Source organism: Tunturibacter psychrotolerans (assembly GCF_040359615.1).
Taxonomy (GTDB): Bacteria; Acidobacteriota; Terriglobia; order Terriglobales; family Acidobacteriaceae; genus Edaphobacter; species Edaphobacter psychrotolerans.
Genome location: NZ_CP132942.1, coordinates 1,440,676 through 1,671,361, shown reverse-complemented (window position 1 = coordinate 1,671,361; position 230,686 = coordinate 1,440,676). Strand labels below are relative to the sequence as shown.

The window sequence follows — 230,686 nt, the reverse complement described above, 5'->3', positions numbered from 1 at the left end:
TCGGGCGGGACGAGATCAGGACGCAGGCGGAGGAGATCGGCGTCGAAAGCTACTTGTTGAAACCAGTAAACCAGTCGCTACTCTACGACACTCTGGTGGACCTGTTTGGCGTCGCGGGCGCGGATGACCACCGTTCCCATAAGAGAAAGGACAGCGCGGCCGTCCATGACGCCACAGGGATACGCGTCCTTCTTGTCGAAGACAACGAGATGAATCAGCAGGTTGCGACAGAGCTTCTGGAAAGCGCGGGAGCGATCGTAACTGTTGCCAACCATGGCGGTGAAGCAGTAAAGATCTTAACCGCTGGAGACCAGCCTCCTAAGTTCGATGTAGTGTTCATGGACCTGCAGATGCCCGAGATGGATGGGTTCACGGCAACCAGGCTCCTGCGAAGCGATCTACGATTGCGAAAGTTCCCAATCATTGCGATGACAGCGCATGCTCTCGTTGAAGAACGCCAGCGTTGCCTCGATGCCGGCATGAACGATCATGTGTCCAAGCCGATTGACCCCGACAATCTGTTTGTGACGCTGCTGCGATGGGCAAAGCCGAGGCCCAAACAGGCAGTCGGACCCCAAACACCTGTCGCCAATATAAAAGCGTCTGATGACGTATCTCTGCCAGACATCTCAGGGATCAAAGTCATGGATGGACTAAACCGTGTCGCCGGCAACAGGCAACTGTATCGCGATCTACTCAGGCAATTTGCCGTCAAGCAAATCGACGCAGCTGACCAGGTTTCGGCTGCTTTCAAAAGCGGCGACTTGCAATTGGCTGAACGCATTGCCCATACCGTCAAGGGTGTTGCGGGCAATCTTGGAATCGAGGCGGTTCAGTTGGTAGCCCAGAAACTGGAGAAGGCACTACGCGGCGGAGAAGAAGGTCTGTCGGCACCACTCGCTGAATTTGCGAATGTGATGGGAACTCAGATTCAGGCGATCAATAAAGCGCTAAGCGAATCGGCGAGCGCTCATCCCAAAGCGGTACAGATTTCGCCCTTCGATGGGAAGGCGGTGACTGCTGCGATTGATCGGCTTAAGACTTTGCTCGAGGCGAGTGACGGCGGCGCCGAGGAGTCATTTCGGAGTTTGCAGGACGCAGTGGCTGGTGTTGTCGAGAAGCCCTATCTGGATGGTCTCAGCGTGTCGATCAACGACTTCGATTTTGACGCTGCGCTGGTAAAACTGGATGGCATCGCCGAACTTTGTGCACGAATTGAGGGCAGCAAATGACTCAGGTCAATCAGAAGACAGTGCTGGTGGTGGATGATGCTCCCGCCAACATTCAAATCGTGAATTCGATTTTGAAGGATTTATACAAAATTCGCATTGCAACCAATGGCTCAAAGGCATTAGAGCTCGTCAAGGTTATGCCTCTACCTGACCTGATTCTTCTGGATGTTGTCATGCCCGAGATGGATGGATACGAAGTATGTACGAGGTTGAAACTGGATCCGGAGACGCGCGACATACCAGTCATATTTCTTACCGGACAGACGGAGGTCGAGGATGAGACGAAGGGTTTCGAGGTCGGTGCGGTGGACTACATCCACAAGCCATTCTCCCCTGCGGTTGTAAAGGCGCGTGTGCAAACCCACCTCGCGCTTCGCGGCATCCGCGAACAGCTCGCACAGCAGTTGCGCGATATCCAGAAAGAATTGGAAACAGCGCGGCAGATCCAATTATCGATTCTTCCATCCACCGTCCCGAAAATCGCCAGTCTAGATATCGCAGCACGTTACGTCCCCATGACGTCGGTGGCCGGCGATTTCTACGATTTCATCGTAGTGGATGAGGAGCATCTCGGCGTTCTTGTGGCCGATGTATCGGGACACGACAATCGTGGCAATCCATGTCGCCCCCCATTCGTGACTGCACCAGACAAATCCGATAATGTTGCACCGACTCGAATCTAGCGAATAATCCTGAAGAAGTTTGTGCTGGGTCTGCCACACTCATCCAAGCCCAGGGAGAGACTCAACCGTGCGCAGTAGCGCCTCTACTACCCTGAGTGTCTCCTTGGATGACGACGACGTGGACAAATGGGTTCGACATGGGCTCCACGCTTTAATTCGGGGACATCCCCAATCAGAGTGCGATGGGAGCCCTGCTACCTGGCTGGCTGTTCCCTCTGCGGTGGAAATGCATGTCCGGCTCGACCGGGATACGATCCGTGGCGCTCAGATCATCGAGCGATATTCGGCGCGCGCCGAGTGACCACCGGTAGGCAGATATCGTTCTGCCTCTTCACAGACCTTGAATCGGCAAGCGTTGGAATGACCGAGAAGGTATCGTCGCGGACAACTCGAAAGGTTTTTACACATCTGGAACTAAACGGTTCATAATAATGAGTACCTATTTCTTCGTTTTAGTGCGAAGAGGTATCAGCATTGCGGGTAGCGCTGTGAAGGCATCATCCAGGAGGAAGAGGATCAAGGTATGGCTCGTCCTAGAAATTTCAGCCGTCAAGGGGTTCTTGAAAAAGCCCTTCCCGTTTTCTGGGAACATGGCTTCGCAGATACGACTCTTCAGGATCTTGAGGCGGCCACGGGGGTCAACAAGTCGGGTCTTTATGCAGAGTTTCGAGATAAGGACGATCTCTTTCTTGAGACCCTGCGTTACTACATCGAGACAAGCAAGATCAAGGACACGCTCACGACCGAACCACTTGGCTGGGATAATGTTCGCAGCTACCTTAGTGTGGCACTCGGATGTGTCGAGGGGCAAAAGGGGTGCTTCTCCACAAATTCAATGAGGGAGTTCGCGATTCTCCCGACGGAAGCTCATAGTATCGTGCAGAACAGCCTCAAGCCCCTGCGACAACTACTCGTCAAGAACATCGAGGCGGAGCGACCGCGCATGCCGGCGGGCTCGCTTGCTGATATCGTGATGACCTTTTTTGTTGGCACCAGCCTTGAACAGAACCTCGCTACCACCAAGACGGCAGGAGCGCGAAAGATCGAGGGCTTCATGCAGATATTGCGAAGCCTTTGACACTTTTCGCTCATCTGAAAGGACTCGACAGTTGGCTAGCCCACTGCGAGACCAGCTCCGCAGAAGCCCCCGTCACGGCATCGCGCTTGCCTTCTAACACCGCAAGTTGCACCGCGAAGTTTCCCAGCGTTGCACTCTCCGTCGATCCCCGAAACAGCTCCAACCCCGTTGCCTCCTGGGTTAGTTTATTCAGAAAATCATTTTGGCTCGCACCCCCAACAACAAACAGCCGGCGCAACTTCTTTCCACTGTGAAATGCTACCCGCTCCAGCACACTCGCGTACCGAGCCGCAAGACTATGGAAGATGAGACTCGCAAATTCAGGAGCATTTGCTGGGCTTTCGTCTAAAGGAACGAACCCCTTCCGCGCTCGCTGGGCATTGATACGTTGCGGCATCTGCCCAGCCAGCAGCAGGTCAGCATCATCCACATCTAGCAGGCCATCTGGCGTGGCTGCGTCCTCAGCTGCAGCCACTATCTCAGGAACTGTCCAAACGCGGCCATCGTCAGCCCATTTTTCGATGCACTGACGAATTAACCACATCCCATTCACATTCTTATGGAAGCAGATTCGATCGCCCACGGCCCCAAGGTTCGTAAAATTCTCTTCGCGGGCCGCCGCATCGTTCTTCGGCTCCTCCAGCAGCGTTCCCACTAACGACCATGTACCCGAGCTAATGTACGCCCAATCATCTCCGGCCGCGGGAATCCCGGCAATCGCCGAAGCGGTATCGTGGCAGGCTGGCGCAATCAGGACGGTATCCCGAAAGGCTGGGACCCCTGCAAGTGGCCCAGTCAGTCGACCAACTCCGGTTCCTGGGGGGACCAACTGCGGTGCACACGCAAGATCCAGACCAGCAGCCTGGAAAATCTCTCGACACCACTGCCGACGATCTAACTCCATCATCTGTGTATGAGTCGCATTTGTATGCTCGGCCACACGCGCCCCCCCCAACCGCGACAAAATATACTCTGGTAGATTCAGCCACTGCAGTTCACTCGGCTGTCTTTGCAAAGCATCTGCATGAAGTTGATACAGGGTGTTGATTCGCATCAACTGAATGCCGGTCAATTCCCGCAATCTCCGGGGGCTGATCTTTCGATGCAGAGACCACTCCGCATCTACGGTTCGCTGATCGCGGTAACAGAAAGGGTCGGCCAACGCCTTACTATCCGTATCCACCCACACGTAGTCCACTGCCCAACCATCAACCGCAATCGAACGCACACCTTCGCCTGCGATCTCCGCACACTTCCGGAGGCCATCGTCGAGCCCTGCCTCGATCATCGTCAGGTCCCAGCGAAGTTCGCCGTCCACATCACGCGGAGCATTCGCAAAACGATGCACCAGCGTAATCACCGCCTTCCGGTCCAGCCAGCGGAGCAGCGAAACGCGGCAACTCTCGGCACCCAAGTCCACCGCAACCAAAGCCCGCTGATCTACAGGCAAAAGCAGCATGTCAGGCATCCGCCTTCATCGCAGATAGGCCTCGGTTAAGCCCCCATCTACGGGAATCAAATGCCCCGTCGTGCATCGGGCCTGGGGCCCTGCAAGAAACAGAATCGCCCGCGCGCAATCCTTGGGATCAATGGGCTGATGAGTCAGCGTCCGCGTTGCATAAAACTGGGCCAGCATATTTCGCAGTTCATCGTCCGAATTCTTGTCATCGAAAGGCAACTTATATTTCTTCAACGAAGCTACTACTCGATCTCGCGGAAACATCGTTGAGCCTTTCACGACGGTAGCGGGGCTTATGCCATTAACCCGCACATGAGGGGAAAGCGTAACCGCCAGTTCCCGCACCAGATGACTCAGAGCCGCCTTGCTAACGTCGTAGGCTTCGCTCCCTCGCTTCGCCACAACCGCATTCGCCGAGCTGGTTAAGACAACGCTGGCGTCGATTCCCTGCTGTGAAAATATCTTCGCAGCCTCGTCTGTCAGCAGATAGTTAGCCGTAACATTTACTTCCAACGTCAATGCCCATTGAGCGTCGCTGATAACCCCATCCGGCGAGGACGGAAACAGTGCCGCAGTATTGATTAGAATATCGATGCCACCAAACTGTTTGATCGTCGCGTCCAACGCAGCTTTGATCGCCTTTCGTTCCCGAATGTCGATGCTCGTCGAGTCTACGGCTTCCTTGCCTGAGATTGCCGCGGTCTCAAGTGCAACGGCTTCCGCACCTTTCACGTCGCGGTCCGCTACCATCACATGCGCACCATGCTCAGCCGCCATTAACGCAACCTCGCGACCGATCCCGCTACCTCCGCCAACAATAAGAACAATCCGCCGGCTCAACTCTCTCTCCGGTGGTTGGCGTCGAATCTTTGCCTCCTCTAGCTTCCAGTACTCAATCCGAAAGGCCTCGCTGGGAGGCAGCGCCACGTAATTCTCATAAACCGTGAACTGATCGGCTGTCGCGGCTGGACCGGCTTGCGGGATCTCCTTGCAATCCCCTCCAGTCCCAAGAGCACCAGCGCTCTTCATCACACCAATCGCGTTGATGTAGAACTCGCCCGTGATGCGCGATTCAGCTTTATTCTTTCCGAAGCTAAACATGCCCAGACCCGGCACCAGCACTACGGTTGGGTTGGAATCCCGAACTGCGGGCGACTCCTTCACCGCATAACGGCTGTAATACTGCGCATACTCCGCACGGTACGTCTCAAGGGCGGTGTCGATCAACTCTTCTAACTCGGTTGGCTCACCCTCTGGATTCCACTTGATAAACATTGGACGAATCTTAGTGCGGATGAAGTGATCCGGACAGCTTGTTCCGAGATGAGCCAGCCTCTCGGCCTGAGCAGAGTTCACAAACTCCAAAACCTCTGATGCATCGCTGAAGTTCGCTATCCATCGCTGCTTTCGCGAAACAACTCCTCGCAGATACGGCATGATACGCAGCGCAATCTCTGCGCGATCCTCGCGACTCTTTACCTGAGAACCAGCGAAGTGTTTGTGTCCGGCGACCGACGCATGCCGCTCAATAAACTGCCCTATTTGATCGATGATCGTAATCGTATTCAGATAGCTTTCGCGTTGCGTATACCCCCATGTAAATAGCCCATGGCCACCCAGCACAACTCCATCGCAACCGGGGTTGGCTTCGACGATTCTCCGCATCATCATCCCTAACTCGAAGCCTGGTCGCTGCCATGGCAACCAGACCAACTTATGGCCGAATTCCCTGTTGAACTCCTCCATTTTGATCTTCCCGTTCGCGGACGCGGCCAGCGCAATCCCCCAATCCGGATGTAAATGGTCCACATGTGCAAAGGGCAGAAACGCATGGAGAGGAGTATCAATGGATGCGGCTACAGGATTATTCCCAAACGTACACAAGGGGTACAAATCAACCATCTCATCTTCCAACTCGACGCCGCGGTACACCCTCTCCAATGACAATAGCTTCTCCATGTAAAGAGTCGCGAAGCCAGTGCGCTTGATGCTCCCGAGATCGCCGCCACTCCCCTTCACCCAGAGAACCTGCTTTGCCTTCGAATCCAGCGGGTCGGCCTGATCCAGCTTCGAGCTTGTATTGCCTCCGCCAAAGTTCGTGATTCGCAGGTCCGACCCCAACAGATTCGACCGGTATCTCAAAAGCTCTGGTCCATCCAGAGTTCCCGCAACCGCCTCATCCCAACGATCTGCAAGAAAGCGAAGACCCTTCTGTACTGGCATACATTCCCCCGTCGTACCGGCCGCTCAAACGCCAGGATCATCATTCCACACCAAACACCAATACGGCAACTATTTCCAATGAGAAAATCGATCAAAAACAAACCCGAGAGGCAACCGGCGACTGTAGTAACAGACTCTTTTCAAGGGCACGCATGATCCGCAGAACTTGTAACGTCCAAGCGCCGCTTGTTGCACCGCGCTGTTTGCGATCACGCCTTCCTCCAGCTGCGGATGTCAGTCGAGCAGTTCCCGTGTCACCATCTTGTGAGCGACATAGTTATACGGAGCCACCGTCTGGCCGCGCAGCAGCGACAGTCCGAGATGCATCAGACTCGGTCCATACGACGCAGCTTCGTGCGACACCGAACCAATCAGTGGCGAGCGATCTCTCCGCATCTCCGCAACCGCCTCCGCAATGCAGTCCTGTCCCACAATCACCACATGCTTATCGCGCTTGTTTTCTCGTACTGCATCGACCGCGCCTAACGCGCTTGAATCTGTCGCGGCGGCGATCAAGATGTGCTTGTCCTTGGGATGTCGCTGCAGAAAATCAGATACCAGCATTTTGCTTCGGTCCCGCATGCCACGCCCGTCAATCCTCACATACGACTCCACCGGTAGATCGGGAATCCCGCTGCGAACCCCCTCGAACGCCCCCACAATCCTGCTCTGCACCAGTTGCCCTGCCTCGGGCAGATCGAGTCCAATCACCCAATTCACCCTGCCGCCCCAGTTCGCCGTCGCGTACGCCGCAAGCGTCTCGCCGGCCTCAATTCCCACGCGGTAGTTATCCACTCCAAAGTAGGTGGCATGAGGGTGCGGGATATCAATTGCGATCAACGGAATATTTGCCTCGGCGATCTTGTCCGCAATGATCGGAGCAACCTCTTGCTCCACCTGGAATTCAATGATCAGGTCAACCTTACTTCGAACGAACTCCTCCGCATTCTTTAGCGCAGTGGCTGCGTCGTACCGATTGTCAAGGATCAGCAGATCGACTCCAACTGAGGCCGCTGCATCTTTTAGACTCTCTGTTACTTCGTTGGAAAAGGGCATCTCTGCGCTCTGCCCCGCAAATCCAAACCGTAGCTTCTTCTGCCGTGTCACCTGCCGATAGAGCCCATCTGGAGACTGCGAAAGATACCCGCGGTGCACAAACGTCTTCAAAACCCGATAGACCGTGGTCTTTGAGATGCGTGTCTGCCGATGGACCGACTCAAGCGTCATTGGCTGGTTTTCCGCCTGTACAAGTTCGAGAATATCCAGGGCCTTGGACAGGACAGGAATCAAATAAAGTCGCTTCGTCGTTTTACGTGCCGCCATAGTCTCCTGCTGAAGAACAATCAGTCAGCCGTTCCATTATGTGGCAAGGCAGCCGCGTTTCGTTAATGAAATAAACAATCTATGAAAGCAGAGAGTCTGCAACTCGACTCTCTCTCTCACGCATAACGGAATTCGCTGCGGGCATTTTGACTGTTCCGTTCCTGTGTGATCTTCTCCACATATCCGCTCTCCCTAAGAGCTTTCAAGGGCTCTGGAGGAAGCCCGCGTGCCTCCCGCCACTCCCGCACTATCGGACGAACGTCCTGCCAGAAGGCTCCGCGGAAGCACTCCTCCGCCTCCACCAGCCGACACTCCTGTTGCAATTCAGCCAGCCGAGCCCTGTCCACAAGCGCCGCCTTGGCATAAAGTTCCTGCGCAGTCACCACCGTCTGCACCATCGCTTCGACCTTACCCTTCAAGTTATGACTTTGATCGATCATGAACGCAATCTGGGCCTGATCGTCTTTTCCGACGCTCAAAATCTCATGAAAGATTCGGAACACCTGGTAAGGATCAATAGATCCTAGCGTCAAATCGTCATCTGCATACTTCCGGTCGTTGAAGTGAAATCCTCCAAGCGCCCCCAGATGCAGGAGCCATGCAACAATCTGTTCGATATTCGTGCCTTGATAATGATGCCCGGTATCCACCAGCACCTTTGCTTTCGGTCCCGCCCGTCGAGCCAACTCCAGCGCCATTCCCCAGTCAGCAATATCTGTATGATAAAAAGCCGGCTCAAACGGCTTATACTCCACCAGCATCCGTTGCCCTTCACCCAGAGCCGCGTGGGTCGCGCCCAGTACCTCCTCCATCCATCCAATACGCTTCCGAATACTCTGTGTGCCCGGATAATTTGACCCATCCGCAATCCACATCGAAACATCCTGCGAGCCCAGCGCCCGCCCGATCTCGACCGAATCCAGCAGATGCGCCAGCGCATTGCCGCGAATCTCTGCGCTCGGATTGGCAATTGAACCGTACTTATATTCCGCATCCTGAAAGAGGTTGGGATTAATCGATCCCGAATTCACACCATACTTCTTCTCGAGCGCCTGAATCGCTGGAACATCTGCTTTCCCACCCGGAAGGTCCCACAAAACATGCAGCGCCACCGTAGGACTCGCTCCGGTCAAGGCATTTACCTGCGCAGCATCCGCAAACTTTTCTTCAATTGTCGTTGCAGCGCCACCCTGGACAAACTTGCCAAAACGGGTCCCTGTATTCGCGAAACCCCACGACGGCACCTCGATGCGAAAACCATCCAGCGCCATCCATACCCGATCACGTACTGAGTTCGTTTCGATCCCCAAGTCCATTTGAAGGCTCATTTTCTCTAAATAGAAATATACTCTCTATTGAAACACTCAAAAGGTTGCACCATTTCAAGAGGATTTGTCAAAGAGTGTTCTCTCTCAAATCCCTGATCCGACCAAAACTACATCCAGATATCGCGGCCCATGTACCCCCTTGATCCGCGTCATTTCAATATCCGCCGTAGCCGATGGTCCCGAGAAAAAAGTTGTCGGCAGCTCAGCCGTCTCCTGCAGTCGAGCCATCGCCTCCGGCACAGTCTCCACAACATCTTCCTCGCACACCACACACAGCTGATAATCCGGCACTAAGGTCACCGCCCGTCTTCCCTGCCCCGGAACACTCTGCAATATCACTGTTCCGGTCTGTGCAATCGCCATGGTCGATCCGGTCATCACGCCATCAAATCTGTCCAACTCTGCCGCAGACAAACCCTCGTCCACTACAAACTCAACCACTACCGGCAACCACTCGTTTGGAATCCCGGGAGGCACAACCATGCGCGTCTTTCCCCGCTCAGAAAGCATCTTCGCTACGATCGCCGACACCCTGTCTCGTCCAGTACGAACAACGTTTGCGTCATAGTCCCGCAGCCGATCTTCCAGCAACTCCAGCACAGCCTCCCTCTCACGGGTAGCCGCTCGCCGATACTCGCGGGGCAGACGAGTCCACCCAGCCCTGGCGACCTCTGTATTCGAAACCCCGCCCGTAGCCGCACGAATCCGCTGAAGAATCTCTGCCCTGGCTGAACCCAAAGGTGCAGCACCTGTATCAACTCCCATGCGTCCCCCGTTTCTTCCACCAATCACGAAACGTCTCCTGCGGCATCTCCTGCAGATCCCTCACCTTCGTCCATCCACCTAGCATCCCCGGCAGCCATCCAATCCAGCCCTCGCCCTTCTCATCCCTCCGCACCAGCGGAGCCTCGGCCATGCGTCCCATACGCTGCGCTGCCCGAAACCGATGCTCGCTGAGAAAAATCATCCCCATCATCTTCATCGCGAACGCCTCAACATTCAGCGGCCCGTTCTGCTTCACAACCTTATTCCGCAGATGAATCAGCACCTCCGGAATATTGATCTTCACTGGACAAACCTCATAGCAGGCTCCACAAAGCGACGAGGCATAAGGCAGCGACTGCGCATGATGCATCTCCTGCAACTGCGGCGTCAGAATCGCTCCAATTGGCCCCGCATACACGCTCCCGTAAGCATGCCCACCGGTCTGCCGATACACCGGACAAGCGTTCTGACACGCTCCGCACCGTATGCAGTTCAGCGTCTGCCGTCCCTCCGCATCTGCCAAAATCTCCGTGCGTGCATTGTCCATCAGCACCACATGAAACGCTCGCGGGCCATCCGCGGCGTTTACGCCAGTCCAAATCGAGTTATAAGGGTTCATCCTCTCGCCGGTGGCCGAACGAGGCAACAACTGGAACAAAACTTCCAGGTCCGCAAACCGCGGCACTACCTTATCAATCCCTGCCACCGCAATCAGTGTCTCTGGCAACGTCAAACACATGCGTCCGTTGCCCTCGCTCTCCACGATGCAAACACCGCCAGTCTCTGCAATCAGAAAATTCGCTCCACTCACTCCCGTCTTCACCCGCAGAAACTTCTCCCGCAAGAATATCCGTGCCGCATCGGCCAAATCCTCAGGCCGCTCGCCGAGTTTCGGCAGATTCATCTCTCGCTGAAAGATCTCCCTGATTTGCTGTCGATTCTTGTGCAGCGCCGGCACCACAATATGCGAAGGCTGGTCGTGCCCCAACTGAATAATCAGCTCTGCCAGATCGGTCTCGTAGGGATGAATCCCCGCAGCCTCCAGCGCCGAGTTCAACTGAATCTCTTCAGTTGTCATCGACTTGATCTTAATCACCTCGTCCGACCCCGAAGCCTTCACCAACCCGACGATAATCTGTCGAGCCTCCGCTGCATCCCGAGCCCAATGCACCACTCCACCAGCCCGGGTGCAATTCGCTTCAAACTCCTCCAAATAGAAATCCAGATTCTCCATTGTGTGCTGACGAATCTGCTTCCCGGCCTCGCGTAGCTCCTGCCAATCCGGCATCTCGGCCACCACGCGAGCCCGCTTGGCCTGAATGACATCCGTAGCATGGCGAACATTCCTTCGCAGCTGCCCATCTTTCATCGCAGTCCTGGCAGCGATCGGAAAGACCGGAGCGGTCTTCGGATCCAAGGCGCTCCCGCTCACAGTTCCGCCCCTTCCTGTGCAGCCAATATCTCCGCAAGATGGAGCGTCTTCACACCAGTCTTCTGTCTGTGCAAAGCCCCCTGAATATGCATCAAGCAACTGTTATCGCAAGCCGTACACACCCTCGCGCCAGTCGCTAAAACAGCACCAGTCTTTTCCTCAAGCATCGCACTCGAAACATCCGCATTCTTCACCGCAAACGTTCCGCCAAACCCGCAGCACTGCTCCAGCGCATTCAATTCAACCAGATCAATTCCCCGCACCGCCTTTAGCAAACGCACCGGACCATCGCCCAGTCCAAGATTTCGTAGCCCATGACAACTAGCGTGATACGTCACCCGATGAGGATAGGAGGCCCCCACATCCTCCACTCCCAGCCGCTTTATCAGGAACTCCGAGAACTCAAACACGCGAGGCAGCAACTGCGAAACTTCGGCGATCAATGCAGCATCCCCAATCTCGGCCGCCATCTTCGGATAGTGGTCCCGCATCATCGCAACACAAGAAGACGAAGGCACCACCACAGCCTCGGCCCCGCGAAACTGCTCCACAAAGCGCTTCACCAGCGGCAACGCCTCAGACTGGTACCCTGTATTCCAATGCATCTGCCCACAACAAGTCTGTCCGGCGGGAAATTCTACGGTATGTCCCAGCCGCTCCAGCACCCGAACCACGGCCTTACCCGTATCAGGAAACAGCGTGTCGTTATAACAGGTAATAAATAGCGCAACTCGCAGGACACCCTCCATTCTCACCATTTAAATTCAATAGGGACTATATTTCCCAATGTAACTTTCGTCAGGTACGATAGTACGCGCTCGGCAACCAACGTGAATCACGGAACGAGGTATCGTGGGAACTAACCCGTTTATAGGCGTCATCTTTCACTGGATCGGCGGTTTCGCCTCCGCCACAAATTTCATTCCTTTCCGCGGCATTAAGCGCTGGTCCTGGGAGGTCTACTGGCTTGTCCAGGGCTTCGCAGCATGGATCGTCACCCCTATCGTACTTGCCTATCTCTTCGTTCCCAACGTCTTCGGCATTCTTAGACAGGTCCATGCCGATCCTACTAGCCACGCCATTGGCTACGCATTTCTCTGGGGAGCGCTCTGGGGCATGGGCGGCCTCACCTTCGGCCTCGCCATCCGATATCTCGGCATTGCTCTCGGCTATGCCATCGCTCTCGGCCTCTGCACTGCCTTCGGAACCCTCATACCGCCCATCTACGATGGCTCCATTCACACCATCCTGCACGAAACCTCTGGCCAAATCATCCTCTTCGGCGTCCTCGTCTGCGTGGTTGCCGTAGCCATCAATGGCGCCGCGGGTCTCTCCAAAGATCGTGAGATCACCCCAGAAGAAAAAGCCGAAGCCGGAGAGTCGGATTACAACTTTGGCAAAGGCATTGCCGTCGCCATCTTCGCTGGCATTATGAGCAGCTTCTTCGCTTTCGGACTTAAGGCAGGCAAGCCCATCGGCGACATCGCCAAAACTCAACTCCTCGCCAACCATCGCCTCGACCTCTGGCAGAATCTGCCTATTCTGATCGTTGTTCTTTGGGGAGGTTTCCTAACCAACTTCATCTGGTCCGCGATACTTATCCTAAAAAATCGCTCCATCAAGCAGTTCGCGGGTGAACCGGGCTACAACCCCATGCGCGCCTCTCACTCCTCAGGCGACACGCTCGTCGACTTTGACCCGCTCGATGCCTCCACCTATGACCGTCTGGCCCCCAAGACCCTCGCGGCTAACTACGTCTTCGCTGCCATCGCTGGAATCATCTGGTATTTTCAGTTTTTCTTCTACTCGATGGGCCAGACCAAGATGGGCAAATACGACTTCTCAAGTTGGACCCTCCACATGGCCAGCATCATTATCTTCGCCACTCTGTGGGGTCTCATCTTCAAGGAATGGCACGGCACGAGCCGCCGCACCAAACTCCTCGTCTCCTCCGGCCTCATTCTGCTTGTCGGCTCCACTCTGATAGTCGGCTACGGAAACTACCTAAAAGCCAACTAGGACTTTCCAAAAATCATCTCCCCAAAGATTGGCTCATTCGGGATTCAGATCGCCGAGATACTCGTGCTTCGATAAGTGCGTCCTATGATGCTTTCGCTGTTCTCTTAGTAGAGCGGCGAATCTTTTACCGTTCCACGAGTAGTCTCGGTTGCTTTGCGCAAAGAGAGACTCACCTAAATCGTTTGTATTAGATGTAAGTGCCGGGTTGTCTGCGCGCTTTAAGGCTTGTTGAAGCGACACACCCGGATACGTCACAGCGAGCCACTTCAGAAGCCAGACATAGGACTCCGACGCGTTGTTCCGGGCACATGCGCGTTGAAGGTTGCGGAAGTAGGTAGTTTCGGAGTGTTGTCGACGCTCCCGCCGAGCCCGCAATCCGCGCCGGATGCGCGGCAAATTGCGCCAAATCATCATAAGTAGAACGGTTCCCGCAATGCCGGATAAAGCTGTGATCAGGATGCGCGATCGATATTGTTTCCATAAACTCCTATGTCTTATGGGAGCTATCGGCGCAGGTTCTGATTCCGGCGGAAGCTCGGTGACATAATCTGTGTTAGCTGCAGCCGTGAAGTGAACAGCGGGCAAGGTGGCCGTCACCAGGCGATGAGCCGAGAGGTTCCACCACTTCAATTCGATCGGAGGAAGTGTGTAGTCTCCCTCTTTCTGGACAACGTATTTCGCCGTCTGAGCGCGACGGCCGTATACGAAATCGCCTCGATCGGTCTTTTGATCATGGACGATGGGCTCCTCCGGGTAAACGCGAATACCATTAGGCGCATCGAATTGAAGTGGTGGAATCAACATCGATTGCATCTTCGTCGCTGTTACCGTAACGGTGCGCTCAATCGTGCCGCCGACGCGAAGGTTTTTCATGGGCGATGACCACTTCTGCTGCATGGTGAGTGCCGTAGTCGGAAGGAAGTAGTCAAGGTCTCTTGCCGCGGCTGGTAGGTCGGCGTGAAATACGAGTGTAGGCAGTGGGACGTGTGCGATTGTGCTCTTTGGCGGCGCGAGCGCATAGGGGACGGCGACCTGCTCCCGAGGGATGTGAAAGTAGCCAGCCTGTTGCGGATAGATGACGTAGGTTTCAGTGATGCCGGCGTACCTGACTCCACCTATCTGCGTATTGGAGTTCGTCGGGCGGTCCTGTGGCAAAACGACGATCGCGTTTTCAATCTCAAATTCCGGAAAGTCAGGACTTCCGGTGAAGTAATTGGGGACGTAGACCGTTACGACCATGCGTATCGGCTGGCCAACCAAGATGTCATGGGAGGGTTCGAGCCGGGCTTGAACGATAGGACTTTGGGCTGCTGCAGCGAGCGTGATGAATGCGGCGAAGATGGTGAGGAGAACGCGCTTCATGGATGACGCTCCTCGGCCGCCTGAACAGCGAAGCGTCGGCGCAGAAAATCGGCGGGGGTCGTCTGGATATTACGCATCCATATGTCCGCCATCTTCTTGGGATCGACCTGCACCTGTACTTTCTTCCCATTCTTCACATCTTTGTCGAGCTTCAATTGATCGGGTGGAAGATCTGGTGGAATCTCCTGCTGCTCTTTGTCCTCGTCTTTGTCGTTCTTCTTGGGGATGAGCGATTGAACGAGAGTTAGATTCTCCTGCGCCCCGGGCCACGGATGCCTCCGCGCGAGTGCCTGCTGGTACGCCGCTACTGCCTCGGGATATTTGCCGAGATGGGCCAGTGCGTCGCCCTGGTTGTACCAGGCCTCGGCGGAGTCGCTGAGGGCGAAGGCGTTCAGGGCATCGTCATACTCTCCCAGGCGAGCAAAAGCGAGTCCACGCCAGAGCGGGTCATCGAACGCGTCGGAGGCTCTCTGGTAGTCGCCCTTCTGAAAGTAGTAGCGACCTTGCTGATCGTGCGTCAGCCAGAGGTCGAGCCATGAGAAGCCTGAATGAACGTTGGTGGGAGGAACAACGAAGATGATAGCGAGTGCAGCGGAGGACCAGCGCACCGTCCAGCCTTTGCGGAACCAGAAGACGGCGATAGCGGCGATGGGAAAAGTGAGCCAGTAGCCTTCATCGATCCAGCGCGTCTTCGAGTTTTTCTGCTGCAGGGTTTCGAGGTGGTGTTGCACGCGGCGCTGGATCCAATGGATGTCATCGTCGTTGAGAGTAAGCGTAGTGGCGGGGATGTCGATGCGGCTGAGAGAGCGAAGAGCGTTTACGTCGAGCTTTGAATAGACTCGTCGACCGGTTCGATCACTGAGAAAGCCGTTGCCGGTCGTGCGCACAGGACCTCCGTTGGAGGTTCCTACACCTAAGACGAGAATGTCGTTCTGGTTGTCCGGCGCGGTAGCGAACTGGCGGAATTCGGGCAGAGCCTTAGACTCGATTCCGTCCGTGACAAAGAGGATGGTTCCAGGTACGGGCTCGTCCTTGAGAAAGTCTTCGACTGCGTGAAGCGCTTTGGCCGTGTCCTTTCCCTGGCTTGGCATCAGAGAGGTGGAGAGCGAGCTGAGGTAGAGATCGAAGAGAGAGTTGTCGGTGGTAAAAGGAAGCACCATGTGGGCGGTGTTCGCGTACACGAAGAGTGCGGTGCGCCCTCCGTTTCGGACCTTGAGGAGCTCACGAAGTTTGAGCTTCACTCGCTCGAGCCGTGTGGGGTCGAGGTCGATTGCGTTCATCGTCTCAGAGAGATCGAATGCGATCACGAGCGGCGCTCTATCCTCTGTGAAAGGAGGCTGTTCGCGCTTCCAGCTAGGGCCAGCCATCGCGACGGCTCCGATAAGGATGAGCAGCGAGATCATGTGGACGGGACGCAAACGCCAACGCCGCTTGCGCGACACAATGAGATGTTCCAGCAGGGCGGGGTCTATATAACGCTTCCAACGAGAGCGCACGTCGTCACGAAAGCGAAGTGAAAGGTAGATCACAGGCGCGGCGAGCAGTAACCAGAGCCACTGCGGACGAAGAAAATGCACCGCTGCCCACCACTCGCTCATACATGCACCTTGAAGACGCCCGAGGTCGTAGCTTCCTCCGGTTTTTCCCGTCGACGCGAGAAAAGCCTGATCATGAGACTCGCCAACAGCATCAGCAACTGACACCCAACAAACAGAAGAACTGCCGCACCGAGTGGAAACATGAAGAGTTCTCGCCGCGGCTGATAGCTCAAAGTTTTGAAGTTCTGTGGCGTAATCTTATCGAGGGTTGCGTACGCCTTTTCGAGCTCAACACGGTTCTCTCCGTGGAAGACTTGGCCGCCGGTTGCTTTAGCAATGTCATTGAGCGCGTTGTAGTCGACCTTGTCTTCTCCGGTGGCGCGAGGATCGCCAAGTCCCACAACGTGGATGGTGATGCCATTCTGACTGGCGATCTCGGCGGCCTTGCGTGGCGGCATGCGGCTGCCGGTGTCGTTGCCGTCGGTCAGGAGAATCAATACGCGCTGCTTGGCCTCGCTGTTATTGAACTGTTTGATCGCAAGTCCAATAGCGTCGCCGATCATCGTCTGAGGACCGGCCATACCTGCGTCGGTCTGGTCGAGAATCTGCAAGCCAGCATCGTGGTCGAGCGTGAAGGGTGTCACGGGATAAGCGGCCTGGCCAAAGACAATCAGACCGATGCGGTCGTTTTTGCGCTTGCGGATGAATTCACCAACAACCTGCTTGACTGCATCGACGCGACGCAGGCGCTTGCCGTCAGAAGTACGAAAGTCCGGAGTCTCCATTGACTGCGAAATATCGAGGGCCAGCATTAGATCGCGTCCGGGCTGAATCTTCTGGATGGGAGGCTCGATCCGCTGGGGCCGTGCCAGCGCGAGAACGATGAGGCCCCAACAGAGCGGCGCCAGTAACTTCTGCAACCAGTTTGTCCGCGGGACGACTGCGCCGGGCTGCGGTTTGAGCCCGAGGCTGGAGCTGATGTAATCGAAGAACGTCAGTCGTAGAGAATCCTGTTCTTCCTTATAAGCAGGCAACAGCCAGTAGACAAGAAGAGGCAGCGGCAGCAGGGCGAGCAGCCACGGATACTCGAGCTTATACATGATGCCTCCTGATCCAGGTCGCTACTGCCTCTCTCAACGCGTGTTCGTCCTCGTTCGAAAGCGTGACGGGTTGAAGCGCCATCTCTTCGATCCGATCAGCAGGCGGGGAGTGAAACGTCTCGTCGCCAGCGGCCTCATTCAGAAATTTGAGCCATTCTGCACCGTTAAGCGAGGCGACTCTTTCGCGTGGCCACGCCGCAAGCGCCGTACGCTTGAGAAGCGCAGAAAACTCATTTGCAGGTAGAAGATCAAGCTGTCGCAATGCTGCGCGGCGATAGCGATTAGCAAACCATTTCCTCATCTGATGAACAGCCATCCAAAGGACGAGGATTCCCACAATGACGAACAGAACGTACCAGCCGACGGTCTGGGGAGTCCACGCGGGCGTAGGCGGCTGATAAAAATCGTGCAGCTTGTCGAGAGGGGCGCTCATATTTGCCTTCTCCTATCTGCGGCACGACTCAGCAGATGACGCACCTGTCCGGGAACATCTTCAGCCGTGCTGAGCGGAAGCACCGGCACGCCGAGCTCATGCTGCCATGACAGAATTGCGCTCATTCTCTTGCCGGACGCCTCAAGAATGCTCTCGCGCACCTTCTCCTGCCCCAGTTGAAGCTCTACCTGCAGTTTGCCATCGCTGACTACGAGTTGTTCGGCAGGAGGGAGTCGAACAGCAAGGGGATCGAAAGCAAGACAGCATATGACATCGTTCAGGCGCGAGAGATGCAGCAGCAGATCGCGCGTAGTGTCATCGGCGCCGTCGAAGTCGCTCGCAATGAGAATGAGGGCGTCATGGTGGCAGACGCGAGCGACAGAGGCGAGCACTTCATTGAGGCGTTTAGGGCGGGGCGGCAAAGACCTGTCGCTGCGTAGCAAATGGTTTTGATGCGCGATGCGGTCGAGAATACGCAGAACCGTCGAGCGACTTCGATGCATGCGGATCTCTTCGGTCTTATCATCGTTGAAGACAAATGCGCCGACACGATCTCCCTGATGGAAGACCCTCCACGCAGCCAGGGCAGCGACCTCTGCTGCAACTACCGACTTCATCGATACCCTACTGCCGAAGAACATGTTGATGCGCTGGTCGACCACCAGCATCGTGGGACGGTCGCGTTCTTCTGAATAGACACGGACATACGGCTTCCGCATCCGTGCAGTCACTCGCCAGTCGATGCTGCGCACGTCGTCTCCGGCGACGTAACTGCGGAGTTCCTCAAAATCGAGGCCACGCCCGCGAACATGCGATGCGCGCCGACCAAAGAGCAGGCTATGAACGGGTTGGTTGTGCTTCAGGGAGAAGCCGGCCGCCTTGAACTGCAGTGCGATCAGCGAATCGAGTTCGGCATAGGCTCCCATGGCAAGAGGTCCTGTTTATGCAACGGCGACGAGTTCCACTACCTTCTTGATCACCTGGTCTGGCTTGACTCCTTCAGCCTGCGCGTCGTAGCTGAGCAGGATGCGATGACGGAGAACATCGTGGACCACCGCCTGCACGTCGTCTGGGCGTACATAGTCGCGGCCCTTGAGCCACGCGTACGCTCGCGAACACTTGTCGAGGCCTATGGTGCCGCGGGGACTCGCTCCAATCTGAATCCATTTGCGCAGGTCCTTATCGTGTCGCTCGGGATAGCGAGTAGCTTCAATCACGGCAACGATGTATTGTTCTACCGCCTCAGCCATATGCACCGCATGAATCTCTTTGCGCGCCGTAAAGATAACCTCTTGTGACACGGGTGGTTCGTGCGCGGCCACGCTCTCAGTATCGGCAGACTCGGCCTCTTCGCCACGCACCAACAACATGATGTCACGCTCGGACTTCTCTTCCGGGTAATCCACGTAAACGTGCATTAGGAACCGGTCCAGTTGCGCCTCTGGAAGCGGATAAGTTCCTTCCTGCTCGATCGGGTTTTGAGTCGCCATGACGAGAAACAGCTTAGGCAACGTGTGGGTCTTACCGGCGACAGTAACCTGCCGCTCCTCCATTGCTTCGAGAAGCGCAGCCTGAACCTTTGCAGGTGCACGGTTTATCTCGTCGGCCAGTACAAGGTTATTAAAGACCGGACCCGGCTGAAACCGGAATTCGCCTTTGTCCGCCGTCGTGTAATAGATCTCCGATCCTGTGATATCCGAAGGCAGCAGATCGGGCGTAAATTGAATGCGGGACAGGCCGGCGTCCAGAAATTTACTCAGTTTTTTGATCGCCCTTGTCTTGGCCAGCCCGGGCAGACCCTCTACCAGGAGATTTCCATTGGCGAGCAGGCCAATTAGAAGACGCTCGATCATTGCCTGTTGCCCTAAAACCGTCCGTTCCACACGTTTTTGCAGATCGAGAATAGAGTCGAGAGTGGCCACGGACGCTCCGCCAAGTTCAGTCTGGGTATGTGAAGAACAGGGACATGGTATTTGTTTTCTTGACTTGGTGATAGGTGTGATGCAGAATGATCCCGTTCGCTTGCAATACCTTGCGGTATTTTAGAGTGAAACCCCAGGGCCCCCATTTAAAAATCTGTTTCGTTCATAGGCTCCTCTCGACTGGAAGGCCCTCGCACGATCCAATGAGAGACCGCGACCTACGGCAAAGAAGCAGCGGTCGCTAGACTGTGTGATCTGCCGCTCTCAGCTTGCTCCACCGACATTCAGTACGCGAAAGGAGCTGTCCATGCTTTCCATCTTTAGCAGGATTTGTGCTCGGTCCGGAACGTTTCGCCCAGCCATCCTCATCTGCCTCGTGCTGACGGGCGCCATATTCGGTGCTCAGAATTCCAGGGCCGACGATAAGAAGCCAAATATCCTGGTCATCTTCGGCGATGATATCGGCCAAAGCAACATCAGTCGCTACACGCATGGTTTGATGGGGATGAAGACCCCGAACATCGACAGCATCGGCGAACATGGAATGACGTTCACCGATTACTACGCTGAAAATAGCTGCACGGCGGGGCGGGCGACATTCATCACCGGACAGGTTGCGGTGAGAACGGGAATGACCAAAGTAGGCGTTCCAGGCGCGCCCGTGGGGATTCAGAAGCGCGATATCACGATCGCGGAGGCAATCAAGCCTCTGGGCTATGCAACCGGACAGTTCGGCAAAAACCATCTCGGAGACCGTGATGAGTATCTGCCGACAAATCACGGCTTCGACGAGTTCTTCGGCAATCTGTACCACCTGAACGCGGAACAAGAGCCGGAGATGCCGTATTGGCCTAAGGACGATCCGATCTTTTTGAAGGTGTATAACCCGCGCGGTGTTATTCATTCCTTCGCAGATGGAAAGATCGAAGACACGGGGCCGCTGAACATAAAGCGCATGGAAACCATCGATGATGAGACCTCCAACGCGTGCATGGACTTCATGGATAAGCAAGTGAAGTCGAACAAGCCATTCTTTGTTTGGATGAACTTTACAAGGATGCATGTCTTTACCCATGTGCGGCCGGAGTTTCACGAAAAGAGCGGGATGCCCGGTAACGATTATGCGGATGGAATGTGGGAACACGACCAGGATGTAGGGAAGTTGCTGAAGAAAGTAGACGATCTTGGAATCGCAAATAATACGATCGTTCTCTATACGACGGACAACGGTCCCAATATGTTCTCCTGGCCCGATGCGGCGATGACTCCGTTCCGGAACGAGAAGAACTCGAACTGGGAGGGTGCGTACCGCGTGCCTGCGATGATTCGTTGGCCTGGACATATCAAAGAAAATGTCTGGTCAAATGAAATCGTCTCTGGACTGGATTGGTTCCCGACGTTTATGGCGGCGGCAGGGAATCCCAACATCACTGAACAGCTTCTGAAGGGTACCGGCCCCGGAGGCATGGCGCACAAGGTTCATCTGGATGGTTACAACATTCTTCCTTACCTAACCGGGAAGGAAGAACATTCGCCTCGGACTCAGTTCTATTACTTCAATGATGATGGGCTCTTAGTTGCCATGAGAAATGGGAACTGGAAGTTTGTCTTCTGCGAACAGCGAGAGATCGGGGGCTATAAGGTATGGTCGAATCCCTTCGTCTGTACTCGGCTGCCGTTGATAGAGAATTTACGTATGGATCCCTATGAAAAAGCGCCCCTCATTTCAGATCAATATGACGATTGGCAGGTCCATAATGTGTACTTGGCAATTCAGGGGCAAATCGCTGCCCAACAGTTTGTCCGGTCATTCAAGGAGTATCCACCAAGTCAGGCTCCGGCAAGCTTCACGATCGACCCGGAGAGCTTTGTGAACATGGCCCCGAAGCCCAAAGAGTGAAGACGGGATGGAGTTGAGTCCTAATTGATTGAAAGAAGAACTAACGACAAGCAGAAAAGGAACCGGGTTCATCCTTCACAATGAACCCGGTTTGTTTGATTCAAGGGGCCTGAATGCCAGCCGTGAACCCTGCCTCATCTTCCGCGAAGAAACTGAATAACAACCGTGGTGGAATCAAGAAGCCTGCTCAAGAGATGGAGCAGCCAAACGCCATCGGCTTCGATGGAAGAATGGCACTGTTTACGCTCCTGCTCTTCTTCTCCGGCACCGCGGCACTCATCTATCAGGTTCTCTGGATCAGGCAGCTCTCGCTGGTAGTCGGAGTTGAAGTGTATTCCATTACGGTTGCGGTAAGTGCCTTCTTCGCGGGGCTAGCTGCCGGAGGCGCGCTACTCGGCCGAATGGCGGATCGATGGAAGCGGCCGCTCCTGCTCTATGCTCTGCTTGAAGCGGGAGTTGCGCTGGCCGGATTTGTTGTAACGGTCGCATTGGCTCATACAGCAGGCCCGTTTGTCGCCATTCAATCTCGCGCCGGCGTTCTTGCCTGGGCGCTTCCCTTTCTACTGGTCGGAGCACCTGCATTTCTGATGGGTGGCACCCTGCCTGCGGCGGTACGTTCGCTGGCCGCAGGGACGTCGCGCGTGGCAAAGGTGGGCGGTTGGGTCTACGCAGCCAATACAGCCGGAGGCATCGCCGGGGCGTTACTCAGCTCTTTCCTGCTTTTGCCCTGGCTCGGCGTGCGAGGTAGCGCGATGGCCGCAGCTCTCCTCAATTTGGTCGCAGCGGGCATGGCACTGGGTCTCGATCGGCAATCACACGCAGAACAGATCACAGGAAAAGACATAGAAGCTCTTATCGCACAGCCTGCAGGTTCAGGCACGGCGCTCGTGCTCTATGCGATTGCGGGGGGTATCGCTCTTGGCTACGAGGTAGTGTGGTCGCAAGCCATGGCACAATTTCTGAGCACGAGGGTATTTGCGTTTTCAGTTGTGCTTGCGACATACCTCACCGGGCTTGTCGTCGGAAGCGCGCTGTATGCCCGTTTTTCCAACCAGGTTCGTGACGCGTGGGGGGTATTTGGACTCCTCATCTCCGCGGCCGGATTTGTGGCCCTGCTGGAGGTCGCCGGGTTGAGCTTGTGGCAGCTGCGCATTCAGTCTGAGGTCGGCAATCTTGTCCTCTCTCTCACCGGCAGCGAATTTGCCCACATGTGCGCACAATTTCTCATCGCTGCGGTCGGCGTCGTCTTTGTGCCGACAGTTCTGCTTGGCGCGGCGTTTCCTGCGGTGCTGCAATTGACCGTCGGGCCCGAGCGCACAGGCCGGGATGTGGGTGCTGTCCTCGCACTCAACACCGCAGGAGGAATCGCGGGAACCCTGCTGACGGGCTTTCTACTGGTGCCAGCGCTGGGACTCGTCCACACGCTAGGCGTGTTGGCGGTCGCTGCAGCAACCGTCGGCGCTCTGGCGGTCCTGCTAGGCAGAGGCGTGAGTCTGAAGATGCGGTGGGTGGTCTTCAGCGTCGGACTGGTGGCCGCCACAGTGGGCATCCTGAGCCCGCCGGATCGTCTCGCCCGACTTCTCCTGACGACACGCGGAGGAGGCGCTCTGGTTTTCTATCAGGAGACCCGTGGCGCCACCGTCGCGGTCGCACAACAGCGATCTGGCGACAACGTCTTCCGGCGGCTCTACATTCAGGGCGTCTCCAACTCTGGCGACGCGCTGCCGTCTCTGCGTTATATGCGCCTGCAGGCGATGCTACCCCTGCTTATTCATCGTGGCGAATCGAAGTCCGCGCTCGTGATCGGATTTGGTACAGGCATCACTGCTGGGGCGGTCTTGCACTATCCGCGATTAGAACGAAGGGTTTGCGTCGAGTTGCTTCCGGCAGTCGTGCAAGCGGGTCACCTCTTCCCGGAGAACTACAACGCTGGCTCCGATCCGCGCATGCAGATTCGTATTAGTGACGGACGGCACGAGCTACTACGCACATCAGAACGTTACGATCTGATCACGTTGGAGCCGCCGCCGCCTTCCGCCGAGGGAGTTGTAAATCTCTATTCGACAGACTTCTATCAACTCGCCGGAAAGCGGCTGGAGCCCAACGGTCTCTTCGCGCAGTGGCTTCCTCTCAGCACACAGAATGGCCAGGATACCCGCTCACTGGTGCGCAGCTTTCTCGATGCCTTTCCCTATGCGACTCTCTGGAGTACGGAGATGCACGAGATGCTGCTGATCGGGTCTCATCAGCCCATCGAGTTGAACGCGAATCAGATAGCCAGCCGCTTCTCACAGGGTGAAGTCAGCACTTCACTACGGGCTGTCGGCATCTCTTCTCCGGCCGCATTGCTCGCCACATGGGTTACCGGAAGAGTGGGGCTCGAGCGCTACACAGCAAATGCGCGTCCCGTAACGGACAATGACCCGCGCATCGAGTATTCGCCGTGGGTACGGCCAAAGGAAATCATCCACGTTCTCCCGGAGCTGATTGCTCTCCGTACAGATCCTCCGCTCATCGACGCAGATGACGCTCTACGCAGAGAAGTCATACGGCAGCGCCAAGACCTTCTGGATTTCTACGCAGCTGGTATCGCAGCGTATAGGGGAGATAGAGAAGCGTGGATACACGCAATGCAGCGTGTCGTTGCTTCGGATGACAACAATCCCTACTATCAATGGGTCGCAGGCGAGCGCAGATAACCTCGACCCTTACTTAGCCCACCCGCTTCGGACGGAGAGGCGCGAGAAGCGAGTCTAAGTCCTCGGGGCGCCCGCTGAAGGAGCGTCAGGTCGAAGACGAACAGTGGGAGCTTCAGCACCGAGGACTTTGAGCTTGGGCTCTAGTCCTATCGCCCGTAGAAGCTCGCGGTTTACATGATCATCGATTGCGGCGGCATTCTTTGAATTCACTGGATAGCGGATAAACACCTCAAGGGCGGTCGACTTGAGCACAAGACGGACTTTTGGTTCCAGGGGTCCGACTGAGACCAGAATCAATTTTTCTTCCATCTGCCGGCGTAGATGGTCAAAGCCCTCCTTGTACTCTCCAAAGGCAGTGCTGACTGCGACCAACATCCGTCGCTCCACATCCAGGTAGTCGCTATCTGGCGCAAGGGTGACGCTGGTTTCGTGCCATAGGAAATCGGTGCCGGGGATCTGCCGGAAAAGCGCGGCGGTGGGTTGAAAGACAATTGCATTAGAAAACGCAACGACTCGCCCTGAAGGCTGGACGTCCGATCCGACACCGATCAGCTCCATAACGTGGAAACGAATCAAGCCAATTTCGATGACTTCTCCATTAATTCCAGATACCTGCACACGGTCGCTGATTCGGATGCCAAATTTCCCTATAAGCAAGAAGTAACCCACAATAGCAATGATTACATTCTGGAGCGCTAGTGCAACCCCTGCGGTCATTAGCCCCGCAAATGTTGCCACTGACCCCAGGCGGCTCACAAACCCGAGTGTGACCACCAGGCCGATGAAGAACCAGAGCACGATCCGTCGCAATAGTAGATACGGATAGCGCCGGTGAGAATCCGGAACATAGCGAAAAATCGCCCGTTTCCAAAGCCTGAATACGCCAAAAACGATGGCAAGAAGCGCGGCAAGAACGATAAGGCGAATCAACAGCGATTTTCTTGTATCGGAGTATTCCCTCTTTGTAGCAACCCTCCAGTCCTGAAGGTTCTTCTGATAAGTCTCCAATAGAATTGTTTGTTTGCTTAGCGGGATGAGGGGTGCAGCAACAAGATTAAATTCCGCGGTGAGCGCGTCCAGTGCGATTCGTTGTTGAAGGAGCACCGCTGGATCAGACGAATCCGACCGGTCCGCGATAGTGTCGCCGCGAAGGCTCAAGGCTTTGATCCGGTCATGGAGAGGGATCTGCAGTTTGTGTGCACTCTGCTCGAGATTCTTCGTGTTACTGATCGCATCATCGATCATCTTAGTTTTTCGCGAGAGACCATAGACCGCAGCGAGTTTGCTCCAGATGCCAAGGGGTTCGGAGGTGCGGGCCGTTGCCTGCTGTTTCGCGGTCGCGGCTGATCGAGTCGCAGAGGTACTTCCCCCTATCGAAACAGAATGTTCTAGAACCTCAATGTGAGATAACAAGCCGCTTGGCTGGGGCGCACTTTCCATGAACTGCGACAAGCTGTTCATGGCATCGCGTCGGGCCTTGAGCAACGCCAGCTTACTCTCAGTCTCAGCGATCGCAGAAAGAATATCCTTTTGCTTCCTGATTGGCGCGGACTTCAGCTTTTGATGCAGCGAATCTAGTTGCGATTGAGTCTGCTCTAATTGAACGTCATTCTTGGATGCGGATGCCGCCAGAGATTGATAGCGGGAATCACGAGAAGTGGATGAAGTTGCTCCAGAAGTGGTTTGACCTAAGAGTTGAGCTCCAGCATGACCGAAATCAAACGAAAGCTTGACGACTTGGTCCGCCAGGGGAACGTTGCTCGCAGCAAAGAGAATGTCATTCGGGGACGGGGCCTCCGGTTGCTCAACTGCGATCTGCTGATACCAATTGATGGTCTCGTTCAAAAAGTCAGTTATCTGTGTCTGATCGATGGGGCTGGTCGCAATTCCAGCCGACAGACCCCGATTGGAAACGAGTACCACCAGCAGGATCACGAGGCATCGTTGGGTCTTCTGTTTTGGCATGGCTCCTCGATAAATGCGAATCGCTGATACCGGGCTACCAGATCCCATCCATCCTAAACCTAATGAAACGACCACCCTACGGTTGAGGTCGCGCCAAGATTATTTGACGGCGCACCCACAACCGGACGGTTATCGTAGTTGTCGTAAAAGCTGACACGGACATAAAAGTCACCTAAAAATTTGTGGTAGATGTCCTGATTCAAGGTCATCCGCACACGGCCAGCCGATGTAATGCTCGGATAGAGCCAGACAGTAGTATTAAAAGTCGTCGAATCGAATCGAAATGTTGAGAACTGCGCTGCGAAGGCAGAGTCCAAAGCCTTGGTCCGCGCGGTGCTTACGGCACCTTCAGCGTCCCGCTCAACCGTGAAGGCGAGTCCAGCCATAGCTGTCAGATTAGTGCGGTTCGTGAATATGAGACGATTCGCTACTCCGCCTCCGAGAGTGGAGCGAAGCGCGATCTGTTGCTCCGTACTTGATAGAAAATTCGTCAACCCACCGCCATACCAATTCGATTTGCGCAGTTGCTGGAAGATGGCAATCTTGGCCGTAGTCTCGTTGGTGTCAGAGGTTTCTTTCTGGCTCGAGAACTGAGAGCTTGTATCCAGGGAGAACAGATGCTCTTTCGATTGGTAGCCCAAATCTCCTTGAACGGTCAGGTTCTTCTGTCCGTTCGATTTCGCGAAACTCGAGCCCACGTCGAAGTCCCCGCGCATGCGTTTCAGAAAGGTCTCTCCAAGCTCGTTTATCTGGATTACCGAATCAAGTGGCAATGTTACTGTGTTGCCTTTGTCGATCGACAGAGTGCGGTCTCCTGCGCCCTTGCCAAGGGCCCCGGTGTATAACTTCCCCTCAGGATCGGCAATAACAAAGTCCTGCGTACTTTCCAGATGATCCACCTCAGACCAGTCGATGACGAAAGCGGTACTTGTATATTTGGGCTTGACGCTCAGCTGCCCCTGCGCAAGAGACTGGATTTCGCCTGTAATTTTATCGCCGTTGCGCATGTAGACGGTGTCCGTCTTGGTGCGGCTGCTCGCCATCGCGACACATGGCGCGAGAAGGAACAAAGCCATCCATCTTTGGAAAACCCTGCGCGCGTTGCGGTCGAACCGCTGTATCTCGGTTATCCGAGAGAAATATTTTATGCGATAGGTCATAGAGGTCCTCTGCTGCGCCAGCTTAGTCCGTGCCTACTTACGGAATCGAGATGCGAAGAGCCGATTCTATGCCTAACTTTGGGGAACGAGATGCTTGTTCCCGGATGTCAGGTTGCCCTTCGATTTCAGGTTCTTCAGAACCGTGCGTCAACTAACAGTCGGCTGCATAAGAGACTAGTGGAGCTTGTTTCTGCAGCAGGCAGTTTGAGTTATCTAGCTTGCCAATAGAAAAGGCTTTGTATACGATAAATTTCGCCTTTGTACGCGGCGGATCATATCACTGCGCTCCTGTTTGATGGCCAGTCGGTCTTCCAGGCAAATATATCCAGACTCGAAGATTCTTTCAGCAAGTCGATCCGACCCGGGCGTTTGCGCTGATTCTTAAAAGAAGTCTTTTGCTTGTGTGGAGGTGCATCCTGAAGCACAATGTACGATCGAATCCTGATTGCACCTCGGCTTGGACTTTGCTATGAGCGACAGGTCGGCGTGGAGGCCAAGACACAGGGCGACGACGCTTTTCAACGGGCATGACCAAGTGTGGTCCAGAAGTAAGTTAGAGGTTACACATGAAGACGCGAGTGGCCTCGACCAAAAAGAGGCAGGTAGAAGAGAGATCGGCCAGGGCGTTTTGGATCTCGGGCTTGGTTATTGCGTTGGCAGTTAGCGCATGTATTGCGGTTTATAAACACTCAGGGAGCTTTCAGGTAAAGCTTCCTGTCTCTGCTGCGACATCGCCCGACACGAACGAAGTTGCAGCATCGGCAGCGAGCACGGCAGCAACTCCGCCCCAGAAGTCCTCTGCTCCTGCAATGAACGTGGTCGCCTTCGGGCCCACTACCCCAAACACCACATCTCCCCCCGCGAAAGCTCCACAAGGCATGGCATGGATTTCTGGCGGAGAGTTCTCCATGGGCGCACAGAATCCGCCGGACATGGACGATGTGGGGATGAAGGCCACACTTGATTCCCGTCCGGTCCATCGCGTCTACGTTGACGGATTCTTCATGGATAAGACCGATGTCACGAATGCTCAATTTGAAGCGTTCGTGAAAGCAACCGGCTACGTCACAGTCGCGGAGAGAAAGCCACGCGCGGAAGATTTTCCCGGTGCCCCGCCGGAGAACCTGGTGGCAGGATCAGTAATCTTTGCTCCGCCAGATCACCCCGTCCCCCTCAACGACTACTTTCAGTGGTGGACCTATGTACCCGGCGCAAATTGGCGTCATCCCCTCGGTCCGAAGACCAGCATCATCGGTAAAGCGAACTACCCCGCTGTCCACATCGCCTATGAGGATGCTCTTGCCTACGCGAAATGGGCAGGTAAGCGTCTTCCCACGGAAGCTGAATGGGAGTTCGCCGCTCGCGGCGGCCTTGCAGGTAAGCCTTATGTCTGGGGTAATGAGTTCCGTCCCAAAGGCAAATGGATGGCCAATACTCATGAGGGTCATTTTCCTGATAAAGACACAGGAGAGGATGGATACTCTGGAATCGCTCCTGTCGCGAAGTTTCCTCCAAATAGATACGGTCTCTTCGACATGGCAGGAAATGTATGGCAGTGGACCAGCGATTGGTATCGCCCCGACTACTATCAAAAGCTCGAAGCTGACGGCGTCGCGCGCAATCCGCAGGGACCCGACTCCGCCTACGATCCTTCGGAGCCTGGCCATTCAAAGAAGGCGCAGCGCGGAGGCTCCTTTCTCTGCACTGACCAATACTGTTCGCGCTACATCGTAGGCACACGCGGCAAAGGCGACGTCGATACGGGTACCAATCATTTAGGGTTTCGTTGCGTGATGTCGGTTCAACAGTGGGAGACGGCACAAAAAGAGCCGGAGAATCATGCGCCACACAGAAACTAACTGCAATGCCACACGCTTTGCAGATCACCAGGTAAATGGCCTTCGTTCGCCAATCGTGAGTCAAGCGGTTTGTAAATTTCCAGTTGGCGAAGTTAGGCTTGGCACTCATCGACCACAAGTAAGGACATAATTGGTGTTATAACCTGGTGTTCCGGTCATGGCACACACATATACATGTCGGGCCGTTCTCAACATCAGAAGCCCATTCTTGTTGATGGCCGTTCTGCTACTCGGGTGGGGACAGATTCTACAACCTCAAACTCCTGCACCGAATCATTCCATCGTTGCCGGCTCATCATCGTCTCCTGAGAAGAGCAATGACGATCTAAAAGGTGACATGGACAGCTGTCGCGTTCATCGAGTGACAAGCCTCCCAGGAAGTCACCAGTTTGCTAGTGATTTTATCGAAGCTATTGCCAGCGATCCTGATCCCTACGCTGAAGACCCTGACGTTATATGGGGTCTCACAGCGGATCTTAGCGGTGAGGTTCCGCCACATGATCGAGCCATGTACATATCACAATCAACCAATGGGGGCGCGACATGGACTCAAGTCGCAAGGGTAGGTCCCCAATATTTCGACGCAAAGATAGGAGAGGGACTGCGCAACGGTTTCAGCGTGTCTCCCGGTGGAACCTACTTTGTGATCACGACTCAACGGGGTGCCTTTCAGGTCTTTCCCCAGTCAGGAACGTCTGATACTTTCGTGAAAGCTATTACGGGTCCGCGGGTTTCTCCTTTACCCCCCAAGGTTCCGATTCCGAAGAGGGCCGGCGACCCCGTGAGAGCAAACGCCGTTGAGATGACGGCAGACGGAAGGCGTCTCATCGTTGGCTATGGCTACTTTGACCTCGACCCACAGATCTTTAGCTACCACAAAGATGTGGATGGTTCATGGATCGAAGATGGACTCCTCCCCCGTCTTCCAACCGACATGGACATCCTCTCCATGCAATTCGATGATTCAAGGAAAGTAGAACCAGGCTTCCTCTACGTGGGAACCGGCGATCAGGTGTACCTTCTCAATCTGCACACGAACAAATGGAGCCGCATCGAGGGAGTAGGCCCAGACTCTGCGATCCATGGAATGACTGTCGTGGGAGGTCTTCATCTGGCAGCCTGTTGGGGGGTCTATAACCCGACAGGCCCCGGCACCGTGAGAAGAGTGACCAACGCGAGCTTTCTTTTGCATAGAACGACAGATGAGGCAGGTTCCAACCTTCGCGCTTACAGCATCGAGGTAGACCCGTCAAAGCCCACCCGCGAGGTCGTCACCTCGCTCACAGGCGTATACACAAGCGAAGACAGTGGCCAGAGGTGGAGAAGGCTCAATGATCTTCCAGAGGAAGAGTTTCGCCTCGCCCATTTCAACTCCGACGGAACAATCCTTGTCTCTGGAATCGCAGGTACGTTCCTGGTCAATCCATTTTCAGACGCTTGTTCGCCTCACCTAAAAGGTCGCGATAAATAGCTCTATCCGGAGTGAGCGCTGCCTATCTGCTTCTCGCAATTCGCTGGACAGACTTTCGCTTAGTCGCTTTAGTAAGCCGTGCTTCATATGCCAACTGAATCTTGTGCGCTGCAACAATAGCCCCAATCAAGCCCGGAAAGCGTTTATCGATCTCCGCACAACGAGAGGTGTTGTGCATCTCTACACCGTGACGTTCTCCCCGAATCAGACCTGCTTCACGAAGGATTTTGAAGTGTTGCGAAAGCGTTGATTTCGGTATCGGCGTTTCGCTGATATTCGAAAACGCAACACAGTTGTGCGTGCAATCCTGTCCTACGATATCGGCATAGATCGCCACACGCACTGGATCAGACAAGGCATGAAGGATCGCTTCAACCGTAACGTCCTGAACCGAGGGGTGAAATAGCGGTCTCACGAACACCAGGATAGTCTTCTTCAGCAATTAGTTCAATAGTACATAAATTCGGAACTAATGAATCAATCTGCCATCAACTGTAATCTATTCCCCAGCAGCCGAAACCTGCGGACAGCAAGCAGCTCGAAAGAATTTAATCCAAGAGGAAAACAGTAATGAGCAAGCTAAAAGGTAAAGTAGCAGTCGTCACAGGCGCATCCAAGGGTATCGGAGCCGCAATCGCCAAATCGCTCGCCGCTGAAGGCGCATCCGTCGTCGTCAACTACGCCTCCAGCAAGTCTGGTGCGGACACGGTTGTTGCCGCGATCACCGCTGCAGGCGGTAAAGCAGTAGCCGTCGGTGGAGACGTCTCGAAATCTGTGGAGGCGCAGGGTATCATCGACGCGGCGATCAAGAACTACGGTCGTCTCGACATTCTCGTCAATAACTCCGGCGTATACGAGTTCTCCGCTATCGAAGATGTTACAGAAGAGCAGTTCCACAAAATCTTCAACATCAACGTGCTCGGCGTTCTTCTCACCACCCGGGCGGCCGTCAAGCATTTCGGTGAAGGAGCTAGCGTCATCAACATAGGGTCTGGCGTTAGCAGCCTCACCCCTCCCAACAGCGCAGTGTACACCGGCACCAAAGGTGCGCTCGATGCCATAACCGGCGTCCTCGCCAAGGAACTCGGCGCGAGGAAGATCCGCGTCAACTCCGTCAACCCGGGCATCGTTGATACCGAAGGTACGCAAACCGCAGGCTTTATAGGTTCCGACTTCGAGAAAGCTCTCGTCGCGCAAACTCCCCTGGGCCGCGCTGGCCGCGTAGACGATATCGCCTCTGTCGTTACCTTCTTTGCGTCCGACGACGCGAAGTGGATCACCGGCGAACGCGTCATCACTGGCGGCGGTCTCCGCTAACCCCCGCAAGGTTCCTCTCACATTCCAGCCAATACCAATTCGATTCACTAACAGGAAGGATAAACGACATGGGTAAGTTAGATGGAAAAGTAGCAGTCATCACAGCGGCTACGTCAGGCATGGCGTTAGCCACGGCAAAACTCTTCGTCAAAGAGGGCGCATATGTCTTCATCACCGGCCGCCGCCAGGACAAGCTCGATGAAGCAGTCAAGGCAATCGGCAAGAACGTGACTGGTGTCCAGGGCGACGCAGCAAACCTTGCCGACCTCGACCGCCTGTACGAGACGGTCAAGACGGAGAAAGGAAAGATCGACGTACTCTTCGCGAGCGCAGGCCAGGGAGAGTTCGCCAAGATCGGCGAAGTCACTGAAGAGCACTTCGATAAGACCTTCGATCTAAACGTGCGTGGCACACTCTTCACTGTGCAGAAGGCTCTTCCGCTGTTTACCGATGGCGGTTCCATCTTCTTGAACGGCTCTATCGCCAGCATCAAGGGCATCCCGGCCTTCGGCGTCTACAGCGCCAGCAAAGCCGCGGTACGCTCTTTCGCTCGAACCTGGCTCAATGACCTCAAGGATCGTAAGATTCGCGTCAACGTCCTCAGCCCAGGGACGATCGACACTCCAATCCTCGATCCTCTTGGGCCCGACGCGAAAGAGTACTTTAAGACGCTCGTCCCACGCGGTGAAATCGGTCGCCCGGAAGAGATCGCCACCGTAGCGCTCTTTCTTGCTTCTGACGATTCAAGTTTCGTCAACGGCATCGAACTGTTCGTAGATGGCGGAACAGCACAGATCTGATCAGTGAGGGTGTTACTCGAGTGGCGACTGTTTCAGACGTGAAGGTGTCGCGGAGAGGCGGGTCACTTTCACGCTCTTCGCCAGCCCAACCAAGGACAGCAGTTTGATACCCCAGTAGTTGAAATCCAACTCCCACCAGGCCATCCCGTGGTTCGCAGATACGGGATGAGCGTGGTGATTGTTGTGCCAACCTTCGCCCCCTGTCAACAACGCAACCCACCAGCTATTGGTTGAGTCGTCGCGCGTCTTGAAGCGGCGTGAACCCCAAAGATGAGTTGCTGAATTGACCAGCCACGTCGTGTGGAAGCCGATGGTAATCCTCAAAAACACGCCCCAGAGCAGCCACGAGACCCCCATTCTCCACCCGCCGAGAGTCGTGCCCACACTGAGCAAAGCGATGCCGGTCAGGGTGATCGGAATCCAGTGCCACACAGCCAGCCAGCGATAGAAACGGTCGCGTTCCAGATCTGGAGCGTATTGGGAAAGCCTGGTCGTTTCGCTATGAATTGAACCGCGAAGGATCCAACCCATATGGGACCACCACTTACCATCGCGGGGAGAATGCGGATCGCCAGGCTTGTCAGTGTACTGATGATGCATGCGATGCACGGCGACCCAGTAGGTAGGACTGCCCTGCAGCGCCATGGTTCCACAGATCGCCATGGCATACTCCAACCATTTAGGCGTGGTGAAACTGCGATGCGTGAGCTGGCGGTGATAGCTGATTGCAATCCCCACGTTCTGACCGAGCAGCCACATCCCGAGGAATATGGCGACCGAAGACCAACGGAAGAAAAACAACGCCGCCAGAGCCCCCAGGTGAAACGCTGCGATAACAGCAAAAAATACCCAGTTGAACTCGTTCGACTCAGCCTGGACCACGACGAGTTCGGGTGTATCAGTTTTTTGTAGTCTTGCTGCAACAGTCGCCATGCATGCTTGCCTCTCGTTCGAGGCTAACGCCCGGCATGACGTGTGGCTAGGGTGCGCAAGTAAGAGTTCGGTAATACTTCAGGCAGGACGCTGCGCGGTTCTGTATTCTGATCACCATCCTGCGAATCATGCACTTTCACATGGACCGGATTCTCATATAGCGGGAGATGTCGGGAGCAATCAAAATCATCACCACGATTGCTCCGATTCCCGCAGCAGCAGCTATAAGTTTCATCATGTCGATCACCTCGTCATACTGTTTGCTTCGATGCATTTCAGCGTACTGACGTCTACGCGGGGGTCTTTTGTAGACTTCGCTCCCGCGCCTGCGCAAGGAATTGCAAGAATCCGTCCATTCCCTCATTCGTCTTCGCCGAGACTTTGAAGATATTCATCCCGGGGCGTACCGCCTGGATGTTTGCGTTCGCCGCCAGTTCGTCGAACTCGACTGCGGTTGCCAGGTCGACCTTAGTGATCACCGCTGCATCAGCGCTATTGAAGATGGTTGGGTATTTAAGCGGCTTGTCCTCGCCTTCCGTTACGGAAAGTAGCACAAGGCGGAGATCTTCCCCCAGGTCATAGGATGCGGGGCAAACCAGGTTGCCCACGTTTTCTATGAAGAGAAGATCGAGTTGGCCAAGACGCCAGTCCTCCAACGCATGTTCGACCATGGCCGCCTCTAGGTGGCAGAGCGTTCCGGTCGTGATTTGCCTAACCGGCGCCCCACTGCGCGCCAGCCGCAGCGCATCATTCTCCGTCGCCAGGTCTCCGACCAGAGCAGCTACACGACAATGCGGCTTGAGCAGTGTCAAAGTCTTTTCGAGAAAGGTAGTCTTGCCCGCGCCGGGACTTGAGACGAGACTCACGACAAATGTTCCTTGGGCACGAAATCTGTCTCGCAGGGCGCGCGCAACTATGTCATTTTGTTTAAGAACGTTCTTCCGAACTTCTAGCAGACGCGGTTCAGAATTCATTGTTTGAGCTCCAGAGCAGTGATAACAAGCTCTTTCCCATGAATTACTTCAGGTGTTTGCGTGCCGCAGTCAGGACAACAAAACCACTGCATCGAGGCCAGTATCCTTGGCACTTTGCACACCGGACAGTAAACCTCTATAGGCACATCCTTCACCACAAGGCGCGAGCCCTCAAGCGGTGTTCCATCGCAAGCTACTTTGTAAGAGAACAAAAGGGCCTCTTTCACCACGCCCGAAAGAGCTCCGAGCTCGAGATGGACAGCACCGATATGAACCTTTCGCCGCTCTGCCTCTTCCTGCGCCATATCCACAATGCTCATCGCAATCGAAAGTTCATGCATGGGCGACTCCTTCAGAGATGTTTCGCTCAGCATCATTGAAGTTGCCGAATGCGGCCAGTGCGGCCTGCCCAAGACTGATTCCTCCGTCATTAGGAGGCACGTCATGGTTGGTCCAGATCTCAAGATGGAGAGGTTCGAGGAGCGATTGTAGGTCTTCCAGTAGCAATTCGTTCTGGAAGACTCCTCCCGAGAGCACGACAGTATCAATCGAACGGCTATGGCAAAGCCGCACAACGACCTCGGCCGTTCCTTCGGCGACGCCATGTTGAAAGGCGCGCGCGACTTCGGGTACCGTGCGGCCGCGCAGTCGATCACGCACAACCGCATTCAGAAGGGGTCGGAAATCAAGGCCGTCGTCAGTCAGCGGAAAAGGGTAGGCGTCCAGATTCGAGGAGTCACGCGCCAGTTGTTCCAGCCAAATGGCAGCCTGACCTTCAAACGTGCTCTCCCTCACGAAACCCAACAGCGCAGCCGCAGCATCGAAGAGCCTGCCGACCGACGTCGTCGAAAAGGTGCGTACCTCGCGTCGGATCAGTTGCATCGCATCCTCGTAGCGCGAAGTAAAGTTGAAGGGCGGACGCGTGAGATCGGGCAGGTCTCCGATCTGCGCAAGAAAGCCGGATGCTGCCTGCATTGGATATTGCGCGGCGCCATCGCCCCCTGGGAGAGCCGCGCTGCGCAAATGGCTCGTGCGTTCAAAACCTCCTTCAAGACTCCCTACGAATATCTCGCCGCCCCAGATACTTCCATCATCACCGAAGCCGGTTCCATCGAAGCTGACCCCAACAATACTCTTTTCCCACTCGCCGCGTTCTGCGAGAACGGAAGCTAAATGGGCGCGATGATGCTGTATCGCCCGTGTTTCATAGGCCGGCAGCGCAGCGGCATGCTTAGTCGAAGCATATTGAGGGTGGCAATCGTGCGCCAAAAGCAGATCGCTGGTGTCGATATCGTACATCGAGATAAGGTCTTCAATCGTCTTCGTGAAGGCCTGGAAGGCCTGATAGTGCGAGAGGTCACCAATGTGCTGGCTTACAAACGCGTTACCGTCCACGACAAGCGTAATCGTGTTCTTGAGGTCCGCTCCCAAAGCCAACACGGGGCGCTTTGTTGGAAGTTTCGCCACTCTACCGGGTGCATATCCACGCGACCGGCGAAGAACCAACAGACCGAATGCTCCTACGCGAGCTATTGAGTCGTCCACCCGACGCGCAATTGGGCGTTCTCCGATTAGAAATGCATCTGCGATTCCAGAGAGCCGCTTCAATGCGTCCGCATCCTCATAGGCAATTGGCTCGTTCGAGCGATTGGCACTCGTCATGACAAGCGCCTCTGGCGCGCCAGCGGCAAAGAGCAGATGGTGAAGGGGTGTCGAGGGCAGCATCACACCCAGGTCTCGATTGTTGGGTGCAACGCCTTCGAGCTCAAGCCGAGCCTGTGCCAGCAAAATTGGACGAGCTAAGGAAGTAAGAACAATCTCGGACTCAGAGGTGAGAAGAACCAACCTGCTCGCTACCTCGACGTCTCTCACCATCAGGGCGAACGGCTTTTCCTTACGGAACTTCCTAGTGCGAAGCGCGACAGTCGCCATGGGGTTCCGCGCATCGCAGGCCAGATGATATCCGCCTAGTCCCTTTATAGCGACGATACTCCCCTCCCAGAGAAGCTCAGCCGTCTTCCGGATTGCATCCCAGCCATCCGCCGCGTCGACTCCATTCAGGCGGAGTATGAAATTCGGCCCACAAGCTGAACACGCCACTGGCTGCGCGTGAAATCTTCTATTGAGCGGGTCGCGGTACTCCGAGTCGCAGTATGCGTCCATCGGCCAGTCTGTCATTGTCGTATTTGCCCGGTCATACGGCAGCGCGAGAATGACACTATAGCGCGGGCCACAATTGGTGCAGTTGATGTATGGGTATCTGTAACGCGGATCGGATGGGTTAAAACATTCCTTCAGGCAGTCTTCGCAGACAGGCAAATCGGAGGAGATTTGAACAGTAAGGGCAGCGATGTGATGGCTTTCTCGAATGGTGAATTCGTTCAACCCTTCAGATAGCGCCGGCGTGACCTCGACTTCGGAGATCGTCGACGCGGATGGACGTTTGCTCTGCATTTGCTCAACAAACGCCTCCATGTCATCTTCAGCGCCTTCGAGATGAATCTCCACCCCCTGGTCGCCATTGAGCACCCACCCGGTTAGTGTGTTGGCGCGCGCGAGACGATACACAAAGGGGCGAAAGCCGACTCCCTGCACCACGCCGCGCACACGAATTGAGCAGGCATTCGCCATGTCTAGTCTGACCCCACGACGCAGCCTCTGCCTTGCCACCCCACCTGTATCACTTTGCCGTCTTCCACCAGCACAGGGACCGTACGTACACTGCCGCCGAGAGCATTCATCCGAGCCCTCGCCTCAGGATCGGCATCCACGTCGTACTCTATGAAGTCTCGCCTGGTCCACTCCAGCCACTCTCGCAACTCCTGAGTGTAGGGACACCGAGCACTTCCATAAAGTTCAAGAGTCGCCATGGTTTAACGCCTCCAATGTCTCGCGCAGCACATGATATGCGGACGCCTGCACCTCTTGTATGCGCGGAATATAGTCGCTCCGAACAATGATGGGATGATCTGCAAGGTTCCGACGATAAACCTCTCCACCGTCGTTGCCCAAAAGAGCGACTGTCAGCAGGCCTCGCTTTCGCGCTTCTTCCAAAGCCATCACAATGTTGCGGGAACCGCCGCTAGTGGAGATTCCGATCGCCACATCTTGCGGCTTCGCATGCGCAAGAAGTTGCCGCAAGAAGATAACCTCAACGCCCACATCGTTGGCCAGCGCAGTTATGTTAGCTGGCTCCATGGAAAGGGAGATTGCCGGGACAGTCTGGTACCCGGCAGGAGGAAGGACACAATCCATCGCCCAATCGTTGGCATCGGTTGCAGAACCGCCGTTACCGAAGAGAATCAACTTGCCTCCACGAGACAGGCGCCCTCGTATGGCTAAGGCCGCCGCGCCAATCTGTTCGGATTCTTCTCTGGCAAGGCGAGTCCGCAACAAGGTGTCATCGTGCACCTTCATTTTTATCGAAGCAGCGACATCCTCCACGATGGCGCTTGTTTCCTGTTTTTTCTGACCGAGAAAAGGATAGAGGAACTCCGCTTGACCCACATCCTGACCGAGTTCGCGGTGTTCCAAAAAGACGTGCACCGTCTCCCATAGCGTGTGATAGAAGATCTCGACAAGCTCCTGATGAATAAAAGGATCTTCAGTCACCGTCTCAAGCGCGTAGGTCCCGCTTGGCCCTGGCAGCGCGAAGGTCATCGCCCCTCGTGAATGAGCCGATTCCAAAGCCGCCCACACCTCAGGATCACCTTCCGGCGGACCAAATCCCATCACAATATCTTCAGCGTGAAGAATGGAATCCATCCACGGACGTATGAGCGCCGACAGATCGAGCGCAGGAAGAGCGCGTTTGCCAACGATCACCGGATGCACGAACTCCACGGAGACGTGCTGGGCGTCGGTCGAATACGGACCACGTCCAAAGGCAAGCAACCGCCCACCACTTAAGAAGCGCTCCGACATCTCGCGGCAGGCCACAGCAAGGACACGGGCTTGCTGAGAGAAGAAGCTCTCCAGTATTTCGTTGCGCAGCAGTAAGCGCTCTTCAATCTGCGTGGCGAGAGTGTAGGCAGTTTGCATACCGTGTCCTAACAAATCCGGGGCAGAGGATCACCGACCAGCATGTCTACGATTCGGCTACCACCGTAGCGGGTGGTAACTAGCACAGCGTTGGCCGGCTCGATACAGACCTGTCCAACGATCCGGGATTCTTCGCCACCTGCCGTCTGCTGCAGCGCGCTAACAGCCATGTCAGCATACTCCGGGGAGACGACGGCCAGGAATTGGCCCTCGTTCGCGATGTGCAGGGGATCCAATCCAAGCAACTCGCAGGCCCCGCGAACCGCGTCATGCATGGGAATCTCCTCTTCGAACAACTCAATTCCCAGACCGCTATCGCGTGCCAGTTCATTTAGCGCCGTGGCTACACCTCCTCGTGTCGGATCGCGCATCCAGCGAATGCCTGGCCCGCACTCCATAGCCAACGCCTCAACAAGCGGAAAAACCGAACGGGTATCAGAAGACAAGTCTGCTTCGAAGTCGAGTTCACCCCGCGCCAGAAGGATGGTGATTCCGTGATCGCCGATCGGACCAGATAACAGAATTCTGTCCCCCGGACGCACGGAGCGCGCATCGACTTTAACGCCGTTCAATGGGGTGCCGATCCCGGCGGTCGTGATGTACATGCCGTCGGCTTTGCCACGTTCGACAACCTTGGTATCTCCACCAGTCATCACAACGCCGGCTCGTTTAAGAGCTTCAGACATAGCGCGAACTTCAGCTTCGAGAACTGCTGCGGCAAGGCCCTCTTCGAGAACGAATGTGACGACCATGGCACGGCCTTGAGCACCGGAGACAGCCAGATCGTTCATTGTACCGTTGACGGCTAGTTCGCCAATTGAGCCACCGGGAAATCGCAAAGGCTTGACGACGAAACTATCGGTCGTAAATGCAATTCGCGCACCTCCTATATCAAGATGTGCCGCGTCGTTGAGCGGCTCTTGAGAGCCCGGATAGAGGAGAGGCGCGAACAATCCCTCCACAAGTCTCCGGCTGGCCTTTCCACCAGCTCCGTGCGCCATCTCGATCTGCGGATCGCGAAAGCGAATCGCAACCGGGGAACCTTCGGCCGAAGGTTCAACATTCAGGCCACTGAGCTGACTCTCGCCACCATCGATTTGCGGTACTCGTAGTTGTAATATGCTGCGCATGAGCCCTCTGAAGAAACCATAAGCGCACCAATCGGATGTTCAGGAGTGCATTCTTTCCCGAACAACTTACACTGTGCCGGCTTCAAAACACCTTTTAGAACTTCTCCGCACTGCGCCGCCTTTGGATCTGTCACGCGCGTCTCAGGAACAACATAGCGTCGCTCAGAGTCCCACGCAGCGTACTTCTCGTGAATGCGCAATGCCGACTGCGAGATAAACCCAAGTCCGCGCCACTCGAAGTAGGGGCGTAGTTCGAAGACCTCGGCCATCGCTTTCAGAGCCGCGCTGTTGCCCTCCCATGGCACGACTCTCTTATATTGATTCTCGACCTTGGCCTCACCTGCTTGCAGCTGGCGCAGAAGCATCACGATGGACTGCAGAAGATCCAATGGCTCGAAGCCCGAAGTTACTACCGGCTTGCCTTCGTTTCTGGCGATCCACTCGTACGGCCTGCAACCGATCACGGTTGAAACATGCCCCGGTCCAATAAACCCATCAAGACGCATATCGGGCGAATCGAGGATAGCGCGAATAGCGGGAACGATGGTGACGTGATTACAGAAGACAGAAAAATTGCCGATGCCCTGAGCCTTGGCAGCCATCAGCGTAAGTGCGGTGGAGGGCGCGGTCGTCTCAAATCCGATTGCGAAGAAGATAACTTCTTTCTTGGGATATTTTCTAGCTAGCTCCAGCGCGTCCGCAGGAGAGTACACGATACGAACATCGGTCCCGCGGGCCTTGTGTTCGAGTGGACTACCATGCGCGCCCGGCACGCGCATCATGTCGCCAAACGCCGCGAAGATGACGTTCGGATCCTGAGCGATCGATAATCCGTCGTCGATCCTTCCCATCGGCAAAACGCACACCGGGCAACCCGGGCCATGAATCAGTTCAATATTAGAAGGAAGGATATCTTTCAGCCCAAAGCGATAGATGGCATGCGTGTGGCCACCACATACTTCCATGATGCGGTAGTGCCGAGCAGGATCAGCGAGACGACGAATCTCATTGGAGGCTTTCGTGATCAGATCGGGGTCGCGGAATTCGTCCACATATTGCATCTTCGATCTCCCTCAGGCGTAGCGTTTTCCATTCAACTCGACGGGGCCGGCACGGTCAGCGCTGTTTTCCAAACCATATCCACGGACCTCCTCCATTGCCTGTTCCACTTCGCCTAACGCTGTAAGCAGACGCATCTGCTCCTCTGCATCCCGCTCACTGATTTTGGACATTGCAAATCCGACGTGGATCAGAACCCAATCACCGACTTTCGGCATATCGTCCTCGAGAAGACCCAACTGGACTTTGCGTCGCACCCCGGTTACCTCCACGATGCCCACTTGATTCTGGCCGTCAATGAGCTCGACGATCTTGCCTGGTATCGCTAGGCACATTGGATAGCTCCCTTCCCGGACGCACGATTCTGCAAGATGAAGCACATATTTGTCACTCCTGTTCTCGCGCGACCATCTCGAAGGAGAACTTGAGCTCATCCTTGAGTTTGAGTGCACCCCCAGCTATCGAGATCAGCTTGATCTCATAGTCGGTTTGCTCGAGCGTGAAATTACCCGAGGCTCGCAGCATCGTCCCAAATACTGCGATGCGTGCGGCCACCGGCTGTTTGCGCGTTACGCCGTGAAACGTCAAATTTCCGTCGAGAACGGCAGAGTACAAAGATTCTCCCATTCTGGTGATCGACAAAACGGGCGCCTCGTACACAGTCTCCGGATACTTTGTCGTCTCCAGAATCTGTTCGTTCAGCAGCCGCTCAATTTCGCGGCGATCTTTATCGGAGATGTCGTCTTGAACACTCAACGAAGTCGTCTTAATGCTCAATCTGAATCCGCTCCCCTGGAGCGCTTCCTGACTGAAGCTGACTTCGCCACTAAAGTCTCGGACGCCGATCGTTGGATTATGTCCCACTGCGGACAACAGCCCGGTCGCAAAAGCCTGCACCGTAAACCTGCTGGCCCTGGGATCGAGAACATAGTGAACGAGTGTGGCTTTTGCAGCTTCCATTGAGTTTGTCACATCCTGCAGACTCCATCCTGTTGCGTCCCTGGAGACATTCCTGCCGTCCGTCCGACCATTTACATGGCCCGCATCTTTAGATAGCGCTGAACATCCGGCATCGCGACCTGAGCGAGATTGCCTATTCCGATCTGGGACATGTATCGGCGCACGAAGGGGTTGGAGAGAATCAGTCCAGCACCAAACACGATGAGGGCTACGCCTCCTAACATGTAAAGAGTCTCTTTGTCGCTTCCTATTCCATCTGTTACAGATCCTTCCAATTCCATTGCCATATCATCCTCCTCTTGCCGTTATTGACTTTGGTGACTGCCTGGGATCGACTCGCCTTCCAGAATTCTTTTCACCAACGCCTCAGTCGCGTTCACCGCTTCGGCAACCGCAGCCTCAACTGGCTCACTCAAACCCATGCAACCTTCGTCGCCACCCAGCGTGGCCGGCTCGCATCCAACCAATAGCACTCGCTTTAGAGGACCGTGCATCGAACGTGCCATACGCAGGACGTTCATCGGATGCATGTTGTGTGGCTCGAGAACGTTACCAGTCGAATCGGCAGCTTCGTTTGCGTCGAGTTCTACAACAGAAACCGTCCCAGGCGTTTGTCCGTGGGGGTAGGCGTCGATGAGGATGGCCGTCTCATAGCCGTACTGTAACGCGTAGACCAGGTCCAAACCACGAATACCAAAATCAACGATCCGCACGGAGTCTGGCGAAATACGGTCGGCCAACTGACGCACAACCTCCACTCCAAAACCATCGTCTCCGAGGAAGATATTACCGATGCCGGCAATCAAAATGCTTGGCGGCAGCGCCTTCTTTCTCTCATGCTGTTCCTCTTCCGGAAGCGGCTCAATCTCGGTCAACTTGAAAAAGAAGCGGTGACCAGGCTGGCGCATCATTCCCAGGTCGCGCCCGGGATCGTCTTCGAGAACCACACAAATATGTTGCTGGCCTTCATAATCCTGTTCGATGCTCTCGACGGTTGCGATCTGACCGCGTAGCGCAAGGTCGAATATGTCCCCTCCCTCATGCGGATGTAGACGGACGCGACTGCCTTTCCTGACCTCTGCCTCACCAATCACCACATAGTCCACTTGCTCTTTCTCTTCGAGGACGTTCCATTCCCATTGGTTCATCGCGCCTCCTCCTTGAGCGGAGTCAGACCGCGCAACACACCATGAAGTTTCATAAATTGCTCTTCTGGCATGTTCTCGGTGCGCTCCAGAATCTCACGCGCCCGCTCGTCGGATTGCCGCATCTCACGTTTCTCATCATCCGTCAGGGTGAGAATGCGTAGGGACAGGATCTCGTCAATCTCAGTTGAGTCAAAGAGATTGCCTGCGCTCTCCGGAGCGATCTGCGGACGGTCGTACAGGATAATGGGCGACGACAAAACAGTCTCAGCCTCATCTCCAACAAGAACCGGCCAGGTGCCGACGTTGTGGCACAGAGCCGGAAGGTCTTTGAGATCTGCAGGAGGATCAAGCAGGGAGACGAACTCTCCATGCGCGACCCCCAGGATGGTATGGGCAGACACAAGCGAAAATCCAAGAGCATCTTCACGGTCGATCGTTGTAATCGGTCCAAACTCGGAGAGATTGCTGACACGCACCGTGACTCTGAAGACTCCATCATCGCAACGTGTCGAATCGCACTGAACCAACGCAGTCAGACTCTCCCACTCCCGCACAATCACCCCGACTGCCCTTCCCTGTTCATCGCGCAGATACTCGCACTGTCTCCCCGCCGGGAACGGAAGATGTAAGGAAGCAAGAGACGAAAGCGATGCAGGATCTAACAGGGCGGACGTAAATTCACGTTCAACCGCCTCCTGCCATGGATGATAGACTCGCCCGCCCACTTCGAGACGGTCAACAAAATCAATCTCCGATTCCACACCTTCGGGCGTCTCTTGTTCCGGAGTACGAAGTTTGCCGACTGAGCGTCGAACAATCTGCAAAAAACGAACCTTCACAACCAGGCGAGTCGATGGGTTTGCGTTGACGAGGCACTCCGTCTGCATCATCCATGCATCAGATCCCTGTTGTTGTTCACTATAAGACCGTGGGCAGAGCACTCCGAAGTTCCAGCGCCGCTGATTTTTCACCGAAGAGGGCCGATACGGATACAGCATGTATCCCTCGTAGAGCACAGCGTCGGCAATCTTTTCCACCTGGTCAAAATTCACGATTTCACCGCCACTTCCATGGGGAGCACCTCTTCCAAAGCCTGCTCCCAGGTCGGAATGCCGTGCTGCATCTTATAGCGATGGAGGCGATCGAAGACATCACGGCGCAAGCTAATGCAAACACTGTTGGGATAGTAGGAGTCCATCATCTCGCGCCACACCTTCACCGGAAGCTTGAACTTCGCCTCCTGCTCCCAGGAGATCGGCGCGACTTGCAGGCCGCAATCCGGCGGTGCATAGAAGACAGTGCCGCTAAACAGAATGTTGAGAGGAATTTCCCCCTCCGTGAGGCCATCAAAGTATTTCGTAGCAGCAACATTAAAATCGAAGGTGCATGGAACATGGAGATCAGCTACCGTGCTTGCGCCCGCAAAGGCAGGAATGACCATATTGAGATTCGTCCAGAGCAGGCTTCGCAGCGTCTGACTCCATCTATCAGGCGTTCCGAAGAGGTCGAGCATACCTTCCTGCTCCTCCGGCGTGTAGCGGCGGCGTGTGACCTCGATCTGAATCTGACACCGCAGCGCGATGGTATGGATAGTCTCATTGGCCAAGGCATTGCTGACCTTGAGCCTGAAAGCCAGCGTCGGCGTGGCAGCGAATGGAAGCACGCTCGCCCCTTCGATCTGGAAACTAAGATCAGGCATTCGCTTCTCCACTGACCACGTACGCCTTCAATCGCAGGTCGGAAAAAAATCGCCCTATCTCTGTCCAAACCTCAGATCCTCCAGAAAGTCCCCTCCAGTTGGAACGGATCAGTCCAACGAGCTTGTAGCATTCATCAATAGGCGCAATGTAATACTCGGCCCGCGCGATTCCATGGGCATGGCCGACCCGATTGACCAGCAGCGCTTCTACATCAGGCAAGAGGCGGCTCAACGCTCGATTGCTTTCTGCAATCTCATTCCAAGCCTCGAGCGGAAGCAGCGACTCAACTGCGCCCGCCGGACTGGGATATAGCGCAATCACTGTGCCTTCGATGCTCGAACGATAGAAGAACGCCATGTTGATCGGAATCAACAGATTCTCCCATTGGCCATCCGTCATCTCGAAGTCAGGAAGGTACTGAGCCTGCCTCGAGACGCGCTTGTACTTTGATCTCTCCATTCCATCGAAGAGCATGGCGCATGCGTCGCACGCACACAAGATCTGCCGAGAGGTTATCTCCACCAGGTGCGGGTGCTCCTGCGCCAGCCCGGCACTGCACAACTCGCAATGTTCCGTCGCACGCGATGTTGGTCGCCGCGCCCGGGTGAACTGACGTAATGCTCCGAAGGCCTGCTCGAAGGCTGGTAGAGTCTCTTCATTCATCGTGGGCCCCTTCCGTGATTGTCGGGATCCCGACCGTTACGAGCCGTTGCCCCAACAGACTCTCCAGTGGGACAAAGCCCGCAGGTGCTGTCTCCTCCAACCCGGCAAGCTCGAGTGATGTCACATCCGGCGCGAACTCATACATCCCGTCTTCCACGATCGACCGAATATCTCCAGCAGAAGATCCGCAGCTATGGCCCGAAGTTGTCAGTCGCACACGCACACTGCTCTCGTGCAGGTGCTCAAGCTCGATAGTGCAGGAGAGTTTGCGCAGACGAGGACGCATACGCTCAATGGCTTTGTTCACGCGGGTTTCCAACTCATCTGGATGAAGGGAATAGAGCAGCAACAAGTTCCCGACGATTGGGTCCTGCCCCAGCTTATCGATGATGACGGGAGCAGAATCCCCAGCATCAAAGACGATCTCCATCGCCCGTTCCAGGCCTCTTCCATGGACATCCATCAAAAGCTGCACTAACTCCCTGCTCGCAGACTTCGCAGCACTATCCGGCAGGTCGTCGAATTGTGCGACTAACTTACCGAGTTGCCGGATCTGTTCCTGAAATTCTTCGTCGTTAGCCACACGCCTCCTTCAACCGTCGATCAGTCAACAAACTAAAGCTGAACACCGAACATCGGCGAGTGGGACGTCTCAAGCACTTTTCCGTTCCCAAGGTACATGTGCACACCGCATGGCAGACACGGATCGAAGCTGCGTACAGCGCGCATGATATCAATGCCCTTGAAGTTATCGGGGCCATTCTCCTCGAAGATCGGCGTATTTTGCACCGCATCTTCATAGGGCCCCGGCGTCCCGTACATATCTCGCGGGTTTGCATTCCACGGAGTCGGCGGATAAGGATGATAGTTGGCGATCTTGTGATTACGGATCACAACGTGGTGCGACAAAACCCCTCGGACCGCTTCGTGGAAACCGCAACCAATTGCTTCTTCTGGAACTTTGAAATCGTTCCACGTCCTTGTGCGCCCAGCGTGCAACTCCGCCAACGCCTGCTCTGCGAAGTGAAGCGCAGCAGCAGCGGCATAAGCCTGGAAGTAAGTGCGTGCCCGATCCCGTTCAATCGCATTGCTCCACTTGGGGATCTTCCATTCAAGCTCCACTTCTGGAAGCGATACCGTCTTAGGCAAATAAATCTTGACGCTGTGTCCAGTAGCCTTCACGTAACCAATGTCCACCAAGCCAGCCAGTGCCGTAGCCCAGAAGCGCGCGATCGGACCGCCCCCGGTATCGAGTGCAAGGTAGTCTTTGGTCCGTGCGTCATACCAGCGCGGAGACATCACCCAGGTGTATTTATCCTTGAAGTCGCGCTTTTGTGGCTTAGGGAACGTACTCTGGTTCCACGGATGACGTTGATCGACAGGGTTTCCCAGTGGATCCTTCCGAACGAAGGTCTCAGAGTTCTGCCAGTCATCATAGTAAGAACTACCCAGCAGAATACGGATGTTCAGATTGATGTCCACGAGATCCGTCGTCACCAGTTTGCCGTCGACAACAACGCCCGGCGTCACAAACATTCCGCGGCCCCAATCTGTCATCTTCTCGTAGGTATAGTCGCAGACATCAGGATTGTTAAACGACCCCCAACACCCAAGAAGAATCCGCCTGCGGCCTACTTCTTCGTAACCGGGGAGCGCTTCATAGAAGAAATCAAATAGATCGTCATGCAGCGGTACGACTTTCTTCATGAACTCCACATACTTCATCAGCCGGACAATGTAGTCCGTAAAAAGTTGCACAGTGGGCACTGTGCCAACTCCGCCGGGATACAAAGTGGACGGATGAACGTGACGACCTTCCATCAGGCAGAACATCTCGCGTGTGTACCGACTCACCTGCAAAGTCTCAAGATAGAACGACCCCGTAAAAGGATTGAGTGCCGTCATGATGTCGCCGATGGTGCGGAAGCCATGCAACTCCGCGTGCGGCGCAGCAGTCTTCGTTGCCTTCTCCCAAACGCCCGGATTGGTCTCCTTCACCATCTTTTCGCAGAAGTCCACGCCCACCAGGTTGTCCTGAAAAATGTTGTGGTCGAACATGTACTCCGCGGCCTCGCCGAGGTTTACGATCCACTCGGCAATGGCCGGTGGGCGGACGCCAAAGGCCATGTTCTGCGCATAGGTCGCACACGTCGCATGGTTATCACCGCAGATACCGCATATGCGGCTGGTGATAAAGTGCGCGTCCCTTGGATCCTTGCCCTTCATGAAGATGCTGTAACCACGAAAAATTGAAGAGGTGCTGTGGCACTCCGCAACTTTGCGTTTACCAAAGTCGATCTTTGTAAAGATGCCGAGACTGCCGACGATCCGTGTGATCGGATCCCAATTCATCTCTACTAACTGGCTCTTTTCGGCGGCATCCTCTGTACGTACAGCGGTAATCGTGCCCATCGTGGTGTCTCCTTTAGGTCGCTAGTAGGAATTGGGGTGGTAGCCGGTGGTCAGTTCGGCGCGAGGATGCCGCCACTTCGGCTCTTTGTTCACCGTGTCATTAGTCAATTTGCGGAGAGCACGAATGGCTTTGCCATAGACTCCGACCGCAGTACTCGACAGCTTGCCGCCGGGAGGCTCGTCCATAAACGGCATGAACTTGTCGGGGAATCCCGGCATCGTGCAGCCAATACAGATCCCGCCCACATTAGGGCAGCCACCGATGCCTGCCATCCAGCCACGCTTAGGAACGTTGCAATTGACGACCGGCCCCCAGCATCCCAGTTTGACGATGCACTTCGGCGAGCCATAGGACGTGGCGAAATCACCTTGCTCGTAATATCCCGCCCGATCGCAGCCCTCATGAACTGTTTTGCCGAAGAGCCACGTTGGCCGGAGCTGATCGTCCAGAGGAATCATTGGTGCCAATCCAGCTACCTGATAGAGAAGATAGAGAACGGTCTCCATAAAATTGTCCGGCTGCACGGGACATCCGGGAACATTCACGATAGGAAGGCCAGCTTTGGACTTCCAATCCCAGCCCAGGTAGTCCGCTAGCCCCATCGCACCTGTCGGGTTACCTTCCATCGCGTGAATACCGCCATAAGTAGCGCAAGTGCCACACGCCACCACCGCAAGCGCGCGCGGCGTCAAGCGATCAATCCACTCATTTGTTGTAATCGGCTGCCCGGTATGCGGATCCGTTCCGAGTCCGGCCCAATAGCCTTCCTTCTTGATCTTCTCGTTCGGGATAGAGCCTTCCACCACAAGCACGAAGGGTTCAAGCTCTCCCTTCTCGGCCATGTAAAAGTGCTTCATAAAATCATCGCCCACTTCGTACGCGAGCACTGGATTGTGCAGGTGCACCTTGGGTAGTCCGGGAATCGCTCCCAGAAGCACGTCCTCGATGCTTGGCTGTGTGGCCGCCGTGATGGACACTGAATCTCCGTCACATCCCAGACCGGCGGTGATCCACAGAATATGTAGTTCGGCCACAGCGGGTTTCTTCTGAGTGACTCGGCCGTAAGGAACTGTTTCTTGAGCCATAACCTGGTTCTCCTCTTCGGAATACTGGCTTGTCTTGCTTGGAGCTTGCGGGCAGCGCCCCGAGGACGCAAACCTGACGTGCAAATCGTCTCTTTGACACTCTTCGACGATCAGCGAACCGTAGCCAGTAAAGTGGTTGGTGTATTCAACCCGCAAGCGGGACGCACCCTATTCTTTTCTCGTACTTAATACTCTGACGACGTAGGGGATTCCCCGATCTCGCATTAAGCAGAATCAGGTTTTTTGCGCGTTAGGTTTTGGGTCTAACCAATTGAAGAAGGCCCCTTAAGCGCATGCGCCCGGGACAGGTGCAATTCAGAAAACGCTTTGATATGAAAACATGGGGACGGACGGCGGAACATCAACCGGAGCTTCAGTTACCGATCCCTCCACATATCATCCCGCCTTCTCGTCGATCTTCCACTGAATCGCATGTTGAATCAGCTCACGCCCGCTGTGCAGGAAGAGCTTTTCTTTGATGTGGGCCTGGTAGGTTTCGACAGTCTTAACGCTGAGGTGCAGTTCCTCGGCAATCTCACGTGTACCTCGACCCTCGCCGATCAGACAAAAGACCTCTAACTCACGATCAGAGAGCGATGAAATGCGAGATTGAAGCGCAGCCGGAGAGCCGCCAATGTACTGTTGAAGCATCTTGTTGGCCATGCGATCGCTAAGATACACCTCGCCACCAAGAATGCGGCGCACCGCAACCAGCACTTTCTCCGTCGCCTCCTGCTTCATGATGTAGCCGTTCGCGCGAGCACGCAGGGCGCGTTCCGCATAGATGGCCTCATCATGCATCGAGAGAATGAGGACTGGCAGGTCGGGATACGATCCTCGAATGGCCTTGAGCAGGTCCAATCCGTCCGGACCGTTCAGTGAGATATCTACAATCAGGATGTCAGGTTTCTTTCGTGCGATGGCCCGCATAGCAGCCTGCGCCTCTTCGGCCTCGCCGCAAACTTCCAGATCCTGCTGCTGGTTGATCAACAAAGCCAGCCCCTGACGCAGGAGCGGATGGTCGTCGACTACGAAGACGGTTCTTTTGCCTGCGCGACGAAGTTGCTCCTGAGCGTTGGTCGCGGCCATAGTTACCTCCCAGGTTTGACAGTGAACATACAGGTAACAATCGTTCCCTGGAGCGGGCTCGGTGCAACCTCAAGCGTTCCACCGATCATGCCCGCTCGATAGTTCATTATGTGGAGCCCCATGCCATGACTACTTCCATGGTTTTCGGGGATGCCAGCGCCGTCATCGCTAATCACCAACAAACCGCGACCATTCTCAGCCGTCAACCTGATCACTATTTTGCGCGCATGGCCATGCTTCAGCGCATTATTTACTGACTCCTGAGCGATATGGTAAAGATGGGTCGCCATCGCGTCGTCGTAGATCAAAACGGCGGGTTCGCAGTCGAAGTGACACGATATTCCAAAGATATCTTCCACCTCCGCAGCCCAGAGTTGCAGTGCTGACATCAGTCCCTGCGCGTCGGAGACGACTGGCAGCAGACCTCTGGCCAGCTCTCGCGTCTTGTAAATTGCTTCGTTCACCAGCCGCACAATCTTCGCTGCATCGTTAGCCTCCGCCAGACGCTTCTCCGTCAACTTCGCCTCGTGCACTTTGGCCATGAAGGCAATGCCCGTGAGATGTTGCCCAAGACCATCGTGCAGGTCTTGCCCAATACGTCGCTGCTCTCTGGAACTAATGTTCAGGAGCGCTTTCTCCAATTGTTCTCGTTCAGTGATGTCGATGCCGGTTGCGATGATATAGTTCGGCGTCCCGTTACTACCCGGCAGCATGGTGCTTGACCACGCAATGAGTCGCTTGGTCCCATGCCGTGTCACCCAATAGCTTTGGTAATCTTCGGGCAGCAAATCTGCGCTTAGCTGCATAAAGATCGACTTAAAGCGTTCCACCTCTTCGGGCACAAGAAAAAAATCCCAGATGCGTTTGCCGCGAACCTCCTCCAGCGAATATCCGGTGGTCAGTTCACAGGCCCGATTGAATCGCGTGATGCGACCCTCGGGATCGAGAACCACCACCAACGCTCCCACCGTATCGAGAATCGCGGAGACAACGTTGCGCTCTTGATGGAGTGCTTCCTCAGTATGCTTCAGATCGGAGATATCAAAGGCGACGCCGTGAATGAACCAGGGATGGCCATCCGGTCGGCGCATCATCTTCGCGTCGCAGTGGAACCAGATCACGTGTCCATCACGCGCGATGACACGATAAGACGATCGCAGGGGCGTGCCCGACAGAAACATGCCCGCGGCCTCCAGGCTCCACCGTTGCTTATCATCCGGATGAATGTGTTCATACCAGCGAATAGGATCTTCCAGCCATTCCTCGCGCGAGAATCCAAGCGCTGCTTCGATCTGTGGGCTCACATACGCCTCGCTGATGCCGCGATCCAGATACACCATGAAGACCACAGCAGGAATCTGCTCCAGCAACGCACGGTATTTAGCTTCGAGGTTTGACGTCTGAGCTTCAGAAGTCTGCGCCGATTGGCCGCTCGCTGGCTTGTCACTGTCCGGAGATGATGGCGAGATCATGCCGCTGAACATGCTTGCCAACTCGATCAGGACAGCTTCTGCCTCGCCGACGTCCAGAAGCTGCGCGATATCTTCTGCCTCGGGCCTTCGATCTTCCCGGTCGGCTTGGGCGACTGAAGCCATCCTCGCTCCCTTCGAGAGGCGCTCTCCTGTCAGCGTTGTTGGCCCGGTGAAATACTTTGCTGCCGCCAGCTCGGCACTTTGTTGAGCGATGCCTGAGTAAATTTGCGCAGCGCGTGAATCGCTCGCCCATACGTCTGAACCGCAGCTGAAGACAAGAGCGATCCGGGCGGCTGGTCCATGAACGGCATAAACTTATCCGGGAATCCCGGCATCGTGCAACCGATGCAGATGCCGCCTACATTGGGACAACCGCCGATCCCGCCCATCCATCCACGCTTGCCAACATTGCACTGCACTACTGGACCCCAGCAACCAAGCTTCACAATGCACAGCGGAGATCCATACTGTTCCGCGAACTGCGCCTGCTCATAGTAGCCGCCACGATCGCAGCCCTCGTGAACGGTGCTTCCAAAGAGCCATTTAGGGCGCAACGCCTCGTCGAGGGGAATTATAGGTGCACGGCCCGTAGCCATGTAAAGCAGATACAGCAGAGTCTCCATAAAATTGTCCGGCTGAACAGGACAACCTGGAACACAAACGATAGGGATTGCAGCCTTGGACTTCCACTGCCAACCCAGATAGTCCGGAAGGCCCATGCAACCCGTTGGATTACCAACCATTGCGTGAATTCCGCCATAGGTCGCGCAGGTTCCCACCGCGATCACCGCCCACGCATGCGGGGCCAGCCGGTCGATCCACTCGCATGTCGTAATTGGCTGCCCAGTCGCCAGATCTGTTCCCAACGAGGCCCAGTACCCCTCCGACTTATTTTTCTCATTCGGGATAGAGCCCTCAACTACAAGAATGAACGGTTCCAGCTTACCCTCCTCCGCAAGGTTGAAAGGACGCAGGAAGTCGTCACCAACCTCAGAAGCGAGAAAAGGATTATGAAAGTTCACCTTCGGAGTCCAGGGAATTCCACCGAGGACAATGTCTTCAATGCTTGGCTGTGTTGCGGCTGTCATCGCGATCGTGTCTCCATCGCAACTCAGCCCCGCAGCAATCCAAAGCACATCGATCTCCGCAATCGGCGGCGCATGTCGATCCCAAGCCTCCACGAGACCCCCTTCGGATTGCTTCCCGGCGACACTTTCAGTACATGAACATCTTGTGCCTGAAAATGCAGTTAGGCAAGGTCTTCCATCGGGGACCGTGTTGGCTCGTCCTGGCCGCAATCCACCAGGACGTGGTCCTCAAGCAGTCAGGCTCGCCCGGCAAACTCTCGAGTCTCTGTGTTCACCTTAATTTTCTCCCCCTCTTTAATAAACGAGGGCACACGGATTTCGACACCTGTCTCCAGCTTGGCTGGTTTGGTCACGCCCCCGCTGGCAGTATCGCCGCGAACTGCCGGTTCTGTTTGTGCGACGGAGAGTTCCACGTGGATTGGCAGCTGCAGCCCAATGGGATTGCCGTTGTATTTATCAATTTGAATCAGGATTCCCTCAACGAGAAAGTCTACTGCGTCCCCGACCATCTCATTGCTAAGAACGAGAGTCTCAAAACTCTCCTGATCCATAAAATAAGAACCGTCTCCATCGCTGTAGAGGTACGACGCCCCAACCGTCTGGAGATCCGGCTCCTTGAACTTGTCGCTCGCCTTGAATGTCTTATCGAAGACAGCGCGCGTAAGCATATTCCGCATCCGCAAACGAACCAGTGTCTGTCCGCCTCTGGCCGTAGGGGTGGAGATCTCCGCTTCCAGACAGCAGAACGGAACGTTTTCATACTCAAAAGACATCTTGCGCTTTACGTCGATGGCGTCGATCAATGCAGCCATGGACCTCCTCAAATACTTCGTTAACGCGGGTTGAAAGTGGTGATTCCACCAAAGAGCTTAGTCGCCTCATTGTCGGTTGAGGCCCGGATGACCATAGAATAACAGCGCGCTGAGCCGATTCATGGCTCCCACGATCCAGGAGTGAAGTTGGAAATTGGCGTAACCCAAATAGGCCGATAGTCTTAGCCGCTTCCCCCGCGCGTTGGCCTGTCCCCGTTCCTCGAAGTGAGTTGCCAGCCCGTCACCCGTTCATTCCGACAGCAGTAAAAGATCGAAGCTGAAGATCTGACCCGGGCGAGTTCTCACCGGTAAGCTAAAATCGCCGCCCGACCTGAAGTTCGTCGACGTCATCATCGTCTTCGTCGTCATCCTCATCATCTTCTTCTTCGTCGTCATCCTCGTACTCATCATCTTCGTCATCATCTTCATCTACTTCTTCGTCGTCCTCGTACTCATCCTCATCGTCATCCTCGTCCTCCTCTTCGTCGTCATCATCCTCGAACTCATCATCGTCGTCTTCGACTGCTTTCTTCGCGACGCTGAGTGATTCAGACGTGGCGTAACCTGCAGGGGAGTCAAGCGAGCTGTATTCAAAGGCGGCAATGAAATCCGGACCCAAGGGGAAAAAGGTTGCGTTGAAGTCGAAGGTTAGGGTCTCAAGTGCCATAAAAATCTCCTGTTGAAAATGTGTACTGGAATAGGATGCAGCAGATTGAAAAAAGTGAGTGTGAAAATTCACTTTTCCTCGAATTGAACGATTAGCGGAATCTGACGCTTTTCCTGATACATGCGTTGATCAGCGAGACGGCGCAGAAATACCTCATCGGTCGTGTCGTCCGGATAGACGGCGACGCCGATGCTTCCGCTCACGGTCACCGCGTTGCCGTTGATCTGCACTGGCTTGCGGAGCGCCCCGGAGAGTCGCCCAACGCAGTTGTCCGCGATATGGTCTACCGGTCCGTCGACAGGCAGATCCGTAACAATCACGATAAATTCGTCTCCCCCGAGGCGGGCAAGGGTGTCCGGAGCTCGGATCGCGGCCCGAAGGTTATGCGCAACCCGTTGCAGCAACTCATCGCCCGCGTCATGCCCGTAGGAATCGTTAATCTGCTTGAATCCGTTGAGATCGAGCATCAGCAATGCGGTACGCGTATGGTTACGCTCCGACCGCCTCAGCGCCTCCACCAGGAGGTCCTCAAAGCGCCGCCGATTTGGCAGGCCCGTCAAATGGTCATGGAACGCGTACCATTCGTTGCTCGAGACCTGGTGTTCCAACATCACCAGCAGCATGCCGATCGTAACCAAAAACTTCTGCATGTCCCATATCTGCGACGCAATATCGATGTACTGCGGGTGGTTGGTAACCCATGAATGTAGTAGAAAGACCAAAGCCCACAGGGTAAAACCGAGAACGACCGCAACCTTGCCGAGGCTCCGGCTGGGCAGGCTGAGCTGAAAGACGATGGCCGTCGCGAGGTAGACGGCGAAGAGCGGGATATATGCCGTGTCGCGATACATGCCGTTCGAGGCGAAAAACCAGGCCGAGCCCCAGACACAGATCTGTGCCGCAACAATCCACCAGGCACCCCCCAACTTCCAGGTGCGGGCAAGCAAAAACGGGCTGACTGCTCCGACCAGAAGACCGCAGACAATGAAGACCCGGTAGATCGCCGCCGTCCGGACATCAAGGCCATACGTCGTAAGAACAGCAAAGAGGGGTAGAGCATTCAGGAACAGATAATAAAGCGTCTGTTTGCGCGGAAAGAGAGCCTTTGAGGCAGCCCACAGAAAGATACCTCCAGCTGCAAGGTACGCATCCAGCGCCACGACGTGCGAACTAACGTGCCATGGCCCCTTAGGCGAATAAAAGGCGTGAGCAATGGCCTCAAGAAAGATGAACAGCAGGCCACTGATCCAAAGATCGACCCTCTCCTGCGGATGGCGTTTGCGCAGAAAGTACAGGATCGTGAGAAGCGTTGCCATTGCGGCCAGGTCAGGAGTCAGTCGGTAGTTCATCTATCTTTCATGCGACTTTGTCGCCGCTATCAGTCCAAAGAATTGCGCGTCAGCTGGGAGTAAGTAGTTCAGTATGGAACACTACCGTTAATAAGGCACAAAAGGTAGCCTTATCAAGCTTCGGAAAATGGCTTGAGCTGCTTCTCCGTGGGCGGGGTGGTCAACAGGCTGACAATCACCAGACACAGCAACGACGCCAGCAGCGCCGGAAGAATAGCGTCGCGTTCGCCGATGATCGCCGGAAGATGGGAGTGGACCAATCCCGTATCCCAGAAGACCGTCACGAAGGTGCCGACCGCAATGCTGGCCACAGCCCCCGCGGCCGTCGCGCGCCTCCAGTAAAACGTGGCAAGGATAACTGGCGTCAAGGCAGCACCGTAAATCGTGTAAGCGTAAAGCGACTTCTTCAACACTGATTCGATATGGAGCGACTGATAGAGCGCCCACAGCCCAAGCAGAACGACCATAAGACGAGAGACGGCAAGGGTCTTCTTATTGGACGCCTCCGGATTGATATAGCGGAGGTAGATGTCGTTGACAAGATTGGTCGATGGAGAGAACAGCCAGTTGTTCGCCGTTGAAATAATCTTCGCGAAGATAGCGCCCATCAGCAGCGCGCCCAACAGACGAAGCGGGCCCGAACCAGAAAAACCGTGCAACCCAAGGTAAGCAAGAATCTCGCGAGGACGTGCTTCGACCTCTCCACTAGGAAACAGACTCGACCCCGTGACCGCGAGCGCCACAATAACGGTCTCGAGAATAACCGTGCCGATGATCCATCCAACCACCGCGCGCGTGGCGTCCTTTTCGGACTTCGCCGAGAAAAACTTCTGATACATCGACTGATTCCCAAGCAGCAACAAGCAGGTCGGAAGAAAGAGCTCCAGACATCGAATGTGCGACAAGTCACCGAAGACCTCAAAGTGGGTAGCAGGAAGGCTCGCATGAATCGCAGACCACCCTCCCGCATGGTGAGTAAGAATTGGCAAAGCGATAATCATCGTGAAAGTAGCGAGCAGTCCAATCGCCACATCCATATAGGCGACGGAGGCCATCCCGGCGATGGCGGTAAAGACAATGACAAACGCCGCAATAATATATTTGCCGAAGTCAGGGGTAATAACGTCCGGAAAGATCAGGTGGAGAATATCGCCGCCACCAACAAATTGGTAGCTCGTCACAGCGGTATAGCAGAAGAGAATCGCGATGACACCAAGGATGCGGGCAGCCTGGTTATAACGAACCTCCAACAGATCCGGAATAGTGAACTGCGCGAACTTTCTCGCCCGTGGCGCAATGAAATAGATCAGCAGGAGTCCGGCCCAGCCGCCGCCGCCCTGCCATAGCGCCGCAAAGCCGTGCCTGTACGCATTCTCTGCGCCGCCAAGCAGCGACCCCGAGCCAATCCAACTCGACAGCAACGTGAAGACCAGAACAAAGGCGGGCAGCGAGCGGCCGGCCACAAGATAATCGGCCTTGGTCTTCACCTTGCCAAGACGGGTCAGCGATACCGTTAGCAGGGTGACAACAATAGCCGAAAGAACAATCGCGTAAAGATTCATTTGGTAGGGTCAAGTGTACTGTCTAGAAGCTGATTACAACACCGCCCGCCCCGCATCAAAAAAAATCGCGGAGCCACTGGTACTCGAAACGGGAGCACTCCCCTACCAGACTTTGCACGTCGGAGCATGCACCATCGGCTGGCCTGCCTTGCAACTAAACGCCTTCTGAAACTCAGGCAGATTCGAAACCACGCCATTGATGCGCGCATAACCTGGTGAGTGAGGATCCGTTATCGCCCGAACCCGCAGCACCTCTGGACGCTGGTTCTCGCAAGCCCATTGTGCCATCCCAACGAAAAATCGTTGGTCAGGCGTAAACCCGTCCACACTCTCTAGCTGCTGCCCTGCAGTCTGCTTCTTCCACGCAATATATGCGAGCAGCGTCCCACCCAGATCGGCCACGTCTTCGCCGCTGGTCAGCTTCGAGTTGATATGAATATCGTCCACAACAACATATTGCGCATACTGATCGCGAACGCAGTTGATACGGTTCTCGAAGCCCTTTGCATCGGCGGCCGTCCACCAGTCGCGAAGGTTCCCCTTGTCATCAAACTGCCGTCCTTCATCATCGAAGGCGTGCGTCAGTTCATGGCCGATCGTCGCTCCCGTGTTGCCATAGTTCGGCGCATCGTCCAGCTTCGTATCGTAGAGCGGCGGCTGTAGAACGCCCGCAGGAAAGTTGATATCGTTCATCTGCGAATTGAAGTAGGCGTTCACCGTTGGCGGCGTCATGCCCCACTCGTTCCGGTCGACTGGCTTTCCCAGCTTGTGCCACTGGCGTGCGTCCTCGAAGCGGTAAGACCGCGTCACATTGCCAATGTAGTCGTCGGGCCTGATCTCGAGAGCCGTATAGTCGCGCCACTGATCCGGGTAGCCAATCTTATTGCGAATCACCTTCAGCTTGCGCAGTGCCTCTTGCTTCGTTGCAGGACTCATCCAATCGAGATTCTCAATCTCATGCTGCATGGCAGCTTCTACCTGTTCGGTCATCTGCTGCGTCTTGGCCTTCGTGTCGGCAGAAAAAGTGCGCTTCACAAACTCCTGCCCCAGTGCTTCTCCCAGGTCGCCATCAACTCCACGCGTGCAAGTCTTCCAGCGCGGAGGCATCGCTGGAACCCCGCGCAGTGTCGTCGAATAAAAATCGAAGTCGGCCTGCTGCAGCGGGTGCGCCAGATACGGTGCCGCAGATGTAAGCAAGTGGAACCGCAGATAGCCACGAAGTGCGTCAATCGACTCAGTCGTAAGCTCCGCCTGAACTGCCTTGATAAACTCCAGCTGCGCTACATTCACCTTCGCTACGCCCGGCGCACCCTGCGTTGCGAAATAGCGTGGCCAATCGAAGGAAGGGGCAATCTTGCCAAGCTCTTCGATCGTCATCATGTGGTACGTATTATGCGGATCCCGCCGCTCCACCCGCGTGAGAGATGCTTTCGCGAGAGCGGTCTCGACGCGTAGAGTCGCATCAGCATCAGACTTCGCCTGGGCCGCCGATTCACCACCAAGCATCATCAGCTTTTGAATGTATGCAACGTACTGCTCGCGCAGCTTCACACTTTTGTCATCCGTCTTCAGGTAGTAGTCACGGTCAGGAAGACCAAGTCCGCCCGCCTCAACCTCCACGATCACCAGCGAGGAGTCGAGCGCATCTTGGTCAGTGCTGGAGCCGAAGAAAAAGCTGCCCTCATACTCATGATGCAGCGAGGCTATCCCCTGAATAAGCTCCGGCCGCGTCTTCAATGCGTCGATCCGCGCAAGTCCTGGCTGCACCGGCTTTACACCCAATGCATCAATCGCTGTCGTGTTCATGCAGGCCGCAAAGTAATCGCCCACCTTCTGCTGAACCGCGGTACGATCGGTCGCCTTCGCATCTGCCTCGAGAATTCCCCACAAAAATTGCTCATTATCATTACCCAGCTTGGCGTAGACGCTCCAACTGGCCCGGTCGGAGGGAATCGGATTCTTCTTCTGCCAGCCCCCACACGTGAACTTATAAAAATCGACACACGGGTCCACGGAGCGGTCCAGGCTCGAAAGATCAAGCGACGGCGAATAAGGCATCGATTGAAGTGGCTGAGCTGCTTCTTGCGCGGGAAGGCGCATCACGACGAGGCAGAGTGCAGTGGCCGCCAGGGCGACCGGTAGCTTCGAGAGCATGAGTTCTCCTGTGTGCACCATCCTATCCGTAAAAACGCCTGCAAAGCACGCCGATCCATTCCAAAGGTCAGTCGGCCAAGGTTAGACTGGTTGCGGTTCAACATAGCAAGCGGAAGGCGGAACAATGGCTGGTTTTTGGAAGAAGTGTGCCGGAGTAGCTCTGGCAACAACCGTAGGCGGTTTGATGGCAGGGGCGCAGACTGCGCCAATCACCCTCAGTGTCGATCTCACTGATGCTCCCCGCAAGATACTCCACGCAATCGAGGTCATGCCGGTGTCAGCCGGCCCCCTCACCCTCGTCTACCCCAAGTGGATCCCCGGAGAGCATGGGCCAACAGGGCCCATCGATAACATGGCCGGCTTCTTCATCACGGCAAACGGTCAGCCGATCAGATGGGAGCGCGACAAGGTGGATATGTTCGCCTACCACATCACCGTTCCACAGGGCGTCACGCAGTTAGAGATGAAAATTGACTTCCTCGCAACCGCCGGCACCTCTGGATACTCTGCAGGTGGATCGACCAGCGAAAACCTCGCTCTTCTCAGCTGGAACACGCTTTTGGTATACCCCGCCGATACCGACGCCACCAGTGTCATGTTCACCCCCTCTGTGAAGTTGCCGGTTGGGTGGAATCTCGGAACAGCATTGGACAAAGATGGCGGATCCGGCCAAACATCAACCTTCAAAACCCTAAGCCTCGAGCAATTAGTCGACTCCCCCGTCCTCGCCGGTCGATACTTCCGCGAGATTCCCCTCGCTCCTGAGATTTCGCCGAAGCATTATCTCGACATGGCAGCCGACGGCCCCGAGCAACTGGATCTGTCCAAAGAACACATCGCCGACTTCGACAAACTCGTGCGCGAGACCGGCGCCCTCTATAAGTCGCGCCACTACGGCTCCTACCACTTCCTCGTCACGCTCAGCGACGAGGTCGCGCACTTCGGCCTTGAGCATCATCAGTCCAGCGACGACCGCGTGCCAGCCACTACCTTCACCGACGATCGCGAGTTTGTGCTCGATGGCCTGCTGCTTCCGCATGAGTTCACGCATAGCTGGAACGGCAAATACCGTCGCCCCGCCGGCCTCGCCACCAACAACTATCAGAAGCCGATGGAAGGCGACCTCCTCTGGGTGTACGAAGGTTTGACCGAGTACCTGGGCGATGTACTCGCCGCACGTTGCGGCATCTGGACAGCCGACCAGTACAAACAGCGGCTCTCGACCATCGCAGCGGAGTACAACAACCGGCCAGGCCGCACCTGGCGTGATGTTCAAGACACCGCGACCTCAGCACAGATGTTCTACTCCACTGGCGTGGGATGGGACAACTGGCGCCTCAACGTGGACTACTACGACGAGGGAGAACTCATCTGGCTCGACGTCGACACGACGATTCGCAAGATGACCAATGGCAAAAAATCGATCGACGACTTCGTCGCGAAGTTTCACGGCCGCGGCGGAGACACAGGACCAAAGGTCGTGCCCTACACCTTCGAAGATGTCGTTGCGGTACTCAACGATGTCGCACCCAACGACTGGGCCACGTTCCTCCGCTCGCGCCTCGATTCGCACTCCTCTCAAGCCCCCATGGGGGGTATCGAAAACGGCGGCTACAGGCTCACTTACACAGACAAGCCAAACCCTTGGAGCACGCTCGAGGACCAGCAGATGGAAAGCTTCGACTTCTGGTATTCCATCGGCTTCCACGCCAACAAGGCAGGCAATATCTCAGACGTCCTCAAAGGCGGTGTCACCGATAAAGCCGGTATCGGTCCGGGGATGAAGATCCTGGCAGTGAACGGCCGCGCCTACACTCCCGATGTCCTCAAGGCCGCAATTCACGACGCCAAAGATTCCGGTCCGGCCGTCGAGCTCATCGTCTTCAACACCGGCTACTACAAGGTGGTCAAACTGGACTATCACGATGGCGAGCGTTATCCCCAGCTTGAGCGCGTCTCCTCGGTGCCCGATCGCTTGGATGACATTCTGAAGCCCGCAGCGAAGTAAGATCAGGCAGCAGGCTTAGGAGCAGATTCGGCGCTTGACGAATCTGCAGCAGAAACCAGCGTTGGATTAGCCGGAGCCGCCGCTGCAGCAAGGCTGTTTTGCTCGAGAACGAGCAGACGCTTCGCTGCAGCGGCGGCCTCTATTTCGCTATTGATCTCAGCCCCCAGCAGCAGCATAAGACCCGTCAAATAAAACCACGTCAGCAGGATGATCACAGCGCCTAACGACCCATAGGTCACCGAGTAATTGTCGAAGTAGTGAACATAGAGCCGAAGTCCAATCGAAGTGATGAGCCATCCCACAATGCCTACGGCCGCGCCTGGCGTAAGCCAATGCCATTGACTTCGTTTTACATCCGGCGCGAAGTAATAGATAACCGCAAAGAACAGCGACAACAGAACCACGGCGAACAGCCATCCAAAGACGCGAGCCACAAGCGCTACGAGCGCGGCAAAAAAATGGTCGTAGATATGCAGGTGAGCGAGGCGGGCAAAAAAGTCACCCCCCAGCAGTGAGGCTAGCATCAGCGTCACCAGTCCCATCAAGAGTATGGTCACGCCAATCGCGGAAAATCGAGCTGCAAAGTAGGAGCGAGTCTCCTTGACCTTATAGACCACATTAAGCGAGTCCTGAATCGCGGAAAATCCCACCGAAGCACTCCACACCGCCGCAGCCAACCCAAAGGTAAGCTTCCCGCCAGTAGCCGCGGCAGTTGTCTGGTTGAAGGTCTCTAGCACCGTCCCCATCGCATCTCGCGGGATAACAATCGAGAGATAGCCCAGCAGAGAGTAATAGATGTGCGATGCCGAGCGAGCAGCCAATCCAAGCAGCGACGTCGCCGTAAACAAGCTTGGAAACAACGCAAAGATAAAGTAGAAACCAAGTTCGGCAGCACGCCCCACCAGGTTATCGTCCAGAAAGGACCTCCAGGTATGCTTCGCCACAGCCCGGATCGGGATGCCCTCAAAATTCCAAAGAGATTGAAGCGGCGACCGCGACACAAGATCCCATATGCGCCGTTGAACACGGACGCCATGAACAGGATCGAGGATGGGATCGGCGGAAGAGATGGCGACGCTCCCTCTGCATGCTGGTTCCCCTCGCTAAGTCTCTCTACGAGGCGCTCCCAGCAGGCATTCTGGCAAGGTAGATGCCGCTCCAGCCCAAAGGGAAACCCATTACAAGATCGTTTTCCACCGGCATCTGGTCCATAAGATCGCTTGGAGCATCTATTTATTGGTGAGATGAATGCAAAGAACCTGGCGAGGCAGACCATTCGCAGTTAGAAAGATGGAACAGCTCTGGCGGTTGGTGCGCGAGAGTCACGAGCAACCGATGACCGGAATCTCCCGGCCCGTCGAGCTGGTGGACCGCAACGAACTTGGAGTCACTTTCATTGGTCACTCCTCGTTTCTTCTGCAAGTTCATGGGCGAAAGCTGCTCGTCGACCCTGTCTTCTCAAAACGCCTGGTTCTCCTGCGCCGCCAACGGCGTCCTGGCGTCACAGTCGAAGCGTTGCCAGCCATCGACGTGGTTCTTCTCACCCACGCCCACATGGACCACCTCGATATGGCATCTCTGCGCCGCGTCATCCGCGCAACCCGAAAGCTAACCGGCCAGACTCCCGAGGTCGTAGTGCCGCGCGGCGTCGAGGACCTCGTGGAACGCCTTGGCTTCTCGCGAATTCACGGCCTGGCATGGTGGGAACAGATTGAAATACAAGGCCTCACGATAACCATGACTCCCTGCAAACATTGGGGAGCAAGAATGTTTCGCGACACCCACCGTGGCTACGGCGGATATGTCGTCCACGGCGGCGGCCAGTCGGTCTACCACTCTGGCGATACCGCTTACTTCGACGGCTTCCGCGAGATTGGCGCAAAACTCAAACCCGAAGTTGCCCTCCTGCCCATAGGCGCCTATTTTCCAGACACCTACCGCTCCGTGCACACCAGCCCGGAAGAGGCCGTGCGCGCCTTCGTCGAACTCGGAGCCGAGCAGATGGTGCCGATGCACTATGGGACCTTCCGCCTCGGCCGCGAGCCGATGGAAGAGCCCGTACAGCGCCTCGAAGCGGAGGCACAAAGACTCGGAATCAACCGAAAAATAAAAATTCTGGGCGAGGGCGAGACGATGCATCTTCACCCGGCGACCAGCATCCGATAGCTTATGACAACTTCAACCGTAAACGCGAAGGCAAGCGGCACGTTTTCGATCGGCGGCGATCTCACCGTCAATCGCATGGGATATGGGGCAATGCGGATCACCGGCGACGGGATCTGGGGCGACCCCAAAGATATCGAAGGCGCAAAAAAGGTTCTGCGACACGTCGTCGAACTCGGCATCAACTTCATCGATACCGCCGACGCCTACGGACCCGATGTGAGCGAACAACTCATCGGCGAGGCGCTAGCTCCTTACGCAAAGGATGTCATCATCGCAACCAAAGGCGGCCTCACACGCCAGGGACCAAATCAGTGGCTGCCCGTAGGCCGCCCCGAGTACCTGACCCAGCAGGTGGAGATGAGCCTGCGCAGATTGAAACTTGAACGGATCGACCTGTGGCAACTACACCGCATCGACCCGAAGGTGCCGGTCGAGGAGTCGCTCGGCGCAATCAAAAAACTACAGGAACAGGGCAAGATCCGACACATCGGATTAAGCGAGGTGAAACCTCACGAAATTGACCAGGCTCGTAAAGTGGTCGAGATCGTGAGCGTGCAAAATCAGTACAACATCGGCGACCGCCAGCACGAGGACGTTGTCGACTACTGCGCCAAACACAAAATCGCGTTTATCCCCTGGTTCCCTGTAGCAGCAGGTAAGCTCGCTCAGCCCGGCGGCAAACTCGACTCCGCCGCGAAGAAACACCATGCAACGGTCTCGCAACTCTCACTCGCGTGGCTGCTCCATCGCTCCCCCGTCATGCTGCCCATCCCGGGAACGACCTCGGTAAAGCACCTCGAAGAGAACGTCGCCGCAGCCGATGTAAAGCTATCGGCAGCCGAGTGGAAAGAGATCGAAGACTCCGCGAAATAACCACCAAAATCCATTCCAACCGGGAAAGAGCCGCCATCATGCGGCTCTTTCCTATTTAGCCCTGTCATCCGGATTATGTTTTGGGCGAACTCATATCCAGCGGTTTGGTCGGAAGAACTCCCGTATGTTCCTCCTGCGCATTCCAGCCGGGAAGCTCCTGCGAGCCCGTAATCAGCCGCGCCCCATCTTTGAACGTTAGATACGTCCACGCCCACTGGCGGAAGACGGCAAGCCGATTCCGAAAACCGATAAGAAAAAAGATGTGCACGACCAGCCACGTCATCCACGCAGGAAATCCGCTCCAATGTGCCTTGAACGGCCACTCGATCTTAGCAACCGCTGCCTTGCGTCCGATCGTCGCCATATCGCCTTTGTCAAAGTACCGAAACTCTTTGTCCTTGCCGCTCCCGTCACTCCCTGAGGCGGCAGCGACCAACCGGCCAATACGTTTCGCAGCATAGGTTCCCATCTGCATGGCAGGCTGAGCCACACCCGGCACCTGCTTGCCATCCTGCTCGAAGTGCGCAAGATCCCCGCAGATAAAGATCTCCGGATGCCCCGGCGGATTAAGATGCCCATCGACAATCACCGCACCACGTCTATCTGTCTCCGCGCCAAGCATCTTGCCTAGCGGCGAGGCCTGCACTCCTGCCGCCCACAGCGTAACCACCGCATCGATGCGTTCCTCCCCCACCATCACATAACCCGGCTGCACATCACTCACATGGGCGCCGGTCCGAACCATCACACCGAGCTCGGCAAGCTGCTCAATCGCCTTCTGTTGCAGATCCGTGGGATAAGCAGTCAAAATATTCGGGCCGCCCTCCAGAATAAGAACCTTCGCCATCGAAGGGTCGATGTGGCGAAAATCACGTGCCATGTACAGTCGCGCAATGTCGCTGATAGCTCCCGCAAGCTCGACCCCCGTCGGCCCCCCGCCGATAATCACGAAGTTCAGCGCAGGATGAGTCCCGGTCTCCATCATCTGCCGCTCTGCGAGTTCGAAGGCGAGCAAAACCCTCCGGCGAATCTCCGTCGCATCTTCGACTGTTTTGAGTCCGGGCGCAAGCTTAGCCCACTCGTCCTTTCCAAAATAAGAGTGCGTCGAGCCCGTCGCGACAATCAGGTAGTCGTACTCAAGCTCCACACCCGTCTTCAGATGTACGCGCCGCTGCGCCACATCGAATCCCACCGCCTCATCCATCAGCACGTCGACATTCGGATGATTGCGTACAAGCGCACGAATCGGCTGCGCAATATCGGCCGGAGAAAGAACCGCGAGCGCCACCTGGTAGAGCAACGGCTGAAATAAGTAATGGTTTCTGCGATCCACAAGTGTGACGTCAACCGGAAGCTTCCCCAGACCCGTCACCGCATTGATGCCCCCAAAACCCCCACCCAGAATGACGACCCGCTTCCGTACAGGTCCGCTTCCCACTGCCGTCGCTACCGCCATCGTCCGGGCTCCTCATTTACTTGTCTCTTATTTGATGCCAAATAGAGCCTTTTCGGCTTTGCACGAGATTCACTGCCTGATTTGACGGTCTTCTCCCCGAGGAGTTACAGAGAAGCCTGGCTTCTTCCATCAAAGGAATCAGGGCTGCTTTTGCAGAGCAAGAGAAATAAAACCCTGCGTGCCTGTAGCGGCAACAAGATTCGTCGTTTCAGCGATACTCGAAGTCTGCTGCGGGGCCACGGTCAAAAAACCATTCGCATCAGAGACGGCCGAAGACTGCGACGAAGCAAGAACAGGCGCAATCGGACAACGCCCCCGGTCCGGACAAGCCGCCTCCCAGGCATCAACCGTCTGGTAGATCTGAACGACAGCGCCAGCAACCGGATGCGATGCCGTGTCCGTCACTTGCAACACCACCGACGCAAGCGAACCCGACGCTGAAACGATTTGACCAGCTCCGCTAACCGCAATCAAGCGCAGGTCCGCAAGATCGACGCCCTGCGTCGTAAACGAAGCACAGGTGTTCGTCCAGGCGCAGCCAGAAAGGACAGCCTGTCCTCCAGCCGTCAACGGACCAGCCGTCGCAACAGTCTGCGCCATCTCCTGCGAGTTGACCTGAGAGCTTGCCGGCGACACCGAAACCGCCCCTGAAATTGCCTGCCAAGCAACCGGCAGTCCCGCAGTCGAAGCAAAGTTATCGGTTACGCTAAGCTGCGGACTCCATTCCACAGTCGCGCCCTCCACGATATATTCGACCGCCTGTATCGCAGTCGCGGTTTGGACGCGTGTAGCCGCCGTGAAAGATGCAATCGCCGTACCGTCCACTCCGGTCGCCTGCAGCGTGATCCCGCCCGCGCTCATCGGTGTAACAACCGTCGAGGCGATGCCATTCGCACCTGTACTCACGGTACAACTGGCCGTTCCACAAGCAGAAAATTGCACCGAGCCATTCGTCGCGGTAAAGGTCACAGCCTCGCCCACGACCGGAGTCGCTCCATCGCCATTCAGCACCTTCACGGCAAACGGCGTCGCTGCAGGTTGCGAGAGCTGCACCAGACCCGAAGGCGCACTCACCAGGCTAAGCACAGGCACCGGCGCAGCATAGCTCAGCGACTGCGTCATCACAGTTGTCCCACCGGTAGACAAATCCGTAACTGCGACATCGGCAACCAGCGCCGTGCTCGAGCCGAGTGCGTGAATCGAAGGCACAGTAGCGACAATCGTGTTTGCGGTCCAGCTCGAAACTGTGGCGGCAACACCGTTCACTGTCACCGCATTGCCCGTACGAAAGCCCATTCCACTGATCGTAATCGTACCGCCCGCAGCGCTCACCGTTGCAGGACTCAGCGAATCCGCATAAAGTACGCGTGCCTCGTAATTGAAGTCCGGGCGTCCATCTCCGCGCTGATCGGCGATCCCAATTCGTAACTGATTTGGTTGCGTAAACGTAGTGGTCAGCGTAGTCATCCCATTGGCCTCGCCGTTGAAGGCCTCACCAGCACCCGCAACGCCAGGCAACGAGCCCAGCACGTCTGTCGCATTCCAAATTCCAATCACCGGCATCGCCTTGGCGCTGGTCGCGAATCCCTGTTCATCTTCCGCCGTAACCTCAAACGTCGCCGAGCGGTTCGCTTTCACCGAGAGCGAAGACCAGGCGGAGTGCCCATACCCGCAGAGCAACCCGGACCACCACCCCTGCGACGCCACAGCCGCAGGAGTGGCTTCGGTTCCGTCCGTGGTCGTATTGCAGCTCGCAGCTGCATCGTTCGTCACAAAATCTACGAACGGCTGGGCGTAGCTGCCGAAGATTCCATAGGCCGTCACCGGATCCGATCCAGACGGCGCGACGGTATTGGCGACATACGGTCCCACAGCATATTGTCCCGTATACAGCGGATTGACAGGCTCTGTCTCTATAACCAGCTGCTGATAGGTGCCAGGAAGCATCGGTATTCGGTCCAGCAAATAATAGCCCTCGTCCGATGAATTCTGGCTCCCTTGGCTTCCGGCAAACGACGAGTCTGGGCCACTCACAGGATTGCCGTTCGATTGGCGAAACAGAGCGCCCGACACACTGGAAACCGTATACCTGTCTTCGATCGCCGACGGCAGGGTAAACTGTGCCCATCGGCGCACGACGACGTTGACCCCTTGCATTCCCTCTCCCGTAGGAAAGATGACATGCCCATCAAACAGGTTCGCGTTCAGCAGGCTATCCATCTTGCCCGCGCCCGCCTGCCCTTGATCGATAAAGTAGAGTTGCGCCAGCGCCGACAGATCATCCGGACGAAGAGTGAATGGCTGCGGCATGCACTGGTAGGTATACGGGCCACAAATGATATCGATCGGATGCATCACCGGCCAAAACATCGCCTGGTCGAACGTAGGTTGCGGGCTGTCCGTGAAGACGTTGTCATTGGTCTGCGACCAACCCAACCCAAGCACACGACCGAACGCGCGCATCAGTTGATACTGCAGCTGCATCTGTTGCTCAGGCGCAGCCCCGGTGCAGCGGCCATTGAGAATCAGAATCGCATGCTGAATGAAACCAGCCGGCACGATCGAATCAACGCTCTCCGTCACGCCATTCTGCAGGCATCCCGAAGGATCGCTCGCCCCATTGCCCAGCAGAAGGTCTGTAATTGACCCATCGCTGTCGTAAATCACCGCGATCTGCTTGGCGAGATAGTTGCTGCTCTGCACATCGGCAGGAAAGATGGGCCCATTCGATCCCAGAAAAGCATTGGCTCCGCTGACATGCTCATTCAGCGCTCCGCCCTGCGACAGCACAAGGGTTGCAGTCGGAACAGTCCAGACCGCCGCCGCAGCAGCAACAAGAGCGTCCGCCGCCGCGTGGTTCACCGTCGAGCTCAGATCCCCAGGATCGGTGAAATAAAGCGGCTGGTTCGTATACCAAACCACCGGAGCTCCGGAGGTCGTAAAGTACGGCGGCCCCGTCACCCAGCGTGGACCGCCAGCCAACGCAGTCGCTGCGGTCGCAAACCAGCAAAACAGCACGAACAGGACAGTCTGCAACCACGCATTGAATTGAATTCGTAAGCTGGTGTCAGGGCGTGCCATGCTCCGCCTTCTGCCACGTGGCCAACAACCCCAGCACTACCTCCACCGAAGCCTCTTGCGCCGGGATCGACGCATCGGCGGCACTGGTATAACCGAGCGGCAGAATCATCGGCGCATCCCCGGCACGAGCACCCGATGCGACCACCGTTTTGACCCGCTGCTGTCCCGGACTCAACTGCGGAAACGCATTCGCCGGGCGCACCGCCTCGTCGCGATAGGAGACCGCACGCGGCACTCTCGCTCCGAGCCAGCGAAGGTCGACAAACGGCAGAGAAGGCGGCGTTACATTCTCCGCCGGCGGCGCCCCCGTCGTGCTCTGCCGAATGGGAATCGCTCCATCAAGCCCGCCAACCGGCGAACTCAGTCCTCCCGCGCCAGGCGCATGCAAAAGCATCAGCAATCGCTGACCGGCACGGTATCTCCCGCTGCCTCCTGCCCAAAGCCCTCCCCACTCGTGCAAAACATACGGCTGCCCCGTTTTGCACCCGCGAATCGCCTCATCGACGCGAAACTGAATCTCTACAATCCCGGAAGCCGGGCTCCCGCCCTCGGGAAGATGCACCGTCAGCACCTGCCCAATGAAGATGACGTCCGCCCGATCCGACATCTGGTGCAAAACATCTGTAGCTGTTTGCGCTCCGTTAGCGGACGAGGCCTGCCCCCAGCCAATCGGAGCCATCAGCAGCACGGCGGCAGCGTTCAGCCGAACAAAGACTCGCAGCATCCCCGCCATCCCGTCCCTCCGCCCTCTCCCTGTTCTTCGTCAGGAGAGTCACGTTACGAACGGTTGTCCTATTTTCGGACACTGCAACAGCTAGATCTCCGGATAGAAGTCAAAGAACGCGTCGATACTCATTCGCAGCTGCGCCTCAATCTCCTCCCGGCTGCCTTCGAGCACATGCAGCGTCACATGCGCCTCGTTGCCGTTCTTCAGGGTTACGGGCGCCTCGCCCACCGATGCGATTTCATCCGCAGGTAACAGCCTCATTCCATACACTAAGGTCAGATTTGCCATAACCTCAATTCTTTCACCAAACACGCCCAAAAGGCCGGTTTGCATCTTTTCGCTCGCTGGCGCATTTACACTAAGAGAGCTCATATGCCCGAAAACATCACGCACGACACTGTCATCCTCGGTTCCGGGTGCGCCGGACTCACCGCCGCCATCTACACTGGCCGCGCCAACCTCAAACCCCTCGTCCTCGAAGGGCACGAGCCCGGAGGCCAGCTCTCCATCACCACGCTGGTTGAAAACTTCCCCGGCTGGCCCGAGGGCGTCCAAGGCCCCGACCTCATCGAGAACATGAAGAAGCAGGCGGTCCGCTTCGGGGCAGAGCTGCGCCTCGCCCATCTCAGCTCCATCGATCTCTCCAAACGTCCCTTCGCCCTCAACCTAGGCAAAGAGACCATCCACGCCCGCACTCTCATCATCGCCTCGGGCGCCAGTGCACGCTGGTTGAATCTCCCCTCCGAGCAGGCCCTCATCGGCCACGGCGTCACCTCTTGCGCCACCTGCGACGGCTTCTTCGCCTCGGGCAAAGAGATCGCCGTCATCGGCGGCGGAGACACTGCCATGGAAGAGGCTCTCTTTCTCACCCGCTTCGCCACCAAGGTCACGATCATCAACCGCAGCGAAAAGTTCCGCGCCTCGAAGATCATGCTCGATCGCGCCATAGCTCATCCCAAGGTCAAGTTCCTCTCCAGCACCGTCGTCGAAGAGGTGCTCGGCGTAGAGGACAAGGACGTCAAGGGCCTCCGCGTCAAAAACAAGGTCTCTGGCGAAGCGTACGTCCTGCCCGTCTCCTTCATGTTCCTCGCCATCGGCCACATCCCCAACGCCGAAGCCTTCCGCGGCATGATCGACCTTGACTCCGAGGGCTACATCATCACTCGCAACAACGTCTTCACCACCCTCAACGGCGAAATCCTCCCCGGCATCTTCGCCTGCGGAGACATCCAGGACCGCCGTTACCGCCAGGCCATCACCGCCGCCGGTTCCGGCTGCATGGCCGCCCTCGAGGTCGAAAAATACCTCGAAGAACACGGCCGCTGAGACGACGATATGGACAGACCGGCTCTCGACACACCGCGTCTGTCCTTACGTCCTTTAGAACTCACCGATGCCGCTCAGGTCCAACCTCTCTTCGCCCGCTGGGAGATCGTAAAGCAGCTCAACGCCAAAGTCCCATGGCCCTTTCCCGATGATGGTGTTCACACGTTCTACCGCGACTCCGCACTCCCGGCCATCGCACGCGGCCAAGAGTTCCACTGGATGCTCCGCCGCAAAAACGACCCAGAGCAAAGAGTCATCGGCTCCATCACTCTCAAGCTGAACGGAGACAAGAATCGCGGCTTCTGGATAGCGCGCGAGTGGCAGCGACTAGGCCTGATGACCGAGGCCGCCGCCGAAGTCACCAGATTCTGGTTCCAAGATCTAAATCAGCCGGTCCTGCGCGTAATAAAAGCTCGAGATAACGCGGCCTCACGCGCTATCTCACTCCGCCAGGGAATGCGCATCATCGCCGAAACCGAAGGCGACTACGTCTCAGGTCGTCTCCCCTCCGAGCAATGGGAGCTCACCTTTGAAGACTGGCGCAAGATGCAACACAATAACCAGACCGGAACTAAATCGAAGCTTTGATAGCTGCTTTTTCAGGGCGCGACGGAAACACCAGCATCGTCACCGCAAGCGCAACAACAATCCCGAACCCAACCTCTGAAAATCTCGCGATTGCCGCCCGCCCCGGACTGCCATCAATGCTGACCAGAACAATAATAGAAAGTGTCACGGCAGCAAGCCGCCCGGCCTTATCAAACGCAAACGCGCTGCAGACAAAGATGCAAACAGCCACAGCCAGTCCATAGACAACGTAGTGGTCGTGCCAGATGTAGCAGGTAAGCCACCCCAGGAACGCACCAATCGCAGTCCCGAGAATACGGTCACGGCACGAAGCAAACGTGAGTGTGGTATCAAAGCCCATCACAACGATGGCCGAAACCGCGGCCCAATAGCTGTGAATCAGTCCAATCATATCGCCCAGCCACATACAGAGAATCGCAGCAAGTCCCGTCTTCAACGCGCCCACACCCTGCTTAGCGAAGTTCTTCTGTTCCCACCAGCTCACAACCTTCCCCTCATGAGACTCCGCGTTTGTGGACATAGCCGTCACCCCTTCGTATCCAATTCTGCTCACGACTCTACCCGAAATGCCACCAATAAATTGTCAGCGCGCCCGCATCGCAGAGAGACCCAACAGGATTGACGCACCCTCGACACCCCTGCGAGACTCACCCTATGCAATACAGCGGCAAGGTTGAATACGCTCAGCAGCGGAAGATCCGCGAACGCAACACCGCTCTCTACCGTCTCGCACACTGGCCCATCTGGATCTGGGTCTTCTTTCTCGCCCCCGGCCCATTAACTTTTTCGTTGTTCGCCCACGGCTTCGGACGAGGCAACCTTACCTGGTTGGTCGCGGTCCTCCTCGGCACAGGCATCGCAGCCGCACGCGGCCGCCTGCCAGGCTCGGAACCCCGCCCATACATCCTCCGCTTCGACGAGGACAAGCCCAATCCTCTTTATCGCCGCGTCTGCTATACCTTCGCCTGGAACGCCGTCCTAAGCTTCGCACTTCTCAACCTCACCGGTCTTCTCATCGCAGCAGTAACCGGCACCTGGTATATGAAGCAGATCTACACCTACGCCTACTTCCCTCTCTGCGGAACAATCCTCCTGCTGGGTGCAATCGGCATACTGCCACGCGTCAGGCCGTCCACCAAAGGAGAAGGCACAGAGCGCCGCTACTTCTACGGCTCCGTCTGGGCAGTAACAATCTCGCAGGCGCTCCTCCTGGCATTTTGGAAGACCCTCCCCGCGACCCGCACCGCAAGCCTGACAAAGCTCATCATCTTCGCCGCTTCCCTTCTGCTCATGGGGCTAGCCGCCTACCGCGGCACTCTTCCCCGCACTCGTCCCATCGTCCCAGGCGAACTCATGGTCGCGGACTGAGATGTCTGAGCTTGTGTGACGTCCCGCGGAAGCTACTGCTTCGTTGCATCTGAATTAGTAGTCCTATTCTGCAGCTTGTCATCAAAGCTCAGCTTGGCGGTCTTGCCATCGGCCGCAACCGTCATCTTGAAGACGCCGATCACCTTGCCGTCGCGCATGTCGGTCTCCACCAGCGTGTCCTTGCCTATCGTCTTCACCGACACGCTCGTCACACCCGGATCGCCCTTCATCGGAGCCTCCGCGCCATTCAGTTTGGCCGTATAAGACTGCCCAGTCTGAGTGGTCATCGTCATCTCGTCACCACTGGCTTTGTACGTCCAGACCGTGGCATTGTCGCTCATGCCTTCTATCTTGGTGGTTCGCCACGAACCGGATACTACATTCGATCCCGCCGGGCCCTTCGCGACACGTGTCGCTTCACCTTGACCGGTCACCGGAGGGCCGCCGTTGGTGTTGCTGCTGTCATTGAAGGTAAACAGCATCGTGTTGCCATCCGACGAGACAGTCGAAGTCGACGCCGAGACAACTTTGCCGTCCTTCTTATCCGTCTCTTCGATGTTGTGGTCGTCTACAACTTTAATGGCGACGCTGTCATAGTAAGGATGCCCGGTGACAGGCTGATCTGTGCCGTCCGCTTTGACCACGTAAGGTGGAGTGCAGCTCTTGCATTCATACGTGCCGTTCTGCAACAGGAACACATCTGGCTTCTTAGGAAAATCCACCGTGTTCATGTTGACCTTCCAGGTGCCGTCGAAGGCGCTTTGCGCCGCAAGCATAGGTGTTATCAGGGCCCCGAGCGCCAGAAGAACGAACAGCTTTTTCATCGCAACCCTCCATCCTCAAACCGCGGGGCGAGAATCTTACCAGAATTGACGGGGCCGTCACCATCTCGCTGCTCTTCTGGAAGGCGCTCCCGAAACACGCAGCCAGCCTCACTAAACTATCCATCTTCGGCTACGCCCGCCTCCTCATGGGCTTCGCCGCCCACCGTGGCACTCTCCCCCGCACCCGTCCCATAGTCCCCGTCGAGCTAATGGTCGTCGACAAAAAAATTTAAGAACAGGGTGTGGTAAATAGTCGGAATCTGATATAGTCGGATTCCGACCATGAAGCCCGATCCCAGACTCAACCCGCCTCTCGCCCCTGCCACGCTGCATATTCTTTTGGCGCTCGCTGCCGAAGACCTCCACGGCTACGGCATCATCCAGGAGATCTCACGCCAGTCGCACGGACATTACAAACTTGGCCCTGGCACTCTCTACGACAATCTCAAAAGGCTCATGGACCAGAAGCTCGTCATCGACGCTCCAAAACCCTCTCTCCCCGTTGACGAAACCCGCCGTCTCTACCGCATTACCGCTCAAGGCCGCACTGTGCTCTCAGCAGAAATAGACCGCCTCCACAACGTAGTACGCGAAGCAAGACTGACGCTCAACGAAAAGAGGCCCCGCAGAGCATGAACTCGCCCGTCCGTCTCTTTTATCGCGCCCTCCTTCATCTCCATCCCTGTTCCTTCCGGAATCGTTTTGGCGAAGAGATACTTTGGATCTTCGACGAGCAGACTCGCGAAGGCCGTTCGTTCCAACTTCTTTTCGACGTCCTGCGTTCGCTTTTCGTTCAACATATCGACGCTCAGCTTCACCCCCAGCCACAGCCTTCTGGCTTCTACTCGGAGATCTCTTCGACACCGCCCCTGCGTCGAATCGTCCATGCGGCGATCCTCTCCATCATCGCCGTATTAACCCTCACCCATCTATCCGGCCCACAAGGCCCGCAACCAAAACTCTCCTACTCCCCCCTGGTCTCCTCCTCCAGAATCCATCACACCTTCACCTACTGGCATCTCTATCGGATCGAAACCAATCCCGTCATCTACGCCAATCTCAACTGCTCCTCGTCTGAAACATCCCTCTCAGCCCGCACCCCACAATTCGGAGACCCAAGATGACGCGACTGGCCCTGAGACTCATCGCCCTCTTCACCATCACTCTTTCTGCTGCAAGCCAACTCCGCGCTCAAAATCCCATCGGCTCCTGGCAGGCCACGCTACCTGCTGGATCAGAAGGACTCCGCATCATGCTGAAGATCGACAAGGGTGAGACGAGCGGCACCGCCGGCTCTTGGAAAGGAACTCTTTACAGCATCGACCAGGCGAGCAAAGGCTACCCCACCACGACCCTTACCATCACAGGCGCTCTTATCAAATTCACCGTCGATGACTACCACGTCTCGTATGAAGGAACCTTCTCTCCTGACGGAAACTCCATCACTGGGACCTTCACGCAGGGCAAGTCCCAACCTCTCACCTTCAACCGTGCCACCGAAGCCACCGCATGGCCCATCGACCCGTCGCCGCATAAGATCCAGTTCGTTCCTGTTCAAGCAGACGTCAAACTCGAAGTCCTCGACTGGGGAGGCACCGGCCGCCCACTCGTCCTCCTCACAGGTCTGGGCGACGATGCCCACGTCTATGACAAGTTCGCGCTCAAACTAACTCCGCACTACCACGTCTACGGTATTACCCGCCGCGGCTTCGGTGACTCCAGCGCGCCACCCCCCACCGTAGCCAACTACAACGCCGACCGCCTCGGTGACGATGTCCTTGCTGTCATCAGCGCCCTCAAACTGAATCACCCGATCGTCGTGGGCCACTCTATCGCCGGCGAAGAGTTAAGTTCGATCGGAAGCCGTCACCCCGAAAAAGTCGCCGCACTCATCTACCTCGATGCAGCCTTCCCCTACGCCTTCTACAACCATGCCAACACCGATTGGATCCTCGATATGGTCGACGTCAGAACACAGATCGATGCGATTCAGGCAGGCGCGGTGCTAGAGCCGAAGTTCGTAGACAACATGTTGACCGGTGTCGCCCAACTCGAAAAAGATCTACAGGAAACGAAGCAGGATTTGGCAAAGATGCAACCTCCGTATCCACCGGCGCCTCCGCCACTTGGTTTGGCGATCAAATTCGGTCAGCAAAAATATACTCAGATCCCCGCTCCTATCCTCTCCATAGTGGCGTGCCCGCATGCCTTCGACGACGATGACGTCCATTCCACTCCTGAAGGGAAAGCAGCGATCATTAAAGAAGACGGGATTCGCTGCACAGCCCAGGCGGACGCATTCCAGTCTGGAGTTCCCTCTGCACACATTGTTCGCATGCCAAACGCCGACCACTACGTCTTCAAATCGAATGAAGCTGACACCCTCCGTGAAATGAACGCATTCATCGCGACTCTCCCAGGAAATTGAGGTGCCGCTCACAAATATAGAATTCGCAGGTCATGCTGAAGGAACCGAGTTTCCCACCCACTAACGCCAATCGTCGATCACAAACGCATCGGCCCGATTGAATCCCTCCAAATGCGGACGCTGCATCGCGACACCCTGCATCAGCACTCGATACCCACGAGAACGCAAGCACCGATACGCATCTTCACGAGCCATATTCACACCTGCCTCTACTACTGCCCCACGCGAAGATGCGAATGCCTCACAAGCCTCCAGCAATCCATCGAACCGTTCCGCCGCGCCCGCACCGCTACGAGCCGCTCCGAACTTGACGTAACATGTCTTCTCGCCGCCCTCGGATCCCGCTCCATTCAGACACACTGCGAAACCATCCAACGCGTTGCGCGTATAGGTCAACACCACGTCCCCAGTACGCCGCGCAAGCACAGAGCGAATCTCCCCGCCAAGATCAAGCCCCTTATCGATCCTGTGGGTAAGCCTTCCGCATGCTTCGATCGCAGCCTCCCGCTGATTTTTTTTGAAAGCCGACAGCAGCATCGGCGCCTTCACGTGTTCAGACCGAGCCTCTTCCGCAGCGAACGTCATTATCGCGGTAAGATAGCGCGGCCAATAGCCGAACTTCTGATACAGCCCCACATGCTTGGCGCTGTGCGCAAACGTGTACAACCCGGTATGCCGCACACCCCACCGATCGAAGGTCGTCATCGTGGATTCCATCAGACGCTGCGCCACCCCGCGATTCCAGTACTCCGGATCCACCGTCAAAGGCCCGAAAAATCCGAACGATCCCCAACGCGTAACGACGTTCGACCCAACCAGCCGGTCACCTTCCCGCGCCGCAACCACCTTCACGTTGGTCGAGCGCCACCGTGGCGTCATGTAGTGACGGTCACCCATAAAATCCAGCGGATTGGGCAGCCCCATAAACGTTCCAAATGCCAGCCGGACAATTCGGTCCGCCTCTCCCAGTTCGCTCTCCTTCAGTAGACCAACTTTGATCGGTCGAATGGACGGATTCGTCGCCACCGCACTGCGCCTCCTCGGCGTTCGTCATTTTACGCAAACCCAACCACTTCGCGAAAACAGCCAGCCAAGTCTAATCGCCTTCGCTCGTTTCCTGGCGAAGCGTCCCTCACCGCTGAGCACCAGTGGCGACTCCACCGCATTCCACCACCAAAGAACCGGCAAAACCCCATATCAACACCCTAAATGCCCTGCTTCACCGGACCGAAGTTATGCTGGATAGGAGTTCTGAACCAATTCCATGCTAAAAAAAATAACCCTCCTGCGCGAACGAGTCGAAGACTGGACCGCCTACCCCTTCTCTGTCCCGACCATCGCCTCGCTGCCCGAGATATCGATCCACTCCCGCATCGCCTTCTTCGCCGGAGAAAACGGAACCGGAAAATCCACCCTCCTCGAAGCCATCGCTGCGCACTACGGCTTCGGCCCCGAAGGCGGCAACCGAAACATCCGCAATGACACCACGGAGCACAATCACTCCACAGACACCCTCGTGCGAGCATTGCGTCTCTCATTCGACAAGCGCACCGGTGCAGGCTTCTTCCTTCGAGCAGAAAGCTTCTTCAATACCGCCACGCAAATCGACAAGCTGGACGACCCGATCGAGAACGCGGGGATAGGACCCCCAATCTTTCCAAGCTATGGCGGCCAGAGCCTCCACACCAGATCTCATGGCGAAACTTTCTTCACGCTCCTCGATCGCAAATTCAGACGCAACGGCCTCTTCCTCCTTGACGAACCCGAAGCCGCCCTCTCCCCACAGCGCCAGCTGTCGTTTCTCCTCCTCATCCGCGACACCCTCCGCCACTACAAAGATGCCCAATTCCTCATCTCCACCCACTCCCCCGTCCTACTTGGCTACCCCGGCGCACAAATCTTCTCCTTCGACGGCGGCCACCTCCAAGAGATCGACTACGAAGACACCGCCCCCCTCCAGATCGTTCGTCGCTTCACCACCGACCGCGACAATTTCCTGCAGGAACTCTTCCAAGAACCCCCTTCGCTGTTCGAAGAACCAGACAAACAGTAGTCATCGTTCATCTCGAAGCAAAAAAACACCACAACACACCACCAAACAACCAGCAAAACTCCATGTCAAGTCCACAAAACGCAAACACCCGCGCCAACGTTGAACAATCACGTGGCGTATAAGTTATGCCCCAATCGCTATACTGAATATATAAACCGAACAAGGCCGTCATCCTGACCCTGAGAGAAGCCGAAGGGGAAGGATCCCGTATTTATCTTTGCTCGTACTTTCTCGATCTAACCCGTTTAGAAACAATATTTTGCACGTAAAGCCTTTGGATGGAATATTTTACAGACACATCCCTCCTGTAAACTCATCCATCCAAAGGCTTTACGCCCAAAATACCCCCGGGAGGGGGGAGGGGGCGAAGCCTAGAACTTGTGGAACATAAAGAACGCACCAGCCACCAGGCACCCAAAGGCAGCGAAGTGGTTCCAGTGCAGCTTGTCGCCAAAGTAAAAAGTCGAGAAGACACCAAACACCGTCAGCGTAATCACCTCCTGGATCACCTTGAGCTGATCCGGACTGAAGGTCTTCGAACCGATACGATTGGCCGGCACCTGCAGACAGTATTCAAAGAAGGCAATACCCCAGCTGACGATAATGACCTTCCAAAGCGGCACCTCTTTGAACTTCAGGTGCCCATACCAGGCAAAGGTCATAAAGATATTCGAGCCGATCAGCAAAAAAACGGTCCACATAGTTCGTTTCAATCTCCATGCAATCAAATGGGAAGCTGAACGATAAGATGCAAAGAGCATGACCATCGCCGATAACCTTGAACATCTCCATCAACAGATCCACCAAGCCTGTCGCCGAGCCAACCGCTCCGACAGCGAAGTAGCCCTAATGGCAGTCAGCAAGGTCCATCCAGCCGAGGCCATCCTCGAAGCGTACGCCGCCGGCCAACGACTCTTCGGCGAGAACCGGGTACAGGAGTTTCAGGAAAAATCCCAGCATCTCGTCACACTGAACGACGCTGAGTTCCACCTCATCGGCCCGCTTCAGTCGAACAAAACAACGCGCGCTGCCGAACTATTCCACGCGATCGACGCAGTCGACTCGCTGAAGATCGCCCAGCGGCTCGACGCTGCCGCCAAAGCACTAGGAAAGACGCTGCCTATCTTAGTAGAGGTAAAACTGAGCCACGAAGAGTCCAAACACGGATTAGCTCCCGAGGAACTTCCCACTCTGCTCGCCGAGATCGAGTCACTTGAGTCGGTCCAAACCGTGGGCCTGATGACGGTTCCACCTTGGTCTGATGACGCCGAATTCGCCCGGCCTTACTTCCGCGACCTTCGCAAACTGAGAGACCAGTCGCTCGCTAGCTTCCCAAAACTGACACAGTTATCGATGGGAATGTCGAATGACTTCCAGGTGGCGATCGAAGAGGGCAGCACCTGCGTCCGCATCGGAACCTCCATCTTCGGCAAGCGGATCATGGCAAGCGCCGGATGAACTCCGAGCCCCAACCACATGAACTCCATCGCGGCCTGTCGAGCAGCGCTGCACTCAGCCTCAACGTCATCGACATGGTCGGAGTCGGCCCCTTCGTTACATTGCCCCTGATCGTCGGAGTGATGGGCGGCCCACAGGCAATCCTCGGATGGCTAATGGGCGCCGCCTTGTCCCTCTGCGACGGCCTGATATGGAGCGAACTAGGCACCGCCTATCCAGAGGCCGGAGGTTCCTACGCCTACCTGAAACACCTGTACGGTGAGAAGACCTGGGGGCGGCCATTTTCATTTCTCTACGCCTGGCAAGTCCTAATCAGTGCACCGCTCTCGATTGCCTCAGGATGCATCGGATTCGCGCAATACATCTCTTTCTTTTTTCCGAACGCGAGCCGCCCATTTGCATCCACGTCCTTTGCGGGGGTGCCCGTCGTGCTGAGCGGAAAGACGCTCATCGCAATGGCCGCGTGCGCACTCGCGATGCTAGTTCTGCACCGAAATATCTTCGCAATCGGTCGAATCGCACGCTGGCTTGGGCTGGCCGTCGGTCTCACACTGGTATTAGTGATCGTCGCGGGATTCACGCACTTCAACGCTCATCTGGCCTTCGACTTCCCAGCCGGCGCCTTTCATCTCAACGCGGCATTCTTCGCCGGACTTGGCGCTGGGATGCTGATCTCAGCCTACGACTATTGGGGCTATTACGGCGTTTGTTTCGTGGGAGCCGAGGTCCGCGATCCCCAAAGGACGATTCCACGCGCGGTCCTTGGCTCAATCGGTGTGGTCGCAACGCTCTACGTGCTGATGAACGTAAGTGTTCTTGGCGTGCTCCCATGGCGAGAGCTGGCACAGAACAGCGACAGCCATGCCCGCATGTTCACCATGGCCGTCTTTATGGAGAAGTTATATGGACACGCCGCCGCCGCAGTGATTGTCGTACTCATCGCCCTCGCAGCCCTTGCCTCAGTGTTTGCGTTGTTACTTGGATATTCGAGGATTCCGTTCGCAGCGGCACGAGACGATAATTTCCCGTCATGGTTTGGAATCATAGACCAGAAGCATCGAGCTCCACTCAATTCCTTGCTGACGCTCGGCGGCATAACACTAATGTGCTGCATTTTCAGGCTGCAGGAGGTCATTACAACCCTCGTAGTGATCCGCATTTTGTTCCAATTTCTCCTGCAGGGACTAGCCGCACTGCTACCGAGGCATCGCAGCGAGCGCAAGACACGAGGATTTCGGATGCCGCTCTATCCACTGCCTGTACTGCTAGCGCTGAGCGGATTTGTCTTCATTCTTTTTTCGCGACCTAACTTCTTGCGAGATATACGTACGGCCGGACTGATCCTAGCAGCAGGCTCCGTTGTGTATGCGTTGCGCTACAAAAGGGTTCGGAGCGTTTCCGCAAGAAGTTGACTTCAATGACAAACGTGATTGCCCGAAGTCTACAAACGAACAGTTCAATAGCGGGCAAACAGAGAAGGATGAGAAAGCGGCCGCATAACCAAATTGCTAGAGTGGATTCAAATTGACATTTGAAGACTACTTGAAGCCAAAGTTATAGGTAACACCGGTGCTAACTCGTATGTTGTTTTGGCGGTCGTTCTTAGCGTTGGGAATCTGGGTATAAACATAGTCAAATTGACCAAGTGTCACGCCCCATCTTCGCTTAAGTTGTGTACTTACTCCTCCTCCCGCAGCCAGGCCAAACGAGTTACGGTTGATCGTGAACTGAAAATTGACATCTTCTTTCGCTCCGCCAAACAATGCTTCACCATAAGGAACAAAGCGACTGGAATTGCGACGAGTGTATCGCGCACCGAATAGATAGTTGACGATGGTTATGTTCTGTGACGTGTCGTCCACCTGACTAGCGTGGGCAACGGCGATATCCGCTAAGGCAGCCCATCTTGCGGTCAAGTTCATAAGTATCGTTCCACTTCCTCCATTGAGCGAGAAGCAGCCGCATTGGCCCGGAGGCGCATTCGCGTGGAAGTAGTTATAGTTGGCGCCGACTTCAAATCGAGGTATGTCGTCGTGAGACCCGCCCATTGATATCGCCTGGGCATGGAGAACGCCGGATAGAACGGATAGAAGTGCCATTAGCAGGACGCTTCGAAAATGCATTATCCTTCTCCTACTGAACAATCAAGGTAGCGGTTGCCGCATGTTGGACGGTACCTTCGACGCCGGTCACCGTGACGGTGTAGGTCGTCGGGGTAAGAGTGAAATACCCGCCTGCGCACCCACTCAGTGCAGCGATTGGCAGAAGAGATCCGAGAGCCAAGAGGGCTAGCATCAGAGTACGAGGGATCTTCTTTCGCAGCTTCCTCATTGTCCCGAGGCCTAGAATGCTAAGCATTCCGAGAGCGACCGACAGTTCGTTCTTTGAAGAAGGAGTGCCTCGCAATGGGGAATTTCGCGCGCTGAGAGAACTGCTGGTTTGCACGTTCAGAACGACTGCCGTGGTCCCGCTACCAGCAGCAACGGAAGATGGACTAAAAGTATAGGTTGAACCTGGTGGCAAGCCTGTGACCGTGACCGTCACATTATTGAGGAAGGTTGTCGCGCTTATGGGAGCGAGACTAAAGTTATAGCTTGTTGACGCGCCTGGAAAAACATTCTGGCTAGCGGGACCACTATTTGTGTTTGTGAAATCTTCCACAACGTCGTTAGCGGGAACTGACGTGCTGGGAGCAAAGGTGCCGTCCCCTGAATAGACCGCTACGATCTGATGTGTTCCCATTGCCAGGTTTGAGGTGAGCAGAGCCGCATTCGCATTCGTGCTGAGCGACACCGCAACGCCACCATTTGCGGTGAGAGAAGCCGTTCCCAATACGGTTGTACCATCCAAAAAGGTCACCGTTCCTGTTGCATTAGGACTCGAAGCGGTAACGTTGGCCGTGAAGGTGATTCCAGTCTTGATCAGTTGGGCAGGTGTGCTTTCAGTAATCGTGATAACAGTCGGGATCTTATTGATGACCTGTGCCAGTACTGAAGATGTCGAAGAGCTGTAGTTCGAATCGCCACCAAAAGAAGCTGTAATTGGATGAGATCCGATCGCTAGCGTCGATGTGGAAAGTGTTGCGACTCCCGCGGCATTTAGCGCTCCCGTTCCCAGAATGGTTGAACCGTCAAGAAAAGTCACCACGCCCGTGGCTCCGGAGTGTACGGAGGCTGATAAAGTTATGAGCTGATTGAATGCCGCGGGATTGGTCGACGAGGTTAGAGTCACCACGGATGCCGTTTTGCCGACTGTAACCAGAGTAGGCGGCGACGTAGCTGGATTGTCGTTCGCGTCTCCCGAGGTGGCCGCTGTGATGGAATCAACTCCAAGCGGTAGCGACGGAACAGTAAGAGTTGCGACCCCATCCACGATAGGCGCGGTGCCTAGCGGTGTCGTGCCATCGGAAAAGGTCACTGTGCCAGTAACACCTACTGGGACTTTTTCGGTGATGGTCTCCGGCGTATCGACGGGAAGGTTAGCGGACGAGACGACGGGCGGAGGTAGGATCGGAGTTACCTTACCTACTATCTGGGTGAGATTGGCGGAAGAGGAGTTGTTATTAGTATCTCCGTTGTAGGTGGCGGTGATGGGGTCGTTTCCTGCTGGCAGGGTGGAAGTGGAGATAGTTGCTTCTCCACTGGTCAGCGTCGAGGACCCAAGGACAGTCGCACCGTTGGTGAAAGTCACAGTGCCGGTTACACCAGAGGGAAGCGAGGCGGTAAAGGTCACGGACTGGTTCGCCACCGACGGATTAGCCGAAGAGGTTAGAGTTACAGCCGGGGTGACCTTAGTCACGATCTGGGTGGTAGTGCCCGTGGCCGGATTGTTGTTGGTATCACCTCCGTAGGAGGCAGTAATCGGGTCGCTGCCGACGGGCAGAGCCGTCGTGGTGATGGTTACGGTGCCGGTCGTCGGATTCACTGTGCCGGAACCTAGAGTCGTTCCGCCACTGGTAATTGTTATGGTGCCAGTGGTGCCAGGGGGAACCGTCGTTGTAATCGTGACGGGGTTGCCAAAGGTGCTCGAACCGGAGGTGGTGACGATGACCGTCGGAGTCGTCTTACCGACCGATTGGACGAGAGTCGCCGCCGCGCTGTTGTAGTTCCCATCTCCATTGTAGGTGGCGGTGATGGTATCGCTTCCTGTTGGGAGTGTAGAACTGGCCACAGTTGCAACTCCGCCGGTCAGCGTCGAGGTGCCCAGAACCGTCGAACCATTGGTAAAGGTTACAGTTCCGGTGACGCCGGACGGAAGCGTAGCCGTAAAGGTTACAGATTGATTCAATGCAGACGGGTTGACCGAAGAAGTCAGGTTCACCGTGGGAGTTGCTTTTGTCACAGTCTGGGTGGTTGTGCCGGTAGCCGGATTGTCGTTTGTATCGCCACCGTAGGAAGCGGTGATTGGATCACTGCCCACCGGGAGTGTTGTCGTTGTGATTGTTACGGTGCCTGTCGTCGGGTTTATCGTGCCGGAGCCAAGCGTCGTCCCGCCACTGGTGACCGTGATCGTGCCGGTTGTGCCGGGAGGTACAGTAGTCGTAATGGTAACGGGGTTGCCGAAGCTGCTCGAACCGGAAGTGGTGACAGTAACCGGTGGGGTAGCTTTGTTAACTGTCTCGGTCAGATTTGCTGTTGCCGTGTTGTCATTCGCATCACCATTGTAGGTCGCAGTGATCGGGTCAGCACCTATAGGCAGCGTGGAAGTGCTTACAGTCGCTACACCATTGGCCACAGTTGACGTGCCCAGAGCTGTTGAACCGCTGATGAAGGTCACGGTACCGGTAGCGTTCGATGGAAGAGATGCGGTGAAGACGACTGACTGGTTGGCAGGGGAGGGATTGAGCGACGAAGACAAGGTCTCTTTTGGAGAGGCCTTGGTCACAGTCTGTGTGGTTGTGCCAGTGGTGGGATTGTTGTTTGTGTCGCCCCCATAGGAGGCAGTAATCGGGTCGTTGCCTACTGGAAGAATGGTTGTAGAAATTGCTACTGTTCCGGTTGTTGGGTTCACCGTGCCAGAGCCCAGAGTCGCGCCGCCACTGGTGATTGTTATAGTGCCGGTTGTGCCCGAAGGAACCGTCGCCGTAATTGTGACCGAGCCCCCGTAAATGCTCGGGCCGGAGGTCGTGACAGTCACAGTCGGAGTTACCTTGGCCTTGCCAACCACCTGGGCAAGACTAGCGGATGCGGAGTTGTTATTGTTATCCCCGTTGTAGGTAGCGGTGATGGGGTCGTTTCCTGTTGGCAGGGTAGAAGTGGACACGGTTGCTGAGCCGCTGGCAAGTGTTGTTGTCCCGAGGACAGTTACACCGCTTGTGAAAGTCACCGTGCCCGTTACGCCAGAGGGAAGCGAGGCGGTAAAGGTCACGGACTGATTTGCCGTCGACGGGTTAGTGGACGAGGTTAGAGTTACAGTTGGGGTGGCCTTTGTCACGGTCTGAGTGGTGGTGCCAGTGGCTGGGTTGTCGTTGGCATCACCTCCATAGGAGGCTGTAATTGGGTCGTTGCCGACGGGCAGAGTCGTCGTGGTGATGGTCACAGTGCCAGTCGTCGGATTCACCGTGCCGGAGCCCAGAGTCGTTCCGCCGCTGGTAATTGTTATCGTGCCGGTGGTGCCAGGGGGGACCGTCGTCGTAATCGTGACGGGGTTTCCATAAGTGCTCGGACCAGAGGTCGTGACAATGACCGCCGGGGTCGCCTTATTTACGGTCTGGGTTAAAGTTGCTGTCGCCGTGTTGTTATTTGCATCGCCGTTGTAGGTTGCAGTGATCGAGTCAGCACCTATAGGCAGGGTGGAAGTACTTACGGTTGCCACACCATTTGCCAAAGTTGACGTGCCTAAGATGGTTGAACCGCTAGTAAAGGTCACGGTTCCGGTTGCGTTCGATGGAAGAGATGAGGTGAAAACGACCGACTGATTTGTGACCGACGGATTGATCGATGAGGACAGCGTCTCAGCAGGAGAGGCTGTCCTCACCGTCTGCGTCGTCGAACCTGTAGCCGGATTGTTATTCGTATCACCGCCATAGGAAGCAATGATTGGATCATTTCCAACTGGAAGAGTTGTCGTAGTGATAGTTACTGTTCCGGCCGGATTCACGGTGCCGGAGCCAAGAGTCAATCCCCCGCCGGTGATCGTAATGGTGCCAGTTGTGCCCGAAGGAACCGTCGCAGTAATTGTGACCGAACCACCGTAGATGCTTGGACCGGAGGTGGCAACGCTTACGGTCGGAGTCGCCCTATTCACAACCTGGACAAGAACAGCTGAGATATTGGAGTTATAGTGCGCGGTGATGTTGTGCGAACCAACCGAAAGACTAGACGTCGTGAATGTTGCGGTGGTTCCAGATATAAGTCCGCTTCCAATGTTAGTTGAACCGTCGAAGAAGACTATTGTCCCGGAGTTTCCTTTAGGTACGGTTCCAGTGAAGGTGACCGATTGCAAATAAAGTGAAGGATTGAGGGAAGAGCTTAGCAGGACGTTAGAAACTGTGGCTGTAACCGTATTTGAGTTGCTGGGATTGTAGTTAGAATCTCCAGCGTAAACGGCGGTAAGTGCGTCGGCACCTACTGGCAGGGCAGTTGTCGTCAGCGTAGCGACTCCGTTTACTAGTTTGGCTGACCCCAGAGAAGTCGTTCCCGTGAAGAACGTGACAAGCTCATTGTTGGTGGTCGTGGTAGGTGGTCCGACGGTGTAGGGGGCCAGCATAGCTGTCAACACTACAGATTGACCCGGAAAAATTGATGAGAGTGCCGACGACGTCAAAGTGAGCGTTGTATTTACAGGTGCAGCTGTGAGAGGCACTGTGGCGGAGATGCTACCTATATAAACGGAGTCGCCAGAGTAACTCGCATCCACATTGTGAATACCACTGCCAAGCGGGAAGACAGCCACATTAGTGAGGGCAGAGGCGACAGACGTTTGTTGAACCTGGCTCAAGGAAACAGCGGCGCGGGGGGTATCTGCGTCTGTTCCAATGAGGTCTGCATTGCCGTCGTTGTTATAGTCTCCGGCATTGACGGCATATGTGAGGGCGAAGCCGCCAATGCCTGGCTCCTGGTAATTTTGGAAGGTTCCGTCGCCATTACCCTGGTAGACGAGAGCGCCGGTACTACCTCCTGCGATAATGTCAGGAATTCCGTCTCCATTTACGTCGGCAAGATGAGGATCTGATGGAATATCGGAAACGTAGGTGGATGTCTGGAAAGCTCCCTTCCCGTTTCCAAGAAGGACGAAGAGGCTGTTTCCGATATTACTGTTACCACTACCCGGTCGTGTGATGGAACTTGATACAACATCTGGAAAGTCATCGGCGTTTGTATCGCCGGCGGTTAGGAACTCACCTATCTGGCTCGCTACGGGAGAGGTCGGAATTTGAAATGTTCCATCACCATTACCGAAGGCAAGGTAGAGATCTGACAACGAACTGTTGGGCGTCGCTGTATCGACAGCGTAGGCGACATCGTCCTTGCCATCCATGTTAAAGTCCGCAACTACTACGCCATGGGCAAGGGCAGTAGTCGAAATAGATACCTTCTCCTGGACAAATTTGCCCGTGCCGTCGCCAAGGAAGAATGTGACATTCTCTTGTGACTTGTTGGAGAGCGCGATATCCAAAAGACCGTCGTTATTGAAGTCGCCTATGGCAATGCTCGCGACATCGCCGGTAGGATAGTAGACAGGGGTCTTGAAGGTTCCATCACCGCTACCGAGGATAATAACTAGGCCGCCATTAGTGCCGTCGGAACAGCCAAGCGCAATATCGGTGACCCCATCACGGTTGAAATCGGCAAGGACAATCTGGAGCGCTTTTCCAACGTTACAACCGGCATAGTTCACCTTCGGCTGAAAGGTCCCATCTCCATTGCCGAGAAGCACGGAAATCGTTTGTGCGGCATCCCCAGTGACCACATCGAGATTGTTGTCGGTATTAAGATAAGCCGATGCGATGGCGACTGACCGAAGGGTTGTGCCATTACCGCCTATTGCGAATGGCTGGTTTTGAACAAATGTCGTCGAGAGCGTCGACACTACGAGATTTTCGGAGCCAAGCAGACTATTGCTCGTGCTCGTGTCCAGAAACGAGATAGTGCCGCTGGGGCCAGTGTTAAGCGAGCCAACACCTGCGACAGTTCCAGTAAGACTATAGTTGCCGATAGATCCCGCTGAGGTCAAAGTCAAGGACGATGCATACGTACCTGTCACTGAATATGTGACCGTATTTGATTCGCTGCTTGCGTAGAGGTTGTTCGCCCTGAACACCGATTTATAGCTGTGATTTCCGATCGGTCCGCTGCCGATTTTGAGGGAGGCGGTAGCTGCAGGAAAAGTCAATTGGGCGATTCCCAGAGCAGAGTTATTTTCGCAATACTTTGCCGTCGCTTCACAAAAAAGCACTAGCCCAGCTGTGATTGGCGAATTTCCTGCTGTCACGGTTGCCGTCAGAATGATCGGAGTCTGGTAGGCAACAGAAGTCGCCGAGATTGCCAACGTTGTGACGGTTGCAGTTGGGGTGGGCGTTGCTCCAAAGGCCGCGGGCGAGACGACTGATAACAAGATGAGGAAAAAAAATACTCGCGTGCGGCAAAGACTCATAAAAGTCGAGACAGAAAAACAAGGCGAACGGTGAGACAAGCGTGTCATAGGATTCCCCTTGGCTCGTTACTTCGACCAAACTTTAGTACTCAACGTAACCTCCCGAGTAAGTACTCACCTATTACACGAAAGTTGCACCGTGACGATGAGTCGATTGGCCCCGATCGCGCTAGCCGCATTCGGAACGGGCAATCTCACTGGGTAAAAATGGAATGGAAGAAGGCTTGCCTGCACGAGCGCCTGACACCTGCTGCGACCTATATTTGCGGGAATTTCAGGCAAATGGGGCGACGCGGAATAGTTCCTCTCAACCTCGGCGACTAAGGTCGGCATCAAGGTTAGAGTCTGAGACTGTTTCGACGTGCAGGGGACGTCGTTTAAGTCGATTGACAGGAGAAGCTTGTGTGAAAATTATTCTTCGATGACGGCCTTGACCAGATTTCTCGGTCGATCGACATCAATTCCACGACTGATCGCCAGAGTGTAAGCTAGCAGCTGAAATGGCACGACCTCCAAAATAGTTGATAGAAGGTCGTTGCTTGGCGGAATAAAGAGACAGGAATCAGCACATTGAGGAACATCCTGATCGCCTTCTGTTGCCAGGGCAATAATTCTTGCGCCCTGCGCTCTCATATCCTTCATTAGTTGAAGGACCTTTGAGTATCGCAGGAGCGAATCGGGATCACCCGCGTCGGCGGTGGCGATCATAATCAGCGGAGAATCCTTGCTGACGAGAGCGTTAGGGCCATGTTTCAGTTCGCCCGAAGGATATCCTTCGGCGTTTAGGTATGCGGATTCCTTAAGCTTAAGTGCACCCTCCCTAGCTATCGCATAGTGAGCACCACGACCGAGGTACAGTAAAGTGCTAGAGCTTGCCAGCTGAGGCGTCAAGGCTTCGATCTGCTTCTGCCAACCAGGCAGTGCGGTCTGGAGGAGACCGGGGATCTCTCGCAACTGGCGGCCGTGAGCTTCAGCGGTCTGCAGCGTCATACGACCGCGGACTCTCGCCAAGTGAAGCGCGAGAGAGTAGAGCACAGCGAGTTGGGTGGTAAAGCTTTTTGTCGCCGGTATGGCTTTCTCAATACCAGCAAAGGTAGGCAGTGAGGCACTCGCCTCGGTTGCCATGCTGGAATCGGCGTTATTGGTGATTGCGACTGTGGCGAGTCCCCGTGCGTGCGCTTCTCGGAGAGCGGCGAGCGTGTCGGCAGTCTCCCCAGACTGCGAGATGACTACAACGCCGGGATTATGAAGAGTATGCGTAGAGCGGTAGGTATACTCACTCGCGTATTCGACGTCGACAGAGATCCCAGTCAGATCTTCAAGCATGATTTCGCCAGCCAGGCCAGCGTGTCGGCTGGAACCACTGGCGGCAATAACGAGCCGTTCTCGACCTCCAAGAGCATCGACAACCGGTTGAAACGTCTCTGCTGTTGAAAGACCGCCCGGGACGTATTGTTCGATGGTCGCAGCTAGAGCCTGAGGCTGCTCGTAGATCTCACGCAGCATAGCATGAGGAAATGCCCCGAGATCCTGCGATATGGGCGTCGGTTCTGTCATTTGCTTTGGCATCCAACTGCTTTCTCTAGCTGCGTAACGGCCTGCCGACTTATTGAAATCGATACATGAGCGCTATCCCCTAAACTGGACGATTGCAGATCCAATTAAGTCTATGACTCCGTTCCGAACATACGAATAAATCTTTACATCTTCAAACTTGTATGTACGACTATACTGGATTCGCGATATCAAAGATAGGGTTTATTCTCCGGGCCCGACGCCGTCGACTCACCGTCTTCATCATGGCGGCGCCGAAGATTCAGAAACATGGTTAACTAGAGCTTGCGTTCAGGCGAAATCAGGAAAGGGTAGCAATGATCAGTACTATAGCGGCGCGGAGACTCATAAGTTCAGACTCAGTGGTGGAGTATCCGCTCCTCAGGATAGAAGATGGCCGTATCAGCCAAATAGAGAGCCTGAACGCCGCCAACCACGAACGAGTACAGGCAACATACAACTTTCGCGAGGCCACCCTCGTTCCGGCCTATGTCGACATTCATATTCACGGCTGCGCTGGACACGACGTAATGGAAGCCGACCCGCCGGCGCTGAACGCGATTGGTTCTTATCTTTCCAGCCGTGGTGTCGGAGCATACTTTCCCACGACTGTCACATCTCCCAAAGATGAGACTCTGCGCGCTTTGGCTGGGCTCGCGACTGAAATCAAACGGAGGACCGAGACAATCGACTATGGTGCTACTCCGCTCGGAATACATCTTGAGGGCCCCTTTCTCTCGCATCTGAAACGTGGCGTACATACCGAGGCTCTTCTGGAAGCCCCTGCCGTCTCTCTGTTCGATCGTTTTTGGCAAGCAGCAGAAGGGCAAATTTGCCTTATGACGATTGCTCCCGAACTGCCCGGAGCGACCGAACTGATCGCTCATGCGACTGCACTAGGCGTTCGTTGCAGCATGGGACACAGCGATGCCCGAGTATGTGAAGCAGAGGCCGGCTTCTCGGCTGGAGCGCGTTCCGCGACGCACACGTTCAATGCAATGCGTGCGATCGATCATCGCGAGCCCGGACTAGCCGCCTACGTGCTGGATAAGCAATCGTTGTTTGCAGAGATCATTTGTGATGGCATTCATGTTGACCCCCTTGTGGTCAGGCTGTTTTTAAAAGCCAAGGATAAAGATCGTGTCATTCTCGTGACCGACGGTATGAGTGCCACCGGAATGCCCGACGGAACTTACATGCTGGGTGATATGAAGGTGGAGGTGCATAACGGGCGCTGCACCTCCAATGGCACACTTGCGGGCAGCGTCCTGACTCTTGACCGCGGAGTACAGAATCTCATCGACTTTACGGACGCGAGCCTGAGTATGGCGGTGGCCGCTGCATCGCACAATCCTTCACGGCTAATGGGCATTGATGAGAACTGGGGCAGTCTCGAAGTGGGTCGAGCCGCCAATATTACAGTATTGTCGCCATCAGCGCAGGTCATGCAAACCTTTTTGGCGGGAAGATCGGCGACCGCATAAAGTGTAAGCACTTATACTCTTGCGCGGAATCAAATTAGTGGCCAATCTGCCCATTGCCTTGGGCCGCTCACGCCTCCCAGCAAGTATGTATAGACAACTGAACTGGGATAAGACTAAAAAGACAAGGGAAGCGAATAATCGAAAAGTTGTATGTCAAGATGCTGGCTAAAAACTGCTGCCCATACAGCTGTGAACCATCAAGACACAAGTGCTTTTCAAAACATCTCAGGAGCTAGAGTGCTGAAGCCTGAACATCAACCTGCTTCAACAGTACGTCCTCTGGATAAGAGCGGCTTCATACCGTTGTATTACCAGATTCAACGGGCTCTCATGGAAATGATTCACTCGGGCGAGCTTTCGACAGGAGACCCCCTGGCTTCCGAAGAGGAACTGGCGCGCCTCTATCGGGTAAGCCGAATGACTGCACGACAGGCGCTCCACGGGTTGAAGACCAGCGGGTTCGCCGTTAGTCAGAAGGGGCGCGGCACCTTTGTCACTCGGCCTAAGCTTGAGAAGAACATCATGCATCTGCGCGGCTTTACCGAAGATATGAAGCATCTCGGCATGGTACCGAGCTCAAAATTAATCGAGCAGGCGGCGGTCAAAGCGCCTGCAGAACTCGCGGAAAAATTAAAGCTGGACGCAGGAGAAATTGTCATGCGGCTACGGCGGCTGCGGCTGGCCGACGGTATTCCGATGGCGCTCGAAGAATCAAACATTCCACTGAAGCAATTTCCAGGTCTGGAGAAGATAAACTTCGCTAAACAATCTCTCTACTTCGTGCTTCGCGAAACATTCGGTGTTCGGGTGGCGTGGGCGGATGAGGTGATCGAGGCATTACCGGCAACTCGCGAAGAATCCGACTTGCTTACAATTCCAAAAAAGGCAAGCATCCTTTCAATCTCACGGACCATTATGACCACGGAAGAGACTCCAATCGAGGTCGCCTGTTCCCGTTATCGTGGCGATCGTTATCGAGCTTCGATCCGCGTGCCAACCACTTCTATTGAGTAAACCCTGAACTGATCGCGGACGTGTTGCTCGAGACATCCAAATTTCGATGCCCTCTGACTGCGAAGAAGAGTATATATACGTAGCAGAGCAAGACGATGGCAAAACTGCGCTGATAACCCACTGTATCCGACAGAAAACCCTGAATTTCCGGAATTACTGCGCCGCCGACGACCATGGTGATCAGGATACCGGAGCCCTGACTTGTGAAGCGTCCCAACCTATTCACCGACAACGGGAAGATACACGGCCACATCACGGAGTTGAAGAGCCCGCATGAAACAACAGCCCACATCGCGACGTGTCCCTGAGTCACAATTGCGACTCCAATCAGAAGAGCGGCGACCAACGAGACGAATGCGAGTGCTCGCTGAGCTCTAACTTTGCGTAGGGCAACAAAGCCGATGAAGCGGCCAACCATGGCGCCTCCCCAATAAAAGGAGACGTATCGGGCGGCTGCCTCGTGGCTCAAACTTCCCATCGATGGTTGGCTGAGGTAGGTAATCATGATGCTTCCGATGGCGACCTCGGCGCCGACATAGAAGAAGATGGCGAGAGCGCCGAGGCGAAGGTGTGAGAAACTCCAGGCGCTTCCACCCGCTTGGGACGTAGCTCCGCATTTCTCGATGACATCCGGTAGCTGTACAAAGGCCGTAATGATCGCCATGGCAAAGGCACAGATAGCCAGGATTGCGTAGGGCATCCGGACAGAATGAGCCAACTGCGCTGCTGAAGCACCGGCTGCGATGAAGATGAAGGCCGCGCCTACCCTGGGTGCGATGGTCGTTGCAATCGAATTGAACCCCCCTGCCAGATTGAGCCGGGAGGAGGCAGTCTCCGGAGATCCTAGCGCCCCGATGTAGGGATTGATCGCTACCTGAAGAAGCGCCAGGCCGCTACCAACTACAAATAGAGCGAAGAGAAAGAGTGGATAAAAGATGACGACCGAAGCGGGCAGGAAGAGGAGCAAGCCAAGGCCCATCACTGAAAGTGCGACGACTATCCCTGATTTGTAGCCAATCTTGCCGACTATCCATCCGGAAGGCACCGACATAACGAAGTACGCCCCGAAGAAGCAAAACTGGACCAACAGCGCAGTGACGTTAGTGAGATGGAAGAGGTCTTTGAAGTGAGGAACCAGGATGTCGTTGAGTGCGGTAATAAAACCAATGCCGAAGTAGAGAGAGACCATCAGCATCAGCGGAACGGTGTAACTCCTGCTGACGTTGCTGACGGTTGTAGTTGAAGGTTCTCCCGCGACTCCGATTGCCATTTCTTTCCCCTGTTGCGATCTAAATCGCATTTGATATGTCTAGATGACTATACTGCGTCGTCAGCTTGATCGTTGGTAAAGTGGAGATTTTTCTGCCGGGCCACCCCTACGAATCGGCGAGTGATGGTCTCGGGACGGGTAATGGCAGAGCCGACCACGACGGCGGTGGCGCCCAGGGTGAGGGCATGCAGTGCGTCCGGGGGGTGGGTGATGTGGCCTTCCAGGAGTATAGGTACGGTCAAGTGTGCCACGAGGGCTTGGAGGAGAGGCCAGGAAGGGGTGCGAATGCCCGCGGTCTCGGCAGTGTAGCCGTAAAGGGTGGTCGCGACGGCGTCGGCTCCAGCACGCTCGGCTGCGACGGCGTCTTCGAGGGAGGCGATATCGGCGAGGACTGGACGGTGGAGCTCGGCGTGGATTCGGGGGATGAGTTCGGTCCAGGGTTCGGGAGCGGTGAGACGGCGCGCTGTGCAGTCGAGGGCGATGATGTCAGCTCCGGCGTCGCTGATGGCCTTCGCGGAGAAGAAGTCGGGCGTTATGTAGACGTCTCCGTTGGCGTCATAGGCCTTGATGATACCGATGATTGGGAGATCAGTCAGGGAGCGGAAGGCTGCAATGCGGGTTACGCCTTCGGCGCGCAGACCACCTGCTCCGCCGCGCAGAACGGAGGTCGCGATTCGGTTGAGCGTGTCTAGATCGTCCAGCGGATCGCCTTCATCTGCTTGACAAGAGACGACGATGCGGCCGTGAAGCTGTTGGAATGGCGAGTTGAAGGGGGCGTTTGAGGCTTGAGACACTTTGCTTGCTTCCTTGGACGCAGCTGTCGAGGGAAATGCTCATGCAACGGCTGTAAAAGACAGACTATCTGCAATTCGAGTTATTGTGGATGAGGGAAAAAGGAGCGTAGATTGAAACAGATTACTCGGCGTGGATTTGTTTTCGGTTCGGCAGCGTTGTCGGTGGTGGGCAGGGTGGGGTTTGCGGCTGAGCGGGAGGGGGTGCCGTTGCTGATTGGGACTCAGACTTCGGGCTCGAGCAAGGGGATCTATGCCTACTCGTTCTCGGAGAAGACCGGGGACTTGACTGCGATTGGTCTTGCGGCTGAGACCGAGAACCCTACCTTTCTGGCTCTGGCTCCTGATGGCAAGACCCTCCTTGTTGCGAACGAACTGGATAAGTTCGAGGGCAAGGACAGTGGTGCGGTGTCGACTTTTATGCTGGACCGGACCAAGACGCGGTTGTCCAAGGTGAACCAGGAGCCTTCGCTGGGCGGAGGAACCTGTCATGTCGCCTTCGACCATACGGGCCGGGCTGCGTTTGCGGCGAACTACGGCGGGGGCAGCGCCGCTTCGTTCGCGGTTGGAACGGGCGGGATGTTGAGTCCCGCGGTTTCGTTCTTTCAGTACACCGGACACGGTCCGAACACGGAGCGACAGGAGGCTCCGCATGCTCACCGGGTGACGGTGTCGCCGGATAACCGCTTCCTCCTGGTCAACGATCTGGGGCTCGATGAGATTCACATCTACCGGCTGGATGCTTCTACTGCGAAGCTTGTTCCGAATGAGCCGGCGGCGTGGCGGTCGGCTCCGGGAGCAGGACCGCGGGCGCTCCGGTTTCATCCGAACGGCAAGGTTGCATACTGCGTCACCGAGATGGCGTCCTCGGTGGTGGTACTGCGGTGGAACTCCGAGCTCGGGACGCTCGAGACCGTGCAGGAGATCGTGATGAAGCCTGCCGACTTCCAGGGCGCGACCAACGGGGACGATATTACGATCGACCGTGAGGGCAAGTTTGCCTATGCGACAGACCGCTTCGACGATATTGTGGTCACGTTTTCCATCTCACCGACCGATGGGAAGCTGACTCTGTTGAACCGGATGCCCTGCGGCGGGAAGGTTCCCCGTCATCTTGCACTCGACCCCAGTGGGCACTGGCTTCTGATAGCCAACCAGGAATCGGATAATATCTCGGTGCTGGCTCGCGACCCGAAGACAGGTAAACTGACGTACTCGGGTAAGAGTTTTCCATTGTCGCGACCACAGTGCCTGGTGTTTGCTTAATTCCTTTCTGTTGAATCTCCGGGTTTTATGCCACCCGGGGGTACCCCCTCCGCCTGGGGGGGTATTTTGGCGGTAAAGTACTTCTATTCAGTAGCTTGCGAGGAGATGTCGCCTGCAAAATATAGAAAACAGATGACTTGTGCCTAAAATACTTGTTATCAATTAGTTAGCACTACAATGAATACGTTGCTAGATAGACAAAGAAGCCCCAGCGCGTAAAATTGGGGTTTCTTTGTCTATGTATCCATTATAGTGACTGGTCTGTAACTCATACGCCGAGCGTATGTAACTGAATGGAATTGGGTTATACGATTTTTGGCATTGACAGAGTCTTTGGGCTTCGCGGCTGGATCCTCCCTTTCTTTGAAGAAAGCGCCCTGCGCGGGCGGCGGTCACTTCGTGACTTGTATATCCCTGTGGTTGGCGCTCCCGTTGGTCGCGGAGAAAGATGGCTCGCGACTCTGAGATCGTAAATACCTGTTTTCGAGCAACTTGACTATCTAACCGGTTAGATAGTATAACGGTCTCGCATAAAAGTAGACGGTCGATAGGAGCGATTTTTTTGATGAAAGATCGTCATGGCGATGTTGCTGTGAGGTCTGCACTTGCGAAGATTGTCTCTTCTCAAGTTGGCGGCCACCTTGCACTCGACTTTTGCAATACCGCGGGGGAGCACCTCGCCGAGCGGCCTGATGAGCTGCTTCGGGACTGGGAGTCGTTTGTCAGATGGACGGTTCAGGTTGGATTAATCGAGCCTGAGTTGTACGGCGAACTGGTGGATTCTCCGTCGCCTATCGATGAGGTTTGGGAGCTTCGGGAAGAGATCTACCACGTCGGATTGACGCTCGCTCTGGGAGACCCGGTTGCGGAGCACGATCTGGTGGCGATTCGCGAAGAGGCGAACGCGCCCAAGCCGATGGTTGTGAGTGAGGGCGGCAGAGTGCATTGGCGGCCTGATTCGCAGTCCGCTTCGCAGCAGTTGCGGGCGATTCTGGCGGGAGAGGCGTTGTCTTTGTTCTGCTCTCGGAGGTCGGCTCGGATCGGCATGTGCGGAGGCGGGCTTTGCGGATGGCTTTTTCTCGACGAGAGCCGAGGAAAGCGCAGGCGCTGGTGTGACATGAAGGACTGCGGGAACAGGGAGAAGGCGCGCCGGTACTACCGGCAACAACAGAAAAGCAAATAGGGAGACGCCTTTAGGGACGGGGACCGATTCGGGCTTGGTTTTGGGGAGTACGAAACGAGATGTCCAAAGGAGGAGTACCGATGAAGCGAATGATTGGTTTATTTGCAGTGAACATTCTTCTCACATGTGTAGCGGGGACGATGGATGTGCCAGCCGAAACCACGATCAACGACTCTGAGGCTGCCCTGGGAGAGGCGATGTTTCACAAGGATCTAACGACGCTCGATAGGCTGGTTGGGGGCGACTGGACCATACAGAGCGACAGCGGGACCATGGGTACGAAGGCTGGCTTCCTCGATGATGTGAGGTCGGGGGCGCTGATCATCAAGAGTTTCAGGCTCCATGACGTTCATGTTCGGGTGCTCGGCGATGTGGCTTTTGTGCAGGGGTTCGATGATGAGGTGAGCTCGTACAAGGGAAAGGACAACAGCGGGACCTACAACTGGCTGGATGTCTGGCAGAGACGGGATGGGCGCTGGGTCTCGGTGGCTTCGCAGCTGACCAGGGTAGAAGCCAGGAAGTGATGGCGGTGCGAGGCCTGGACTCCGAACTCCAGTCCTCGCGGTCATAAGGTTCCAAAGTGAAACGGCCGAATCAGCTATTGCTTTACGTTCATCGGGGGGCCGCTGACGCGCTTGCCGTGGAGGCTGACTTCCACCTCTACGCGGTCGGCGATCTTGATGAAGGGGATCCCGCTATTCATTCCGTAGTCTTTGCGGTCAAAGGCGAGTATTCCCTTGATATCGCCTTCGCCTGTCCCGATACCGGAGACGGTCATAGACAAGGTCTGAGGTTTGGAGACTCCGCGGATGGTAAAGGTGCCGGGGATGTCGAAGGTGTTCGGACCGGTCTGAACGACTTTGTCTGCGTGGAAGGTGATGTACGGATTGTTCTCGGCGTCGAAGAAGTCTTTGCTCTTCAGCTTGCCGTCCTTCATTCCGCTTCCTGTGTCGACGCTGTCTGCCTGGGCCTTGATGTCCAGGACACCCGTTTTGACGTCGGTGGAGGTGAATGTCATAGTGGCTTCCCACTTGTCGAATTTGCCGGCTATCGGGACCGAGGCCTTCACGTTGAACCCAATTCTGCTCTTAGTCTTGTCGAACTTGAAGACCGGAACTTGTGCCGAACTTAGGGGCGCCAGGAGTGCGGCAAGAATCGGCAGCGCTGCCAGATATCTCATCTTCATAACGTTTCCTTTCGTGATTCGATGGATTCCGGGGGGAGGGAGAAGCTTATCAGCAATCCGTGAACTGTGCCTGCCGGTCGTCGCCTCGTTCTCTATCCGGTTCAATCGAGATCGCCGAGGTCCGTATCAGGACGCAAGAGAAGCAAATAACGCAAAATGGCATCGCGTCTCGTGCTCTTCGTGTAACGCGAAACATCAACGCTCCCATGAACCCAATCACGGGAGCGTTGAATGGACGTGTCTGGTTTACTTCTGCGGCTTCGGCGGAAAGCCTTTGAACATCTTCGAGATATCGTTGTCCATGGACTTCGCGTTTTTGGACGCGTTACTCGAAAGATCCGCTGTGGCGAGTCCCCTCCACAGCAGGTTCTTCGAATTGCTCTCGAATATGTCGATCACGAGGTTGGTCGTCTGTTGGTTGGTCGTAGTCGTGGTGGCCTGGCTTAGCCCAGGATCCGCCCATCCTCCGCCCCAACCCCAGCCACCCCAACCCCAGCCACCACCCCAACCGCCGCCAAAGCCGTCGTACATCGTCTGTGTTTCCTGCTGATTATGAAGATTATCGGAGGCAAACACAGTGACTGCACCGCCCGAATCCACTAGCCTCCAGCCCTTCGCCTGGAACTGTAGATTGACCTCCTGCTTAATACGGTCGGTATAAAAAGGAATCTTCGTCGTGACTTTTCCCCAGGAATACGTGTGGTACTGGCTGAAATTAGTCTGATGGTTGTAGTCTGTCCTCACATTATCGCCAAGAGCGATGACTGAGGACCCCAACAAAAGTGCACCGGCAAGTACGATTTGCAAACCACATCTCATAGGATTTCCTTTTCCCGCTGGATTAGTTTCTTGTGTGGCCCACTGATCTCAAATGAAGGGATGCAGGACAGAAGCACATCGGCCCGCTTGGAACTTCGGAAAAATGCGACCGTCGCCAGATGCAAATCCGTCCCGCCGAAAGTATCTGCCCGGACTTCTATGAAAGCAAGTCCAACCGACAGCCGAAATCGATCTGCGCCACCCGTCTGTTTCTGGATGCGGAAGGCACATAGCCCCTTAGTAACTCCTTTGGTAACCTGGAGTTGCCAAAATGGGAAGCTTTTTGCACTTTTTTTGTGGCTTGAGGCAACCCCAAAAATGGTTGACAAGGCGGCTCCGGTGTGGTGAACCGAAGGCCATTTTTGTGTATTAAAAATACCCTTTAAGCCTTGAATTTCTTATACTTAAGGGATGGAACCGAGACTTGGAAATGAACGTATAGCAACCATGACAGGAAGGGCCAGAACCGCTTTCACTTTAGCGGCGATGGTAGTTCTGTCAGCCTTTGCGACGGACAATGCCATCCCGGCAACTGTGCGAGCGGCGGAAGCGGTGCCGGTGATGCATGACGTGACCACGTCTGAGATCGTCACGACGGTGCGGATGCCAAAGGCTACGGTATTGACCAGGATCAAGAGCGGGCTGGCGAGTTGGTATGGCGACATGTGGCAGGGGCGCCGGACAGCCAGCGGCCGGATCTTCGATATGAACGAGATGACGGCGGCGCATAAGACGCTCCCGTTCGGCAGCAAGGTGAAGGTGACCGATCTGCGGAACCAGCGATCCGTGATTGTGACGATCACCGACCGGGGGGCATTCTTCCCGGGCAGGGTGATTGATCTGTCGCTTGCCGCGGCGCGGCAGCTGCGAATGGTGAATACGGGCGTCGATCCGGTGAAACTGGAACTGCTGACCTATCAGAACTAAGCTTTCCGGTCTTATCGGCCGGGTTTGACTTTGCATTAGCTGCGATTCCCTGCTTCCGAGGATTTCTTCCTTGGCGCCTGAGTGCGTCTGTTTGCAGGCCGCGGGTATATTGCTTCTATGCCGCTCGATCCCCGATTGCAGATGCTTTTGGATGAGGCGAAGTCGTTGGGCCATCCGCCAGCGCACGAACTGACTCCGGAGCAGGCGAGGGTGCATAGGGTGGAGATGATGGCGCGGTTTGTGCCGATGCCGGAGTTCGCCGACGTGTGGGTGGAAGAGGGGATGATCGCCGCGGGTGGGCGGAAGATCAGAGTACGGGCTTATTCGGCGGGTGACGATGGGCCGGCTCCAGTGGTGGTGTTCTTTCATGGCGGCGGGTGGGTGGCAGGGACACTGGAGACGCATGATCCTTACTGCCGGGCGCTGGCGAAAGAGGCGGGGGTGCTGGTGGTTTCGGTGGACTATCGGCTGGCGCCGGAGCATAAGTTTCCTGCGGGGTTGGAGGATTGCCTGGCGGCGACCGAGTGGGTGCTCGCACATGCCGGGGAGATGGGTGCGGACGCTTCGCGGGTGATGGTGGGGGGTGACAGCGCCGGGGGGACGCTGGCGACGGTGGTGGCTTTGTTGCTGCGGGACAAGGGGGTGAGTGGGCTGGCGGGGCAGATTCTGCTCTATCCGGCGGCGGCCTACTATGATCCGCCTACGGCTTCTTATCTGGAAAATGCAGAGGGATATGGGCTTACGCGGTTGGGGATGATGTGGTTCTGGGATCATTATTTGAATGACAAGAGTGAGGGGATGGACTTTCGCGCGTCTCCTCTGCTGGCCGAGTCGCTGGCTGGATTGCCGAGGGCGTTTGTTGTGACGGCGGAGTATGACGTGCTTCGGGATGAGGGGCAGGTCTATGCGAAGAAGATGGCAGAGGCTGGAGTGGAGGTGACGGAGGTGTTTGCCGAAGGGATGAACCATGGGTTCGCGGCTTCGGCGAATGAGTTTCCTTTTTTGCCGCAGGCGAAGGAGATGCTGCGGAAAGTGGCGGATTGGGTGAAAGCGGGTCGGTAGGCTAGCTGGGTTTCTTTGGAATCCACTTTTTGCGTGCCGGGGCCGGGTCAGCGGGAGCGGCGGATTCCTCGGGTGAGCGCGACGGAGTTTGTGGAGCGGGGACGGGTGCAGCGGACTTCGGCTGCCACTTTTTGCGTTCGGGAGGCGTAGGTGTCGGGAATGGATTCGGAGTGGATGTCGGAGTTGGCGTGGGTTCCGGTGCTGCGGCCAGATGTTCGATTGTTGCGGCGGGAGCCGGGGTGGTTCGTTGTTCGGGTGAAGTTGGCGTTGTTTTGGGCTGCCACTTCTTGCGCTCGGGAGTAGGAGTGGGTTGGGTGGTCTCAGTCACTGGAGATAGGCTAGTGGCCTGAGTTGCCGGAGACTGGCTGACAGACGGAATCGGATCGTTAGGATTCTCGACGGGCCGGTTTGCGGTGGCGGATTTGGGTTGCCACTTCTTTCGTTCTGCGGAGGGTGCGGCGGTTTGGGGGAGTTCGACGGGGAGAATCTCTGCTCCTAGAGACGGTGTGACGGTGAGGGTGGCGACTGCGGGTTCGGGAGCTGGTTGCGAAATAGGTGTGCTGAGCTCGCTCTTTTGCGAGGCGGCGGTGAGGCCTTTGCTGCGGCGGACGCCTTCGAGCAGGAGTTCGGCTACGTCTTTGATGACGATGTCTTCGGAGTCGGCTTTGCTAGGGGTGCTCCCGAGCATGCTCTTGCAGAAGGGGCAGCCTACGGCGAGAACTTTTTCTCCGGCAGACGGGGCGAGGGTTTGCTGCGCTTCGCGGAAACGGTTGTCGGAGATGCGCTCGTTCCCTTCTTCTTCCTCTTTCCAGAACTGGGCGCCGCCGGCTCCGCAGCAGAACGAGTTTTCTTTGTTGCGGGGGAGCTCGGGGGTGTTGTTCGAGAGGATGTTTAGAAGATTCCGAGGGGCTTCATAGACGCTGTTGTGACGGCCGAGGTAGCAGGGGTCGTGGTAGGTAATGGTCGCCTGGCTGGGTGTGGGGGTGAGCTGTTTGTTGGCGACGAGGGTTTCGAGGTATTCGGTGTGATGGAGGACTTTGTAGTCGCCGCCGATCTGTTTGTACTCGTGACCGATGGAGTTCATGCAGTGGGGGCAGCTGGCTACGATGAGTTTCGGGTGGACGGTGTTGAGCGTGGAGACGTTTTTGTCTGCTAGCTGGCGGTAGAGGTACTCGTTGCCGGCGCGACGGGCGCTGTCGCCGGTGCAACACTCTTTTTTGCCGAGAACGGCGAAGTTGACCTCGGCGTGGGTGAGGAGTTCGACGAAGGCACGGGCGGTTTTTTGCGCTTGAGGGTCGTAGCTGGCGGCGCAGCCTACCCAGTAGAGGACGTCGGGGTTGGGGTTTTCGTCGGTGGTTTTGACGTTGAGGCCGTCGGCCCAGGCGAGGCGCTGCTCGTGATTGATGCCCCATGGGTTCTGGGCGCGCTCCATGCCGCGGAAGGCGGATTGGAGCTGGCTGGGGAACTCGCCTTCGATCATGACCTGGTTGCGGCGAATGTCGATGATGTCGAGCATCTGCTCGTTTTGTGTGGGGCAGACCTCCATGCAAGCTCCGCAGGTGGTGCAGGCCCAGGCGGCTTCGGGGGTGAGTGCGAATTTCAGAAGAGGATGAGGGCTTGGAGCGTCTTTTTCGAAGGGGGCGGCGGTGAACGAGAATGGACTTTGTGCAGCGGCGAGGTCGTTGAGCTCCATACGCTTGTTGATCTCAAGCGCGGCGGGGCTTAAGGATTTGCCGGTGGCTGTGGCGGGGCAGACGTCCTGGCAACGGTTGCACTGGATGCAGGCGTAGGCGTCGAGGAGGCGCGGCCAGGCGAGGTCTTCGAGTTTTGCTGCTCCGATTGTTTTGGCGTTGGCTTCTTCTGCTTCGCTGTCGGCCTCAAGGTTGAGGGCTACGGGAGGGAGAACGCCGGAGGCGGGTTCGCGCTCGACGAAGTACTTCGCGGGCGCCATGAAGATGTGGATGTGTTTGGTGTAGGGGAAGTAGGCGAGGAAGGCAAGGACAGAGCCGAGCGCTCCCCAGTAGCCGAAGATGCGGAAGGCTTCGGCATTGGCGGGAGTGAAGAGGTTGGAGAGCAGGGTCGCGAAGGGCTCGTGGTACGAGGGACCTTCGGCTGCGATGCGGGCTCCGGCCCCGATGGCGCGGCTGCCTACGTGGAAGAGGATGAAAGCGGAGACGATGAGAGAGTCGCGGGTGATCTTTTCTTGTTGAACGTCTTTGTGGAGGAGGGTTCGGAGATTGAAGCGGAAGTCTGCGCGGCTGGGCAAAGCGAAACGGCGGATGACGAGTGCGACTACGCCGAGGAGGACCAGGAAGCTAAGTACATCGGCGAGGAAGCTGTAGGTTGTTAGGACGGTGATGAGGGTGTAGAGGAACGCCTGATTGAGAGCGGGAGGGCTGAAGGAGAAACTTATTTGGCCGGAAGATATCGGGAGGAAGCCTTCGGCGGCGTCGACGAGGTTGACCAAACCATAGAAGACGAAGCCGTAGAAGATGAAGGAGTGGAAGAGACCTATGGTTGGACGCTTTTTGAAGGTACGCTGCTGGGTGAGCGTGGTGATTAGGGCGTAGATGAAGCGGCGGGGGAGGTGATTGAAGCGAGGTTCGGGATCCGCAGTGCCGCGGCGAATGCGGAGGTAGATACGATAGAAGCCCCACAGGCCCAAAGTGAGGGTGGCGGTAGCGAAGAGGAGGAAGGCGATCTTCTGAGGGAATGGAAGCATTGGGCCGGCGTCGTTCGCGTTCGTTGTTCAGGTGCTCGTGATGATTTCTGGTCGTTCGAATTCGGGGCGTTCTTGATCAGGGGCCGAGCGACAACAAGGACAAAATATAGGGATTCTTCGCTCCGCTCAGAATGACAATCTCATTGTTATCGCTATGAATGACAACCGCAATCTTTATTGCTCAGGAGAACGACTTCGTTGTAACTGTCGGAACGTGCCACGATTATTTCTTCAGTTCTGTGAGGATGGCTGGGACTAGTTGGGTGACGTCGCCGATGATGCCGTAGTCGGCGATTTTGAAGATGGGAGCTTCGGGGTCGCGGTTGATGGCTACGATGGTTTTGCTCTTGTTCATGCCGGAGAGGTGTTGGACCGCGCCGGAGATTCCGATGGCGATGTAGGTCTTTGGCTGAACTGTTTTGCCTGTCTGGCCGACTTGTTCGGAGTAGGGGCGCCAGCCTGCATCGACGATGGCGCGGGTTGCGCCGACGGCGGCTCCTAGTTGGTCGGCGAGCGCTTCGACGTATTGGGTGAAGCCTTCGGCGCTGCCAACGCCGCGGCCGCCGGAGACGACGATTTCGGCTTCGGAGAGCGAGATGCGTGAGCTGCGCTCGGCGGTCTTGCCGGTGACTTTGAGGCGTGGGGTGGGTAAGTTTAGGTCTACATCGAATTGTTCCGCTGCCTCGGCCTTCGGCGTTGCGGGATTGAAGACACCGGGTTTAATGGTGACTACGGCGATGGGTGTGGTCGACTCTATAGTTTCGGTGACGCGCGCTAGGAAGGTGTAGCGCTGTGCGGTGTTGGTTTCGGCGCTGGATTTGAGGGTGATGACGTCTTCGAGCAAGGGGGCGTCGAGTTTGATGGCGACGCGGGGGCTGTACTCGCGGCCGCTGCGGCTGCCGCCAATGAGAACGAGGTTGGCTTCGCCTTCGGCGGCGATCTGCGCGACGGCGGCTGACCAGAGTTCGGGGTCATATTGGGCGAGCGCGGGGAGGTCGGCGACGAGGACCTGGTCGACGGCGCGGGCGACTTCGGCGGCGATGGCGGAGATGTTGCTGCCAAGGACGAGCGCTGTGAGAGGAGCTTCGCGGCCGGACTCGCGGGCGGCAGTGATCATCTCCCAAGTGCTCTTGCTTACTTTGCCGTTGGCGTACTCCACGACGATGAGAATCATGCGATCACCCTTGCTTCGTTGCGGAGAAGATCTACGAGTTGAGCGGCGGCGGCGGGCGCGTCTTTGCCGTCGAGGATTTTATTGAGGCGATTTTTTACCTGGATTTCGGCGCTGACGAATTTGAGCTTTGGGGTGACGTCGAACTCATCGAGAGACTCTTTGCGCAGCTCTTTTTTCTTTGACTTCATGATGTTGGGGAGTGTGGGATAGCGCGGCTCGTTGAGGCCCTGCTGGGTGGTGACGACGGCGGGGAGTTCGAGGGTGAAGGATTCGCTGCCTTCGTCGGCGTCGTGCTTGCCGGTGAGGGTTGTGCCTTTGAGTTCGAGGGCGCTGGTCCAGGTGACTTGCGGCCAGTTGAGGCGTTCGGCGGTTGCGGCGGCGAGGGCGTGCGAGTCCCAGTCGGCTTGCTGACCGCCGGAGAAGATGAGAGTTGCCTGCTCTTGCGTGGCGAGTTGGGCGAGAACTTTGCTGAGGGCGATGGCGTCGAGACGGGTGTCGGTTTCGACGTGGATGGCGCGGTCGGCGCCCATCGCAAGGGCGGTTCGGAGTGCATCCTGGATGCGGGCGGAGCCTACGGCCACGGCGACGATTTCGGCCTCGATGCCGCTCTCGCGAAGGCGCAGTGCCTCTTCGACGCCGTACTCGTCCATGGTGTCCATGACGAGCTTGCTGTTTTCGAGCGCGACGGCATCGTTTGCTATGTGCACGCTCTCTTCAGCGTCGAGTACCTGCCGAATGTAGGTCAGTATGCGCATGTGTTCTCCTGCTTCATTCCTGTGCGTCGTGTGATTTGACTCTTTGAGGCGGCTTGGCGTTGTGAGTGGATACCGCGTTTGGTTTGATCGAGACGTGGTGCGGTGTCGCTGGATCGGTGCTGCGAAAAGAGCTTTGCTTCGACGCGAGAAGGATACTGAATGGGCGTTCAGTTCGTCAACGCGTCACGCTGAACGCCCCAACGACGCGTCCTGCCGGACGGGCTCCCTGCGCGGGAGGCGGTCACTTCGTGACTTGTGTACCGGTCTTGGTAGGGTGGGGCCTCGTCCTTCCTTTGGTCGGAGGGAAGCGACAGCACCGCTGCTGGAAATCAAACTTTGAGGCCGATGAGGCGCATGAGCTCGATGCCGTTGCTTTTGGTGACGACGCCCTCCTGCAGCTTAAAGTCGAACTTCATCTTTCCGTCTTCGATTTCGTCCTGGAGATGAACGTTGTGGAGGCGAGGATCGCGCTGTTGGCCGATGTTGGTCAAGGCGAGATCGTGGGTGCTGATGAGACCGATGGCTCCGCTGTCGAGTAAGGCGTGAACTACGCCTTGGGCTCCAACTAGGCGGTCCTTTGAGTTTGTGCCCTGGAGAAGTTCGTCTAGCAAGAAGAGGACGGGGGGATGATTTTCGGCAAGGTCGCAGATTTGGCGGAGACGCGTGATTTCGGCATAGAAACGGGAGCTTCCTTCCTGGAGAGAGTCGTTGATGAGGATGCTTGCGCCTATTTGTAGCGGCGTGAGTTGCAATCTTTTGGCCCGAACGGGGGCTCCGGCCATGGCGAGGACGGTGTTGATGCCGACGGCGCGCATGAGCGTGCTTTTGCCGGACATGTTGGAGCCGCTGATGAGGAGGACGCGAGTGTCGCCACAGATACTGACGTCGTTGCGGACGCACTTTGCGACGGCGATGAGCGGGTGACCGAGTTGTTCAGCGACGAAACAGGGCGGTCCTTCGACAAACTCAGGGAAGGGATCGGTGGGATGCTCGTAGGCGTAGGCAGAGAGGGAGAGGAGCGCTTCGGCTTCGCCGATGGCGGTGAGCCAGGTGCGAACGGCGGCTCCGTGGGCGCTGCGCCAGGCCTTGGCTGCGTAGGCGACCTGAACGGCGTACAGGAGCGGCACGTTGAGGGCGCGCATGATGGGGTTTTCGAGCGCGTTGATGTACTCCACGATGGTTCGCAGGCGGCCGATGGCTTGAGAGCCGGGGAGGTGATGCGAGGAGAGCGCTTGCCTAAGGGTTTGCAGACGGGGGGATTCAAAGGCTTCGCGTTCGAGGCGGGCCAAGAGAGATGAGAGGAGTTGGAGGTCTTTTAGGGCGTGCTCGGTGGATTGGAGAACTTCGGCGGTTTGCTTGCGAAGAGATGCGGTGATGATGCATGCGAGAGCGAGAATTAGGAAGAAGGGAGTTTTTTCTCCGCGCTCGGCCCAGTAGACGGCTGATGCTATCGATGCGAAGGAGAGAGCGAGAGAGAACCAGCGAAGAGCACGATGTTTGAGTTGATTGGGTGCTTCGGCCCAGTGCGTGAGGGCTTCTGTGTGGATGCCGACTTTCAGATCTTCTCCGAGGACGGCGACGTCTTCGCGAAGATCGAGGCGGGTACGCAGTTCCGTGACTGCGGTGTGGCGCTGCTTGATGTCGGCGATCGGGGATGGGGTGAGGAGCCACATGGCGAGGGCGTCTTCGCCCATGCGTGTGCGAGCTAAGGAGAGAAGTTCGAAGAGGCTGCCGGAGCCGAAGAGGTCGAGGTCGGTGGCATAGAGGCTGGTGTGGGTGTCGATGCGTTCGCCGGTTTGGCGGGTGCCTATCCAGCGGTCTTCGATGCGGGTGAGGCCCTTGCGATAGAAGTCGACAGCTCGCTCGGCGCAGGCACGCTTGCGAAGGACGCTTGCGTGAAGGATGGCGATCGCAAGGAATAACGCGGGGCCGGTTAGGAGCCACCAGGGCGAGAATGCGTCGTTGTGGAGAGAGAACCAGGCAGCGATCAGGGTTGCAGTGACTATGAGGAGTCGGAGGTTTCCAAATCGACGATGCAGTTTTTCGAAGTGCGCGACGTGTTGCTCGCGGGCTTGCTGGCGCTGTTTATATTCTTCGGAAGGGGAAAGGTCAGACGGAGGCACAGAGGTATTATCGCTTACCCTCTGTGCCTCGCCGATGGTTCACTACGTTGTCGCGGCACTGGCTTCAACAGTATTCGTGGATGCGACGCGGGCGTACCACTTTCCTGAATCCTTCATGAAGCGGCGCTGCGTGGGGAAGTCCACGAAGACCATGCCGAAGCGTTGGGTATAGCCTTCGGACCACTCGAAGTTGTCGAGGATGGACCAGGAGTGGTAGCCGCGAACATCGGCACCGTCTTGAATGGCGCGAGCGAGTTCGCGAAGGTGTTCCCGGTAGTAGTGAATGCGGCGGACATCGGCGACGCGACCGCTGGCGTCTGGATAGTCGCCGTAGGAACAGCCGTTTTCGGTGATCTCGATCGGGAGTTTGTAGTCCTTTGAGACACGCTGCACGATCTCATACATACCGCGTGGATAGACCTCCCAACCGATTTCGGTGAGGGGGCCCTCTTTTCCGTTGTAGTGGTTGAAGCCCATGGCGTCGTAGGAGGGTTTAGTGGGAGCAGGGGTCGCGAGGTTAGCGACTATTTGGCGGAAGTAGTAGTTGACTCCGATGTAGTCGAGTGGCGCGGTCATGCGCTTGTCGTCGCCGCTCTGGAAGCCCATGGTCTCTAGGGGAACGCCGTGGACGAAAGCTTCGGGATAGTGACCACGCAGGGCGGTCTCGAGAAACCAGACGTTATTGAAGGCGTCGAAGCGTTTGGCTGCGGCTGCGTCCTCGGGTGAGGAAGTCGCCGGCGTGGTGGAAGACATGCTGAAGGCTGTGCCGACTTTGGACTTCGGAGCGATGGCTTTGATGGCGCGGAAGGCGTCTCCCTGCGCAAGGTTGACGGTATGTGAGGCTTTGAGGAAGAGGTCGAAGTCCTGTTTGCCAGGAGCATGGACGCCGCTACCATAGCCTAGATAGGTGAAGACCCAGGGCTCGTTGAAGATGGCCCATGTGTTGATGCGATCGCCTAGCGCCTTGACTGCTATCTCGGCGTAGTCAGCGAAGCGTGCGGCGGTGTCGCGGTTGGGCCAGCCGCCTTTGTCCTCGAGAGGCTGAGGGAGGTCCCAGTGGTAGAGGGTGACGAGCGGACGCATGCCGGCTTTGAGGACTGTATCGGTGAGGCGCTTGTAGTAGTCGATTCCCTTCTGGTTTATGGTGCCTTCACCAGTCGGTTGAATGCGTGACCATGCGATGGAGTAGCGATAGCTGCGCATGTTCATCTGCTTCATGAAGGCAATGTCTTCGGGGAAGCGGTGATAGTCATCGCAGGCTTCGTCGCCGGTGTAGGCGCCCTTGACGTTGCCTGGAGCGTGGCTGAAGCGATCCCAAACTGTTTCTCCGCGGCCATCGACGTTCCAGGCGCCTTCGACTTGGTATGCGGCGGTGGCGGTGCCCCAGAGGAAGTCCTTAGGAAACTTGATTTCGCCTGCGGCGGGAGTCTGCTCTGCGACGGCGTTGAGGGTGGGGAGGATGGAGGCTCCGGAGAGCTTGGGAAGCGCGGCTGCAGCGGCCCACGCAGATGTTTGGGCGAGAAAACTTCGGCGGTTCATGTCAGGTGGTCTCCGGGTGGACTGCTTTGCGTGCTCTATGGCACAAAAAAATAGGATGGGGAAAACTCGGAATTTGAAGGGGGGTTCGGGGAAAACCTGGTCAGGAACGTGGTGTTTTGGTGGTGAGTTTGTGGTGCGATGCGTGGTAGATGTGGTGTTTTAGATGATGTGTTTTCGGGGTTGGAAAAATGTGACAGTGTTTCGAGATTTATTTTTCATGCCGCGATTGAGGAAGTAAGCGATCTCCTTTTGCGGCTTTTTGCGGCTTAAGGAGTCGAGGCAAAAGTTACCCGTCGGCGAAGAGGGTTTCTCTTCGCCGACGGGTGATTATGCTGCGTTTGATTTAGAACAGCACCTTGAGGGCAAACTGGTACTGCCGTGCGGTGTAGTTCGGATCGGTCTGCGAGATGCTTCCGAATCCGGCATTACCCAAGGCATCGCCAGGTTGACCGTTCTGGAGGTAGAAGTTCGGCGTGTTCGAGATGTTGTAGCTCTCTGCGCGGAACTGCAGTCCAAACCGTTCGGTGATGGTGAAGTTTTTGAAGACCGAGAGGTCCACGTGACGGAAGTTGGGTCCGAACAGCACGTTGCGCGGTGCAGTCCCAATGGTTCCGAGGGCTTGAGGCTGGAAGGCTTGTGTGTTGAAGAAGTTGTGAATCGACTTAGATCCGCGTGGATCCCCAATCAGATTGGGACGATCCTGGCCCCCGCTGTTTTGGGGAACTGCGCGATTGTTAAAGCCGTTGCCGTCAGGGTTGTCGTTCGGGGTGTTGAGAGGGCCGCCGCCTCCGCCACCATTGTTAACGATGGTGAAGGGCTTACCACTCTGCCAGACGGTGATGGTATTGAACGACCACCCGCCAAGAGCGGCTTTCTTTGCACCTGTGAAGTTCTTGCCGTACTGGAGTTCGTAGTTCAGACCAAGAGCGAAGCGGTTTTGGATATCAAGTTCTGCCACTCCGTATTCCGTCCCCCGGATGTTGAACGGATTGGCGTTGCTCCAACCTTGGTTGCCGCCCTGTTGGGAGAAGCCAGTGATGTCGCTCAGAGCTTTGCCCCAAGTGTAGTTCGCATCAAAGGCCAGCCCCTTGGTAAAGCGACGCTGGTAGGAGGTCTGGAGAGCGTTGTAGTTGGAGATACCGCCGCTATTGATGTAGCTGATACCGCCTGGTGCGTTAGGTCCGGCAGCATGGAAGACTGCATCGAGCGGACGGGCTCCGCCTACTGGGTTGGTAGCGCTTCCCAGTGGGGCGAAGGGATCGTACGGCAGCGCCTGATTGATGTTGTTGATGGACTCCGGCAGATGCTGGCCGATGTTGCCGACATAGCCGATGGTGAAGACGTTGGATCCGAACTGCTGCTGAACCTGCAGGTTGTACTGCTGGATCATGGCGTTCTTGAACTTCGGCGCTTCTGCGACGAACCCGATGCCGGGGATCGTAGCAAGATTGGCGAGTTGTGCCGCGTTGGGGGCGGCGGGTTGGGGTATTCCGAGGCTCAAGTCCCCAGGTTGTGCCTGAGCGACGCAGTCTCCGTTTTGGCCCTTGGGCAGCGCGCCGCCATTCTCATACTTAATGAGTTGGACAGCGATGGTGGATTGGCAGGACGGGTTATACACGGAGGTAAACGGTGCGTTCTTCAGGTCGGCATTGGAGGTGTAGTTGCCGGGGAAGTAGCTGATTCCGTAGCCACCGCGGAGGACGGTTTGGGGTGTGAGCTGCGCGGAGAAACCAACGCGCGGAGCAACATCACCGTAGTCGGTTGGGAGGTTGACCTGCGAGTTGACGCCATTGACACCAGCAATCTTCAACGCGCTGCTTGTGGCGGCGGCTGGGTTGCTGAGCGCGTCAAGGAAGTCGTAGTTCGAGATATGGTTATGAGCTTCGGTGAACGGGGTGAATACATCGTAGCGAAGGCCATAGATCAAGGTCAGCTTGGGGTTGACCTTCCAGCTGTCCTGAACGAACCCGCCTGGCTCCCAGCTGCGATAGTCCGGCGCGTTGATGTTGAAATTACGCTGCTGGTTGTTGAAGCCGCCGAGGAGAGTTGAGGCCAGCTGGTTGTCCTGAATTGTTTGCTGGTCGCCACCTGCATTCAAGGTGTCGCTCTGGAGGTTGAACTGATACGCACCGACTGCAGAGGCGCTTTGGACGTTACGAGCCTGGCGGCGAATGAGGCTGAGGCCCGCCTTGATGTTGTGGTTGCCCTTGGTCCAGCTAAGCGTACCGGAGTACTGGAAGGTGTTGTCGATGTCCTGCAGGGGAACATACGCACCGTCGCCGATGTCGCCGAAGGGGCCAACCGCGAAGGGCGTGAGAGAGTCAGCAAAGGGGCTGAAGCTGGTCATGCTGGCAGGGAAGCCGAGTTTCTGGTCGATCCCGACGCCATAGTTGAGCGGAAGAGAGAGGTTGTTGATGCGAGTGTAGCCTAACCGCAGGTCGACCAGCAGATTGGGGTTGAAGATGTGCGTGAAGCCGAATGCAAACTGTGTTGCGAAGTCGGAGGCGGGACCGTCAAAGTTGTACCTTCCACCCGAAACCTCAACACCGTTTACGGTTCCGAAGTTGGGAGGCGTGAAGCTCGTAACTTTGTTGTAGGACCAACGGCCAAACAATATGTTTTTATCGTTGAACTTGTGGTCTACGCGAGCGTCATAGAGGTTGTAGTCCTGGGTTTTGCTCGGGCTGATGATGTAGTTGTTTGAGAGATTGCTGTTGGTCGGTGCCGGGTACAGCTTCAGGTAGGCGAGTGCAATCGGATTGATGGGCACTGGCGTACCGGTGACCAATCCTTGAGACGCCTGAAGTGTTCCGTTGCTTGTGCTGAAAAGAGCCTGAGGCGATCCACCGTTGATGCTGTTGATGTTGTTGAATTCGGATTGAGTCGGCACCGTGCCGGTGTCGGTTACGCCCTGGACGTTCCGGAGGCCTTCCCAGTCAAAGTAGAAGAAGGTTCTGTCTTTGATGATCGGTCCGCCGATGCTGACGCCGTACTGATTCTGACGCAGCTCGGGTTTGCTGCCGGTGGTTGCGAAGACGTTACGAGCGTCGGTTACATCGTTGCGGAAGTACTCGTAGACGGAACCGTGGAATGCGTTTGTTCCAGAGCGGGTGATGAGGTTGATGACGCCGCCGGCGGTACGACCAGCCTCTGGAGAGTAGCTGTTGGTCTGGACGGTGATTTCCTGAATACCTTCAACGTTCGGCTTGATACCGATGGTGCCGATGATGCGCTCGTTGTCGTCGATACCGTCAACGACCCAGTTGTTGAGGGAGTCGTCCTGTCCGTTGACGGACAAGCCGGCTGCGTTGGTGCGGCGATCATCTGGACGGCCACCGCTCGAGAGGCCGTTGCCAGCACCTTCGTTGGCGCCGGGGACGAGGCCCACGAGCTGAACGAAGTTACGGCCGTTGAGGGGAAGGTCCTGCACGGCTTTTGCAGTAACGGTGGAGCTGACGGTTGCGCTGTCAGCCTGGAGAAGAGGGGTGCTGGCGGTGACTTCGACGACGGTCGATTCTGCACCGAGCAGGAGGTGAACGTCGTTACGGGCGCGGTCACCAGCCTCTACGGAGAGGTCGTTCGTTACAAAGGTCTGGAAGCCCGCGGCTTTGACCGAAATGGAGTAGTGTCCGACTGACAGGAGCGTGAAGTTATAGTCGCCCGAGCTGTTGGAGACTGTGGTGCGCTTTTCGTTGGTTCCGACGTTGGTGAGGACCACGGTGGCGTTGGGAACGACGGCGCCTGTGGCATCGGTGACGGTGCCGAGGATGTCGGCGGTGGTCAGCTGCGCGAAGGCTGCTGAGGTAAAGAGGACAAGAAGCGCCAGTAGATAAGCCGGCTTACTCCATCCCCGAGACAATCTGCGTCCGCACTGGCCTATGCGGTTCATCTGGGTTTTCGAATCGTAGATCATATTGTCCTGCCCTTCGGTGCTTGGTTTGTAAATCGTTTAAGTCGATTTCTCGTTGCAGTGCTTGGCTGGCAGAGTTTCGTTGAATTCTGCTCAACAAACTAGGAATGCAGTTGCTGTTTTATGGAAAAATCGCCCTATTGTGCGGCAAGTGAAGCTCGTACTGCATTTACTTCAAACGTTTGAGTAGAGGAAATGATGTTAGTCTTCCCCGGCTGAGGATTCTGCTGGATTGAACTATTGCTTGTCAAGAAAGTTTTTGGCGTGGGGGTGACTCCGAAGACCCTTCAGGAACAGACCGGGATTGTTGGTCGTACCAGTTTGGCTTTTGCCTGAAGTCTCTCGATCGGAACTAGGAGATGATTATGCCGTACGGCGCTCAATTGGGGGAGGATTGAGGAGAGATGCAAGACGGGGTTGGGAATTGGTCAGACGATTCAAAGAGACCTTTTCGGACTCAGACTAGTTACTCCTTTAAATAAAGGGGAGGAGAGCGCAAGGTGTTGATGCGCTCTCCTCCAAGGGAAATGTTTGCGAGAGGGTTAGAACATGTACTTCAAAGCGAATTGAAGATTGCGTTCTCCCTGTGATGCGTTGACGAGACCGAAGTTAGGCCCGATGGAGGAGTTGGGAGCGTTCAGGATGGGGTGGTTGAGGGCGTTGATGGCTTCGGCGCGGAATTGCAGGCTCTGGCTTTCAACGATGTGGAAGCTCTTGGAGACGCTGAAGTCAACAGCCTGGAGACCGGGGCCGGTGAAGCTGCCGACCGCGCAGTTGCCGAAGCCGCTGGTGGGTTGGGAGACGGAGCCGGGATCGAACCAGGTGTAGCCGGGGCTGCCGGCGACAGTAGAGCGCTGGTACGGCGTGTTCCTGGCTGGACCGTCGCAGTTGGCACGAGCGAAGCCAGAGGTGGTGCCGGAGTTGTCGGTCGCCTGTGCGGTGAAGGGGAAGCCATCGTGGAACTGGAGGATGGAGTTGGCCTGCCATCCGCCGATGATGAGATCCGCAGCGCGAGGGATGTTGGAGCCGAACTGCCGTCCGCGGCCGAAGGGCAGGTCATAGGTGACGAAGCCGTTGAAGGAGTTGGTGACGTTCTGGTCGCAACGTCCGTAGTCGGCTGCGGGGTTGTAGGTGTTCTGGAAGAAGAAGTGGTTGTTGCCGGCCTGGGTAAAAGCAGCGTTGGAGTCTCCGTACTGCGCGAAGAAGCCGGAGGTGTTGCCGAGACACTTGGCAAAGGTGTAGTTGGCCTGGAACTCGAGACCATGGCTGAGACGCTGCTGGAAGCTGGTCTGGATGGCGTTGTAGTTGGAGTAGCCGACGGACGAGGTGAGACGCGCCTGACCGACGAGAGATTGGAGGGTGGGATTGAGGTAAGGGCTCGGTGCGATGTTGCCGTTGGCCTCGAGGACCTTCTGGTTGATGAGCGAGATGGCCATGAGGTGATCAGTCTTCTGGCCAACGTAGCCGATGGAGAAGGTGGAGGAGTTGCCGATCTGCCGCTGAACGGTGAGGTTGTACTGCTGGGAGACGGCAGGGCGGGTGTTGTTGGGGTCGAAGGCGTGGATACCGGCATTGGCGAAGCAGAGGGGTGACTGCGCGATGGCCAAGGCTGCAGTACAGCCGGGGGCGGATAGGGTGGAGAAGCCTTCATCGAGGTTGGAAGACGGGAGGGGCACGGAGCCGCCGGCGTTGGTCACGTTGGGCTGGACGGCGAAGGGTGGGTTCTGGAAGAGCAGGTTGCCGGTGCCGGTGGTTTCGCTGAAGTTCGAGATGCCGTAAGCTCCACGGACGACCATGGCTTTATCGCCGTTGGGCTGCCAGGAGAAGCCGATACGAGGCTGGAAGTTGGTGGGGCCGTTGTACTGGTTATAGAGCGCGGAGGAGTTGCCGTTCATGCCGGCGATTTGTACGTCGCCAGTGAAGAGGCCGTAGTTGACTGCCTCGTTGTGGGCATCGGCGCGGGGATTGATGACCTCGTAGCGGAGGCCGAGGTTGAGGGTGAGGTTTGGTAGAGCATGCCAGTCGTCCTGGACGAAGCCGGAGAAGAGGTTGTTGCGCAGACTGTGACCGGTGCCTGTGCCAACGGCTACGTTTTCAGGTAGGCCAAGGAGGAAGTCAGCTTCGGCGAAGCCGCTGGGGGTAGTGGTGGAACCATTTGCGCCAGGGATCACGACGCCAGGGTTGCCGGTGAAGGAGCCGTTGAAGGTGAGTTGTCCGGCGAGGCCGGAGTTGCCGACGTAGAGGATGTTGGTGATGTAGCGGAAGAACTCGAAGCCGAGGTTGAAGGTGTGTTTGCCGTGAACGATGGTGACGGTGTCTTCGACCTGGACCACAGTGTCGTGGAACTGCTGAACAAGGTTGTCATTGCCGAAGTCAGAGGCGTTGAAGGCACCGGCGAAGAGCATCTGAGGCAGGAAGGTCTGTCCTGGTGCGGCTCCGGCGATGCCGAAGGTTGCAGGAAGATCCTGACCGGTGGGGTTGGTGTTGCTGAAGGTGACGGGGAAGTAGCTTCCGCCGAAGCGAAGGTTATTGATGAGCGTGGAGCTGAAGGTGTGGGAGTAGTCGATGACACCGTTGTAGAGCGGGTAGGTGCTGAGCGAGTTGCCCTGCAGCGGGAGGCTGTTGGTGGTGGGGTTGGAGATGTTCTGCTGGGAGTAGCGGCCGTAGATGTGATCTTTCTGCGTGGCTACCCAGTCGATCTTGAGGTCGCCCTGGTCCGAGTTGGTGGAGCTATGGGTGAGGTTGATCTGATTGTTGGTGGCCAGGGAGTTGATGGGCTGGGGATAGAGTGGCGAGTTGAGAATCTTCGATGCTGCGGGGCTGATGTTGCTGCTGATCTGGTTGTTCAGGAAGGGCAGACGGCCAGTGGGGGTACCTGCGGAGTGGGGATCGTAGAGCTGCTGCGCCAGGTTCTTGCAGACGCCCTGAGTGTTAAAGCCAGCGGTGCAGAGAGCGGAGAAGTCGCCGTTCCGCTCGGGAGTCGTGAGAACGGTAAATAGCGCCGAAGTTGCGGGCTGGTCGAAGCGGGAGCCCTGGTAGTCGGCAAAGAAGAAGAGTTTGTCCTTAACAATGGGACCGCCGATAGAGCCGCCGAACTCGTTCCAGCGAAGCTTCGGTGTGGGAGCTGCGCTGCCGCCAGCCGTCTTGGTGAGGCCGTTGGCCCAGGTGTTGGCGTTGAAGACGTCGTTGCGGATGAACTCGAAGGCGTCGCCATGGAACTGGTTGGTTCCGGATTTGATGGTGACGCTGACGATGCCGCCGAGGTAGTTGCCATAAGAGGATGGCGCGTTTTGGGAGATGAGGTTGAACTCCTGGATGGCGTCGACGCTGGGGGCGAAGGCTACGTCGTTGTTGTCGATCTGGTTGTTATCCATGCCATCGAGGATGTAGTTGTTGGTCTGCTCGCGGTTGCCGTTGATGTAGGGGCGTCCGACCTGGAAGCTAGCCTGCGGACCGGTAAAGGAGCTGGGGTTTAAGGTGACGGCGCCGGGCGAGAGCAGGGTGAGCTGGTTATAGTTGCGTGTAGCAAGGGGGAGAGTGACATTGGCGCGAGCATCGAGAACGGTGCCGAGGTAGCTGTCATCGGTTTGGAGGAGAGGCGGCGCGCCTGTGACTTCGACCGTCTGCGAGGCTTGTCCGACGGTCAAGGCGATGTCGATACGTGCGGTCTGTGCCTGGTCGAGCGTGAAGGCGGGGCGCTCTGACGAGGAGAACCCCTGGGCTGTGACCTTGAGCGTGTACTGACCTACGGGGAGGGGGGAAAGATAGTAGATGCCGGAGGCACTGGTTCGGGTGTCATAGGTGGTGCCTCTGGAGATCTCGCGGGCTGTGACTTCCGCGCCTGCGACGACGGCGCCTGAGGCGTCGGTGACTGTTCCGGTGATCTTAGCGCTGATGTCCTGCCCATGGGCAAAGGTACAGATCAGAAACGTGAAGAAACTGCATAAAGCGATGCGTACTCTCATTGGTGGCCTCCAATTACATTTCTCTTTGAAGCGACTTCGACTGTCGCTCAGATTTTTATGAGTGTTTGCGCCTGAGGTTGAGTAGCACTGCAGTTTGTCGTTGCGCAGCGACTTCAATCCTTTGCGTCTCGTTTGATAACTATTCCCTCGGACATTGCGGTTGTCGCGAAACCCTGCAACAAACCGCGAGCAGAAAACTTTCGATATCGATTTAGACGTTCCGAAATAATGAATTCTTTTGAAGGCCAAATGGTATAGACAACTGTACTAACATGCAAGGGCAAAATGTGAATAGAAGAGGTCCTACCGCATGCTCGGCTTCTGAGTGATGTTTCCAAAACCCCTGATGGGCAGCGGGGATTCACGCTGCGCGAGTTTTAAATCAGTTACTTAGAGGAGAAGGAAGGATGAGAGCCGAAGAAGGTGGAAGACTCTGATTTTCGAAAAAATCGATCGTGGAAGGAGTCTTGTAACTGACGAGAAAGTACGTCGGAACAGATGGCCCGGAATTCTTCAGGCGGTCCGTTTCAGACGACATCGATGGTCTCTGAGACAGCGGGACACCTCGTCGATCTTCTGAGGAGTATGCCTCCTCGAAGTAGTCGTGTGGTGTGCTGTGTGTACTGTTAGAAATTCAACTCGATGTTTTAAAGGTGGCCAGTAAGCGTTCGCGAACGAAGACTATGTGCTCGCGCATGGCTAGACGCGCCTCGCGCCTGGAGTCCTTTTTGAGAGCCTGGTAGATCTTCGTGTGAGCGACGGGAGCAGTTGTTGCCGAAAGTTCGTAGGACTTGGAACGGCAGAGAAGGGCCTTTTGCTGGACGTTGTCGAGGACGCGGCAAAGCTCCTGGTTGCCGGTGGCTGCGGTGATCAGATTGTGAAACCGCATGTCTTCTTCGATGTGCTCGAGCTTGTTGCCGTTCTTGAGAAACTTCTTGGTGCGATTGATGCTGGCTGATAGATCGCTGAGCAACTTCGGCGTGATGTTGGCCGCGTCGATGGCGTGCATCTCGAGAACTTCGCGAAGCTCGTAGAGGTCCTTGATCTCTTTCGCGGAGAACTGACGAACGTAGGCACCGCGCCGCGCTTCAATGCGGACGAGACCTTCAGCTTCTAATCGATTGAGTGCTTCGCGTACGGGAGATTTGCTGATTCCGAGTTGGGTGGCGAGGGACTCTTCGGTGAGCCGGGATAGTTCCCCTAACGTCCCATTCAGCACATTCTGCTTAATGCTCCGGTAGGTAAGCTCAGTAAGGTTTGGGATTTTAGCCAGCTTAATCATGATGTGGTGGTTTGAGGATTCTACACGACTCAGGACCTGAGACAGCTTGGTTGACGCCAATGGAATAACTCAGAAATCAAATGGCAGCTTTAATCTCCGGGGTGGTACTGGCGCTCGATGTGTCCCTTGAGATCGGAGGGGTAGAAGTAAACATCACGTAGGTCGCCTGTGCTGTAGCGTTTCGCCTGGTCATTGAAGTGAGGAGAGGAGGGATTGCCACTTTCGCCGCCTGCGGTGACGGCCTTCGCGTGAACTTTCTCGCCGAACTCGACGACGGCTACGAAGCTGTTGCCGCTGGTGCCGTACCACTTCTTCGTTCCGGGGTAGGTGCGGGCTCCGAAGGAGGCGAGGGAGCCCCAGAAGGAAGACGTAAAGCCGACGGGGATGCTGGGGCCGGCGTCGTTGAAGGGTTGGACGATGTCTCCTGTGAGGCGCTGGAAGCGATTGATGTTGCCCCACGGGGTCTTCCATGTGCCGAAGTTTGAGGCGAGTTCGTCGGTGGCGGCGGAGAAGGATTGCAGAAGCTGCTCGGGGGAGGCGTTGGTGGTGAGGTAGTCTTCGACGCGGAGGCCTTCCTTTTGGGCTTCGCGTGCGACATTGCGGCGAATGTCTTCGCCCCAGAATATGGCGAGGGAGGTTGGGAGGGAGTCGATGGCCCAGCGATGGTTCCACGTGCGGAGTTGCTGAATGGGATCGGCGAGTTTGGTCTTGAGGGGGTCGGAGGATGGGAGCGCGTCGTAGGCGTTGAGGAGCGCGGGGATGGTTTGGTCGAACCACGGGAGATAGCTGTCGTAGGCCGCGGCGATGAGCGAGTCGAGGGTGAAGTCTTTTTTGTCCTGCAGGACGCGGATGGCGTGAAGGCCGCGAGCGGTCTCTGTGCCGGTTTCGACGTAGGCGGGATAGTCGACCTTGCGCAGGCTGCTGATGCCGGCACCGGACCACGGCCAGTTGTTGCTGTTGTAGAGCCAGCCGCTGCCGGGGTTGAGAAGCTGGGGTAGTTCGTTGACGGCGAGAAGGCCCTTCCAATCTGTAGCTGGATTGCTGCCATCTACTGGTTTGGTGAAGTCGAAGGCGGTGTCGCGGCGGGGGATGAAGTTACCGTGGAAGTAGGCTATGTCGCCGTCGGCGTCGGCGAAGATGGTGTTGTTGGAGGAGTTCGCTTTGAGTTCGAGGGTCTGGCGGAAGGATTTGTAGTCTTTTGCCTTGGTGCGGATGTAGGACTGTGTGAGCGCTTTGATTGGTTCCTGCATGAGGCGGATGCTGATCCATTTGCCATCTGCCGCGCGGATGATGGGGCCATGATGGGTGCGGTAGATGGTGAACGTCTTTTCGGCGAGGCCGTGATCGGTTTTGTAGGGGACCGAAATCTGCTCTGTGGTGAGGGGTCGGAGTTCGTTGCCGTATTTGTAGAAGAGGCGATTGTCTTTGTTCTGGATGGTCTCGAGATACTCGTCGACTGCGTCGACGCCGCTGGAGGTGTGCATCCAGCCAGCTCGCTCGTTGAAGCCCTGGTAGATGAAGAACTGGCCCCAGGTGACGGCTCCGTAAGCATCGAGGTCGTGGTCGCTGGACACTTGGAGTTCGGAGCGGAAGAAGAAGGATGTGTGGGGATTGATGAGGAGGAGGGCGTGGTGGTCGCGTGTGTTCGAAGGGGCGATGGCCATGCCGTTGGAGCCGGTGGGCTCGGGGGGGTCGCTGTCGTGGATGTAGGGACCGTCTTCATGAGCGGTGAGATTGGACGCGGGGGGCGCAGGTGGGTTCGTGTAGAAGGCTTCGAGCTGGGGCAGGTTGATGCGTTCGATATCGCCGCCTATGCTGCCTTCGGTGAAAGAGAGGGCCATCCACGGCTCGAAGTGGTGGATGACGCGTGGCTTTACTTCGGGGTGTTTGTAGAGGTAGAAGTTGAGGCCATCGGCGAAGGCGGTCATGAGAGTTTTGAGCCAATCGGGGCTGGCTGTGTACTGCTTTTTCAGCTCAACGGGATCGATGAAGAGCTTCATGCGAAGGTCTTGGTAGATTCGGGATTCGCCTTCGGCTTCGGCGAGGCGGCCCATCGCGTTGATGTAGTTGGTCTCGATGCGATTGAAGTCGTCTTCGGCCTGGGCGTACTCCATACCGAAGACGGCATCAGCGTCGGTGGTGCCGTGAATGTGCGCGATACCCCAGTCATCGCGGGTGATGACGACGCTCGCCGCTTCTTGCTTCCAGCGCGCGGATTCGCTGTCTTCGGCAGCGTGAAGAGTGGAGGAAGCGAGCAGAACAGCGATGAGTACGGCCAAAGGCTTACGACTGTTTCTGTTCTGCATGAACTACTCGTCTCCCATTGCAGGTGCGTTCGAATGGCGCAGCGGTGCGAACAGTTTACCTTCTGGAGATGAGTAGTTTTGCGTTAGAAGGAGAACTTGGCTGCGAGCTGAACCAGACGTGGGGCTGCGGCACTGACGATTTTGCCGAAGTTTTGCGTGTCTTCGACTTGTCCGTCGACTGCGGCGGGGCCGTAAAACTGGGCGTGGTTGAAGGTGTTGAAAGACTCGAGGCGGAACTCGAGAGATCTTGCTTCTGCAAAGCGGAGATTTTTCTGGAGGGCCATGTCGAAGTTGTTGATGCCGGGGCCGTAGAAGACTCGGCGTTTGGCGTTGCCCAGCTGGCCGAATTGCTCTCCGGGAAAGAGCGCTGTGTTGAAGGCTGGCCGTCCGTTGCGACCGTTGGTGTTGATTTTGAGAGCGCCGGGGAGGTACTGCGGGGTGTCGAGGAGATAGTTGTTGGCGCCGTTGCCGAGGGTGCCGAGGAGGGAGTTGTCGGAGTTGTCGAACAAGGTGACGGGAAAACCGGAGGCGAAGCGGGCGACGCCGGAGAGGCTCCACTCTTCGGTGAGGCGGTTGCTTTTGCGGAAGAGAGTGGCGAGAGGGAGCGCCCAGGTGTAGCTGGCTACGAAGTTGTGCTTGAGGTCCCAGGCTGAGATGGTGCGGCTTTGGCGGGGGTCGATGGGGTTGAGCTGTTCGCCGAGGCTGGAGCCCTGGTCGATGGACTTGGCGTAGGTGTAGCTGAAAAGGAATTGGGAGCCGTGGTGCTGGTAGCGGACGGTGGTCTCGAGTGCGTTGTAGTTGGAGCTGGCTACGGATTTGTCGGCGGTGTTTTCGCCGTAGTGGGGGCCTTGGCCTACGCGAGTTCCCTGCACTGTTTGACCGGCACTGTTGGTGTAGGTGGAGTCTTCGCCGAAGGGACCGCAGCCGGGAAGACTGAGACAGAGGGCGGGATCACCGGGGTTGGCGGAGACGAGGGCGAGGATGCGGTGTCCCTGATTGCCGACGTAGCTCACAGTCAGCAAGGTGTGGCCCGTGATCTGGCGTTGGATAGAGAGCATGTAGTTGTTGGTGTAGGGGGCGCGGTTGCGGTAGTAGAAGAAGGGATCGGCGGCGATGGGAGTGAAGTTGGCCCAGTTGACAGTGTTGTCGGGATTGGATGCCGAGACGTTGTGCGAAGGGAACGGGAAGGGGAAGCGTTGACCATTGTTGACGCCGGTTGCGGCGGTGACGAAGGGCGTTGCGAGGAGTGGTGGACCGGGGCTGAGATAGTTGAAGCCGAAGGGTGGCACGGCGTACATGATGCCTGCGGTCAGGCCGGGAAATGCGGTGTAGAAGAGGCCGTAGCTGGCGCGAATGCTGGACTGGCCGCTGGAGCCGAAGATTTTGCTCCAGAAGCCCTGATCGAATTTTGGTGTGTAGGCGAAGCCGATGCGCGGGGCGAAGTTTTTGTAGCTGGTGGGGGCTATGGTGCTGGGGACTCCGGGATCGCCGGCGACGACAAAACCTTCGGGGGCTCCAGGGTAGAGCGTCGATTGCTCTCCGGGGATGTAGGTCTGGAGCTGATTATATTTTTCCGACCAGGGTTCGATGAGATCCCAACGGAGGCCGGCGTTGATGGTGAGGTCACTGCGAACGCGCCAGCTGTCCTGCACGTAGAGGCCGAGGTAACGATTGCGAAGATAGAAGGGCTGGCCGGAGGATTGTGTGAAGTTGCTGGGGGTGCCGAGGAGAAAGTCCGCGTAGGGGTCTCCGGTTTCGGTGCCGTTGATATTGAAGGTGCCGTTGAAGGTTGCGTTGGGATGTTCGTTGACCTGATCGGAGTGAAACTGTACGCCAAATTTGAGAGTGTGCGAACCGACGGAGCGGGAGATGCCATCGCTGAGATAGTAGGTGTTGTTGGTCTGAGTAATGTTTGTAATCGGGACGCCCATGACGAAGGTCGGGAATGTGATGTTTTCGATGCCTTCGAACTGTGGGGCCTGGACGAAGATTCCTCCGTTGGCAGGGTCGGTGAAACCCTGAGAGGCGAGGCTTACACCGAGACCACCCTTTGGCTGGCCGATGATGTTGGCGTTGCGCAGATAGCCAATGTGGAACTCGTTGACGGTGTTTGCGCCGATCACCTTTGTGTCGCTAGCTGAGAAGAGCTGCGCTCTGCCGATGAAGAGGGCGTCGAAGCCGGGCACGCTAGCGCCAGCGACTGAGCCGGGGTAGGGATTGTCGAGACTGTAGTCGTCAATGAAGTAGTAGGCGGAGAGCTGGCCGAAGCGGCTGTTGCCGTCGATGCGGACTGAGCCCTTGTCGTCGCGGACGGTTTGCGAGAAGGCGGAACTGGAGAACTGGTTCTGCACTCCGTTGGAGGTGACGTTAGGCGAGGGAATGTACTGGAGTAGATTCTTTGCTGGAGCGGATACTGCACTCTGTGGGATTACTCCATCCGGGAATACGATGGGGCCGCTCGCTGCACCGGCAGGCGTACACACGGATTGAGCCGAGTAGGGATCGTTTGCCGTAACTGTCCTCCCCAGTTCCTGCGAGAGTAACGAGGCCAGATAAGGGCCGCTGACGCATCCAGTGAGTGTGCTCTTGCTTGAGGAAGGATCGATGAAGTTGCCTTTGCGCTGCGAGACGGTGGGGACTGAGATGTTGCCGGTTGAGACGCCTTGTGTGGTTTGTGCTCCCTGGAAGTCTGTGAAGAAGAATATTTTGTCGCGTTTGATGGGACCGCCGATGGCTCCGCCGTATTGGTTCTGGTCGAAGGAGGCGCGGGTCTGATCGAAGTAGCCTTTGGCGTCGAGGTTGGTGTTGCGGAAGAACTCGAATGCTTTGCCGTGAAGACGGTTCGTCCCGGATTTACTGACGACGGTGATGATGCCGCCGTTGTAGTTGCCGTACTCGGGATCGAAGTTGGTGGTAAGGACGCGGAACTCCTCGATGGAGTCGAGATTGGGGATAACGGCGGTTCCACCGTTCATGGGCTCTTCCACGTTGATTCCGTTGACCATGAATCCGTTGGAGGATTCGCGCTGGCCATTGATGGAGAGGGTGCCGGGGTTGGCATCGCCGGAGGGGTCGATGCTGCCGGTGACTCCGGCCATGATGACGGAGCTGGGAAGAAGAGTCGTGACGGGCGCGACGCCTGGCTGGATGGCGAGCAGATCGGTGTAACTGCGGCCGTTCAGAGGGATGGCGGTCATCTGATCGCCGGATACTACCTCACCGAGATGGGTTGCGACGGTCTCGACTTGAACGCCGGCTTCGCTCGTGACCGTTACGACGTCGGACCGCGTGCCGATATCGAGAGCAGCGTTGACGCGGATGGCGGAGTCGGTGTCTACAGTAAGGTCAGCTCTTCGCTGTGTGTTGAAACCGGAGGCGGTGATGATGAGGTCGTAGTGGCCGACGGGCAGATTTGGAAATATGTAGAACCCCTGCTTGTCGGAGATTGCCTGGTATGTTGTCTGCTGTGCGATGTTGACGAGCTTGAGCGCCGCGCCCATAACGATGGCGCCGCTTTGATCCGTGACGGTACCGGAGATACTGCCGCCGGTTGCGGCGTGCAGGAGTGTAGAGACGGATAAGAGGAAGGCAAGCGTCAGAGTTGATACAAGTGTTCTGACGACGGAGCTGCTTGACTTCGATAAGAGCACGTTCGCCTCGAAAGGCGTGGCAAAGCAGGCGTAAGGCTCAGGGTCAGTGAGCGATCGGCCCCGTTTCCACGCGGGGGTAGAATCACGATTTTCCTGGGTAGGTCTCCTGACTTACAGGCGGAAGCTGCTGTTGAGCGGCTCCTGACTCTTCGCCTTCCCCGATTGAGACCGAGTGGCTCGTGAAGAGTCTTTTCCTGATTACAGTGGCGGGACCATGCCGGACTTACACCGGCTTCCCTTTTATGCCCTCGCGGGCACCCAAGATGTTTCTCTTACAAATTAGCACACGTCGATGACTCGGTGAAATCGACGCCGGAAGGGATCCGGCCTTCTGCGTAAATATCTATTATTTGTTTGACGAAATCATGAAAAGTCACTTCAGAGCGGGTCGCAGTGGCTTCAATTCCCCGTCGTTGGCCGCGGGTTTGAGCTGTAGGAGTTTTGCGATGAAGTCATAGACATCGACGTTTTGAAAGCTGGCGAGCTTCGTTCCCGGGCGGATGTCGGGACCATTTGCGACGAAGATCGCCTTCATCTCGGGCATTCGGGTTACGTCATAGCCGTGTTCGCCTGCGGGTGGGTTGCGGGGGCTCTCATGGCTGCGAATGTTGTAGGGACCGTTGGGGACGATAACTGGATCGCCTTCGCGTGAGTTTTCGTTGAAGTGGAGATAGGCAGGAACTTCGACTCGACGATAGGCGGTGAAACGCGGGTCTGGGTGAGCGCGAAAGCTCTCGTAAGCTTTCTGGGCGTCAGCTTCGCTCTCGGCGTAGAGGAGCGTGCCCTCGGTTTTGAAGTGTGAGAGATCGGCGAATTGGTCGAGTGTGATCCAGTCGCCTTCCGTCTTTATCATGCCGTGATCGGCGAGGATGATGAGGTCGATGGGGAGATGAGTGGCGTCGAGTCTGGCTTTGAGATCACCCATGAGTTGATCGACGTGATGGACCTGCTCCTGCTCTTGAGGTGAGTCAGGACCATAGGTGTGTCCGGCGTGATCGGTGTTGCTGTAGTAGAGGGTAATGAAGTGCGGACGTTCCGACGGAGGCAGGTTGAGCCAGGCGACTACCTGATCGATACGCTTCTGGTCGTCGAAGCCGTCGTCGAAGTGGAGATATTCGTCGGGCCGTTCGCCTGCGATTATTGCTTCGGAGCCGGGCCAAAAGAAGGATGCGGCACGCATTCCCTGTTGTTCGGCTAATGACCAAAGCGGGGTGCCTGTGTACCAGCTTCCGTCGGTGGCGGTCTTCGGGTCTCGGTAGGAATATGTCTCGCCGCGAACGGAATCGTAAAACACGTTGCCTACAATTCCGTGATGCTCGGGATTAAGACCGGTGACGAGGGTGAAGTGGTTCGGAAAGGTGATGGAGGGGTAGGACGGCAGCATGCCCCCTGGTGCGGTTGCTCCGGTGCGCGCTAGTTCGGCGATATGTGGTCCGCCAAACTTTTGTGGATAGTCGTAGCGGAAGCCATCGAGTGAGACGAGAACGACATAGTGCTTTTTCTGCTTTCTGGGCGTATTGGGTGCACCGGCGATTTTTACGACTTTATCGCCTTCTGAGCTTTGGGGGGATTCGGCTTGAACGTTCTGTGCCAAGGGAACGAGCGGGACGGCAAAGACGAGAGCTTTGAGAATGGATAAGCGGATGGACAAATGCTGCTCCCGAATTTGCTCACCAAATGAGCACGGTTATTGGATGGAAGAAAGGCCAAGAGTTCGGAACCATTTTAACGGCTTCTAGACACAGAGACACGAAAGTTTTTGATGGCGCTTGGACTCGAAGCTGCTGTGCATTCAAATTCCACCCACAAACCTGCGACAGGTATAACCTTATTTTTTAGGAGGAGATGAGTGCCTGTTGATCCGCTTCGAGTCATCTCTGATCTTAAGGAACTTCGTGCGTTGACGGGCGACGCCGACGGCGCTCAGCGAGTGGCGTGGACTCCAGCCTGGCTCAAGGCGCGAGAGTGGTTTCAGGAGAAACTGAAAGGCCTTCCGTTAGAACATCACTATGACGCTGCGGGAAATTCCTGGACTACCCTTCGGGGCGATTCAGATCGAGCTCTTATTCTTGGGAGTCATCTTGACTCTGTGCCGAATGGGGGTTGGTTGGATGGATGCCTTGGCGTGCTCACTGGACTCGAGGTGACGCGTGGCCTGGTAGAAGATTTTGACGGACGCCCGCCGATCACGATTCGGCTGGTTGACTGGGCTGATGAAGAAGGTGCGCGATTCGGTCGCAGCCTCTTCGGATCTTCCGCATTTGCAGGGACTCATACGATTGAAGCCGATCGCAGTCGGACGGATCGCGATGGCGTGCGGCTGGAGGATGCTCTTCTAAGCTGCAAGATTAATGTGGAGCAGATTGGGAGGGCTGCGGAGGAGCGGAGAAATGCTGCTGCGTATCTGGAGTTGCACATCGAGCAAGGGCCGGTGCTCGAGGGAATGGGTCTGCCATTGGGAGTTGTACTGGGAACCAAAGGGGTGGAGCGCCATTCCATCACGTTCCATGGGCAGGAGGCTCATTCTGGATCGACGCCGATGAGCGTACGACGGGATGCGCTGGCGGCTGCGGCTAAGCTGGCGCTTGAGATTCGTCCGATCGCGCGGAAACATCCTGATGCGGTCGCGACAATGGGAAGTGTGAAGACTTTTCCCGGGATTGTGACGGCTGTGGTGGGACGTTGCGAGGCTACGCTTGATATGCGTGACCTTGACGAGAAGGTGCTGGCTTCGATGTTGCGTGATGCTCGCGATGCCAGTGAGCGTTTCGCGAAGGAAGAAGGCTGCACTGTCGATTGGTCGAGGATTTGGAGTATTGAACCGGTCCCGTTTGATCCGCAGCTTATTGAGTTTTGTGAGGAGGCAGTCCGGGAGACGAGCAGCGTGTCTCATAGGCTGCCGTCCGGTCCGCTGCATGATGCTGCGGAGGTCGCGCGCGCTGGGATTCCGACCGTCATGATGTTTACTCAATCGCTTGCTGGGCTGAGCCACAATAAAGCGGAAGATACGAGGATCGAAGATTTGACGTTGGCTGTGCAGGCGTTCGATCGGCTTGCGAGAAAGACCTTGAGATGGTTGAGTGAGCAGGGATCATGATGAAGATGGATTTCCTCTATTGCATGATTCAAAGTGATTTTGGATCTCTCTGGTTGGCAGTACGTTTGGCGAGATAGTGCATAATAGTCACTCCTGATAAAAGATGCGCGGTCCAGGAGGGTCATGATGTCTTCCATGATGCAATTGCCCACATTCGATGGATGTTTCTCCGGCTGTGATTTTGTTGAGCCTGACAGGATGATCGGACTTTGATGAGCGAGCGCGTTCCTTTTCCTGAGCAGATCGCAGCTACGTCAAAGGTGGCAGAACGCTTTGGCGATCTGCATCCGCCACTCGACCGGCAGGCTGCTGTGCCTGAGGCTAATCGCTGCCTGTATTGCTTCGATGCGCCCTGCACGAATGCATGCCCAACGCATATTGATGTGCCGCGATTTATCAAGAAGATTGCCAGCGGGAATCTTTCGGGCTCTGCGCGCACGATTCTGGATGCGAATATTCTGGGAGCGAGCTGTTCTCGGGCGTGTCCGGTGGAGGTGCTTTGCGAAGGGGCTTGCGTGATGCATCGCTACAACAAACAACCGATTCAGATCGCACGGCTCCAGCGTTTTGCGATGGATGCGCTGTATGACAGTGGAGCTCCGCTGCCGTTTGAACCTGGCGCCGAAACTGGGCTATCGGTTGCGTTGGTTGGCGCAGGACCGGCTTCACTGGCTTGCGCCGCTGAGCTTCGGCGTCGTGGCATTCGCGCCGATCTCTACGATGCGCGACCGTTGCCCGGAGGCTTAAACACTTACGGAGTTGCGGAGTACAAGTTGCCATTGGTGGAGAGTCTGCGTGAGATTGAGATGCTTGCGCAGCTGGGGGTGGACTTTCACTTCGAGACGAGGATCGATGCTGCGGGACTTGCCGAACTTGAACAGAAACATCATGCGGTTTTCTTAGGCATCGGACTGGGCGCGATTCATAAGCTCGGAGTCGCTGGAGAAAGGCTCCCCGGAGTGACGAACGCACTCGATCTAATTGCTGGATACAAGTCTGGCTCGCTGACGACTGTACCCAATCGTGTTGTCGTGGTGGGAGCCGGCAATACTGCAATTGATGCGGCGATTGCAGCCGTTCGACTTGGGGCTATTGATGTGCATATCGTTTACCGACGAGGACCTGAACAGATGTCTGCGTTCACGTTTGAGTACGAGCATGCGAAGAATGAGGGTGTGAAATTTTTATGGCATGTTCAACCGACGGGCATTCGTGGCAGTAGAGCAGTGGAGGGGATCGAGTTGACGAAGCTTGACTCGACGGATGATGGTTCGATCGTGCCTCAAGAAGGATCGGAGTTCGTTCTTGAAGCTGATCTGATTGTTCTATCGATTGGACAAGCTACGCATTCAGGTTTTCTCTCTGAGTATCCGGGTGAGTTTGGAAAGATTCAGGCTGAACGTGGTCGGATTGTGATTGACCGAGAGACGGGACAGACCTCCAACCCGAAGTTTTTTGCAGGTGGGGACTGCACCAACGGCGGCCGCGAAGTGGTGGACGCAGTTGCAGACGGAAAGCGCGCAGGCGTCAGCATCGCTGCATGGTTGGAGGCACAACATGTCATCGTCTAAACCGACATTGGAAACTACCTTCTGCGGGATTTCGTGCCTCAATCCTTTTTGGCTCGCATCTGCGCCGCCTACGAACTGCGGGGAGCAGGTCATGCGTGCCTTTGACGCAGGCTGGGGAGGAGCTGTCTGGAAGACGATTGGGGAGCCAATTACAAATGTGAGTTCGCGCTACTCGTCGATCGATTGGGAGGGGCGTCGCATGATGGGCTTCAATAACATTGAGCTCATCTCGGATCGTCCGATTGAAGTGAATCTGCGGGAGATCGCGGAGGTGAAGCGGCGGTATCCGAAGCACGTGGTGATTGCTTCGCTGATGGTTGAGAGTAAGCGCGAGAGCTGGCATGACATCGTGCAACGTGCGGAGGATGCGGGTGCTGACGGGCTTGAGCTTAACTTTGGATGCCCCCATGGGATGAGTGAGCGCGGCATGGGATCTGCAGTGGGACAGGTGCCGGAGTACTGCGAACAGATTACGGGGTGGGTTAAGGAAAAGGCTCGTACGCCTGTAATCGTCAAGCTGACTCCGAATATTTCGGATATTCGGATACCTGCGCGTGCCGCCAAACGCGGCGGTGCGGATGCGCTGTCGGCTATCAATACTATCAACTCGATTACGGGCATCGATCTCGATACATTTCAGCCGAACCCGAACGTTGATGGCAAGAGCTCGCACGGCGGCTACTGTGGACCTGCAGTGAAGCCGATTGCGCTCAATATGGTTCAGCAAATTCAGGCAGATGCTGGGAGCGTGCTTCCGCTCTCGGGGATTGGTGGTATCGGAGGCTGGCGTGATGTGGCGGAGTTCATTCTGCTGGGTTGTAGCACGGTGCAGGTGTGTACCGCTGCGATGCACTACGGCTATAGGATCGTCGAAGATATGCAGGACGGACTGTTGAATTGGATGTCTGAGAAGGGGTTTGCGACACTCGAAGATTTTCGCGGGTTGTCGCTTCCAAATGTTCGCGAGTGGAAGCAGCTCAACCTCAACTATCAGATCGTTGCTCGCATCCACGAGGATTTGTGCATTGGGTGTCAGCTTTGCTACACGGCTTGCTGGGATGGGGCGCATCAGTGCATTCATCTTGACCGAACGTCTCCAGTGCTCGATACGACGCGAACGCCGGCGATGGTCGAAGTTGAAGCTGCGCGAAGGATTTCGAGCACGCCGATTCCGAAACTCGACACGGGAAGTGCGAGAACGATCTCTGCGGTCACCCCGCTTGAACGAATTCCGCGTGTGGATGAGCACCACTGCGTGGGGTGCAATCTATGCTCGCTTGTTTGTCCGGTTGAGAACTGCATCACGATGGAGCGTATTGATAAAGGCATCTCGGCTGAAAGCTGGGAGCAACGAGTCGCAAAGGGCATGGTCCCGTCGGGCGCGAGCGGAGTGATGAGCACCAATACGTGATGTAGATCTGCCTAATGAGGGCGGACGCCTTGTGGCTGTGCAACTGTAGCGTTGAAATGATCTGGAGCAAAGATGGGAACTCTGATTAAGGAAGGCACCGTTGTCACGGCTGACCGCGTTGAAAAGGCAGATGTCCTGATTGACGGGGGCACTGTGTTGGAGGTACGCGCCAACATCGATCCTGCGGGGCATACGGTTGTGAACGCAGCGGGCCTTTTTGTTTTGCCCGGCGGAATCGACGCACACACTCATATGGATATGCCGTTTGGGGGGACTGTGTCTGCGGATGACTTCCTCACCGGGACGCGGGCAGCGGCGATTGGCGGGACAACTACGATCGTGGATTTCGCGATCCAGGCCAAGGGAACGCGCATGCGGGACGCGCTCGATATTTGGAGAGCGAAAGCCGAGGGCAAAGCCTGTATCGACTACGGGCTGCATATGATCGTGACCGATCTTGGCTCCGACAACGGCAAGCAGGGGCTGCACGATATGGATGATATGGTGCGGGAGGGTGTCGCCAGCTTCAAGCTCTTTATGGCTTATCCGAATGTGCTGATGGTAGATGACGGAACGATCTTCAAGGCTCTGCGGCAGACGGCTAAGAACGGTGCGCTGGTGTGTATGCATGCTGAGAATGGAAGCGCGATTGATGTAATCGTCCAACATGCACTTGCGGAGGGGAGAACGGCACCGATCCACCATGCGCTGACGCGGCCTACAAAGGCAGAGGCTGAGGCGGTACATCGCTCGATTGCGCTGGCGGAGATGGCTGGAGTCCCCATCTATATTGTTCATCTTTCGAGTGAAGACGCGCTGAACCAGGTTCGCGAGGCGCGGGATCGTGGGGTTCCGGCATTTGCAGAAACTTGCCCGCAATATCTTTTGCTGTCGATTGAAGACCAGATGCCTGGAAAGAGCTTTGAGGAGGCAAAGTATGTCTTCACTCCGCCATTGCGGCAAAAGAAAAATCAACCGAAGCTGTGGGACGGACTGGTCACAGATAACTTGCAGGTGGTTTCGACCGATCACTGCCCGTTCTGCTTTGCCGACCAGAAGCAGCTAGGGAAAGATGATTTCAGCAAAATTCCCAATGGCGGGCCAGGCGTGGAGAATCGGATGCAGCTGCTGTATCACTTCGGTGTGAATGCGGGGAAAATTTCGTTGCAGCGGTTCGTCGAGATTACATCTACTGCGCCGGCGCGGATCTTCGGGATGTATCCGAAGAAAGGAACGATTGCCGCGGGTTCGGATGCGGATATTGTGCTTTGGGATCCGGATGCTGAGCATGTGATCTCCGCTGCAACACACAATATGCGTTGTGATTTTTCGTTGTTCGAAGGGTGGAAGGTGAAGGGCAATGCGCGACAGGTTTACTCGCGTGGGGAACTTGTTGCCGATGGGGGACGGTATGTTGCCACGGTTGGTCGCGGTCAGTATCTGCGGCGAGAGGCGAGGGGAGGAGCGTGGCAGTGAGTTCGATCACGTCTGGAGTCGTTGATCAGTCTTCCGCGATGCTGGCCGCGGATTATGACTCGCGGCTCTATAACAATGATCTTGCTCCCACTGTCGCCGCGCAACGCACCTGGGGTACTTACAACTACATCGCACTGTGGTTTTCGATGTCGATGGAGGTGACGACGTACATGCTCGCGTCTTCGCTGATCGCGGGCGGTATGAATTGGAAGCAGGCGATTCTGACGATCCTTTTGGGGAATCTGATCGTGCTGGTGCCGATGCTTCTGAATGCGCATGCCGGGGCAAAGTATGGCATTCCCTTCCCTGTGTTTGTGCGTGCGAGCTTTGGCACGCGGGGGGCGAATCTGCCTGCCATGTTGCGGGCCTTCGTGGCTTGTGGATGGTTCGGGATTCAGTCGTGGCTTGGGGGACAGGCAATTGCCGCGATGATCGCTGTGCTGTGGCCTGCGACCGCACATGCGCCTTCTGTGCTGTGGGCAAGTTTTCTTGGGTTCTGGCTTCTGAATATGTATGTTGTGTGGCGGGGCGTTGAGTCAATTCGGTTTCTGCAGAGTTTTTCCGCGCCATTCATGCTTGTGATGTCGCTGACGCTTCTCTTCTGGATGCTGCATAAGGCGGGCGGATTTGGACCTATGCTATCGGCACCGAGCCACTTTCACACGACGGGCAGTTTTCTTCGCTTCTTCTTTCCATCGCTGACGGCGATGGTCGGGTATTGGGCTACGCTGTCGCTGAATATTCCGGACTTTACGCGTTACGCCAAGTCGCAGGATTCTCAGATTGTTGGGCAAGCGTTTGGCCTACCAGTCGCGATGGTGCTTTATTCTTTCATCGGGATCGCTTGCACTTCAGCGTCGGAGGTTATTTTTGGTGAGCCGGTTTGGTCGCCGATCACTTTGCTTGGACGCTTCCATCAACCGTTAGCCGCATTGCTGGCGCTGGTCGCGTTGTTGATTGCGACGCTGAATGTGAATATTGGCGCGAATGTGGTTTCGCCTTCAAATGACTTCTCGAATCTTGCTCCGGGGTTGATCAGTTTTCGCACAGGTGGATTAATTACGGGATTTTTGGGTCTCGCGATGATGCCGTGGAAGTTGATGAGCAGCTTTGGCAGCTATATCTTTGGGTGGCTCATCGGCTATTCAGGACTGCTGGGGCCTGTTGCAGGCATTATGGTGGCGGATTATTTTTTGATTCGGGGTACGCGGCTGGATACCGTCTCCCTGTACCGACGCGGAGGCCCCTATGAATACACGCGCGGCGTGAATCCCAGGGCAATCATTGCGCTGGCCGCGGGCGTGGTCGTAGCGTTGATTGGGCTCGCAGTTCCGTCTTTGCGATTACTCTACGATTACGCATGGTTCGTTGGTTTTTTTGTTGCTGCGACCAGCTACTATTTCCTGATGCTGCGATACCGGCCAGTTACTCCACATTCGCCGAATTCGTGACACACGCAACGCCACAAGAATAGGATGGCACTCATGAGCCCCATCGATCTAGTCGAGCCACAGAACTCCAATAAGTCAGAGCCGCTTACCAGCCAACAGGTTGTCGATCTTACGCGGCAGCATAACTACGGCACGTGGCGATTTCAAAAGGGATGGAACCCGATGCACATCGTCGACGCTGAGGGTTGCTATATCGTCGACGGATCGGGAAAGCGGTACCTGGACTTTTCGTCGCAATTGATGTGCTCGAACCTCGGCCACAAAAATCAGGCTGTTGTTGATGCGATTTCCCGACAGGCGCAGCAGTTGAGCTATGCGATGCCGGGGTACGCGACTACGGCGCGCGCGGAGCTGTCTCAGATTCTTCTGGAAGTTCTTCCCGGGGGATCAATAAATTTTTCTTTACTACGTCTGGTACCGAGGCGAATGAGGCGGCGTTCAAGATTGCTCGCATGTACACCGGCAAGTCGAAGATCATCGCACGGTACCGCTCTTATCATGGTTCAACTGCCGGCTCTATCGCGGCTACCGGAGATCCGCGACGGTGGGCTATGGAACCGGGTGGCAAAGGGCCGGGGATTCTCTTCGCGCCGGAGGTTCACTGTTACAAATGTCCGATCAAACACACGTATCCGGGCTGCGGTATCGCCTGCGCTGACTACATCGAACATATGATTCGTAACGAATCGGATGTGGCGGCTGTTCTGGTGGAACCGATCGTTGGAACCAATGGGGTGATCGTTCCTCCGGAAGAGTACATGCCTAAGCTTCGCAAAATTTGCGATGAGTTCGGCGTTTTGTTGATTGCGGATGAGGTGATGACGGGATGGGGGCGCACCGGCGAGTGGTTTGCGATGAATCACTGGGGAGTCGTTCCGGATATTCTGGTGACGGCCAAGGGAATTACTTCGGCCTATGTTCCTTTGGGGCTCTGCGCGACGAGTGAAAAGATCGCTGAGTACTTTCAGGATCATTACTTCGCCCATGGTCATACTTACGAGGCGCATCCGCTTACGCTTGCGCCGGCGGTCGCTACGATTCGTGAGATGCAGCGTCTTGGACTTGTGGAACGGGCGCGGGAACTTGCGCCTTATGTCGAAGGCAAGCTTAGAGAGTTGAAGGCTAAACATGCCAGCATCGGTGACGTTCGCGGAAAAGGGCTTTTCTGGGCGGTCGATCTGGTGAAGGATCAGACTACGAAAGAGCCCTTCAACACGTATTCAGACAAGGTTTCCGGAAAGCCGTTGCTGGTGGATCAGATCGCCGCGAAGATACTGGCCGATGGAGTTACGATCCAGGCTTGGGTCTCGCATTTCGTGATTGCTCCGCCGCTGATTGTGACCAAGGAGCAGATTGATCACGGGATCTCAGTGCTCGATAAACATCTCGGGCTGGCAGATGCTGCTGTCGGGCAGTAAGGACAAGAGAACTTATCCCAGAGTCGGCATCGAGGTGTCTACCCCTTTGCGAATGCCTGTCGGCCAGCGAGCTGTGATCGTCTTCAGGCGCGTATAGAAGCGCACGCCCTCGGGTCCGTACATTGCATGATCGCCGAACAAGGAACGCTTCCACCCGCCGAAGCTGTGGAAGGCCATCGGCACAGGAATGGGGACGTTGATACCAACCATGCCAGCCTGGACTCGGTGCGCGAAGTCTCTCGCGGTGTCCCCGTCGCGTGTGAAGATAGAAGTGCCGTTGCCGTATTCGTGATCGTTGATCAGTTGCAGCGCAGTTTCAAAATCGCTGGCTCGCACGATGCCCAGCACGGGACCAAAGATTTCTTCACGATAGATCTTCATCTCCGGCTTGACGTGATCGAAGAGACAAGCGCCAAGGAAGAAGCCTTCGCCTTTTGCGAGGGCGTTCTCGCGGCCGTCGACGAGGAGTTCTGCTCCCTCGGACTGGCCGTGCTGCAGGTAGCCGGTTACTCGATCCAGATGCGTCTTTGTAACAAGCGGGCCAAGTTCTGCGCCTTCTTTCATGCCATCGCCCATCTGCAGGCCTTCGATGCGATGTTCGATCTTGTCGATTAGCTTGTCGGCAGTAGCGTTTCCTACCGTGACCGCAACTGAGATCGCCATGCATCGCTCGCCTGCCGATCCATAGGCTGCGCCGACAAGGGCGTCGGCGGCCTGGTCGAGGTCCGCGTCGGGCATGACAATCATGTGATTTTTAGCGCCGCCGAGGGCTTGGACGCGTTTGCCATGCTTCGTCCCTTCGCGGTAGACGTATTCGGCGATGGGAGTGGAACCCACAAAACTTATTGCCTGCACCGTGGGGTGGGAGAGGAGGGCATCGACCGCTGTTTTGTCGCCGTTGACGACGTTGAAGACACCGTCCGGCAGTCCCGCTTCTTTGAGCATATCCGCGAGGAGCAGCGATGCGCTTGGGTCGCGCTCGCTCGGTTTCAGGACGAAGGTGTTGCCGCATGCCAAGGCTATGGGGAACATCCACATGGGGACCATGGCCGGAAAGTTGAACGGCGTGATTCCCGCTACGACGCCGAGAGGTTGCCGCATGGACCAGCTGTCGATATCGGAGCCTACCTGCTCGGTGTATTCCCCTTTGAGCAACTGAGGGATGCCGGTCGCGAACTCGACCACTTCGAGGCCTCGGGTTGCCTCGCCTTTTGCATCTGAAAAGACCTTGCCGTGTTCGCTGGTGAGTAGCGCTGCCACTTCGTCGAGGCGCCGCTCGAAGATTTCGCGAAACCGGAAGAGGACGCGGGCCCTGCGGAGGGCCGGCTGGGCCGACCATGCCGGGAATGCCCGGGCAGCTGCGGTTACGGCGAGATTAACTTCAGCGCTGGTTGCTAGGGCGACCTTCGCCTGCACGCGGCCGGTTGCCGGGTTATACACGTCTCCGAACTGTCCGGAAGTTCCGCGCATAGTCTCACCGTTGACCCAGTGATGGACCTCTCGGAGTTGGCGTTCGGCGGATAGGGACGCGGGCAGAGTGGATGTGGCGGACATAGGCAGCCTCCTCTTGAGAGGACTATCCTACCAGCCGATTCGAGGGAACGCCGAATGTGTCTGTCGATAGGGCCGATCGGCTGTGAGCCTGAGCGGCTTAGAGGGTGTGGACGTTATTCGGGCCGCATTCATCGAATTTTTCGGGGATTGTGAAACGTCTATCGTTCTCGGATCACAATCTGAATGTCATCCTGGCTGGAATCTCTTTGTCCTATTTTTCGACGCTGTTCTGCCTTGGTTCACTCGTTTCGCTGCGAATGCCTCCGACCCTCAGACCTGAGAGGTTCCGGGGTCGGCGGGTACGCAAATACCGGTAGATGGTCCGAGATCGGGCTACCTATCTCGTATGACTCGGCATTTTGTCGGGGCAAACAGCACTTCGAATGAGGTACTAAGGTTTGGAGCGATGGTAACGGAGGATTGCCGCGACGGTTCGTAACAAGCTCTTCCTACAGTGTAAACTTGGGCGCAGTATAGCCGCCTGGGGAGAGAGAACTTGCAATTTTTTGCGTTCGACGCGGCGTATCTTGAGAAACTCCGATCCGGAGACGCCCGCACCGAGGAGCATTTTGTCAGCTACTTCGGAGAACTGATCCAACTTAAGCTGCGTTCTCGATTGAGCTCCAGAGAAGCCATCGAAGACGTCAGGCAGGAGACATTTGTACGAGTGTTGGGACTGGTTCGCTCGCCGAAAGGTCTCAGAGAACCCGATCGCCTGGGAGCATTTGTAAATTCGGTTTGCAACCACGTGTTGTTGGAGCATTACCGGTCCAAGAACAAAACCGAGTCGTTCCTGGACAGCGATGCGGAAGCGACGTTAGTGAATCATGATCCAAGTGCGCTCAGCCTTCTTGAGACAAAGGATGCGCAACGGATCGTTCACCAAATTCTTAAGGAATTGACTGACCGAGATCGTATGCTGCTGCAATCCGTGCTGCTTGAGGAGCGCGACAAGGATGAAGTGTGCAACGAGTTTGGTATCACCCGTGATTATCTGAGAGTGTTGGTGCATCGCGCGAAACAGTCTTTTAAGACGTTCTATATAAGTCGGTTAGGCGACAGCCGGATGAATTGAGAAAGAATAGTGACACGATTCCCTGTCGGAAACACTATCGACTTGAGGCATCTTTCTCGTAAATCATTTCGAAGCCGCACAGAGCAGAGGGGTAAAGAAGTGTTTACTGGGCGAGATGCCTCCCCCCGAACGTGATGCGTTTGAAGAACACTTCATTGACTGTCCGGAGTGCGCAGCCGCTCTTCGCGTGACGTTCTGGCAGCGGCGAAGCAGGAACCAAGTCTGTTTCTAGATCGAAGCCAGCGCCGAACCCGAGAAGAGGTCTATGCGTTCCGACGGAGTCAGTCGAAAGTCTATATATATTGGGCTGCATTTCAGCGCTACGCCGGTTCGTGAGAAGATGATCCGCCTCTTGAGGAGGCTCGACCGAATCTGTTAATTTAGCCACGCTCAAATAATTTCTGAGAGCGGTTGAAACGAGTGTGGCGCGACCATCACTACGTAACGTGCGTGCCCAGATATGCGATGGGAGAGTCGATGACCACACTGGTACAACTCTCTCCAGCCGATAAATCTTTAGGTAAGCATGAACTGCTTCCCTTCAAAGCAGTGTAGATTGATCTCGAGTTCCAGCCAGTTGAGCTCTTGGGCTGGTGATGCCTGCGAGAGGTGACGGGAGACATCACCTCCGCAGGTTTCTCACCATCAATCTGTTGGAGCAGCCTCCATCGGCGCGAAAGCGTCTTCTGGATCACTTAGAATTCGGCCAACCCATGAAAGTCAGGAGCCTTCGTAAAGCTGATGGCTCTTGAAGGTTATGATGGGTGGACTTTCGAGTTCAGCCAGACTGAGGAGGCAATCTATGAACGCACCATCGTTGAAGGTCGCGGCCGGCTTAGTTGTCCTATCCTGCAGCGTTGTTGCATCGGCGACCGATTTAACGATCCACTTGAACAGTTCGGAACCGATATCGCGGAAGACTGTGAGGTACCAGTGTGACGTCCAGGGAAGCAAGATGGGGCTGCCTGCGGAGGTCTTTTCGGTTGAATATGTGAATGGGGCGGGAAACAGTCTTGCAGTTGTTCCCGTTGGAGGGCATTCGCTGATCTTTGCGAACGTAATGTCGGGCTCAGGGGCACGATATGCGGCTTTGCAATATATTTGGTGGGATGCGGGAGGCCGAGGAGTTAGTTTTTCGTCGGATTCTATCGCGGGCAATTTGACCTCTCAATGTCACCGTGTTGAGTAATCTCCATCACGCTGCGCATTCGGATTCCCTATTCGTCTCCCGCGATTCCACATCTTTCTGGAAGAATATGTAGGCGCGTTAGTGACTTCGACGGCAAGTACAGCCATGTCGATGACTACGTGCGTGCGCCGCAAGTGTCGATCGGATGAAAAGCAATCTTGTCGGTCTAAATACCTCCAACCGCCGCACTGTAGTATTTCTGCAAGAATCAAATCTGATGTTCGATGTACAAAGTGAATATGTTCTCGAGATAGCTCCTGATCGTCCACTATGCACTTGTGTGAAGAGAGACCTCTTTTATGAATTTTGAAGAGACCGAAGCCGCTGCGGCAAATTCCGAAGATGGAGTTCCAGGATGGAGGTTTGCCGTCGCGGCCGGCATCCTCGGTTGGGTTCTCGACGCTTTCGATTTTTTTGTTGTTGTCTTTCTCATATCGGAGCTGATGGGGAAGTTTCACGTAGGGAAGGCAGCGATTGTGTGGAGCATGACACTTACGCTGGCCATGCGACCGATAGGGGCTCTATTTTTCGGAGCTCTGGCCGATAAGTTTGGACGAAAGAAGCCGCTTATTGCTTGTGTTCTGTACTTTTCGACCGTGACCGTGCTGAGCGGTCTTGCGCCGACCTACTGGATCTTTCTGGCGATGCGACTGCTGTACGGCCTGGGGATGGGCGGGTATTGGGGTATTGGCGCTTCTTATGCGATGGAGAGTGCGCCTCGGCACAGGCGCGGTATTCTTTCTGGGCTGATGCAAGGCGGTTATCCTTTCGGATACCTGATGGCAGCGATTGGAATGCAGACCATTGCTCCGGCGTTTGGCTGGCAGACGATGTTCTTTGTTGGAGTTGGAGTAACTCTCGTTATTGTGGCGCTGGCCGCATTCGCGCCTGAATCAGCGGCGTGGCGAATGCATCGGACGCCGTCACTCGGGAAGATCTTCGGCACACTGTTTCAACATATGGGCGTCTTTGGATATCTTCTGCTGCTGATGACGGCAATCACATGCCTCTCTCATGGGACTCAAGATCTTTATCCTGACTTCCTGAAGACGCTGCCCTGGATGAATGGCGCAACCGTGCTGGGGATGAAAGCGACGCTAGGAATTCCGGTGATTTACAACGTCGGGGCGATCATTGGAGCGGTTGTGGTGGGGGCGATGTCGGAACGAATTGGGCGGCGATATGCCGTGATCGCTGCACTTGGTGTGTGTCTGCTTGCAATGCCGATGTGGGCATTCGGTGGTTCGGTGCTGGCAATTGTGGTTGGATCGTACCTGATGCAGAGCGGGGTGCAAGGCGCGTTTGGAGTGATTCCGGCTCACTTGAACGAGTTGGCGCCGGATGCGATTCGTGGGCTGTTTCCTGGATTTGTGTATCAACTTGGCGTGTTGTTTGCTTCACCGGTGTTGCCGTTGCAGAATCTGCTGCGGGGCAAGTTCGGTTATCCGTGGGCGTTGTGTTCTTTTGAGACGCTGGTGATCGTCTCTCTACTGCTGATCTTCTGGTTCGGTCCGGAGAAGCGAGGCAGAAGCTTCCATCAGAGGGACCATGCAGAAGGTTTGCCGTCGAATGTCTCCGGCTCGGTTGCCGCCGCGGTGAAATAATTTTTCGGGGCACCTTTCGGGGGGTATTTTTGAAAAATGCGAGGGAACGACGTGGTGTTTTGATGGTCAAGTTGTGGTGAAATGCGTGGTAAAGATGGTCATTTAGCCGTCACATTTCAGGATGCGAAAAACACGCCACGGATTCCAAATTTATTTTTAGCAGAGTGGTATTGGGAGTCGCCTGGTGCGAGCAAGACTCCCATGTCCGGATTCAAGCCGACTGCTGTAAAGGGGCATTCCGTCTGGGTGAGAAGACAGGAGGACAGACGTGGTGCAACGAAACGCCAGGCTGATCGGCATCGTGCTTTGCAGCGACGGTCGCCAAGCAGTTCAAACAAATTGAGTCAGATGATCCATCCATCTTCGGTCGATGGGGATGTGTTGCAGAGGCTTGCTCGGCCATGATGGTCTCCTCAGGGAAGGTTTGTGTCTGTTGTTGATGGATGACTGTTTTAGAAAAAGAGTTGCCTAGGGTCACCGGAACTCACCGCAGGTCTTGACTTGCGGTCGCTGCTCCAGGTGAGCGGCTTTGCTCAAAGGTCTTCGTGGGTTGGGTTAGACTTTCGGGCTTCGACTTTTAGCTGATCGTTGATGGTTGCAAGTCGTTCGTTTATAAGAGCGATCGACTCGGCCCACGTTTTGAAAGTGTCCGTCGTGTAGCCCGCATCGAAGCTTCGCGGGTGCGGTTCTTTCGCGGAGTGTCTGCGTTTGGCTTCTTCAAGCCTCTGCTGAAAGTACGCAAGCCGCTGTCTGAGATTTTCTTCGCTCATGCCAGTACTCAGTATATTTGATGCAGATCATTTGCATGCGAACGCGACTCTAAAATACATCGCACGGGAACGTACGTTTTGCAGCGGGTTCGGGGAAATCTTCTTCATAAAAATGAGGTAAGTTTTCGCGAGATTTTATTGCGGGCTGTGAAAAGCGTCTCTAGCATCGTCTTCACAGCGGAAGTATTCTGCCGGGCTCGATTTCGTGATTCGCACTTCTCCACCCCACAGGAACGAGGCGCGCTATGGTGAAGCAGACAACCAAAGAGCATGATCTGATAGTGGATGACGAGCGGACGAGCAATACGGTCGCTGCTCTCAAGCAAGGGATTCTGGACAATCTCTTCTATGTAGTCGGCAAGCGGGTCGAGGTCGCAACCGACCTGGATCACTTCACGGCTCTCGCGTATACCGTGCGGGACCGGATCCTAGCTCGTTGGCTTACGACCAGGGAAGACTATGCGAAGCACAATGTGCGCACGGTCTACTATCTCTCGGCCGAGTTTCTGATGGGTCCGTACCTTGCAAACAACCTGCTCAACCTCGGAATCGAAGATGTGATCCGGCAGGCGGTGGCCGAGCTTGATCTCGATCTCAACCATTTGATCGGGCGTGAGAGCGAGCCTGGGCTGGGAAACGGCGGCCTTGGGCGGCTTGCAGCGTGCTATCTCGACTCGCTGGCGACGCTGGGAGTGCCGGCGATGGGCTATGGCATTCGCTACGAGTTCGGCATGTTTCACCAGGCGATTCGTGATGGCTGGCAGGTGGAGATGACCGACTATTGGCTGCGCTATGGAAATCCGTGGGAGATTCGACGTCCGCAGGCGTGCGTTGAGGTGGGCTTTGGCGGCCACACACAATCGTGGGCCGATTCCTTCGGGGAGTACAAGGTGCTGTGGAGTCCCAATGAGATCGTAAAGGGAGTTCCGTTCGACACGCCGATTTTGGGATATCGCTCGGGGGTTGCGAATACGCTTCGACTGTGGAGGTCTGAAGCCAACGAATCGTTCTACTTCGACCGCTTTAACAGCGGCGACTACGAGGGTGCGGTCGGAGCCAAGGTCTTCGCCGAAAACATCTCCAAGGTGCTTTATCCGAATGACGAAGAGATCCGGGGTAAGGAGCTTCGTCTGCAGCAACAGTATTTCTTCACGTCATGTTCGCTGCAGGACATGATTCGGCGGCATGAAACCGCTGGTCACTCCCTTGAAAATTTTCATGAACAGTGCACGGTGCAGTTGAACGACACCCATCCATCGATTGGAGTCGCCGAACTGATGCGGCTGCTGGTAGATATCCATGGTTTCGATTGGGATAAGGCGTGGGAGATCACCTCGCACACTTTCAATTACACCAATCACACGCTTCTACCGGAGGCGCTGGAGCGTTGGCCCCTGCGGATCTTTGGGTTGCTGCTTCCCCGCCACCTGGAGCTTATCTACGAGATCAACGCACGCTTTCTGACGATCGTACGGGCGAAGTTCCCGAACGACGAGGCGCGAGTGGCCCGGATGTCTATCATCGACGAGCACGGTGAGAGATATGTTCGCATGGCCTATCTCGCGTGCGTTGGAAGCTCGCACATCAACGGCGTTGCAAAGTTACATACGGAGTTGCTGAAGAGCGACGTGCTTCACGACTTCTATGAGCTGTGGCCAGAGAAGTTTATCAACGTGACCAACGGAGTGACGCCCCGGCGGTGGCTTGCGGTCAGCAATCCTGAGCAGTCGGAGCTAATGACCAGTAAGATCGGCCTGGGGTGGATCGGCGACCTCGATCAACTCTCGCAGTTGGAGCGCTATGCCGAGGACTCCACGTTCCGCTCCGAGTGGCGAGGGGTGCAGCATGCGGTGAAGGTTCGACTCGCGCAGTACATTGCGGAAAAGACTGGGGTCTCGGTTGATCCCAGCTCGATGTTCGATGCGCAGGTGAAGCGGATTCACGAGTACAAGCGGCAACATCTGAACGTTCTTTACATCCTGACGCAGTACTACCGCCTGAAGAAAGATCCTACGCTGGAGATCTCACCTCGGACGTTCCTCTTCGGCGGAAAAGCCGCGCCGGGATACTTCATGGCGAAGTTGATTATCAAACTCATTACCTCGGTCGCCGAGGTGGTCAACAACGATCCCGAGGTGAACCGCCAGCTGAAAGTGGTTTTTCTTCCTGACTACAACGTCACCTTCGGCCAGCTGGTCTACCCTGCGGCAGATTTGAGTGAGCAGATCTCGACCGCGGGCAAAGAAGCTTCGGGCACCGGCAATATGAAGTTCGCGATGAATGGAGCTCTTACGATTGGGACTCTGGATGGCGCGAACATTGAGATTCGTGATGCCGTTGGGCACGAAAACTTCTTCCTCTTCGGACTGACCGCAGCAGAGGTTGCGGCGAGAAAAGCTGCTGGCTATCACCCTCACCAGATTTACGAATCAAATGGGGCACTGCGCGAGGTGATTGACGGTATCGGTTCGGGCCGGTTCTCACGCGGCGACGGCAGCCTCTTCCGTCCGCTGGTGGATAGTCTGCTCAACAGCGATCCATATCTCCTGTTCGCCGACTATCAGTCCTACGTTGACTGCCAGGATCGCGTCTGCAAGATGTATCGTGATCCGGAGGCATGGTCGAGGATGTCCATCTATAACGCTGCGCGCATGGGCCAGTTTTCTTCGGATCGATCAATTCGGGATTATTGCAAAGATATCTGGAACATTACACGGTTTGAGATCGGAGCAGGAGTTCCGGCAAGCAAATGAAAGAGCAGAGACCTGATGGCCTTTGATTGTGCATGGCCCCAGGTCTCTCACGTCGGGAGCTGCCTGCTCAACGTCAGCCTTTGAGGAAGGCCAGTACGTCGGCGTTAATCTCGTCCGCGTGTATTTGGCACATTCCGTGAGGATAGCCGGGATAGACCTTTAGCTTTGCATTCTTCACTATCTTGGCTGACATGAGTCCTGCAGCGCCGATCGGTACGATCTGATCGTCGTCTCCGTGGAGGATGAGAGTGGGGATGTCAATCTTCTTGAGGTCTTCGGTAAAGTCGGTCTCAGAGAATGCCTTGACCGTGTCGTACTGGCTCTTGACGGCCCCTTCCATGCCTTGAAGCCAGAAGTTGTCGCGAACTCCTTGGGAGATCTTTGCATTGGGTCGGTTATATCCATAGAACGGCAGCGAGAGATCTTTATAGAATTGCGATCGATCGGCAAGGACGCCGGCACGAATGCCATCGAAGACAGAGAGCGGCAGTCCGCCGGGGTTGCTGTCTGTTTTGAGCATCAACGGGGGGACGGCTCCGGCGAGGATTGCCTTCGACACACGCTTGGTTCCGTGACGTCCGAGATAGCGCGCCACCTCGCCGCCGCCGGTCGAGTGGCCCATTAGCACTGCTTCTTTGAGATCAAGTGCTTCGATCAACGCGGCGAGATCATCCGCGTAGGTGTTCATCTCATTGCCATCCCAAGGCTGACTGGAGCGTCCGTTGCCGCGTCGATCATGGGCGATGACGCGGTAGCCCTTTTGGCCGAAGAAGACCATTTGCGCGTCCCACGCATCCGCGGTGAGCGGCCAGCCATGTGAGAAGACGATTGGCTGACCTGTACCCCAATCCTTGTAATAGATCGTAGTGCCATCTTTGACGGTAATGGTATTCAATTGATCTTCTCCATGTTTCGGTTCGTGCGAGGTGAGCCTGCGCAGTTGTCGGTTATACAGCTTGAGCAGCCTTCAGACGAGGTCAACTCGACCGAGTTTGATTTGTGTCTGTGTGGCCTGTAGTAGTTAGATTCGCGTCGCTGCATAGCAGCTCACTACCGAGCCTCATTATTTCTACACACGTTGAGCGTGGAAACTTTAATTCGTGTTCGTGCGCTAGAGCTGTGTAGGAGGACGCACTCGGATCACGCCCAAAGAGCGAGATCTCTTCAGACGAACTCTACGGTCTCGAATGTCATGCGCAGGCGTTGGCTACGATGTGATTCGGAACTGAGACTTCCACTTCGGTGCCAGCTCCGGACCTACTCCATATGCTGAGCTGTGCGCCGATCCTTGCGGCTTGCTCACGCATTCCGAGGAGGCCCCAGTGCGAGCCCTTTCCTGAGCGCGCGATATGCGGGTCAATTCCGCGGCCGTTGTCACGGACGATGAGTCGCAATCTGCGAGACGAGTACTCAACCTCGGCTTCTATGAGGGTCGCTTCGGAGTGCTGCAACGCATTGACCAGCGCTTCCCGGCCAATCGAAGTGATCTGCTTCAGGATCGCGGGTCGTAATGATTTTGGCTTTCCTGTCACGGAGATTTCGCAACGAACCCCGGCGGGCGAGAGGTCTCTCAAAACTCCGGAGAGCGACTGTTCGATGGTGGTGGGCTCAAGGGAGTGTCTGTCGAAAGGATCTACAGAATTTGTTTCAAGAGACTCGTCTAGCAGCATGGAGGCACCGGGGAAACTCTGGTTTAAGGTGTCGTGAAACTTGCGTACGATGTGCGCTTGCTCACTCTGCCGTTCTTCGCGGCTGAGATGATTGTGATCGAGAAGACAGAATAGGCTTTGAAACAGCTGCTTGATCGACGAGACCACATCGCGGGCGGAGGCGGTCTCGACGGCTGGACCAGACATGGATTGCTCAACGCTAAGGTTCATTGCTCCCCCTCCCTGTTTCAATCCACTCGCGGACGTACGACGGGCAGTTTTTTATGACTACTCCGTGAGCTTCGCAGACGGCAAAGAACTTTATGGCTTCTCGGTCCACTAGCTTCACGTCTCCTAAATCAAGCGCTATGGGTGTTGGATTGGCCCCGAGCTCGACTTTGAGGAGTTTCTGCAGCTCCGATAACTGCTCCTCCTCGATTCGGCCACTTAAAACGAAGGTCACGAAATCCTTGTCCTCGGATCTTCGAATCTTGAACATTTGCGGATTACTGTGCAATCGCGCGACCATTTGTAAGTTGCTGATGGATCATGGTTTGGTCCCTACAAAGCTCACGAATTTCGGGAATTCACGAAATTCGTGAACGCTGATGTCGAAAATGGAGCTGCTAGCTCGTTCGGAACCGGTACTTATTGATGTTGAGCGCTTTGATTTTGGAGTCGAGGGTTGAAGCTGGAACGCCAAGCCTGGATGCAGCGCCTGACGGGCCCGACACTCGGCCCTGGGCTTCGGCGAGCGCGGCCTCGATTGCTTTCTTCTCTTGAGAAGGGGGGAGCTTGAGGTGCGTTGGACTGGTTCGATCGGGTGAATCAAACCCTCCGGTGAGCCAGCTTTCATCAACGACAAAAGTTTCCGATTCACAAAGGATCACGGAACGTTCGACAACATTTTGCAGCTCGCGAATATTGCCGGGCCATGCGTATTGCTTAAGTCGGTCAAGTGTCGGCTTCTCTACGCTGTGAATTTTTTTTCCCGTCTTACTGGAGTAGCGATCGATAAAGTACTCGACCAGAAGAGGGATATCTTCCCTTCTCTCCCGCAAGGCCGGCATCTCGATGGGGAAGACGTTGAAGCGATAGTACAGATCTTCGCGAAATGTGCCAGCGTCGATGGAGGCTTGCAGATCGCGGTTGGTAGCGGCAATGACGCGCACGTTCGCACTGATGACCTTGGTGCCACCAACACGCTCAAACTCACGTTCCTGCAGAACCCGCAGGAGAGCGATCTGGGTCTCGGGCGGAAGCTCCCCGATTTCGTCGAGAAAGAGTGTGCCTCCTTCGGCTAACTCGAATCGGCCCAAACGGCGTTGCGTGGCGCCTGTAAAGGCTCCCTTCTCATGGCCGAACAACTCCGATGAGATAAGAGAGGCGGGGATTGCGGCACAGTTGACACTCACGAAGGCGCGGGCTGCGCGCTGGGAGCGTTTGTGGATCGCGCGCGCAATCAGCTCTTTGCCGGTACCGGTCTCGCCGGTAATCAACACGGTAGAATCGGTCGGCGCTACCTTGGTGACACGTGCGAGCACGGTCCGCAAAGCTGGTGATTCGCCTACGATCTCCTCAAACATCGAGGTTCGGACGATTTCTTCGCGGAGGGCGATGTTCTCTTTGTAGAGCAGATCTCTCAGAGCTTTTATTTCTTGAAAGGCGGTCTCCAGCGCTGCTCTTGCCTCGTGTTGTTCGGTCACGTCCACCGCAGTGCCGACATATTCACAGAAGTTTCCGGATCGATCAAAGACAGGATGACCCACAGAGTGGACGTATCTAGTTTTTCCGCTCGGCAGAACGACTCGGTACTCGAGATCGAGATGTGGTTGTTGATGAGTAATGGCTGCATCGAAAGCTCTGCTGTAGTTTTCCCGGTCGTCCGGATGAACGCGCTCAAAAAACTTTTCGTGTGGCGGCACTCCTTCTTTTGGGTCGAAGCCCAATAGCCGGAAGTTCTCTTGTGACCAGTGAATCCCCCGCCTGGTGGCCACGTCGAATGCCCAACTCCCGGTACGAGTCAGCCTTTGCGCGTCTGTCAGATAAGCTTCGCTCCGTCGCAGCGCATCCTCGGCTCGTTTAGCGTCTGTGACGTCAGTGACGGCGCCGACGATTTGCAATCCTTCCGGTTCGTCGCCTCTGACGATGCGTGCGACAACACGAACGTACTTTACCGATCCATCGCCCGCAATGAGCCGATGCTCGACGTCAAAGTCGCCCTGGTCGACTGAGGCATGATCGAAGACATGGTTGAGCCGGTCGCGATCGGCGGGATGGGTTCGCTCAATCACCAGCTCGACGGTTGGCGTGATCCCCGGATCGCATTCGAAGATCCGGTACGTTTCCGCGGACCAAAAGACTTCTCCAGTCGACAGATTCCGACCAAAACTACCTGTTCGGCTCAGGCGCTGTGCCTCTGCCAAGAAAGTCTCACTTCGGCGCAACGCTTTTTCCGTTTGTCTGCGTTCGGCCCTGCCGCTTGCTTCACGCAGAGCACGAAACAGGGACGGTGCGAGCCTCGACAGTCTGGTCTTGAGAACGTAGTCCGTGGCACCAATCTTCAGCGCTTCAATGGCGACTTCTTCACCAAGTGTTCCGGAGACAAAGATGAATGGCACTTCGGGCAAGATACTCATCGCAAGCCTCAGTGCTGAAAGTCCATCAAAGGAAGGAAGCGTGTAATCGGCAAGGATCAGATCGATTTCGCCCTTTTCCAGGGAGGCGCGGAACGCGGCCTCGTGATCGACCCTTGCCATCTCGCAGGTCAGGCCCTCTGCCTCGAGTGCCGCCTGAATTAGTTCTGTGTCGTTGGGGTCGTCCTCAAGGGAGAGAATCCGTAAAGAGGGAGGAGTGTTCACTTACTTACGCTCTCGGGCGGTGGAACGTTGATGACCGCCCAGAAGGCACCAAGTTCTTTGATGGCGTTGACGAACTGATGAAAGTCGACTGGCTTTACGACGTAAGCGTTGACGCCAAGTTTATAGCTGGTCACCAGATCCCTCTCCTCGTGAGAGGAGGTAAGCACTACGACAGGAATATACCTCAACTTCTCGTCGGCTTTAACTTGCTTCAACACCTCGAGTCCGTCTACTTTGGGCAGCTTCAGGTCCAGTAGAATGACCGCGGGATTCTCATTGGAACGCGCTGAAAATTTACCTCGGCAATGAAGATAATCGAGAGCCTCTTCGCCGTCTCGAGTGACAACCACTTCGTTGGCGAGGTTGTATTCCTCCAGAGCGGTCAAGGTAAGCTCGACATCATTGGAGTCGTCTTCGACCATCAAGATACGTCCCAGTTTTTGCATGTCATCTTCCTGATTTAGATTTTCGGTACTGAGAAATAGAAGGTCGCGCCTCGATCGACTGCACCTTCTGCCCGCACCTTGCCACCGTGACGGTGAATGATGCGCTGAACGGTTGCGAGACCTATGCCAGTACCTTCAAACGAATCCACGTGATGCAATCGCTGAACCACACCAAACAATTTATCTACGTATTTCATATCAAAACCTGCGCCATTGTCTCTTACGAATACCACGACTTCATCTTTATTTCCGTCGACGCAGCCGACCTCGATCTGTGCCCTGGGTTGAGGGCGCGTGAATTTCACGGCATTTGAAAGAAGATTGACGAGAACAAGCCTAAGCATCGAACGATCTCCATAACAAACGGGAAGTGTATCGATTTTCCAGACAATGCTTCGGCCGCTGGTCTCCGGCTGAACTTCGCTGAGAGCTTCCTTCACGAGCTGCTCCAGATTTACCGACGTCTTCTGCGCCTCCGTGCGTCCTATTCGCGAAAACGCGAGCAGATCATCGATGAGATTCCCCATTCTCTTCGCGGAGTCCAGAATCATCCGCAGGTATCGCAGCCCTTTGTCATCCAGTGCGGAAGATGCGTTCTTTTGAAGTAGCTCGGCGTATCCGGCCATGTGACGGAGAGGAGCACGTAGATCGTGGGAGACAGAATAAGCGAAGGCTTCCAGTTCTTTATTGCTGGCCTGCAAGTCGTTGGACCGTCTCTCGAGCTCGTAATTGAGACCGCGAATCTGCTCCTCGCGACGTTTGCGGTCGGTGATGTCGTTATTGGTCTCCATGATAGCGACGGGCCGATTGTCTTCGTCGCGTCGCAACGACCATCGGCTCGCCACGATCACCGCGGTTCCGTCGGCCTTTACGCGCCTGACCTCGCCCTCCCACCGCCCGGTTTGTAGTAGCTCTGCGCTGATGTCTTCGATCGAGATCGGGAAGACGGTCTGGAGAAGATCGTGAGAGCGTTTCGCAACTGCCTCGTACGGCGCCCAACCATACAGTTCCTCGGCGCCTCGATTCCAGTAAGTGATGACATGGTTCATGTCGCGGACGAAGATGCTGTCGTGGGTGAGATTCAGCAAGCTGGCCTGCTGGGTTCGCTCAACGACCTCGGCCTGCAGCTTGTCTTGAGTCTGGAGGAGATCTCGTTCAATTCTGCGCCGTACGGCACTGAACCGGGTAATTAATACGGCGAAAGAGATTAGAACCAAAATTTCCGGAATATCGGCGGGCGTCAATGAAAAGGCGTAAAGGGGAGGCGCAAAAAAATAATCGAAGCAAACACTTGAGAGCACAATGGCCAGTACAGACGGACCAACTCCGGCATGCCATGCGGTTAGAGCGATTGCGAATAACAGGAGCGGAAGTTCGACATCACGAAATTTGAAGTGTTGCAGCACAAGCGCTGGGATAACGGCGAGAGCAACGGAGATAACCGCAAGGCCGTAACGGTTAACAATTGGCAGGATTTTATGCGAATCAGAGTTCGACTGCGCCATCAGCTCGCCTCACTTTTATCGCCGGCGGAATTCGACGCACAAGTATACCGCCCAGATTTTATCTGGCGGTTTTCAGTACGAGGTGAGGTTTGGTATGGTGGTGCGTCGGGGCCCCGAATACATTTTTTGTTTTGGGAGGCGCTTATGAAGAAGGCTGCAGCGATCAGTTCTGTTCTGGATGTTCCCGGATTGCCGACTCGTCCCTTCGGGGAGACCGGATCGCCGTCTGTCACAGTTCCGGCTGGGAAACACCTGGTCGTAGAGACTGTGAGTGTTCAAGTGGATGTGACGCCGCTGGGGAGTCAGCTGGAGGCGTTCGTCAACTTCACCTGCGGAGGGAAGAGCGTTCAGCTGTTCGTCCCGCTAACCTTTGCCTACGGGCAGCCCTCAAATGGGTTCGACACTTATGTCGCGCTGCAGGCCGTGCGTTTGTACGTTGATCCTGGCACGGTTGTTTCCGTCACGACGTATAGCCCGACGGGCTCTACGGGTACGCTGTTCGTGACTGTCTCGGGTTATCTGATCTGATCTAAAAAGACCGTGTGCTTTACTGTGAGCCAAACTCAATCCGGGAAGACCGGGGATTCGTATCATTTCATAAATTGCTTTGCGGGAACGACTCAGGATGGGACTACGCGAGCATCATCCGTTGCCGGTTTTGGGGGAGTTTTTTTGGTAATTATTTTGGTCCGGTGAGTTTGTGGCGTTTTGCTGGGGTTTTGAGAAAAGTGGGTGTTTTGACGTGGTGTTTTGGTGGTGGGAGTGTGGTGTTTTGCGTGGCTAGTGTGGTGTTTTAGCAGTCACTTTTTTGGGTGGGAAAAATGTGACATGGTTTTGGGATTTATTTTTGGGGCTTCCCGTTTTGGGAAGTGGGGGGAGGGAAGCGGTAGCGGGAGTTCGTGGCCGAAGAGCGGTTCGCGCAGGGCGCGCGAATGCCCACTCATGCGATGAGACTGCATGAATGGGGCACCCGATGATATTGATCTCATCTGATGCATGGGCCACCGCCACTCAGTCTCGAGTTATCTGATAAATCAGATAGGATGCATCATCATCTCGTAGTGCGCACCATGCTTTGTATCAGCGAAGATTTTCTTAAAAACCCTGAAGTAATCATCGACTCCCGAATCCGCTGAACTGATATGAAGATCATCATGAATTGAATGTGAGCCATCGTGCATCCACGACAGGAGGCTTCTGACGAGGTATTTGTCTTGGCCATCGAAGAAGTCGTCGAGCTTCTCGACATCTATGCTTCCAAAATGCTTGAAATAAGTCTCAAGTATTCTTCTCATGGTGTTCTGCGTGGTCGGCTTGGAGGGGTCCAGACGACGCAGTTCCGCCCAAAGAAGTTCATACGAACTCTTTATCGGATTTGAGGAGTAAGATTCAATTTTGCTTGTGCTGCCGAGTTTTCTAACCACCCAATACTTGCATAGCCCTTGAAGTTTATAGGTCACCTCCTTGTGAAAATAAACGTTGTGGGTCAACACAAATATCTGCTTAATCGGATTGCTCCCCTCCCTGATTTCTTTAAACAGACTTCTAATTAGGGAGCTAACGACATAAAGAACATTGCTATCTAGACTAGACACAGGGTCATCAATGACCACAACTCGATCGTTTACTGTGCCGCTCTCGCTGTTGCTTCCTTTCAGTAGGCGATAGAAGTAGAGAAAAGTCACAAAACTTTTCTCCCCTTCACTTAGAGAGTCATTTACCGCCGTCCCGTCTTCTCTCACTAGCCTATAGAATCCATTTTTGTCAGCTTTAGCTAATGCAAAACCTGTAAATCCCCATCGGGTTAGGTCTGCATTAATGTCGGCTATAGTTGGCTCGATGCTTGTAGTTAGTTTTTCTAATTTTCTTATCTCATCTTCTATTTGAGCTTTTTCAGACGCTTTGTGCTTGATCTTTTGATCAATGCCAGCAATAGACTTCACGATATTGTTTGCTTGTTGCTCAAAACTAGCAAGCTCCTCTTTTATTTCATTGTCTAAAAGGTATTTCCAGATTTCATCTATGAGTCGAGCTTTCTCTGCATCGCGGTTTCTAACGAGGTCATTGTGGGCTTGTATCAAATTGATCGCCACCCCTGTAAGGATGGTGATCTTATTTACGACATCTTCTAAAGGAGTCAGAATAACTTTTTTGCTCGGCTCTTTCTTCTTACTGTCTAGAAGGGCAATATTTAGAGCCACGGTATAGTGAAAACTATCGATAAGCGGTCGAAGCTTATCTACTTCGAGTCCTCTAACCGGATTGTTCAGAAGCTCTTGATATCGTGCTTCTGTTTGATTAGCGATAATTTTGTAGTCTGAGCAGATTTGATCAATTGCTTGAGCATCCCGAATAAAGGCATCGTCAAAATAATCTTCGAGGCTCTTCCCAAGTGTCTCGGGGGGTTTCTGCTGGCAAAATGGGCAGAACTCGTCATTAACTTTATAAAAGCTGATGCCTTCCCGAACCCAGTCACTGTTGGAAAGCTTCTTTATCATTGCCGAGATATCAACATCGGCTTTGCCAACGATCACTCTTTGGAGTACAGGCGCCGCTTCTAATTCAATCAACCGTGTAGCGTCTGGAAGCGAAGGAAGGGCTTCGATACTAGAAGTTGTGTCAAATACTGAAAGCGCTTTTGTTTCGAGGTACTCAAGGCTTCTTAGTTGTGCCTTATTGTCTTTTTTCTCGGTGAGGAGTCTGTTTTTGAATTTTATGCGATCACTTCTAACACCAGCGAACGCTGCCTGGAGTTTCCTGTCATGCTTTACCTTTAGCTGCCAACACCTATCGGTGAATGCGGCGATTAAATTCCTCAATCGGCCGCTTTCGCCTTCCGATCCGTTTTCTCCATCTCTCGTTCTCAGAAGTTGGCCTATTTGCGACGAGAGGTTACCCGCGTCCTGAGACAAAGCGGCGATCTGGTTTAAGGTCTCAACTTTTTGCTGGCCGAGCGTGAAAATTCCTCTGATCTCAGATGATTGGACAAAGTTTTGGGCAACGAAATCTCGGTTGTAAACAAGAGTTTCTAACCGATTTGCTGCCTTCCAGCGAATTAGGCTATCGGGAAAAAGAAGGGGGTTTTGCATCAGGCGGGAGATGGTAGTTTTGCCTGAGCCATTACTGCCGTATAGAAAGTTGAATGTGGCAGCGGCTTCTAGTTTTTGAGGATCATTTAAACGATAGCTGGCTACATTGTGGACTTCAACGAATTCGATCACTCTGCGAACCTCTCTGCGACAGGAGTGTCTACTATATTACTGAAAGCACGAGGCCAGGCAGAAAGACTCAATGACTCTTTTGGACACTATCCAATGGTCATCTTGTCAGATTAGAGTTGGATGTCTGAGGCGAGACCTTATCTCGATGGCGGAGAATGGGGGATTCGAACCCCCGATAGAGCTTTCGCCCTATAACGGTTTAGCAAACCGCCGCCTTCAGCCACTCGGCCAACTCTCCGTCTGTGTTGCGGTGAGCATCGCGTGTCGGCGATGCCCGGCTTTGGCAATTATAGCTTGAGGCTGGGGGAGGAAGACAAGGTTCTGCTAAATGAGACTTGCGCACCCCCTCGGAAAGGCGCAGCAACAGCAGGTTCCCTTCGGGAATGACAACAAAAAAGACAAGCAACGGTAATCCTTTGCGGGACGACAACGAAACAGGCAGCACAGATCCGCTTTGGAGGTGACAACCAGAAAAGCATGGATTGGGTTGTGGTGGCTTCGGGTTCGCGGTGGGGCGGGAGTCGCTATATAAAGACTGAATGGCGCTGGGGCAGGTGGGCTTGGGAAGAGCGAGGACGGGCGGGGGGAAGATACGGCTGCTGCCGCTGATTGCGGCGACATATTTTATGGTGTCGGGTGGGCCGTATGGGCTGGAAGACATTATCGGCATGGCGGGGTATGGGCGAGCGCTGCTGCTCCTGCTGGTGATACCGGTGGTGTGGAGTCTGCCGACGAGTTTGATGGTTGGGGAGCTGGCGGCGGCGATGCCGGTAGAGGGTGGTTACTACTGCTGGGTGAGGCGAGCGCTAGGTAGATTCTGGGGGTTTCAAGAGGCGTGGTTGAGCCTGGCGGCGAGCGTCTTCGATATGGCGATCTACCCGGTGATCTTTGTGCTTTATCTGGGGAGGATTGAGCCGGCGTGGACGGCAGGGTATAGAGGCACAATGTGGGCGCTGGCGGTGGTGGTGCTGTGCATGGTTTGGAATCTGCGTGGGGCGAGGGCGGTGGGCGAGGGGTCGGTGGGGATGTTTTGCTTGCTGCTGTCGCCGTTTGTGGTGCTGACGGCGGTGGGGTTGTGGAAGGGGCTGGTGGCCGGGCATGGTTTGGGTGTGGCAGGTTCGGGGACACTGCGGGCTCCGAGTACGGGGGCGGATTTTGCGGGGGCGATTTCGGTGGCGCTGTGGAACTACATGGGGTGGGATAACGCTTCGACGGTGGCGCAGGAGGTGGAGGAGCCACAGAAAAATTACCCGAGAGCGATGTTGGCGGCGACCGGGCTGGTGGCGCTGACATATGTATTGCCGTTGGCGGCGGTGGCATTGGCAGGGATTCCAGCGGACAGATTTTCGACCGGCGCATGGGCGGATGCTGCGAGGGAGCTGGCCGGGCCGTGGCTGGCGCTGTGCGTTGTGCTGGGTGGGACGATTAACGGGTTTGGAATGTTCAACGCGTTGATGATGAGCTACACGCGGGTGCCGTATGCGCTGGCCGAAGAGGGGATGTTGCCGAAGGTGGTGGCGAGGAAAAATGCATGGGATGTGCCGTGGGTGAGTGTGGTGCTGTGTTCGGTGGGATGGGCGCTGGCGCTGAGACTGTCGTTTGAACGTCTGATCTCAATCGACCTGGTGCTGTATGGAGGGTCACTGATGCTGGAGTTTGTGGCGCTGGTAGTGCTGCGGGTGAAGGAGCCGGAGTTGGCGAGGCCGTTCAAGGTGCCGGGCGGCTTTTGGGGTGCGGTGGGGGTGGGCGTGGCGCCGGTGGGCTTGATCGCGTTTGCGTTGTGGGCGGCGCGAGGGGAGCGGGTGGCTGGGCTGCCGGCGCTGGGGTTCGCGGCGATTGTGGCGGCAGCAGGGCCGGTGGTTTATCTTGCGGCTCGCATGACGCGAAGGGGCCGCCCTGCGGCGACCCCTTCAGTGATGCGGTGATAACAACTACGAATTCTTTGGAACGGGCTTGGGGATGGGGTTGGCTTTGTTGTCGATGAAGCGCTGCTGGGCTTCGAGAACCTTGTTGCGTGCGAAGGAGGCATCGCGCCAGCCTTTGACTTCGACTCGCTTGCCTTCGAGATCCTTGTAGATGGCAAAGAAGTGCGTGATCTCGCGGAGCATGTGGGGATAGATCTCGGAGAAGTTCCAGACGTCTTTGTAGCGGGGATTGTCCTGACCGACGCAGAGGACCTTCTCGTCGCCGAGGCCCTGGTCGAGCATCTCGAGGACGCCGATGGGGCGGACCTGCATGACACAGCCGGAGAAGCTGGGGGTGTCGACGAGGACGAGGCAGTCGAGGGGGTCGCCGTCGTCGCCGAGGGTGCTGGGGATGAAGCCGTAGTCGCCGGGATAGTGGACGGGGGAGTAGAGGTTGCGGTCGAGACGGAAGACGTGGAGCTCTTTGTCGTACTCGTACTTGTTGACACCCTCGTAGGGGATCTCGATGACTGCGTTGATGACCTCGGGGCTGTTAGGCCCGACGGGGAGTTCCAGGTAGTTCGTCATAAAGGATGGTGTCTCTTCTCTTGTCCAATCGAAATTTTAGGCTTGGCTGACTTCATAGTTCGGTTGGCCCAGCTGCCTGGTGGAGGTTCGCTACCTCGATTGAGGGCGAAAGCTGCACCTTGTCTATAATCAGACAAGATGAAGGCTCATGTCTATGTAACGCTGAAACGAACGGTGCTGGATGCCCAGGGGCAGACAGTTGCAGATGCATTGCGGCGGATGGAATATCGCGGCGTTGCCGATGTACGGCAGGGGAAATATTTTCTGCTGACTCTGGAAGATGGACTGGAACAGAACGCAGCGCAGGCCGAGGTGGAGCGGATTGCGCGCGAGGTTCTGACAAACCCTGTAATTGAAGAGTTTACGTTTCGGCTGGAGGCCTAAGCGAAGGCTTCCTGTGCGGTACTCGGCGCTAATTTGGGGTGAATTTTTCGCGTGCCACGAACAGTTCAGACTACGTCGGTTCGCGTAGGGAAACCTATGAGTGCTAGGCTTAAAAGGTTATAGAGGACGAGCCTTTTGAGTGATGCGATCGTGGAAAGTGCCGCAGTGACGGCTGTTGACAGAGAGACGGGAGCGAGCCGTTTTGTGCGAGCCTGTTTGCGTCAGCCAGTAGACAGAACGCCGGTGTGGTTTTTGCGGCAGGCTGGGCGTTACATGCCGGAGTATATGGCGGTGCGGAAGCACCATTCCCTGCTGGAGATTTGCCGGACGCCTGAGATTGCGGCGGAGGTGACCATTACAGCGGCAGAGCGGCTGGATGTTGACGCCGCGATCATCTTTGCCGATCTGCTGCTGCCATTTACGCCGATGGGTCTGGACTTCGAGTTTGTTGCGGGCGAAGGCCCCGTAGTGCATACGCCGGTGAGGACGCTGGAGCACGTAAAGACACTGCGTACCGATCGAGTAGAGGAGTTGCAGTATGTTGCGCGCGCGATTGAAAAAGTTGCCACGCACTTTTCTGCGCCCCGTGCCGATGGGGACACGCTGGGGATCATCGGATTTTGCGGCGCTCCGTGGACGCTTGCTGGATACATGATCGAAGGCGGCAAGCAGGGCGGCGGGGATCGCAACTACATCGAGACTAAGAAGATGATGTACTCGGATGGACCTGCTTGGTCGCTTCTGATGGAGAAGATTGTTACCGTTTTGGTTGCTTATGCGCAGCAGCAAGTCGAAGCGGGCGCGGATGTGATTCAGATCTTCGATAGTTGGGTCGGCAAGCTGAGTGTTCGTGACTATCGACAATACTGTCTCGGCTGGACGACGGAACTGGTGCAGCGAATTAAAGCACTGGGTGTGCCGGTGATCTACTTCGGAGTGGAGACCGCTTCCCTGCTGCCGGCGATGAGCGAGACTGGTGCGGATGTGATTGGGCTTGACTGGCGGACTCCGTTGGAATCGGGCTGGAAGGCCGTTGGTGCCGGCTGCGCGGTACAGGGGAATCTCGATCCGATTGCCCTGTTTGCCCAGGAAGATGTGTTGAAGCAACAGGTGAGCGAGATTCTTGAAGCGGCTGCGGGGCGGCCTGGACATATCTTCAATCTCGGCCACGGCATTGTGCCCGGAACACCGGTCGAAAATGTGATCCACGTGGTGGAGCTGGTCAGAGAGCTGAGCGCGCGATGAGTCTCGAAACAAGCGGGAGCGCTGTGCTGCTGCTCGCGCATGGAACGCCAGACATGCTCGACGAGATGGCTGAGTATCTAAGCAAAGTGACTGGCGGGCGAGCGATGCCGCAGGAGGTTGTGAAGGAGCTGCAGCATCGGTACGCGCAGATTGGACTGAAAGAGTCGCCAGGGCTGGAACCACCGCCGTTGACGAAGTGGACTATGGTGCAGGCGCATATGCTGGAGCACGCGCTGGGAGCGGGCAAAGTGTATGTGGGGATGAGGAATTGGCATCCTTACATCGCCGATGTGGTGGCACAAATGCGTTTGGATGGCGTGACGCAGATAAAGGCAGTGTGCCTGGCACCGCAGAACTCACGGACTAGTGTGGGGCTTTATCGCAGGGCGGTGCATGCCGCGGCAACTGGGATGGAGGTTGAGTTTGTTGCGGGCTGGGCCGAAAGTCCCGTGTTGGCGGAGGCGTTCGCAGAGAAGCTGCAGCCTGTGTGGGAAGAGGCTTGCGCCGAGGCGGGCCAGCGCGTGCCCGTTTTATTCACGGCTCATAGCGTGCCTTGCCGAACCATCATGACGGGTGAGGCTTCCGTCGCTGGAGCACGGCCCGGAACACCTGTTCAGGATTCGCCCGATCCGTACCCGGTAGAGGCTAAGCGCACTGCGCAGTTGGTGGCAGAGCGGATGACCCCGGCTGGATTTGGTGACAAGGATTGGTACTTCGCGTTTCAGAGTCAGGGTATGAGCGGAGGTCCGTGGATCGGTCCAACCGTGGAGGACACACTCAAAGCGATCAAGGCCGAAGGGCATGTAGGCGTGGTGATGCAGCCAGTGGGCTTCCTCTGTGATCACGTGGAGATCCTTTATGACATCGACATCGCTTTCCGGCAGACCGCAAACGAGTTGGGCCTTAAGTTGTGGCGAGCCGAGAGCTTGAACGACTCCCCGGTGCTGGTGGAGGCGATCGTGGAGGTCGTCTCCGGGCGATATAAAGCGACCGTCGATGAGGTTATGGTTCCGGCGTAGGTATAGGCTGTCATGAGGGCTGAAGGCGGGGGCTCTGGCCTCCGCTTTTGTTTGCGGAAATCTCTGGAGAAACGATGAAGCGCGTTGCAATTGTGGGTGGTGGGGTAGCCGGGGTGACGGCAGCATATGAGCTGGCGCAGCAGGCTCGTAAGGGCGTACCGCTGCAGGGAGTTTTGTTCGAAGCCTCGACGCGGCTTGGGGGAATCATCGAGACGGTCCATGAGGGTGAGTTCGTGATCGAATGCGGGCCGGATGCCTGGGTGACGGAAAAGCCCTGGGCGCGCGAACTCGCAGAAGAGCTTGGGTTGGCTGATGAAGTGATGCCTTCCAATGACGCCACGCGAAAGACGTATGTGCTGATCGACAAGAAGCTGCAGGCTATGCCGGATGGCATGCGGATGATGGTGCCGGCTGACCTCGATGCTCTGGATCAGTCCGAACTGTTCAGCGCGGAGGCCAAGCGGGCTTATCGCGAAGAACCCGGCAGAGCGGAGGAGTTGCGAGCGGCGGCTCCTGAAGGAGATGAGAGTGTTGCGGAGTTTGTTCAACGCCACTTTGGAGACGAGGTGTTGGAGAAGATCGGGGCTCCCCTGCTGAGTGGTGTCTTTGGTGGCGATGTGACCAAGCTGAGCGTGCAGGCGGTGATGGCTCCGTTTGTCACGATGGAGCGAGAACACGGCAGTCTGATCGACGCACTACGGACGAGGAGTGTTGCGGCGAGCAAGAATTCAGTATTTACCACGTTACGGAGCGGCATGGGGACTTTGGTAGATCGCATGATCGCCGCGATTCCCGAGGATTGGATTCGACTCTCTGCGGAAGTACAGTTCACCTCGTGCGGCGAAGAAGGGTGGCTCGTCGGAACTGCCAGAGGCGTAGAGCGTTTCGATGCTTTGATGATGACGGCGCCGGTCGACGTAGCTTGTTCTCTCCTGCAGCCGATTGACGCCGAGATGGCTCCGTTGATGGAGATGGATGCCAGCTCTGCGGTAGTGGTCGGATTTGGATTTCCCGACGCGGCAAAGTTTTCTATACCGACGGGGTTCGGTTTTCTAGTCCCGCCGGGATCCGATAGTCTGCTGCTCGCAGCGACCTTCGTCGATCAGAAGTTTGAACACCGCGTGCCGCAAGGGGGACGGCTGATGCGAGCCTTCTTCGGAGGCAAAGCTGCCGAACGGTTGATGCGGTGTGGCAACGACGAAACAGCTGCAGTGGCGCGGATGGAGCTCGCGAGGGTTTTGGGGCCTCTGCCCGAGCCGCAAGTGACTGTGGTGCGACGGTGGCCGCGTAGTCTTCCCCTGTATGCCGTGGGGCATCTTGAGAGAATGAAGAAACTCGATTCGCGAGTGAGAGCCTTCAAGGGATTGTGGCTGCTTGGTAATGGGTATCGCGGCGTGGGAGTGCCCGATCTGGTGCGAGATGCGAGAGCTGCGGCAAGGGAGATCGCAGGCGAATGAGAACAACGGTCATGGAGTTGTAAAGATTTGACCCGGCGGGATGACCGGGATAGTCTTTTCCTACATCTGGTGTTGGGAAGGCGGTGCAAATCCGTCGCTACCCCGTAACTGTAAGCGCTGAGAGTTTTGACGATTGGTATTAAGCCACTGGGATGCATCCTGGGAAGGTAAGTCAAAATTTGCTGAAGCGTAAGTCAGGAGACCTGCCAGGGCCGATCAGGCTGATTCAGCTTCGCTGGGAGAGCTGAAGAGCATTCTCGCCGACTGCAATAACGGTCTGCACGAGCGCTGCCTAACTAAATTCCCGCTCTGCTCGATTGCTTCGAAAGATGCCGGGCAAGGAGCTAACGATGCAGGAGATGCGCCACAGTTCCATCACTCTCGTACTTGGCGGCGTTCGCAGCGGCAAGAGCCGTTACGCGCAACAGCTTGCAGAGCGAGAGAGCCGCGTCATCTTTGTGGCGACAGCGAGGGCTTCCGACGACGAGATGCATCGCAAGATCGAGCGGCATCGTCGAGAACGCCCTGCGGAGTGGATCACCGTTGAGGAGCCGCTGGAACTGGTTCAGGTACTGGCGCAGAAGGCACGCGACTGCGATGTGATCATTGTGGACTGTCTGACGGTCTTTGCGGCGAATCTTCTAGAGACCGAAGGCGACGACCAGGATGCCATCGAACGACGTGTTGATGCTTTGTGCGTGGCGTTGCAATCGGCGAGTTGCTCTGTTGTATTGGTGTCCAACGAAGTGGGCAGTGGCGTGGTGCCGGCCTATCCCTTGGGACGTCGATACCGCGATCTGCTGGGCGAGATCAATCAGAGCGTAGCAAGGATCTCCGACGATGTGGTGTTGATGGTGGCTGGGCTTCCGCTCGCTTTGAAGGGACACCTTGAGGTGACGCTGTGAGAGCACTGCTGGTGTCAGGCACAGCAAGCGGGGTGGGAAAAACGACGGTCGCGCTTGCGATCATGTCTGGGCTGCGGCGACGCGGCTTGGCGGTGCAGCCCTTCAAGTGTGGACCAGACTTTTTGGACACTGGCCATCACACGAGGATCTGCGGGCGAAAGGCTCGAAATCTTGATACATGGATGCTGAGCGAAGAGGCGAATCGATGTGTTCTGCAAAATGCTGCGCGTGACGCGGATGTACTCGTCGCTGAAGGCATGATGGGATTGTTCGATGGAAAGAGCGGGAACACGGAGACTGGAAGCACGGCGGAGATTGCCAAACTGCTGAAGCTGCCGGTCGTGCTCGTCGTCGACGCAGCAAAGACTGCCAGGAGCATCGCGGCGGTGGTGCTCGGCTTTGAGATGTTCGACCCTGAGCTGCGGCCTGCAGGCGTGATCCTGAATCGTGTTGCAACAGAGCGGCACTACGAGATGCTGCATGCGGCGATTGAGAAGTCATGCAAGACAAGGATTCTGGGCTGGCTGCCACGTGATCCGGCGATTACGATTCCCGAGCGCCATCTCGGCCTGCAAGGAGCGGCTGAAGCTGCGGTCGAAGATGATGCTTCCATCGATACGCTGGCTGCGCTTGCGGAGAAATATTTCGATCTTGATAGTTTGGTTGAGCTTAATTGTGGGTTGGATCTGGATGAGACGGGCGTTGCCGGAATAGAAAGCTCGCGAGTGGCCGAAGGTGTGCGAATCGGTGTTCCATCTGATCGCGCTTTCTCGTTCTACTATGAGGACAATCTGGATCTTCTTCGCGAACAGGGCGCTGAGATCATTCGGTTCAGCCCGCTGTGCGACAGGTCTCTTCCAACGGGACTGGATGCGCTCTACCTCGGCGGAGGATATCCGGAGCTTCACGCAGAACAACTAGGCCGCAATCGCCCTATGATTGAGGACGTTCGTGCCTTTGCTGCTTCAGGAAGGCCCATCTATGCCGAGTGCGGTGGCATGATTTATCTCTCCGAGAGCCTTAAATCCAGCGAGGGCATGAACTACGCTATGGCTGGAGTCCTGCCACTTTCTATAAAGATGACCGGCAAACTTGTGCAGTTCGGATACGTCAGCGTGATGTTTACCGAAGGCTGTCTCCTGGGTCCCAAAGGAACAACCGTCCGCGGACACAGTTTTCACTACTCGTCCATCGTCTCTCGCGGAGACATTGCGACGAGCTATTGCGTGCAGTACTCAATGTCGGGGAAAGAAGAGTTTGAAGGATTCCGGCAAGGTAACGTTCTAGCGAGTTATGTTCATCTGCATCTGCGCGCAAATCCCACAATAGCGAGAGATTTTGTCGCTGCAATCCGACGAGCGCGAACCTTGCAGACGGTGACGACGTGAGCGGACCTGGAGACCGGAGGAACATGTGAACACATCAAGTCAGATGGTCGACTCTAAAATCATGTTGACCATTGAGCCCCCAAGTCAGCAATGGCTAGCAAGGGCACGAGCGCGTTTGGATCAGTTGACCAAGCCGTTGGGCAGCCTCGGCAGACTTGAAGATCTCGCGGCCCAGATGGTGTCAATCCGCGAAGAGGCATTTGCGGAACCGATGCGAAAGGCAGTCTACGTCTTTGCCGCGGACCATGGAGTTACTGCTGAAGGGGTCAGCGCCTATCCGCGCGAGGTGACGCGGCAAATGGTGCTCAACTTTCTTGCTCACGGCGCCGCAATCAACGTGCTCGCAAGAGCTCATCAGGTCGAGATGAACGTTGTGGATGTCGGCGTCGATGCCGACTTCGATCACAGCGACGGACTGCTGCACCGCAAAGTGCGTAGGGGGACGCGCAATATGATGAGGGAGCCGGCGATGAGTGAGGACGAACTAACCAATGCGCTCGACGTTGGACTCAAGCTTGCAGATGATGCGAAGGCAATAGGCTACAACCTGGTTGCTGTCGGCGAGATGGGTATCGGCAATACCACAGCAGCCAGTGCGATTACCTCTGCACTCACGCGTGAACCGGTTAATCGCATCACTGGTAAAGGAACTGGCTTGAACTCCGAGGCACTCACACACAAGTGTCTGGTCATCGAAGCTGTTCTAGCGAAACATTTTGGTAATCGGCTTCCTAATCCACTCGATGTGCTGCGCTGTGTTGGCGGGCTGGAGATTGCCGCGATAACCGGCTTCATATTAGGCGCGGCAAGGCATCGGCTTGCAGTGGTCATAGATGGCTTCATCTCGACTGCAGCCGCAGCAATCGCTTTTGCAATTGCACCACAGGTGAGCGGCTATCTCTTTGCAGGGCATCAATCGGAAGAGCCGGGCCACAGAGTGCTGCTTGAATACATGGGATTGAAGCCTATTCTTGCTCTAAACATGAGGCTCGGCGAAGGAACAGGTGCTGTTCTGGCGATGCCTATCCTCGAGTCTGCACTGTGCCTCTACAATCAGATGGCGACGTTCGAATCGGCGGGCGTCAGCGAGGCGAAGGATTGAGTGCAACGCGGCAGATTCGCGACTTTGGCCGGGAGTTGGCGGTCGCCTTCCAATTTCTCACACGGATCCCCATGCCCTCGACAAAATTCGAAGAGGACTCGCTTTCTCGATCAGTCAAATTTTTTCCATTGGTCGGTTTAGCCATAGGTTCTATAGCCGCGCTGCTTCAAAGGATCCTAACAGTCCATCTGGGTCGCCCACTTACCGCATTCGTCGTGCTGACCTATCTCGTGCTGATCACCGGTTGCCTGCACGAGGACGGACTCGCAGACGCAGCAGACGGATTTGGCGGCGGCTGGACGAAGGATCGAATATTGGCCATCCTGAGAGACAGCAGGATTGGAAGCTACGGCGCGATTGCGCTTGTCTTATCTCTACTAGCACGCTATCTGCTTCTCGCGTCATTGCCGATGGAACGCTTTACGGCTTACATCATCTCTGCCCACGTATTATCCCGTTGGAGTTCGCTGCCGCTAAGCTACTTTCTCGCTCCAGCGCGTGAACAGGAGGGGCAGGGCGCGCGCATCGCCAGGCTGATCTCCTTCCATTCGCTTCTGTTCGGCTCGCTCGTGAGCATCGCAATCGTTATCTTCGCGCTGCGGAGATTCTCCGTGGCGCCTCTTCTCGCTGCCCCACTTCTCGTTGTACTGAGTGGGTGGTTCTACCAGAGAAAGATTGGCGGTATAACTGGCGACTGCTTCGGTGCGACCAATCAGCTTACCGAAATCGCGGTCTATTTCTGTGGGGTGTGGATCGCATGAGCGACATTCTTTTCATTCGCCACGCGGAGACAGACATGGCCGGAACATTTTGCGGCCACACCGACCCAGATCTGAATGCGCGCGGTCACAAACAAACGGCAGAGTTGATCGATAGACTTCGCTCAGAAAATATCGACACCGTCTACACAAGCGACCTGCGTCGGGCGCAAACCACAGCAGAGGCCATCGCCAGCGCATTCGGAATCGAATGCAGACCACGTCGAGCTCTGCGCGAGATCAACTTCGGCGAATGGGACGGTCTTACTTGGAAAGAAATCGAGGAGCGCGACAAAGTCTATGCGCGTCGGTGGATGGCTGAGCATCCGTTGCTGCCGACGCCCGGAGGTGAGGCGTTTCGCGATTTTGAACAGCGCGTCCTCGAGGAAGTCGCGTTCTTATCCACAAAAGCCGCAACGCAAGATATCGCGGTTGTGACCCACGCGGGGGTACTGCGTACGGTTCTCTGCTCACTCCATCAATCCAGCGAAGAAGATGCCTGGAAACAGACACAGCCTTACTGCGCCATCGTTCGACATGCAGTTACAATTTCACCTCAAATGCAGTTCATGGAGGCGCGTTCATGACCGTCTCGAAAGTCAATGTGCGCGAACTGATCGGATGGGATTTGGACGACTACCCCTACCGCGATGAAGCCGCCGGTGTCGACTCAGTCAAGTTAGCTGAAAGAGCGAAACAAGCACGCGCCAAACTCGCCGAACGAGATCAATACTCGGAGACCACCGCACTGCTCGAACGAGAGACAAAGGACATTCAAGATCTACTCAAAGTCGCGGCGCAACGCGAGGATTTGCAGGGTGAGTATGAAAATCTTGATTGGACCTTAGCCGTGATCGACATACGCCGCTTGCTTGCCTTTCAGCGCAGACTGGTATTCGGTTGCGCGTCGCAAGCCCCGATCTTGCCAGAGCGGCATGATTGGCCCCAATTGATTTCGCTAGCGATTGGCTCACAACGAAGCACCGAGCATGTCATGATTCATGAGCGAACTGAAGAAGATCAGTTGAATATCCGGCTGCATTCGAGCAATCCGGACTTACGGTTACGGCTTCATCCGAAGACCAAGGCAGGTGAGCTTCTGCCGCTTTCGCTTTATGGTGGCAGTCCCTTCTTCGAGGTCGCGGAGTTTCGTGGACGATGGTTTTTGCGTGACGGTTACCATCGCGCCTACCATCTACTAAAGGCGGGAGTGGATCGCATGCCTGTCGTCGTGATCTATGCGCGGAGCATTGAGGAGCTTGGAGCGACCGCTCCATGGTTCTTCAATGAAGAGCAATTGTTTTCGGCTCGCCCTCCACAGGTCACGGATTTTCTCGATGACAATATGACCCTGCGCTATGAGAGGACAGCTCTTCGTAAGGTCATTCGAATTCATATCGAAGAATCGCTGGAACCATTTGACGCGACCGAAGGAAGATAGGAGAAAGAGCATGAGCATCGCAACAAAACGTGGAGATGGCGGACAGACTGGATTAGCTGGCGGAATTCGCATCTCGAAAGCAGATTTGCGAGTGGAGGCTTACGGCACGGTTGATGAGTTGAACTCGACTCTGGGATTTGCCCGAAGCATCTGCACGAACAAAGAGATATATGACTGGACCGAAACGATTCAACGCACGCTGTTTCGGGTGGGATCGGCTCTGGCTACTCCTCCGGAGAGCAAGAAATCTCCGCCGGCTGTTTTGCCGGAAGATGTTGAAGCACTAACGCAGTTGGTGCACCAGATTGAAGCGACCGAAGGCATCCTCGCTGATTGGTCACTACCTGGGGCACACACCGAATCAGCTGCGTATGAGGTGGCTCGCACCGTCTGCCGCAGAGCAGAACGCAATGCGGTGCGGCTTGCAAACAGCGGAGTAGAACTCAAGCCTGAGATACTCGCATACCTCAATCGGTTGTCTGACGTGATCTGGCTCTTCGGCAGGCTCATTGAGGTCAAGGCCGGCGTGGATGCACGCTTGCGCAGTGGCGATACTGCAGGACCGAAGTGGTCAAGGGCATGGAAATGACCAGAGCAGAGGACTTCGATGAGAATGAGCGGAGGGCGGTCTATCGAGCCATCCGCGAGCGGAGAGACGTTCGCCGCGGCTTTCTGCCGGAGCCCATTCCAGACGAACTATTGCATCGGCTGTTGGAGGCCGCACACAACGCACCTTCCGTCGGCCTAATGCAGCCGTGGCGATTCATTGTGGTGCGCGACCTCGCTGTGCGACGGAAGGTACATGAGATTTTTCTCAAAGCTAATGAGCAAGCGCTAGCGAGTTACGAAGGGGAACAACAGCAGAACTACGCGGGCATAAAGCTCGAAGGGATTCTCGAAGCTCCACAAAATCTTTGCATTGTTTGCGATTCGCAGAGTAGTCAAGGGCATCAACTGGGGCGACGTACCATGCCTGAGACTGCGATCTACTCGGCCGTATGCGCGGTTCAAAATCTGTGGCTCGCTGCAAGAGCTGAGGGGGTTGGCGTCGGCTGGGTGAGCATTCTGGAGCCAGGATTATTACGCAGCACTCTGAGGATTCCGGATCAAATTACACCGGTAGCCTATCTGTGCCTCGGTTACGTGAATGCATTTTCAAAAGAGCCCGATTTGGAGCGCGCTGGTTGGGAAAAGAGAACGCCGTTGAAGAGTGTGCTCTCCCTCGACCAGTACGACAGCGACTGGAGTGAAGGAGGGCTGGCTTGACGAGAGCGCGGGCGATCATGGTTCTGGGCACCGGCTCGCATGTCGGCAAGTCCATGCTGACCGCAGCTCTGTGCCGCATCTTCGCCCAGCATGGCTATCGCGTTGCGCCATTCAAGTCGCAGAATATGTCTTTAAACTCGGCGGCCACGTTTGAAGGGCTCGAGATTGGTCGAGCGCAGGCGCTGCAGGCGGAGGCTGCTGGAGTTGCGGCATCGGTTCATATGAACCCTATTCTCATCAAGCCGTCCGGCGATCAATCCTCGCAGGTGATCGTGCACGGAAAGATTTGGGGGCGAGTAACTGCGGCGGACTATCATCGACGACGCATAGAGGAATTGTTGCCGGCCGTGCGCGAGAGCTATGAATCTCTTGCCTCCCGGTTCGATGTCGTCATTCTGGAAGGTGCCGGTTCGCCCGCAGAGATCAATCTGAAGCAGCATGATATTGCGAACATGCGAATGGCTGAGATGGCCGATGCCAGCTGCCTGCTGGTCGGCGACATCGATCGTGGAGGAGTCTTCGCCTCGCTGCTTGGCACGCTCGAACTGCTAGACCCTGAGGAACGGGAGCGCGTTCGCGGGTTCGCGATTAATAAATTCCGTGGCAACGTAACCTTGCTGGAGCCAGGCATACAAATGATGGAAGAACGAGTGAAGAAGCCGTGCATGGGAGTCATTCCTTATCTGCCTTCGCTGATGCTCGAAGAAGAAGACAGCCTGGGGCTGCCGGCTACAACTAAAACTAATTGGACGGCAGCGGACGCTTCAGACAGTTCGGCTGACCGTGCGTTACGGATAGCTGTGATTGCACTGCCATCTTTTTCGAACTTTACTGACTTTGATTCCTTGCGTGCAGAACCGTCGGTGTCTCTGCTGTTTTGCCGAACTACCGAAGGACTTGCCCTGGCTGATGTAGTTATTCTGCCGGGCAGCAAACAGACCGTGGATGATCTACTTTGGATAAAAAACACCGGTTTGGATATTGCGTTGCAGCAGTACGCCCATACAGGTCTTATTGTAGGTATCTGCGGAGGTATGCAAATGCTCGGCAACGCGATTTGCGACCCGTCCGGAATGGAGCATAGTGGATCGGTTGCGGGACTTGGCTTATTGCCGATTCGCACCGTTATGCAGACGGAGAAGGTAACTCGAAATACGCACGGAGAGATGGCGGCCGAAATTTTATTCGAACAGCAAATTACACAGACGCACCTTGCAGGGTATGAAATTCACATCGGATATACCAACTATGAAGTGGGAGCAAAGCACTTCTCGAATCTTGCATGCAAAGACGAACCGTCCAAAACAAGCAGAGACGGATGCATCAGTTCCGACACGCGCATCTTCGGTACCTACCTTCATGGAATCTTCGAGGAAGACTGTTTTCGCCATCAGTTTCTTAATGCCGCTCGCGGGTTTCACAGACTCTCGCCACCTCGTGAAGTAACTCCATGGAAGCAGCTTCGAGAAGACTCACTCAATCGACTCGCTCACGCGGTCGAGAGTGCGCTCGACATGCGAGAAATCTTCGCATGGGCTGGTCTCACTTATGATCCGCATCCCTCGGAAGATATGTCTGCACGACTACCAAGTGCAGGTGTGGCGAGATGAGTAGTCGAAGCGCTCTTGCTGCGGCGTATTTGTTCGACTGGATAGCCGGAGATCCTGAATGGCTTCCGCATCCCGTGCGGGTCATTGGTAGAGGAATTGAAGAGGGAGAGCGAATTTTACGGAGGCCTGGGCAGACTCCCGCGGCCGAGCTTGCGGCGGGCGGGGTGCTGACCTTCGGCATGGTTGTGGTGGTTTATTTGAGTACCGCGAAGACTATCGCCTGGATGAAGGAACGAGACAGGCGGTTGGGGTTCGTCGCAGAGACGCTTTTGGCTTGGACATGCCTCGCATCGCGCAGTCTGCACGATGAGGCCTCTGCTGTAGTAAACGCTCTTGAAAAACACGAGATCGTTCTGGCGCGACAACGTCTCTCAAGAATCGTCGGTCGCGATACTCAGACGCTGAACGAACAGGATATTAGCCGCGCGGTGATCGAAACCGTCGCAGAAAGTTGCTCGGATGGTGTCATCGCGCCTCTCTTTTATATGGCGATCGGAGGGGTTCCGCTCGCCATGTCCTACAAGGCGGTCAACACGCTCGACTCTATGATCGGCCATGCAGACGATAGATACTTTTACTTTGGCAAAATAGCTGCGCGGCTGGATGACGTTGCCAATTTTCTCCCCTCCCGACTGACGGCCCTGGGCATTACCGCCGCCGCTCTTATAGAAGATGCGAGTCCCATAGCTGCGCTTGAAACATGGCGTCGCGACGGAGCCAAACACAAGAGTCCGAATGCCGGACAGCCGGAGAGCGCCATTGCCGGCGCACTTCAGGTTCGTTTGGGCGGTGAGAGTCATTACGCGGGCGAGCTTTTGGCTTCGCCTCTCATTGGAGAGGAATTTGCGCGACCAAGGGTACAGAAGGCAAAGCAGTCAATTCGAATGGTCGCAGTTGTCTCGGTAGTCGGAGCGCTTACTGCGTTGTTGCTGCACCGAGGACGACGATGACGCCACCCGCGCAGATTTTCTTGCCAACACATGGCGGTCAACTTCGTCAGATCGCTGCCCGGTATGGGCTCGAGCCGAAACAGCTCATTGATTTCAGCGCCAACATCAATCCAGCTGGCCCTCCCGCGTCGGTGTTCATCACACTTCAGCAGGCCCTCGCGGATCCTGCCGTTCTAGTTGCATATCCCGATCTTGAATTGACCGAACTCAAGAAAGCTTTGGCAGAAGCCTCGGAAATCCTCCCCGAGAATACCGCAGTCGCCAACGGTTTTGTGCCGCTTCTCGAAGCCGCTCTGCGTTCACTCAAGATTGCACGTTGCCTTCTGCCTGTCCCCTCATTCAGTGAGTATAGGCAAACTCTCACGAACGCTGGTGTCGAGGTCGCTCGATACTATCTGGCCCAGGAAGAGGGATTTTCCTACCAGCCCGAAACGCTGCTACGAGCTGCATTGGAAGATGATTGCGACGCACTTCTGTTGGCCAATCCGCAGAATCCTTCTGGCGCACTTTGTGAAGCCGGCATTATGCGAGACCTCATCGAAATGGCAGCGAAGCACAGAATCAAGGTGCTGCTCGATGAAGCGTTCATAGATTATGTTCCGACCCAATCCTTAACCCGATCCGCAATCGAGTCGGAAAATCTAGTCGTGTTTCGTTCGGTAACGAAATTTTTTGCGATTCCCGGGCTGCGTGTGGCCTACGCGGTCAGTAGTGCTTCGTCTATTCGGAATTTGAACAACAGGCTTGCTCCATGGCCTATCTCGAGTTTGGCTTCAGAGGCGGTCTCTGCCGCTCTCGAAGACAGCGCCTATGCAGAGGAGACCCGTCGAGAGAATCATCTGCGACGGACTTGGCTAGAGCGAGAAATGGCTCGCTTGAAGATCTTTACCTATTCTTCGAGCACAAATTTTTTGCTGCTTCGATTCGCTGCACATGTGGACGTCCATCTGCTCTGGGAAAAGATGACCGCGGAGGAGCAGATTGTGCTTCGTTCCTGCGCCAACTTCGAAGGACTCGCACCGGTGCACCTACGGACCGCAGTTCGGTCGGAAGCAGAAAATGAGAGATTGGTTCACGGCCTGGAGCGAGTGCTGGCACGAATGAATAGATGATGGTAGGGGGAGGGGTTCGAACCCTGACCCCTCTCCGGCCCACTTTTGCTCGGAACAAAAAGCTCCAACGCGCGACCGAGTGACCATGTACTGGCGCTTCGCCGGGTAGAAGCCACACATGCAGTTCGGCTACGAAGGAACCGCAATGCGCGGTCACAGACCTAGTTAAGAAATCACTCAACCAGTCCTTCCAGAGTCGCTTTGCCCTTCGCGATGCTCACTTCTGATTCCTGAAGATCTCGATTTCACGCGTTGCCAACAATCACGGTCCGAAAGATCTCGAACACCGACAAGCTGCAACCAAAAGGTTTCGCTGCGCCACGAGATCAATCAATTGTTTGAGCTTGTAAGGCAGTCCAAAGTTCCACATCGGAGAGTCAGATAGGTTGCGTGGTGATCGAAACGCGAGGGCGGTATAGAGGTACCTTCCGGGAACGTGAACCGCGTGTACAGACGACGATTGCCTTTTCCACCTTCAAGAGAGGGCCGTACTGTTTGCCGTCGTAAGTTCCTAAGACGATTCGATCGGCGTTCTGAAAGCGTTGGATCAAGGACTGAATACGCTCCCATACGTTTGCCTCTGTTTCAGTCATCCTTTCGTTCTTTACTGCTTTGTACTTCGCTCCAATTGTCTCGTAGTCGAACTCCGGTAGCCGTTCTTGCCAGACGTTCAACGTATCTACAACGATCGAGGTGTTGTCGAATTTACACGCCTCGATGAATGATTTGGTGAGGCGATCGAATCGGAAGATTCGCCTCTTGGTGACGACTGAATTTCGAGAAGTTTCATTTTGGTTCTTCCGGGGGTGGAGACTCCTTGCGGAGTCCGGGCCTCTTTCGAGACCGCACGTGCTCCACTCTCAATTACATCTGCAACTTTTCTTGGGATGCGAGACGTAGACTGAGTGGCTTGCACCTGCGACTTCGACTATGTGGCTATGAGCTCGATTAGCATACCAACGCTCCAAATCCGGGTTGATGGTTCGATCGCTTCCCGCGAACTAGCATCCAACTCGGTTTGGTTCTCCAGGCAGCCGTGGTAATTGTCGCTGAGAAATTGTCCGCAAAGTTGAGAACCTGCGAGCGCGCCATGAAAGCGGGCTTTGTCGCCGGGAAGGTCACCTGCGAACAATTCATGAAACTGCGCGGGGTCAACATAGGTGAAACCGTCAGGCGTTTTCATTATGGCGCCTGATCTGGCGAGGTCGCTCGGAAAGCGCTTTCCGTCGTCCGACTCTTTCTCACCTGAATCCGGCATGTGGGCCGCGATATACACCAAGCCGACAATCGATGGACCGTTTCCCGCTTCCGTAATTACGGCTCCCCATAGCTGTGCGCGACAAGGATGCACGGTCCGTCCTGCAGCGCGAGAATACGCTTCACGGCAGTCACATCGTCTTGAAAGGACGTCTCCGGCTCCTGGACGATGCTGACCTTGTGACCATCCTTGACAAGAAGATCTTAGACACCTTTCCTGCCAGACCATCTGCCCAGGCGCCGTGAACCAGAACAATATTCCGAACGCGATTCTCTTCGGTCTGCGCTGACAGCACGCCGCACGTAAACAGCAAGAAAGCGATGGAGAGCGATTGAGAGATTGCTCGTACTGCTCGCATAGGCTTCATCGAATAACTCATTTGTTGCTCCTTTTGTTTTGTAACGCTCTGGTTGGTCGTTCGGATCGTCCGTGAAGAGTTCAAAGGGTCAGATAGACGACTTGGACCCCCTGCTCGCTGTTGATGATGCCATTGCCCATACGGCGTCGAAATCGGCGAACGGCTTTTCAGCAACGGCTTCCTGTGCAGATTTCCCGCGGACTCTGCCGTGGAGGCGCCGCGTAGGCCTCCGGAAAAGAAGTGCGTCAGGAGAGCGCCGACCTTCATGGTCACATCAGTCCGCAGAGTTTGCTGGGAGGCGAGAACCACTCCAGAATTCATGATCGCGGAAAAGCCGGGCGTCTCAACCTTGACGGTGGAGATGCCGGGGTTCAAGCCTGCAACAACGTAGTCGCTCCTTCGAGTTTGTGGTTACACTTCGGCTGATGTTGTGCCGTCGTTCGTAACAGTCACTTGTTCGTTGGGCAAACGAAACAGTTTTAGAAAATGCCTCGCCGTTCCATGGATGTGCACTTTTGGAGGAGCGGCGCGGCTAGCTTCCCAAAGCTTCGAAGTGCTGCTCAATCTGCTCCAAAGTCTTTCCTTTGGTCTCCGGAAGAAAGAAGGTGGCGGTGATGAAGTAGATCACCGTGAACGCGGCAAAGAGAAAGAACATAGTCGAGTAGCCGTATTTACTTACAACAGGGAGAAACAGAACTGCCAGTGTGGTCGATACGAGCTGGTTGATCACAAGCGCGACGCTCATTCCGACGGAGCGGATTCGCGTCGGCATTAACTCCGAAAGCGCAAGCCAGACACACACGCCAGGCCCTACCGCAAAGAAAGCGATGAACGTAAACAGAGCGAGCGCCACCAGATATCCGTGAGCACGGTCAGGAATTTGACCGATTCGCGCTCGCTCAATTATCAAAGGGGCGGTCCGAGCAGCGTCGAGATCAGAGAAAGGATTCTTGAAGAAAGCTTCGACCCTGGTTGCGGGAATGGAGCTTGCTCGAGTGATCCGGATGAGCTCTGCCGAAGGGTCGTCAGAGCGGACGAAGGTAGTCGCCCCGGTAAAGCCTCCGTAGGAGTAGATTACCGCCAGTGATGCATGTGCACTGAGAGAGGCCGTGTCTTCGTGACCACTGGCCGCCAGGAGACGATCGGCTTCCGCTTGACCGAACTTAAGAATCAACTCCTGTCGCGGCCCTACGAGAGATTGAACAGCGCCGCGACACTCGAGATTGGATTTTTCCGTTTGCCAGAATAGAGCTCCGATTGTGATCAGCGCCGCCATCAGACCTGTGCTACCCAGGATGAGCAAAAATCTGCGTCCCTTGCGATCGACGAGTGTCATTCCTACGATCGTCATCAGGAAGTTCACGGTGGTAAAGATGACATATCCCCAATGCGCTGCTAAATCGGAGAGGCCGCTTTGTAGCAGGATGCTTGTGTTGTAACCGATGATAGAGTTGACGCCGGTCGCCGTGTTACAGAAGAGAATCACGCAAGCAAGTACAAATGGAATGGCGTACTTTCTGCGCAAGAGGCTCTCCGCGTTCTTTTCACTTGATCCATCCGGTCTCCCGACGTTCAGCGAACGCTCTTCCATCTCGCCGAACTCGAGCTCCGCCATTGCCGGAGTTCGCGAACGAAGCAGTGCCGTCATGGCTCGTTCACGGTGGCCGGTGCGAAACAGGTGGCGTGGTGACTCAGTGACGAAGATGCTACCGAGAACGAATAGAACTCCGGGCGGCAGCGAGATCCAGAAGATATGCCTCCACGCACGATCTTTGACCTGAAACAGCGCCGCCGCATCAGACGCACGCGCCACGGCCTCAACGCGATAACTGTAGTAGATCCCGATCAATGCTGCGGCAACGATACCAAGGGTAAGCAGCCACTGAAATATTCCCGTTCCCTTACCTCGATTGGTTGAAGCGAGGCATTCCGCGAGATATAGCGGTACCACCACGCCGATAAATCCCCCGCTAACTCCTTGCAGGAGTCGTCCAACAAAGAGTGGACCGTAGCCATGGGACAGTGCAATGACGGGAATGCTCACGACAAAGACGAGTCCGCTTAAAGTCATCATTGGTTTGCGGCCCATCCAGTCCGCGAGCAGCCCGGCGAAGATGGTCGAAATGACGCTGCCGAGCAGGACAGCCGCCACAATCACCGAAAGCTGTCCGGCATTCAACCCTGACGTCGCCTCCAGATACGGCAGCGCTCCCCCGATGATTCCGATGTCCACCCCATAGAGGAGACCGCCGAGTCCGGCCACGCACAAGAGCAAAGTGTTATAGCTGCGCTGACTTGAGGCTGATGCGGAAGAGGAATTAGGTCCAGAGATCATAGGTCTTATTTGCTCCCGCCAGCAGTATCTCAGGGGCATTCATGCTCCCAATCTTCACTTCAAATTTGGTAACAAACGCAATGCATTATCTCGATAGACCTTCCGTAGAACATCGTCCGGCAGGTCCATCCCATAGATGTTCCAACGTCCCTGGCGAGATGCGTGGGTGGGGTATTCGAAATATTCGTCCTCCGTCTCCAGGAAACGATAGTAGAGACGATACATCTCGACCTCTGGAACGAGGTCGGCGCCGAATAAAATTCGGTCTGCAAAACGTAGAAAAAACTTCCGTGCCGAGTAGGGTTGCCGTCCTAGTTCAGAGGCCCTCGCACTAATATCCACCAACACGTTTGGATTCGCATCGAGCATCGCGGATACGCGCTGAAGATCTTCTGCATTCTCGGCAATGTGAGCGGCGACGAAAGTTGTTCCTGGATGTCTCTTGAAGACGCGGTCCCGCTGGTTGAGCAACTCATGTTTGCTGAACTCGGCGCCAAAGAAGCTCCAGTCTGGATGAGCGGCCAACTCTTCATAGCGCTCGTTGTTCGCATCAATTGGAAGGAAGAAAGCCTCCGGGTCTCCAATATGCACCATCACCGGTATGCCAAGCTGGCCGGCTTTGTCAAAGATCGGAGCAAGACGTTCGTCATCAACGTGTAGGAGCTGTCCGCTTGCATCACGCACGGACAAGCCGAGATCCTTCCAGAACTTGAATCCGGTGGCTCCATGTTCCACCAAACGCTCAAGTCTGTTGATGCTTACGCTAACAAAATCGTCGCGCTCGACGCCTGACCAATCCATCCAGCCGATCGTCGAGAAGCGTGTAGCATCCGCCGACCGGTAACGATCGATCATGCGGATAGCCTCTTCTCCCACCTTCATCGTGATGTTGACGATGTGCTCGATTCCGCACTCATCCATGATATCCAGCACGCGCCTTGGATCCTGCGCATCCAGGTGATTGTGATAGTCAATGGCCGGGAAGCGTGGTCGTAACAATTCGTGGCGTGGAGTGGTCAGCATACAACGTGGGTGAAAGTCGCTGAGTGGAAGCGTGACGTTGGCCCTTGCCGATACCATGGCGATAAACTTGTCTTGTGCTTTCTGTTCCGACATCAATTCCTCGCTCCTAAGGCTTTGCTTTTCGATTCGATGGTCTCTTTCGTGGTCGTTAGCTCCTAAGTAAAGCTCCGGCATGTGGAAGAGGTCACAATAAGCGAAACTATAAAACGAAACATATCATCATTTCTATATATTTCGTTTTATGTTAAAAGATAATCACTTCAATCATCGAACTCAGGGCTAACGTACTGTGTTAAACTCCCTCTCCTGTCAATTTAGACGCAACCTGTTAGGCTCATTGTTTCCTGTTCTGCTTTGCAATGGTCTATCCGGCTTTGCTCAGGAGCAGAGCGCCCTTGCCAAAGGCAACACCTTGCTGCACGCCCGGGACCTGTCTCTCGGCATCAAAGTCACCAACCATCATTTTGCCGGTCTTCAGGCCCATGATGGCTTTTCAAACAGAACAATTGATCTGCCAGAATCCTTCATCCTTGTCTTGAGAGACAAGAGTGTGCTTCGTTCACGGAGATGGAGGCAACCCGCGCATCGGACTCAATACTGGCAACGGACCCGCATCAGTCCCTGCGAGTATCACGTAAGGATAGGACTGCTTCAACCAGCGCTTGCTGGAGCTTTACCACGCCACGATTGCCAGCTCGTCTTCAATGGTGCGTTATCGTGCAGCCGGGACAAGCTTACGCCCGACAGCTACTCAACATCGTTGCCACCACTCAGGATCTACCCATCGCAGAGGTTCGGTTGCTTGACTTTGACGATCCAACGGCGCACGTGGAAGGCACAGTCAAAGGCTCCCAGTGGTTAGTTAAAATATGTTTTTCGGATTTGAAAATCCGCTCTCCGTCAGCGCGGTGCGAGACCATGAGGTTACGGCGTCTCTCTTTCGCGATTTACCTCTTCGCGTCGGCCAAAGCATCACATACTCCTCCGTGGTTGGCACCTCGCGAGCCGGCCAGCTCCGCCGTGCCTTTCTCAGATATATAGAGAGTGAGCGTCCACGGCCTTATCAACCTTTTTTGCATTGCAACTCCTGGTTCGATCTTGGCTATCAAAACCGATTCGACGAAAAAGGAGCGCTTGATCGGATCAACGCCTTCGGTCAGCAGCTAACAGTAGCGCGGCACGTTCAGCTTGATTCTTTCCTCTTCGATGATGGATGGGACGATCCAGCTACACTGTGGGGCTTTAACTCTGGATTCCCGTACGGGTTCACGAAGGCTGGGGCGGCGGCGGCTCAATACAGGGCCGGCATCGGCGTCTGGCTTTCCCCATGGGGCGGTTATTCTGATGAAAAAAGCAGCGCATTGCGTATGGTCGCAAACATGGATACGAGTTTTTTAACGATGGCTACGCGCTATCCGGGCCGAAGTACTTTAAGAAGTTTGAGAACACCTGTCTCACTATGATCGATCAGTACAACGTCAATCAGTTTAAGTTCGACGGGACTGGCAATGCGGACAGTGTTTTTCCAGGAAGCGCCTTTGACAGTGACTTCGATGCCGCGATCCACCTGATCGAACGGCTCCGAAAAAAGAAGCCAACCATCTTTGTCAATCTCACGACCGGTACGACAGCCTCTCCGTTCTGGCTTTTTTTTACGCCGATTCTATCTGGCGTGGAGGAGAAGATCACGACTTCTCAGGGGTAGGTACACCTCGCCAGCGTTGGATCACATATCGCGATGCACAGACCTACAAGAATGTTGTTCGCCAGGGTCCACTCTTGCCGCTCAACTCGCTGATGCTTCACGGTATTGTCTATGCCAAACAGGCAAAGTATCTAACCACCGATCCAGGCAACGACTTCGCTGACGAGGTTCACTCCTACTTCGGCACAGGAACCTAACTGCAGAAGATGTACATCACGCCTTCGCTTTTATCGCCTACAAATTGGGACACGCTTGCAGAGGCGGCTCGATGGAGCCGTTCACATGCCGATACTCTCAAAGTTGTCCACCGGATTGGGGGTGATCCGGACCAGCTGCAAATCTACGGATGGGCGGCGGGGAGCCCGCGAGAGGGTGTGATTTACCCTGAGAAATCCGTCGAATAGTCCGCAGGAATTCAGCATAGATGTAGCCAAGGTCTTTGAACTCCAGCCGCCAGATCCAGCCACTTACAAAGTACATAGTGTTTGGAGGGACGAAAAAAACTCGAACCATAAATTCCCCGCGGAGATGCGCAAAGATCAGAGATTCTCGATTCATCTCGCCCCGTTTGAGGCCATCACTCTTGAGGCCGTGCCAGCCCATTAGGCAAACCGAAGTAAAATCAGCCTGGAATGCGAAGGCTGCAGATTATGCGGTGGTCCCGGTTCCCAGATTCGGCCTAGACGAGTGTGAGTTTGATGTTCAGATTGTGAAGGGCATCCGCCGTCTCTTTCGAAAGATTGTTGTCGGTAATGACGTGGTGAATCGAAGTTGCGTCTACGATCTTCGACAAGCTCCGGCGATTGAATTTAGTCGAATCGCAAACCGCAACGATCGTCTTGGCCGCTTTGACCATCGCACGATTAACCCGCGACTCCATTACATTCGGCGTCGTAAGGCCCACTTCGAGGTCAAATCCGTCGACCCCTAAAAATAGGATGTCGGCATGCATGTCGTGAAGCATCTCCTCTGCGAGCGGCCCGACCAGGGAGAAAGAGTTCTTGCGCAGCGAACCTCCGGTGAGGAGCACCTCGAAGTCAGTCCCGCTTAGTTCAGCGGCGATATTTATCGCATTGGTAATGATGGTCAGATGCGAAAACTTCTTCAGCGTCTTGGCGATGGCTGTAGTAGTCGTCCCTGAGTCGAGCAGAACGCACTGGCCTTCCTGGATAAGGTTTACAGCAGCGATCGCTATCCGCTGCTTTTCCTGCAAGTGACGCCCTTCCTTCTCCTTGAGCGATGGATCGAAAAGCGTCCCCGACTGTGGAAGCAACGCACCACCGTGAGTTCTCTGCAACACGCCCTTGCGTTGAAGGTAGTCGAGATCCTTACGTATTGTTATTCGGGAGATCCCCAGGGATTCCGACAATTCCTCGACCAGAACCCGACCTTGTTGCTGTGCCAGAGCAAGGATATGCTGGCGACGTTCTTCGATGAGCATTTGCGTGCCACTCTCGAACTCAGCTGGAGGCACCTTTGGCGAGGCTTTCGAAGCGACTTTTCGCTGCATAAAGTTCAATTTACCTGTGTGGCAACTTTCGAACAGTACCACGGAGCTTTCGCATAGGCAATTCCGAATTAAAAGGAAAGGTTGAAGAGCAGCGCCCTGGTTGCATCCGGCTGCATAGACACGGGGCACTTCCTTAATGCGGTCTACGATCAATGACGCCGGATCGCCCTCTATTTGCTTGTTTCGCAGCCGTGCGTATTGCGACGATAGATAGCGGCTGCACATGCTTTCGGGCATCGTGACTTCAGGGCAACAGGTCCGTGCTCGCACATACGGATACTTCGCAGCCCCACTTTTGCCTTAGCAAAGCTCCGGTGCGTGGCCAATATAATCCGAAGTGCAGGCTCCAATGAGCATAACCGCTGGTCAGCCTTCCAGCTTGTCCCGAACACCTGCCTCTTCCAAGAAGCTGCAAATCCGTTCCTGATGTTGCCGAAATATCTGAAACGTCGTCACTCAAGTGACTGGCTGTTGCGCGATTTCACGCGGAGTAAACAAAAGACCTCGGGCCTTTTGTTTTTCGACAAGCAAATCAACAAAACCTGAAAGGGATATTACAGGATTTATTTATAGTAGGGAAAATGCATTTTGAATCAAAATCGGAGCTAAACAAAAGAATATTAATAACTCTACTCAGCACAACGCAACAAGACAATAAGAGGTTTTATGCCGGCCACGCCACCGAGCGGACATCAAAGGCGTTTCGACATCACGATTGCAGGGCGTCGAGGTATGGCCTGCCGGAACAGATGTCCACGGAAAGAGAGCTCCTCGGCTCCGGATTCAAGGTAAACCCTCGGGGGATCCTCCTCTATTCTTGCTCATAGCTTTGCTGCGCTTGGCAGCCGAGTAGGATTCATCTCCTAGGTCGGTCGCGATGAAATGGGAGAGATAGCTTTGACCCGTCTGGGCGAAAGTGGCGTAGATCTATCTCACATAACCTCCAGAGGGGACGTGGGCACTCGCGTAACTGGGCTTCTGCCTCATGGGCAGCGACGTCACATTTTGACCTATCTCGGAGCCATCGCCGCGATAACCGTTGCTGATTTGGATTTGGCCTACCTCACCTCCTCGCGGCACTTTCATTTCTCCTCACTTTTTCCTGCAGACAGATCTTCAACCCGACTTGCCCGAGCTCTCTGATCAATTGAAAAAGGCTGGGCTGATGCTTTACCTGGATACTAACGATACTTTTGGGGTAGCGTTCTCGATCGGCTCCTCGACAGAATCGACGTTCTTCTGCCAAACGAAAATGAATATTGCGGATCGCCAAAAAAAAAACCCATCCTGGAAGAGTCGCTCGCCTCTCTGGCACTCCGCGTTCCTTTGATCGTTGTAAAGTGCGGCGATCGTGGTGCTGTCGTGCAACAGGGGAAGAAGCGGACTGGGTGCCTTCGCTTCCGGGGGGGAACCGGGTCGACACAATCGACACTGGGGACAGCTTCAACGCAGGCTTCCTGAACTTCTACCTCAAAGACGAAAGCCCGTTGCATGCCGCAAACCATGGGCAATGTAGCGGGTGCCTTGTCCACACTGCGCCCCGGATGCACCGAAGCCTACCGTGACTCAGCCTTCCGAGATAGCTTCCTCAATCAATATACGGTTGCAAAAATCAGGCTTCCCGAATTTAAACCTTCGTCCTCCATCGCCTCGCTCAGCCGCTTGGGGAAACTCCTTACCTCCCTTTCCCAATCCCTGTCTGCATTGATCGGTAGAACATCAAGATCATGACCAATAGTGAGAAACCGGCTATATGACTCACAAAGGCGCGTTCATTTCGTTACACTCCTTGACGAATAAGGCTGTTCGGGTGGGAGTTTTACAAGCGACGAATTCACTTTAGCTAACCAACTCGGAAAGGGACGCGAGAGAGCTTTAGCGTATTCGAGCGATGAACGATCGCCCTTCGCGATCAGTAAGTTGACATAACTCTCAAGAGTCACATGGCTCCATGGCGAAATGGGTCGCTGAGTTATATCAGCGAAGTACCATTTGCCAAAAAGTGTCCATGGATCGTTTGTCTTCGAGCTGTTTAGTTGAACTCGAACAGCTTCCATCCTGACAAGATCTGGTTTCCTTGCTTGATCAAAGTTATTCGATGTGGATGCGAAGTCGAGAAGATTAGCAAGCCAGGAAGGAGCCTCGTCGTTTGGAGGCAGATCAAGAACCCAGCCAGACGAGCCTCCCGCGATCAACAGAGATGATCCGTCCGGGCTAAATGAGAAGTTGGGAGATCCATCAGGTGTAACGACCGGAAGCTGAATCTGATCTCCGGAGAGTGTATCCCAAAGTCTAACCGCCTTATCTCCAGCAATCGTTGCGACCAGCCTACTGTCGGGACTGAATGACGCCCTACCAACAACTGCAGGATGCTGCAGAGGAGACACCATCAACTTACCGTTGTTGGCATTCCATATTCGGGCGGTGTGATCTCTCGATGCAGTGACAATGAGCGAAGCATCGCTGTTAAATTCTGCGGATCCTACTCCGAATCCATGATTCATGATGACCGCGGTTGGAGCTCCGCTGTGGGCATCCCATATCTCTGCCGTCGAATCTGCGCACGCCGTCACAACCCTCTTGTCATCTGGGCTGAATTGAGCGCTGAAAATGCTGTTGCGGCGAGGCAATCTCAAGGTGCGTTTCCCTGTGCGTGAGTCGCGGAGATCAGCGTAGTCGTCCCCCGTCGCAATTAAGAGCAACCTTCCATCAGTGCTAAAGCTGACACTATAAGCAGACTCGTGGTATTCGATGAGAGGAAACAAAGGCTTGCCGGTTGCTGCATCCCATGTACGCACCTTCCCCGCCTCTGATGCGGCTGCGATAATCTTCCCATCTGGGCTGAAGCTCACCGACCATGCAGAACCCAACAACTCCATGGAGGAGACTAGTCTTTTGCCAGTGCTGGCATCCCAAATCGCGATCTTGCCACCGTCCGTACCTGTCGCGATTCGTTGTCCGTCACGACTGAAGGTTCCAGAGACCACTTCATCGTCGTGATCCAGCGATGGAGCAAGTTGGAGTCCGGTGCGAGAGTCCCAAACTCGGGCGGTGTGGTCCGTCGAAGTGGTCAGTATCCTGGTTCCGTCGGGACTGTAACTCGCTGACGTCATCACTCCTGTATGGCCTTGAAGCCTTAGCGCGGTATTGGCGCGCTGTTCTGTGAGTAGACGAAAAGCCAAACGGGAAGCCGCTAAGTTATGAGGTTGCAGACGTAGGCTCTCTGCCAATAACTGAAACGCCGCCGGTTTACTACCAGTCTCTGCAAGTTCGAACGCTTTCAAATAATCTACATACGAATCGGCCACCGCCATTGAAGTTTCAGTGACGCCGACAGGTGTCCCGGCCTCTTCTTTACTGCTGGAGATCGTCTGGGCCACCAGACTACCGCTTGCCAGAGACAGGGAGAGCATCAAGACAGAGGCTGGTAGAAGCCTCTGATATCGCGACCGATGATAGAGAGAGAACATCGATTCCTTTTCGAAGGTTGAGCTTTTCTACAATGTTAATTCGGGGCCTGCACGGAGTGCTCCAGCAGACCCTCGAAGGACGACAGGCTGAAGTCTCACCTGTCGTGGTTAGTGGTTATTTGATCTCAATGCCGTTCACCATAGGCTGGTCATGCGCACCGTTGGAGAAAGCAATGACAATCTGACCGTTGACAGGTGTGATGTTGGCGAAGCTCTGAACGGTCGCCGTGAAGTTAGCATTTCCGGCAGCCGCAAAGATATCAAAGTTCGTCATCACCTGAGTTCCATTGATCGATACATTGAACTGTCGAGAGTTCGCCGTTGTGAAGAAAAGTTCGGCGAAGTGAAGGACCACCGTGTAGGTTCTGGTGGCCGACAGGTTGGGGATAGTATAAATAACGCCGCCCTGGTGAGCATCCGCATACACCGCAGCTGGCGCAGCTATACTTGCGATCGCCGCGGGTATGGTGATGCCTTTATTGGGAGCATCATCGTTGCCACCGACAAAGTCGGTATCGCCGATGAAGCTGCCTACTACCGTCGAGCTGCCAGCATTGATCGCAATCACATCCGTAGACACAGCTGCCGTTGATGTGGAAACCTGCTGCGAAGGCGGTGAGAGCACTCCGGCGCCGTTCACCGCTTCGACTACGTAGTAGAACATGGTCGAAGGGGTGAGACTCGTATCGGAGAAGCTAGTCGTTGTAAGGTTATTTGCGATCTGGGTAGCCGCGGACGGCACGAAGCCCGCCGTGGTGCTCCTGAAGACCGTGTATGTGACTCCCGAACTGACGCTCGGTGTCCAACTCAGATTGACTGTGCTTGACCCGCCTGTTGATGCCGTCAAGGCTGTTGGCGCGGACGGTATGGCTGGCCCTCCTGTCTGAAGTTCAATGCCGTTCACCATAGGCTGGTCGTTCGTGCCATTGGTGAATGCGATGACAATCTGACCGTTTACAGGAGTGATGTTGGGAATGGTCTCGACAGCCGCCGTGAAGCTGGCGTTTCCGGCAGCCGCAAAGATATCAAAGTTTGTCAGTACCTGTGCTCCGTTGATCGACACGTTGAACAGGCGAGAGTTTGGTGCGGTAAAGAACAGTTCAGCAAAGTGCAAGACCACGGTGTATGTGTTGCCTGCTGACAGGTTGGGGATAGTGTAAGTGACACCACCTTGATGAGCATCTGCATACACCGCAGCGGGCGCAGCGATACTTGCGATCGCAGTGGGTATGGTGATGGCATGGTTTGTAACATCATCGTTACCGCCAGTGAAGTCCGAATCAGCAATGAAGGTTGCGTTGTTAGCGGAGTCGGGCACTGCTGTCGCACTGCCCGCATTGATTGCGATGACTTCGGTTACCCCTGAAGCGGCCAGCGTCTCTGTTGAGGCCTGCAGCGATGGTGTTGACTCGGCACCGCTGACTGCTTCTACCACATAGAAGTACGTCGTAGAGGCGGTGAGTCCCGTGTCTGAGTCGGTGGTGGTTGTCAGGCCTTGTGCGATCTGATTGGCCGCCGAGGGAGTAAAGCCAGAGGTGGTACTCCGGAATACGGAGTACGTAACTCCCGACGTGGTGCTCGCCGTCCAGCTCAGGTTGATCTGGCTTGAGGAGACCGCAGTCGGTGTCAGATTGGTAGGTGCTGCGGGAGGAGTTACAACAGCAGGGTTGATAGTCAGCGTCAGGCTTGCCGTGCCTGTCTGACCGGTGGAGTTGGTGGCGTTCAACGTGATGGGGAAGCTTCCGCTGGCCGTTGGCGTGCCGGAGATGACTGCGCCGTTGAGAGCAAGGGGGGTAGGCAAAGTGCTGGTACTGAAGGTCGAGGCGGTTGGATTGGACATGATCGTGTAACTGAACAACTGGCCAACTGTTGCCGTTGCAGTGGGAGCACTTGTGATGACTGGCGTAGGAGCGTTGACGGTCAGCGTCAGTGTTGCCGTGCCTGTCTGGCCGGTGGAGTTGATTGCAGTCAACGTGATGGGGAACCTTCCGGTGACCGCTGGCGTGCCGGAGATGACTGCGCCGTTGAGAGCAAGGGGGGTGGGCAGAGTACTGGTAGTGAAGGTCGTACCCGCCTCGTTCGAGGTGATGGCATAGCTGAAAGCCTGTCCTTCGATCGCCGTTGCAGTCGGAGCACTCGTGATGACTGGCGGTGTTGGGGTTGCAGCACCAAAGGACCCGATGACCTCGAAGTCGAACAGCGAGTAGCCGAACTGTGTCGTCCGAGTCGTGCCGCACATGCGAACAAAGCGGCCATTTCCATTCAGACCACTGTACGTCTTGATGCCACCGTTTGTATTACCCGTAACGTTCACTACTGTCGTCCATTTGGTGTTGGCCGCGCTGCAGTCTGGGGTACTCGCTTCAGGGAAAACCGTAGGATCGTTGCTTGTCTGCAGCACATAGTTGGCTCCAGCAGCATTCTCCCAGTCGAGAATAATGGAGTGGATATTCGCAGTGTTTTGCAAGTCAATGACAAGTGATTGTGGATCCACACCCTGGGTGCTCTCCCATCGGGTACTCAGGTTATTATCTACTGCCATTGCAGCTGTGTTGCCTCCATTGAAACTTGATGCGGAGGTTTGTTTGAGCAGCGCGAGGTTCGTATCCGCCTGCAGAGGCAGGACGGCTCCGAACAGACTCGGCACCAGGCTCACATCTTTGCCATCCACAACTCCGTCGAGGTTTAGATCGAACTGTGCGTTGGCCGGAGTGATTTGGTTGATCGGATTGACCTGACCGTTGGAATTCGTCATCAGAGTCGTAATTGCTTCCTGATCGGCTACGTTGACTACGCCGTCGGGGGAGACATCGCCTTCGAGAACATTGAAAGGAAGATCGTAGGTTCCATTCAGCGACGCACCGCTCGTGAGGCCGGTCAAATGCAACTGCAGCGCCTGTGCGTTTGGTACGTTTGCAAGGGTTACGGTCACGATCATTCCAGATGAATCAAGCGTGACCGACTGTACGCTTCCCTGCGCTAGCTGCGTCGATCCAGGCTGAGCGTTGAGCACGGCTGCTGGAGCCGCTGAAAGCGGCTGGGCAAAGTTCAGTTGGAGCGTGTAGGTCTGGTTTGGAGCGACACGCGTCTCTGTGGTCGGGAATCCGGATGGTCCAAACGGGAAGAATTGAATGCCTACCGGGGTCCCCGCGTGACTCTGAATGGAAGTAGCCAGGTAGACAGGATCAGAAAAGTCGCTCACGAGTTGTGCTGGAGTGACGACCGTGTTGTAGATGCGGACCTCGTCAATGTTGCCTTGGAATCCGTCCTGCTGATTCGGGTCAGAGAGATTTTGTTGGCCGAACCATAGATCTCCTCCTCCGTTTGCATTCTGTGCGGTTCCCTGCCCTGCGAGTTGACCGTTTACATAGAGGTACCGCTTGTTGTTGGGGCCGTCTTGTACGAGCGCCAACTGTGTCCATACGCCGGAGGTTGCTGCTGGGCCAGTGATAACAGTCCCTTGAGCACCCGGAGTACCGCTGCGTGCTTCCCACTGTCCGCTGGTGTTAATCCAAAGACCGTATTCACTACCTTGATCTCTCGACTTCACGATAATCGAAGCACCGTCGACACCCTGTTCGTTGGGAGGTGTGCCTATGCCAAAGCCATTCAGCACTGTTGGGTTGACCCAGGCCACGAGGCTAAAGCTCTGCTGCGCTGTGAACTGTAGAGCAGCAGAGTTGCTTACGACGAGCCGGTCCATAACTGTGGTCCCGTGGAAGTTCCACGATCCTCCGATATACCCGGTTGAGCTGGATTCAACCTCATTCGTCCCATTGGCTGGAGGAGGGGTCTTAACAGCAGTGTGGCCGTTTCCGGTAAGGTCCACAGAGCCAGTCGCGTTTATCCCCTGCTGAACTCCTTCGTCCATCGGCCAGTACGCAACCAGCCCCGGTTGGGAATATTGCTGAAAGGTCGTCGCAGAAGCGATATTGCTCGCGTTTGATGGGCCAGATAGGTTAGTTGCCTTGACCGAGTAGAAATAAGTCGTATTCGGGCTCAAGGCCGAAGGGTTGGTCAGAAGGCTATCATTGATACCCGTATCAGCAAATGTTGTTTCCTGGCCTTGCGTGGTGGCAATCTGAGCAGGCGTGCAGCCGGCACATGTTGCTCGAAAAATAGTAAAACCAGTGTGCGCTGTCGGGCTACCGAAATCCGGGTCACTCCAGGTCACAGTCACTTCCGAGTCAGAATCAGCCTGCGCAGCAACATTTAGCGGGACTTGGGTTGGAGCTCCTGCCGCAACAGGGGGCGCGCCGTAAACCCACAGATATCCTGGCCTATTGTCTGACGGCACAGAGAATAATGTTGTGGTGGTGGTGCCGTTGTTAGTCGTAGTGAACTGTCCGCTCTGGGCGGGAGCTTGATAGCAGGTGAAATACGCCTTTCCATTTGACACAATCGGAAGCGAAAATGTTGGCGTTTGGCAGGAAGACTGTGCGGCATCGTCTGTCGCGACGTTGCCTGACTTATAAATGGCACCCTGCCTCAGGTTGCTTGCATCCCAAGCGCGCAGGCCATTGCTGTTCTGCCAGACTAAGCCATTGCTTGTACCGTTCGCAGAGATAAATACTCCGGCATTTTTGCCCGAAGAACCCTCTGGCGAGGCATCCTCGCTGGCGGTGGAAATGTAACTGTTGGTTATAGAATTAAAGCCTACCGGAAATGATAGAGCACCGAAACTCCCACCAGAAAGGTAGACGTGGTTATTAAAAAAGGCGGGGGTATTGAATGTGCTTAGTCCTGCAATGTTAAGCTGTTGAACAACATTACTATTTTCAAAGGTAACAAAATTAGGAGCGTTACTATTGGTCGGTGGCGCGCCATCCTTCGTATCTATTCCGCCGAGATTCGTACGATCAAGAAGGAACATGATGCCGAGTTTGCCCCCACCCAGCAATAACTGCTTTGTACTGCCATCCGGAGCCTGCGTGTCGAAGAGCAACGGGCCGCCAGCACCGAGGTCATTATCTCCATCGTTGAAGTTATTCCACTGCGCGGGTGTAAACCATACACTTGTATCAGCGAAGGGAACCTGCAATTCAGGTTGACCATTGATCATTACTGTTCCTGCTGGGGTCGTATCGAAGGCGAGCACGCTCATCGGCCAATTGGTTCCCAGTGAAAATGAATTCGTAGGCGCGTCCCAGTTACCGCCGTTGCCGGTAATGACATACATCTTATTCAATGCAGGGTCGATGGCAGGACTAGCACCACCCATCCAGATTCCCGCTTCGAAGGTGTTATCCGGGGTCGTCGTAAAGGCAGTCGTTTGCTGCAACGTAGTCGCATCGTATCCCACGACGAAGCCGGAGTATGGGGTTTGATCGCTGTGCGATGCATAGACCAGATACACTGTGTTATGGCCATTGAAGTTGTCCAGCGTTAGCGCCGATCGGAGGTGCGAATGAAGCGGATAAAAGGGGATCCTTCCAGGCGTTGCGGGAAGCGGTTCATTATCCATCTCGCAACCTTGATTCTGTGTATTAGGAGGTTGGTTCGCCGGACAAGGCGTGTTAGTATCCCCGCCAAACTGGCCGTTAAATTCGGGGTTGATTGTGACAGGGCTATTACCCACAGATAGCCCGGACTTCAAATTGATAGCCCAAAGCAGTTGTTCGTAGGGATGGGTAGCTGGAAGAGTTCCGGTGTCTTTGAGTGCAGACACCACATAGATGATTCCCTGCTTTGGGTCGATTACCGGTGTTGCGGTATTGCCAAAGAGAGGTGTAATGTCATCAGCGGCATGGACGTCTTCCTTTGGAATGGGCACTGCCGTCGTGTTATTCGTCGGCACGAGGTGCAACTTCCAGATTGGATTGGAGCTCCCAGTGTGCGGCTGATAGTTGCTGTCTCCATCAGCGTCGAAGGCATAAAGAGTCGCATTCTCCGTGACAACGAAGACGACATTGTTGTGCGTCTTGCCATCCGCCCACCCCCCCGGAATGAGGCTGCTCGTCGTACCGCTCAGGTAAAGCGGTTGCGCGAAGACCTGCCCATCCACCTGCTCGGAAAAAAGAGGAACGAAGTTACCCGGAGTCTGAACGAACGCAGGGCTCAGAACAGACTCATTTGCGTTCACTCCCGTGTGCTTGGTGTCGACTTGCCAGGTAGTGATATCAGTCTGGGCAAGCGCCGTGGAAACACAGAGTAGACCAATAAGATTGAGAAAGAGAGCGCGTGCAAGCGATGAAATTCGCAAAATGATCTCCGGGTAAAGCGTGTGACGATCGTAGCTTGAGTTCCGCTCAAGCTATAACCAGATGCCGTTCTCTCACAGACAGTTCCGTGCGAAGAACGAGGAAAGCCGTCAGGGAGTATGCGCTGTGGACTGCTTCAAGTGCATAGTGGAAAAGACGCAAAAGGGCTAAGGCATACACAGACACCTAAAATCGCGCGTAGCGGGTCGGAATGAAGGCCTACAGGGGAGGATGAGGAAAGCTTTGGGGAGGCGTTCCTTGGCGAGCGAAGCGCATCGCCGTTTACTCCTAAATCAGCAATGATGGGAGTCTGTCGTACATGCTCTTCATTGCCTCCTTTGTTTCTTTAATTCTGCCTTGGTTGTTTGCTTTGATTCTTTGCTGCGCTATTTTTATTCTTTTTTTTAATTCGTTTTTTGGTCCTTATTCGAATCGCACTTTAGTTGATTTGTTGCAGTTGATCGCAAGTGTAATTTACCATCTCGGAACATCGGCGTTGCCCGATGAGATGTCAAATTATTGTCAAAATCCACCTATGTAAACCTTTCAAGGTGAATCTTCTTATACTCTTCATTTTATTTGTAACTAAAAATGATACTATCTTAGCATTTTGCTTCCGGATCAGCGCGCATGGCCTGAAGCAGGGTATTGATGGGCTGGGGCGATGCAATCTGAGGCTCAGAAGGATCGCGTTTCAAATGCTTCAAGCGTCGCCAATTGGCGCCCTAATATCCTATTGCGATTCGCACTCGACTGGATATGCGATGAGGAGCGTCGCAGAGCAGAACAGCTCTCACACGTGTAATTCCACTGAGCAAGGCCACCACCTCCGGCAGCCCCAACACTCTAGTACGCAGTCAGTCCTGCTTTTACAGTTCGACCGGCGCGTAGGAGTCGATTTCGCATTTGAGGGAGAGATTTCTTCAAAGTCGGCGTGGTCCATGATGACTGTTGCATGAATGCCTCTAGGGGGAGTCGTATTGCTTTACGAGAGCTTAGCGATCCTGGAGACCCCTGCAATAGGCGCCGCCACTTTGCACTACGCTGATCCAAGCATAGGAGGTGATGTCGCAGCGAGTGGAAATCGTCAGCCAGATCGCGGCTGAGTCGCAATCTGGCTGGACTCTATCTATCTTGCATGTTAGTTAATTTCGATCGCGCTCAACAAAGAATTGTTGACGACCGAGGTGAACGTAACTACGAAGGTGCCGGTGGAGTCCACATTTTCCGTTAGCTCCTGTATCACTGCCTTATTCTTGGCCCCCGCCGCAGCGAAGATGTCAAAATTTGTCAGCACCTGCGTTCCGTTGATGCTGATATTGAAGGTGCGGGAACCAGCAGTAGAAAAGAATGTTTCAGCAAAATGTAGCCTTATCGTGTGGCTCGATCCAGGGACAAAGCCAGCAAGCGTGTAGGTAAAATTACCCTGGCGAGCATCCTGATACACGGCCATCGGCGCGGCATTGATAACACCACTGAGATCGATGACGTTCTTGTGGGTGAGAATAGAACCACCATCGAAATCTACGTCCGCAATAAAAGGAGGAACTGCCGAACCGCCTGCGTTGATCTGGGCGCTGCTTACTGTCGGACATTGGCTGATCGAAGCGCTGGCCTGGGTTGACGTAACCGAGAGCCCCGCCAGGTCTACTCCCTGCACGACATAGTAGTAAGGCGTCTGACACATTCCCGTCGTATCTTCATACGTCGTGCCGGACACCACGGCTGCAACCTGGTTGGCGGCTGATGGGATGAAGCCTGATGTGGCGCCACGGAACACGTTGTAGTAGCCTACCGTGCAGCCCAAAGGTGCCGCGCTGGCGTTCCAGGTCAGTGCAATCGCATTGTTGGAGTCTTCCGCCGCGCTTAGACCACTCGGCGCCTGAGGCAGGACGCTGCAACTATTGCTTCCGCCTGCGATGACCGTCATCGAGTCAAGGCGGGAGATGCTTTGAGTGGCCACGTTGAAGACTTGAACTGTGTTTTGGCCAGCGTTTAGGGGGACCACGATGCTGACGGTACTAAACGTGTCAAAGTCCCCTGTGACTGGGAAGTTCAGATCCGAGGTCATCACAGTGCCGTTTACCATGATGCCCTCGGGCCGATTCGAAACACCTGGGAAAAGGCCGGTGGCGAATGCATAGCGGAACGTCAAAGTGTAGGTGCCAGCGGTCGGCACTACCACGTTCGAGAAGGTCGCCGTGCCTTCGGTCGTATAGGCCATATCGACTGTCTCTTTGGCAGGATTCATCGCGTTCGATGAGGTGATATAGGAGGGGAACCAGGAGCTCAACTGCTCAAAGCAATCGAAGCCATTGAGCAGAGCGTCTTTGAAGTAGTACTGCGTTCCGCCCGCAACGGATACACCAGCGACCGTGCCGTCGCCGCGCGATGTTGGGAACTGCGCAGGACAGGGTCCGGCCAACGCCGCCCCGACTCCCAGAGACAACAACATCAATAGGACAAGATATGACTTCTTCATTACAGTGCCTTTCGGTGACTAAATTCAGCGTTCATGGACAAACAATTGACAGGGTTTTATTACGTCAATTGCAGGGGGAGATCTAGATTCTTCAGTGGTTCGCAACAAGATGCGCGTTCATCTACCACAGTGAATTACGTAATCAAGGGGCAGATCGCCTGCACCATTTTTCAATTTCTCTTCCTACTGAATGGTGACGCCATCGGACGTTGAGATATTGAGCGTCGATTCCCGTTTTGAGGTTACGGCGAGACCGGCGGTGACAGATCCGGTCATACCGACATCCTTGGTAGAGATGAGCGTCCAATTGACGCCATCAGGAGATGCGTAGCCAGTGAAGGTGTTGCCAACTCGCTGGAGCTTGACCCATGCAGGAACGTTTAGTTGGGCCTGCCCCAGATCTGTCGTACCTCCTCCATCCGCCGTGCGAGCGATCATGGCGACACCGTGCTTTGGCGTGGCAAAGACCGCGGCGAAGGCTGCATTCTCTGCAGTGGTAGAGCGGGCCATCACCCCTGACTTGGCCCACTCGTCAGTATCAGTCTGGGTATCGACGTGCGCGATGACCGTGAAGTCGCCGCTAGCCGACTGGTAGGCGTAGTTGAACTGGTCGGCAGTTCCAAAGATGTCGCTGCCGCTGCCGCCTACCGTGAAGGTGCCTCCGTTTGCGCTGAAGGTACCAGCGGTTCCCGGATCTCCAATGTCAAGATCGGTGAACTGGACGCCGGCCGCGTTGACCGCGAGAGAGATGTTCGTGGTATGGCTCAGCGAACCAGAGGTTGCCGTGACCGGAATAATGTAGGTTCCGGGCAATGTCGAGGCGCTCGTGGCGACCGTTAGCGATGAGGTAGCCACTTCGGAAATCGAGTCGGGCGTAAACGTCGCCGTCACCCCGACCGGAAGGCTCGTAGCACTAAGAGTGACCGTGGAGCTAAAGCCGCTCTCCGACGTTGCCGTAATCGTGAAGGACGCGCTGTTTCCCGCTTGAAGCGTGGTCATTGGAGGAGTCACAGAGACGGTGAAATCCGGACTGGGAGCTGTCGATGAAACCGTCAGTGCGACTTGAGCGTCGTGGAGGCTGTTTGCGCTAAAGCTGGTGAACAAAGGAAAGTAGGCTCGCTTTGCCGCAGAGGCAGATGTAGCGATCGTGATAGTCGCCGATTGCGGTGTAGGATCGCCGGTAAAAGTGAACTGCGGCAATGTGAGCGATGTGGAGGTTGCAGGAAGACCAGAGGTGCTCATCGAGACGACGCCGGTGAAGCCGTTCACCGGCGTGACCTTGACGGTGTAGACGACCGGAGTACCTGGTTGAACGGTCTGCGCAGATGTTGGCGTAACCCTGAAGGCATAGTCGGGAGCTGTAGGATTGACCACAGTCAACGATCCCTCCCATACGTTTTCGAGCGCACCACTCTGGCCAATAACCTCGATATTCCCTGCGCCTAACATCGGAAATGGAGTCGTTGTCGTATTGACAGTTAGGATGACGGGAACGGTTACTCCCGGTGTCAAACTGACGCTGGACGTGCTGAAAGAGGCTGAGGATCCCTTATTACTGCAGGATACCTTACCCGCTGTGGTCCAGGTGCAACTGCCTGGCAGATGCGCGGCAGAGAGCTTGACGGTGCCAGTAAATGTGCTACTTGCGGTTACATTAAGGTTGTACGCGACGGAGCCACCGGGTGTTACAGTCTCGCTCGGTTCCTGCGAAGTGATCGTAAAGGTCGGAACGATCGCAGGGTTTGAGTTGGGAACATTATTTGCTGGACAGAATGTAATTTGATAGCCCGAAGAGGGTAGAGGAGCTACATTGAAGTCGCTGGATGGGTCATCAAAGGCATACCCATAGACCGAGGGGCAAGACTGCTTGAGCACGGCTCCACGGTAGTTGGTGTCCCAATTCACATTGTTGCAGGCCTGTGGCGAACCGTAGGGCCCTGCGCAGCAGTAGTTCGCCGTCCCATACTGGCTGCAGAGACTTTTGCATCCTACGACTTGTCCAGAGCTGTCGAGCATCTGCTGTCCCACAGGGCAGGAGCTGCGAAGATCTACCTGGCACGCGGCGTTGATCGCATGGGCGGGGTCCGGATCGTTGAGTTGAACGGAGAGGGGGAAGTCGAAGCCATCGACGAGGCTGATGTCGTAGTTATCTGCCCCGGTCGCTGAGCCCGTGAGTGTGAACTCAGCCAGACTTGTGTTTCCCGCTCCAGCATGCTGGCATTGGAGTCCCCCGCAGTCACCTGTCTGGCATGAGCCCTTTCCGTTGGCGTCAAAGGTGCACTGACGGCGTCCCCAAAAGCGGCCACCGACCCAAGGTGTGGGCAGTGAGGTGGTAACGGTCGCGCCGGCGGGAAGTTCTAGGCCTCCTGACGAGCCATTGAAGATAGGGGTGGGACTACCTGCGCCAGCAATCCAGACTGCTTCTGCGCAGTTGTTTGTGATGACAAATTGACGGGTCTGGGCGATGGCCATGCCGCCGAATGCACAAAGGAGGATCAGTGCCACATGAAGTGGCGTCATCCATATATGTCGACTTCGTGGTGGGAGTATTGAGAAATGCAGACAACTAAGGTTTGGCAGAAGCAAATTCAAGGAATTACCTCCGTAGAACAACACAAGCTTTCAATGAGTCTTGGGCGATCCAACTTCAAGGAACATAGGACTTCCCACGTGTGCTGTAAACGGTACGAAGGTAGTGCCACCTTTGATCGACCGAGCTATGTTCCGCTGGAACACATTCGTTACTTTTTCAGATACATATCTTTGCGTTGCCGCAGCTGGGTACACAACAATCCGTTCAACTGAGACAGGATGCGGAAACTCCCTCCTCGAGAAGGGACGGTACCGACACGCTCGACCATCCAGCCGGCAAACAATCGACTTTCAAATGGGAGAAGGGGTACTCGAGGCGTTTGAGCAGGTCGCAAGAGTAACATTCGTGCGCTCTTGATCCAAGGGAAAGGGCCTTGCTTCTTTCTGGGCAGTACCATACGAGACTGACCAGGCATAGATGCGGCAGAGTTGCAACCCCGTGTGGAGGTCTTTGTGCGAGCGATTGATATGCTCAAAACCCTACGATTCCAACCGTCGCGGTTGTTCAGGGTGGCTGCGTGGGGGGGCAGGATTTGAGTTGGGCTTGGCTGTGACCTGATCATCGCTGGTGCTTCAGTCCAATTCGGATTTCCTAAAGCTATCTCGATGCTTGAGGCCAGGGCGCAGACGCTTGAGAGCTGCATCGCCCGATTGTGTCGGCGCTCGAAGACGTCAACTCGGCTCTGGCCGAAGGTAAAGTGACCGTCCAGGCGAGACTCCGCGTCAATATAGACCTTACTTCTCGCAGCTCATTCTCGAACCGCGTGATAGCTCTACCTGCCAGTCGCAAAACATCGTTTTCGACCTCAACCTCTAATACGCATGGGCGCTTCATCTCATACCCTTGTTCAATGAAAAGGGTTTTCCTGTTCGCGGCGATTCCGTATTTCAGCAATAAGCAGGCCAGTGGCACAGCAGCAGTCGAAGTAGCGGCCTCCTCGACGACCCCTTGTGATGGATTGAAAATCCAGCATGGGCAATTGAAGACGGTAACTCCGAGGCATCCAGACAATACAGGTAACACCCCTCTCCATCTGCTGCTTGGAGTATGCGTCTGAGTCGTTTTGAGTCTGGGTTGGCCTCTGCAACGATCTCCCGATCTATTACGGGGACGAGCAGATGGGCTACTCCCGTCGAAACCACCTGTGCCCGGCAAAGACAACATTATGTTCTCATCCTGCACTCCAAGTGCATCGGCAAGCTTCGGAAGATCCTCGCAACGGCTCCGTATACAGGAGACATATGAGTAAGGGCAACCGTGACAGATTGGCTGTGCTGGCAGCGAACTTCCACAGGCAAAAGCTCCCCTCCAATCTCCTGCGTGAAGTGATTGCGGTCTTCACCCAGCATAAGATTTCCGGACTCGGCCAGCCACCACCAAGCGCCGAGCGAATTGTGTCCTGCTCGAAGACCTCGTGGCCAGCTGTAGTGAGAGATCTCAAGCTCCAATCCGCGAAATCAAAGTCTTGGGCTGAAGAATGAATTTCGTCGCGACCTGATTGAGCTCTCCGCGATTCGCCGCATGGTTGGTTCATCCAGCCTCTCGGCATTAGGGACAATAGCTACGGGGTTCCGTGCTAGCGGGCGTTCTGTGAATGCGTCGACAAAGGCATACCGGATTTGCATAGTGTCCTCTTTGGAACTGGACGTTCCTCTTCGGAGAGTTTCTAATTCCTCTTCTGAAGGCTGTAGCGACGGAGCTTAGTGCGAATCGCCTCATCGAAAAACATCGCCGCAACCCGCGCAAAGAAGATCACGAACGGTGTAAGTAGCAAAGCAACGTGAATTTGCTGTTCCCGTGCGAGATGTCTCGTCTCAACCCAATTCGCATAGATCTACATGAATGGATAGTGCGTCGTATAAAACGGATAAGAGATCCTATTGCTGATTCTACAAAGCCCCGTCAACCCATGCCAGCATGCGAATACACACCGACGATGACGTTCATTGCGTGGTCTTAAATTCTGCGTGAAGACTTGCAGTTGAATCTCCTCCGGCCCACACATCGAAATCGGAGGGTTCCACAACCCAGGTTTTCGACTGCGGACTCCAAAAATGCAGTTGTTCCGTTCCAAGAGGAAACCTGAGGGTTTTGGTTTCTCCCGCTTGGAGGAGAACCCGTTCAAATCCCTTCAGTTCGCGAACGGGTCGAGATGCCGAACCATAGCGTTGATGAATATAAATCTGTGCAACAGCATCGCCCGCGATAGAACCCGTATTCGTTACGTCGACGCTTACCTCGTTGCCATCGCTCACGCTCATCCTGTTCTTGCTGAGATGGAGGTTGGAAAATTTAAACGCCGTGTAGCTGAGACCGTACCCGAAAGGGTAAAGCGGTTTGGAAGAGACATCCCAATAGCGTGACGTGAAGCTAGGCCGATCTTCGGGGTCATGTGTCAAATTGTGGTTGTAGTAGAGTGGCTCGACGCCCGACGCGCTCGGCCAACTTACCGGCAACTTCCCGCCAGGGTTCACATCTCCGAATAGTACGTCGGTCACGGCATCGCCCCCTTGTGTGCCTGGGTACCAGGCCTCGAGTATTGCCGGCACGTGTTCAGAGGCCCAGTGAATATCGAGTGGGCGGCCATTTTCAAGCACGAGCACCACCGGCTTGCCGACACCAACAATAGCTTCTAACATCTGCTCCTGGATTCCTGGCAGATCCAGGCTGGCTCGCGAAGACGCTTCGCTGCTCATGCTCGCAGTTTCGCCCATAACGGCTACGACGAGGTCAGCGTCGGCGGCCGCTGCCTTGGCCTTGGCAATCCACTCGGCGGTTTCTTGAGGTGTAGACGGAGGTGTAGATTTCGCACCTGTGAACTGATCCAACATACTCGTGTAGACCTTCGACGGCTGAGGCCCGGCGACAAGCGTGATTTGCGCATCGGTACCCAGCCTATTCCTGATACCGGCAAGCACAGTAACGGGGTGACTCTTGGATCCCTTTCCGAATAGGCCTTCCACCGTCCATCCGCCCTCGATGTCATGAGCAGCATCTGCGAGAGGGCCAATAATGGCAATCTTTTTCAGATCCTTCGACAGGGGAAGAGTTCGGTTCTCATTGCGAAGCAGCACCATGGAACGCCCTGCCAGTTTGCGCTCGAGCGCGATACCCTCGGGACGGTTCAGGACTGCATCGACACTAGCTTCGTCGACATAGGGATGGTCGAAGAGTCCTAGATCAAACTTCGCCTCGAGAATAGGCAACACCATCTGGTCGATGTAGGCTTCGCTCACTCTGCCATCTTTCACCACCTTCGCAAGATTTTGGGAGTAGGTAAGACTAGCCATATCCATGTTCAGGCCTGCAGTGATCGCCTTATAGGCCGCGTCTTCGCCACCGCTCGCGTAGCCATGGGTGACGAGGTTTCCAACTGCAAGTGCATCTGAAAGCACAATGCCCTGGAACCCCCAATCCTTCCGGAGAACGTCGGTCAAGAGCCAATGGTTGCCACTCGCAGGCACGTCGTTCAGGTCCATATAGGCACTCATAATTCCACCCGCCCCAGCCTGAACCGCTGCATGAAAAGGAACTAGGTAGACATTGCGAAGCAACTCCTCCGGCACATAGGAAGAGTCATAGTCACGGCCGCCGTCGGCTGCACCATAACCAGCAAAATGCTTTACGGTCACCAGTACGCTGTCCTGTCCAAGCTTCGGACCTTGGAATCCACGGACCTGTGCTTGTGCCATCGCGGAACCAAGAACGGGATCCTCTCCGGCACCTTCCACGATGCGACCCCACCGTGCGTCACGCGCAATATCGACCATCGGCGTAAAAGTCCAATCAATCCCGGCAGCGCGTGCATCCTGTGCCGCCAGATGTTGTGCCTGCTCTTCGACCGATGGATCCCACGAAGAGGCCATCGCCAGAGGTACTGGAAAGACGGTTCGATATCCATGAATCACGTCAAAACCAAAGATGATTGGAATATGAAGACGCGACTTTTCGACCGCGATATGCTGAAGGCGATTGATCTCCTTAACGTCCATCTGCCAAAGAATCGAACCTACTCCGCCTTTGGCAATGAGATCATCTGGTTTCTCTTTAGCGAGGCCAGGGATCACGAGACCGGACGATTCATTGAGCTGCCCAACCTTTTCGTCGAGAGTCATTTGCTTCAGGAGAGACTCGGCCTTCTGTTTAGCCTCAGCACTGAAAGGACTTGTCTGTGCGCCGGTGGCTATGACACTAGAGAATGCGATCCAAAAAAGAGCGATTGCAGAGTATCTCTTCAACATCATGATTTTCGTCCTCCGTTTTTGGAAATATATCGGCTTCCCTGCTGCCATGATGTCGGGCATTATGCTGCTGTCCGCTTTATGCCGTAGCGGCGGGTCAACCACGCACGAACAGGCTCATCGAAATACTTAAGAACTAGCCATGCCAAAGCGATCACGAATGGCAGAAGCAGGAAGATCCAAGTCAGCAGAACGGACTTGGCTGGATGTCTCGTATGAGCGAAATTCGCAATGATATACACGAACGGGATATGTGTGATGTAAAGGGGATAGGAGAGCCTGCCGCTGAACTTGCACAACCTCATCATGCCCGCACCAGCATTAGAGTGCGCACCACAGATAATGATGAGCGGGAATAAGAACAGCACGCACGCAGCATCGTACAGACCATTGAAAGAAAGCCCGCCTGCGTTGGGAAACTTCGGCGCCTGAAAGATGACCACAAGAAGAATCGAAAGAAAAAGGAGTCCAAGTTTGGGACGGCGGATGCGGCCCTGAATACGATACAGCCAAAGCCCCATCACGAAAGAGACGGTCAGCCGCAGGGGTGCCATCCAGATATTCGGGTATCCCCAGCCTCCATCCATCGAACCTTTCATATTCGCAACCCATATGAGGAGCAGCCCGGAGAATCCGAAGATGATTCCAAGCGTGAGCGCACGCAGCCGGCGAAGAATCAGAGCGTACGCGATATTTCCGAGATACTCCTGCATGAGGGACCACGCCGGCCCATTGAGTGCCTGGCTTTCGTCCTGTCGACCCCCTACGGGAGGAGAAGGCAGCAGGAGAAGTGAAGTCACATAGGCCAGCAGTAACATCGGCGTTGAGGTGTGGTTTATCCCCTTGCCGAAGGGATCGAGAAGATAGCCGAGAAGGCCAAAGGTCGCACCCACCAGCACCAGCGGATGAAGCCGAATGAGCCGGATCCGAAAGAATTGGAGGGTAGACATTCGAGTCCATCGGTCATCGTAGGCATAGGCGACGACAAAGCCGGAGAGCCCGAAGAAGAAATCGACTGCCAGGTAGGCGTGGTGCATCAGGCTCAGAGGAGTGTCCCAACCGAATGAGTAGTTGAAGACGTGAAAGATAACAATCAGGATGGCCGCACTCCCTCTCAATCCATCCAGCACTTCAAAGTGTTCTTTCCCGGTGCTTGTCCGGTCAACTTGAACCGCGCTGCCCGTCTTACCCAGAGTTGATACGTCGTTCACTTGAGAGGTCTCCTTATCTTTCGGACTTCAACTTGACTTATGAACCGTTAGCGCAGGTACATTGCAGTTCTAACAGGGTCCATCGCGGAGTGGTTTCGGCGAGTGATCTCTCTCAATGGATCCGAAGGCTCGCTCTCAAAGGGGTGTTCCCTGAAGATGGCCCAACCAGGACGCCGTATTCGCCATGAGTCAGCATCCATGTGTCCTTCGATTCGTCGAAGGTCTGCAGTACCTGTGGATCGATGGCAACAGTGACATCCTGCGACTCGCCAGGCGCAAGAGTGACACGCTTCCAACCGACCAGGCGTTTGAACGATTCATCAGCTTCTTTGGGAAGTGTGGCGTAGACTTCCGCGATCTCAGTCCCTGCCCTTTTGCCCGTGTTTTTGAGTGTAAAGCGGACTGTTTTCGCGGATGAATCGACGCTTAGGCCGGAATACGCGTATGACGCATATGAAAGGCCAAAACCGAACGGAAACAACGGTTGCGTGTGCTGGGCTTCGTACCACTTGTAGCCGACCTCGGGACCTTCGTCGTAGTGGACGGCATAGCTGGAGACGCGCGTTTCGGAGTTCACAGCAAAATGTCCTTGGCCCTCGTCATTCGGAGGAAGGGGCGCGATTAAAGGCCGAGGAAGATCCGCCTCTCCCTTTGGGAAGGTCATCGCAAGTTTGCCAGACGGATTGACGTCCCCGAGAAGGATGTTTGCTAACGCCTTGTGCCCGGCGCTGCCCGCATACCAAACCTCAACGACCCCAGCCACCTTGTCGAGCCAGGGCATAGTCACGGCAGTCCCTGTTTCAAGAACAACAATAGTATGCGGATTGGCTGCCGCTATCTGCTCGATCAGCGCATCTTGGCTGTCCGGAAGCGAAAGATTCGGCAGGTCCATACCTTCGGACTCCCACTGATAGGCGAAGACAATCGCCACATCCGCGGTCTTTGCTAGAGATGCAGCTGAGTGCAGGTTCGTTCCCGGATTAAATTCAATTGTTGTGTTCGGCAACTTCGCTCGCAGCGCCTGTAAGGGGGAAGTCGGAAACCAGACATGATCCTGCCAATGCGTTCCGCCTTTACCAAGGGGCATAATGGCATTGCCACCCGGCGGGTCAACTTGTGCAGAACCACCACCGGAGATCATTCCGACATCCGCATGGCCGCCAATGATTGCAATGCTGTGGACCTTGGACGGAATGATTGGGAGCACGGCCTGGTTGTTCTTTAGGAGAACTATGCTCTTTTCTTCGATACGCTGCGCAACCTCAAGCCCCTTTTCTATGTTTACCACGCCCTTATGCGGAGGATCGTCGACGATTCCAGCTAAAAACTCTGCGTACAAGACCCTGCGAGCATGGTCATCGATCTCGGACAGAGGTACCCTCCCTGCGTCCACCGCCTCCTTTAACTTCAGCCCGAAATAGTCGGCCATAGGCTGCTCTTGGTCGAGTCCAGCAGAGGACGCCTTCTCCGTACTGTGCGTGCCGCCCCAATCCGAGATCACGAAGCCTTTGAATCCCCAATCCTTCTTGAGAACATCCTGCAGCGTGTAGGAATTTTCACAAGCGAAGTCTCCATTGATTCGGTTATAAGAGCACATCACGGCACCAGGATTGGCGATAGAGATAGCAATGTGAAAAGCCAATAGATCAGACTCCTGCATCGCGCGTTTCGAGATGACAGAATTCACCACGAATCGTCCAGTCTCTTGGTCGTTGACTGCGTAGTGCTTAATATCGCCGATGACATGTTGTTCTTGCTCGCACTTCATCACGTTTCCAACGACAGTGCCGGCCAGAAGCGGATCTTCACCCGCGTACTCGAAGGTCCGCCCGTTTCGGGGCTCGCGAGTGAGATTCACGCCCCCTCCCAAAGTCACGTCGAAACCCTGGGCCCGAAGTTCGCCGCCGATCACTTCGCCGAATTGGCAAGCGGACTCTGGATCCCAGCTCGAAGCTGCACCCAGATTGGAAGGCATCGCCGTCGAATATCTTCCATTTGCGCCGCTGGCTCTCACGCCGTAGCCGGCATCCGAGATGATCAGGGGAGGAATACCCAGGCGCTCGACACCTTGAGTGTAACCAGCGCCGCCATTGGTGAAAGGGGTTAGAGGCATCTTCCACTGCGACTCGCCCGACATACCATTGCCATGCACCAGCGCTAACTTTTCATCGAGAGTAAGTTGTTTCAGGACCAGCTCAGAGCGCTCCCCTGGAGATAGGTGTGAATCCATCCAAGGCCGGCTAGCTTCCTGAGCCGACGCGATACCGACTCCAATGAAGGCTGCCGTAACGACCAAAAGGGAAAGTTGCGAGTTGCATTTCTGCATCGTGTCTCCACGTCGCCCTGGCGATGCTGCGCTGGCGAGAATCAAAGCCAGAAGAAATCGCGGCAGTGCGAGAAGGGCGACTACGACTACAGAATCTAATATCAATAACGTGATGCAAAAGCTCCAACGGGTAGAAGCATGGCGCTTTTCCGATAACTGTCTATTTTGCTTGAGGTTGCCATCGGAGCGGGCGGCCATTCTCGGCATGTATCATACGGCTAAATCACTGGGATCCACCCCGAGGGATCGACCGCAGCCAACATGAAGTCATAGCGTTATTGATGAAGAGGCTAGGAGACCTACCGCCAGGTCTCGACAGCGAGGACGGTGGGAGGGCCAGCGTGGCCTTCGATGACATTTGTTTCGATCACCGCTTCCAGGTTGAGTTGGTCCCAGTTCTTAGGCGCCTTCTTTAACATCTCATCCAGATACGCAGGCTTAAAGACGACCTCGCTGGCAGCTTCGGTGCCTTCCCCTAGAATCCCCGCAATGATAATGACTGGTTGGCCCGTTACGCTGTCATGAATCCTGGCGATGATGGCATAGTCCTTTGCCAACTTTGTGTAAGGCACCTGCCACTGGAGGGTCCAAAACCTCTTCTCGGGACTCTTGCGGTCTACGAGCCTTCGCACCTGCGAATCGTACTCGAATCCGAAGGGTAGATCCTGTGTAATCCGCATGGTCCAAACGTTGTCGAAGGCGCCAATGAGCACGACGGGGCCTTCGCGTAGCTGCGTGTAGCCGATTTCTGAATCGGAAACAACGCGAAAATCGCCGCCCTTTGGGACAAGAGGAACAATGGATCGCGCCAACGTGATCACGTCCGAGACATCGAGACGGCCATAGAGGGGCATCCCGTTCGGCGTGGTGCGCTCTCGATCTACCGCATCTATCGGTTGCCCAAGGCAGTACGTGACCTTGCCCGAAGCCGCTGTCACCGGTTCCCAAAATCGTTCCAAATTCGACGGTTTCCGGGGGATTTGGATACGGCCCATTCCGAATCCTGCGAAAAGGGCCAACAACAATAATGTTGCGATAGATATCCATCGATGCGTGGTCAGCACTGTTGGAGGCGGGGCTGCCTCGGCAGATTTTAACTCGGCTGTGGGGGAATCCTGAGAAGTCACCCCGTTCCTCTGAGAGACCAGCGACGCTGATTCGAGGTTCACGGGAACCGTTGGATCCCGGAACGAGGGAACATATGAGCCTACCGAGAGTTCGACTATCAGCTCTCCGAAATGATCCGTGTTGTAGTAGTACTGGATCAACCTCTTCCGGACTTCGGCCGCAGTCGTACGGACTACAGGATCAAGGTTCACATCGTAGTTTGGTTCACGTCCAAAAGCCTCCACACCTATCGTCCGTTCCTTTAATTCGCCCGCATTGCCAAGCAGCGTTTGCTCGACCGTGTAGGCCAGAAACACGGGATAGCGCTTACTGTTCGCGAATAACGGATGTGCAAGGAGCCGCTTCAGCTGATCTCGGATAGTACTGGCATCTAACGCGAGACTGTGTCCAGCCTCTTTTTCGGATTGTGGCAACAATGGCATCGTGAGTTCTGCTGATTCTCTTCCTACTTTTCCCGGTTTTACGTCCGCCGCTGCGTCCACCTCGACGCGTTGCCGCGCAGAAGCAGGGACGGAGAACCTTCGACGACGGCATAGAGCCGGGGACCAACGTCAACCCCCCATTATTCCATATTGACAACTAGATTCCGGGGTATCATACATTCCTTTTTGATCAGTCGGTTACCAACCGTAAGTCTCTCAAATGGATGTCTTTATCGAACTAGAGATTGGTTCGGACCCGATGGCTCTTATGACGGTCTCCCCTAACGGATAGTGTCATCCTTTCTGATTCCGCACGGAACGAAAGTGGTCACGGTAGTCCCCATGTCAGCCAATAGCAACTCATCCAGAATCTGCAATCTTCTTTTGCTTTATGTCGTTTTAAGCATGCTTTTTCCTTTTGATAACACTCCCTCGTCTGTCGTTTGGGCGCAGGCGCCGACCTCAAGCTGGAACGGTGTGCTTCGCACGGACGGGTTCCTGCCCGCAAACGAGGGAACGGTGCTACTCGATTCGGGCACAAATCACTACTTCGCAGCCGTGAATACAGAAGGGGCTTTTTCGTTCCAGAACCTCAATGCCGGCCTCTACTCAGTGACTGTTCGTGTTGCTGGTAACGTCTACCGCACCGCGACCCAAGTCTCTATCCCATCAGCGGCTGTGGACGTAACGCTCAAGCTGAGCCGCGATGGCTCGGTGGAGATGGCCAGTACGGAGATTGGAAGAGTAGTTGACACCGATCAACTCACGAACAAGGGAGTGAGTGAAATCCCGCTCAACAAAAGGGACTTTAGCCAAATTCTGCTACTGGCCGCTGGAACGTCTAGTGACACCAACGGAGCCTCAAACTTCACCCAGCAGTTCGCGATCAACGGTCAGCGAGGCGTGGAGGCAACTTTCTCGCTGGATGGGGCGGACATCAGTGACCCCGAAATGGGTGGCGGCACATTCACTAATTTCAACGTAGACGCAATCCTTGACCTCAAATCGTCGTCCGGCGTCATGCCGGCTGAAATAGGTCGTGGCGCATCTGGCTATACAGACATCCAGACCAGATCCGGAACAAGCGACCTGCACGGATCGTTTTTCGAGTTTCTGCGAAACTCCGCGCTCGACGCCCGCAACTACTTCGATCATCCTTCTCCGGTAAGCCCTGGACGCATTCCACCTTTCAGAAGAAATGAGTTTGGATTTACAAATGGAGGTCCTGTTCCGATTTCTCGTTGGTCCGGTAACGGAAAGCAGTTCTTCTACTTCATCGAGTACCAAGGCTTCCGCCAAGTCCTGGGAACGACCCAGGTTCTTTCTGTTCCAACCGCAGAACAGCGATCGGGCATGGATACGACAGCATTCCCAGGAGACACGCTCCTTGTTCCGGTCAACTCCTCGATCAGCCAGATACTGGCGCGATATCCGCTGCCTAATTATCCAGCCGGAACATTTGGCGCGAACACTTACGCAACTTCATCCAAAGTAAATACGGACGCAGATCAGTTTTCAGGCAGGCTCGATTTTCAGAGCAGCGTCAAGGACCACTGGATGGCGCGATTCTCTCTCGACAATCTCAGCGGCCCAACAACGAATCCAGATCAAACGGTTATAGATCCGAGCTTCGGTGTGGAATATGTCGATCACCAGCGTAATGGAGTGTTGACATGGACACACGCTGCATCGCCGAGTCTCATGTTTGAATCATCGCTGAGTGCTACTCGAACGACACCCTCTTTCCCAACTTCCAATACAACCGACCCAGCCGTCAAATTCAACGACGCTCTCTTCGAGCCGTTCAATGCCCCAGGCGGTTCCGTTTCGAGAGACTACGGAAACTTATTCCAGGCTCGAGAGAATGTAACCTTCTCGCGCAACGCCCATATGGTCAACCTCGGTGCGGAGATTCGACTGAACCGCGACTCCGGCTATTTCGGATCGAGCCCAAATGGAGAATATGACTTTGGCGGAGGAACAGCATACTCTGGAGTGAAAATCACATCGGCAAGCGGTTCTCACACTATCAATATTGGAGATCCTCTGCCTGATACCCTGTCAGCGTTTCTTACCGGAAGCGCGTTTGCGTATACAAGAGCTGTTGCACCTAGCTATTTCTCGAATGGGCAAAATATAGGCGCCACTGCGGTAAACCGGACGGCAATCGCAGCCTACGCGCAAGATACCTGGAAAGCTACAAGCCGCCTCACGATCGGCTATGGACTGCGCTTCGAGCTCTACACGCCGATAACGGATCGGGCTCACCGTACTTCCGGATTTTACCCAGCTCCTGGCGGAGGCCAGGTTTTCTTGATTAATCCTGAACCCAGGTACCGTACGCGAATGAACAATTGGGCTCCGCGTCTGCAAGCCGACTATCGCTTGAATCCGACCCTGATACTCCATGCCGGCGCGGCTTTGACCACGATTCCCCCCAATATCTGGCAAGACAACATGATAACGGGCAATCTGCCGTTCGTGTTCTACCCTCGTGTGACAGCTGGTCCCACAGCTCTCGTCCCGTACGGATTTCAATTCACTCCAGCGCAGTTACCCCGCGTCTATACCCCTGATGGTACAGACATCTTTGCCAACCGACGGCCCAACGATGTCCCCGCCAACACGGAAGTTGATATCGCTCGTCTGGAGCAAGGAATTGCAGATGCGTCCGAAGGAGAAACGACTCCACTGAACGTAGGGGCTATCAATAGGAACTTTGGCAACGCTGGCCTCGGTACGTGGTCCCTTGGACTGGAGCAGTCCATAGGACAACTGACGCTCTCTGCCGCTTATGTCGGCACAACCGCTTATAGGCTTCCCCGCGTAGCATTTCCCAACGCCTATCCTGGCGCGACAGCGCAATTTGCACCATATACGAACTTCAATTCCGCCGGGCAGGCTGTAGGCGGGTTCGGAACCGAAGGCGAGATGACTGCGACTTCGCACTCCTCGTACAACGCTCTACAGGTCTCCGGGCAGGGTCAAGCTCCGCATGGGGGACCTGCCTTCCAAGCGAACTACACTTGGTCGAAGTCGATCGACGATACCAGCAGTGTTGGCGGGACCTCAGCCACCAGCACCGTGGGAGCAATAGCGCAGGCAGCGCCTCAGAATCCTTTCGATACTCACCCCGAACGCGGTCCGTCAGTGTTCGACACAAGGAATTCATTCTCACTGAGTCTCACGCAGTCTCTTCCGGTTTATGCGATCCACCCATTGAATCACGTGAGCAGTAAACTTACCCGCGGCTGGCAGTTGATCAGTATTTCATCTCTGTCTGGCGGCACGCCTTTTACCGTTTATACGGGAATTCAGCAAACGGGTGCAGGGTCGGCCAATGCGGACAGGCCCGATCAGATCGCAAAGCCATTGCTATCCACTGCAAGGCCCAAGAGAGAGGACTATTTCGGACGTGGAAGCGATAATGCTTCTTTTTTTTCCATACCAATTAACGTTCCGGGAGGAACCGGCCCGAATAGTGGGCGCTTTGGCACTCTTGGACGGAATACCTTTCGAGGGCCAGCCTATTACGATTATGACTTTTCTTTGGTTAAAGACACGCCGATCGGAAGAAGACAATCCGGAGCTGAACTCACCAACTTGCAGTTCAGGGCTGAGTTTTTCAACATGTTCAACATCGTGAATATGGGGCTTCCGTCGAACACAATCCTCGGGTCAGGTTTTGGCCAGATCAATCGAACGAATGGCAACTCCCGTCAGATTCAGTTTTCTCTGAAACTCGAATACTAAAGGTCTTCAAGGTGCCTACGTGCTTTCAATATCTGGCGCGTAGTTGGGACCGACATCTATAGTGTCGCGCTCGGCATTAATGACAATGAGCAGATCGCCGGTGCTTCGTTGGAAAACGACGACATGATTCCGTCAGAATTTGCGGATGGGATGACGTTTTTTTTGCTGGTGGTGGATGAGTGTTTTTACTGGGGGTTTTGAGAATTCCGGTTCGTACACGTGGTGTTTTGCTGGTGAGTTCGCGGTGATTTGCATGGCTAGGTGTGGTTCCTTGCTGGACGTTTTTGTGGGCCCTTGCAGTACGCCACGATTTTCAGATTTATTTTCGAGGTCGGTCGCTTTTAGAGAATTTTCCTCTATGGCGTAGAGCGAGGCGCTTCGAGGATACAGGGGTTCTTTGCTTCGCTCAGAATGACGACCACTTTCTACTCCAGAACATTCTTTGTTCCGGAACAACATTGAACATGCTTCAGACAGCGTGCCAGGGTTTGCTGTAGTGGGTGTCCCATTGGACGAGGTCGATGTTCATGAAGCGTGAGGTGGCGTGTCGGGTGTCCACCTCGAGGAGCATGTATGCGTTGGGATCGTAGCGGGTGGCGGCCATGGTGTAGTGCTGCGGGCCGAAGGTGTGGCCGTAGTCGATCCACTTGTGAACGTGGCCGGATATTACGAGCTGGATGTTGCTCTGGTACTTCTTCAGGAGGGGATACAGGCCGTAGTCGGCGAACTCTGTGGGGCGGTCCTGGACGAGCGGGTAGTGAATGAAGACGAAGGTGGGCTTGTGTTGTTGAAGCTGGGCTTCGAACCAGTGAAGCTGCTCTTCGCCGAGCGAACCGATGCTCGGGTTGAAGTCGGCTGAGTTGCGGTCCTGGGTGGTGCCGAGAAAGTTGTTGAGGTGGATGAATTTGTAACCTTTGTAGTCCACGACGGAGTAGGGCTCGGCGTTGAACTTGGCTTTGAAGAGGCGATGGCTCATCTCGCGGGGGACGTGCCTGACGTCGTAGTCGTGGTTGCCGAAGCCGAGGTGGACGGGCATCTTGAATCCGTCGGTGATGGCCTTGGCGTTGTCGAGGCGAGTGGTGTTTTTGAAGTAGAAGTCGTAGTCGGTGGAGGGATAGTTGTGGAAGTAGTCGCCGATGAGGAAGACTTGCTCGATTGCGGGATCGAGTGAGTTGATGAGGTCGCGTGCGGAGGTGAGTCGGGGCGTGGTGACGAGGATGCTTTCGTTGTCTTCGACGCCGTTCTCGCTGCCTTTGACGTAGAAGTTGTCGATGATGTGGGTGTCGGCGACGAGTGCAAAGTAGAACTTGTCGGGGGAAGCTGCTGCCCGGACCTGCTCAGCCCAGAGTCTCCGGGTGAGCAGGTTGCCGAGCGATGCAGCGCCGAGGGTCGTGAATTGTCTGCGGTCCATATCAAGCACGCTCCAGGTTTAGTTTAGAAGATCAGTTTGAGTGCGAACTGAAGGACACGAGGCGGAGCGGTGGTTGCTGCCGTGACCGCGCCGAAGGTGGATTGCCCCGCGGTGCTCTGTGGGTAGGCGTAGTTGACCTTGTTGAGAATGTTGAAGGCCTCGGTACGGAAGTCGAGCGCGGTGCCTTCGAGATAGAGCGGGAAGACCTTGTGGACGCCAAGGTCGAGGTTATAGAGGGGATCGAATCGCACCGAGTTGCGGCCGGCGTTGCCGTAAGGCGTGTTGGGACCGGGGATGCTAACGGACGCGGGGTTGAAAGCCAGCAGGGCTGTATTGGAGGCGTTCTTCACACGTTTCGATTTGGGCAGGACGACGGGAACGCCGGTGAGGTTGGGACGATAGGTGAGGATGTCGCTTACGTCCTGGAAGGAGTTCTCGCTGTAGGTGAGATTGACGGGGATTCCGCTGCTGGCTGAGTTGATGGCAGTGAGCTGCCATCCGCCAAGACCCTCCTGCATGAGGGAGGGAGCGGAGCCGCCAAACATGCGGCCTTTACCGTAAGGAAGATCGTAGACGACGGTGAGGATTTCGTTGAGTGGCTGGTTGTAAGCGGAGACGCTGCGGTCGCCGAGTGGGTTCGCGAGGTTGATGCGGGAGTTATCGCCGGCGGGTGTATCGAGGTGACCGGACGCATTGTCCTGAGCGCGCGACCAGGTGAAGGAGTTGAGGATGTAGAGGCCGTGGCTGGTGCGGTGCTCGAACTTGGTCTGAAGAGCGTTGTAGGCAAGGAAGCCATCGGGGAGGGTTTCCTCGATGCCAGTGAAGTTGTGCACGGGGCGGCGGGCCTGCAGGGGGAGACAGCTGGAGGTGCTGCCAGCGAGACCGCTGGCGTTGCAGTTGGCGGTGACGGCGTTAGGTGCTGCCTGATTGTAGTCGCCCAGAACTTGAAGCTTGACGCCGTGTTCACCGACGTAAGAGACCTCGAAGGTCATGTTGTTGCTGAGCTGACGTTGGACGGTGAGGTGGTAGCTCTGGACGTAGCCGGTGGGTAGGTCCTTCGGCAGATAACGGACTTCGGCCAGGAGGGTGTTGTAGTTGGCCGGAGTGGCGAAGTTTGTGGGGAAGCCCTGCTGCGTGGTGCGGAAGCAGGTCGAGAAAGGCTGATCGCCGGTTGTGCAGACAGGCTGCTTGCTTGCTGTTGCGGCGGAGGGAGCGAAGGGCGCGACCTGCACACGGTTGGTGTTGACGATGAAGGGGCCGTTATAGCCGAGCATGTTCTCACCACCTTCGCGGTTGAACTGTGCAAAGCCGAGACCGTAGCCGGCGCGGATAACAGTTTTAGGATCGGCCTGGAAGGCAAGACCAAAGCGTGGAGCAAAGTCGAGTTTGGGCATATTGACCAGGGCGCGGTTATAGATGGAGCCGGACGAGGCCTGGATGAGCGAGTTGGTGGTGGGGTCGAAGTTGGCGAGGTGGTTGTTTGATTCCCACTGCGGCGTGACGAGCTCGTACCGCAAGCCGGCGTTGATGGTGAGTCGGGAGTTTACACGGATGTCGTCCTGGAAGTAGAGGAAGTGCATGCGCTGGTTGAGGTGAATGACGGCGAAGTTGTTGAGCTGGTAGGAATCGTCTGCACCGAGGAGGAAGTCAGCGAGGGCGACAGCTTCTTTGGTGCCGGTGTCGGAAGTGTTGAGAGTCGTGGTGCTGGTGCCGGAGTAGCTGAAACCGCCGTTGTAGGTGTTAAGGCCGAAGTTAGGGTTGAAGTCGCTGATGGCGGTGAAGATGGCCTGGTATTCGTAACCGAACTTGTAGCTATTTCTACCGTGCAGCAAGGTGTAGTTGATCTTGGGGTTGAGAAGCCAGGGATTCTGAAACTGGGGATTGCTGTTCTGGCTGCCGAACTGGGTGTAGCCGTTTACGCTCTGGTCGTTGAGGCTGCGGACGACTTGAGGGTCTGTGGGAAGACCTGTGATTCCGGCCATGAGGCTGGGCATGCCGGCGCCGTAGGGGCTCTTTCCGCCATCGGTACGGGTGAAGGCGAAGCGTGCGTCGAGGATGGAGTTCTGGCTGAAGGTGTGGGTGACTCCTCCGGCGATTTGCTGGTTATAGATGACGACGACGCCGTTGCTGCTACTTCCACCGGCGGGTCCCTGAATGGTGGGGGCGTCTTGAATGGTGCCCTGATGTTCGCTGTAGCGGACGAAGGCAGTGGTGCGGGCGTTGAAAGTTTGATCGACGCGTATGTCTCCCTTGTCGTCGCGAACGGTGCCGGCGGGGAGCGACGCGTAGTTGTTGGAGAGAGCGGCTGCGGTAGGTGTTGGAAGGGCTGCGAGGACACCCTGGGCGAAAGGCGTGGCGTCGCCGAAGGGGATGACGCCGTTGGCGTAGACTTTGCCATTCAGCGGATTGACGAGGGGGACGGGTTTAGAGCTTTCGACACCGGCGGAGTTCGTGGTGAGGAAAGTGTAGCCGCCGTTGGCTCTGGCGAGTGCGCTGGTGCCGTTCTGATCCAAGGACGGAACGGTGGCGGTGAGGGGCGAGTGAGTGATCTGACGGACGCCTTCGTAGTCAGCGAAGAAGAAGGTGTGGTCTTTCCAGATGGGACCACCGAAGGTGCCACCGAACTGGTTGCGGATGAGAACGGGCTTGGTGGGTTTGCCAGTGAGGGGGTTGGTCGGTGGAGTGAAGGGCCCGACGGCATTGAGGACTGTGTTGCGGAGATAGTCCCAGGCCTTGCCGTGAAACTGGTTGCTACCGCTGCGGATGCTGACGTTGATGACGCCGCCGGCGGAGCGGCCGTATTCGGCGGAGTAGTTGTCGGTTTCGACACGGAACTCGTTGATGGCGTCGGGCGAGGGCGGGATTGCCTGGTTGGAGAAGCCCTGATTGGAGGTTCCGTAGGAGTTGTTGTCGACGCCGTCGAGGAGGAAGTTGTTGAATTCGCTGCGCTGGCCATTGATGTTGAAGGTGGCGTCGCGGCTGCTGGTGGTGGTGTTCTCGAGGATGTTGCGGCGGACACCGGGGACGAGGGCAGCGAGATCGGCGTAGGCGCGACCGTTGAGGGGGAGGTTTTCGACTTCGCGAGTGCCAATGACCTGGCCACGTTCGCTGGAGTCAGTCTCGAGGAGGTCGGCGGCTCCGGTGACGGTGACAGTTTCGCTGGCAGAGCCAATCTTCAGGGAAACGTCGACGCGTTGCCTTGCGTTGACTGTGACGGTGAAGTTTTGCGTGGTGGTGGTGTCGAACCCGTCGGCCTGGGCATTGACTTGATATTCACCGATCTTTACGTCGGTGAACTCGTAGGCGCCTTGAGAATTGGTTTTTGACGTGACGACAGACTTCGTCTCCTGGTTTATGAGGGAGACCGTTGCGTTAGATAGAGCCGCGCCGGAGGCATCATGGACGTAACCCAGGACGGACGCAGTTTCAAACTGCGCGGATAACGGGCAACAATTCAGGACCAGAAGAAAAACCATCAGTGCTAAAAAAAGACGTTTCACAATTCGCTCCAAGTGCTTTCGTCCGACGTTGAGTTGAGAGTGACTATGGGTTGCTGGCGCAGGTTGCCGCTGCCGGATGCAAGCCACATAGATGAGGGCCAATAGGTTTGATCATGGCGAGGTTGTGAGGTTCGCGAAAGGGTGTTCGTCACGGCATTGAGGCGTACCCCGTGAGTTCACACTGCCTCACCCCTCTGTATTTCAAAGGGATTTGACGTATTGCGGGACGGGCGTTCATTGGAATTTCATATATCACCGCTATGCTTGGGACATGCCGAACTACCGTGAACGGTCCAATGGAGAGAGACCGGACGAGTTTCGTTTAGGGCAACGCCGGGTTGCTGGCTCTGACATGTCGCGCGGGGATGTGCTGGTCGAAGAACCGCCAGGCATTGGACGCGAAGATCTTTTACTGCGGCAGGAATGGCAACTGGCGCTTCGAATCGTTGCCAGCAAAGGCTTCTGCAAATCGGAGTTGCTCCAGAAATTTCTGCTGTACGTCTGCGAGCAGCAGCTTTTGGGAAATACGCATGAGATTACGGAGCAGCGAATCGGCACGCAGATCTTCAATCGCACGACCGATTACAATCCAGGCGAAGACAATATCGTACGGAGTTACGCGCGCTTATTGAGAAAGCGTCTCGATAAATACTTTGAAGGGGAGGGGCTCGAGGAGCCGTTGCGAATCAATATCCCGCGAGGTGGGTACGTCCCTGTCTTTGTACGCAGGGCCGATGTGCAGGAGCCGTTCTCGAAGATTTCCCGCCACAGCGGCGTGGGAAAGACTGAGTTGGGGGGTCATTTTGGCAAGGCGAGGGGTGAGCCAGAGGCTGCTGCAGAGGTTCGGCAAATAACTTCCGGGACTCGTTGGCAACCAGCGTGGCTGTCGGTTTTCGCTGGACTGCTCGCGGGAGTCTTATTGGCATCGGCGGGATGGATAGGAACGCGGATGCTGCAGGAAAAGGGGATGCAGGAACCGGCGCATCTGGTGTGGAAGCAACTGTTCCAGCGAAACCGAACTACCCTGATTGTTCCTGCCGATAGTGGTCTGGGTATTCTGCAAAATCTTACGGGGCAACTGGTCACACTGGAGGAGTATGCGAACGGGACCTATCTTTCTGATGTGAAATCGTCGCCTGGGCTTGGACTCGAAAACCTGAACGACCTGCGCCGTCAGCGCTATACCAGCGTCGTCGATCTGAATATTACTGCGATGCTGGCGCGGCTTCCTGAATCTGCGGAGAGCCAGTCAGAGGTTCGTTATGCGCGGAGCATCACAACGGAAGACCTGAAGAGCTCCAACGCGATACTGCTGGGTTCCACGCATACGAATCCCTGGGTATCACTCTTTGAAAAAAACCTTAACTTCAAGCTCGAATATATGCCTGAGGTGGACCGGTCGTTTGTACTGAACGAACATCCGGTCGGTGCAGAGCAAAAGAGGTATGTGAACGGCACAGGAACAGCGAATCGTACGTATGGCGTAATCGATTACTTGCCTAGCCTCGATGGAACCGGTCATGTGCTTATCATTCAGGGACTGAATATGGCTGCGACGCAGGCCGCAGCAGACACCCTGTTCAGCTCTGAGGAGATGAAGCCGATCCTGAAGCAGGTAGTTCGGCCAGATCGTTCCGTGAAATCGTTCGAGCTACTGGTGGAGACTAGCAGCATCGGTGCGACCGCCCCCGGAGCACAGATCATTGCGACTCGGTTCTATCCATAGGCAGTGCCCGCGAAAACTCGACTAACGGTCTTCCCCAATCGTGATCGCTCCCAACAGCCGAGGGTGTGCGCCATAACTCAACATCAGCGTGAGCCGTCGGGGACAAACATGGCCCGCTTCTCCGGGACTATTTTTGCGCCAACGGCGTGGCAGTATATTTTTAGACACGGCAAAACATCGGGCTTCTGCGCAAGCAGTCTCGTCGAGGTTGACCATTTGTGGCGAGCGGCAGCGCTGAAGCGGTACCTAAGGAGCAAGAGATGAGTTTCAACTTTACCTATTCGGTTTGCCTCGCACTTGCCTGCTTGAGCGCGGGGAGCACTGCGAAGGCGCAGGAGTCGAACAAGCCCCAATATGGCAGCTGGGGAATTGACCTCACCGCGATGGACTCGAATGTCAAACCAGGCAATGATTTCAATCGGTACGCCTCAGGCGCGTGGCTTGCGCGAACGCAAATTCCGTCCGACCAGCCCATTGCTTCGCTACGCTATCTGATGTCGGATATCACCGAAGCCCGACTGCATGAGCTTATGGAAAAAGCTGCCGCCGCTGTACCTGCGGAGCCGGTAACGCTGGAGCAAAAAGCCGGAGCCTTCTATAAAGCATTCATGGACGAGGCGCGGCTTGACACGCTCGGCGCAGCCCCCATCGGACCAGAGCTCAGCGCGATCCGCGCGGCTAAGGACCGGCAGGACATTGCAGAGCTGATGGGCCGAAACAATACCGATTTCTACGCCACCATCTTCAATCTGGGAACCGATGTCGATCTCAAAGACACCAGCCGCTACGCCGTATACGCAAGTCAAGGAGGGCTGGGTCTTCCGGATAGGGATTATTACCTCAAGCCCTCCTTTGCTTCACAGAAGGCGGCCTACCAAACATATGTCGCCAAGCTCTTAACCCTGGTCGGGTGGCCCGAACCCGAAATCAATGCCGCCGCCGTTGTTGCCTTCGAAACCCAGGTGGCAGATGCGAGTTGGACCAGAGCTCAGCAGCGCGACGTCGAGGGCACTTACAATCCGCAAACGCAGAGCGAGCTTGCGGCCCTGACCCCAGGCTTCGCGTGGCAACGATTCCTGCCAGGCGCAGACCTTAACGGCGTCGATCGCCTGGTGGTGGCGGAGAAGTCCGCGTTCCCTCGTATCGCAGCCATCTACCAATCCACTCCGCTAAAAGTTTTGCAAGCGTGGGAGGCGTTCACCGTTGCCGACAATGCAGCCTTCTATCTTGCGAAGCCGTTCTCTGAAGCACGCTTCCAATTCCGCGACAAGGTTCTTTCCGGCCAGCCTGAGGAGCAAGTGCGATGGAAGCGGGCCATCCGCGCCGTCGGTGGAGGAGATTGCACAGGCGACCGCGTAGACTGTTTTGGTAACATGGGCTTCGGCCTGGGTCAGCTTTATACTGCGCAATACTTTCCTCCCGCTTCCAAGATCAAGATCGAAGAGCTCGTCACCAACGTCAAAGCGGCCATGCGTGCGCGGCTGGAGCGACTCGATTGGATGAGCCCGGCCACCAAGGTTGAGGCACTGAAGAAACTCGATACCTATCAGATTAAAGTTGGCTATCCCGATCATCCGCGGACCTACTCCACGCTGGTCATACGCGCGGACGATCTCGTGGGAGACGTGCGGCGGTCCGGGGAAGCGGATTGGCGGTTCTACACGTCGCGGCTTCATGGCCCCGTCGACCGCACGGACTGGTCAATGACTCCGCAGACCAACGACGCCTACAACGGATCTCTACGCGACATCGTCTTTCCCGCCGGCATTCTTCAGCCGCCTTTGTTCGATCCCGCAGCGGACTCAGCGGTCAACTACGGTGCAATCGGCGCCGTCATCGGGCACGAACTGACGCACGGCTTCGACGATGAGGGACGTAAGCTTGACGCGGCAGGACAACTCCGCGACTGGTGGAGCAAAGCCGACGCAGATGCCTTTGAGGCTAGGGCAAAGATTCTGGGGACGCAATATTCCAGCTATGAGCCTGTCCCTGGTGCACACATCAATGCGGATCTGACCATGGGAGAGAATATCGCCGACCTGGGCGGAATCAACGTCGCGCTTGAGGCCTATCACCGCTCGTTGAACGGACCTGCTCCGGTGATCGATGGCTTCAGCGGCGATCAGCGGGTGTTTCTCGGTTGGGCGCAAGCCTGGCGGGGGAAGGCGCGGGAAGACTACCTACGAAAGCAAGTCATCTCTGACCCCCACTCCCCTCGCGCGTTCCGGGTAATCGGCCCAACCCGCAATGTGGACGCCTGGTATGCGGCCTTCGGAGTAAAGCCAGGGGATTCGTACTATCTCCCTCCCGATCAGCGCGTGCGAATCTGGTAAGTTGCCGCGCTGTAGCTCGAAACTGCGGATTACCAGTAAGCTCCTTTCCGGTTGTCCTTCAAACTCGCCTAGCCTTCGGCATCAGGACATAATCGTCGCGGGAGAGCAACGAGATCCTGCTGCTTTAGGGCTGAGCTTCAACGAACGTTATATGTCTGCCTGCGTCTCCCTGGTACGTCATTAAACCGACCAGGCCATCCTGGGTGACGGTGATGCCGGAGTACATCGGGGGTGGATCTTTCAGCGTTGCGAAGAGGGTGGAGCGTCGCGTCTCGGGATCGAAGATACGGATAGTACTGGATGCCGCTTCGCGATCGAGATAGAAGATGCCGCGGGATGTGACCTGCCAGTATCCCCAATATCCTGCTGCGGGCTGCGACAGAACCTGTGTCTCGGCACCTCCCTTGGGAGGAACGCGCCACAGTCCATCCTCATCTCCGCGGGTGTAGTAAAGCCATCTGCCGTCCAGCGACTCCTGTGGGACGATTCCGTCGCCCGTAGTTACTGGCTGCGGCTCTCCGCCCGCGGCAGAGATTCTCCAAAGCTGCCACCGATCGCCTCGGTTCGAGCGGAAGTAAATCGTCTGGTCGTCACGCGACCAACGCGGTGTTATATCGTTCACATTTCCAAAAGTAAGCTGCTTCGGACGTCCACCCGCTGCCGAAACGCAAAAGATGTGGGAGTGGCCATCTGGCCGTGAGTCGAAGAGGATTCTGTCCTGATGATTGGACCACGAAGGACTCCCAGTGAGCGGTCCTGCCATGAAGGTGAGCTGGCGCAGTTTGTCTCCTTGCGCGGACGCTATCCATATCTCCTGGTTGCCGGAGCGTCGCGATTGAAAGGCGAAAGACTGGCCGCTGGGAGAGAGGGCAGGCGCGGAGTCCTGCTGGGTCGATGTAAGTACAGCTTCGGCGCTTGAGGAATTATTCCTCGAGGTGTTCTCTCGCAGCCGCACGATGCTCCAGATCGCCGAACCCTGACTATAGGCAAGTTGTCCGGGTCTGGGCCCAACGGCTGGTTGGTAGGCATCTTCGGTTCCAACGGGGAGCCGCTGCGGCACTTTATCTTCGAGGCCAATCTTCCATAGAGCGTACTTTCCACCGCGATTTGACGAGAAGATGATCGATGCACTGTCCGAGGTCCAGGCGAGACTGTCAATGTTCATGCGATCGCGTGTAAGCTGTTGCACCGTGCCATCGGTGGTCGACATAAAGTAGATGTCTCGGACGGCTGTCTCGCTGGCGCGGGCGAAGGCGATCCAGCGGCCATCGGGCGAGTAAGCCGGATTCAGATCGCCCTCCCACCCTGCGGGCGGATCGGTGATCGACCGTGTGTGCAACGTTGCCAGATCGAGCAAAAAGATCGAAGAATTCGGCTGAATGCCGGAGTGATCGGGATAGATGAGGGACTTGCCCGACGGTGACCAGGAGAGCGCACCCTGCTCCCAGTGGCTAGGCTCCTGCGGGATCAAAAGTCTGCGTGGAGGCACGCTCGACCCCACGTCCGCGATGTACAGGCTGACACCGTCCTTCGCGATGGCGAGGTAGGCAATCTGTCTGCCGTCTGGAGACCATGCCGGGCTAAACTGCTGGTCTTCGGTGCCAGGAGTAAGCGGCCTTACGTCTTCGCTTCCAATGGTCTTGATATAGATGCGGCGCGACTGGGAGTCTTCGGCGATCCACACAAAAGCGATGCGCTTTCCATCGGGAGCAAACGCAGGCTGCGTCTGCTCTCCGGCGTAGGAGGTGAACTGAATCGTCTTGAAGGAAGCGTTGCCCCTTGCCACTCGCGTCCGAGCATTTTGGTAGGACCAAATGACGGCGATAACAGCCAACAGGAAGGCGACTGTGAGCCCGGCCGCAATCATCCTTTCAGGGCGAGCAGGTCGTTTGGGAGGCGTCTGAGCATTTGGCGATTCCAGAGTACTTGCTGGCTCAAATGTCGCCGCAGATGCTGCGGTCACCCTATGGAGATCCAAAGTCTCTTCGTCTGGAAGCTCGTTAACCTCGGCTACCAGCCTGTACCCAGCTTTGGGTATGGTTTGGATGAAACGCGGAGTATGGGGGTCGTCCTCGGTGATACGACGCAGGATAGAGATGCACCGTGTCAGCACGTCGTCGCCGACGAAGGTATCGGACCACACCGACGAGATGAGCTCCTCTTTCGAGACCACATGACCTTGCTTGGAGGCTAGCACCAGCAGGACTTTCATTACCTTTGGCTCGAGGTGGCGTTCGACGCCGTCCCTCATCATCGAATTCAGCTCCGGTTGAACCTTCCATTCCCCGACGCAAAAGGCACCCCTGCGGTCTGTTACAAACAATTCGAATGCTCCATTTTATTCATAATAAGAAACTTAGCTACCATCGGGAAATCCTCAGAGAAGCCTCAGCTTGTCTTCAGGATCATCGCGCAATTGGCTGCGTAGGGTTCGGGACGTTCATTGTTGTCCCTAAAGGAAGCCAAAGTGCATCAGTCTAATAAGACGTCCCTCTCTCATAATAGATTCGGAAAGGGCGCGGTAGCGAGCGTCCGGGCCGGACAGGTCGAAGGTAATATCGTCCGCCACCTAACCAAATTTCTGTTTGCGGCCATTATGATGGTCCTCGCCTGGGCACTCCCGAGTTCAGCCCAGGTCACCTCCGGCACCATTCTGGGCTCTGTTCAGGATTCGACCGGCGCCGTCGTTCCCGGGGCTAAAGTCACGGCCACGGCCTCCAATCTGGGTATCTCGCGCAGCGTAACCTCAAGCGGCAACGGCACCTTCTCGCTTTCCAACCTGCCTGCTGCGACCTATCACATCACCGTCACGGCCGGCGGCTTTGAATCGCTCGAGAAAGATGGCATCATTCTCAGCTCCGCTGACAATCTCAATGCCGGCGCCTTCGTCCTGAAGGTGGGGGCTGAAGCGACCAGCGTGACAGTTACAGCGGACACAGGTCAGCTCCAGATTCAGGCCAATTCGGGAGAGAGGTCAGACCTCATTACCGGCAAACAGCTCAATGACATCGCGTTGAACGGCCGGAACGTGCTGGACATCATCCGTGTAGTACCCGGCGTCTCGGGTGTGGGCACCTTCGGAGCTTCAGGGACCGGCGGCCTCACCTCGTACAGCGTGAACGGAACAAGACAAAATCAGCACGATTTCACCTTGGATGGCGCCTCCAACGTAGATACGGGCGACAACGGTGGGACCCAGGTCACCATTAATACTGACGCGATCGCCGAAGTTAAGGTCCTGACCTCGAACTACCAGGCCGAGTTCGGTAAGGCCGGCGGCGGTTCCTTTGTCGTCACCTCACGCGGCGGCACCAACGACTTTCACGGAAATGTCCACTTCTTCCACCGCAACGAGGGTCTGAACGCAAATGACTGGGTGAGCGACCACAACGGCACCTCAAAGCCGCTCTACCGCTACAACACTGTTGGCTACCAGATCGGTGGACCGATCCTCAAAAACAAGCTCTTTTTCTTCTTCTCGAACGAGTTTTACCGGCAGCTCGTCCCTGGTAGCCTCGACCAGTACCGTACCCCTACGTCGCTCGAGCGCCAGGGCGACTTCTCCCAAAGCGTCGACAGTAGCGGCAACCCAATCCAGATCTTTAATCCGGCAACCGGCACGCAGTTTGCCGGCAACAAGATCACCGCAGCCCAGCTCTCGGGGGCCCAACAGGCGTCGTTCAATCAAATTCAAAAGATTCTCAATCTTTACCCCACGCCGAATGTATCCGGGAACAACACCTACAACCGGCAAGACCCTCTCTCTTCCACTCATCCCCGCACGGAATACATTGGTCGCGTGGACTATCAGATCACTCCATCGGAGCGCATCTTTGCCCGCTATATCAATAATCAGGACATGCAGACCGGACCGCTCGGCTCGTTCGGACTCGAGTGCAGCGGTTCGCTGCAGTTCGTCGGCGGTTGCACCGACAAGCAACCTGGCTGGAACCTTTCGGTGGACCTTACCTCCACACTCACGCCGACGCTGCTCAACGAAGTCACCGTCGGGCCGAGCGTCTACCGCTCTGACGTCGAAGGAGTGAATGGCAACATCTCCGTCGGCGCCAACGATATCAACCTGCCGCTGCTTTACCCAGTCTCGAACAATACGTCGATTCCGGATTTCAACTTCAGCGGCAACGGCCAGAACTATCCTTCGACCTACCTCGGCGCGACCCCCTGGCACCAGGCGACGACGACGATCTCCGCCAACGACAACCTAACGTGGAGCCTGCACGCTCACACAATGAAGTTCGGCGCCTTCTATCAGCGCAGCCGCAAAGATCAGATCAGCTACGGCAACTCGAACGGTCAGTTCAGCTTCAGTAACTGCTCAACGAGCGAGTTGGGCTGCCTTAGCTCCAGCGCCTCCAACAGCGGATCGCCCTTTGCCAGCGCGTTGGTTGGTTCCTTCCAAAACTTCGACCAGTCAAGCGCACGCCCCACTGGGTTCTTCCGCTACAACCAGGTGGAGTTCTATGCGCAGGATACCTGGCAGGTCTCGAACCGGCTCACCCTCGACTACGGCATGCGTTTCGTCTACATTCCTCCGCAATACGATGCTAAAAATCAGATCGCACTCTTTACGCCATCGGCCTACAATCCCGCCACCGCCGTCTCGATCGACACGAGTGGCAACATCATCCCCAACTCCGGCGACCGTCTCGACGGCATGACCTATGCCGCCAACGGGACTTTGCCTCAAGGCGGATGGAATGGCCGCGGCATCATGTTCGAGCCGCGTCTGGGCGCGTCCTACGACATCTTCGGAGATGGCAAGGGCGTGCTTCGCGGGGGCTTCGGCATCTCCCACGACCGGGAGCAGGGCAACTTGATCTTCAACACTGTCTTCGGCAACCCAGCTCTCGTCCAGACCCCAACCATCTTCAACAGCTCTGTTCCGCAGATCCCGACTGCAGCCCAGGCCAATTCGGGTGTGTTGAGCGGAATCTACGGCGCTGATATCAACGGCCAGGTTCCCACCGTCTACAGCTACTCACTCGGGATCCAACGCGAGATTGCACACGACGTCACGCTCGACGTCGCTTATGTCGGCACACAAGGCCGTCACCTCGTAACCGCTCGCGATCTCAATACCATTCCCTATGGCACGACCTTCACACGCGCGGCACAGGATCCCAGCCAATTCCCGGGCGGCGTTGTTCCCGCCGTCGAGCCCAACCTTCCTCCGGAATATGCTGCGGCTGGCGATAGCTTCAGCGGCCGCTACGCCTACACACAGAACTTCCTGTCGCCATTCAAGGGCTATGGCCAGATGGAGTACTACAAGTTCGATGGGACCTCGAACTACAACGCTCTGCAGGTTTCAGTACAGCGCCGCTTCGCCCGCGGATTGACCTTTGGCGGCGTCTACACCTGGTCGAAGACACTCACCACCTCAAGCGCGGATGAAAGCTTCGTCGATCCGTTCAATCCACGCAAGTACAGCTACGGCGTTGCCAACTACGATCGACCGAGCATCGGCGCCATCAATTATGTTTACGATCTACCTAACCTGACCCGTCACTTCAACGGTCCACGCTGGCTGGGCTATCTAACCGACAACTATCAGCTCTCTGGCCTGGCCAACATAATGAGTGGTACGCCTGTAAGGAACGCTCTCTTTGTGCCGGCCAACCAGGTGACCGGGGGATCGCAGTACAGCAAGACTCCACCTCTCTTCGTTGGTGTCGATCACCTGGGCAACCTGATTCTGCCTACCATCGGTCAGCCGAACCTCGGCGCGCCAGGCAGTCTGCGTCAGGGAAGCATGGTTACCTGGGACTCGTCTATCTTCAAAAACTTTCCTCTCGGAGAGGCCGTCAAGGGCCGCTACATCCAGCTGCGCGGCGAGTTCTTCAACGTTCTCAACCACCCCAACTTCTCAACGCGTGACTACAACGCAAACGTCACGCTCCCCACCTACAACGGAGATGGCACCTTTACGCCGCTTTCTATCGCGAAGGACACGAACTGGGGGCAGCCCACAGCTGCCTATAACCCCGCAGGACCCGGTGGACCGCGCGTGATCCAGCTCGCGGCCAAGGTCTACTTCTAGAACACCCTCCGTCCGCCGGGCTACCGCAAGGACTGCGGTAGCCCGGCAATCATTCGTATCCCCTCAAAAGCGCTGGCAATTCGATCTTTCTGACCGTTCTCACTTTCCACCTCCATACAATATCTCGAGGAACTATCGTGCTCTCGCCTCTGCGCCTCCGCACTGCCGCATTGCTATTTGTCATCTGCCCCCCGTTCTTTGCGCAGACGGTGCAATCCTTCCGCACCACAGCCGATCTCTCTGACGCACTCAAACAGCAGCCCTCTGTCACTTTCTCGCGCCGGGCTCCCGTCGCGCCGCTCGTCATCGAGGTCGACGACACACAGCGCTTCCAGACCATGGAAGGCTTCGGCATCTCTATGGTCGAAGGCTCCACGTGGCTGTTGCACGATCGCATCCCACCCGCGATGAGCCAGCAGATTATGACGCGCCTCTTCGATCCCCGCCAGGGGATCGGTCTGAGTTTCGTGCGACTGCCAATCGGCTCCACCGATCTCTCCCGCGATCACTATAGTTACGACGACATTCCCGCCGGCCAGCAGGACCCCTCGCTGGCCCACTTCTCCACCGCGCATGACGATGCCTCAGTCTTCCCAATCATGCGCGAGGCGCTCCAGCTCAACCCCGCCATCACCGTGATGGCTACGCCCTGGAGCGCACCCGCATGGATGAAGACGAGCGGCTCGATGACAGGAGGTTCGCTTCGTGAAGACGCCATGTCCATCTTCGCCCAATACCTCGTCCGCTCGCTCGAAAGCTTCAAGAAGAATGGCATTCCCGTGAAGTATCTCTCGGTCCAGAATGAGCCACTCCACGAAACCGAAGACTTCCCCGGCAGCTTAATGCTCGCCGACCAGCAGACGCTCCTCATCGGCAGCTATCTTGGACCAGATCTGCGCCGGGCTGGTCTCAACACAGAGGTACTGGCCTACGATCACAACTGGGATCATCCCGAATACCCTATCGAGATCCTCTCTGATCCTGCCGCCAGTCAGTTTGTCGCCGGGTCCGCGCTGCATTGCTATGGAGGCGATCCAGGCGCTCAATCTGTGATCCATCAAAAGTTTCCTGATAAGGGCATCTGGATGACAGAGTGCTCAGGCGGGACCTGGCAGAAGGAAAACCCACTTGCTGTCACTACCCACTTGCTCATCGACAGCACACGCAACTGGGCCAAGGCAGTCGCACTATGGGGTGTCATCCTCGATAACGATCACAACCCTCACGCCGGTGGCTGCGGGACCTGCCGCGGCCTCGTCACGGTCAACCTCAAAGAGCAGCCCACCACGGTCACCTACACCGGCGACTTCTACGCTCTCGCTCAAGCGAGTAAATTTGCTCACCCGGGTGCTGTCCGCATCAATTCTTCCTCACTCGGTCGCCAGAGCCTTGAGAGTGTCGCCTTCCAAAATACCGATGGCTCCATCGTTCTACTTGTCTTTAACAATCGTCCCGACACAACAGAATTCGATATAACGTGGAGCGGCAATTCGTTCCGCACGTCGCTTCCTGCACAGTCTCTCGCCACTTACATCTGGCCGCGCAGACGCGAACCGAAGACATAATCATCATCGAAGCCAACGACGGGTCCCCAACGGCGCGGCGAAGCCGACGAGAGCTGGGCGACTTGGTGGTTTGGTCAGTGGGGCGAGCAATCGCCAAGGCAGATCGGGGATCGGGCGATTTAGAGCGCACGCCCTGTGTCGAACCTACGCAAAGCTTCACGGCGATCTTCCGCTTGCGTGGGGGCCCAAGGGCCAAACTACGCTGATTCGTACTGAACAACGCTGAATTGCGTCTGTAACCAGATTGAAAGGGCACCTTCTCGGGTGCCTTAACTTTATCTAGTGTGTCGAAGAGACAAAGAGACGCTTGGGAAAGATTGCGTGAACGCCGACGTTTCCATCGACTAACTCGGTGATGTCGAAGCTTCGCGGGATTTGGGAACCTACGGCGCAGGTGTGGGTGCGACCTATCGACGGCTCTGGAACTTGTCTTTTGTTTGTCACACACTTGTCAAATCACGTCAAAATCCTCTCGCGTTGCTGACAAGCGATGGGGGCAAAGTAGATCATCAAATTTCAAGCATGACGTTCTGCCGCTGCCGTTCACGGTTATGTTGCCCGTTACCTAAGAACAGCTTTACATCTTGTGGCTTGGTAGATCGGTAGCTCGGACCTTGAAGAAAAGGGGTGAAGAGTGAAACCCAGATATCTGCTTCATCCAATTCAAACAGCGAAGAAGACGAAGGCTCTCTTTACGATATGGCTCGGCATGTGGAAGTTTGCGAACCACGGCGAGGTTCGTTTCAAAGGGGACCATCGCTACGATCTACAGAACGTGACCGATGGATTTGCCTCTCGCATCGATACGACAGACGATGACACGGAATTGCTTGAGCGAATCTGCGCTGCCTACCGTAAGGCGAACGAACGCCAGCAGTCGGCACCGCTGGCCTACTGGCCGACCCACCGATGGGAGCAGATACGGCAGCAGAACCTCGGCCCGGTCGTACAGGCACTGCTTACTCGAGACATTTCGGCCTTACGAGCGATGTATCGAAATTTTTTCCGGGACGCTTGCTCCTCCGGTCTATTGGGCGCGCCGTTCGGGCTGGCCAAGGCGTACTTTGGTGGCAACATCAAAGATCTCCACCGCCGCTTCTACCTAAGCCACGCCTTGTATCGCTACGATTACTGGAAGGAGCAGACAGACGGCCGCTTCCCCCTTCGCGATCTCTACGGCCCTGGTGTCGGAAATCCCTTCGGTGTCCAGATTGACGGCACACACATTCACGTGGGCGCGGAGTACGCGCACTATTGCGCCCAGAGAATCGATAGCATGCTCTCCGCGGGTCCAGCCACGGTCGTCGAATTTGGCGGCGGGTATGGCAGCATCGCGTACTATCTGCTTCGCGACAGACCTGACCTTACCTATATCGACTTCGATGCGCCGGAGAGCATCGCACTGAGTTCGTACTACCTACTCAAAGCTTTCCCAAGCCTTAAGTTCTTGCTTTACGGCGAAGAAGAACTGAGCGGCCCGGCGATCGCACGTGCTGATGTCGTGCTTATGCCTGCGTTTGAGATTGCCGCGATGCCAGCTGCCAGTATCGACTTGAGCTTCAGCTCTGATGGCTTCTCCGCTCTCTCGGCAGAAGCCCTGAAGGCGTACCTCAAGGACATCGATCGGATAACCTGCGACAGCTTCTTCTGCATCGGCAAAAAACCAACCAGCGAATCGATCTCGGAACTCATCGCTAGAAAGCACACATCCTTTCAGCTTGCCGAGACTCGCTCCTCCGGCTGGCACAGCCACAGGATATCTGGTGCAGGCGTAGGAGGCGCAGCCGGCCTTGCTGCTTCGACAATATTTGAGCAACGCTACCGGCGACTACCCTCTCATGAGCCCTCGCAGGAAGTGGCTCTGGCAGGTCAGAACAGGACACAGGTGTGAAGCCCGCCGAGCTGAGGCTTCAAACCGCAATCTACAACCCGTTCGCAACGAATCCGGAAGCTTGGTCAAACGCGAACGAAATGCAGCCATCCATTCGTTCCATTCAGGAATCGCAATGCCAGTCAGCTTGATGCCGAAACAAACATCCGCTCTCTCCCACCAGCGCCGACTGTTCAAGCCCGCGCTCTGGATTGTGATGGCAGCGGCAGCTCTCTACATCATCCTTCACATTGAAGTACCCCTCCTCCGTCAACACACCGAGCGAAACTACTTCCGCACCATTCCGTTTCTCATCTTCCCTCACATCGCCGCAGGCATTCTGGCGTTACTCAGCGGTCCGCCGCAGTTCTCCAGCCGCCTCCGCCGTCGCAGCCCAGAGTTTCATCGCGTGCTTGGCAGGGTCTATGTCATCTCCGTGCTGATAGCCGCACCGCTCGCGATCGTCCTCGCCTACAATCGCCGCATCCCCCACATGATGCCGTACTTCTTTCTGGCGAGCGGCCTGCAGGCCTCCACGTGGATCGTCACAACTGTCGCCGCGTTTCTCACTGCGCGCAATCGTCAAATCCAGCAGCACCGCCAATGGATGGTGCGCTCCTACGCTGTCACGTTTACCTTCATCGGCATTCGCGTCCTGGTACAGTTCCCCTTCGCGGTCCCGCACACCGGCGTCAACTTTTCGCTCGAGATCGTCTTCGTCACCTTCATGGCGATTCTCCTCTCGGATATCGGCTTGAGCTGGCACGAACTCTTCCACCGCCGCACGTGAACCGCTTTGACTGACGTTGTTCTTTCAAAAAGATCTTTCACAGAACGAGCAAAAAAATAATCGATCAACTCAATTTCAAAGAGAGAGTGTTTAGTTCATGAAGCCGTTTCGTGAGATCAGTGCGAGTCAATTGTCATCGCTTTCTCTGCCGGACGAGATGAAGGCGTGGGGTTACCTGTTGATCCGGAACGTGCTGCCAGTGGAGGATATTACCCGGATGCTGGAAGAAATCACGCGGATCGTGTCCGCCTCAGGTTGGTTGCTGTCCGACCGAAGCCCCGCGGAACGCGTGTCCGATGCGCGTGCGGCCTGCGGTGATCCTGACCCGGCGTTCAAGCGGGTCTATGAGCAGATCTTCAACCTGCAGGCGTTCCATGCGTTTGCTCACCACTCCGCATTGCGACAAGTGATGCATCTGTTGGTGGGACAGGATCTGTTGGTACATCCCAAACCGATTGGCCGGTTAATCTTTCCCAATTGCGATCGACTGGTCATTCATGCCCATCAAGATCATCGCTCGCTCGATGGCGATGCGGAGAGCTTTACCGCGTGGATGCCGCTGCACGATTGTCCGGTAGAAGTGGGACCGCTACAGATTATGGAAGGCTCGCATGTCTACGGTCTTCAAGGTGTCGATCCGACAACAGGCATCATTGCGAAGGAGACGGCGCGCGGAGGCGAGTGGGCGGGCGGTCCGATCTATGCCGGAGATGTACTCATCTTTCATAGCCTGACGGTGCATGCGGCCACGCCAAATACCTCTACCCAGCTCCGCATCTCGATGGATTGCAGGTTTCAAGACGCTCGGCGAGCGGTAAATCCCGCGAACTTTGTCTTTCCGGGAAGCGGCAACGACAAGTCGTGGGAGGCGATCTATGCCGGATGGCCGTCGGAGGAGTTGAAGTACTTTTGGAAGACGATGCCGCTGCTGTTCGAACCATCCAGGGCAACGCTAGCGAAGTTGGCCGATACGGAAGCGGAGCCGAAGCTGCGGGCGCGATATGCCAGAATCCTGGATCAGCTCGAAGCTCAGGGCTTGAGTTGAGTTAAGTCGATTCATACTCTTGTGCGCGAATATTCAAACGGCCTAGCTTCGAAAGGCGCCAGAGCTCCTTGGACAGGCAACACCGCGAGCATCCATTTGAGCTTGTGAAAAGGCGCCCTTCATGCTGCTGAAGAAATGCCTGATGCTTCCGACAATCCAAGCAACGAAGAGACAGCTCCGCGCTGCTCTTGGCACACGCATACCGGATGAGACGCAAGATGCTCGACCGCGTTCTTTCCGTGGCGGCGCGATATCCGATGCGCTTAATCGTGAGTGGCCTCGTGGTCGAGGAGGAATTGATTGACCACCGTGACGTACTTATCGGGTTCTTCGTAGTAGGGCAGATGACCGCTTTTTTCGAACCAGACGAGTTGCGCTCCAGGGACCGTGTGGGCCACTGTCCAAGAGATGTCGGGGGTCACGTTCAGATCGAAGCGCCCCTGGATCACAAGCGTTGGGAAGTGGAAGTGCGCCATATGCGGAGTGAGGTCGACGTTGGCAAAGGCCTTCGAGACAGCTTCGCCAGTGGCCGAGGCAAAGCCAAGGTCGGGAGCATTGGCGAGGTATCGGTCGCAAAGCTCCTGGGAGTAGAAGATCATGCGGAAATGGGCACGGAGATCGAGGTCAGCGGTCTTCGCGTCGGAGTTGGGTTGGCCATGTAGTTTATCGATCTGTTCTTTTGTTTGCGCGATGACGTCGGGGAAAATCTCTTCTAAGCGCGGATGGAGCCTGGAAAAGCCTGGTGCGGCGGAGTCCGACAGGATGAGAGTGTGGACGTGCTCCGGGTGTGCGGCCGCGTAAGCGGAGGCGAGCAGGCCCCCATAGGAATCGCCAATGAAGTCTACCTTCTCCACATGCAGCGAGGCGCGGACGGCTTCCAAGTCGTTAACCTGTGCATCCATCGTCTGTGCGGCGCCTGGGCGCAGGTGGCGGGAGGCTCCCGTGCCGCGCTGATCGTAGAAGATCACCTGCCTGTGCTCCGCGATGCGCCGTGTCCAGACATCATTCTGGATCATGTACACGTGCGAGAGGCCGGGGCCGCCGTTGACCGCGATGATCGGCGTGGCGGTGGAGGGTGTGCCGTAAGTAAAGGTGGCAAGGTCCACATCGGGTGTATGAACCAAGGCGGTGTGGGGCTGCGGAAGTTGGGCATGGGATGCTGCCGTTACGAGAAGGAGAACGCTGCGAAGGAGTGAATGCATGACATGTTGAGTATAGTGTCCTGGCCTTACGAGACCTGTAGACCTCTATGCCGGGCCAGCTAACTTTGGCCGAGAACAATCGAGCTCGAAGCTAGCAAAGTCTGTACTCGGTGGAACCGACATTCCGGCTATTCTTGGCATGGGTCCATGAAGCAGTCCAGGTTTGCCGCCTGCCATCTGGGAGAAGACTTAACTGGTCTGGGTCGGAGGTGCGTCGTGCTTATCGAGCGGAACGAGTTCCTGCTCCCATGCGTAACCGGTGGTTTGCAGTAGACGTACGCAGCGATTCCATCGAAGAATGGCGTCGTCGTTTCCTGCCGGACGGATTTTTTCCGCCTCTTCAAATGAGCGCATCGCTTGCTCGAAAAGCGGTAGGACCGTATAAGGCGGCTGTCCCGTGCGGAGTTGCGCTTTCGCACGCCGTTCAGACGCAATCCCTGAGTAGTAAAACCGTTCGTAGCGATCAGTGAGCTTTTGAAAACTTTGTTGCGCTTCACGGTCGCGATCAGACGAAACGCCCGTGAACTGATCCGTCAGCGCGAGTCCGAGCAACCGCAAGGCGAGTTGATGCTGTGGCTCGATCGCCAGGATATCGCGACAGATCGACTCTGCCTCTTCCGGTTCACTGAGGCTGCGGTAGAGTTCCGCCTTTGCAATCGCCTCGGTGACACCTTGGATGGAGATGCGTTTAAGTTCGTATGTCATGTCAGCTCCTTTACAACTAGGCTCTACCAGCCCCGCGAATTTTGCGGACGAGTCTGAGCAGCGGATCATAGTATTCATCTACCACCCGCTCTTTGAGTGGAATGATGGCATTGTCGGTGATGTGGATATTTTCGGGGCACACCTCAGTGCAGCACTTGGTGATGTTGCAGAGGCCGAGGCCCAGTTCCTCTTTCAGCACCGATGCCCGCGAAACGTCATCCAGCGGATGCATGTCTAGCGAAGCCACGCGCACGAAGAAACGTGGTCCACCAAACTCTTCCTCCTTGCCGTGCTCGCGTAAAACGTGGCAGACATTCTGACAGAGGAAGCACTCAATGCACTTGCGAAACTCCTGTACTCGGTCCACGTCTCGTTGGTACATCTTCCATTCGACATCGGGCCTTGGCCTGAAAGGCGGAATTTTTCGATTAACTTTGAAATTCCACGAAACATCCGTCACCAGATCCTTGATGATTGGAAATGCTTTCATTGGAAAGATAGTGATGGGCTTGTCCCGAGGAAGAGAGTCCATACGTGTCTTGCATGTGAGCCGTGGACGACCATTAACCTCGGCTGAACACGAGCCGCATTTCCCTGCCTTGCAATTCCAACGAACTGCGAGATCCGGCGCCTGACGAGCCTGAATCAAGTGCAGCGCGTCGAGCACGACCATCCCGGGAGCGAACGGCACTCGATACTCGACAGCCTTGCCACTTTCTCGGTCGCCCCGGAATACCAGCAACGTCGTTTCCGCCATCGGAACTGCAGCCATGGCTATTACCCCACTCTATTTCGTTCCGCTCTCTTCTATGAGCAATTGCTTCAAATCATCTGACATCTCTATAACGGGGGATTCGAACAGTTTCATGGTGTCCGCCTTCTTCACTACGACATTATGCATCTTCCCCCAAGCATCATCCAGATCGGGGTAGTCGATGCGACTGTGAGCGCCTCTGCTCTCACGGCGTGCCAGTGCGCTGCGTGTCACCGCTTCTGCGACGGTCAACATGCTTTGTAGATCCCGCGCGAGGTGCCAGCCCGGGTTGAACAGCCGCGAACCTTCGACATGTACGCGGGCTGTGCGCTCCTGCAGTTTTTCGATGCCCGATAGAGCCTGACGCAAGTCTTCCTCTGTGCGAAAGATGCCAACGAGACGCTGCATAACGTCTTGTAGTTCCTCATGGATGGCGTAGGGGCTCTCGCCACCTCCGCGCTCGAATGGCAGAAGCATCTCCCTCTCTGCGTCCGCGATTTGCAAAGAATCGATCGTGGGCGTTGGGCTCCGTTTGGCGTGTTCCGCAGCCGCGAGTCCCGCTCGTCGGCCAAACACCAATAAATCAGAGAGGGAGTTACCGCCTAGCCGGTTCGCACCGTGTAGCCCCGCGGCCGCTTCTCCCGAAGCAAAAAGTCCTGGAACTGAACTCTGCGCCGTCTCAGCATCTACCCGAATACCTCCCATCATGTAGTGACACGTCGGACCAACCTCCATAGGTCCCTTCGTAATGTCAACATCCGCCAGTTCCAGAAACTGGTGATACATGCTGGGCAGCTTTCGTTTGATGTACTCAGCCGGTTTGTGTGAAATATCCAGGAACGCGCCGCCGTGCTCTGTTCCGCGCCCTTCGCGCACTTCGGTATAGATCGAACGTGCGACAACGTCGCGGGTGGAAAGGTCGAGCCTCTTGGGGTCGTACCGTTCCATGAAGCGCTCGCCATTCTTATTGCGCAAAACTCCACCCTCGCCGCGCACAGCTTCAGTCACCAGAATTCCTTGCACCCCTGGCGGCCAGACCATTCCGGTCGGGTGAAACTGGACGAACTCCATGTCCATCAGATCAGCGCCCGCGTCATAGGCGAGCGCTAAACCGTCACCGGTATATTCCCAGGAATTCGATGTGATCTTCCAGGCCTTGCCAATTCCCCCCGTGCAAATGACGACTGACTTGGCCTTGAAAACGACGAAACGCCCTTGCTCGCGCCAGT

171 protein-coding genes, 1 tRNA gene, 1 pseudogene and 2 riboswitches (2 of these 175 running past the window's edge) are annotated in these 230,686 nt (G+C 55.7%); of the genes and pseudogenes, 70 read left to right on the top strand and 103 right to left on the bottom strand.

Annotated features, from left to right (window positions below; genetic code table 11):
- The 3 genes from RBB77_RS06835 to RBB77_RS06825 all read left to right on the top strand — a co-directional run.
- On the top strand, positions 1-1,232 hold the final stretch of the coding sequence (locus tag RBB77_RS06835) for a response regulator (RefSeq protein ID WP_353064478.1). The gene continues 2,353 nt to the left of window position 1, outside the view; the window shows 1,232 of its 3,585 coding nt (coding positions 2,354-3,585); its start codon lies off the left edge, out of view; the stop codon is at positions 1,230-1,232.
- Entirely contained in the window at positions 1,229-1,915 is a 687-nt protein-coding gene (locus RBB77_RS06830; RefSeq protein WP_353065849.1) for a response regulator, read from the top strand. The genes RBB77_RS06835 and RBB77_RS06830 overlap by 4 nt, the downstream gene beginning before the upstream one ends.
- A gap of 523 nt (positions 1,916-2,438) precedes the next feature.
- Positions 2,439-2,993 carry a TetR/AcrR family transcriptional regulator gene (locus tag RBB77_RS06825; protein WP_353065847.1) on the top strand — a complete coding sequence of 185 codons (555 nt, stop codon included), beginning with the start codon at positions 2,439-2,441 and terminating at the stop codon, positions 2,991-2,993.
- A 10-nt stretch (positions 2,994-3,003) separates the two neighbouring features.
- Here RBB77_RS06825 and RBB77_RS06820 read toward each other — a convergent pair whose 3' ends face one another.
- The 7 genes from RBB77_RS06820 to RBB77_RS06790 form a co-directional block, all read right to left on the bottom strand.
- The gene (locus RBB77_RS06820) at positions 3,004-4,452 is read right to left on the bottom strand and encodes a rhamnulokinase (RefSeq protein ID WP_353065845.1); all 1,449 of its coding nucleotides are present in this window, start codon (positions 4,450-4,452) and stop codon (positions 3,004-3,006) included.
- A 15-nt stretch (positions 4,453-4,467) separates the two neighbouring features.
- Positions 4,468-6,675 (bottom strand): bifunctional rhamnulose-1-phosphate aldolase/short-chain dehydrogenase, encoded by a 2,208-nt coding sequence (locus RBB77_RS06815; protein ID WP_353065843.1) that lies wholly within the window; start codon positions 6,673-6,675, stop codon positions 4,468-4,470.
- Between the two features lie 234 nt (positions 6,676-6,909).
- Positions 6,910-7,998, bottom strand: a complete 1,089-nt coding sequence (locus tag RBB77_RS06810) for a substrate-binding domain-containing protein (protein WP_353065841.1) — start codon at positions 7,996-7,998, stop codon at positions 6,910-6,912.
- A gap of 116 nt (positions 7,999-8,114) precedes the next feature.
- Positions 8,115-9,314: a TIM barrel protein gene (locus tag RBB77_RS06805; RefSeq protein WP_353065839.1), complete on the bottom strand. Its 1,200-nt coding sequence runs from the start codon at positions 9,312-9,314 to the stop codon at positions 8,115-8,117.
- A 96-nt stretch (positions 9,315-9,410) separates the two neighbouring features.
- Entirely contained in the window at positions 9,411-10,091 is a 681-nt protein-coding gene (locus tag RBB77_RS06800) for a LutC/YkgG family protein (RefSeq protein WP_353065837.1), read from the bottom strand.
- On the bottom strand, positions 10,081-11,523 hold the full coding sequence (locus tag RBB77_RS06795; RefSeq protein ID WP_353065835.1) for a LutB/LldF family L-lactate oxidation iron-sulfur protein: 1,443 nt from the start codon (positions 11,521-11,523) through the stop codon (positions 10,081-10,083). The genes RBB77_RS06800 and RBB77_RS06795 overlap by 11 nt, the downstream gene beginning before the upstream one ends.
- Positions 11,520-12,260: a (Fe-S)-binding protein gene (locus RBB77_RS06790; protein ID WP_353067588.1), complete on the bottom strand. Its 741-nt coding sequence runs from the start codon at positions 12,258-12,260 to the stop codon at positions 11,520-11,522. The genes RBB77_RS06795 and RBB77_RS06790 overlap by 4 nt, the downstream gene beginning before the upstream one ends.
- 115 nt (positions 12,261-12,375) lie before the next feature.
- Between RBB77_RS06790 and RBB77_RS06785 the strand changes: the two genes are divergently transcribed.
- Positions 12,376-13,542 carry an L-rhamnose/proton symporter RhaT gene (locus RBB77_RS06785; protein WP_353065833.1) on the top strand — a complete coding sequence of 389 codons (1,167 nt, stop codon included), beginning with the start codon at positions 12,376-12,378 and terminating at the stop codon, positions 13,540-13,542.
- A 33-nt stretch (positions 13,543-13,575) separates the two neighbouring features.
- Here RBB77_RS06785 and RBB77_RS06780 read toward each other — a convergent pair whose 3' ends face one another.
- From RBB77_RS06780 to RBB77_RS06755, 6 genes are read right to left on the bottom strand one after another with little or no spacing between them, the layout of a single operon-like run.
- The gene (locus RBB77_RS06780) at positions 13,576-14,904 is read right to left on the bottom strand and encodes a hypothetical protein (protein WP_353065831.1); all 1,329 of its coding nucleotides are present in this window, start codon (positions 14,902-14,904) and stop codon (positions 13,576-13,578) included.
- Positions 14,901-16,502, bottom strand: coding sequence for a VWA domain-containing protein (locus RBB77_RS06775; RefSeq protein WP_353065829.1), 1,602 nt, complete (start codon positions 16,500-16,502; stop codon positions 14,901-14,903). Before RBB77_RS06775 ends, RBB77_RS06780 begins: the two co-directional genes overlap by 4 nt.
- The gene (locus RBB77_RS06770; protein ID WP_353065827.1) at positions 16,499-17,542 is read right to left on the bottom strand and encodes a vWA domain-containing protein; all 1,044 of its coding nucleotides are present in this window, start codon (positions 17,540-17,542) and stop codon (positions 16,499-16,501) included. Before RBB77_RS06770 ends, RBB77_RS06775 begins: the two co-directional genes overlap by 4 nt.
- Positions 17,535-17,975: a DUF4381 domain-containing protein gene (locus RBB77_RS06765; protein WP_353065825.1), complete on the bottom strand. Its 441-nt coding sequence runs from the start codon at positions 17,973-17,975 to the stop codon at positions 17,535-17,537. Before RBB77_RS06765 ends, RBB77_RS06770 begins: the two co-directional genes overlap by 8 nt.
- Positions 17,972-18,901 (bottom strand): DUF58 domain-containing protein, encoded by a 930-nt coding sequence (locus tag RBB77_RS06760; protein ID WP_353065823.1) that lies wholly within the window; start codon positions 18,899-18,901, stop codon positions 17,972-17,974. The genes RBB77_RS06765 and RBB77_RS06760 overlap by 4 nt, the downstream gene beginning before the upstream one ends.
- A gap of 15 nt (positions 18,902-18,916) precedes the next feature.
- The gene (locus RBB77_RS06755) at positions 18,917-19,897 is read right to left on the bottom strand and encodes an AAA family ATPase (RefSeq protein WP_353065822.1); all 981 of its coding nucleotides are present in this window, start codon (positions 19,895-19,897) and stop codon (positions 18,917-18,919) included.
- Between the two features lie 307 nt (positions 19,898-20,204).
- Here RBB77_RS06755 and RBB77_RS06750 point away from each other — a divergent pair, with 307 nt between their 5' ends.
- Both RBB77_RS06750 and RBB77_RS06745 read left to right on the top strand, forming a co-directional pair.
- Positions 20,205-21,797 carry an arylsulfatase gene (locus RBB77_RS06750; protein WP_353065821.1) on the top strand — a complete coding sequence of 531 codons (1,593 nt, stop codon included), beginning with the start codon at positions 20,205-20,207 and terminating at the stop codon, positions 21,795-21,797.
- Positions 21,798-21,910: 113 nt separating this feature from the next.
- Positions 21,911-24,496 (top strand): fused MFS/spermidine synthase, encoded by a 2,586-nt coding sequence (locus RBB77_RS06745; protein ID WP_353065819.1) that lies wholly within the window; start codon positions 21,911-21,913, stop codon positions 24,494-24,496.
- A gap of 54 nt (positions 24,497-24,550) precedes the next feature.
- Here the strand turns inward: RBB77_RS06745 and RBB77_RS06740 are convergent, their stop codons facing one another.
- From RBB77_RS06740 to RBB77_RS06730, 3 genes are all read right to left on the bottom strand, one after another.
- Positions 24,551-26,461, bottom strand: coding sequence for a mechanosensitive ion channel family protein (locus RBB77_RS06740; protein WP_353065817.1), 1,911 nt, complete (start codon positions 26,459-26,461; stop codon positions 24,551-24,553).
- Positions 26,462-26,520: 59 nt separating this feature from the next.
- Entirely contained in the window at positions 26,521-27,537 is a 1,017-nt protein-coding gene (locus RBB77_RS06735; protein ID WP_353065815.1) for a DUF481 domain-containing protein, read from the bottom strand.
- 784 nt (positions 27,538-28,321) lie between these two features.
- Positions 28,322-28,501, bottom strand: coding sequence for a hypothetical protein (locus RBB77_RS06730; RefSeq protein ID WP_353065813.1), 180 nt, complete (start codon positions 28,499-28,501; stop codon positions 28,322-28,324).
- A gap of 28 nt (positions 28,502-28,529) precedes the next feature.
- Between RBB77_RS06730 and RBB77_RS06725 the strand changes: the two genes are divergently transcribed.
- Positions 28,530-29,480 (top strand): formylglycine-generating enzyme family protein, encoded by a 951-nt coding sequence (locus tag RBB77_RS06725; RefSeq protein WP_353065811.1) that lies wholly within the window; start codon positions 28,530-28,532, stop codon positions 29,478-29,480.
- A 214-nt stretch (positions 29,481-29,694) separates the two neighbouring features.
- Entirely contained in the window at positions 29,695-30,951 is a 1,257-nt protein-coding gene (locus RBB77_RS06720) for a hypothetical protein (protein ID WP_353065809.1), read from the top strand.
- A gap of 22 nt (positions 30,952-30,973) precedes the next feature.
- Here the strand turns inward: RBB77_RS06720 and RBB77_RS06715 are convergent, their stop codons facing one another.
- Positions 30,974-31,393 (bottom strand): ArsR/SmtB family transcription factor, encoded by a 420-nt coding sequence (locus tag RBB77_RS06715; protein ID WP_353065807.1) that lies wholly within the window; start codon positions 31,391-31,393, stop codon positions 30,974-30,976.
- A 128-nt stretch (positions 31,394-31,521) separates the two neighbouring features.
- On the opposite strand from RBB77_RS06715, the gene RBB77_RS06710 reads away from it, so the two are divergent.
- Together RBB77_RS06710 and RBB77_RS06705 are read left to right on the top strand one after the other, a co-directional pair.
- Positions 31,522-32,268, top strand: a complete 747-nt coding sequence (locus tag RBB77_RS06710; protein WP_353065805.1) for a glucose 1-dehydrogenase — start codon at positions 31,522-31,524, stop codon at positions 32,266-32,268.
- A 68-nt stretch (positions 32,269-32,336) separates the two neighbouring features.
- The gene (locus tag RBB77_RS06705; RefSeq protein ID WP_353065803.1) at positions 32,337-33,068 is read left to right on the top strand and encodes an SDR family NAD(P)-dependent oxidoreductase; all 732 of its coding nucleotides are present in this window, start codon (positions 32,337-32,339) and stop codon (positions 33,066-33,068) included.
- A 12-nt stretch (positions 33,069-33,080) separates the two neighbouring features.
- Here RBB77_RS06705 and RBB77_RS06700 read toward each other — a convergent pair whose 3' ends face one another.
- From RBB77_RS06700 to RBB77_RS06570, 27 genes are all read right to left on the bottom strand, one after another.
- Complete coding sequence (locus RBB77_RS06700; protein ID WP_353065801.1) at positions 33,081-34,001, bottom strand: acyl-CoA desaturase; 921 nt, start codon at positions 33,999-34,001, stop codon at positions 33,081-33,083.
- A 136-nt stretch (positions 34,002-34,137) separates the two neighbouring features.
- Positions 34,138-34,275: a DUF6893 family small protein gene (locus RBB77_RS06695; protein ID WP_353065799.1), complete on the bottom strand. Its 138-nt coding sequence runs from the start codon at positions 34,273-34,275 to the stop codon at positions 34,138-34,140.
- Between the two features lie 16 nt (positions 34,276-34,291).
- Positions 34,292-34,975: a hydrogenase nickel incorporation protein HypB gene (gene hypB / locus RBB77_RS06690; protein ID WP_353065797.1), complete on the bottom strand. Its 684-nt coding sequence runs from the start codon at positions 34,973-34,975 to the stop codon at positions 34,292-34,294.
- Entirely contained in the window at positions 34,972-35,316 is a 345-nt protein-coding gene (locus RBB77_RS06685; RefSeq protein ID WP_353065795.1) for a hydrogenase maturation nickel metallochaperone HypA, read from the bottom strand. Before RBB77_RS06685 ends, hypB begins: the two co-directional genes overlap by 4 nt.
- Positions 35,309-37,606 carry a carbamoyltransferase HypF gene (gene hypF / locus RBB77_RS06680; RefSeq protein ID WP_353065793.1) on the bottom strand — a complete coding sequence of 766 codons (2,298 nt, stop codon included), beginning with the start codon at positions 37,604-37,606 and terminating at the stop codon, positions 35,309-35,311. Before hypF ends, RBB77_RS06685 begins: the two co-directional genes overlap by 8 nt.
- Before the next feature lie 2 nt (positions 37,607-37,608).
- Complete coding sequence (locus tag RBB77_RS06675; protein ID WP_353065791.1) at positions 37,609-37,845, bottom strand: glutaredoxin; 237 nt, start codon at positions 37,843-37,845, stop codon at positions 37,609-37,611.
- Positions 37,832-39,016 (bottom strand): SIS domain-containing protein, encoded by a 1,185-nt coding sequence (locus tag RBB77_RS06670; protein ID WP_353065789.1) that lies wholly within the window; start codon positions 39,014-39,016, stop codon positions 37,832-37,834. Before RBB77_RS06670 ends, RBB77_RS06675 begins: the two co-directional genes overlap by 14 nt.
- Before the next feature lie 8 nt (positions 39,017-39,024).
- Positions 39,025-40,146 carry a hydrogenase expression/formation protein HypE gene (gene hypE, locus RBB77_RS06665; protein WP_353065785.1) on the bottom strand — a complete coding sequence of 374 codons (1,122 nt, stop codon included), beginning with the start codon at positions 40,144-40,146 and terminating at the stop codon, positions 39,025-39,027.
- The gene (gene hypD, locus RBB77_RS06660; protein WP_353065783.1) at positions 40,080-41,207 is read right to left on the bottom strand and encodes a hydrogenase formation protein HypD; all 1,128 of its coding nucleotides are present in this window, start codon (positions 41,205-41,207) and stop codon (positions 40,080-40,082) included. The genes hypE and hypD overlap by 67 nt, the downstream gene beginning before the upstream one ends.
- A 12-nt stretch (positions 41,208-41,219) precedes the next feature.
- Positions 41,220-41,540, bottom strand: a complete 321-nt coding sequence (locus tag RBB77_RS06655; protein WP_353065781.1) for a HypC/HybG/HupF family hydrogenase formation chaperone — start codon at positions 41,538-41,540, stop codon at positions 41,220-41,222.
- A gap of 52 nt (positions 41,541-41,592) precedes the next feature.
- Entirely contained in the window at positions 41,593-42,165 is a 573-nt protein-coding gene (locus tag RBB77_RS06650; RefSeq protein ID WP_353065779.1) for a YceI family protein, read from the bottom strand.
- 71 nt (positions 42,166-42,236) lie between these two features.
- Positions 42,237-42,452 carry a DUF6893 family small protein gene (locus tag RBB77_RS06645; protein ID WP_353065777.1) on the bottom strand — a complete coding sequence of 72 codons (216 nt, stop codon included), beginning with the start codon at positions 42,450-42,452 and terminating at the stop codon, positions 42,237-42,239.
- A gap of 18 nt (positions 42,453-42,470) precedes the next feature.
- Entirely contained in the window at positions 42,471-43,313 is an 843-nt protein-coding gene (locus RBB77_RS06640) for a hydrogenase maturation protease (RefSeq protein ID WP_353065775.1), read from the bottom strand.
- A complete protein-coding gene (locus RBB77_RS06635; RefSeq protein WP_353065773.1) occupies positions 43,310-44,365 on the bottom strand; it encodes a hypothetical protein in 1,056 nt (351 codons plus the stop codon). The genes RBB77_RS06640 and RBB77_RS06635 overlap by 4 nt, the downstream gene beginning before the upstream one ends.
- Positions 44,362-45,012, bottom strand: coding sequence for a DUF6084 family protein (locus tag RBB77_RS06630; protein WP_353065771.1), 651 nt, complete (start codon positions 45,010-45,012; stop codon positions 44,362-44,364). The genes RBB77_RS06635 and RBB77_RS06630 overlap by 4 nt, the downstream gene beginning before the upstream one ends.
- Positions 45,005-45,676 carry a DUF5947 family protein gene (locus RBB77_RS06625; protein WP_353065770.1) on the bottom strand — a complete coding sequence of 224 codons (672 nt, stop codon included), beginning with the start codon at positions 45,674-45,676 and terminating at the stop codon, positions 45,005-45,007. Before RBB77_RS06625 ends, RBB77_RS06630 begins: the two co-directional genes overlap by 8 nt.
- Positions 45,669-46,259, bottom strand: coding sequence for a NifU family protein (locus RBB77_RS06620; protein ID WP_353065768.1), 591 nt, complete (start codon positions 46,257-46,259; stop codon positions 45,669-45,671). Before RBB77_RS06620 ends, RBB77_RS06625 begins: the two co-directional genes overlap by 8 nt.
- Before the next feature lie 32 nt (positions 46,260-46,291).
- Positions 46,292-48,088, bottom strand: coding sequence for a nickel-dependent hydrogenase large subunit (locus RBB77_RS06615; protein WP_353065766.1), 1,797 nt, complete (start codon positions 48,086-48,088; stop codon positions 46,292-46,294).
- Between the two features lie 21 nt (positions 48,089-48,109).
- Positions 48,110-49,174, bottom strand: a complete 1,065-nt coding sequence (locus RBB77_RS06610) for a hydrogenase expression protein HypE (RefSeq protein WP_353065764.1) — start codon at positions 49,172-49,174, stop codon at positions 48,110-48,112.
- A gap of 396 nt (positions 49,175-49,570) precedes the next feature.
- Complete coding sequence (locus tag RBB77_RS06605; RefSeq protein WP_353065762.1) at positions 49,571-50,263, bottom strand: response regulator transcription factor; 693 nt, start codon at positions 50,261-50,263, stop codon at positions 49,571-49,573.
- 2 nt (positions 50,264-50,265) lie between these two features.
- Complete coding sequence (locus RBB77_RS06600; protein WP_353065760.1) at positions 50,266-51,858, bottom strand: PAS domain-containing sensor histidine kinase; 1,593 nt, start codon at positions 51,856-51,858, stop codon at positions 50,266-50,268.
- A gap of 29 nt (positions 51,859-51,887) precedes the next feature.
- Positions 51,888-52,916, bottom strand: a complete 1,029-nt coding sequence (locus RBB77_RS06595; RefSeq protein WP_353065759.1) for a hydrogenase expression protein HypE — start codon at positions 52,914-52,916, stop codon at positions 51,888-51,890.
- 143 nt (positions 52,917-53,059) lie between these two features.
- Positions 53,060-53,635 carry an elongation factor P gene (gene efp / locus RBB77_RS06590; RefSeq protein WP_353065757.1) on the bottom strand — a complete coding sequence of 192 codons (576 nt, stop codon included), beginning with the start codon at positions 53,633-53,635 and terminating at the stop codon, positions 53,060-53,062.
- 313 nt (positions 53,636-53,948) lie between these two features.
- Complete coding sequence (locus RBB77_RS06585) at positions 53,949-54,302, bottom strand: hypothetical protein (RefSeq protein WP_353065755.1); 354 nt, start codon at positions 54,300-54,302, stop codon at positions 53,949-53,951.
- Between the two features lie 68 nt (positions 54,303-54,370).
- Positions 54,371-55,651, bottom strand: a complete 1,281-nt coding sequence (locus RBB77_RS06580) for a diguanylate cyclase (protein WP_353065753.1) — start codon at positions 55,649-55,651, stop codon at positions 54,371-54,373.
- Positions 55,652-55,764: 113 nt separating this feature from the next.
- On the bottom strand, positions 55,765-57,213 hold the full coding sequence (locus RBB77_RS06575; RefSeq protein WP_353065751.1) for a sodium:solute symporter family protein: 1,449 nt from the start codon (positions 57,211-57,213) through the stop codon (positions 55,765-55,767).
- A 102-nt stretch (positions 57,214-57,315) separates the two neighbouring features.
- Positions 57,316-59,367 (bottom strand): M13 family metallopeptidase, encoded by a 2,052-nt coding sequence (locus RBB77_RS06570; protein ID WP_353065750.1) that lies wholly within the window; start codon positions 59,365-59,367, stop codon positions 57,316-57,318.
- 124 nt (positions 59,368-59,491) lie between these two features.
- Here RBB77_RS06570 and RBB77_RS06565 point away from each other — a divergent pair, with 124 nt between their 5' ends.
- The gene (locus tag RBB77_RS06565) at positions 59,492-61,375 is read left to right on the top strand and encodes a M61 family metallopeptidase (RefSeq protein ID WP_353065748.1); all 1,884 of its coding nucleotides are present in this window, start codon (positions 59,492-59,494) and stop codon (positions 61,373-61,375) included.
- Positions 61,376-61,377: 2 nt separating this feature from the next.
- Here RBB77_RS06565 and RBB77_RS06560 read toward each other — a convergent pair whose 3' ends face one another.
- A complete protein-coding gene (locus RBB77_RS06560) occupies positions 61,378-62,319 on the bottom strand; it encodes a YihY/virulence factor BrkB family protein (protein WP_353065746.1) in 942 nt (313 codons plus the stop codon).
- Positions 62,320-62,665: 346 nt separating this feature from the next.
- On the opposite strand from RBB77_RS06560, the gene RBB77_RS06555 reads away from it, so the two are divergent.
- Positions 62,666-63,541, top strand: a complete 876-nt coding sequence (locus RBB77_RS06555) for an MBL fold metallo-hydrolase (protein ID WP_353065744.1) — start codon at positions 62,666-62,668, stop codon at positions 63,539-63,541.
- Between the two features lie 3 nt (positions 63,542-63,544).
- Positions 63,545-64,414: an aldo/keto reductase gene (locus RBB77_RS06550; protein WP_353065743.1), complete on the top strand. Its 870-nt coding sequence runs from the start codon at positions 63,545-63,547 to the stop codon at positions 64,412-64,414.
- 73 nt (positions 64,415-64,487) lie between these two features.
- Here RBB77_RS06550 and RBB77_RS06545 read toward each other — a convergent pair whose 3' ends face one another.
- The 4 genes from RBB77_RS06545 to RBB77_RS06530 form a co-directional block, all read right to left on the bottom strand.
- Complete coding sequence (locus tag RBB77_RS06545) at positions 64,488-65,870, bottom strand: NAD(P)/FAD-dependent oxidoreductase (RefSeq protein ID WP_353065742.1); 1,383 nt, start codon at positions 65,868-65,870, stop codon at positions 64,488-64,490.
- A 138-nt stretch (positions 65,871-66,008) separates the two neighbouring features.
- The gene (locus tag RBB77_RS06540) at positions 66,009-68,951 is read right to left on the bottom strand and encodes an IPT/TIG domain-containing protein (RefSeq protein ID WP_353065740.1); all 2,943 of its coding nucleotides are present in this window, start codon (positions 68,949-68,951) and stop codon (positions 66,009-66,011) included.
- On the bottom strand, positions 68,938-69,675 hold the full coding sequence (locus tag RBB77_RS06535) for a hypothetical protein (protein ID WP_353065739.1): 738 nt from the start codon (positions 69,673-69,675) through the stop codon (positions 68,938-68,940). Before RBB77_RS06535 ends, RBB77_RS06540 begins: the two co-directional genes overlap by 14 nt.
- Positions 69,676-69,765: 90 nt before the next feature.
- Positions 69,766-69,966 (bottom strand): allantoinase, encoded by a 201-nt coding sequence (locus RBB77_RS06530; RefSeq protein ID WP_179586134.1) that lies wholly within the window; start codon positions 69,964-69,966, stop codon positions 69,766-69,768.
- An 84-nt stretch (positions 69,967-70,050) separates the two neighbouring features.
- Between RBB77_RS06530 and trxB the strand changes: the two genes are divergently transcribed.
- Together trxB and RBB77_RS06520 are read left to right on the top strand one after the other, a co-directional pair.
- Positions 70,051-71,004: a thioredoxin-disulfide reductase gene (gene trxB, locus RBB77_RS06525; RefSeq protein WP_353065737.1), complete on the top strand. Its 954-nt coding sequence runs from the start codon at positions 70,051-70,053 to the stop codon at positions 71,002-71,004.
- A 9-nt stretch (positions 71,005-71,013) separates the two neighbouring features.
- Positions 71,014-71,592: a GNAT family N-acetyltransferase gene (locus RBB77_RS06520; protein ID WP_353065735.1), complete on the top strand. Its 579-nt coding sequence runs from the start codon at positions 71,014-71,016 to the stop codon at positions 71,590-71,592.
- On the opposite strand, the gene RBB77_RS06515 is transcribed toward RBB77_RS06520, so the two are convergent.
- Entirely contained in the window at positions 71,576-72,112 is a 537-nt protein-coding gene (locus RBB77_RS06515; protein ID WP_353065733.1) for an FUSC family protein, read from the bottom strand. The genes RBB77_RS06520 and RBB77_RS06515 overlap by 17 nt on opposite strands.
- A gap of 134 nt (positions 72,113-72,246) precedes the next feature.
- Between RBB77_RS06515 and RBB77_RS06510 the strand changes: the two genes are divergently transcribed.
- A complete protein-coding gene (locus RBB77_RS06510) occupies positions 72,247-72,960 on the top strand; it encodes a hypothetical protein (protein ID WP_353065731.1) in 714 nt (237 codons plus the stop codon).
- A 32-nt stretch (positions 72,961-72,992) separates the two neighbouring features.
- Here the strand turns inward: RBB77_RS06510 and RBB77_RS06505 are convergent, their stop codons facing one another.
- The gene (locus tag RBB77_RS06505; protein WP_353065729.1) at positions 72,993-73,736 is read right to left on the bottom strand and encodes a hypothetical protein; all 744 of its coding nucleotides are present in this window, start codon (positions 73,734-73,736) and stop codon (positions 72,993-72,995) included.
- 2 nt (positions 73,737-73,738) lie between these two features.
- Between RBB77_RS06505 and RBB77_RS06500 the strand changes: the two genes are divergently transcribed.
- Genes RBB77_RS06500 through RBB77_RS06485 form a run of 4 tightly spaced genes read left to right on the top strand, consistent with a single transcriptional unit; the run spans position 73,739 to position 76,212 of the window.
- Positions 73,739-74,017, top strand: a complete 279-nt coding sequence (locus RBB77_RS06500; protein WP_353065728.1) for a hypothetical protein — start codon at positions 73,739-73,741, stop codon at positions 74,015-74,017.
- A 49-nt stretch (positions 74,018-74,066) separates the two neighbouring features.
- Positions 74,067-74,420 carry a PadR family transcriptional regulator gene (locus RBB77_RS06495; RefSeq protein WP_353065726.1) on the top strand — a complete coding sequence of 118 codons (354 nt, stop codon included), beginning with the start codon at positions 74,067-74,069 and terminating at the stop codon, positions 74,418-74,420.
- Positions 74,417-74,908, top strand: coding sequence for a hypothetical protein (locus RBB77_RS06490; RefSeq protein WP_353065724.1), 492 nt, complete (start codon positions 74,417-74,419; stop codon positions 74,906-74,908). The genes RBB77_RS06495 and RBB77_RS06490 overlap by 4 nt, the downstream gene beginning before the upstream one ends.
- Positions 74,905-76,212: an alpha/beta fold hydrolase gene (locus RBB77_RS06485; protein ID WP_353065722.1), complete on the top strand. Its 1,308-nt coding sequence runs from the start codon at positions 74,905-74,907 to the stop codon at positions 76,210-76,212. The genes RBB77_RS06490 and RBB77_RS06485 overlap by 4 nt, the downstream gene beginning before the upstream one ends.
- A gap of 60 nt (positions 76,213-76,272) precedes the next feature.
- Here the strand turns inward: RBB77_RS06485 and RBB77_RS06480 are convergent, their stop codons facing one another.
- On the bottom strand, positions 76,273-77,238 hold the full coding sequence (locus RBB77_RS06480) for a GNAT family N-acetyltransferase (protein WP_353065720.1): 966 nt from the start codon (positions 77,236-77,238) through the stop codon (positions 76,273-76,275).
- 238 nt (positions 77,239-77,476) lie between these two features.
- Here RBB77_RS06480 and RBB77_RS06475 point away from each other — a divergent pair, with 238 nt between their 5' ends.
- On the top strand, positions 77,477-78,265 hold the full coding sequence (locus RBB77_RS06475) for an AAA family ATPase (RefSeq protein WP_353065718.1): 789 nt from the start codon (positions 77,477-77,479) through the stop codon (positions 78,263-78,265).
- Positions 78,266-78,636: 371 nt separating this feature from the next.
- Here RBB77_RS06475 and RBB77_RS06470 read toward each other — a convergent pair whose 3' ends face one another.
- Complete coding sequence (locus RBB77_RS06470) at positions 78,637-78,966, bottom strand: DMT family protein (protein WP_353065716.1); 330 nt, start codon at positions 78,964-78,966, stop codon at positions 78,637-78,639.
- A gap of 58 nt (positions 78,967-79,024) precedes the next feature.
- Here RBB77_RS06470 and RBB77_RS06465 point away from each other — a divergent pair, with 58 nt between their 5' ends.
- The gene (locus tag RBB77_RS06465) at positions 79,025-79,723 is read left to right on the top strand and encodes a YggS family pyridoxal phosphate-dependent enzyme (RefSeq protein ID WP_353065714.1); all 699 of its coding nucleotides are present in this window, start codon (positions 79,025-79,027) and stop codon (positions 79,721-79,723) included.
- Positions 79,720-81,135 (top strand): APC family permease, encoded by a 1,416-nt coding sequence (locus RBB77_RS06460; protein ID WP_353065712.1) that lies wholly within the window; start codon positions 79,720-79,722, stop codon positions 81,133-81,135. The genes RBB77_RS06465 and RBB77_RS06460 overlap by 4 nt, the downstream gene beginning before the upstream one ends.
- Before the next feature lie 126 nt (positions 81,136-81,261).
- Here RBB77_RS06460 and RBB77_RS06455 read toward each other — a convergent pair whose 3' ends face one another.
- From RBB77_RS06455 to RBB77_RS06445, 3 genes are all read right to left on the bottom strand, one after another.
- Positions 81,262-81,846: an outer membrane beta-barrel protein gene (locus RBB77_RS06455; protein WP_353065710.1), complete on the bottom strand. Its 585-nt coding sequence runs from the start codon at positions 81,844-81,846 to the stop codon at positions 81,262-81,264.
- A gap of 10 nt (positions 81,847-81,856) precedes the next feature.
- Positions 81,857-88,366 carry an Ig-like domain repeat protein gene (locus RBB77_RS06450; RefSeq protein WP_353065708.1) on the bottom strand — a complete coding sequence of 2,170 codons (6,510 nt, stop codon included), beginning with the start codon at positions 88,364-88,366 and terminating at the stop codon, positions 81,857-81,859.
- Positions 88,367-88,729: 363 nt separating this feature from the next.
- The gene (locus RBB77_RS06445; RefSeq protein ID WP_353065706.1) at positions 88,730-89,875 is read right to left on the bottom strand and encodes an SIS domain-containing protein; all 1,146 of its coding nucleotides are present in this window, start codon (positions 89,873-89,875) and stop codon (positions 88,730-88,732) included.
- A 314-nt stretch (positions 89,876-90,189) separates the two neighbouring features.
- Here RBB77_RS06445 and nagA point away from each other — a divergent pair, with 314 nt between their 5' ends.
- Positions 90,190-91,356: an N-acetylglucosamine-6-phosphate deacetylase gene (gene nagA, locus RBB77_RS06440; protein WP_353065704.1), complete on the top strand. Its 1,167-nt coding sequence runs from the start codon at positions 90,190-90,192 to the stop codon at positions 91,354-91,356.
- 237 nt (positions 91,357-91,593) lie between these two features.
- Positions 91,594-92,370: a GntR family transcriptional regulator gene (locus RBB77_RS06435; protein ID WP_353065702.1), complete on the top strand. Its 777-nt coding sequence runs from the start codon at positions 91,594-91,596 to the stop codon at positions 92,368-92,370.
- Here the strand turns inward: RBB77_RS06435 and RBB77_RS06430 are convergent.
- Together RBB77_RS06430 and RBB77_RS06425 are read right to left on the bottom strand one after the other, a co-directional pair.
- On the bottom strand, positions 92,360-93,640 hold the full coding sequence (locus RBB77_RS06430; RefSeq protein WP_353065700.1) for a sugar MFS transporter: 1,281 nt from the start codon (positions 93,638-93,640) through the stop codon (positions 92,360-92,362). The genes RBB77_RS06435 and RBB77_RS06430 overlap by 11 nt on opposite strands.
- A 47-nt stretch (positions 93,641-93,687) precedes the next feature.
- Positions 93,688-94,434, bottom strand: coding sequence for an N-acetylmannosamine-6-phosphate 2-epimerase (locus RBB77_RS06425; RefSeq protein ID WP_353065698.1), 747 nt, complete (start codon positions 94,432-94,434; stop codon positions 93,688-93,690).
- Between the two features lie 111 nt (positions 94,435-94,545).
- On the opposite strand from RBB77_RS06425, the gene RBB77_RS06420 reads away from it, so the two are divergent.
- From RBB77_RS06420 to RBB77_RS06410, 3 genes are all read left to right on the top strand, one after another.
- A complete protein-coding gene (locus RBB77_RS06420; RefSeq protein ID WP_353065696.1) occupies positions 94,546-95,697 on the top strand; it encodes a lactonase family protein in 1,152 nt (383 codons plus the stop codon).
- Positions 95,698-96,262: 565 nt separating this feature from the next.
- Positions 96,263-96,880, top strand: a complete 618-nt coding sequence (locus RBB77_RS06415) for a CGNR zinc finger domain-containing protein (protein WP_353065694.1) — start codon at positions 96,263-96,265, stop codon at positions 96,878-96,880.
- Between the two features lie 80 nt (positions 96,881-96,960).
- On the top strand, positions 96,961-97,404 hold the full coding sequence (locus RBB77_RS06410; RefSeq protein WP_353065692.1) for a nuclear transport factor 2 family protein: 444 nt from the start codon (positions 96,961-96,963) through the stop codon (positions 97,402-97,404).
- Between the two features lie 74 nt (positions 97,405-97,478).
- Here RBB77_RS06410 and RBB77_RS06405 read toward each other — a convergent pair whose 3' ends face one another.
- From RBB77_RS06405 to RBB77_RS06395, 3 genes are all read right to left on the bottom strand, one after another.
- The gene (locus RBB77_RS06405) at positions 97,479-98,066 is read right to left on the bottom strand and encodes a YceI family protein (protein ID WP_353065690.1); all 588 of its coding nucleotides are present in this window, start codon (positions 98,064-98,066) and stop codon (positions 97,479-97,481) included.
- 246 nt (positions 98,067-98,312) lie between these two features.
- Complete coding sequence (locus RBB77_RS06400) at positions 98,313-98,873, bottom strand: DUF4136 domain-containing protein (RefSeq protein ID WP_353065688.1); 561 nt, start codon at positions 98,871-98,873, stop codon at positions 98,313-98,315.
- Between the two features lie 8 nt (positions 98,874-98,881).
- Positions 98,882-99,214, bottom strand: a complete 333-nt coding sequence (locus RBB77_RS06395) for a hypothetical protein (protein ID WP_353065687.1) — start codon at positions 99,212-99,214, stop codon at positions 98,882-98,884.
- Positions 99,215-99,371: 157 nt separating this feature from the next.
- On the opposite strand from RBB77_RS06395, the gene RBB77_RS06390 reads away from it, so the two are divergent.
- The gene (locus RBB77_RS06390; protein ID WP_353065685.1) at positions 99,372-99,812 is read left to right on the top strand and encodes a septal ring lytic transglycosylase RlpA family protein; all 441 of its coding nucleotides are present in this window, start codon (positions 99,372-99,374) and stop codon (positions 99,810-99,812) included.
- A 117-nt stretch (positions 99,813-99,929) separates the two neighbouring features.
- A complete protein-coding gene (locus RBB77_RS06385; protein WP_353065683.1) occupies positions 99,930-100,874 on the top strand; it encodes an alpha/beta hydrolase in 945 nt (314 codons plus the stop codon).
- Position 100,875: 1 nt separating this feature from the next.
- Here RBB77_RS06385 and RBB77_RS06380 read toward each other — a convergent pair whose 3' ends face one another.
- The 11 genes from RBB77_RS06380 to RBB77_RS06330 all read right to left on the bottom strand — a co-directional run bounded on the left by RBB77_RS06380 (position 100,876) and on the right by RBB77_RS06330 (position 125,951).
- A complete protein-coding gene (locus RBB77_RS06380; protein ID WP_353065681.1) occupies positions 100,876-103,596 on the bottom strand; it encodes a (Fe-S)-binding protein in 2,721 nt (906 codons plus the stop codon).
- Positions 103,597-103,819: 223 nt separating this feature from the next.
- Complete coding sequence (locus tag RBB77_RS06375; protein WP_353065679.1) at positions 103,820-104,770, bottom strand: electron transfer flavoprotein subunit alpha/FixB family protein; 951 nt, start codon at positions 104,768-104,770, stop codon at positions 103,820-103,822.
- Complete coding sequence (locus tag RBB77_RS06370) at positions 104,767-105,525, bottom strand: electron transfer flavoprotein subunit beta/FixA family protein (RefSeq protein WP_353065677.1); 759 nt, start codon at positions 105,523-105,525, stop codon at positions 104,767-104,769. The genes RBB77_RS06375 and RBB77_RS06370 overlap by 4 nt, the downstream gene beginning before the upstream one ends.
- A gap of 329 nt (positions 105,526-105,854) precedes the next feature.
- Positions 105,855-107,648, bottom strand: coding sequence for a MutS-related protein (locus RBB77_RS06365; RefSeq protein ID WP_353065675.1), 1,794 nt, complete (start codon positions 107,646-107,648; stop codon positions 105,855-105,857).
- Between the two features lie 42 nt (positions 107,649-107,690).
- On the bottom strand, positions 107,691-109,187 hold the full coding sequence (locus RBB77_RS06360; protein ID WP_353065673.1) for a GH1 family beta-glucosidase: 1,497 nt from the start codon (positions 109,185-109,187) through the stop codon (positions 107,691-107,693).
- Positions 109,188-109,530: 343 nt separating this feature from the next.
- Positions 109,531-113,100 carry a TonB-dependent receptor gene (locus RBB77_RS06355; protein ID WP_353065671.1) on the bottom strand — a complete coding sequence of 1,190 codons (3,570 nt, stop codon included), beginning with the start codon at positions 113,098-113,100 and terminating at the stop codon, positions 109,531-109,533.
- Between the two features lie 539 nt (positions 113,101-113,639).
- The gene (locus RBB77_RS06350; RefSeq protein ID WP_353065669.1) at positions 113,640-117,062 is read right to left on the bottom strand and encodes a carboxypeptidase-like regulatory domain-containing protein; all 3,423 of its coding nucleotides are present in this window, start codon (positions 117,060-117,062) and stop codon (positions 113,640-113,642) included.
- Between the two features lie 634 nt (positions 117,063-117,696).
- Positions 117,697-118,344 carry a GntR family transcriptional regulator gene (locus tag RBB77_RS06345; protein ID WP_353065667.1) on the bottom strand — a complete coding sequence of 216 codons (648 nt, stop codon included), beginning with the start codon at positions 118,342-118,344 and terminating at the stop codon, positions 117,697-117,699.
- A gap of 89 nt (positions 118,345-118,433) precedes the next feature.
- A complete protein-coding gene (locus RBB77_RS06340) occupies positions 118,434-120,650 on the bottom strand; it encodes a penicillin acylase family protein (protein WP_353065665.1) in 2,217 nt (738 codons plus the stop codon).
- Between the two features lie 83 nt (positions 120,651-120,733).
- Entirely contained in the window at positions 120,734-124,300 is a 3,567-nt protein-coding gene (locus tag RBB77_RS06335; protein ID WP_353065663.1) for a carboxypeptidase regulatory-like domain-containing protein, read from the bottom strand.
- A gap of 79 nt (positions 124,301-124,379) precedes the next feature.
- Positions 124,380-124,577, bottom strand: a riboswitch (cobalamin riboswitch).
- Positions 124,578-124,673: 96 nt separating this feature from the next.
- Positions 124,674-125,951, bottom strand: a complete 1,278-nt coding sequence (locus RBB77_RS06330) for an ectonucleotide pyrophosphatase/phosphodiesterase (RefSeq protein ID WP_353065661.1) — start codon at positions 125,949-125,951, stop codon at positions 124,674-124,676.
- A 198-nt stretch (positions 125,952-126,149) separates the two neighbouring features.
- On the opposite strand from RBB77_RS06330, the gene RBB77_RS06325 reads away from it, so the two are divergent.
- The 7 genes and pseudogenes from RBB77_RS06325 to RBB77_RS06295 all read left to right on the top strand — a co-directional run bounded on the left by RBB77_RS06325 (position 126,150) and on the right by RBB77_RS06295 (position 134,724).
- Entirely contained in the window at positions 126,150-127,397 is a 1,248-nt protein-coding gene (locus RBB77_RS06325; protein WP_353065659.1) for a Zn-dependent hydrolase, read from the top strand.
- Between the two features lie 212 nt (positions 127,398-127,609).
- Positions 127,610-128,968 carry an NAD(P)-dependent oxidoreductase gene (locus RBB77_RS06320; protein ID WP_353065657.1) on the top strand — a complete coding sequence of 453 codons (1,359 nt, stop codon included), beginning with the start codon at positions 127,610-127,612 and terminating at the stop codon, positions 128,966-128,968.
- Positions 128,955-130,379, top strand: a complete 1,425-nt coding sequence (gene preA / locus RBB77_RS06315) for an NAD-dependent dihydropyrimidine dehydrogenase subunit PreA (RefSeq protein ID WP_353065655.1) — start codon at positions 128,955-128,957, stop codon at positions 130,377-130,379. The genes RBB77_RS06320 and preA overlap by 14 nt, the downstream gene beginning before the upstream one ends.
- Before the next feature lie 72 nt (positions 130,380-130,451).
- Positions 130,452-131,855: a dihydropyrimidinase gene (hydA, locus tag RBB77_RS06310; RefSeq protein WP_353065654.1), complete on the top strand. Its 1,404-nt coding sequence runs from the start codon at positions 130,452-130,454 to the stop codon at positions 131,853-131,855.
- Positions 131,852-133,306 carry an NCS1 family nucleobase:cation symporter-1 gene (locus RBB77_RS06305; protein WP_353065652.1) on the top strand — a complete coding sequence of 485 codons (1,455 nt, stop codon included), beginning with the start codon at positions 131,852-131,854 and terminating at the stop codon, positions 133,304-133,306. Before hydA ends, RBB77_RS06305 begins: the two co-directional genes overlap by 4 nt.
- 24 nt (positions 133,307-133,330) lie before the next feature.
- Positions 133,331-133,636, top strand: a pseudogene (locus RBB77_RS06300) (aminotransferase class III-fold pyridoxal phosphate-dependent enzyme); the annotation flags it as partial.
- Positions 133,637-133,758: 122 nt separating this feature from the next.
- Positions 133,759-134,724 carry an aspartate aminotransferase family protein gene (locus RBB77_RS06295; RefSeq protein ID WP_353065650.1) on the top strand — a complete coding sequence of 322 codons (966 nt, stop codon included), beginning with the start codon at positions 133,759-133,761 and terminating at the stop codon, positions 134,722-134,724.
- 12 nt (positions 134,725-134,736) lie between these two features.
- Here RBB77_RS06295 and RBB77_RS06290 read toward each other — a convergent pair whose 3' ends face one another.
- Complete coding sequence (locus tag RBB77_RS06290; protein WP_353065648.1) at positions 134,737-136,278, bottom strand: CoA-acylating methylmalonate-semialdehyde dehydrogenase; 1,542 nt, start codon at positions 136,276-136,278, stop codon at positions 134,737-134,739.
- 496 nt (positions 136,279-136,774) lie between these two features.
- On the opposite strand from RBB77_RS06290, the gene RBB77_RS06285 reads away from it, so the two are divergent.
- The 4 genes from RBB77_RS06285 (at position 136,775) to RBB77_RS06270 (ending at position 140,146) form a co-directional block, all read left to right on the top strand.
- Positions 136,775-137,353, top strand: a complete 579-nt coding sequence (locus RBB77_RS06285; RefSeq protein WP_353065646.1) for an RNA polymerase sigma factor — start codon at positions 136,775-136,777, stop codon at positions 137,351-137,353.
- Positions 137,354-137,402: 49 nt separating this feature from the next.
- Positions 137,403-137,585 (top strand): zf-HC2 domain-containing protein, encoded by a 183-nt coding sequence (locus RBB77_RS06280; protein WP_353067587.1) that lies wholly within the window; start codon positions 137,403-137,405, stop codon positions 137,583-137,585.
- 525 nt (positions 137,586-138,110) lie between these two features.
- Positions 138,111-138,542, top strand: a complete 432-nt coding sequence (locus RBB77_RS06275) for an MliC family protein (RefSeq protein WP_353065644.1) — start codon at positions 138,111-138,113, stop codon at positions 138,540-138,542.
- A 299-nt stretch (positions 138,543-138,841) separates the two neighbouring features.
- On the top strand, positions 138,842-140,146 hold the full coding sequence (locus RBB77_RS06270; protein ID WP_353065642.1) for an MFS transporter: 1,305 nt from the start codon (positions 138,842-138,844) through the stop codon (positions 140,144-140,146).
- A 533-nt stretch (positions 140,147-140,679) separates the two neighbouring features.
- Here the strand turns inward: RBB77_RS06270 and RBB77_RS06265 are convergent.
- On the bottom strand, positions 140,680-140,916 hold the full coding sequence (locus RBB77_RS06265; RefSeq protein WP_353065641.1) for a hypothetical protein: 237 nt from the start codon (positions 140,914-140,916) through the stop codon (positions 140,680-140,682).
- A gap of 245 nt (positions 140,917-141,161) precedes the next feature.
- On the opposite strand from RBB77_RS06265, the gene RBB77_RS06260 reads away from it, so the two are divergent.
- On the top strand, positions 141,162-143,669 hold the full coding sequence (locus RBB77_RS06260; protein WP_353065639.1) for a glycogen/starch/alpha-glucan phosphorylase: 2,508 nt from the start codon (positions 141,162-141,164) through the stop codon (positions 143,667-143,669).
- 73 nt (positions 143,670-143,742) lie between these two features.
- Here the strand turns inward: RBB77_RS06260 and RBB77_RS06255 are convergent, their stop codons facing one another.
- The 6 genes from RBB77_RS06255 to RBB77_RS06230 all read right to left on the bottom strand — a co-directional run bounded on the left by RBB77_RS06255 (position 143,743) and on the right by RBB77_RS06230 (position 150,130).
- Complete coding sequence (locus RBB77_RS06255; protein ID WP_353065637.1) at positions 143,743-144,564, bottom strand: alpha/beta fold hydrolase; 822 nt, start codon at positions 144,562-144,564, stop codon at positions 143,743-143,745.
- Positions 144,565-144,859: 295 nt separating this feature from the next.
- Positions 144,860-145,549 carry a sensor histidine kinase gene (locus RBB77_RS06250; protein WP_353065635.1) on the bottom strand — a complete coding sequence of 230 codons (690 nt, stop codon included), beginning with the start codon at positions 145,547-145,549 and terminating at the stop codon, positions 144,860-144,862.
- On the bottom strand, positions 145,539-145,817 hold the full coding sequence (locus RBB77_RS06245) for a hypothetical protein (RefSeq protein ID WP_353065634.1): 279 nt from the start codon (positions 145,815-145,817) through the stop codon (positions 145,539-145,541). The genes RBB77_RS06250 and RBB77_RS06245 overlap by 11 nt, the downstream gene beginning before the upstream one ends.
- Before the next feature lie 127 nt (positions 145,818-145,944).
- Entirely contained in the window at positions 145,945-148,179 is a 2,235-nt protein-coding gene (locus RBB77_RS06240; RefSeq protein ID WP_353065632.1) for a sigma 54-interacting transcriptional regulator, read from the bottom strand.
- Positions 148,176-148,625, bottom strand: coding sequence for a response regulator (locus RBB77_RS06235; protein ID WP_353065630.1), 450 nt, complete (start codon positions 148,623-148,625; stop codon positions 148,176-148,178). The genes RBB77_RS06240 and RBB77_RS06235 overlap by 4 nt, the downstream gene beginning before the upstream one ends.
- Before the next feature lie 14 nt (positions 148,626-148,639).
- On the bottom strand, positions 148,640-150,130 hold the full coding sequence (locus RBB77_RS06230) for an ATP-binding protein (RefSeq protein ID WP_353065628.1): 1,491 nt from the start codon (positions 150,128-150,130) through the stop codon (positions 148,640-148,642).
- A gap of 144 nt (positions 150,131-150,274) precedes the next feature.
- Between RBB77_RS06230 and RBB77_RS06225 the strand changes: the two genes are divergently transcribed.
- Complete coding sequence (locus RBB77_RS06225) at positions 150,275-150,658, top strand: hypothetical protein (RefSeq protein WP_353065626.1); 384 nt, start codon at positions 150,275-150,277, stop codon at positions 150,656-150,658.
- Between the two features lie 506 nt (positions 150,659-151,164).
- Here RBB77_RS06225 and RBB77_RS06220 read toward each other — a convergent pair.
- Positions 151,165-153,351 carry an AAA family ATPase gene (locus tag RBB77_RS06220; protein WP_353065624.1) on the bottom strand — a complete coding sequence of 729 codons (2,187 nt, stop codon included), beginning with the start codon at positions 153,349-153,351 and terminating at the stop codon, positions 151,165-151,167.
- Positions 153,352-153,497: 146 nt separating this feature from the next.
- Positions 153,498-153,589 (bottom strand) — tRNA-Ser (locus RBB77_RS06215).
- Between the two features lie 301 nt (positions 153,590-153,890).
- On the opposite strand from RBB77_RS06215, the gene RBB77_RS06210 reads away from it, so the two are divergent.
- Positions 153,891-155,276, top strand: coding sequence for an APC family permease (locus RBB77_RS06210; protein ID WP_353065622.1), 1,386 nt, complete (start codon positions 153,891-153,893; stop codon positions 155,274-155,276).
- A gap of 6 nt (positions 155,277-155,282) precedes the next feature.
- Here the strand turns inward: RBB77_RS06210 and RBB77_RS06205 are convergent, their stop codons facing one another.
- On the bottom strand, positions 155,283-155,843 hold the full coding sequence (locus RBB77_RS06205) for an inorganic diphosphatase (protein ID WP_353065620.1): 561 nt from the start codon (positions 155,841-155,843) through the stop codon (positions 155,283-155,285).
- Positions 155,844-155,981: 138 nt separating this feature from the next.
- Here RBB77_RS06205 and purS point away from each other — a divergent pair, with 138 nt between their 5' ends.
- The 15 genes from purS (at position 155,982) to RBB77_RS06130 (ending at position 170,480) form a co-directional block, all read left to right on the top strand.
- Positions 155,982-156,227, top strand: coding sequence for a phosphoribosylformylglycinamidine synthase subunit PurS (gene purS / locus RBB77_RS06200; protein ID WP_020716583.1), 246 nt, complete (start codon positions 155,982-155,984; stop codon positions 156,225-156,227).
- A 135-nt stretch (positions 156,228-156,362) separates the two neighbouring features.
- Entirely contained in the window at positions 156,363-157,472 is a 1,110-nt protein-coding gene (gene hemE, locus RBB77_RS06195) for a uroporphyrinogen decarboxylase (protein WP_353065617.1), read from the top strand.
- A complete protein-coding gene (gene hemH / locus RBB77_RS06190) occupies positions 157,469-158,491 on the top strand; it encodes a ferrochelatase (protein WP_353065615.1) in 1,023 nt (340 codons plus the stop codon). The genes hemE and hemH overlap by 4 nt, the downstream gene beginning before the upstream one ends.
- A gap of 74 nt (positions 158,492-158,565) precedes the next feature.
- Complete coding sequence (gene hemG / locus RBB77_RS06185; RefSeq protein ID WP_353065613.1) at positions 158,566-159,948, top strand: protoporphyrinogen oxidase; 1,383 nt, start codon at positions 158,566-158,568, stop codon at positions 159,946-159,948.
- A gap of 50 nt (positions 159,949-159,998) precedes the next feature.
- A riboswitch (cobalamin riboswitch) is annotated at positions 159,999-160,173 on the top strand.
- A 125-nt stretch (positions 160,174-160,298) separates the two neighbouring features.
- Complete coding sequence (cobU, locus tag RBB77_RS06180; protein WP_353065611.1) at positions 160,299-160,853, top strand: bifunctional adenosylcobinamide kinase/adenosylcobinamide-phosphate guanylyltransferase; 555 nt, start codon at positions 160,299-160,301, stop codon at positions 160,851-160,853.
- Entirely contained in the window at positions 160,850-162,241 is a 1,392-nt protein-coding gene (locus tag RBB77_RS06175) for a cobyrinate a,c-diamide synthase (protein WP_353065609.1), read from the top strand. Before cobU ends, RBB77_RS06175 begins: the two co-directional genes overlap by 4 nt.
- A 25-nt stretch (positions 162,242-162,266) precedes the next feature.
- Positions 162,267-163,343 carry a nicotinate-nucleotide--dimethylbenzimidazole phosphoribosyltransferase gene (cobT, locus tag RBB77_RS06170; RefSeq protein ID WP_353065607.1) on the top strand — a complete coding sequence of 359 codons (1,077 nt, stop codon included), beginning with the start codon at positions 162,267-162,269 and terminating at the stop codon, positions 163,341-163,343.
- The gene (cobS, locus tag RBB77_RS06165) at positions 163,283-164,104 is read left to right on the top strand and encodes an adenosylcobinamide-GDP ribazoletransferase (protein WP_353065605.1); all 822 of its coding nucleotides are present in this window, start codon (positions 163,283-163,285) and stop codon (positions 164,102-164,104) included. Before cobT ends, cobS begins: the two co-directional genes overlap by 61 nt.
- Positions 164,101-164,688, top strand: a complete 588-nt coding sequence (locus RBB77_RS06160; RefSeq protein ID WP_353065603.1) for a histidine phosphatase family protein — start codon at positions 164,101-164,103, stop codon at positions 164,686-164,688. The genes cobS and RBB77_RS06160 overlap by 4 nt, the downstream gene beginning before the upstream one ends.
- Positions 164,685-165,542 (top strand): hypothetical protein, encoded by an 858-nt coding sequence (locus RBB77_RS06155; RefSeq protein ID WP_353065601.1) that lies wholly within the window; start codon positions 164,685-164,687, stop codon positions 165,540-165,542. Before RBB77_RS06160 ends, RBB77_RS06155 begins: the two co-directional genes overlap by 4 nt.
- A 10-nt stretch (positions 165,543-165,552) precedes the next feature.
- Entirely contained in the window at positions 165,553-166,131 is a 579-nt protein-coding gene (locus RBB77_RS06150; protein ID WP_353065599.1) for a cob(I)yrinic acid a,c-diamide adenosyltransferase, read from the top strand.
- Entirely contained in the window at positions 166,128-166,808 is a 681-nt protein-coding gene (gene bluB / locus RBB77_RS06145; protein WP_353065597.1) for a 5,6-dimethylbenzimidazole synthase, read from the top strand. Before RBB77_RS06150 ends, bluB begins: the two co-directional genes overlap by 4 nt.
- Positions 166,809-166,825: 17 nt before the next feature.
- Entirely contained in the window at positions 166,826-168,418 is a 1,593-nt protein-coding gene (locus RBB77_RS06140) for a cobyric acid synthase (protein WP_353067586.1), read from the top strand.
- Positions 168,415-169,368, top strand: a complete 954-nt coding sequence (cbiB, locus tag RBB77_RS06135; RefSeq protein WP_353065595.1) for an adenosylcobinamide-phosphate synthase CbiB — start codon at positions 168,415-168,417, stop codon at positions 169,366-169,368. The genes RBB77_RS06140 and cbiB overlap by 4 nt, the downstream gene beginning before the upstream one ends.
- The gene (locus RBB77_RS06130) at positions 169,365-170,480 is read left to right on the top strand and encodes an aminotransferase class I/II-fold pyridoxal phosphate-dependent enzyme (protein ID WP_353065593.1); all 1,116 of its coding nucleotides are present in this window, start codon (positions 169,365-169,367) and stop codon (positions 170,478-170,480) included. The genes cbiB and RBB77_RS06130 overlap by 4 nt, the downstream gene beginning before the upstream one ends.
- A 928-nt stretch (positions 170,481-171,408) precedes the next feature.
- Here RBB77_RS06130 and RBB77_RS06125 read toward each other — a convergent pair.
- Positions 171,409-171,663 (bottom strand): hypothetical protein, encoded by a 255-nt coding sequence (locus tag RBB77_RS06125; RefSeq protein ID WP_353065591.1) that lies wholly within the window; start codon positions 171,661-171,663, stop codon positions 171,409-171,411.
- A 698-nt stretch (positions 171,664-172,361) separates the two neighbouring features.
- Between RBB77_RS06125 and RBB77_RS06120 the strand changes: the two genes are divergently transcribed.
- Positions 172,362-172,487 carry a hypothetical protein gene (locus tag RBB77_RS06120; RefSeq protein WP_353065589.1) on the top strand — a complete coding sequence of 42 codons (126 nt, stop codon included), beginning with the start codon at positions 172,362-172,364 and terminating at the stop codon, positions 172,485-172,487.
- 141 nt (positions 172,488-172,628) lie between these two features.
- On the opposite strand, the gene RBB77_RS06115 is transcribed toward RBB77_RS06120, so the two are convergent.
- Together RBB77_RS06115 and RBB77_RS06110 are read right to left on the bottom strand one after the other, a co-directional pair.
- Entirely contained in the window at positions 172,629-174,431 is a 1,803-nt protein-coding gene (locus tag RBB77_RS06115) for an MFS transporter (RefSeq protein WP_353065587.1), read from the bottom strand.
- Between the two features lie 54 nt (positions 174,432-174,485).
- Positions 174,486-175,547 carry an amidohydrolase family protein gene (locus RBB77_RS06110; RefSeq protein ID WP_353065585.1) on the bottom strand — a complete coding sequence of 354 codons (1,062 nt, stop codon included), beginning with the start codon at positions 175,545-175,547 and terminating at the stop codon, positions 174,486-174,488.
- Positions 175,548-176,913: 1,366 nt separating this feature from the next.
- Here RBB77_RS06110 and RBB77_RS06105 point away from each other — a divergent pair.
- Together RBB77_RS06105 and RBB77_RS06100 are read left to right on the top strand one after the other, a co-directional pair.
- Positions 176,914-177,159, top strand: a complete 246-nt coding sequence (locus RBB77_RS06105; RefSeq protein ID WP_353065583.1) for a hypothetical protein — start codon at positions 176,914-176,916, stop codon at positions 177,157-177,159.
- A gap of 74 nt (positions 177,160-177,233) precedes the next feature.
- On the top strand, positions 177,234-177,356 hold the full coding sequence (locus tag RBB77_RS06100; RefSeq protein ID WP_353065581.1) for a hypothetical protein: 123 nt from the start codon (positions 177,234-177,236) through the stop codon (positions 177,354-177,356).
- A 482-nt stretch (positions 177,357-177,838) separates the two neighbouring features.
- Here the strand turns inward: RBB77_RS06100 and agaR are convergent, their stop codons facing one another.
- From agaR to RBB77_RS06050, 10 genes are all read right to left on the bottom strand, one after another.
- Entirely contained in the window at positions 177,839-178,669 is an 831-nt protein-coding gene (gene agaR, locus RBB77_RS06095) for a transcriptional repressor AgaR (RefSeq protein ID WP_434557105.1), read from the bottom strand.
- A 1,772-nt stretch (positions 178,670-180,441) separates the two neighbouring features.
- Positions 180,442-181,983, bottom strand: a complete 1,542-nt coding sequence (locus RBB77_RS06090) for a WD40 repeat domain-containing protein (RefSeq protein ID WP_353067584.1) — start codon at positions 181,981-181,983, stop codon at positions 180,442-180,444.
- A gap of 271 nt (positions 181,984-182,254) precedes the next feature.
- Positions 182,255-188,341 carry a malectin domain-containing carbohydrate-binding protein gene (locus tag RBB77_RS06085; protein ID WP_353065579.1) on the bottom strand — a complete coding sequence of 2,029 codons (6,087 nt, stop codon included), beginning with the start codon at positions 188,339-188,341 and terminating at the stop codon, positions 182,255-182,257.
- Positions 188,342-189,480: 1,139 nt separating this feature from the next.
- Positions 189,481-190,821, bottom strand: coding sequence for a malectin domain-containing carbohydrate-binding protein (locus tag RBB77_RS06080; RefSeq protein WP_353065577.1), 1,341 nt, complete (start codon positions 190,819-190,821; stop codon positions 189,481-189,483).
- A gap of 183 nt (positions 190,822-191,004) precedes the next feature.
- A complete protein-coding gene (locus tag RBB77_RS06075; RefSeq protein WP_353065575.1) occupies positions 191,005-193,341 on the bottom strand; it encodes a thaumatin family protein in 2,337 nt (778 codons plus the stop codon).
- 670 nt (positions 193,342-194,011) lie between these two features.
- Positions 194,012-194,578, bottom strand: coding sequence for a PhzF family phenazine biosynthesis protein (locus RBB77_RS06070; protein WP_353065573.1), 567 nt, complete (start codon positions 194,576-194,578; stop codon positions 194,012-194,014).
- 779 nt (positions 194,579-195,357) lie between these two features.
- The gene (gene bglX, locus RBB77_RS06065; RefSeq protein WP_353065571.1) at positions 195,358-197,658 is read right to left on the bottom strand and encodes a beta-glucosidase BglX; all 2,301 of its coding nucleotides are present in this window, start codon (positions 197,656-197,658) and stop codon (positions 195,358-195,360) included.
- 59 nt (positions 197,659-197,717) lie between these two features.
- Complete coding sequence (locus tag RBB77_RS06060; protein ID WP_353065569.1) at positions 197,718-198,866, bottom strand: acyltransferase family protein; 1,149 nt, start codon at positions 198,864-198,866, stop codon at positions 197,718-197,720.
- A 112-nt stretch (positions 198,867-198,978) separates the two neighbouring features.
- Positions 198,979-201,096 carry a glycoside hydrolase family 3 C-terminal domain-containing protein gene (locus RBB77_RS06055; protein ID WP_353065567.1) on the bottom strand — a complete coding sequence of 706 codons (2,118 nt, stop codon included), beginning with the start codon at positions 201,094-201,096 and terminating at the stop codon, positions 198,979-198,981.
- Between the two features lie 395 nt (positions 201,097-201,491).
- Positions 201,492-202,742, bottom strand: coding sequence for a hypothetical protein (locus tag RBB77_RS06050; RefSeq protein WP_353065565.1), 1,251 nt, complete (start codon positions 202,740-202,742; stop codon positions 201,492-201,494).
- Positions 202,743-203,261: 519 nt separating this feature from the next.
- On the opposite strand from RBB77_RS06050, the gene RBB77_RS06045 reads away from it, so the two are divergent.
- Positions 203,262-206,495 (top strand): TonB-dependent receptor, encoded by a 3,234-nt coding sequence (locus RBB77_RS06045; RefSeq protein ID WP_353065563.1) that lies wholly within the window; start codon positions 203,262-203,264, stop codon positions 206,493-206,495.
- Positions 206,496-206,964: 469 nt separating this feature from the next.
- Here RBB77_RS06045 and RBB77_RS06040 read toward each other — a convergent pair whose 3' ends face one another.
- Together RBB77_RS06040 and RBB77_RS06035 are read right to left on the bottom strand one after the other, a co-directional pair.
- Positions 206,965-207,906 (bottom strand): metallophosphoesterase family protein, encoded by a 942-nt coding sequence (locus RBB77_RS06040; protein WP_353065561.1) that lies wholly within the window; start codon positions 207,904-207,906, stop codon positions 206,965-206,967.
- A gap of 23 nt (positions 207,907-207,929) precedes the next feature.
- Positions 207,930-211,406 (bottom strand): TonB-dependent receptor, encoded by a 3,477-nt coding sequence (locus RBB77_RS06035; RefSeq protein ID WP_353065559.1) that lies wholly within the window; start codon positions 211,404-211,406, stop codon positions 207,930-207,932.
- Between the two features lie 271 nt (positions 211,407-211,677).
- Between RBB77_RS06035 and RBB77_RS06030 the strand changes: the two genes are divergently transcribed.
- Both RBB77_RS06030 and RBB77_RS06025 read left to right on the top strand, forming a co-directional pair.
- On the top strand, positions 211,678-213,132 hold the full coding sequence (locus RBB77_RS06030) for a hypothetical protein (protein ID WP_353065557.1): 1,455 nt from the start codon (positions 211,678-211,680) through the stop codon (positions 213,130-213,132).
- A 260-nt stretch (positions 213,133-213,392) separates the two neighbouring features.
- Positions 213,393-215,465 (top strand): M13 family metallopeptidase, encoded by a 2,073-nt coding sequence (locus tag RBB77_RS06025; RefSeq protein WP_353065555.1) that lies wholly within the window; start codon positions 213,393-213,395, stop codon positions 215,463-215,465.
- A 124-nt stretch (positions 215,466-215,589) separates the two neighbouring features.
- On the opposite strand, the gene RBB77_RS06020 is transcribed toward RBB77_RS06025, so the two are convergent.
- Positions 215,590-217,719, bottom strand: coding sequence for a DPP IV N-terminal domain-containing protein (locus tag RBB77_RS06020; RefSeq protein WP_353065553.1), 2,130 nt, complete (start codon positions 217,717-217,719; stop codon positions 215,590-215,592).
- 213 nt (positions 217,720-217,932) lie between these two features.
- Between RBB77_RS06020 and RBB77_RS06015 the strand changes: the two genes are divergently transcribed.
- From RBB77_RS06015 to RBB77_RS05995, 5 genes are all read left to right on the top strand, one after another.
- Positions 217,933-221,526 (top strand): TonB-dependent receptor, encoded by a 3,594-nt coding sequence (locus RBB77_RS06015; protein WP_353065551.1) that lies wholly within the window; start codon positions 217,933-217,935, stop codon positions 221,524-221,526.
- 137 nt (positions 221,527-221,663) lie between these two features.
- Complete coding sequence (locus tag RBB77_RS06010; protein WP_353065549.1) at positions 221,664-223,091, top strand: glycoside hydrolase family 30 protein; 1,428 nt, start codon at positions 221,664-221,666, stop codon at positions 223,089-223,091.
- A gap of 634 nt (positions 223,092-223,725) precedes the next feature.
- Positions 223,726-224,982 carry a putative sugar O-methyltransferase gene (locus RBB77_RS06005; protein WP_353065547.1) on the top strand — a complete coding sequence of 419 codons (1,257 nt, stop codon included), beginning with the start codon at positions 223,726-223,728 and terminating at the stop codon, positions 224,980-224,982.
- 115 nt (positions 224,983-225,097) lie between these two features.
- Positions 225,098-225,751 (top strand): DUF2306 domain-containing protein, encoded by a 654-nt coding sequence (locus tag RBB77_RS06000; RefSeq protein ID WP_353065545.1) that lies wholly within the window; start codon positions 225,098-225,100, stop codon positions 225,749-225,751.
- A 97-nt stretch (positions 225,752-225,848) separates the two neighbouring features.
- Positions 225,849-226,796 (top strand): phytanoyl-CoA dioxygenase family protein, encoded by a 948-nt coding sequence (locus RBB77_RS05995; RefSeq protein WP_353065543.1) that lies wholly within the window; start codon positions 225,849-225,851, stop codon positions 226,794-226,796.
- Positions 226,797-227,059: 263 nt separating this feature from the next.
- On the opposite strand, the gene RBB77_RS05990 is transcribed toward RBB77_RS05995, so the two are convergent.
- The 4 genes from RBB77_RS05990 to RBB77_RS05975 all read right to left on the bottom strand — a co-directional run.
- Complete coding sequence (locus tag RBB77_RS05990) at positions 227,060-227,998, bottom strand: alpha/beta fold hydrolase (RefSeq protein WP_353065541.1); 939 nt, start codon at positions 227,996-227,998, stop codon at positions 227,060-227,062.
- A 189-nt stretch (positions 227,999-228,187) separates the two neighbouring features.
- Positions 228,188-228,703 carry a hypothetical protein gene (locus RBB77_RS05985; RefSeq protein ID WP_353065539.1) on the bottom strand — a complete coding sequence of 172 codons (516 nt, stop codon included), beginning with the start codon at positions 228,701-228,703 and terminating at the stop codon, positions 228,188-228,190.
- A gap of 16 nt (positions 228,704-228,719) precedes the next feature.
- Complete coding sequence (locus RBB77_RS05980) at positions 228,720-229,475, bottom strand: succinate dehydrogenase/fumarate reductase iron-sulfur subunit (protein WP_353065537.1); 756 nt, start codon at positions 229,473-229,475, stop codon at positions 228,720-228,722.
- Positions 229,476-229,490: 15 nt separating this feature from the next.
- A protein-coding gene (locus RBB77_RS05975) for an FAD-binding protein (RefSeq protein WP_353065535.1) crosses the window boundary here: on the bottom strand, positions 229,491-230,686 show its 3' portion. The gene runs 532 nt beyond the window's last position; only the last 1,196 of its 1,728 coding nucleotides appear in the window; its start codon lies off the right edge, out of view; its stop codon occupies positions 229,491-229,493.

Bases quoted from the DNA above. Each gene is read 5' to 3' on its own strand.
- RBB77_RS06780 (WP_353065831.1), bottom strand. From the start codon at position 14,904: ATGAAGCGCGTTCTCCTCACCATCTTCGCCGCATTCATCACGCTCGCT.
- RBB77_RS06535 (WP_353065739.1), bottom strand. From the start codon at position 69,675: ATGCTGCGAGTCTTTGTTCGGCTGAACGCTGCCGCCGTGCTGCTGATG.
- RBB77_RS06750 (WP_353065821.1), top strand. From the start codon at position 20,205: ATGCTTTCCATCTTTAGCAGGATTTGTGCTCGGTCCGGAACGTTTCGC.
- RBB77_RS06815 (WP_353065843.1), bottom strand. From the start codon at position 6,675: ATGCCAGTACAGAAGGGTCTTCGCTTTCTTGCAGATCGTTGGGATGAG.
- RBB77_RS06415 (WP_353065694.1), top strand. From the start codon at position 96,263: ATGAAAGATCGTCATGGCGATGTTGCTGTGAGGTCTGCACTTGCGAAG.
- RBB77_RS06000 (WP_353065545.1), top strand. From the start codon at position 225,098: ATGCCAGTCAGCTTGATGCCGAAACAAACATCCGCTCTCTCCCACCAG.
- RBB77_RS06460 (WP_353065712.1), top strand. From the start codon at position 79,720: ATGAACTCCGAGCCCCAACCACATGAACTCCATCGCGGCCTGTCGAGC.
- efp (WP_353065757.1), bottom strand. From the start codon at position 53,635: ATGGCTGCATTGATCGACGCCATCGACGTAAAGCGCAAGATGTCTTTT.
- RBB77_RS06745 (WP_353065819.1), top strand. From the start codon at position 21,911: ATGCCAGCCGTGAACCCTGCCTCATCTTCCGCGAAGAAACTGAATAAC.
- RBB77_RS06265 (WP_353065641.1), bottom strand. From the start codon at position 140,916: ATGAGCGAAGAAAATCTCAGACAGCGGCTTGCGTACTTTCAGCAGAGG.
- RBB77_RS06770 (WP_353065827.1), bottom strand. From the start codon at position 17,542: ATGTATAAGCTCGAGTATCCGTGGCTGCTCGCCCTGCTGCCGCTGCCT.
- RBB77_RS06205 (WP_353065620.1), bottom strand. From the start codon at position 155,843: ATGACGAACTACCTGGAACTCCCCGTCGGGCCTAACAGCCCCGAGGTC.
- RBB77_RS06710 (WP_353065805.1), top strand. From the start codon at position 31,522: ATGAGCAAGCTAAAAGGTAAAGTAGCAGTCGTCACAGGCGCATCCAAG.
- RBB77_RS06375 (WP_353065679.1), bottom strand. From the start codon at position 104,770: ATGATTCTCATCGTCGTGGAGTACGCCAACGGCAAAGTAAGCAAGAGC.
- RBB77_RS06020 (WP_353065553.1), bottom strand. From the start codon at position 217,719: ATGATGAGGGACGGCGTCGAACGCCACCTCGAGCCAAAGGTAATGAAA.
- agaR (WP_434557105.1), bottom strand. From the start codon at position 178,669: ATGCAGCGAAAAGTCGCTTCGAAAGCCTCGCCAAAGGTGCCTCCAGCT.
- RBB77_RS06485 (WP_353065722.1), top strand. From the start codon at position 74,905: ATGACGCGACTGGCCCTGAGACTCATCGCCCTCTTCACCATCACTCTT.
- RBB77_RS06070 (WP_353065573.1), bottom strand. From the start codon at position 194,578: ATGTTGTCTTTGCCGGGCACAGGTGGTTTCGACGGGAGTAGCCCATCT.
- preA (WP_353065655.1), top strand. From the start codon at position 128,955: ATGTCATCGTCTAAACCGACATTGGAAACTACCTTCTGCGGGATTTCG.
- hypF (WP_353065793.1), bottom strand. From the start codon at position 37,606: ATGGCGAATGCCTGCTCAATTCGTGTGCGCGGCGTGGTGCAGGGAGTC.
- RBB77_RS06825 (WP_353065847.1), top strand. From the start codon at position 2,439: ATGGCTCGTCCTAGAAATTTCAGCCGTCAAGGGGTTCTTGAAAAAGCC.
- bglX (WP_353065571.1), bottom strand. From the start codon at position 197,658: ATGATGTTGAAGAGATACTCTGCAATCGCTCTTTTTTGGATCGCATTC.
- RBB77_RS06260 (WP_353065639.1), top strand. From the start codon at position 141,162: ATGGTGAAGCAGACAACCAAAGAGCATGATCTGATAGTGGATGACGAG.
- RBB77_RS06350 (WP_353065669.1), bottom strand. From the start codon at position 117,062: ATGAGAGTACGCATCGCTTTATGCAGTTTCTTCACGTTTCTGATCTGT.
- RBB77_RS06600 (WP_353065760.1), bottom strand. From the start codon at position 51,858: ATGGCTTCAGTCGCCCAAGCCGACCGGGAAGATCGAAGGCCCGAGGCA.
- RBB77_RS06810 (WP_353065841.1), bottom strand. From the start codon at position 7,998: ATGGCGGCACGTAAAACGACGAAGCGACTTTATTTGATTCCTGTCCTG.
- purS (WP_020716583.1), top strand. From the start codon at position 155,982: ATGAAGGCTCATGTCTATGTAACGCTGAAACGAACGGTGCTGGATGCC.
- RBB77_RS06235 (WP_353065630.1), bottom strand. From the start codon at position 148,625: ATGCAAAAACTGGGACGTATCTTGATGGTCGAAGACGACTCCAATGAT.
- RBB77_RS06610 (WP_353065764.1), bottom strand. From the start codon at position 49,174: ATGGCTCAAGAAACAGTTCCTTACGGCCGAGTCACTCAGAAGAAACCC.
- RBB77_RS06675 (WP_353065791.1), bottom strand. From the start codon at position 37,845: ATGGCGACTCTTGAACTTTATGGAAGTGCTCGGTGTCCCTACACTCAG.
- RBB77_RS06355 (WP_353065671.1), bottom strand. From the start codon at position 113,100: ATGATCTACGATTCGAAAACCCAGATGAACCGCATAGGCCAGTGCGGA.
- RBB77_RS06150 (WP_353065599.1), top strand. From the start codon at position 165,553: ATGAGCATCGCAACAAAACGTGGAGATGGCGGACAGACTGGATTAGCT.
- RBB77_RS06655 (WP_353065781.1), bottom strand. From the start codon at position 41,540: ATGTGCCTAGCGATACCAGGCAAGATCGTCGAGCTCATTGACGGCCAG.
- RBB77_RS06820 (WP_353065845.1), bottom strand. From the start codon at position 4,452: ATGCTGCTTTTGCCTGTAGATCAGCGGGCTTTGGTTGCGGTGGACTTG.
- RBB77_RS06530 (WP_179586134.1), bottom strand. From the start codon at position 69,966: ATGGCAAATCTGACCTTAGTGTATGGAATGAGGCTGTTACCTGCGGAT.
- RBB77_RS06555 (WP_353065744.1), top strand. From the start codon at position 62,666: ATGGAACAGCTCTGGCGGTTGGTGCGCGAGAGTCACGAGCAACCGATG.
- hypE (WP_353065785.1), bottom strand. From the start codon at position 40,146: ATGCGCAGCATATTACAACTACGAGTACCGCAAATCGATGGTGGCGAG.
- RBB77_RS06380 (WP_353065681.1), bottom strand. From the start codon at position 103,596: ATGCTTCCATTCCCTCAGAAGATCGCCTTCCTCCTCTTCGCTACCGCC.
- RBB77_RS06565 (WP_353065748.1), top strand. From the start codon at position 59,492: ATGGCTGGTTTTTGGAAGAAGTGTGCCGGAGTAGCTCTGGCAACAACC.
- RBB77_RS06725 (WP_353065811.1), top strand. From the start codon at position 28,530: ATGGGCGCACAGAATCCGCCGGACATGGACGATGTGGGGATGAAGGCC.
- RBB77_RS06700 (WP_353065801.1), bottom strand. From the start codon at position 34,001: ATGGCGACTGTTGCAGCAAGACTACAAAAAACTGATACACCCGAACTC.
- RBB77_RS06765 (WP_353065825.1), bottom strand. From the start codon at position 17,975: ATGAGCGCCCCTCTCGACAAGCTGCACGATTTTTATCAGCCGCCTACG.
- RBB77_RS06160 (WP_353065603.1), top strand. From the start codon at position 164,101: ATGAGCGACATTCTTTTCATTCGCCACGCGGAGACAGACATGGCCGGA.
- RBB77_RS06340 (WP_353065665.1), bottom strand. From the start codon at position 120,650: ATGCAGAACAGAAACAGTCGTAAGCCTTTGGCCGTACTCATCGCTGTT.
- RBB77_RS06705 (WP_353065803.1), top strand. From the start codon at position 32,337: ATGGGTAAGTTAGATGGAAAAGTAGCAGTCATCACAGCGGCTACGTCA.
- RBB77_RS06295 (WP_353065650.1), top strand. From the start codon at position 133,759: ATGTACACCGGCAAGTCGAAGATCATCGCACGGTACCGCTCTTATCAT.
- RBB77_RS06645 (WP_353065777.1), bottom strand. From the start codon at position 42,452: ATGGCAATGGAATTGGAAGGATCTGTAACAGATGGAATAGGAAGCGAC.
- RBB77_RS06520 (WP_353065735.1), top strand. From the start codon at position 71,014: ATGGACAGACCGGCTCTCGACACACCGCGTCTGTCCTTACGTCCTTTA.
- RBB77_RS06345 (WP_353065667.1), bottom strand. From the start codon at position 118,344: ATGATTAAGCTGGCTAAAATCCCAAACCTTACTGAGCTTACCTACCGG.
- RBB77_RS06585 (WP_353065755.1), bottom strand. From the start codon at position 54,302: ATGGCACTTGAGACCCTAACCTTCGACTTCAACGCAACCTTTTTCCCC.
- RBB77_RS06405 (WP_353065690.1), bottom strand. From the start codon at position 98,066: ATGAAGATGAGATATCTGGCAGCGCTGCCGATTCTTGCCGCACTCCTG.
- RBB77_RS06140 (WP_353067586.1), top strand. From the start codon at position 166,826: ATGGTTCTGGGCACCGGCTCGCATGTCGGCAAGTCCATGCTGACCGCA.
- RBB77_RS06630 (WP_353065771.1), bottom strand. From the start codon at position 45,012: ATGCCTGATCTTAGTTTCCAGATCGAAGGGGCGAGCGTGCTTCCATTC.
- RBB77_RS06040 (WP_353065561.1), bottom strand. From the start codon at position 207,906: ATGGACCGCAGACAATTCACGACCCTCGGCGCTGCATCGCTCGGCAAC.
- RBB77_RS06510 (WP_353065731.1), top strand. From the start codon at position 72,247: ATGCAATACAGCGGCAAGGTTGAATACGCTCAGCAGCGGAAGATCCGC.
- RBB77_RS06075 (WP_353065575.1), bottom strand. From the start codon at position 193,341: ATGACGCCACTTCATGTGGCACTGATCCTCCTTTGTGCATTCGGCGGC.
- RBB77_RS06720 (WP_353065809.1), top strand. From the start codon at position 29,695: ATGGCCGTTCTGCTACTCGGGTGGGGACAGATTCTACAACCTCAAACT.
- RBB77_RS06225 (WP_353065626.1), top strand. From the start codon at position 150,275: ATGAAGAAGGCTGCAGCGATCAGTTCTGTTCTGGATGTTCCCGGATTG.
- RBB77_RS06800 (WP_353065837.1), bottom strand. From the start codon at position 10,091: ATGGGAGTTGATACAGGTGCTGCACCTTTGGGTTCAGCCAGGGCAGAG.
- cobU (WP_353065611.1), top strand. From the start codon at position 160,299: ATGCAGGAGATGCGCCACAGTTCCATCACTCTCGTACTTGGCGGCGTT.
- RBB77_RS06470 (WP_353065716.1), bottom strand. From the start codon at position 78,966: ATGTGGACCGTTTTTTTGCTGATCGGCTCGAATATCTTTATGACCTTT.
- RBB77_RS06505 (WP_353065729.1), bottom strand. From the start codon at position 73,736: ATGCTTGCGGCGCAAAGCGCCTTCGACGGCACCTGGAAGGTCAACATG.
- RBB77_RS06450 (WP_353065708.1), bottom strand. From the start codon at position 88,366: ATGACACGCTTGTCTCACCGTTCGCCTTGTTTTTCTGTCTCGACTTTT.
- RBB77_RS05990 (WP_353065541.1), bottom strand. From the start codon at position 227,998: ATGCATTCACTCCTTCGCAGCGTTCTCCTTCTCGTAACGGCAGCATCC.
- RBB77_RS05980 (WP_353065537.1), bottom strand. From the start codon at position 229,475: ATGGCTGCAGTTCCGATGGCGGAAACGACGTTGCTGGTATTCCGGGGC.
- RBB77_RS06090 (WP_353067584.1), bottom strand. From the start codon at position 181,983: ATGGCGGTGGCCGATTCGTATGTAGATTATTTGAAAGCGTTCGAACTT.
- RBB77_RS06430 (WP_353065700.1), bottom strand. From the start codon at position 93,640: ATGGCAATCGGAGTCGCGGGAGAACCTTCAACTACAACCGTCAGCAAC.
- RBB77_RS06615 (WP_353065766.1), bottom strand. From the start codon at position 48,088: ATGGGCACGATTACCGCTGTACGTACAGAGGATGCCGCCGAAAAGAGC.
- RBB77_RS06575 (WP_353065751.1), bottom strand. From the start codon at position 57,213: ATGAATCTTTACGCGATTGTTCTTTCGGCTATTGTTGTCACCCTGCTA.
- RBB77_RS06490 (WP_353065724.1), top strand. From the start codon at position 74,417: ATGAACTCGCCCGTCCGTCTCTTTTATCGCGCCCTCCTTCATCTCCAT.
- RBB77_RS06570 (WP_353065750.1), bottom strand. From the start codon at position 59,367: ATGCTCTCGAAGCTACCGGTCGCCCTGGCGGCCACTGCACTCTGCCTC.
- RBB77_RS06030 (WP_353065557.1), top strand. From the start codon at position 211,678: ATGCCGAACTACCGTGAACGGTCCAATGGAGAGAGACCGGACGAGTTT.
- RBB77_RS06550 (WP_353065743.1), top strand. From the start codon at position 63,545: ATGACAACTTCAACCGTAAACGCGAAGGCAAGCGGCACGTTTTCGATC.
- RBB77_RS06275 (WP_353065644.1), top strand. From the start codon at position 138,111: ATGATGGGTGGACTTTCGAGTTCAGCCAGACTGAGGAGGCAATCTATG.
- RBB77_RS06360 (WP_353065673.1), bottom strand. From the start codon at position 109,187: ATGAACCGCCGAAGTTTTCTCGCCCAAACATCTGCGTGGGCCGCTGCA.
- RBB77_RS06515 (WP_353065733.1), bottom strand. From the start codon at position 72,112: ATGTCCACAAACGCGGAGTCTCATGAGGGGAAGGTTGTGAGCTGGTGG.
- RBB77_RS06115 (WP_353065587.1), bottom strand. From the start codon at position 174,431: ATGATCTCTGGACCTAATTCCTCTTCCGCATCAGCCTCAAGTCAGCGC.
- RBB77_RS06830 (WP_353065849.1), top strand. From the start codon at position 1,229: ATGACTCAGGTCAATCAGAAGACAGTGCTGGTGGTGGATGATGCTCCC.
- RBB77_RS06640 (WP_353065775.1), bottom strand. From the start codon at position 43,313: ATGAACCAATGGGAATGGAACGTCCTCGAAGAGAAAGAGCAAGTGGAC.
- RBB77_RS06455 (WP_353065710.1), bottom strand. From the start codon at position 81,846: ATGCATTTTCGAAGCGTCCTGCTAATGGCACTTCTATCCGTTCTATCC.
- RBB77_RS06210 (WP_353065622.1), top strand. From the start codon at position 153,891: ATGGCGCTGGGGCAGGTGGGCTTGGGAAGAGCGAGGACGGGCGGGGGG.
- RBB77_RS06105 (WP_353065583.1), top strand. From the start codon at position 176,914: ATGATCGATCAGTACAACGTCAATCAGTTTAAGTTCGACGGGACTGGC.
- RBB77_RS06495 (WP_353065726.1), top strand. From the start codon at position 74,067: ATGAAGCCCGATCCCAGACTCAACCCGCCTCTCGCCCCTGCCACGCTG.
- RBB77_RS06465 (WP_353065714.1), top strand. From the start codon at position 79,025: ATGACCATCGCCGATAACCTTGAACATCTCCATCAACAGATCCACCAA.
- RBB77_RS06445 (WP_353065706.1), bottom strand. From the start codon at position 89,875: ATGACAGAACCGACGCCCATATCGCAGGATCTCGGGGCATTTCCTCAT.
- RBB77_RS06385 (WP_353065683.1), top strand. From the start codon at position 99,930: ATGCCGCTCGATCCCCGATTGCAGATGCTTTTGGATGAGGCGAAGTCG.
- bluB (WP_353065597.1), top strand. From the start codon at position 166,128: ATGACCAGAGCAGAGGACTTCGATGAGAATGAGCGGAGGGCGGTCTAT.
- RBB77_RS06685 (WP_353065795.1), bottom strand. From the start codon at position 35,316: ATGCATGAACTTTCGATTGCGATGAGCATTGTGGATATGGCGCAGGAA.
- RBB77_RS06320 (WP_353065657.1), top strand. From the start codon at position 127,610: ATGAGCGAGCGCGTTCCTTTTCCTGAGCAGATCGCAGCTACGTCAAAG.
- RBB77_RS06775 (WP_353065829.1), bottom strand. From the start codon at position 16,502: ATGAGCGAGTGGTGGGCAGCGGTGCATTTTCTTCGTCCGCAGTGGCTC.
- RBB77_RS06025 (WP_353065555.1), top strand. From the start codon at position 213,393: ATGAGTTTCAACTTTACCTATTCGGTTTGCCTCGCACTTGCCTGCTTG.
- RBB77_RS06580 (WP_353065753.1), bottom strand. From the start codon at position 55,651: ATGAACTACCGACTGACTCCTGACCTGGCCGCAATGGCAACGCTTCTC.
- RBB77_RS05985 (WP_353065539.1), bottom strand. From the start codon at position 228,703: ATGACATACGAACTTAAACGCATCTCCATCCAAGGTGTCACCGAGGCG.
- RBB77_RS06540 (WP_353065740.1), bottom strand. From the start codon at position 68,951: ATGGCACGCCCTGACACCAGCTTACGAATTCAATTCAATGCGTGGTTG.
- RBB77_RS06735 (WP_353065815.1), bottom strand. From the start codon at position 27,537: ATGGCTTTGTTCCTTCTCGCGCCATGTGTCGCGATGGCGAGCAGCCGC.
- RBB77_RS06290 (WP_353065648.1), bottom strand. From the start codon at position 136,278: ATGTCCGCCACATCCACTCTGCCCGCGTCCCTATCCGCCGAACGCCAA.
- hydA (WP_353065654.1), top strand. From the start codon at position 130,452: ATGGGAACTCTGATTAAGGAAGGCACCGTTGTCACGGCTGACCGCGTT.
- RBB77_RS06625 (WP_353065770.1), bottom strand. From the start codon at position 45,676: ATGAATGAAGAGACTCTACCAGCCTTCGAGCAGGCCTTCGGAGCATTA.
- RBB77_RS06055 (WP_353065567.1), bottom strand. From the start codon at position 201,096: ATGGATTCACACCTATCTCCAGGGGAGCGCTCTGAGCTGGTCCTGAAA.
- RBB77_RS06390 (WP_353065685.1), top strand. From the start codon at position 99,372: ATGGTAGTTCTGTCAGCCTTTGCGACGGACAATGCCATCCCGGCAACT.
- cbiB (WP_353065595.1), top strand. From the start codon at position 168,415: ATGAGTAGTCGAAGCGCTCTTGCTGCGGCGTATTTGTTCGACTGGATA.
- RBB77_RS06475 (WP_353065718.1), top strand. From the start codon at position 77,477: ATGCTAAAAAAAATAACCCTCCTGCGCGAACGAGTCGAAGACTGGACC.
- hypB (WP_353065797.1), bottom strand. From the start codon at position 34,975: ATGAATTCTGAACCGCGTCTGCTAGAAGTTCGGAAGAACGTTCTTAAA.
- RBB77_RS06740 (WP_353065817.1), bottom strand. From the start codon at position 26,461: ATGCCAAAACAGAAGACCCAACGATGCCTCGTGATCCTGCTGGTGGTA.
- RBB77_RS06120 (WP_353065589.1), top strand. From the start codon at position 172,362: ATGGTCACATCAGTCCGCAGAGTTTGCTGGGAGGCGAGAACCACTCCA.
- RBB77_RS06695 (WP_353065799.1), bottom strand. From the start codon at position 34,275: ATGCATCGAAGCAAACAGTATGACGAGGTGATCGACATGATGAAACTT.
- RBB77_RS06545 (WP_353065742.1), bottom strand. From the start codon at position 65,870: ATGGCGGTAGCGACGGCAGTGGGAAGCGGACCTGTACGGAAGCGGGTC.
- RBB77_RS06805 (WP_353065839.1), bottom strand. From the start codon at position 9,314: ATGGACTTGGGGATCGAAACGAACTCAGTACGTGATCGGGTATGGATG.
- RBB77_RS06250 (WP_353065635.1), bottom strand. From the start codon at position 145,549: ATGAACCTTAGCGTTGAGCAATCCATGTCTGGTCCAGCCGTCGAGACC.
- RBB77_RS06730 (WP_353065813.1), bottom strand. From the start codon at position 28,501: ATGCCTTGTGGAGCTTTCGCGGGGGGAGATGTGGTGTTTGGGGTAGTG.
- RBB77_RS06370 (WP_353065677.1), bottom strand. From the start codon at position 105,525: ATGCGCATACTGACCTACATTCGGCAGGTACTCGACGCTGAAGAGAGC.
- RBB77_RS06650 (WP_353065779.1), bottom strand. From the start codon at position 42,165: ATGGAAGCTGCAAAAGCCACACTCGTTCACTATGTTCTCGATCCCAGG.
- hypD (WP_353065783.1), bottom strand. From the start codon at position 41,207: ATGCAATATGTGGACGAATTCCGCGACCCCGATCTGATCACGAAAGCC.
- RBB77_RS06110 (WP_353065585.1), bottom strand. From the start codon at position 175,547: ATGTCGGAACAGAAAGCACAAGACAAGTTTATCGCCATGGTATCGGCA.
- RBB77_RS06155 (WP_353065601.1), top strand. From the start codon at position 164,685: ATGACCGTCTCGAAAGTCAATGTGCGCGAACTGATCGGATGGGATTTG.
- trxB (WP_353065737.1), top strand. From the start codon at position 70,051: ATGCCCGAAAACATCACGCACGACACTGTCATCCTCGGTTCCGGGTGC.
- RBB77_RS06760 (WP_353065823.1), bottom strand. From the start codon at position 18,901: ATGGGAGCCTATGCCGAACTCGATTCGCTGATCGCACTGCAGTTCAAG.
- RBB77_RS06270 (WP_353065642.1), top strand. From the start codon at position 138,842: ATGAATTTTGAAGAGACCGAAGCCGCTGCGGCAAATTCCGAAGATGGA.
- RBB77_RS06670 (WP_353065789.1), bottom strand. From the start codon at position 39,016: ATGCAAACTGCCTACACTCTCGCCACGCAGATTGAAGAGCGCTTACTG.
- hemG (WP_353065613.1), top strand. From the start codon at position 158,566: ATGAAGCGCGTTGCAATTGTGGGTGGTGGGGTAGCCGGGGTGACGGCA.
- RBB77_RS06245 (WP_353065634.1), bottom strand. From the start codon at position 145,817: ATGTTCAAGATTCGAAGATCCGAGGACAAGGATTTCGTGACCTTCGTT.
- hemH (WP_353065615.1), top strand. From the start codon at position 157,469: ATGAGTCTCGAAACAAGCGGGAGCGCTGTGCTGCTGCTCGCGCATGGA.
- nagA (WP_353065704.1), top strand. From the start codon at position 90,190: ATGATCAGTACTATAGCGGCGCGGAGACTCATAAGTTCAGACTCAGTG.
- RBB77_RS06050 (WP_353065565.1), bottom strand. From the start codon at position 202,742: ATGCCATTGTTGCCACAATCCGAAAAAGAGGCTGGACACAGTCTCGCG.
- RBB77_RS06125 (WP_353065591.1), bottom strand. From the start codon at position 171,663: ATGAAAACGCCTGACGGTTTCACCTATGTTGACCCCGCGCAGTTTCAT.
- RBB77_RS06605 (WP_353065762.1), bottom strand. From the start codon at position 50,263: ATGGCCGCGACCAACGCTCAGGAGCAACTTCGTCGCGCAGGCAAAAGA.
- RBB77_RS06230 (WP_353065628.1), bottom strand. From the start codon at position 150,130: ATGGCGCAGTCGAACTCTGATTCGCATAAAATCCTGCCAATTGTTAAC.
- RBB77_RS06080 (WP_353065577.1), bottom strand. From the start codon at position 190,821: ATGAAGAAGTCATATCTTGTCCTATTGATGTTGTTGTCTCTGGGAGTC.
- RBB77_RS06130 (WP_353065593.1), top strand. From the start codon at position 169,365: ATGACGCCACCCGCGCAGATTTTCTTGCCAACACATGGCGGTCAACTT.
- RBB77_RS05995 (WP_353065543.1), top strand. From the start codon at position 225,849: ATGAAGCCGTTTCGTGAGATCAGTGCGAGTCAATTGTCATCGCTTTCT.
- RBB77_RS06410 (WP_353065692.1), top strand. From the start codon at position 96,961: ATGAAGCGAATGATTGGTTTATTTGCAGTGAACATTCTTCTCACATGT.